Source organism: Geothrix mesophila (assembly GCF_022808835.1).
In the GTDB taxonomy this organism is placed as follows: domain Bacteria; phylum Acidobacteriota; class Holophagae; order Holophagales; family Holophagaceae; genus Geothrix; species Geothrix paludis.
Genome location: NZ_JAKZLD010000002.1, coordinates 349693 through 541996 on the forward strand (window position 1 = coordinate 349693; position 192304 = coordinate 541996).

Here is a 192304-nt window from a genome sequence, read left to right on the forward strand (position 1 = left end):
CCGATCGCTTCCGCCGGCGTGTAGCCCGTGGACCGGGTGAAGCCGGCATTGACGAACTGGATGTCCGCGTGGGTGTCGGTGATGACGATGGAGGCGACGCTCTGTTCGACCGCGGCGGACAGGAGCCGCTGGGACTCCGCCAGCTTCTCGCGTTCGGTGACATCCTGGCCGAGGGCCAGCAGTCCGATGATGGCCCCGCCGGCGTCCCTCAAGGGCTTGTCGTGCCACTCCACCAGGATCTTCCGTCCATCCCGGGCCAGGATCTCGCTGGTGTTCGCGGTGCTCCTCCCTCCGGCCACCGCCTCCTGGAAGCGCGCCCGCGCCTCGTTCCGCTCTGCCTCCAGCGGGAAGATGGCGAACCAGTCCGCGTTCTGGAGCTCCGACTGGGCGTAGCCCGAGAGCTCCTCCGCGAAGCGGTTGAAGCGGAGGATCCGACCCTCCGCGTCGAGGACGATGACGATGGCCTGGGCCGTGTCGATCAGCCCTTCCGCGAAGTCGCGTTCCCGGCGCATCGCCTCTTCCAGCTCCTTCCGCTGGGCGAGGGCCTGCTCCGTCGCGGCATGGGCCCGCTCGAGGGTCTCGGCGGCGCGCCCCTGCTGCAGGCCCAACCGGATCGAGACGCCGAGCATCTCGTGCAGGTGCCTGGTCCCCGCGAGGATGTAGCCCATGAGGAGGAGGCACATGAACCCGAAGGCCCACTGGAGGCCGGAGTGGGCCCGGAGCAGGATCGCCACCGCCATGGGCACGCCCGCCAGCGCCACGAAGACGCGGAGGGCGGCGGGGACGGCCACCAGGATGGGCACCGAGCCGGCCACCATGCCGGCCAGCACGAGTCCGGTGAACATCCGTGTCCCCTCGCTGCCGTACCAGATGAAGGGGATGGCGCCGAGGCCCCAGGCCGCGGAGACCAGGGCCGTGGCCAGCACGTACCGGCGTCGCCAGACCATGGCCTGGCCGGCATCCGGATCCGCCGCGGCGAAGCGGCGGGCCAGCGCGTAGCGGACCGTCGCCGTCGTCGCGACGAGTCCCCACCAGGCCAGGGCCATCCTCGCCGGGGCGGCCTGGGTCGCGTTGACCCAGGCCAGCAGGGCGGCGTTGGCCAAGTGCGCACCCCAGGTGAAGGGCGCGTTCTTGAACATCTGGGCTGTCATCCGACGCCGGGCTTCAGCCTCGACGTCCGGATGGAGGTGGATCGACATGACGGGATTCCTGATGGGCCGGCTCGGGGATCGGGACCGCAGCGGCTCATCCCCCCTTATCGGTCCCGGGTCCCCCGGCCTGGAATTCTGGTTTGAACAGCTATAGGATCACCCTCCACCCCGGAGGCTCCATGCGACCTGCCGCCCTCGCCCTCTCTCTCGCCACCCTCCCGCTGCTCGCCGGCCAGCCGCTGACCTACGCCGACGGCGCCACGAAGCTTTCGGGCTACCTGGCGAAGCCCACTGCCTCCAAGGGAAAGGCGCCCGGCGTGGTGGTGATCCACCAGTGGATGGGCCTCACGGACCATGAGCGCAAGGTTTCCGACGACCTCGCGAAGCTGGGCTACGTGGCCCTGGCCGCCGACATCTACGGCGACGGGGTGCGCCCGGCGAACACCGCCGAGGCCGGGAAGCTGGCGGGCCAGTACAAGGGCGACCGGGCCCTCTACCAACGCCGCATCGCCGCGGCCCTCGAGGCGCTCAAGGCCCAGAAGGGCGTGGATGCGTCGCGCCTGGCCGTCATCGGCTTCTGCTTCGGCGGCACGGGGGCCCTGGAGGCGGCGCGCGCCGGCCTGCCCGTGAAGGGCGTGGTCTCCTTCCATGGCGGCCTGGACGTGCCCGCGGACTTCAAGCCCGGTCCCATCGCGGCCAAGGTGCTGGTGTGCCACGGTGCCGACGATCCCTTCGTGCCCGCCAAGGACGTGGCCGCCTTCCAGGACGAGATGCGCGCCTCCAAGGCGGACTACGTGTTCGTGGCCTACGCGGGCGCGGTGCATGCCTTCACGCAGAAGGAGGCCGGCAGCGACAACAGCAAGGGCGCGGCCTACAACGAGGCCGCCCATCGCCGGAGTTGGCAGCACATGAAGGACTTCTTCAAGGAAATCTTCGGCAAGTAGCTCCTGGGACCTTGCTCAAGATAACCCTGTGGTCAACAATGGTCCGCCTCGGGACCTTTCGAGCCACAGGGTTGTCCCATGAAGTCGCTGTTCACGGTCTGGCCCCTCGACGAGCGGAGCAACCTCAACTGGCTCATGGGCCAGCCGGTGCCGCACAGCCATCCCTTCCACCAGGTGTTCTTCCTGACGAAGGGCACGGGCAGCCACTGGGTGGACGGCGTCGAGACGCGCCTGGAGGCGCCCTGGGTCATGCTCATCGCCAAGGGGAAGAAACACCTCTTCCTGCCGGACGTGCCCGCGGAGGGCTGGATGTTCGACTTCGGCGAGGACTTCCTGGACGACGACGCATCCTGGGTCTTCTCGGATTTCCTGGCGGCGCCGAACCTGCCCCTGCACGATGACGCGCTGGTGCGCCAGGCGTCGGCCCTGGCCCGGCTCCTCTGGGACCTGGGCCAGGTGGCGCGGGAGGAGACTCGGCCGGCCATCCGGCACCTGCTGGCAGCCTTCCTGCACCTCTTCCAGGCCCGCATCCGGGAACAGGCGGCCCGGGCCCAGGCCCAGAGCGGTGCCGACTTCAAGCTCTTCCAGGCCTTCCTCCACCAGCTGGACAAGAGCTTCCAGGAGGAGAAGGAAGTGGAGTTCTACGCACGGAAGCTCCGCTGCACCCCGCGCCGCTTGGGCACCGCCTGCAAGGCCGTGCTGGGCAAGACGCCGCAGACCCTGATCATCGAGCGCGTGATGCTGGAGGCCAAGCGACTGCTCCTGCACACCGACATGAGCGTGCAGCAGATCGCGTCCCTGCTGGGCTGCGAAGAGCACTCGAACTTCACCAAGGCCTTCCGCAAGGCCACGGGCGAGACGCCTTCGGCCTTCCGCCGCACCCGGCAGCTGGAGAGCGCGACCTGAAGGCGAGTCCAGGACGGGATTCACCAGAAATTGTCCGTTCCGTACCAGGCCGGACGGACGCGGGAGGTCTAAGCTTGCCTTGCCTCGGGAATTGAAAACCTAGAGGTCAACATATGTATTCAACCGTTGAAATGTTGCGACTAGGCAACACAGAGGAGGTCTGTCTTGAAGCTCCGAACTCTCACCGCCGCCCTGGCCTGCGCCTGGCCCGCGCTCCTCGCCGCCCAGGCGAGCGAGACGCAGATCTACGGCACCTTCCTGCCCTTCGTGGACCACATCAGGACCAGCGGCGCCACGGCGCCGGGCCTGTCCCCCGCCACGGGCGGGGCCACGCAGGTGGCCGCCTCCGCCTATACCGGCGACGCGGGCAACCTGGCCGCCCGGAACCGCATGACCTCGGGCACGTCGAACCTGGGTTTCCGCGGGAGCTTCAAGGTCAGCGACGACCTGAAGATCATCTGGCAGATCGAGAGCGCCGTGAGTCCCGACGGCGACGCGCCCAACTCCCTCACCAGCCGCAACAGCTGCCTGGGCCTGGAAGGTTCCTGGGGCCGCGTGTTCTACGGCAACTGGGACACGCCCTACAAGTACCCGATCCTCTTCGTGGGCGCCCTGCGCGGCCTGAACCCATTCGACAACGCGCTCACCGCGAACCCCGGCTTCAACGTGCCCGGCACCACCACCCAGAACGGCCGCGTCAATGGCAAGGCCGACGCCGCCTTCAACCGGCGGCAGGGCAACAGCATCCAGTACTGGAGCCCCGAGGTGAACGGCTTCTCGGGCCGCGTGGCCTACTCGGTGAACGAGGGCAAGACCACCGCCTCCGCCACCGTGCCCTCCATCAGCCCCGAGCTGTATTCCGCCCTGCTGTCCTACAAGCGCGGCGCCTTCACCCTCAGCTACGGCTATGAACAGCACAAGGACTACTTCGGCCTGGCCCAGCTTGGCGGCTCCGCGGGCGCGACGCCCACGAACACCTCGTCCAGGGACGTGGCCCACGAACTGGTGGGCAGCTACGCCTTCCCCACGGGCACCAAGGTCTCCGCCATCGTGGAGCGCCTGGCCTACGACACCGACGACACCATTGACGGGAAGGTCAACCACTACGAGCGTGACGCCTGGTACGTCCTTGTCCAGCAGCGCTGGGCGAAGCACCAGTTCTTCGGCGCCTACGGCAAGGCGGCCGCCGGCAGCGTCACCGTGGTGGGCGGCGGCCCCGCCACCACCAACGGACTGGGCGGTACCCAGTGGAGCGCGGGCTACAGCTACAGCCTCGCCAAGTCCGCGGACCTCTACGCCTCCGTCTACGGCATGACCAACGAGCGGTCCTCGAGCTACGCGCTGTTCCCGCCCGTGGGCACCGTGGCCCCGGGCGCCTCCACCACGGGCTTCGGCCTGGGCATCCTCTACACCTTCTGACCCTGGGGGGAACGGGCGGGATGGGCCCCTGGAAGCGGCCCGGCCCCTCCCGCCCGGCATTCCCGCAGGACCGCTTCCATCCGAGGAGCAAGCCATGGGCAACCTGGGCATGACCGAGATCCTGACGATCGGCGGCGCGCTGCTGATCTTCTTCGGGCCGTCGCGCCTGCCCAGCCTGGGCAAGTCGCTGGGCCAGAGCATCCACGAATTCAAGAAGGCCGGGCGGGCGCTGACCGCCGAGGCCACGGACCGCGCCGAGTGAGCTGAGGGCGCGGCGATCCCCGCATCCGAGTGACAAGGAGACGACACATGAGCGATGAACCGAGAGAGGAAGGGCAGGGGCCGGACGCCTACACGCGCCAAGTGCTGGAGCAGGGCCTGTCGCGCCGGAGCTTCCTGGGCCGGGCGGCGGGGGGCGCCGCCGCCGTGGGGCTCTTCGGCATGGGGGCTTCCCCGGCCCTGGCCGCGGCCGTCAAGGAGCCCAAGGTGGAGGCCTTCGCCACCAGCACGGACGGCGGCGCCACGCTGACCTTCCTGCCGAAGCCGAAGCCCATCCGCGACCGCGAGATCTCAGAAACCCTGATCTTCGACGTGGTAGTGGTGGGTGCCGGCGCCTCGGGCGTGCCCGCGGCCCTGTCCGCCGCGGAGCACGGCGCCAAGGTGGCCGTGGTGCAGAAGGCGCCCTTCGCCCTGTCCCAGGGCAACACGGGTTCCGGCATCGACCTGGCCGCCAGCGAGAAGGCCGGTGTGGAAGCCCTGGTGGCGCGCCTCATCGCCGACAGCAACCACCGCTGCAACCCCAAGCTGATCCGCCAGTGGGCCTACCATTCCGGCGAGGCCGTGCGCTGGGTCATCGACCGCGCGAAGCAGGGCGGCGCGACGGTGGTGAACCAGGGCAGCCCGGCCCAGCGCGCCATTCTCAAGGTGAACGGCTACAGCATGGGCTACGTCACCTCCTTCTTCGGCCCGAAGCCCTACACCACCGGCGACGGCATGCGGGCCCTGGCCAAGACGGCGGAGAAGGCAGGCGTGAAGTTCTTCTTCCAGATGCCCGCCGTGCAGCTGGTGCAGGGCCGCTCGGGCGAGGTGCAGGGCGTCATCGCCCTGGGCCACGATGGCAAGTACCGCAAGTTCCTGGCGAAGAAGGGCGTCATCCTCGCCACCGGCGACTACCAGAACAACAGGGCCATGTCGGACTACTTCATCCCCGACGTGAAGCACCTGGAGCGCAAGCAGATGGACAGGACCGGGGACGGCTTCGCGCTGGCCTACTGGGCGGGCGGCGTCTTCGAGCCCATCGGGCACACCAAGATGCTCCACGACTTCGACGCGGGGCCGGCCTCCATGTGCGACATGCCCTTCCTGGCCGTGGACCGCAAGGGTCGCCGCTTCGTCAACGAGACGGTGGAGATGTCCCTGCTGAACAACTACCTGAAGGACGCGGAGAACGCCGGGCACTATTCGCAGGTCTTCGACGCCGACTACATGACCCAGGCGGCCACCTGGCCGGGCAAGCTGGTGCCGCCCGATGGGCTGAAGAACTACATGCCCGACGAGCCCGGCCCCAAGAAGGGGGTGTTCGAGTCCCAGGTCAACACCCACAAGGCCGACACCCTGGAGGAGCTGGCCCGCAAGCTCGAGGTGGACCCCGCCACCTTCGTGGCCACGGTGAGGCGGTACAACGAGGTGGTGGCCTCAGGCAAGGACAGCGACTTCGGCAAGCCCGCGAACTTCCTCGCGCCCATCCTGAAGGCCCCCTTCTACGGCATCCATCGCCGCGTGCGCGTGTCCGCCATCTGCTCCGGCATGCTGGTGGACGAGCACCACCAGGCCCTGGACGCGGACGGCAAGCCCATCAAGGGTCTCTTCCTCGTCGGCAACCTCGGCGGCGGCTTCTACGGCGGCGTGGACTACCCGCTCACGGTGTTCGGCCTCTCCCTGGGGCGCTGCTACACCTTCGGCTACCTGACGGGCCGCCACGTCGCGCGCCTTTGACCCCTGGACGACGCCCGAACGGAGACGACATGACCATCCTCACTCCCTCCCGGATCCTGGGATTCGGACTCGCCGGCCTGCTGGCGGCCTCCCTGGGCGCCGCTCCTGCGGCGCGGACCTCGAAGCACGCGGCGCGCGGCGTCACCTGCGCCCAGTGCCACGGCAAGAGCGGCAAGCCCGCCGCCGTGCCCTTCCGCCAGTGCCAGGGCTGCCACGACCCGGCGGACCTGGCCGCCCGCACGGCTCAGGCGAAGCCCACGAACCCCCACCAGAACCGGCACTACGGCACCCAGACGGACTGCACCCGCTGCCATCACGAGCACAAGGCCAGCGAGAACCTCTGCCTGCCCTGCCACACGCGGTTCACCTTCAAGGTGCCCTGAGCGGATGGCGCGCCCTAGGGGCGTTCCGACCGCTTCAGCAGGTCCACCAGCAGGTCCTTCCACAGCGCCGCCACCGTGTGGCTGCCGTGGCCCCGTGTCTCGGGGCTCAGCGGCAGCACCACGGCGCGGCCTTTGGGCACCCGCCTGACCTCGCGCTCCAGGATGCCCAGCTCCGGCGGGTTGATGAGGTCGTCGGCTGAGTTCACGGCCAGGAGCGGCGCCTTGATCTTCTCCAGGCCCGGCCCCGGGTCGTAGTCCTTCGAGGCCTCCAGGGCGTAGAGCACGTCGTTGGCGTCGGCGGTCTTCGTGTAGCGCGCCACGAAGGCGTCCAGGGCCGTGTCGGTCTGGGCCAGGGTGGGCGTCTCCGCCTGCCGCAGCACGGGGTTGCTGCTCATGAACCACAGCATCTGGGCCGCGAGGCCCAGGGAGCCCGGCTGGGTCTTGTAGTCGCCGCCCAGCCACTGCGGATCCTGGCGGATGGCGTCGATGGCCATGCGCCGCCAGGCGCGGTTGCGGCCCGCGATCTGCGTGGGCAGGCTGGCCAGGGGCATGAGGGCGTCCATGCTGTCCGGGTGGAGCTGGCCCCACAGCCAGGTGTGCATGCCGCCCATGGAGGTGCCCATGACGAGCCGCAGGTGCGTCACGCCCAGGGCCTCGGCCAGCAGGCGCCGTTGGGCCTCCACCATGTCCAGGTAGCCGTAGCGGGGGAAGCGGGCGTGGAGCCCGTCGCTGGGCTTGCTGGATTTCCCGTGGCCGATGCCGTCGGGCAGCACGATGAAGTAGGTCGCGGCATCCAGGGGCTGACCGGGGCCGAAGAGCTGGCCCGCGAAGGCGGGGCCCGTGAACTGGGCCCCGCTTCCGGTGGTGCCGTGCAGGATGAGCACGGCGTTGCGGACCGCGCCGGAGGCGTTCTTCCGCGGCGTGCCGTAGGTGCGGTAGTGGATGCGCAGCTCGGACAGCGTCTCGCCGGACTGGAACCGGAAGTCGCGGAGCCGGGCGTCGCCCTCGGTGGGCGTCTGGGCCGGGAGAAGGCTGGCGGCCAGGGTCACCAGGAGCAGGAGGGCGGAACGGATCGGGCGCATATCACCTTCCGGAGCGGTCGGGGTAGGCGGGCTTGCGGGGGGCGGCAGGCTGCTTCTTGATCGCCGCTTCCACTTCCTGGATGGCCCGGTCGAGCTGGGGATCCTTGCCCTGGGCCAGCAGGGCGGGGTCGTCCACCACCTCGATGTCGGGGTCCACGCCGTGGCCTTCGACGATCCACTGGCCCTCCTTGGAGTAGATGCCGAAGGTGGGCACGGTCACCGTGCCGCCGTCGATGAGGGCGGGGGCGCCGCTGATGCCGATGAGGCCGCCCCAGGTGCGCCGGCCGATGAGGGGCCCGAGGCCGGTCTGGCGGAAGTAGTGGGGGAAGAGGTCGCCGCCGGAGCCGCTCCAGCCGTTGATGAGCATGGCCATGGGGCCGTTGTGGGCAATCTGGGGCCACTGCCAGTCCTTGCCGTCGCGCACGCCCCAGTAGTTCAGGGTCTTGCGGCCCAGCATCTCGATGAACCGGTCGGGGATCTGCCCGCCGCTGTTGAAGCGCTCGTCGATGATCAGCCCTTCCTTGTCCCACTGGCCGCGGAACTGGCGCACCAGGTCCGTCTGTCCGCCGAGGCCCGTGTCGGGCACGTAGACATAGCCGATGCGGCCGTCGGAGGCCTTCTCCACGTATTTCCGGTTGGCCTCGATCCAGGCCCAGTAGCGCTGGGGGTAGTCGGTGGCCACGGTCGCCACCGCCACATCGCGGGCGCCGTCCAGGGTGGGCTTGTCATTGACGGTGAGGAGCACGGTCTTGCCGGCCAGGCCCTGGAAGGCCGCCCAGGGATCCACGCGGGGATCGAGAGGAATGCGGTTCACGGCCAGGAGGTAGTCGCCCTCCTTCACCTGGAGGCCGGGTTGGGCCAGGGGGCCGCGGACGCTGGCATCCCAGTCCGCACCGCGCAGGATGGTCTTGATGCGGTAGGCGCCGTGCTCCAGGGCGAAGTCCGCCCCCAGGAGGCCGACGCCGAGCCGGGCCGGCATCTCCTGATCACCGCCGCCCCGGTAGGCGTGGGAGGCGTTCAGCTCGGAGATGAGCTCGCCGATGACGAAGTTCACGTCCTCGCGGGTGACGCAGTCCTGCAGCAGCTTGCCGTAGCGCGCCTTCTGGGCCTTCCAGTCCACGCCGTGCATGCCGGGGTCGTAGAACATGTCGCGTTCGAGACGCCAGGCGTCGTTGAAGATCTGCTGCCATTCGGCGCGGGGGTCCACGGTCATCAGCAGCTCGCCCGTGGGCAGCTTCTTCTCGAACTTCTGGTCGGGCTTCAGGTCCAGGAGGGCGTACTCCTGCTTCCGGTTCACCAGCACCTTCTTGCCGTCTCCGCTGAGGAGGGCGCCGTCCACGTCCGCCAGCACGGCCTTCTCTTCGCGCTCCTCCAGGTCGTAGGTGTAGAGCGTGCCCGTGAATGTCTCGGCCATGGGGTTGAGCTGCGCAGCGCGGCGGTAGACCAGCTTGCCCTTGGTGGCGGCCAGGTCCGTGTAGTAGCCGGCCACGGGAGGCAGCAGCACCATGCGGGACTCCAGGCCGTCGAAGTCGATCTCCACGGCCTTGGGGGCTTCGGGCTTGTCGGCGTCCTTCTTGGCGCCCCCGTTGCCAGCCTCCTTCTTCTCCTCCTTCGTCTCATCCTTGGCCGCGTCTGCGTCGTTGCGGGGGGCCAGGGGCGAGGGCACGTCCTTGCGCAGGGGCAGGGCCGCCAGGCGGGTGGTGGCGGCATAGACCCAGGTGCCGTCCAGGTCGCTGTAGGTGGGCGCGAACTGCTGGCCGGTGCTGAGGAAGAGATACTTGCCCTCGGCGTCGAAGGCGGGGTCGCCGGCGTTGTAGAAGGGCGCCGTCACCTGGTGCCGTTGCCCGGTCTTCGTGTCGTAGATCGCGATCACGCTGTTGCGGTTGGGGGTGTCGAGGGGGAAGGCGACCCAGCGGCTGTCCGGGGACCAGCTGGCGCGGAAGGCCTCCAGGGGGCCATCGGACAGGAAGAGGCCCTTGTCCATCGTCTGCACCTTGCCGGTGGCCAGGTCGCAGAGGTTGATGCGCATGGCCTGGTCCGCGAAGACCAGCTGCTTCCCGTCCGGGGACCAGGAGATGCGGTAGCGGAAGCCGGGGCCCAGGTGCGTGACCTGGCGCTCCTGGCCGGAGCCGTCCGCGGACCGCAGGTACAGCTCGTACTCGCCCGTCCGGTCGCTGAAATAGGCCACCTGCTTGCCGTCCGGGGACAGGGCGGGGTAGCGTTCCGCCGCGCCGGGCGTGCGGGTGAGGTCCATCACGTAGCCCTTCTCGGCGGGCACGGAGAAGACCTCGCCCCGGGCCTCGAAGAGCACGCGCTTGCCCTGGGGCGAGAGGGTGGGGTTCTTCAGGAGGCGGCTGGCGTTCTCCTCCCGCGGCCTCAGAGTGGCCTGGTCGGTCACCACCTCCACCTTCACCTCGACCACCTTCTCGGAGGGCAGCTCGATGCGGTGCAGGCGCCCGCCGGCCTCGAGCACGATGTCCGAGGGCCCGATGGCGGGGAAGTGGGCGTCGTAGTCCTTGAAGAAGGTGATCTGCTTGAAGGCCTTCGTGGCGAGGTCATAGGACCATACGTTGGCGCGCTTCGCGCCGTCGCGGTCCGAGAGGAAGTAGAGCTTCCCGCCGTGCCACATGGGCTGGGAGTCGTTGGAGCCGCCCTCGCTGGGCAGGCGGCTGGCAGTCTTCTTCTCCAGGTCGTAGAACCAGATCTCCGAGGCCATGCCGCCGCGGTAGCGCTTCCAGGTGCGGAAGTCCGTGCTGATGGGCTGGTAGGCCAGCACCTTCCCGTCCGGGGAGAGGGCGCCGAACTCGGCGTAGGGCAGGGGCAGGGCCTTCGGCAGGCCGCCCCCCTTGGCCACCGTGAAGAGCTTGTTGAAGCGGTCCTTGCCGGATTCCATGCCCGAGGCGAAGAGGATCGACTTCCCGTCCGGCGTCCAGTCCACCATGCGGTCGGGCATGGGGTGGTGGGTGATCCGGGTGGGCACGCCGCCGGTGACGGGCAGGGTGTAGACATCCAGGTTGCCGTCGTAGTTGCCGCTGAAGGCCACCTCCCGGCCGTCCGGCGAGAAGCGGGCGAAGGACTCCTCGCCCTTGGGCGTGGACAGCCGCTGGGCCGTGCCGCCGGCCTTGGGGACGATCCACAGGTCGTTGGCGTAGGTGAAGACGATCTGCGTCGCCGACACGTCGGGGTAGCGCATCAGGCGGGCGTCGATCTGCGCCGAGGCGCTGACGGAAGCCGCCACGACGAGGGCGGTGGCGAAGAAGGGCAACAGGCGCATACGTCTCTCCGGGTTCCTGAGGGGTCCAGGCAGCATACGCAGGAGGGGGCCGGAAGGTTGAGAGCGGATGGACAGTTGCCTTAGACAACACCGACCCGTTCGGCACGCTAAGGTGGTCCCGGAGCCCACCATGCGAACCGTCCTCTGCCTCGCCCTCGCCTGCTCGGGCCTGCTGGCCCAGCGACCTCCGGTGGACGAGGGCGCCCTGCGCGCCCACCTGGCCTTCCTGGCGGATGACGTGCTGGAGGGCCGGGGCACCGGCCAGCGCGGCGGGGAATTGGCCGTGCGGTACCTGGAGACCCAGCTCCAGGCGGTGGGCCTACAGCCCGCGAACGGGTCCAGCTTCCGCCAGAGCGTGTGCCTTTCGGGGGTGCGACTGGAGGAGGCCGCCAGCGGCCTCGCCTTCGAGGGGCCGAAAGGGTTGACGACGCCCCTGCTCGGGACGGACCTGGTGATGGGCGCCGCCGGTGCCGAGGCGACCCTGTCCGTGGATGCGCCCCTGGTCTTCGTGGGACATGGCATCGGCGCCTCCGGCCGGGACGACTACAAGGGGCTGGATGTGCGCGGCAAGGTCCTGGTCATGCTCGTGGGGGACCGCCGGGGAGGCGTGCCGATGCCCCTCTGCTGCCAGCCGGAAAACGAGCAGGGACGCTGGACCTACAAGTTCGAAGAGGCCCGCCGCCGCGGCGCCGCGGGCGCGCTGCTGGTGCACACGGACGCCTCCGCCGGCTACGGCTGGACCGTGGTCCGGAACAGCTGGAGCGGCGAGCGGTTCCAGCGGGAGGGCTCCGGCCAGGCCGGCGCGATGCAGGGCTGGATCACCGAGGCCTTCGCGGTCCGCCTCTTCGCGGCAGCGGGCCAGGATTTCCATGCCCTCGCGGCGGGCGCCGACGCACCGGGCTTCCGTCCCGCCCCGCTGCCCCTCCGTGCCAAGGGAGCGCTGCGCTCCGCCGTGCGTTCCCTGGAGCAGTGGAACGTGGCGGGGATCCTGCCGGGCACGGACCCTGCCCTCCGCGACGAGTGCGTGATCTACGCGGCCCACTGGGACCACTTCGGCAAGCGGCCGGACGGGGCCATCTACGCTGGCGCCGTGGACAACGCCACGGGCTGCGCGGCGGTCCTGGCCCTGGCCCAGGCGCTGGCGGCCCGGCCGTTCCCGCGCAGCGTGCTGTTCCTCTTCCCCTGCGCGGAGGAGCAGGGCCTGCTGGGTTCCTCCGCCTACGTGGCCTCGCCCCTGCGGCCCCTGGCGAAGACCCGGCTCGTCATCAACCTCGAGAGCCTGAACGTGGTGGGGCCCACCCGCGACATCGGCCTGCTGGGCTCGGATGATCCGGCCACCCGCGCCCTCTGCGCCCGGGCGGCGGCCGATTCAGGCCTGGTGATCACGCCGCCGAAGGCGGACCCCGCGGGCCTCTGCTTTCGCTCGGACCACTTCCCCTTCATGAAGGCGGGCGTGCCCGCCCTGTCGCCGGGCTTCTCGCTGGACGGCGGCTGGGACTACCTGGGTGACAAGGCCGCAGCCCAGGCGAAGGCCTCGGACTTCCTGAACCACTACCACCGCCCCTCGGACCGCTACGACCCCGCCTGGAACCTGGCGGGCCTGATGCAGCAGGTGCGCTTCGCGCTGGAACTCGGGAGGCTGGCGGGCTCGGAGTGAGCACTCCCCTCGCGATCAGTGACTCCCCAGATCGAAAAGAAGAATGCGAAGGACGCGAAGAAAAGCGCTGAAGGATGCGAAGGCGAACACATGCGTGTCGGTTGCAGGACATCCGGGCCTGCGGTCCCAGGGCGCGCAAAGCGCGGCCTGCTTCACGGGCGGCGGCTCCGGGCGGCTTCCATGGGCCGCCATGGCCGCCGCCCGTGAAGGGATGTCCGGGGCGGGACGAGTCCCATTCGCGCCATTCGCGCGCCCGCAGGGCATTTTCGCGTCATTCGCGTTCTTCTTTTCCGGATTGGCTGGGCACGGGCCCTCAGGAGACCCGGACGGCCCAGCGGAGCTTGGCGCTGGTAGAGCGCGGATTGGCGCGACGCTCCTCCGGCGAGGCGCGGAGGGGCTCGGGCGCGGCCTCCGCGTAGAGGCCCTCCCGGAGTCCTTGCTGGAAGGCCTTCTTCACGCGGCGGTCCTCGCCGGAGTGGAAGGTGAGGATGGCCACGCGGCCGCCGGGTTTCATGGCGCCGGGTAGTTGGGCCAGGAAGCGGTCCAGCACGCCGAACTCGTCGTTCACGGCGATGCGCAGGGCCTGGAAGGTGCGCTGGAGGACCTTCTTGAGCTCGTCGTCCTCGAGGCCGGGCAGGGCTGCGTGCACGTGGTCCGCCAGCTCCCGCGTGGTGCGGATCCGCAGGCCTGCGATGGCGGGCGCGAGGATCTCCGCATGGGGCTCATCGGCGTTCTCCACCAGCAGCTCCGCCAGGGCGGGCGCGTCCAGCGTGGCCAGCAGGTCCGCGGCGGGGCGGCCCTTCTGGGGGTTGAGACGCAGGTCCAGCGGGCCCTCGGCCTTCCAGGTGAAGCCCCGGGCCGGGTTGTCGATCTGCATGGAGGACACGCCCAGGTCCGCCAGCACCAGGTCGAAGGGACCCAGCTCCGCCGCCACCTTGGCGAGGCTGGCGAAGTTGGTGCGGCGCACGACCAGCGCGGTTTCGTCGAAGCCCAGGGACCGCAGCCGCGCCTCGGTGCGGGGCAGCTCCAGGGGATCCACGTCCAGGCCCACGAGGCGCCCGCCGGGCTGGAGCCGCGTCAGGAGCTCCCGGGCGTGGCCGCCGTAGCCCAGGGTGGCGTCCAGGGCCACGTCACCCGGCTTGGGATCGAGGACCTGGAGGATCTCATCCACCATGATCGACCGGTGGGTGCCGGCGGGCGTGTGCCCCCGGGCCGCCACCTTGGCCTGCTCCTCGGCGTAGCGCTCCGGGGCCAGCTCCTTGTACTTCTCCTCGAAGCGCCGGGGGTGGGTGCCCTTGTAGCGGGGGCGGCGCGGGGGTCGGGAGGGCTGGTCGGTCATGCCGCCATGGTACCCGTCAGCGGCTCCCGAGCTCCTGCAGGGCCAGGGCCATGCGGCGGCAGGCCTCGTTCTGCTCGTCCAGGTCGTGGGCGGCGAAGCCCAGGCTCAGGTAGGGCACGGGCTGGTGGTGGAGGTCGTACAGGCTCCCCGGGTAGACCACCACGCCGTGGGCGAGGCAGCGCTCGGTCCAGGCCTCGAGGGGCACGCCCTCGGCCACGCGGACCCACAGCGAGAGCCCCTCCCGCGGGTTCTTCACGGAGATGGCGGGGTGGAGGTGGAGCAGCAGGCGGTCCACCATGGTCTCCCGCCGCTCGTCCGTGAGCTTCCGCACGCGCCGCAGGTGCCGCACGATCTCACCGTCCCGCAGCGTCTCCTCGATGGTGGCCTCCTGCACGAGGTTGCCGGGCCAGTCCACGAGCTGGCGCTGCTGGGCCAGAGTCTTGATGAGGCTCGCCTCGCCCGCCAGGAAGCCCACCTGCATGCCCGGCGCGAGAATCTGCTCGAAGCTGCTGAAGTAGAGCACGCGGCCCTTGGGGTCCTCGCTGGCCAGCGGGAGGCGCGGGTTGCGCTCCCGGTGGAAGCCAAGGGCCGGGTCGCCTTCCAGGATGCGGAAGCCGTGGGCTTCCGAGAGCTGGAGCAGCCGCTGGCGCCGGACGGGATCCAGGCTCACCTGGGTGGGCTGCTGGGGGGCCGTGGTGAGGTAGAGGAGGCGGATGGGCTCCCGGCGCAGGAGGAGCTCGAGGGCCTCCACGTCCAGGCCGTGGGCGTCCACGGGGACGGCGAAGAGCCGGGCGCCGGCGGCCCGGAAGGCCTCGGCCACGCGGAACTGCCCGGGGTTCTCCACGGCCACCGCGTCCCCGGGCCCGAAGAGCACCCGCGACACCAGGTTGAGGGTGCTCATCAGGCCGCGGGTGAGCAGGAGGTTGCCCGCCTCCACCGAGAGGCCGCGCAGGTCACGCAGCATCTTGCAGAGCGAGTTCCGCAGGTCCAGCAGGCCGCGCGGATCCCAGCCCGGCTGGAGCAGGCGCTCCGGATGCAGCCGCAGCACGCGGCCGTAGGCCCGGTGGATGGCCTCCGTGGGCGTGAGCCGCAGGTCCGTGGTGTCCGGCAGGAGCTGGAAGGACTCGGGCGCGGGCATGCCGGGCTGGAAGAAGGGGCCCTCCCGGGGCGTGGTCCGCTTCCAGGAGGCCGAGTCCTGGGCGGCGATGCCCGCGGGGGCGTCGAGGACCACGGGCTGGTTCCGGGCGATGAAGGTGCCGCGATCGGGAGAGGCCTCGATCCAGCCCTCGGCTTCGAGCTCGCGGTAGGCGGCCAGCGTGGTGTTCCGGTTCACGCCGAGGAGATCGGCCATGGCCCGGGTCCCCGGGAGGGCATCCCCGGGCTTGAAGCGCCCGTGGCGGATGCCCTCCTCGATGGCCTTCACCAGCTGGAGGTACAGAGGCTCGGCATTGGACCGATCCAGCGCGATGGCGAGATCCCAGTTGCCCATCCGGCTCCCTGTCACGACCAGCATCCGGTTCGGAGATACCCCCGTCAAGGTCAGTAGCCGTAAGGGCCGCCGCCCGTGCCGCCGCCCGTTCCGGTGGCGCCGTAGCTGATGGTGGCGAAGAGGCCGTGGGTCTGGCCCTGCGGGCCCGCGGCGATGTAGAGCTGGGTGGACTTCCCGGCCGAGGTGTCGTTGCCGAAGGCCAGGCCCCAGAGGCCGCTGATGGTGAGGGGCGTGCCCGTCGGCCCCATGAGCTGCCCCATCAGGGCCCCGGTGGTGGCGTTGTAGGCGGTGATGCGCCCGTCGCCGAAGTTGCCCACCAGCAGCGCGCCGCCGAAGGGGCCAAAGCTCGCGGGCGCCAGGGCCAGACCCCAGGGTGCGTTGAGCGAGCCGCCCGTGGCGAAGCGCTGGACGAAGGTGCCGTCAAGGTTGAAGACGCTCACGATGCCAAGCCCCGCACCGGTGGTCTCCCGCGGGTTCCCGGCGGTGTACTGGGCGTAGGTCACGTAGAGCTTTCCGCCCAGCACCTGCACGTTGTAGGGCGAGTAGCCCGCGGGCAGCGTGGGATCCACGAGGGCGCCCGCCGCCAGGGTCACGGGGGCATAGGCGGCGTCGAACACGTCGATGGTTCCGCCGGCCAGGTTGGCGGCGTACAGGTAGGTCGCGCTGGCCGAGGTGCCCTGGGCCAGCCCGGTGTAGATGGCGCCCGAGGCGGAGTGGTCCACCCGGCGGGTGACGGTGGTGCCCGCGCTCCATCCGGAGATGCATCCGTCCAGGGAGGCCATGATGAAGATGTCCCCCTGGAATCCGGTGCTGGCGTTGAACACCATGCCGGTGGGGCCGCCCACGACGCGGCCCGCCGCGAGCGGATCGGATACCACGAGGGGGGTCGCCAGGGGCTGGCCGAGCCCGTCATACACCGTGGCGGTGGCTGTGCCCTGGTTGGCCACCCAGAACCGCGTGGTGGGGCCGTAGGCCAGGCCCCAGGGGTTCACCAGGTGGGTGTCGGTGGTGGCGCCGGCCGTGGCCTGGTCCGACACGAGGCTGGTGACCTGGTAGGTGGGCGGAGGCGGGGGCGGGGCGCTGGTGCCGCCGCCACCTCCCCCGCCGCAGGCCGCCAGGCCAAGCAGGACCGCGCCGAGGAGGCCTGTCGAGAGGGAACGCCACGTGGGATTGGCCGGGTGCGTGTGCATGGGTGCCTCCAGTTCGGGGGCGGGCCCCTGCGTCGGGGCCCGGGGTCGAATGGGTCCAGCGTGGGGCGTGGGTGGGTTTCCTCCAGATCCGGTCCGGAGATGGGAGACCCTCCGGTTCCTCGAGGACGACATCGCGGAGAAGGCTTCAGGGAAGAGATGCCCGAGATGGCGGCGGTGGGCTACCATCGCGGGAAACTCCCCCTCGGAGGCCGATGACGCTTCTCCGCTGGACCCTCCCCCTGGTGGCCGTCGCCCTGGCTGGCCAGGAGACCGCGCCCTTCGCCCCGGAGGCTGCCAACCCCTGGGTACCCGCCTGGGAGCTGATCCTTCGTGGGGACCGCCTCTCGGCCCCGGGGGCTCCGGAGGAGGCCTTCCGCCGCGTGGACGCGCAGCTGCGCCTTCGTTGGGCCTGGGAGTCCGGGCCGCTGCGGGTCGAGGCTGGCACGCGCTCCGCCGTGGGCTCCGATGGCAACCGATTCAACGCGGCCCGCTGGGATCAGCAGCCTTCCAATGGAACCCAGGCGGACGTGGCGCGGGGGATCGCCTCGTGGGTCTCCGAGCGGGCCTTCGGTTCCCTGAGCCTGGGGCTCCAGGGCAGCGGCCTCCTGGCCCCCCAGGCGCTGTGGGATCCGGACCTCCGCTTCCTGGGTGTCGGTGGGCGATTCGGGCTGCGCGGCGCCGGGGGCACGCTCGAGGAGGCGGGCCTCCGCGTGGCGGCGGGCCGGGTCCGCGACCTCCTGGGCGGACGGGTGGACCTCGCCGCCGGCCAGCTGGTCCTCCGGGTCGATACCGGGCCCTGGTCCTGGACGGCCCATGCCGGGCGCTGGGACCTGGCCTGGGATCCTGGCGACGAGCGGCTCCGCCGGTTGCCCGGCCATGATCCCGCGGCCCGCCAGCGCCTGGTGGTGGACGCGGCGGGAGCCTCGGGCACCTGGCACGCGATCCTGCCCGTGGAAGCCGGGTGGTCCGGCATCCGGAACCGCGCGACCGGCGAGACCTCGGAGGAGGCCCAGGTGGCCCTGGGCAGCCGCGAGCGGGTCTACTGGCCCCAGCTCGCCCTCACCTGGCAGCGGCTGTCCTCCACGGGCACCCTCTATCCCGTGAACGGCGACGAGTGGTGGTACTACCGGCGGGTGCGGGGGCCCCGCGCCGACCTGTCCCTGCCGCTGCCCCACCGCTGGATCGCCTCGCTGGTGGTGCTCCGGCAGCGGACGGACGGCGCGGATGAGTCCGTCACCCGGACGATGCTGGTGGTGCAGAAGCGGTTCTGATCAGTAGGCCCGGTCGTCCGCCAGCGGCGGATAATCCTGTCCGAACTTGTTCTTGTGGGGCTCCAGGGCGGGCAGGGACAGGTCCAGGTCCCAGCTCCCATGGGCCACCTCGGCGCCGATCCGCACGGTCCAGGCCTTCTCGCCGGATTCGGGATGCCAGAGGCGAAGCCGGTAGGTGCCCGGGGGAACCCGGTCGAAGGCCACCCCGGCGCGGCCGTCCAGCACCTGGGCGAAGGGTGTCGTCACCACCCAGAGGAAGGCGTTCATCTGGTGGTGGACGTTGCAGTAGAGCTTCACGAGGCCCGGCCGGGCCACCGTCACCTTCGGCGCGTCCCCGGGCCGGTACTGGCCCGTGTCGAAGCGGTTGCCCTGGGTGACGCTGAACACGTTGTGGAGGATGTGGTCGAGGTTGGGGAAGGTCACCTCGGTGCCGGGCGTGGCCAGGGAGACCCGGGGCTGGAACTGCTTGCCCAGGGTGCGGATGGCCACGGGCCGCGAGGGCCCGGGCGGCGGCACTGGCGCGTCGATGGGCTCCAGGATGGCCACGCAGTCCTTCAGGGAGGCTCGGATCCGGCCATCCTTCTCGTGCAGCCGCACGGGGCCTTCCAGTCCGCCCGCCCGCAGGGGGACGGCCAGGGCCAAGGCCAGGGCCGGAGCCAGGGCCAGGGTCGGCAGGCCGTTCACGGGGACTCGAATCATGCTGGGCATCCGGGGTAGATTCGAGCCAGTATAGCCACCGACCAAGGAAGGCCGATGCCGCAGCCCATGAGCTGGTACCGAACGCTGGCGTGGACCTTCTTCCTCCGGCAGGCGGCGGCCATCGCCGCCCTCATCGCGCTCATCCTCTGGGTGGCCTACAGCGAGGCGGAGCGCGGCGCCCGGGCCACCGCGGCCGCGAGTCTCTCCGCCGGACGGTACGTCGTGGAGCGTGCCTTCGAGCAGCAGGGACGGTCGCTGGACGCGGGCCTGGAGGTCTTCACCGAATATTCGGGTAACCTCGCCCTCGTGGAGCAGGCGCTGGAATCGGGCGCCTCCGCGAGCCTGGCGGACACGCTGGCGGATAACCTGCCGCGCCTGGGGGCCGACCTCGCCCTGGTGGTGAAGCCCGATGGCACCCTGCTGGCCACCACCGGTCCCGGCGGGCGCACGGACTTTCCGGAGGCGGGGATCCTGCAGATGGCCCTGGCCCCCGAGGAAGCCGAGGCGGCCGGCCATCCCGGTCCCTCCTACCGGGGTTTCCTGCGCGTGGACTGGGGAAACCGCCCCGGGGTCTACCACGCGGTGGCCCGGTCGCTGAAATCTCCCGGGGGCCGCGCGCTCGGGGCCATGCTCGTGGGTGTGCGGGTGGATGACCGGATCGCCCTGGACCTGCGCCGCATGGCCGTGGCCGGGCCCCAGCGGGGCGATCCCGCGCCCCACCTGGCCCTGCTCAGCCGCTTCCAGACGCTGGGTGCCACCCTCCCGGGCTCCGGGGAACTGGACCGCCTCCTGGCCCGGGAGCCGTCGCTCCTGGCGGTGCGGGGCCGGATCCTCGATGGCCAGGGCTCCGGCGTGCTGCCCTTCCGGGTGGGCGGGCTCAACTACCTGGGGCTGGTTTCTCCCATCCGGGGCGTGAACGCCCTCGACCTGGAAATGGCTGATGTCCTGCTGATGCCCGTGGATCCCCTCCTGGCGCCGTTCCGCAACCTCCAGCGGGCCATCCTCGCCGCCGGGGCCGTGGGGCTCCTCGTGACCCTGGGCCTCAGCCTGCGCTCGGCCCGGAAGGTGACGGCCCCGCTGAAGGAGCTCGCCACGGCCACGGAGGCCCTGGCGGCAGGGGAGCATCCTGCGCCCCTGGCCCTCGTTCCCACCGAAGACGAGGTGGGCGTGCTGACCCGGACCTTCAAGTCGATGGTGGCGGAGCTGAAGGCAAAGGATGAACTCCTGGCCCTGCTCGCCGCGACCCGGCGGCCCTCCGCGTCTTCCCCGCCGGTCCGCGACGACGAGGCCACTCTGCGCCTGGCGCCGCCTGCGGCCATGCCGGCGGGCGAGCCGCTGCCCGACCCGCTCCGGATCGGGGCGACCTTCGCCGGCCGCTACCGGGTGGAACGGCTGCTGGGCCGGGGCGGGATGGGCGTGGTCCTCCAGGTGCGCGACCTGCAGCTCGACGAGGAGGTGGCCCTGAAGGTGGTCCGGCCGGCCCTGGCCTCGGTCCCGGCCTTCCTCGATCGGCTCAAGCAGGAGATCCGCCTGGCCCGGCGGATCACCCACCGCTACGTGCTCCGCATCCACGACTTCGGCGAGAGCGAGGGCATCCCCTTCGTGACGATGGAATACCTGCGCGGCACCACCCTGCGGGAGCTGCTGGAAGGGCGCGGCCGGCTGCCCTTGCCGCTGGCGCTGCGGATCACCCGCCAGGTCGCCGAGGGCCTGGAGGCGGCCCACCTCGTGGGCGTGGTCCACCGGGACATCAAGCCGGCGAACGTGCTGTTCGACACCCGGGGCGACGCCAAGATCATGGACTTCGGCCTCGCTGCGCCGGCCACCACCCCGGCGCCCGGGGACTCCGGGAACCTCATCGGATCGCCGCGATACATGTCCCCCGAGCAGATCCGCGGCGGGGCCGTGGACGCCCGGACGGACCTCTACGCCCTGGGGGTCATGCTCTTCGAGCTGTGCGCCGGCAACGCGCCCTTCGACACCCCCCGCATCGAGGATCTGCTGGCCCTGCACCTGGATGCGCCACCACCGTCCCTGGGCGAGGCCGTGCCGGACCTCCCCCCGGACCTGGGCCTCCTGGTGGCCCGGCTCATGGCGAAGCGCCCGGAGGACCGGCCCCAGTCCGCCGCCGAGGTGGTGGAGATCCTGAAGGCGCTGGCCGCCAGCGGCGGCGCCACCTCCCGCTTGTGAACCGCCCTCAGCGCCGGGGCAGCCCGCCGATGAAGTCCGCCAGCGCCGCGAGCACCTGCGCCTCCTGATCCTGGTGGGGGGCGTGCCCGCACCGGGGCAGCTTGAGCAGCCGTGTCCCCGCCACCTGCTCGGCGATGACATCGATCTGCCGCAGGGTGGCGTAGGCGTCGTCCTCGCCCTGGATGGCCAGGACTGGACAGCGGATGTCGCGCAGGCAGGCCTCGATGTTCCAGTCGCGGAAGGCCGGCGACAGCCAGGTGTCGTTCCACTCGTGGAACACCCGGGCCGCGTCTGCGTGGTGGCGGGCCAGCTTCCGGGGCCAGTGCGTGGCGGTCCAGGCCTTCCGGGCCGCCCTCAGGCCCACCAGGGTCTCCTCCTCGACAAATTCGTGGGGGGCCAGGACGGCCACGCCCAGAGGCGCCTCCGGGAAGGCGCTGGCGAAGAGCAGCGCGATGCTGCCGCCATCGCTGTGGCCGATGAGCACCGGGTGCTCGATGCCCAGGGCCGCGAGGAAGGCGGGCAGGGCCTCCTCCGCCTCGCGGTGCAGGTAGCGGGGCGTGCGCGGCTCGGGGTAGGGATCGGAGCCCCCGTAGCCCGCTCGGGATCCCGCCACCACCCGGCATCCCGTGGCCTCCGCCAGCTTCCGCGGGAAGTCCTGCCACAGGGCCACGCAGCCGAGGCCTTCGTGCAGCAGCACGAGGGTGGGCCGTCCTTCGGCGGTGGCGGGGAAGTCGCGGATTTCGAGGCGCAGACCGGCAACGGTGAGGTGCGTCAGCGGCTCCGTCCTGGGTTCTGTCAGGGGCTCAGGTCGGCGCGCGGGGTTCAGGGCGTCCATGGCCCCCAGGATAGCCGCCGGGAGGCTACTCTTCCGGCATGGCCTCCTTCACCTTCCACCCCATCGGAATCCTGCGCTCGCCCTACGTGACGCGCATCGATGCGCCCCACCAGCCCACGGTGGTCGAGGGCACGGAGACGGGCGCGCCGGCCGAGGCCACGCTGGAGCTGGACCTCTCGCTGCCGGAGACGGTGCTGCGCGACCTGGAGGGCTTCGAGCGCGTGTGGCTCCTCTTCGCCTTCCACCTGAGCGAAGGCTGGGCGCCCCTGGTGCAACCGCCGCGGGGGCCCCGGGCCAAGCGCGGCGTGCTGGCCACGCGCTCGCCCCACCGGCCCAACCCCATCGGCCTCTCCTGCGTGGAGCTGGTGGCCGTGGAGGGCCGCACCCTGCGCCTGCGGGGCGTGGACCTGCTGGACGGCACCCCGGTGCTGGACCTGAAACCCTACGTGCCCTATGCGGATGCCTTCCCCGGCGCTCGGGCCGGGTGGATCGACGCCGTGGACGCGGACACGGGGCACCGCTCCGCGCCCGGGCCCCGGAAGCCGCGGCGGCCGAAGGCTTGAAGCGGGCTTGACGCGCCCGGGAACCCAGGGCCACCCTACGGACACCCCAACCCCTCACAGGAGTCCACCCCATGGTCCCGCTCACCCATCTCTGGCTGCCCATCGTGCTGTCGGCCGTCGTCGTCTTCGTCGCCAGCAGCCTCATCCACATGGTGCTCAAGTGGCACAACTCGGACTACCGCGCCCTGCCCAACGAGGATGAGGTCCGCGCGGCCATCCGCAAGGGCTCCCCCGAACCCGGCCAGTACGTGATGCCCCGCTGCAACGACATGAAGGACATGGGCAAGCCCGAGGTCCAGCAGAAGTACAAGGAAGGCCCCGTGGGCTTCCTGGTGCTGGTCCCCAACGGCGTGCCCAAGATGGGCAAGGCCATGGTCCAGTGGTTCCTCTTCGCGGCGGCCGTGGCCTTCATGGCGGCCTACGTGGCGGGCCACACCCTGGGCGCGGGCACCCACTACCTCCAGGTGTTCCGCGTCGTGGGCACGGTGTCCTTCCTCACCTACGCCGGCGGCAGCGTCCAGGCGGGAATCTGGATGGGCAAGCCCTGTGGCGCCGTGCTCAAGGACCTGCTGGACGGCCTCATCTACGGTCTGCTGAGCGCCGGCGTCTTCGGCTGGCTCTGGCCGAGGATCTGACGCCGTGGAGCCCAAGCCCGACCGCTACGGCCGCATCGCCTACCGGAGCCTCATCGACTGGCCCCAGCGCCTGAAGCGCGAGGCGCCCCTCCTCCAGCGCGTGCTGGCCGGGGCGCCCTCGCCGCGGGTGCTGGACCTGGGCTGCGGCACGGGCGAGCACGTCCGCCTGCTGGCCTCGCTGGGCTTCGAGCCCACCGGCGTGGACGCCTCGCCCGCCCAGCTCGGGGCGGCCCGCGAGGCCGATCCGCAGGGCCGTTACCTCCAGGGCAGCCTGACGGACCTGGCGGGTCTGGTGGAAGCGGGGCAGGGCGGGGCCCTCTGCGTGGGCAACACCCTGCCGCACCTCACGGAGGAGGCGGACCTGGGCCGGTGCTTCGAGGGGCTGGCGTCGCGGCTCCTGCCGGGCGGGCGCTTCCTGCTCCAGATCCTGAACTACGACCGGATCCTGGACCGCGGCGAGCGCGCCCTGCCCGCGGTGGTCCTGCCCGGGGAGGACGGCGCGGAGACGGTCTTCCTGCGCCTGATGACCTCCCGGCCCGGCGGCCGACTGACCTTCACGCCCGTGCGTCTGCGCTGGTGTCCCGGCGCCCAGCCGCCCGTGGAGGTGGTGTCCGCCGAGGAGGTCCAGCTGCGCGCCTGGCGCCGGGCCGAGGTGGAGGCCCTGCTCGCCGCCGCGGGCTTCGAGGTGCGCGAGGCCCTCGGCACCATGACCGGCGAACCCTGGAGTCCGGCCTCATCGGACCTGGTGCTGGTGGCGGAGCGGCGCTGATCAAGGCGACATCAAGTTAAAAGCCTCCCTGGTGGTCGGCCTGGCTCAACCAGAAAAACATGCAACCGCGAATGACGCGAATCGCCCTGCGGGCGCGCGAATGGCGAATGACCATGCCCCCGCCTCCACGCGCGGGGTGGGCCTGACAGCATTCAAGAGCTGGCAAGCCCGCCCCGCGTGTGGCCAGCCGCGCCTTGCGCGACTGGGGGCCGGAGGCCCAGGCGGTCGATCCTAAACGCGTTTCGCGCTAATTCGCGTCATTCGCGGTTCGATCTTTCAGGCCTACTCTTCCTGGTCATCAGGAAGTTTTTATGGCCTTACTGCTGGCCTCGTGGCATGGATTAGCCTGCCGCGGGGATGACGTGGAAGAGCACCGCGAAGACGTGGCAGGCGCTTCCCGCCACCACGAACAGGTGCCAGAGGGCGTGGTGGTAGGGCAGCTTCTTCAGGCTGTAGATGGCCGCGCCCACGCTGTAGAAGACGCCCCCGCCGAAGAGCCAGTAGAGGCCGTGGGCGGACAGCGAGCGGCCCAGGGGCGCCGCGGCGATGACGATGATCCAGCCCATGAGCAGGTAGATGCCCGTGGAGATCCAGCCCATGCGCTTCACGAAGGCGGGGTCCACGGAGGTGTCCGGCAGCGCGTGCAGGTGGTCCACCGGGGCGGGGCGCAGGGCCACCTTGGCGATGCGGCCGTAAAAGACGCCCTTGAAGGTGATGCCCGCCACGGCGAGGGCCCACACCAGGCCGAAGACGGTCCAGCCCCAGCCCGGGCTGACGCGGCCCAGGGCCGAGAGGCAGAAGGGCGTGTAGGTGCCGGCGATGAGCAGGAAGATGGCCGAGTGGTCGAAGACCTTGAACACCAGCTTCACGCGGGGGCCGCGGAAGGCGTGATAGAGGGTGCTCATGAGGTAGAGCAGGATGAGGGTCGAGCCGAAGATGGCCGCGCCCACCACGTCCCGGGCCGTGCCGTGGAGGGCGGCCTCCACCACCATGAGCACGAGGCCCGCGATGGCCAGGGCCGCGCCCAGGCCGTGGGTGAGACTGTTGGCCAGCTCCTCGCGGGAGGTCTGGGGCGTCGAGCCGGGAATGACGGCGCTTCGGGACATGCCCCAAGGATGACAGACTCGAGGCATCCCCCGCTTGGAGCTCCCGTGCCCTTCCGCCCGTTTCTGGCCCTCGTTCTCGCCCTGACCCTCGGGCCGACTCTCGCCCTGCCATTGGGCGCCCAGCCTCCCCGCGGCATGGTGGTGAGTCAGGAACGCCTGGCCTCCGAGGCCGGCGCCCAGGTGCTCCGCGAGGGCGGCAGCGCCGTGGATGCGGCCGTGGCCACGGCCTTCGCCCTGGCTGTCGTCCATCCCGCCGCTGGCAACCTGGGCGGGGGCGGCTTCCTGCTGTCACGGCCTACCCGAGGTCAGGCATCCTTCATCGATTTCCGCGAGGCGGCGCCGGCCTCCGCCCACCCCCGTATGTGGCTGAAGCCGGACGGCACCTACGATGAGACGAAGCACCACGACAGCCTGGCCAGCGTGGGCGTGCCCGGCACGGTGGCGGGGCTGCACGAGGCGTGGCGGCGCGAGGGCCGCCTGCCATGGGCGAGGGTGCTGCGGCCCTCCATCCGCCTGGCGCAGGAGGGCTTCGTGCTGTCGGAGAACCAGGCCGCCAGCCTCGCGGAGCAGCTGCCCGCCTTCGCCCGTCATGCGCCGACCCTGGCCCAGTTCAGCCGGAAGGGCTCGCCCCTCCGCGCCGGGGACCGCCTGGTGCAGCGCGACCTGGCCCGCACCCTGCAAAGGCTGGCCAAGGACTGGACCGACTTCTACCGCGGCCGGACCGCGGCCCTGATCGCCCGCGACATGGCGGCGAACGGCGGCCCGATCACCGCGAAGGATCTGCGCGGCTACCGGCCTGTTCGGCGCAAACCCCTGCACGGGACCTACCGCGGCTTCGAGCTGCTGGCCGCGCCGCCCCCCAGCTCCGGCGGCCAAGTGCTGATCGAGTCCTTGAACATCCTCGAAGGTTTCGATTTGAAGGCCACCGGTTCGGGTTCGCCCGCGGCGATCCACCTGACCGCAGAAGCCCTGCGCCGCGCCTTCGCGGACCGGGCGCAGTTCCTCGGCGATCCTGCCTTCGCCGGGGACATCCCGATGGTGCGCCTGCTCTCGAAGGACTACGCCACGGAGCTGCGCGCCACCATCCGGCCCAACCGGGCGTCGGTGTCGGATCCGGCCCGGTTCGCCTGGGAGCCGGACCGCCCGCACACCACACACCTGTCCATCCTCGACCGCGCGGGGAACGCCGTGAGCCTCACCTACACGCTGGAGGAGAGCTACGGCCTCAAGCGCATCGTGCCTGGCGCAGGCTTTCTGCTGAACAACGAGCTGGGCGACTTCAACGCCGTGCCCGGCCTCACGGACGCCACAGGCCGCATCGGCACGCCGCCGAACCTGGCCCAGCCGGGCAAGCGCCCCCTGTCGAGCATGTGCCCCGTGATCCTCGTGAAGGACGGTGCCGTCGTCATGGTGAGCGGCAGCCCCGGCGGACGCACCATCCCCGCCACGGTGCTGAACACCGTGCTCAACGTGGTGGACTTCGGCCTGGATGCCCGCGCCGCCGTGGACGCCCCGCGCTTCCACCACCAGTGGCTGCCGGACCGCATCCAGGTGGAGGCCGACCTCCCCGCCGCCACCCGCGAGGCACTGAAGACCATGGGCCATACGCTCAAGGAGGTGCCGAAGCAGGGCTGCGCCCAGGTGATCCTCGTGCGGCATGGCCAGCCCGAAGGCGCCGCCGACACCAAGCGCTGGCCCGACAGCGGCGTGGCATCCGAATAGGAGCCAAGCGCCGTACTTCTCCGGTCACAGGGCTGGTGCCGGGGAAGGGGTTCTGGAGGCTACGCCCCGTTCTTCTTCCAGTGTCAGTTTCTGAACCAGCTGAACGAGTTCCACTCGATTACGGACTCCCGTCTTCTGGAAGATCCGGTAGTTGTGGTCTTTCACTGTTTTCAGGGAAATGAAGAGCGCATCTGCGATCTCCTGGTTGGTGAGGCCCTGACACACCAGCTGGATGACCTCTTCCTCTCGCTTGGAGATCCCGTAGGCCTCGACGAGGGGAACTCCCGTGAACCTGGCCGGCAGGAGGGGGGCACCGGGCGGTGTCTGGGCTTGGAGGGTCCTGTCGAAGAGGTGGATCCAGAGCACGGTCACCAGGTTGTACATCATCCCGAGGCTGACGGTGATGGTGACGTAGAGGTGCGGATGGATCGTGGCGGAGAAACGGTACCATCCGATGAACAGGGTCAGCGCCACGAAGACCAAGGAGTAGGCCGCTCCGAGAAACCGGAGGTGTCGCCAGGAAGTCCCCGTCTGGATCGGATGGGTGCCGAAGAAAAACCACAGGCTGACTAGCGCCATGCCCAGAAAGGTCAGCGAAACGAGCGTGCGGATGAGCAGCCTGATCAAGGCCTCCTGGTGCAGGGCATACAGGATCAGATTGAGCGCGACCATGCCCGCCGACAGCCACGCGGCGGCCTTCCAGGGCCGGCGCCGGGCGGTCTGGGGCTGGTTAGGCCGGGTGACGCCGAGCGTGAAGGCCAGGTAGGACACAGCCAGGTGGATGGCCAGGATCATGGAGAGACTGCTGAGTCCGAGGATGGCCAGCCGGCCGGCGGCGGGCGTGAGCCCCCCGAGCACGCTCGCCTCCATGAACCGGTAGAACATCCGCAGGAGAATCCACAGGTTGTAGAACAGCAGGGACGGGATGAGCTCCTCCGTCACGGGGGAGTAGTGACGGTGGGACCGCTGGGACAGGAAGGCCATGGAGGTGAACCCGGTGGCCAGGGCCAGCAAGAAGGTCAAGATCATGCTCGGAAACATAAGGTCAGGATAGCTCACCTGGGCGTGGCTTCCGCTTGGGCGTGATGGCCCACGGACCGACTTAAGTCCGGATTTCCGGAATCAGGACTTTCGGTGGATGGAATCGGGTGCGATCAGCTCCACCCTTCGGGAGCACCACCTTCCTTCCCATCCCAGTGGAGGCTCTCCGTGACGGCCCAAAAACTCCTACCTTCATTCCTCCTGTCGCGGGTGGGGGGCCTTGCGTTGGGGCTTTCGGCCCTTGGCCCTGCACTTGGCTTGGGGTGGGTCTCGGCCCAAGACCTGAGCCGCCCAGAGCGGACGGTGCCTCCTGCTCTCAGGGAGCAAATCCCGTCACGGGTCCAGCCAGCAGCTCCGGCGAGGCAGCCTCACGTGGATCGGCCGCATCCCACTCCAGCACGTTCCATGGAGCGGGCAACGGCACCGTCGCCTTCCGAGCGACCCGCTCCAGGAGAAGGGCGGAGGCTTGTGAAGCAGCAGGATGATCCAGGCAAACCCCAATCCCAGGTTGCGCCCGGGAAAGGGGAGGTGGATCCGGCCGCGAAAATCATCGTCGAGCCGAGGGCCCTTCCGCGCTGCCAAGTCCAACCCACGCAGGAATTGTGGCGGAAACGGGATCTCATGGCGGAAATCCAGGCCATGGCCCGGCGCGGATTCATTGCGATTCACCCGGTGGAAGGAGCCATCAACGAGCTCAGCGGCCTCTGCAAATTTCCGGCTGGGTGGACCGCGTACGGGTTCCGGGTGCCAGCCGGTGAAAAGATCCACATCAGGCTTCGCCATCCCAATGAAGGGTGGTTCCGCCTGATCATGGTCAACAAGTGGGGTGGTCTGGACCAGGGGATGCTCCAGAACCTCATTCCAACCGGCAATCCGGAAGTGACCTTCACCAATCCCACCCGGGAGACCCAGAACGTACACGTCATCGTCGACGACCCGGGCTGGATGTCCAGCAAGGCGAATCCGTTCACGCTGAAGATCACCCGCAGCTGGGATCCGGGCAAGCATCCGATGGACGGTACGCCCATCGTCACGGGGATCTGGGCTGAGAAGTCTAAGGCACCCAAGGGCAGCCCTGCCTCCGCGGAAAACCCAGAACCATCCAAGGGGTGAACCCCGGGATAGGTGGAGAAGGATGCACCCGCCGTCCGGCCTCTACCGGAAAGCCGGAAAGCCCAGAACCCTGGCTGAGGGCCGGGGTTCTGGGCTGGATGCTGCTCCGGGGTGGGCCCTACTTCAGGTGCTGGTCGAACCAGTGGAGCATCTCCCAGAGGGTGTGCTCGACGGACTCGCGGGCGATGTAGCCGTGGCTCTCCAGGGGCAGGGTGACGTAGCGGGCGGTCTGGCCGTTGCCCTTGAGGGCGGCGTAGAGGCGCTCGCTCTGGAGGGGGAAGGTGCCCTGGTTGTTGTCGGCCTCGCCGTGGATGAGCAGGATGGGCGCGTGGAACTTATTGGCGGCCATGAAGGGCGACACCTTCAGATACATCTCGGGCGCCTCCCACAGCGTGCGCCGCTCGCTCTGGAAGCCGAAGGGCGTGAGCGTGCGGTTGTAGGCGCCGCTGCGGGCGATGCCGGCCTTGAAGAGATCCGAGTGCGCCAGCAGGTTGGCGGTCATGAAGGCGCCGTAGCTGTGGCCACCCACGCCCACCCGCTTCGGATCGATGACGCCCAACTCGTCGGCCTTGTCGATGGCGGCCTTGGCGCTGGCCACCACCTGCTCCAGGTAGGTGTCGTTCACGGTCTTGGGATCGCCCACCACGGGCATGGTGGCGTTGTCCAGCACCACGTAGCCGGCCAGCAGGAAGAACAGGTGGGACATGCCGCCGATGGTGGTGAACCGGTTCGTGGAGCCGCTCACCTGGCCGGCGGTGCCCGCGTCCGTGAACTCCAGCGGGTAGGCCCAGACCACGGCGGGGCGCCGCTCGCCCTCCTTGTAGTCCGGGGGCAGGTACAGCGTGAAGCTGAGGGCCACGCCATCGGGCCGCGTGTACGTCACGAGCTTCTTCTGGATCTTCCGCAGCTCGGGCAGGGGGTCGGTGAAGGCGGTGAGCGCCGTCTTGCGGGCGTCCGGCGCCGAGGCATGCAGGACGTAGTTCGGCGCCTCCGTGGGGCTTTCGCGCCGGGTGATGAAGGTGCCGTCCCGCAGCAGCGCCACGGGAGCCTCGTAGACCCCTTCGCTGCAGCGGAAGAGGCGCTCGGTCTGGAGGGTGGCGGGATCGAAGCGGGCCAGGAAGGGGCGGTCGCCGGAGGGCGTGGCGCCGGATCCCGTGAGGAAGAGCTTTCCGGCCTCCTCGCGCAGGGCCGTGTGGCCGTTGGGCAGCAGGCGGGTGAGGAAGGTGCCCGGGGCCTTGTAGCGGTTGTTGGCGCTGAGGTCGAAGGCCAGGCGGGCCTCCGAGGGCTTCGCGGGATCCACCAGCCAGGTGCGGGTCCAGCGGCGGTCGCGCTCGAATTCGCGCACCACGGCCAGGCCGCCGCCTTCGCTCCAGTCGAGGGCCGCCATGCGGGCCTTGAGGCGGATCAGCTCCGCAGGCGCGATCTGGAAGGGCGCGGCCTGCGTCAACACGTGGTCGCGGAACTCGGCCTTCTGCCGGGGATCGCCGCCGTCCAGGGCCTCCACCCAAGCCAGGGTCGCCGGCTCCGTGGGCCGCCAGTGCAGGCGGCGCGGGCCCGTGCGCACGCCCTCGATGGGAATTCCTTCGGCCAGGGGCAGGTCCGCCGCCGTGTGGACGAGCTTGCCGGCGCGATCCCAGACCTCCTCGCGGACGGGGAACTGGAAGGCCGGCACCAGATAGGAGAAGGGGCGCTGGAGGCGCGCCACCAGAAGCAGCTTCCCGTCGGGCGAGGGCTGGAGATCGGCATAGAGCCCCGGCTGGCCGATGGGCTTCAGCGCCCTGGTGGCGGGCTCCACGCGCACCACCTGGGCCTGGCCCAGGAACTCGAACAGGCACTCGTCGAAGGCGTCCTTGAGCAGGTCCTGGTAGGTGGGCGCGGGGGCGGCCTTGCCTTCGGTCTCCTGGATGCGGGGGCCGATGGGCACCTCCGGCGCCTTGGGTTCCGGCCCCTGGTCCGCGGGCACGGCCTTGGCGATGAGGCTGCCATCCGGCAGCCAGTCGAAGGGATCCCCCAGCACGGCGTTGAGCTTCAGGCCCGGCACGCGGCGGAGCTTCCCGGTGGCGGCCTCTCCGATCCACAGCTCCGTGGCCTCGGTGGCGGTCCCCGCCAGCGCGAAGCGCGCGCCGTCCGGCGACCAGCGGGGCTGGCCCAGTGCCACGTTCGCCGGCAGCGCGAAGGGCCGGGCGGGGCCGCCCTTCACGTCTTGGAGGGCCAGGGCCTTCAGCCGCGGCGGGTTGTGGGGGCCGCGGGTGCGGGGGTTCAGCCGCAGGCCCGCCAGCCGGGCCATGGGCTGGGCCAGGGCCCTGATCGGCGGATGGCGCTCGAACTCCGCCAGCAGGAAGCGGTCGCCCGCGGGACTGGCCAGCAGGGAGGGCGTGCCCGGCGCGTCGAGCACCCGCTCGATGGCCTTGGGCACCTTCTGGTAGGGCGCGGGCTGGGCGGCGAGCGCCAGGCACAGGAAGGGTGCGAGGGGGCGCAGCATGGGGACTCCGTGGTTTTTCAGGAGTATACCACTTTATGTGAGGTAATCCCTCAGTCGACCCGGAACCGGGCGTGGCTGCCGCCGGGTCCGGGCGTCACCTCCAGGCGGGCGGAGATGCGCGCCTTCACGTCGTCCAGGTGGCTGATGAGGCCCACCAGGCGGCCGCCCTGGTTCAGCTCCTCCAGGGTGCGGAGGGCCAGGTCCAGGGCCTCGGCATCGAGGCTGCCGAAGCCCTCGTCGATGAAGACCGTGTCCAGCCGGATACCGCCGGCGTGGCGCTGCACCACGTCCGAGAGGCCCAGGGCCAGCGCCAGGCTGGCCTGGAAGCCCTCGCCGCCCGAGAGGGTGCTCACGGCCCGGGCGCGGCCCGTGTGGGCGTCCGTGATCTCCAGCTCCAGGCCGCCGGCCCGGCGCAGGTCGCCGCCGGCGGTGGCCCGCCGCAGGGCGTAGCGTTGCTTGCTCATGCGGCGCAGGCGCTCCGAGGCCGAGACCAGCACCTCGTCCAGGAGGGCGCCCTGGACGTAGCGCTCGAAGGAGACCCGGGCACCGTCCTCGCCCCGGGCCACCCGAGCCAGGCTGGCGGCGGCGCGGTGGCGGCGCTCCTCCGTGCCTTGCCGGGCCTCCAGCTCCGCCAGGGACGCCTCCAGGCGCTGGAGGGCGGCCCGCTCGGACTGGGCGTGGCCCAGGGCCTCGCCGGCCCGGGCGAACCGTGCCTGGGCGCCATCCCGCGCCGCCTGGAGGGCAGGCAGATCCGGGACGGGTGTTTCCCCCGATGGAGGCTCGCCGCCAGCCGCTTCCAGGGCCGCAGCGAACTCAGCCTCGACCCTCCGTCCCTCGGCCCGGCTGGCCTCCAGGCGGGCCCGGTGGGACCTGAGCGCGGCCTCGGCTTCGACGGCGGCGGCCTGGTCCGCGTTCCGGGCCTCGTGGGTCGCCCTCAGCCCGGCCTCGGACCGGGCCAACTCCTTGTCCACCTCCTGCAGCTGGGCGGCGAGCGCTCCGGGGGCGCGCAGCTCCTCGGGCAGGGCCGCCTCGTGGACCTTTATCCGGGCCTGGGCCCCGGCCTCCAGGAGTGCCACCTCCGACTGCCGGCGGACGGTGGCGGCGAGCTGGGCCTCCGCCTGCTGCTGGACCCCTTCCGCCTCGGCCAGGGCCTTCTCGGTCCCGGGCAGGCTGGCCTCGGCCTGGCGGCTGCGTTCCAGGGCTTTCCGGCAGCGCGCCTCCTCGGCTGCCAGCGTTCCGGGATCGAGCCCGGCGGCTTCGCCCAGGTGCTCGAGGAGATCCTGCCGGCGGCGATGGGCGGTCTCCAGGGCCGAAGCGCTGTCGGCGGCGGCCTTCTGGGCCCGGGCCTGCGCCGCCTCGGCCCGGTCCTGGCCGGCCTGGGCCGCCTGGAGCTCCGGCTCGCCCGGCAGATCCGCCGAGGCCCCGGCGGGACGGGGATGGGCCTCGCTGCCGCAGACGGGGCAGGGTTCTCCGGGCTTCAGGGTCTGGGCGAGGTGGGCGGCCTGCGCCGCCAGGCGCCGCGCCAGAAGGTCCCGGAGGTGGTCCCGGGCTTCCTGGACCGCCTGCCCGGCGGCCTCCAGGTTGGCCCGGGCAGCGTCATGGGCCATGGTGGCCTGTTGGACCTCCTGTTCCGTTCGGGCGAGCTGCTCCCGCTGGGTCCGCTTCTGGCGCGCCAGAAGGAGCAGGCCTTCCCGGCCCTGCGCCTGAGCGGCCTCGGTCCGCAGGTCGTGGAGAAGGGTCTTCTGACGCGCGGCCTCCTGCCCGGCGGCGTCGCGGCGCTGGACGTCCGCATCGGCCGAGACCTGGAGGCGCCGGGCCTCCCGGGCCGCCTCCTCGGCTTCCTTCCGGGCCCGCTCGAGGTCGGCCAGCTTGGGCTCCAGCTCCCTGAGGCGGGCGATGGTGCGGCGCAGTTCCTCGCGGCGAGGTTCCTGAGCCTCCTCGTGGGCCAGCGCGGCTACGGCCTTCGCCAGGGCCTGGGCGCGGGCTTCACTGGCTTCCGCCAGGCGGGTCTCCTCCCGTTCCAGTTGCCGGATCCGGGCGAGGGCCTCCTCCAGACGTTTCCCCTCGCGCAGGGCCGCTTCGGCCCGGTCGAAGGATTGGCGGGCTTCGACCTGCTCCCGGATCCGCGATTCCACCAGCCGGGCCGTGGCCTCGAGGCGCTCCGGCAGCTCCCGGGCGGCGGCCACCCCGGCCTGGGCGAGGAGCTGGCGTTCCTCGGCCTGGGCCGCGAGCAGGGCCTCCCGCAGGGCCTTCTCCCGTTCGGTCAGGGCCTCGGCGAGGGCTGCGTAGCGGCCCGTCTGGAAGAGGGTCTGGAGGATGGCCTGGCGGTCGGCGGAGCCCGCCAGCATGAACTCCTGGAAGCGGCCCTGGGGCAGCAGGACCACCTGCCGGAACTGGCTGGCCCTGAAGCCCAGCAGGTCCGCCACCGCCACGTCCACCACCGTGGGCTTCTCCGTGGCCAGAGGCACCTCGGCGCCGTCCACCAGCTCCCACAGATGGGCGGCATAGAGCTGCTTCTTCGTGCCGCCGCCGCGCACCTTGGGCACCTGCTGTTCCGGCGCGCGCTCCACCCGGTAGGTCTTCCCGCCCAGGGCGAAGTCGAAGGTCACGCGGGTGGGCGTGTCCGCGGCGGCGAAGTGGCTGCGCAGGTCGCGGGTCTCCCGCTGGCCACCGCTGGTCTGGCCGTAGAGGGCGTAGCTGATGCCGTCCAGGATGCTGGTCTTGCCGGCGCCCGTGGGGCCGTGGATGAGGAAGAAGGACTGGTCCCCCAGGTCCGCGAAGTCCAGCTCCTGCCGTCCCGCGTAGGGCCCGAAGGCGTCCAGGCTGAGCCGCAGGGGCTTCATTCGGCCTCCCCGGCGAGCAGCCTTCCGGCCACGTCCTGGAAGAGGGCCCGCTCTTCGCTGTCCAAGGGGCGGCCCGTGGTGTCCTGGAAGAAGGCCTCGAAGAGGGCGGCGGGATCCAGGTCGCGGTCCGCGGCCCGCGTGGCCTCCTGGGGCGCTGCCGCCGACGGGGCGGGCTGGATGCCGAGGATGTTCGGGTAGACCTGGCGCAGGCTGGCCATGGCGTCCAGCACCGGGCCCTCGTCCAGCAGGTCCAGGAACAGGTAGTCGTCGGGGTTCCCCTGGGGGCCGCGCATGAGGTCGTCGAAGCGCCCGCGCAGGCGCCGCAGATCGCGGCGGGGCGTGAGGGGCAGGGACTCCGTGTGGGCGGGGCCGCGCTCCGGCAACTCCACCAGGGTCAGGGCCTTGGTGTGGGTGGCCTCGGAGGCGCTGTACTTGAGCAGGCTGCCCGCATAGCGCACATGGGGGAAGCCGGCCGCCTGCGGGCGGTGGAGGTGGCCCAGGGCTGCGTAGTCGCAATCCCGGAAGAGGGTCGCGTCCACCTCGCCGGTGCCGCCCACGGCCAGGCCGAGCTCGGAGTCCGAGCCCTCGCCTCCGGTCACGAAGGCGTGGGCCACGGCGACGAAGCGGCGGCCCTCGGACTGGGCGGCGCGGGCCCTGGCCAGCTGGGCTGCCAGGGCGTCCTGGTGCGTGCGGATGCCCTCGTCCTGGAAGGCGTGGCGGGCCATGACGGGATCCGCGTAGGGCAGGAGGTGGAAAGCGGCGTTGCCGATGAGGACGGGTTCCGTCAGCCCCAGGGCCCCGGCCACGTGGAGGCCCTGGGCTCGAAGGAAGCCGGAGGCGAAGCCCAGGCGCTCGGGGCTGTCGTGGTTGCCCGCGATGAGGAGCACGGGCACGCCCAGGCCCCGCACGAGGCGATGGAGGGCATCATCCAGCAGGGCCACGGCCTCCTTGGGCGGCACGGCGCGGTCGTAGAGATCCCCGGCCACCACCAGGGCCTCGGCGCGGGTCTCCTTGGCGATGGCCGCCACCTGGTCCAGGGCGTGGGCCTGGTCCTCCAGGAGGTTCGCATTGCAGAGGGTCTTGCCGAGGTGCCAGTCGGAGGTGTGGAGGAAGCGCATGGGGGTCCGGAGGAAGGCGTGGTTCCGAGTATCGCATCCCACCACGACGAAGCCCCCTTGCGGGGGCCTCGTCGTGATGAGTTGAAGGAAGGAACGCTACTCGCGCTCGGCCTTGTTGAAGGCGTCGGCCAGGGTGGCCTTCTTCTTCGCATCCCTGCGGGATGCTCAGACCTCTCTGACAACGACGAAGCCCCCTTGCGGGGGCCTCGTCTGCAGGTCGGAAGGGGAACTACTCCCGTTCCGCCTTGTTGAAGGCGTCAGCCAGGGTGGCCTTCTTGAACTCGGGCTGGCGGGCCTTGGCGGCTTCCATGTCGCCCCGCTCCTGATCCTGCTCCAGCTGCTTCACGGAGAGGCCGATGCGGCGCTCGGTGGGATCGAGCTTCACGATCTTCATGGTGAGCTCCTGGCCGGCGGCGAACTCCTTCTGGATGTCCTCCACCCGCTTGCGGGAGAGCTCGGAGACGTGGACCAGGCCCTCGATGCCGTCGCCGAGGTCGACGAAGGCGCCGAAGTCGGTCAGGCGGGCGATCTTGCCGGTGAGGACGTCACCCACGTGGTGGCCTTCGAAGAAGATCTCCCAGACGTTGGGCTCCATCTGCTTCACGCCGAGGCTCATGCGCTGGGCCAGGGGGTCCAGGTTGAGGACCTTGGCGGTGACGCTGTCGCCCTTCTTCACGATCTCGCCGGGGTGCTTGATCTTCTTGGTCCAGCTGAAGTCGGAGACGTGGATGAGGCCGTCGATGCCCTCTTCCAGTTCCACGAAGGCGCCGAACTCCGTGATGTTGCGCACGGTGCCCGTGACGATCATGCCGGGCTGGTACTTCTCGGCGATGGCCATCCAGGGGTTGGGGGTGATCTGCTTCATGCCGAGGCTGATGCGGCGGTTCTCGCTGTCCACCTGCAGGATCAGGGCCTCGACCTGGTCGCCCAGGTTGACCATGCCCTTGGCGGACTTGACCTTCTTGGTCCAGCTCATCTCGGAGACGTGGACCAGGCCCTCGATGCCGGGCTCCAGCTCCACGAATGCGCCGTAGTCGGTGATGGAGACGACCTTGCCCTTGACCGTGGCCTGGATGGGGTAGCGCTCCTCGACGGAGAGCCAGGGATCCGGGAACTTCTGCTTGTAGCCCAAGGACACGCGCTCGGTGTCCTTGTCGTACTTGAGCACGGCCACTTCGACCTTGTCGCCCACCTGGAACATCTCGCTGGGGTGGTTGAGCCGGCCCCAGGACATGTCGGTGATGTGCAGCAGGCCATCCACACCGCCCAGGTCGACGAAGGCGCCGTACTCGGTGATGTTCTTGATGGTGCCCTCGACCAGCTTGCCTTCCTCGAGGCCCGCCAGGGTCTCTTCCTTCAGGCTCGCGTTGATGGTCTCGAGGAACAGCTTGCGGGACAGCACGATGTTGCCCCGGCGGCGATTGACCTTGATGACCTTCATGTCGAAGGACTTGCCGAGGTAGGGATCCAGGTTGCGGACGGGCTTCATGTCCACCTGGCTGCCGGGCAGGAAGGCGCGGATGCCGATGTCCACGGCCAGGCCGCCCTTGACCTTCTCGAGCACGGTGCCGTGCACGGTCATGTTGGAACGGAAGGCCTTCTCGACCTCGTCCCAGATCTTCATCTTCTCGGCGCGCTCGCGGCTGAGGCGCACGTTGCCGTGGGCGTCCTCCAGCATCTCGAGCAGCACTTCGACCACGTCGCCCACCTGGACGCCCTGGGTGCCGTCGGGATTGTTGAACTCGTCAAGGTTGACGGTGCCCGACCCCTTGTAGCCGATGTCGACGATGACGTCCTTGCCGCGGATCTCCACGACGACGCCACGGACGACCTCCTCCTCGCGGAGGCCACGGGTCTCACCCTGCAGCGCGGCCAGGAACTCCTGGTTCTCTGGGCTGTCCTCTTCGAACGCCGCGTCGAGCACGCTGATGCGGCCCACCTGCTTGCGGGCCTGGCCCTTGATGATTGCTTCTAGCTTGGACATGAAGTCCACCTCGTTTGGTTGCGCCCGCTCTCTGGCGGTGCGCTGGAATCCCGGCACGCGAAGTCCGGCAGAACGCCTAGATTAGCCCAGAAAACCCCCGTAAACCATGAAATATCCGAAGGGTCCGGCCAGGGAGGAGATCTCAAAAGGCTGTTTCACCGCGGTTGGCGTCTGTTTTTCCCGTGGACGGCCTCAGACGGAGATGACCACGATCTCCGGGTCCACTTCCTTCTGGAGCATGCCCTCGATGGCGACCAGGGTGCCGGTGAGGCTGGCGGGGCAGGAGCCGCAGGCGCCCCCATGTGAGCATCCATCCGGATCATCACCTGCTTCTCGTGCCGCCCGATCAGCTCCAGGTCGCCGCCGTCCGCGGCGAGGGCGGGCAGGAGGGCGTGCAGGGTGGCCTCAGACGGAGATGACCACGATCTCGGGATCCACTTCCTTTTGGAGCATGCCTTCGATGGCGACCAGGGTGCCGGTGAGGCTGGCGGGGCAGGAGCCGCAGGCGCCCCCATGTGAGCATCCATCCGGATCATCACCTGCTTCTCGTGCCGCCCGATCAGCTCCAGGTCGCCGCCGTCCGCGGCGAGGGTGGGCAGGAGGGCGTAAAGGGTGGCCTCAGACGGAGATCACCACGATCTCCGGATCCACTTCCTTTTGGAGCATGCCTTCGATGGCGACCAGGGTGCCGGTGAGGCTGGCGGGGCAGGAGCCGCAGGCGCCCCCATGTGAGCATCCATCCGGATCATCACCTGCTTCTCGTGCCGCCCGATCAGCTCCAGGTCGCCGCCGTCCGCGGCGAGGGTGGGCAGGAGGGCGTAAAGGGTGGCCTCAGACGGAGATCACCACGATCTCCGGATCCACTTCCTTTTGGAGCATGCCTTCGATGGCGACCAGGGTGCCGGTGAGGCTGGCGGGGCAGGAGCCGCAGGCGCCCCCATGTGAGCATCCATCCGGATCATCACCTGCTTCTCGTGCCGCCCGATCAGCTCCAGGTCGCCGCCGTCCGCGGCGAGGGCGGGCAGGAGGGCGTGCAGGGTGGCCTCAGACGGAGATGACCACGATCTCGGGATCCACTTCCTTTTGGAGCATGCCTTCGATGGCGACCAGGGTGCCGGTGAGGCTGGCGGGGCAGGAACCGCAGGCGCCCATGTACCGGATCATCACCTGCTTCTCGTGCCGCCCGATCAGTTCCAGGCCGCCGCCGTCCGCCGCCAGGGCGGGTAGGATGGCGCTCTCCAGCACCATGCGGATGTCCTTGAGCATGGGATCGTTCTCGTCATCCACCTTGCTGAAGACCCTCGGCCCGCCCGGAGGTGGGGCCTGCCCGCCGCCCGCACCAGCCGCAGCGCGGATGGGCGCGGCCAGCAGGGGCAGCATCTCAGGCCAGCCCTTGTCGTCGGTCTTGGTGACCGTGAGGAACTTGTCCTGCATGAAGACGGAGGTGACGTTCCCCACGGCGAAGAGCCCCTTGGCCAGTTCGTCCTGCTCGGCGGTCTCCGCGTTGGGGAAGGACTTGGGGAAGCCCAGGGCCACGGGCTCCTTCAGCACGAACTTCACGGCGTTGGGGTTGGGGGTGTATTCGATTTCAGCGATCTTCGGCATGAGAAACTCTTAACCGCGAAAAACGCGAAAGGGTGCGAAAGGAAAGGGCTGAGGGCGTTCCTGCATGTTCGGGCTCGTGGAAAGCACAGGAGAAACGCGAGAGTCGTTTTGGATAAATTTCGCGCCTTTCGCGGTTCCTATTCAGTGGAGGCCTCTTCTTCGCCCTTGAGGGCGGCGTGGAGGGTGGCCCAGGGGAGGATGGCGCACTTCACGCGACTGGGCAGGTCCTTGACGCCGCTGAAGAGGGTGAGCTTGCCCAGCAGGGGCGTCTGGGTGGCGGGATCCAGCTCACCGCGCACCATGCCGCGGAACTGCTCGATCATGGCCTCGGCCTCGGCCACGGGCTTCCCCTTCACCGCGCCGGTCATGAGGCTGGCGCTGGCGACATCGATGGCGCAGCCACTGCCCTCGAACTTCACGTCCCGCACCACGCCGTCCTCGACCACCAGCGTCAGGTCCAGCTGGTCGCCGCAGAGGGGGTTGTGCCCCTCCGCGTGGTGCGTGCAGGGCGCCAGCTTCCCGAAGTTCCGGGGCTTCTTGTTGTGCTCCAGGATCACCTGCTGGTACAGCTCGCGGGGGTCGGTCATGTGAACAGCTCGATGGCCTTCTGGACGGCCGACACCAGCATGTCCACTTCCTCGCGGGTGTTGAAGTAGGCGAAGGAGGCGCGGGTGGTGGCGGGGACGTGGAAGCGGGTCATGACGGGCTGGGCGCAGTGGTGGCCGGCGCGGACCACGACACCCTCGCCGTCCAGCAGGCTGCCCATGTCGTGGGGGTGGATGCCGTCCACCACGAAGGACAGGACGCTGGCCTTGTCCCTGGCGGTGCCGAGGATGCGGAGGCCGGGGATGGCGGCGAGCTTCTCCGTGGCGTAGGCCAGTAGCTCGTGCTCGTGGGCGGCGATGCGGTCCAGCCCGAGGGCCGTCACGTAGTCGATGGCGGCGCCGAGGCCGATGGCATCGGCGATGGGGGGCGTGCCGGCCTCGAACTTGCCCGGTGCGGGGAGGTAGGTGGTCTTCTCCCAGCTCACGGAGCGGATCATGCTGCCGCCGCCGTGCCAGGGGGGCATGGCCTCCAGGAGGGCCAGCTTGCCGTAGAGGACGCCGATACCCGTGGGGCCCGAGAGCTTGTGGCCGCTGAAGACGTAGAAATCCGCGTCCAGGTCCTGCACGTCCACCTTGAGGTGCGGCACGGCCTGGGCCCCGTCCACCAGCACGGGCACGCCCTTGGCGTGGGCCCGGGCGATGATCTCCTTCACCGGGTTGATGGTGCCGAGGACGTTGCTGACATGCACCACGCCCAGGAGCTTCGTGCGGGCGGTGATCAGCTCGTCGAGGGACGCCAGGATCAGCTCCCCGGCATCGTTCATGGGGATGACCTTGATCGTGGCGCCCTTCTCCTGGGCCAGCATCTGCCAGGGCACGATGTTGGCGTGATGTTCCATGGCCGACAGGAGGATCTCGTCGCCCTCCTTCACGGTCATCCGGCCGAAGGTCTGGGCCACGAGGTTGATGGCCTCGGTGGTCCCGCGGGTCCAGACGATCTCGCGCGCGGAGGCGGCGCCGATGAACTTCCGCACCTTCTCGCGGGCGGCCTCGTAGAAATCCGTGGCCTCCTGGCTGAGGGTGCTCACGCCGCGGTGGACGTTGGTGTGCTCTTCGCGCTCGTACTTCGCCATGCGCTCGATGACCTGCACCGGCATCTGGCCGCTCACGGCGCTGTCCAGGTAGACCACGGGCTTGCCGTGGAAGACCCGCGAGAGCAGGGGGAAGTCCTGGCGGATGGCCTGGACGTCGAGGGGCTGGAGGCCGATGTTCGAGGGGGAGGTCATGCCAGGTCTCCCAGCGAGCCGGCCTGGGTGCGGGCCATGACGAGCTGGCGCAGGCTCCGGCGCAGGCTGGCCACGGGGACGTGGGTGAGCACGTCCGCCGCGAAGCCGTAGGTGAGGAGGTTGCGGGCGTCGTCGGCGTTCATGCCGCGGCTCTGCAGGTAGAACAGCTCCTCGGGATCGAGTTGGCCCACGGCGGCGCCGTGGCTGCACTTGACGTCGTCGGCGTAGATCTCCAGCTGGGGCTTGGTGTCCACTCGGGCGACCTCGGAGAGCAGCAGGTTGCGGCTCTGCTGCTGGGCGTCCGTGCCCTGGGCGCCCTTGGCCACGAGGACCTGGCCGTTGAAGATGGCGCGGGCCCGCCCATCCACGATGCACTTGTGCAGCTGGCGGCTGGTGGCGCCGGGCTCGGCGTGGTGCAGGAAGCTGTGGGTATCGGCCACCTGAGTTCCATCGAGGAGCGCCAGGCCATCGAGGGTGGCCTCGGCGCCCTCGGCCAGCCGCACGCGGGGCTCCTGCCGGGAGAGACGGGCGCCGAAGCTGAGGGTGCGGGAATGGTACTGGCCGCCCTTGCCGACCTCGGCCTTGAGGGTGGCGAGGTGGAAGGCCTCGGGGCTCTCCCGCTGCACGCGCTCATGGCGCAGGATGGCGCCTTCGGCCACATGCACCTCGACCACGGGGCAGCTGAGGTAGGCGCCCTCGCCGTGGTGCTCCTCCACCAGCTCCAGCTCCGCACCCCGCTCCAGCACCACCAGGAGGCGGGGGAACACAGCCACGGGGGACTCGGCCTTCGTCACGAAGAGGAGGTGCAGGGGCAAGGCCACCTTGAGGTTCTTGGGCACGAGGATGACCGCGCCATCCTCGAAGCGGGCGGTGTTCAGGTCCTCGAAGAGGCCCTTCGCCGCGCCGTTGCCGACGCTGCCCAGCGCGTGGCAGGCCTCGCTGGCGTGGGACATGGGGAAGTAGCGCACCCCGGCCGGCACGGCGGAGGCGCAGCTGGCGTGGGGGGCGTGGTGCCCGTTCACGAAGACCTGGCGCGTGCCCACCATCTCGGGGAGTAGGTGCCCGGAGATGTCCACGGTGGCCTTCGGGGCGGGCCCGAAAGCACCGGCGGCCAGGGCCTTCAGGTCCGTGTACTTCCAGTCCTCGTCCCGGGTCGCGGGCAGCTCGCGTCCGGCCAGCCGCAGCTCTGCCGCCTCGCGCAGCGAAGCCCACTCGGCGGGCCGGGGCGCGCTGAGCAGATCCACCAGCAGGCTGGAACCGACAACGGCCGTGGTCATCGGGCGCCCCCGGCGGCGGCCTCTTCCAGCACCCAGTCATAGCCGCGGTCCTCGAGTTCGGTGGCCAACTCCTTACCGGCGCTCTTGAGGATGCGGCCGCCGGAGAGCACATGCACGAACTGGGGCTGGATGGTCTCCAGGATGCGGGGGAAGTGGGTGATGATCAGCAGGGCTCGGTCCGGGCGCTGGAGCCGGTTCACGGCCTCGCCCAGCACGCGCAGGGCGTCGATGTCCAGGCCGCTGTCCAGCTCGTCGAGGATGGCCAGCTTGGGTTCCAGCACGGCCATCTGGAGGATCTCGTTGCGCTTCTTCTCGCCGCCGGAGAAGCCCTCGTTGAGGCTGCGGTCGAGGAATTCCTCCTTCATCGACACGAGCTTGATCTTCTCGTGGATGAAGTCGTCGAACTCCAGGGGGTCCAGCTCGTCGCGGCCCTCGGCCTCGGCCTTCTTGTTGTAGGCCAGGCGCAGGAAGGCGGCGTTGCTCACGCCCGGCACCTCGATGGGGTGCTGGAAGCCCATGAAGATCCCGGCGCGGGCCCGCTCGTCGGCCGCCAGCTCGAAGAGGTTCCGCCCTTCGTAGAGGACCTCGCCGCCCGTGACTTCATAGGCCGGATGGCCCACCAGCACCTTGCCCAGCGTGGACTTGCCCGAGCCGTTGGGGCCCATGATGGCGTGGATCTCCCCCGCCTTGATCTCCAGGTCGATCCCCTTCAGCACCGGCGTGCCGTTGATCGAGGCGGTGAGGTTCTTGATGGAAAGCATCGGGACTCCGGAACTGGAAAAACTCACGCAGAGAAAAGAGGAGGGAGCTGAGGAACGCAGAGGCAAGAGGACATGGTCCAACCGGCTTTTCTCCGCGCACCTCTGCTTTCTCCGCGCCCTCCGCGAGCGTTGTTCATCCCACGCTCCCTTCGAGCTTGAGGGAGAGCAGGCGGGTGGCTTCGACGGCGAACTCCATGGGGAGCTCGCGGAAGACGTCCTTGCAGAAGCCGTTGATGATCATGCTGATGGCTTCCTCGGCCGGGATGCCGCGCTGCTGGAAGTAGAGCAGCTGCTCTTCGCCGATCTTGCTGGTGGTGGCCTCGTGCTCCACGCGGGCGCTGCGGTTCTGCACCTCGATGTAGGGGAAGGTGCTGGCGCTGCAGGACTGTCCGATGAGCATGGAGTCGCACTGGCTGAAGTTGCGGGCGCCCTCGGCCTTCGGTTGCACCTTCACCAGGCCGCGGTAGCTGTTGGAGCTGTCCCCGGCGCTGATGCCCTTGCTGACGATGGTGCTCTTGGTGTTGCGGCCGATGTGGATCATCTTGGTGCCGGTGTCGGCCTGCTGCTTGTGGTTGGTGAGGGCCACGCTGTAGAACTCGCCGATGCTGTCGTCGCCCAGCAGCACGCAGCTGGGGTACTTCCAGGTGATGGCGCTGCCGGTCTCCACCTGGGTCCAGCTGATGTGCGAGGCCTTGCCCTTGCAGAGGCCGCGCTTGGTCACGAAGTTGAAAATGCCGCCCTTGCCGTCTTTGTCGCCGGCGTACCAGTTCTGCACGGTGCTGTACTTGATGGAGGCCCGGTCCAGGGCCACCAGCTCCACCACGGCGGCGTGCAGCTGGTTGGTGTCGAACTGCGGCGCGGTACAGCCCTCCAGGTAGCTCACGCTGGCGCCTTCCTCGGCCACGATGAGGGTGCGCTCGAACTGGCCCGATTCCTTGTTGTTGATGCGGAAGTAGGTGCTCAGGTCCATGGGGCAGGCCACGCCCTTGGGGATGAACACGAAGCTGCCGTCCGTGAACACCGCGCTGTTGAGGGCGGCGTAGAAGTTGTCGGAGGAGGGCACCACGCTGCCCAGGTACTGCTTCACCAGGTCCGGATGGGACTTCACGGCCTCGCTGAAGCTGCAGAAGATGATGCCGACGGCGGCCAGCTTCTCCCGGTAGGTGGTGGTCACGCTGACGGAGTCGAAGACCACGTCCACGGCCACGCCCGCCAGGGCCTCCTGCTCATGGATGGGCACGCCCAGCTTCTCGAAGGTGCGCCGCAGCTCGGGATCCACCTCGTCCATGGAGGCGTACTGGGGCTTCTTGGGCTTGGGGGCGCTGTAGTAGACGATCTTCTGGAAGTCGGGCTTCGGATACTCGACCTTGGCCCACTCGGGCTCGGCCATGGTCAGCCAGTGGCGGTAGGCCTTGAGCCGGAACTCCAGCAGCCAGTCGGGCTCGCCCTTCTTGGCCGAGATGAAGCGGATGACATCCTCGCTGAGGCCGGGCGCGACGCTGTCCGCCTCGATATCCGTGACGAAGCCGTACTTGTATTCCTGACTGGTGACCACGTTGAAGGTCGAGGTCATACACCACTCCCGAGACATCCCATTCTGGAATCTCGACTAAAATTGTCAACTTAATACCCCGTGCGGTCGGTCACGCCTGCTCAGGCCTCGCCGGCCGCGTTCAGTTCCTTCAACAGGCCGCGGATCTGGTTCTTCACACCCTTGGCCTGGGTGTCGTTGAGATCGCCGGCCTCGGCGTCCAGCCCGGCCTTGAGCAGAACCCGGGCCTCCTCCCGCTCCCCCAGGCCCGCCAGGGCGGCGCCGAGCTGGAAGTGGTTGATGAGGGTGGGTTCCTTCTCGATGAGGGGGTCGATCAGCTCCAGCACCTCCTGGTGCCGCTTGAGGGCCAGGAGGTACTGGCCCAGCAGGGTGCGGGCCCGGGGTTCCATGCCCGGCAGGGGATGGGCGTGGAGACGGCGGACCTCGATCAGGTCCTGCTCCGTCGCCTGGCCGTTCATCAGGCGGTAGGCCTGGCGCATGAGGGCGGCCTCCCAGGCGCCGGTGCTCTTGGGGTGGCGGGTGAGGAAGGCGTCCAGGGTCCGGGCGATCTCGGCCTCGCGCTTCTGGGCCATGAGGTGCTCCAGGGCCAGGCGCAGGGCGAGGAAGCAGAGGCGCGGGTGGCGGTCCGAGCAGGCGAAGGCCAGGGCGGAGCGCAGGGTCTTCTCCGGGTCCTGGAGGAAGGAGAGGCGCAGGTCCAGCCACTCGGAGCGCTGGCTCTTCCCCTTCCGCCGGGCGCGCTTGAGGAGCATGGCGGCGGATTCCAGCTGGTTCTCGTCCAGCAGGGTCTCGGCCTCATCCAGCAGGACCTGGGTGCCGGCCTTGCCGTCCCGGGCCTCGCGCAGCTGGAGGTGGTCTTCGGCGTCCACCATGAGGAGGAGGTGGGGATCGCCGGGGTTCTGCGTGAGCAGCTCCTGGAGGATGGCGAAGGCCTTGGACCGGTCGCCCTGGAGGAGGTAGGCCTCGGCCAGAGACTCGCGCACGTGGAGGTCGCCGGGCAGGTAGGAGCTGGCCTCCTTGAGGGCGGGGACGGCCATGCCGCTCTCGCCCCGGGCCAGATGGACCTGGCCCAGCAGCAGCAGGGTCTCGCCGTCCTTGCGGCGGGCCACGGCCTCCTGGGCCGCCTCCAGGGCGCCCTGGAGATCCTCCTCGTCCAGCAGCAGCTCCGCCAGCAGCATGCGGGGCTCGGCATCCTCGGGCCGCAGGTCCGAGGCCTGGTGCAGGGCCTCGATGGCCTGGTCCGCGTGTTCGGGCAGCTCCTGGAGCAGCTTGGCCAGCAGCATCCAGGCCTCGAAGTGGCGGGGGCTCAGGCCCACGGCCTTGCGGGCGAGGTTTTCGGCCTCCTCGAAGTTCTGGGCGGCTTCGTGCAGGGAGGCGGCCGTGAAGATCAGCTCGTAGTTCTTGGGATCCAGGGGCAGGGCCTGGCCCAGGCGCTGGGCGGCGCCGGGCAGGTCCGCGGCCTCCAGCAGGGCCGTGGTCTCCAGCAGGGCCCGCTTGAGCTGGGACATGGACTTGGGCCGGGCGATGGGCAGGATGCGGGCCCGGTAGCGGGTGAACAGCTCCCGGGCGCTGATGAGGTGCAGGTTCTCCTCGACGAGGCTCTCCCACCGCTCCGAGAAGGCGTGGGCGTCCAGCTGGCGCTTCTGCTCCATCTCCTGCACCAGGGCCATGAGGCCATTGCGCAGCATCACCTCGCTGCGCTCCAGCTTGCCCAGCTGATCGGAGACGGTCTCCAGGTAGGTCTCCACCCGGCGGAGGGTCTCCTCCAGCCCCGTGATGCGCTCCAGGAGGTGCTCCTCCAGGTCCTCGCCGCCCTCCGTCTCCTCGGGCTCGTCCTCCCAGGTCTGGTCCCCGGCGAGGATGAGCAGGCGGGTGCCGCACTTCACGCAAGTCTCCCGATCCCCGGGGTTCCAGGTCAGGCAGTTCTGGCAATAGGAACCGGGCAGGTCGTTGGCCATGAATCCAGGATAGCTGGCCCCAGGGGGCTGAAGGTTTTATCCTGATGCCCGCGAGGGCGGCCCATGAGTGACGAGCAGGAACGCCAGGACAAGCGGCAGGAGGCCATGGAGTGGGTGGGCAAGGCCTACCAGCTCCAGATGAAGGGGGAGATCCAGAAGGCCCTCGCCCTCTACACGAAGTCCATCGAGATCTGTCCCACGGCCGAGGCCTACACCTTCCGGGGCTGGACGAGGTCCTTCGAGAAGGACTATGCCTCGGCCATCGAGGACTGCCACCGGGCCATCGACCTGGACCCCGAGTTCGGGAACCCCTACAACGACATCGGCGCCTACTACGTGGAGCAGGGGGAGCCCGACGAGGCCATCCCCTGGTTGCGCATGGCCCTGAAGGCCAAGCGCTACGAGAGCTACTGCTTCCCTCACTTCAACCTGGGCCGCGTCTTCGAGGCCAAGGGCCAGCTGGACAAGGCCCTGGAGCACTACCGGAAGGCCCTGGAGGAAAACCCCCGCTACACCCTGGCCGCCAAGGCCGTGGAACGCGTCAAGGGCAAGCTGGCGCCGAAGGATCCGGAGACCATCGGCTGAGGGGGCCGATGTATGGTGAACTGGAGGCCGGAGACGCCATGAAGTTCACCATCGCCCACAGCCCGGATTCCGACGACGCCTACATGATGGCTCCCCTGGCCCTGGGGTGGCTGGACCCGGAGGAGTTCGAGATCACCTTCGTCCGCAAGGACATCGAGACGCTCAACGCCGAGGCGACGGAGAGCCGCTACGACGTCACGGCCATCAGCTTCGGCGCCTACCCGGAGCTCCTGGGCCGCTACGACCTGCTGACGGCCGGCTCCAGCATCCAGGAGGGCACGGGGCCCCTGGTGGTGAGCGGCAAGCCCATGGAGCCCGCGGCGCTGAAGGGGCTCACCATCGCCATTCCAGGCCGGCGCACCAGCGCCTACCTGGCCATGCGGATCTGGTGCAAATCCCTGGGCTTCGAGCCCAAGGTCGAGCTGGTGCCCTTCGACCAGATCCTGCCCGCCGTGGCCGAGGGCCGCTTCCAGGCGGGCCTGCTCATCCACGAGAGCCAGCTCATGTACCACGACGCCGGCCTGCGCCTGGTGGTGGATCTGGGCGCCTGGTGGAAGCACGCCTACGACCTGCCCCTGCCCATGGGCGGCAATGCCATCCGGCGCGACCTGCCCGCGGAGGTGAAGCAGCGCTTCGCCGTGCTCATGCGCAAGAGCGTGGAGATGGCCCGCGCGCGCCACTGGGAGAGCGTGGACTACAGCCAGTCCTTCGGCCGGGGCATGGACCGCGAGATGATCGGCCGCTACGTGAACGCCTGGGTGAACGACTTCACCGTCGATCCCGGCCCCCGCGGCCGCGAGGCCGTGGAGAAGCTGCTGGGCCTCGAGCCCGTGTGGATCCAGGGCTAAGAATCGGCAGGCCCTGGCACGGGAAGACCGGCGGGCGTAGCCTGGGGTCCCTTCCGGGGATCCCATGCCCAGGCACCGGGTCACCAGCCGCGTCGACGCCTCGCCCGAGACCGTGTGGGCGGTGCTCTTGGACAAGATGGAGCACCCCCAGCGCTACATCGAGGACGCGCTGGACGCCGAGATCCTGGAGCGGGGCGCCTCGGGCGTGGTGCGGCAGCTGGTGCTGCCCGGGGGCGTGGCCTTCCGGGAGCGCATCACGGCGGATCCCCGTCGGCAGACCGTCACCTTCACCTTGCTGGACCACCCGGTCTACGAAGGGACGGTGGTGAACCAGCTCCAGGTCTCGCCGGAGGGCGAGGTGGAGCTGGCCTTCGAGCTCGATTGGACGGCCCGTCCGGGCTGTGTGGATGATCGTGATCCCGAGGAACCATTGGCCCTCATCCGCAGCTCGGTGATGCACACCAAGCGGATCGCCGAGGCACTTGAGAACGGCCGCTGAAGACGCCAGTTACCGCGCCGCCTCCAGCCGGATCGGCACGCGCATCCGCCGGCCTTCGCGCTGGATGTCCAGCTGGGCGGAGCCGCCCAGGGGCAGGGCCTCGACGGCGTCCAGCAGGGAATCCCAGTCCTCGACGGCCTTGCCGTTCACGGCCTGGATGAGGTCGCCGGGAAGGACCCGGCGGCCCTCGGCACCTACGCCCTGGAGACCCGCCCGGGCGGCGGGCCCGCCCCGGTAGACCTTCCCCACCATCACGCCCTTCTGGGGGCCGAAGGCCCGTTCCACCAGTCGGGGCGCCACGGGCTCGAAGCCCAGGTCCGCCCGCTCCAGCTTCCCGCGGGCGATGAGCTGAGGGACGACGCGGTTCACGGTATCCACGGGCACCGCGAAGCCGATGCCGGCGCTGGCTCCGCTGGGGCTCTGGATGGCCGTGTTCACGCCCACGAGCCGGCCGGCGCTGTCCAGCAGGGGGCCACCGCTGTTGCCGGGATTGATGGCGGCGTCGGTCTGGATGACGCCGGAGATGCGGCGCTGGGTGACGCTCTGGATCTCCCGGCCCAGGGCGGACACCACGCCGGTGGTCAGCGTCTGGTCCAGGCCGAAGGGGTTGCCGATGGCCAGCACCGCTTGGCCCACCTGCAGGTCCGCGCTGGCGCCCAGGGGAATGGGCCGCAGCCTGGGCGGGGTCTTCGTCATGAGGAGCACGGCCAGATCCTTGTCCGGGGCGCCTCCCACGTAGGCGGCTTCGTGGCGGCTGCCGTCCGCCAGCGTGATGAAGGCCCGGGCCGCGCCCTGGATCACGTGGAAGTTCGTCACCACATGCCCTTCGGCATCCCAGATGAAGCCCGTGCCGGAACCGGCGGGAACCTCCACCACATCGAGTCCGAAGAAATCCCGGGCCCGCTCCTCGGTGGTGGTGATGTAGACCACGCTGGGCGCCGCCTCCTTGAACCGCTGGACCTGGATCTTCTCCCACTCGTAGAGGGCTCCCCGGGCCTCCACGGGCCGGGGCTTCGCGGGGCTGGGCGCGAGGGCGTGTCCGCACCAGCCGGCGAGGAGGCCCACCGACAACAGGCCGAGGATGAGGACGTTCCGACGCATGGGACCTCCAGGGCGGAACCCAATCTATCCGCTTCCGCGTGCGGGTCAACCCTTTGTAATCAAGTGTTTATGATTTTTCAGGTCAGGCGCTTGACACATGATTAATATGCACTAAGATTTTATTCGGTAACGCCATCATGGCCTGCGTCTCAGGCACATGGACGGGCGGATCCACGTTCATAGGAGGACCTCATGACCATCCTTCGCACCCGCAACCCCCAGGCGCTGCCGGCCACGGCCGCCTCTCTGGAGCCCTTCCGCTTCATGCGCGACTTCATGCGCTGGGACCCGCTCCGGGACTACGACCTCGGTGCTCCGGCAGCCGCCTTCATGCCCAGCTTCGACGTGAAGGAAACGCCGGATGCCTACCAGTTCAAGGCGGACCTGCCCGGCATCCTCGAGGCGGACCTGGAGATCAGCCTCGAAGGCACCCGTCTCACCGTCGCCGGCAAGCGTGATGAGGAGGCCGTGAAGGACGGCGAGCGCATCCATCTCGCCGAGCGCAGCCACGGCCGCTTCAGCCGCACGTTCACCCTTCCCGAGGACGTGGAGGGCGAGAAGGTGGTGGCCGAGCTCCGCAACGGCGTGCTCACCCTCATGGTGCCGAAGCGGCCCGAGGTGCGGCCGCGCAAGATCAGCGTCCATCTGGGGTGATGCTGTCCGGGGGTTCTCCTCGCAACGCGCGCGTTGCGAGGATCTGAGGTCGCGCTGGCGCGCACACCCCCGGGCCCCCGCGCACAGACCCGGCAGGGCCGGGCCTGTGCTTTCCTTACACGACAAAATGAGGCCCCGGTTTCCGGGGCCTTTTCGTGTCAGTTGTAGAAGAACTGGGGGGGGCCGAAGGTCCCGGGAGCGGCCGGGTTGTTGAAGCGCACCACGATGTCGCCGTCCGCCAGCACCAGGTCCGGGAGGCCATCTCCGTTCATGTCGCCGAGGGCCACGCCCATGGGGCCCCAGACGCCCCGGTAGCTCGTAGGCGTCAGCAAGGCCCCGGGGGTGGCGGGATCCTGGAGGAACACGGACACGCTGCCGGGGTCGCCGGGCAGGCCGGAATCCGCCACGGCCACGTCCAGCTTGCCGTCGCCGTTGAGGTCACCCACCACCAGGGCGGCGGAGCGGTAGCCGGTGGTGTAGTGGACCGGCGCCTGGAAGGTGCCGGCCGTCGCTCCCTGCAGCAGAACGCTGAGGCCCTGGGTGCCGGGGCTGAGGGTGGCGCCGTAGTTGGCGGTGAGCAGGTCCAGCTTGCCATCGCCGTCGAGGTCCGCGGCCTTGATGGCCACGGGCTGGACGCCGGTGGCGTAGTCCACGGCGGGGGCGAAGGTCCCCGCGCTGGTCTGCAGCAGCACGGAGACGGTATTGGCGGTGGTGGCCACGGCGATGTCCGCGAAGCCGTTGCCGTCGAGATCCGCCACGGTCACGGCCTGGGGATCGCCGCCCACGGCGTAGGACACGGGCGGGTTGAAGGTGCCCGAGGTGGCCCCCTGGGTGAAGACCAGGACGCTGTTGGCGCCGCTGGTGGCCACTACGATGTCCATCTTCCCGTCGCCGTTCAGGTCACCCACCGCCACGTCCAGAGGCGTGCGGCCAGGCGTGGCGAGCAGGACGGCGGGCAGGAAGAACCCAGGTTTGGCGGGATCGGCCAGCCGCACGCTCACGGTCTGGTCCGTCGCGTTGGCCACCACGAGATCGGGCCGGCCGTCCCCGTCCACGTCCGCCACCACCAGGTTGGCCGGCTCGGTGCCGACGCCGAAGCGGGTGGGGAGGACAAAGGCGCCGGCGGGCCCCTGGAGGCGGGTCGATACATAGCCCTGGGTGGGTACGCCGCCCAGGTCTGTGGAGACCAGGCCGAGGATGTCGGGCTGGCCATTGGCATCGATGTCCGCCACGGCGATGGCATTCACCAGGTAGCCGGACGAGGGACCGCCGTTGGAGTCGGATCCTGAGCAGCCCATGAGGGTGAGCAGGCCGAGAGAGCCGAGGAGGAAGGAGGGGAGTAGGCGCATGGCGGCTCCGTGAACCTGTGGGAACAAAGATGTGCGATGAACCACGGACTTGCAAGAAGGCTGGAGAATGGACCCCGGGAGAAATCCCTCGGTTGAACCCTCAGACCGCTTCGACGCTCACCTTCCACTGGACCAGCTCCCGGGGCAGCAGGGCCGGCCAGTAGGCCACGATCTCCTGGGCCTTGGGGCGGCCCCCGGCGAAGCCGGTGACACCCGCGGGGCCGGCGGTGACCAAGGGGGCGATCTCGCGGCCGAAGCGCTCCACTTTTTTCCGATCCGGGTCCTTCACGCTCAGGCGCAGGACGATCTCGGCGGGATCTCCGGGGGCGGGGGCGATGCCCGCGTGGACCGTGCTGGCGCCCAGGAACTCCGCGTCCGTGTGCTCGTAGACGAAGCCCGCCGCCTCCAGGCGCTTCCAGACGATGTCGGCGCAGAGCCGGGCCTTCTCCAGGGCGCGGGGGCCGCACAGGGTCAGCTGGCCCGAGGCCTTGTAGCCCTTGAGGTAGGCGCCGCTCACCTTGAGGAAGGGCGTGCGGGGCTTGCCCGTCACCCCGAAGACGCTCACCCGGTCGGGACCCGCCTGCTCCAGGCGGATGCTGGTGAAGTCCGCCACCACGTCAGGGGTGATGTAGTTCTGGGGATCGCCCATCTCGTAGACCAGCTGTTCGCTGACGGTGTCCACGGTGACCATGCCGCCGGTGCCCGCGTGCTTGGTGATGACGAAGGTGCCATCCTCCGAGACTTCCGCGATGGGGTAGCCCACGTTCCAGAGCTCGGGCACCTCCCACCAGCGGGTGAAGTTGCCGCCGGTGCTCTGGGCCCCGCACTCCAGGATGTGGCCGGCCACGGTGCCCGCGGCGAGCCGGTTCCAGTCGTCGGCGGACCACCCGAACTCATGGATGAGCGGCGCCAGGGTGAGACCGGGGTCCGTGCAGCGGCCCGTGAGGACGATGTCCGCACCCGTGTCCAGGGCCTCCACCATGGCCTGGGTCTGGAGGTAGACGTTGGCGCTGAGGATGTCCCGGGGCGCGTCGAAAAGGCCCTCGCCCGTGTCCATGTTGGCCAGCTTGAGGCCCTTCTCCCTGAACTCCGGCAGCCGCGCCAGCACGTCGTCGCCGGTCACCGTGGCGATCTTCACGCCCTTCACGCCCAGCTTCCGCGCCACCTCCAGCACCGCCGTGCGGCAGGCCTCGGGGTTCACGCCGCCGGCGTTCGCCACCACGCGGATGCCCTTGGCCTTGAGCTGGGGCAGCACCCGCTTCATGAGGTCCACGAAGTCCGTGGCGTAGCCCAGCTGCGGGTCCTTCCGCCGCTGCTTCTGCATGATGGAGAGGGTCACTTCCGCGAGGTAGTCCAGCGTGAGGTAGTCGATCCCTCCCGCCTCCACCAGCCGCACGGGGGCGTCGATGCTATCACCCCAGAAGCCCTGCCCATTGGCAATGCGCACAACCTTCGACATATGGAACTCCGATCGAGACGGACTTCCAGTCTAGCGGCCAGAGTCACCGGGTGGCCACGGTCTCCAGATCCGGGCACTCGAACATGCGCTGGGGGGAGATCACGGGCTCATTCAACGGGGGCCGGCCTTTGTAGCGCTCTCGGAGCTTGGCGCGCACCGCCGGGTTGGACAGGTCGAACTCGCGGAGGGTCTGGAGGGTGCCCAGCTCGATGCCCGCGCCCTCCCGGTAGATCTTCCAGACCAGCTCGGAACAGTAGATCCGGTCATCCGACCATTCGAAGGTCAGGTCATAGGGGCGGCCGAGGAAGTGGGCGCCGATGGACCGCATGCGGCCCAGCACCTCGGGCGTCAGCCGCCGGTCGCGATCCTTCAGGCGCTTGATCACCACATGGCGCCCGACCCCCCGGTCGATCCACGCCTGGAGGGGCGTCCGCTTCACGGGTTGCACGGCCTCGTACACCATCCACCGCCGCCCGTCCCGGAAGAGGATCCCCATGTGGCTGTACCGGGAATGGGTGGCCAGCTGGATGGCCCGGCTCTGCGAGGAGCGGGAGGTCTGGAAGAGGATGTCCCCCTCGCGCAGCCCGGGCAGAGGCGCTCCGATCAGCCTGAGCGCGGCGAATAGGAGGAGGGCGACCCGAGACCTCACTCGTACCTCAGCGCCTCGATGGGATCCAGCTTGCTGGCCTTGGCGGCGGGGTAGAGGCCGAAGAGGAGGCCGATGCCGGCGGGCACGGCCAGGGCGCTCACGAGGGCCCAGACGGGGACCGACCCCATGGTGCCCAGCAGCGCCTTGCCGATGGCCGCGCCCAGGATGAAGCCCAGGCCCACGCCGAGGGCGCCGCCCAGGATGCAGAGGAAGGCGGCCTCGATGAGGAACTGCAGCATCACGTCCCGGCGCTTGGCGCCCACGGCCTTGCGCACGCCGATCTCGCGGGTGCGCTCGGTGACGCTCACCAGCATGATGTTCATGATCCCGATGCCGCCCACCAGCAGGGCGATGGAGACCATGCCCCCGGCCACCGCGGTGATGGTGCCGGTGATGCCGCTGATGATGCCGGTGATCTGCTTGGGGCTGAAGACCTTGAAGCCGCTGGGCTCGGCGCCGCGCAGGCCCTTGATGCGGCGGAGGGATTCCTCCACCAGCTCGGCGCCGTCGTCGGCAGAGAGGCGGGGGTCCACCCGGGCCTGGAAGAAGAGCTGGCACCGCTGGGCCTCTGTGAGCTGGGCCATGCCGGTGGTGAGGGGGATGAGGATGTTCTGGTCGGGGTCGTTGCCCAGCTGGGCGCCCTGTTCCTCCAGCACGCCGATGATCTCGAGGCTGAGGGTGGGCGTGCTGATGAGGCGTCCCAGAGGGTTGCCCTTGAGGCCCAGCTTCTCGATGACGCGGGGGCCGATGATGGCCACTTTGTTGCCCAGGCGCAGGTCCGAGGGCACGAAGTTGCGTCCCGCCACCAGGGCGATGCTGTTCAGCTCCAGGTAGGTCTCGTCGGTCATGATCAGGTTGACGTTGGCGCTGCGGCCTTCGGCCTTCACCTCGGTGCCGTTGAAGAAGAGGGGCGTCACCTGGGTGATCTGCGGCACGGAGCGGGCCAGCCGGCGCATCTCGTCCAGCGTCATGTCCTTGTTCTTGATCTTCGTGTACTCGGCGAAGGGCATGTCCATGGGGAAGACGGGACGGATGAAGATGGTCTGGCTGCCGGCCCGCTCCACCTGCTTGAGCACGCTGGTCTTGAGGCCCTGGACGAGGCTCACCACCACGATGACCGCGGCCACGCCGATGATGATGCCCAGCGTGGTGAGCGCCGAGCGCAGCTTGTTGGCCTTGAGGGCCCGGATGGCGGCGGAGAGGGGTTCGCGGACGTCCATTACTTTTTCACGTCCTTGGTCCGGGCCAGCTCGCTGTCGGACCTGACCCGCAGGATCACGGAAGCCCTGTCCTTCAGCTCCTTCAGCTTGCGGATGGGGCCCGTGAGCACCTTGTCGCCCTCGGTCAGCCCCTCCTTCAGCTCGAAGAACTGGGTGTTGGCGATGCCCACCTGCACAGTGCGCTCCTCGGCCTTGCCGCCTCGGAAGACCATCACGATGTTGCGCGACGCCGGGGCCAGGAGGCCCTGCTTCTGGGCCTCCTCCAGGCTGCCTTCGCGCTCCAGCACGGCCTGGAGGGGCACGCGCAGGACGCCCTTGACCTCGTGGGTGAGGATGACGGCGCGGGCGCTCATACCGGGCCGCAGGTTGTCCAGGTCCTCCCGATGGCCCTGGAGCACCACCTTCACCTTGTAGAGGTTGGCGTCGGTGCCCGTCTTCTCGGTGCCCGTGGCCACCTCGATGACCGAGCCCTGGAAGAGCTTGCCGGGCAGCGATTCCACCGTCACCTGGGCGGTCTGGCCCACCTTGGTGCGGACGACCTCGCTTTCGTTGACCTTGATCTCCGCCTGCATCTCGCTCATGTCGGAGATGATCATGAGCGTGGCGCCCGGCAGGTTGCTCATGCCGGGGATGGCCGTCTCGCCCTTCTCCGCCTTGAGGCTTGTGACCCGGCCCGTGATGGGGGCGCGCAACGTGGCCTTGGAGAGCCCGTCCTGCATGCCCTTCAGGTTGGCCTCGCTCTGGGCCACGGCGGCGCGCGCGCTGCTGTACGACAGCACGGCGCTCTCCTTGGCGAGCTTCTGCTGGCGGAAGTCCTCGTCGGACATGAGGCCGTCCCGGCGCAAGGTTTCATAGCGGGGGAAGCTGTCCACGGAGCGTTTCATGGCGGCCTCCAGGCGGGAGGCATCCTGGCGGGCGGCCTCGACGGCGGCCTGGGCCTGGACCATGGCCTGCTTCAGGCGCTCCTGGTCGATGGTCACGAGCAGATCGCCGGCCTTCACGTCCTGGCCGTCCTTCACGTGGATGGCCTTGATCTCGCCGGCCACGGAGGTGCCGATGTTGATCTGGGTCTTGGCGCGGATCTCGCCGCTGGCGCTGATGGTTTCGCGGATGTCGCCGCGGCCCACCGCGTCCCAGGAGTAGGCGCTGTCCTCGTCCCGCGCGCCGCCGAAGGCGAGACCCAGGACGATCAGGACCACGAGGGCGGCGCCGCCGCTGAGGAGGAGCTTGGTGTTCCTGGAGGCCATCTACTGCGCCCTCATCAGACCGAAGCCGAGGGAGAGGAGCAGGGGCAGCAGCACGCAGATCAGGGCGCCGGCGGTCTTCATGCGGACCAGGTAGCGGAGCGCCAGGAAGGCCAGGACCGCTTCGGCCAGCCGGAACAGTTCCACATTGAAGAGGGCGGCCTGGAGGCGCAGGCTCTCGGGGCGCAGGAAATAGCCCAGGGACGTCGGCGCGATCCGATCGGGCGTGAGTCCGCCGATGGGCCGCATCAGGCAGATCGCGGCGATGAGGAGCATGAGGGGCAGCTTCACCAGGCCGGGCACCACTGCGGCACTGAAGGCCTGGAGGTAGGTGGGGCTCTCGTCCTGGGGCAGGGCCTTGCCCACCAGCCAGTAGAAGAGGCCCAGCACGGCCAGCACCGCGGGGGTGCCGAACAGGGCGCCCAGGATGCCGAAGGGCATGATGAACTTCTTCTGCATCTCGATGATCGTGTCGATCTGGGCGGACTGGACCTGGGGGTTCCGCTCCAGGATGGGCCGCAGCATCTCGTCCACGTCCACCTTCATGCCCCAGATCACGGCCACCACCAGGCTGACGACGATGATGGCGCCCAGGGCCCAGCCCCAGCTGGGGGCCTTGTTGAGGCGCTGGAAGAGCTCCACGGGGGCCGTGAACACGCCGGCGATCTGGTCCACCAGGCCCGGCGGCTGCGGTCGGGGCGATTCGGGCTGGGTGCCGTACAGGGAGGAGGGCTGCTCAGTCATGGGGAGTCTCCAGGGGCATGGCGGCAGGGATAGAAGACGGCATTGTCTCACCTCTTCTTGTGATGGCCAGATCTCCCGTCCATCTCCCGTCCACGGCGCGGGAGACGATCTTTCCGGGAATGACACTTCGTCAAGACCTTCCGGGGAATCCTGGTGGATTGGCCCGCCGGGCCTAGAATGGGCCTTTTCCCCCAGAGCTTCCCCATCCTTCCCCTTTCGGAGATCCCATGGCCACTTCCACCAAGTCCGAAGTCCTGATCCAGCAGGAGAACCAGTTCGGCGCCCACAACTACCATCCGCTCGACGTGGTCTGCACCAAGGGCGAGGGCGTCTTCCTCACCGACGTGGACGGCAAGAAGTACATGGACTTCCTGGCCGCCTACTCCGCCGTGAACCAGGGCCACAACCACCCGAAGATCGGCGAGGCCATGATCGCCCAGGTGAAGACCCTGGCGCTGACCAGCCGCGCCTTCCGCAACGACCAGTTCCCGCCCCTCCTCGAGAAGCTCTGCAAGCTCACGGGCTTCCAGAAGGCCCTGATGATGAACAGCGGGGCTGAAGCTGTTGAAACTGCATTGAAGGCCATGCGCAAGTGGGGCTACGACAAGAAGGGCATCGAGTACGGCAAGGCCGAGATCATCGTGGCCGACGGCAACTTCCACGGCCGCACCACCACCATCGTGGGCTTCAGCACGGATCCCGACAGCACCAGCCGCTTCGGCCCCTTCACGCCCGGCTTCGTCATCGTGCCCTACGGCGATTTGGAGGCGGTGAAGAAGGCCGTCAACAAGAACACCTGCGCCATCTTCATGGAGCCCATCCAGGGCGAGGGCGGCGTCATCATTCCGCCCAAGGGCTTCCTCAAGGGCCTGCGCGAGGTGGCGGACCAGAACAACCTCCTCCTGGTGCTGGATGAGATCCAGTCCGGCTTGGGCCGTACGGGCAAGCTCTTCGCCTTCGAGCACGAGGGCATCCGCCCCGACGGCGTCACCATCGGCAAGGCCCTCAGCGGCGGCTACTACCCCGTGAGCGCCTTCCTGGCCAATGACGAGGTGATGGATGTCTTCACCCCCGGCATCCACGGCAGCACCTACGGCGGCAATCCCCTGGCCTGCGCCGTGGCCAGCGCCGCCCTCGACGTGCTGGTGGACGAAAAGCTGGTGGAGAAGACCGCCGAACTGGGCAAGCACCTGGAGGCCCGCCTCAAGGGCATGAAGACCGACAAGCTCAAGGAGGTCCGCGTCATCGGCCTCTGGGCCGGCGTGCAGCTCAAGCCCGAGGCCGGCGGCGCCCGCAAGTACTGCTACGCCCTCAAGGACCGCGGCATGCTCTGCAAGGACACCCACGTGGATACCATCCGCCTGGCGCCCCCCCTCGTCATCACGAAGGAGCAGATCGACTGGGCCATTGATCAGCTGGAGGCGGTCCTTCAGGCCTGATGGAACCTTGAAGTCACACCCCCGTGACTGACAGGGTCCCGGGGAAATGGGAAAATAGGCCTCTGAGACGGGAATTTCACATCCCTCGACGAGGCCTTCCCATGCTCGAACTCCTGCTGACCTGCCTCCTGGCCTCCGCGCAGGCCGCCCCGCCCCTGGAGCCGGTCGGGGTCCACCTCTCCGGGACCATCCCCGCGTACCGGGGAGAACCTGCACCCCCGGACTGGGTGCGGCTGGACTCCCATGCCCTGGCCGACCCGGACTGCCGCCACTATGGCTACGAGGTCTATGCGGGCGAAGCCCAATGGCTGGTGCGGTACGTGATGTTCCCGGAGGAGCGGGAGGAATTCCGGGAGATCGAGCAGGTGTTCCTGTTCCCGACGGCGAGGGGAACGGGCAGGGCCGAGCGGATCGCCCCCGCCGACCTCGTGATCGAGCCCACCGTGGCCCGGTGGAAGGGGCGGGTCTTCAAGCTGGTGGATCGCCGGGATCTGATCCGGGAGTGATCGTGCCTGGCGGGAGGTCCCGCCTCTCCGGGCATTGGTTCCGGGCGGAGGCCATGATCGAATGACTGGCCAGACCCGGAGGAGCCCCCCATGCCCGTGACAACCCTGGATCCGGGAACCGCCCTGGTCGTCATCGACCTGCAGAAGGGCATCGTCGCCATGCCGGTCGTCCACCCCGTGCGGGAGGTGATCGCGAACGCGGTCCGGCTGGTTGACGCCTTCCGCAAGCGGGCGCGGCCCGTCGTGCTCGTCCGAGTGGGCTGGGCGGAGGATCGCCTTGATGTCATCCGCACCCGGACCGATGTGCCCCCGCCCGCAAGCGCGCCGGCCCCGGGGTTCTCGGACTACCTGGAGGAGCTGCACGCCGATCCGCGGCGGGACATCCTGGTGCAGAAGCGCCAGTGGGGCGCCTTCTACGGCACCGACCTGGATTTGCAGTTGCGTCGCAGGCACATCACCAACCTGGTGCTCTGCGGCATCGCCACCAGCATCGGGGTGGAGTCCACGGCACGGGATGCCTGGGAGCGGTCGTACCATCTCGCCTTCGTCGTGGACGCGATGACGGACCGCGTGGCGGAAGCCCATGAACGGGCGGTCGGTACCATCTTCCCGCGGCTAGGAGAAATCGGGACCACGTCGGCCATCCTGGCGCTGCTCGACCGGCACGCCTAGCCCATCCGGAGGGGCCACCCGTGCCGCTGGAGGGGCAGGGTGGATCGCGGCCTGGGTGGTGGGTGGCCGTTGTGAGGCCCCGAATCCCGGGGTAGGCTTGCAACCAGATCACCCCGCACACCATCGCCGCGAACTGCTCCCTTGGAGGATGACCATGGGCCTCAACCCCTTCGCCACGGGTCTAGACAAGAACCAGGCCAACCACGTGCAGCTGTCGCCGCTCACCTTCATGGAGCGCGCCGCCATGGTCTTCCCGCGCAAGAAGGCCATCGTCCACGGCGACCGGTCCATCACCTGGTCCGAGACCTACGCCCGCTGCCGGCGCCTGGCCTCGGCCCTGGTCCGCCGCGGCGTGAAGCCCGGGGACACCGTGGCGGCCATGCTGCCCAACGTGCCCGCCATGTTCGAGGCCCACTTCGGCGTGCCCATGGCCGGGGCCGTGCTCAACACGCTCAACACCCGCCTTGATGCCGAATCCATCGCCTTCATGCTCAAGCACGGTGAGGCGAAGGTGCTGCTCACGGACCGGGACTTCGCCCCGACCATCCGCCGCGCCCTGGAGCTGCTGGAGGGCCGGGAGATCCTGGTGGTGGACGTGGACGATCCCGCGGCCAAGGGCGACCTGCTGGGTTCCATCGAGTACGAGCAGTTCCTGCGGGAGGGCGATCCCGACTTCGAGTGGCGGCTGCCCGCGGACGAGTGGGACGCCATCTCCCTCAACTACACCTCGGGCACCACGGGGAACCCCAAGGGCGTGGTCTACCACCACCGGGGCGCCTACCTCAACGCCGTGGCCAACGTCCTCAGCTGGAACATGCCGCCCCACTCGGTCTACCTGTGGACCCTGCCCATGTTCCACTGCAACGGCTGGTGCTTCCCCTGGACCGTGGCGGCTCTCTCGGGTGTCAACGTCTGCCTGCGCCAGGTGGATCCCAAGGCCATCTTCGAGCTGATCCAGCGCCACGGCGTCACCCACTTCTGCGGCGCCCCCGTGGTTCTCGGCATGCTCATCAACGCCGCCCACCTCATTCCCGAGGGGCTGGGCCATCCGGTGTCCGCCGCCGTGGCCGGGGCCGCTCCGCCGGCCGCCATCATCGAGGGCATGGAGAAGCTGGGCGTCAGCATCACCCACGTCTACGGCCTCACGGAGACCTACGGTCCTGCGGGCGTCTGCGTGAAGCGGGAAGAGTGGGCCGACCTTCCCCTCGGCGAGCGCGCCCGCCTGAACGGGCGCCAGGGCATCCCCTACCTGCTGCAGGAGGCCATGACCGTGATGGATCCGGCCACCATGCAGCCCGTGCCCGCGGACGGCCAGACCATGGGCGAGATCATGTTCCGCGGCAACATCGTCATGAAGGGCTACCTCAAGAACCCGGCCGCCACGGAGGAGGCCTTCGCCGGCGGCTGGTTCCACACTGGCGACCTGGCGGTGCTGGAGCCCGACGGCTACGTGAAGATCAAGGACCGCAGCAAGGACATCATCATCTCCGGCGGCGAGAACATCTCCTCGCTGGAAGTGGAGGACGTGCTCTACCGCCATCCCGACGTGCTGGTGGCCGCCATCGTGGCCAAGCCCGATCCCAAGTGGGGCGAGGTGCCCTGCGCCTTCGTGGAGCTGAAGGATGGCGCCACGACGAAGGAGGAGGACATCATCGCCCACTGCCGGGCCCACCTGGCGCGCTTCAAGGTGCCGCCCATGGTGGTCTTCGGCCCCATTCCCAAGACCTCCACGGGCAAGATCCAGAAGTACGTCCTGCGGCAGCGCATGAAGTCGACGGAGGCGTTGAAGTAGCCCCGCTCACTCGTATCTCAGCGCATCGATCACATCCAGGCGGGCGGCTTTCAGCGCGGGCAGGAGGCCGGCCACGAGGCCGACTGCGCCACTGAAGCCCAGGCCCAGCAGGATGGCCCATCCCTCCGTGACCGCCGGGACCTGCAAACGGGCCAGGAGGGCGATGGCCACGAAGGCGAGCGCGACGCCGAGGACCCCGCCAAGCCCAGCGAGGGCCACGGTCTCCGAGAGGAACTGCCAGAGGATGGCCCGTCTCGTGGCGCCCACGGCCCGGCGCATGCCGATCTCCCGGGTCCGCTCGGTCACGCTCACGAGCATGATGTTCGAGATGCCGATGCCGCCGACCACCAGGGAGATGCTTGCGGCGACCGCGAGAAGGGCCGTGAGGATGCCTGCCTGCCGCTCCATGGCCTGGACCATCTCGTCTTGCTTCCGGATGTTGAAGGGCGTCACCTGGCTGAGGGGCACCTTCAGGTGCTGCCGGAGCAGGGCGGTGATCTCCGCCTCGGCGAGGCCCGTCTCGCCCTCGTGCGCGCTGACCACGATCCGCTGGATGGTGGTCCGTCCCATGACCTTGCGCATCACCGTCGTGTAGGGGGCCACGACGAGGTCATCCTGGTCGCCCCACATGCCGGCGCCCTTGCGCTCCAGCAGGCCGACGACCTGGAAGGGGAGCGTGCCGACGCGGATGGTCTGCCCCAGCGGATCATCCCCGTACGGGAAGAGGGTGACCTTGACGGTCTGGCCGATGACGCAGACCAGGGCCTGGCCCCTCACCTCGCCCTCGGTGAAGAAGCGCCCGGCCTCCAGTTCCCAGGCGCGGATGGTCTGGAACTCGGGCCCGGTCCCCTGGACATGGGTGATGAAGGTGGCGTTCTGGTAGATCACCGGGCGCGTGGTCTGGACCTGGGGCGTCGCGGCCCGCACGCTGGAATCCTGCAGCTCCGTCTGGATCAGCGCGGCGTCATCCTCCTTGAGGATCTCGGCGCTGCCCATGGCCTGGGGCCCATGGTGGGTGTGGGTGCCGGGGGCCCCGGGGAAGATGGTCAGCATGTTGGAGCCCATGTTCCGGATGATCGCGACCGAGGCCCGCTTGGACCCCTCGCCGATGCCGATCATCGCGATGACGGCGCCCACGCCGATGATGATCCCGAGCATGGTCAGCATGGCCCGGAGCTTGTTCCGCGCCGTGGCTACCAGGGCTTCCTTGAGCAATTCGAGAACCCCCATGGGCGCCTCCCGAATCCCACTGTCTTCGCTCTGGAGATCATTCTAGTCGGTCGGTCCAGGCGCCTTCTGGGCCGCCGGCGTCCGGAACCTCGCCAGCATCAGGCCCGCGGCGAGGGAGATGCCGAAGGTGGCGATCCACAGGGCCCGCGGCCCGGCCTTGGCGTAGGCCAGCACGCCCAGCCAGGGGCCCAGGGCCAGGCCCACGGCGAAGCAGAGCGAGAGCAGGCCCATGTACTCGCCCCGCCGATCTGGCGGGGCCAGGGTGGCCACGGCGTCGCTCATGGCCGGGAAGAGGGTCATCTCGCCGAAGGTCCAGATCATCGTGGTGAGGATCAGCATGGTGTGTCCCGTGGCCCAGGCCGTGAGGCCGAAGCCGAAGGCGAGGAACAGCGAGCCCAGGAAGAGCTGCCGCCCGTGGGACCAGCGGGCCATGGCCAGGTTGAGGGCCACCTCCAGGGCCACGATGAGCAGGGTGTTCACCGTGAACAGCAGGCCGTAGAAGCGGCTGCCCAGGCCCAGGTCGCGCACCACCCAGAGCGGCAGCGTGCCCTCGATCTGGAAGAACACCATCAGCATGGGGATGAAGGGCAGCAGCAGGAAGGCCAGGCGGCGGTCCCGCCAGGGGCTCGCGCCCGGGGCATGTCCCTGGGGAGCGGCCCGGCGTGGAGCCGCGGTGAACAGCAGGCCCAGCAGCACGGCGCCGGCCAGGGTGCTGAGGCCGTCGGTCCAGAACACCCAGGTGTAGCTGTGGTGGGCGATGACGCCGCCCAGGGCCGGGCCCACGGCCATGCCCAGATTCACCGAAAGCCGGTGCAGGGCGTAGACCGCCTTGCGCTGCTCCGGCGCGGCGAGGTCCGCCAGCAGGGCCATGGCGCTGGGCCAGAAGGCCTGGGTGAAGGCCGCCCAGAGGAAGATGAGCACGAAGAGGAGGGGACGCGCGCCCGCGAAGGGAAGCACCAGCATCAGCGCGCCGGAGATCCAGAGGCTGGCCTTCAGCACCTGGACGTGGCCCAGCCGGTCCGCCAGCCGGCCCGCGAAGGGGCCCGCCGTCAGCGCGCCGGTGCCGTAGACCATCATGCCGAAGGCCGCCTGCTCCGGCGTCCAGCGGCGGGCCTCCGTGAGGTAGAGCACCAGGAAGGGCAGGGCCATGGTGCCCAGCCGGTTCACCAGCGTGCTGGCGCAGACCAGCCACACTTCGCGGGGGAGGCCCCGGAGGCCGCGCCAGGGATTCATAGATTTAATGATCTCCACGAAGGGCACCAAGACATGAATCAAGAACACGAAGGAGATTGGGGCAGGTGGAGCGGGTTGCGTCGGCCTTTCTTCGTGGCCATGCCTTCTTCACTTCGTGTCCTTCGCGGACCCGCTTTTCTCTCGTGAAGACCGGCACCACTCGCTCCAGCTCCCCACGTAGAGGGCCGCGCCCGGGAGGCCGGCCACGGCCATGGCCAGCAGGTTGTGGCAGGCGGTGACGCCGCTGCCGCAGTGGATGGCCAGGCGATCCGGCGACACGCCGCCCAGGGCCGCCTCGTACTGGGCCCGCAGGGCCTCCGGGGACTTGAAGCGGCCATCGGGGCCCAGGTTGTCGGCCCAGTAGAGGTTCACGGATCCGGGGATGTGGCCGGGAACGGGGTCGAGGGTCTCGTTCTCGCCGCGCCAGCGCTCGGGGGAGCGGGCGTCCATCAGCTTCCTCGCGGGGTCGCGGCGGATGGCCTCCACCGCTTCCGCGTCCACCAGGGGCAGCCGCCAGCGGTCCGCGGGATGGGGCGGAAGGGTGCTCGCGGTGGGAATGTCGACAGTCAATGTCAAGCCAGCCTCCAGGGCCGCGGGCAGGCCCCCGTCCAGGACGGCGACCCGCTCATGTCCCAGCGCCCGCAGCATCCACCAGAGCCGGGCAGCGGCGTTGCTTCCGCCCGCGGCGTCGTAGGCCACCACCTCGGTGTCCGGTCCGATGCCCCAGGCGCCGAGCTGGGCGGCGAAGCGCGCCAGGGGCGGCAGAGGATGGCGCCCGCCCCGGGCCGGGTCGTGGTCCAGATCGCTGGCCGCGCTGAGCTGGCGGTTCAGGTCCGCGTGGAAGGCTCCAGGCAGGTGGCCGGACGCGTAGTCGGCGGGATCCTGGCGGGCGTCCAGCAGGCGGATCGAGGCGAAGCGGTCGCGGAGGTCGGAAGCGGAGATCAGCGGCATCGAACCAGTATGAAGTCCCGGAGCGGGACATTACCCTGAAGACTTGATGGCGGGAGTTCCCATGTCCGATGCCTACGTCCCCGAATCGCGCTGGCGCACGGCCGCCGCGGTGGCCCTGGTGGGCGGCGGCCTGCTGCTGGCGGGGGTGATGGGCTTCCGGACCCTCCGTGGGGACGGCGCGTCCACGGGCACGGACGTGAGCCGGGTGGCCTTCCTCGACGCCGAGGGGACGCGACACACCGTGGCCGAGTACAAGGGCAAGGTGGTGCTGGTGGATGTGTGGGCCACCTGGTGCCCGCCCTGCCGCAAGTCCCTGCCGGAAGTGGCGGAGCTCCAGAGGAGCGGCGGCGACCGCTACGTGGTGCTGCCCATCTCGGTGGACCGGAACGGCTGGGCCGACGTGACGCCCTTCCTCTCAAAAAATCCCCAGCTGGGGCTCAAGGCCTTCGTGCCCGACGGAAGGGGGGGGCTGGAACCCCTGGGCGAGGTCCGCGGCATACCCACCACCTTCATCATCGACCGCGAGGGCCGGGTGGTGAAGCGCTGGTCGGGCTACGGCGAAGGCATGGCGAAGCAGGCGCTGGACGAGGCCCTGCAGGGTCGCTGACATGGCCGGCCGCCGGGCCGGGGAAACCTTGCGCCCGGCCGGGGTCCGGTGAACTTTCGGGCTTCAGGCCCTCATCCGCTCGGTCACGGACGCGATGACCTGCTCGGGTGCGGCATCCGGAGAAAGGCTGACGTGATCGCCCGGCACGGCGGGCCCCACGCCCAGGAAGGGCAGGCCCGCGGCCTGGGCGGCCGCCAGGTCGTGGGGGCGGTCCCCGACGTAGAGGTGGGGGCCGGGGCAGCCCAGGAGGGCCCGCCGCAGCAGATCCGCGCGGTCGTGGCGGGGCAGGGAGCCCAGGCGGGGGATGGCCGGGTCGATGCCCAGGGTGTCGGCCTTGAAGGCCAACAGATCCGGGGCGTTGCCCGAGACCACCCAGACGGCGTGGCGCTCCGCCAGGCGGTGCAGGGCGGCGAGGATGCCGCCATAGGCCACGGCCTCCCGTCCGCCGGGCGCGAAAGCCGCCCGGAAGCGGGCCACGCAGGCGGCCTGGTAGGCCTCGTAGCCGGCTTCGTCCAGCCCCCGGCCGAAGCGCATGCGGTGCAGCTCGTCCACGATCTCCCAGTCGGTGGAGCCCGAGCAGCGGCCCAGGTCCTCCGCGGTGGGCGGCGCGCCCCAGAGATCGCCCAGGGCCTCCCTCAGCAGCACGAATCCGGAACTGAAGTGGCCCAGGGTCCCGTCGAGGTCGAAGCAGAGCGGCATGGCCCAGGATCGCATGAGATGGCATGCTCGATGGTGAGGATGGTGGTTCCTTGATCCGACTGGCGCTCCTTCTGGCTCTCTCCCTTCCCGCGGCGGCACAGGAAGGGCTCCGGTACCGCATGCAGATGTGGCTGCGCGGCGAGGCCGCGCCGCTGGAGACCCGGTTCCGCCTCGTGGCCACGGAAGGCACCACCAGCCACAACCGCGTGAAGAAGCCCCGCATGGGCGGCTGGCGGCTGGAGGCGGACCGCGGCCAGGGCACGCCCTATTCCCAGGCGCTCCTCCTGGGCCGGGCCGAGCGCCTGCTCTATCTCGCGGGCCCCTCGCCGCAGACCCACGCGGAGCCCATCGCCCTGCGTTTCGGTGCCCGGAGCGTGCCGGTCTGGAGCCTGGAGATGCCCAAGGGGCTGCACGCCTCCACGGTGCTGGTGGAGGTGGCGCCGGGCCTGCTGGCCCTCTGCGACCTCAGCGCCCGCTTCGAGCAGGGCGACCTGGCCCGGATCGAGCTGCACCTGGAGAGCCTGGACGGCTCCGGTTCCCTGGCCCCCGCCGAGGCCGGGACCGTGCTGCTCAGCACCCTGAGGAGCTGGGCCCAGGAGGCCCGCCAGGACCTCGAGGACGGTAGCACGGTTCGCTGACCGGGGTGGACGCATCCCACTGAAGGTCGTGGTCTTCGGCATCCGATCTGGGTGTTCGGGCCCCCAGGGTTTAATCTGGAAGGCTCGGAGGGGTCATGCCGTTCAGGGACGAGTGCGGGGTATTCGGGATCTGTCCCCAGACGGAAGCTTCGCGGCAGACCTATCTGGGCCTCTACGCCCTGCAGCACCGGGGCCAGGAGGCGGCCGGCATCTGCTCCGGCGACGCCGAGGGACTGCACCTGCACAAGGCCCTGGGCTACGTGGCGGACGTGTTCTCCGAAGCGGTGCTGGATGCCCTGCCGGGCGACGCGGCCATCGGCCACACGCGCTATTCCACCACCGGCGGCAACGTGGCCTCCGCGGCCCATCCCTTCCTCATCCACGGCCGCTTCGGGCAGGTGGCCCTCTGCCACAACGGGAACCTGACCAACACGGAGACCCTGCGCGCCGCCCTGATCGCGGACGGCCACACCTTCACCAGCCCCTCGGATTCCGAGGTGCTGCTGGCCCTCATCAACCGGGCCCAGGCGGACACGCTGGAAGACGCCGTGGTCTCGGCCCTCCGGCAGGCCGAGGGGGCGTACTCCCTGCTCATCCTCACGGACCACACCCTCATCGCGGCCCGGGATCCACATGGATTCCGGCCCCTGGCCATGGGCCACATGAATGGCACCACCGTGTTCAGCTCGGAGACCTGCGCCTTCGACCTGGTGGGCGCGGCCTACATCCGCGACGTGGCCCCCGGCGAGATGGTGGTGGTGCCCCGGGACGGCAGCACGCTCCGCTCCGTCTTCCCCCTGCCCAAGGTCCAGCCGAAGCCCTGCGTGTTCGAGCACATCTACTTCGCCCGGCCCGATTCCCTGGTGTACGGCAAGAGCGTCATGGTGGCCCGCCGCGAGATGGGACGGCTCCTGGCCCTGCGCCACCCCGTGGAGGCGGATCTCATCGTGCCCGTGCCCGACAGCGGCGTGAGCGCGGCCCTGGGCTACTCCGAGCAGTCCGGCATCCCCTTCGACTTCGGCATCATCCGCAACCACTACGTGGGCCGCACCTTCATCGAGCCCAAGCAGACCATCCGCAGCTTCGGCGTGAAGGTGAAGCTGAACCCCGTGCGGCACCTGCTGGCGGGCAAGCGGGTGGTGCTGGTGGACGACAGCATCGTGCGCGGCACCACCAGCAAGAAGATCGTTCAGATGGTCCGCGAGGCCGGCGCCAAGGAAGTGCACATGCGCATCGCCTGCCCGCCCACGACGCATTCCTGCTTCTACGGCATCGACACGCCCAAGCGGCAGCACCTCATCGCGTCGTACATGTCGCTGAAGGAGATCGAGGGCTTCGTGGAGGCCGACAGCCTAGGCTACCTGGACCTGAAGGACCTGGAATCCTGCATGGGCGATGACGGCCATGGATACTGCTACGCCTGCTTCACGGGCGACTATCCGGTGGTGCCTGAGCCGAAGGCCTAGCCTGGGTCACAGCACGGTGCAGCGGGTGGTCTCCTTCGCGCTGAAGGATTTCCCCAGGGCCGCGCCCTGGACGTCGGCGTGCTCGTCGAGCACCAGCAGCCGGTTCTGGACGCGCTGGAAGCGGCGCCGGATGTCGACCTTCGTCCAGACGCTGGCGAGGAGCAGCACCCGCGCCCGGACCTCGATGCGGTGATCCATGGCCAGGGGCAGGCCGTCGGGTCCGATCCAGACCGTGGCCTCGTAGTCGGCCTTCTTCAGGTGGCTGCGGGCCTCGGCGTCCAGGTCCAGGTCCATGGCCAGCCGCAGTCGGCGGGCGGGCCGGCCCTCGTAGGCCTCGGCCTTCTCCTCCAGCAGCCGCGCCTTCTCCAGCTGCTCCAGCAGGCCCTCGGCGGGCCGCAGCTCGTCGTGGAATTCGCCGGAGCCCTTCTTAGCCGCTCCCGGGGCCCGGGCGCCTCCTTTCTCCTTCGCCTTCGCCGGGGCGGCCGCGGGGCGGCTGTCCTCCAGGATCCGCAGCCCCTCCGAGCCATCCTCCACCACGGTGGTCCGGCGTTCCGTGCTGTCCTTACCGGACTCCCGTTCGAGGCTCTCCGCCTCCACCTTCACCTTGACCTTCGCCGGAGCCGGCAGGCCCTTGAGCGCGGCCTTCAGGTCCGAAAGGCCGTCGGCCCGGAGCAGGGCGCCGCAGAGCAGCAGGGCCAGGGGCAAGGGCAGGCCAGGACGCATGGAATCACCTCGGATGGGAGGATTACGGGGGGCCCTCTCAGGGGTTGAGCCAGAGGTTGAGGCGGGGCTGAGCGGGGGATTGAACCGGGGCATGGGGCCTATGATGGGAAGCCATGTGCCTCATCGCGCTCGCCTACCGCGCCCATCCCGACTTCGAGCTCGTCATCGCCGCCAACCGCGACGAGTACCACGCGCGTCCCACGGCCCCCGCCGGCCCCTGGGAGGACGCCCCCGAGGTGTTCGGGGGCCGCGACCTGTCCCAGGGCGGCAGCTGGCTGGCCCTGTCGAAGCGGGGCCGCCTGGCCTGTGTCACCAACGTGAGGCGCATGGTGGCGCCGGACCCCGGCGCGCCGTCGCGGGGCGGGCTGGTGGCCTCCTTCGTGCGTGGCCAACAGCCGGCCCGGGCCTTCGCCGACGAGCTCCGCGAGCGGGCCATGGCCTTCGCCGGATTCAACCTGCTGCTCTGGGACGGGACGGACCTGCGCTACCTGAACAACCACCCGCGGTTCATCTCGCGGGAGGTGCCGCCGGGGGTGCATGTGGTCTCCAACGCGGACCTGGACACGCCCTGGCCCAAGACCGAGAGACTCAGGCGGGCCATGACGGCCTGGGTGGCCTCCGGGAACGGTGACGAGGCGCCCCTCCTGGCCGCGCTGGCGGATCCGACGCCCGCCGCCGATGCCGACCTGCCGGACACCGGCGTGGGCCTGGAGTTGGAGCGCAAGCTGTCGCCGGCCTTCATCGTCGATCCGGCCTACGGAACCCGCTGCACGACGATCGCCACCCTGGGAAGGGACGGCGCGGTGCGGTTCAGGGAATGGCGCTTCGATCCCGCGGGCCAGCTCGCCGGGCGCACGGACACCCGCTGGACCGCCGCCCCCGCAGGCGGTCAGCCATGAGCGGATCCATGAGCGGATCGGGGCCCTCGAACCCCTCCCAGGACCGCTTCGAGGATGGCCTGCGCTTCCTGGCCGCGGCCCTGGCCCTGGACATCGACCGCCGGCATAGCGGGGCCATCGTCTCAGCCGCTTGCGATGCCATCCAGTGCTTCCTGGCGGTCTTCGAGACGGCGGCCCAGCGCCACCTCCCCGATCCGGAAGGGGAGACCGCCCGTCTCCGGGGCCAGCTGGAGGCCCTGCTCACGCCCCGCCAGTCCCCCGAAGACGCGGCCCGCAACGCCCTGGAGGCCGCCCGCCTGGCCCGCGACCAGGCCGCCCTGCTGCTGCCGAGGCTCATGGAGTAGACGGCCCGAACAGAAATGAAGAACGCGATGGGCGCTAAGGAGGCGAAGGGCGCGAAGGGTGGTTCAAATGGGGAAGTCCTTCGCTCCGCCGGAGGCGGCTTCGCGGTCTTCGCGTTCCGCTTTTTCCACGGGAAGGGTGATCAGAAGCTCGCGCGGCCGAGAGGCACGTTCCGGGGCACGGGGTTGCCGCCGAACCGGTCCACGGGCAGGGTGGCGGAGGCCAGGCTGGTGGGTTCGGGCAGGACGCCGCCATGGGCTTTCAGGAAGCGACGGAGGTCCTCCCGGAACCAGACGATGAACTCCTGGAAGGCGACCTGACGGAGCTCCTCCCGGGTGAGCTCGCCGATGACCTCCACCACGGCGGAAGCTGATTCCGGGGGGGCCTTGTAGGTATGCCAGGGACGGGCCCCGCCCTCGCTGTCACCCGTGATCCGCGACAGGAAGGCCCGGTTCTTTCCGGGCTCGGGCACCTCGGAGGCGGGCTTCCCCCCGGCCAGGAGGCTGGAGGCGAGGCAGAGGCAGACCAGGTGGCGCATGGCCTTGGTGTGAGCCGTGGGCTCCGAAGGTTCCCAGGGGGCAGCTATCAGCTATCAGCTATCGGCTATCAGCTGTCAGCTGCGAGTGGCCGCCCCCTGCTTTCACGGAGAGCTGACGGCTGATAGCTGATAGCTTCAACCCATGCCCATCGCGATCCTGGGACCCACGGCCTCCGGCAAGTCCGCCGTGGCCGTGGCTGTGGCCCGGCGCGTCGGCGGCACCGTGGTGAATGGGGACCCCTATCAGGCCATCGCCGGCCTCGCCATCGGCACCGGCCAGCCGGACGAGGTGGAGCGAGGCGGGGTGCCCCACCTGGGCTACGGGGAACTGCCCCTCTCGACCCGCCCCAACCCCACGGCCTTCGGCGCCTGGGTGCGGGAGCGGCTCTCGGCCTGCCGCGAGCCGGTGCTGGTGACGGGCTCGGGGCTGTACCTGAGGGGCATCTGGGACCAGCTCAGCGCCCTGCCGGACGTGCCGGCCATCCTGGTGGATCGCGTGCGGCGCTGGGGCGCGACCCTCGGCACGCCCGCGCTGCATCGCTTCCTGGCGGCGGTGGACCCTGCCCGGGCCGCGGCCCTCCATCCCAACGACAGCGCCCGGGTCCAGCGCGCCTTGGCCCTCCATCTCGCTTCCGGCCAGGCCCCCTCGAGCTTCCTGTCCGGCCCGGACACAGGCGTTCCCGCGGGCTGGCGGGTGCTGGTGGTCGCGCCGGGGCGCGAGCGCCAGCGGGAGCGCGTCGCTGAGCGGGTGGCCTCCCAGGTGGCCGCGGGCTGGCCACGGGAGGTGGCGGGCCTGGTGGCCGCGGGCCACCGGGGCGACCTCGAGGCGCTGAGGCCCCTGGGCTACGCGGCCTGGATGGCCGGGGGCGATCCCGCGACTCTCCAGGCCGCCGTGGTGCAGGAGACCCAGGCCTACGCCAAGCGGCAGGCCACCTGGTTCCGCAACCAGCTGCCCGGGGCGCCCGCGTGGGATCCCGACGCCGAGCCCCTGGAAGCGGCCTTCGCCCGGCTGGGGCTGGCATGACGCCGACCGCCTGGCACGAGGGGCGCACCTCCCTGGACCTGCTGCGCGGCGCGGACTGGGCCTGGATCGGACTGCGCTCCGGTGACGGCCTCAACCGCCTCCACAGTGACCTGCTGGTGGCCCTGGACCGCCTCTTCGTCGAGCTGCGGGGCGGTGGCACGCGCCGGGTGGCCCTCAGCGGCTCCGCCTGGATGACGGGCCGGGGCCATCACTTCACGGCGGGGGCGGACCTCCATGAAGTAGGCGCCCTCGACCCCATGTCCGCGGAGCCCTTCTCGCGCCGGGGCCAGCGCGTGATGAACCACCTGCTCTGGCCCGGCTGGCGCACCCTCACGCTGATCTCGGGCGTGGCCATGGGCGGCGGCTGCGACCTGGCCCTGCACGGCCAGGAACGCTGGGCGGTGGCGGCGGATCCCGCCACGGGCAAGGGCGGCCTCCGCCTGGCGCACCCCGCGGCGAAGCATGGCATCCTGACCGGCTTCGGCGGAACCGTCCGCCTGCCGGAGATCCTGGGCCGCGACGGCGCGGACCGGTTGTTCCGGCATTTCGAGACCTGGGACGCGGCCGAGGCCCTGGCCGCCGGCGCGGTCCATCGGGTGCTGGAGGCGGACTCGGCGGGTCCGGCCGTGCGGGCCTGGCTCGAGGCTACCGCCCCACCGCCGCGAGGACCGCAGGGACGGCCATGATGAGCATGAAGCCGCAGCAGCAGATGAGCAGGAGCGGCGTCAGCACGGCGCAGATCCCGCGCCAGGCCTCCGTCTTGTGCATCCGCGCCAGGCCCATTCCGATCACGACCAGGCCGGCGATCTGGATCAGGAAACCGAGGGTGGGAATCCAGGCGCCGAGCTGGATGAAGGCCGAGGCGTAGCCGTAGGCGCGGATGCTCTGGCCCACGCCCACCCCGGGCTTGAGGCCGCCCCACATCCAGAGGAAGGCGTGGCTCAGGGCGCCGAAGACGACCATGCCCAAGAAGGTGAAGAGGGGCATGAGCAGCAGCAGGGCGCCGAAGACGAGGGGCATGGCGGCGGCGATGACCCGGCCTTCGGGTTTTCCGGCCTCTTCCAGAGCCGCGACCATGATGCCCATGCCGAGGAGGAAGAACAGCAGGGCCGTGATGAGGAAGACGGGGACCGACATCAGGAGGAGGAATCGCCACGGCGCGCCGAGGCCGCCGGTGGTCGGAACCCGGTCGAAGAGCTCCATGGGGTTGCTGAAGACCAGCCGGAACATGGCGCCCACCCGGGCCCAGAAGCCGGGGATGGCTTCGAGGTCCTCGAAGGGGATCGGGCGGAGGGCGGTCGGAGTCTGAGCTGAGGCCGGCCCCGGGTCAGGGGAAGGCGGCGCGTCCAGCGGTGTCAGGGGATCGGTCGGGCCTGGGATGTCGCTCATCCGTCGCTCCGGAGGGGAGTGCCTAACCTATCACGATTCCTTGAAGTCCTTGGGCCTGAGGCCCAGTTTCTCCAGGCGCGAGAGCAGGGTGGAGGGGGCCAGGCCGGCGACCGTCGCCGCGCCGTCGGCGCCGGCGATCTTGCCGCGGGTGTGGTGGAGCAGCCGCTCCAGGTAGGCCCGCTCCTGGGCCTCCCAGGTGTGGGGACGTCCTGCTTTCTCGGCGCCTCCGCGCGAGGCCAGGGCGCCGGGAGGCAGCCGCAGCTCCCGGCCCGTCGAGAGGATGGCGGCCCGCTCGAGGACGTTGTTCAGCTCCCGCACGTTGCCGGGCCATGGGTAGGCCTCCAGCTGCTCCAGGACCGGGGCCGGCAGGTGGATGGCCGCGCGGCGGTTCTCCCGGGCGAACTTGTCGAGGAAGCTCTCCGCCAGGGCGGCGATGTCGCCGGGTCGCTCGCGCAGGGGCGGGAGGTGGATGGGAAACACGCTGAGGCGATAGAAGAGGTCCTCGCGGAACCGCCCCTCGGCCACGGCCTTGCGCAGGTCCGTGTGGGTGGCCGCCACCAGGCGCACGTCCACCTTCCGGGGCTTCTCGGCGCCCAGCGGGTCGATCTCCTTCTCCTGGATGGCCCGCAGCAGCTTGGGCTGGAGGTCCAGGGGCAGGTCGCCGATCTCGTCCAGGAAGAGGGTGCCGCCGTCCGCCAGCTCGAACCTCCCCTTCCGCGCCGACGCGGCGCCGCTGAAGGCCCCCTTCACGTGGCCGAACAGCTCGGACTCGATGAGCGTCGCGGGCAGGGCACTGCAGTTCACCTTGATGAAGGGCCGCTCGCGGCGGGGCGAGAGATGGTGGAGAGTCTGGGCCACCTTCTCCTTGCCCGTGCCGGTCTCGCCGGTGACGAGCACCGTGGTCACCGTGGGGGCCACCTGCCTCAGCTGGTCCAGGATGGCGCGCATGGCGGGACTCTCGGCCCGCAGGGGCTCCTGCAGGACATCCCGACGCTGGACCTCCCGGAAGTAGCTGACCTCCTCGGCCAGGCTCCGCTCCCGTTCGGCCAGGCGGCCCAGGTGTTCGGCCTGCTTGATGCCCAGCGCCAACAGCGAGGCGAAGACGCCCACATGATGCAGCACGCTCTCGGGGTACTGGCGGCACACCATGGCGTCCAGGGTCATGAGGCCGAAGGTCTCGCCCTGGCTGCGCAGGGGGGCCACCAGGCAGCTGTGGCCGCGGGGCATGTCGAGGAGGCCGTGGAAGGTGTCCTCGCCGGGATCCTCCTCTTCGAAGGTGGCGGGCTTGGACCGGGCCTTGAGCGCGTTCAGCAGGCGGAGGTTGCCCCGGACGGGGATGAGGGCCTTCGCGAGCTGGGGCGTGGCCAGGGGACCCACGGCGTAGGCCACCCGGACGGCTTCCCCCTCCCGGAGCAGGACGGTGGCCAGATCGTAGGGCACCAGCTGGCCCAGACGCTCGAAGGCGTGGGCCACCATGCGCTCCGGCTCTTCGCCGAGGGTGAGGAGGGCGCCTGCCTCTTCCACCAGCCGGGCTCCGGTGAGGGCAGTCTCGAGATCCAGCGCGGCCACGGGCACCTCCCGTACGATTCTCGAGATTTCGAGAATTCAGTCAACCCGCCGGTCGACCGGGAGCTAATCCCTCGCCTAGTCCGATCGGTATACTGCCTTACCTCCGCAAGGACACGCTTGACCTCTGACGCCTCACATTTCGGTTCCTACCGTCTGCTTGCCCGGCTGGGCGAAGGAGCCATGGGCGAGGTCTGGAAGGCCCTGGACCTGCGCCTCGAGCGGGAAGTGGCTCTCAAGATCCTCAAAGATGCCGACGACCTGCGCCGCAAGGCGCTCATCGGCGAGGCCAAGCTGGCCTGCCAGCTCAACCACCCGAACATCGCCCACATCTACGACGCCGGGGAGGTGGACGGCACCCCCTACATCGCCATGGAGCTGGTGGAGGGGCAGACCCTCCGCACCCTGGTGGGCCACCCCCTGGATGGGAGCGCCCTCCAGGACCTGGCGCGTCAGGCGGCCTCGGCCCTCTTCCACGCCCACCAGAAGGGGATCGTCCACCGGGACATCAAGCCCGAGAACATGCTGCTCACGGACGATGGCCAGCTCAAGATCCTGGATTTCGGCATCGCGCGCCGCGGGGTCGAGGACCTTCCCATGGGCCAGACCTCCCACCACATGACCCTGGTGGAAAGCACGGCGCCGGGCTACAGCCAGGGCACGCCGGCCTACATGAGCCCGGAGCAGGCCAACGGCCAGCCGCTCACGGGCCAGTCCGACCAGTTCAGCCTGGGCGTGGTGCTCTACGAGCTGGCCACGGCGACCCACCCCTTCCGCCGGGCCAGCCTGGTGGACACGCTCTACGCGGTGACGCGGGACGAGCCTCGGCCCCTGTCGGAGCTTCGACCCGACCTTCCCCGCACCCTCCAGGACGCCATCCACCGCCTGATGGCCAAGTCCGCCAAGGACCGCTTCCCCAATCTCCAGGCCCTGGCCGCCGGACTGGCCGAGGACAATCCCACGGCCACCATCCCGCACCTCAGCCTGTCGGCGGTGCGGATCCAGCGGACCCGGCGCCGGTGGCTGCTGGTGTCGGCGGCGCTGGTGCTGGTGGTGGGAGGGGTCGTCAGCGGGCTGCTGGTGCGCCGGGCCCTGGCCACGGGGCTGGGCGAGGCGCGACGGGCCTCCCGGATGGATTTCACCAGGGGCCGACGCGTGGTGGCCATCCTGCCCTTGGAGCAGCTGCAGCCCGACGCGGAACATGCCTGGCTCAGCAACAGCTTCGCCGACGCCATGGCCTACGGGCTCGTCCGGCGGGAGGACATGCTGGTGGTGGACCGCCTGCGGGTGGTGGAGGCCATGAACCAGCTGGGCGACACGCCGGGGCGGGCCCCGAAGGCCCTGGGCGAGCTGGGGCGCCAGCTCAAGGCCGAGCTGCTGGTGCTGGGCAGCTTCCAGGTGGTGGGCGGGCAGATCCGCATGGGCGTGCGGGTGGTGGACGCCACCCAGGGAGCCACCACGCACCAGTTCCAGCTCGACCGTCCCGTGGGGGACCTCCTGAAGATCGAGGACGAGCTGCAGCAGCGCCTGCCGCAGGAGATGGGCCTGGCCGGCGAGGCCGGCGCGCCCAGGATCCAGGCCCGGAACCCCCGCACCCGGGAGCTCTACACCAAGGCGCAGCAGGTGCTCACTGAGGGCAACCAGGATTCGGTCCAGCTGGCCAACTCGCTCCTGCAGTCCGCCATCGAGATCGAACCGGATTACGCGCCGGCACGCGCCGAGTACGCCTGGACCCTGGCGGAGCTGGGCGCCACCCGCGCCCTCAGCCAGGGACGCTTCGCGGAGGGGCAGGCCCTGCTGCGCCAGGGGAAGGCGGCCGCCGAGGCCGCCATCGCCCTGGATCCCGGCGCCTCGCAGGCCTACCGGGCCCTGGGCTCCATCCTCCTGCGCCTAGGAGATCTGGAGGGCGCCAGCCGTTCGGCGCTCCAGGCCGTGCGCCTGGATCCGGCCGACCACCGGGCCTATGACGTGCTGGCGGATGTCTTCGCCGGGCTGGAGGGGGCGGACAACCACGCGGCCGCCCGCCGCTACTTCGAGAAGTCCCTGGAGCTCTTTCCGGAAGGCTGGCAGGCCCACCACCGCTACGGGGTGCTGCTGCAGAACGAAGGCGACCTGGCGGCGGCGCTCCAGCATGCGGATCGCGCCATCGCCCTGCGCCCCGCGGCCGAGTACGCCTATGTCACCGCCGCCGACGCCCTGCTGTGGATGGGCCGGTCAGCGGAAGCCGAACTCCGGCTGCGGGCGGGCCTCCGGGAGGTGCCGGGCTCCAACGTCCTGCGCAGCCTCATGGTCTATGCGGCCTGGGACCTGCAGGACACCGGCACCGCTGAAGGCTACCTGCGGGAGCTGGAAGGGGCCTGGCCTCCGGACCACTCCAGCACCGTCCTGCTGGCGGGGCTGAGGAAGGCCCTCGCCGGGGACTTCGCCGGAGCCCTGGCCCTGTTCGAGGCCCACCGGCAGAAGGTCCTCGCCTCGGATCTGGCGGCCAAGAAGCACAACGAGCGGCGGGTGCTCTCGGTGAACCTCTATTTCATGGCCCGCATGGCCGCGAAGCTGGGGAACGTGGCCGAGGCCCGGGACCTGCTGGAGCTGGCGGACCGCCTGCATCCCGGCAAGCGCCGGGTCGCCCAGCAGGACCCCGCCTTCCGCTGAGCGGTCAGAGCGCCTTCCTGGCCTCGGTCATGAGGGCTTCGATGCGGCCGCGGACCTCGGTCATGAGGGCCTCTCGATCGGCCAGTGACGCGGGATCCACCGGCTCGCCCACCGCCACCACGTACTTGCCCGGGCGGAGGCGGAGGCTTCCCGGCGGCAGCACTTCCCGGCCGCCTACCGTGGCCATGGGGACGATGGGCACGCCGGCGTCCATGGCCAGGGCGAAGCCGCCCTTCTTGAAGGGGAGCATCTCGCCGGTGCGGCTGCGGGTGCCTTCCGGGAAGATCACCACGTTCTTGCCGCCCCGGATCTCGGCGGTGGCCTCGCGGATGCTCCTGATGGCCCGTTCCCGGTCGCGGCGATCGATGAAGATCACGCCCGCGACCCAGGCCGCCCAGCCCACGAAGGGGAGGTACTTGACCTCCTTCTTGGCGATGTAGACCGCCGGCACGGGCAGGATCCCGATGAGCACCGGGGGATCCAGCTGGCTCTCGTGGTTCGACATGAAGATCACGGGCTGACGTCCCTCCCGGACGGCTTCCGGCAGCCGATCCCAGCCCGTCAGGGCCAGCGGGATCCGGCAGAACCAGCCCAACCCCTTGGCGTACAGCGGCCCGATGCCGAAAAAGGCGCGGCGGCGCCCGAGGAAGGGAACGGCCAGCAGGATGCCGAGGACGACGACCGGCACCAGGACCATGCCCCAGACCGCCATCACAACTGCGCCCCATCCTGTGTTTCGCCAGTTGGCCACGATGCCCCTCCGTGATATTCAACCTATCAGTTCCGGAGGTTTCCCGTGGGCATCACCGAGCAGATCCTGGCTGATCACGCCACGCGGAAGGACCACGACGGCGTCACCTGGTTCACCGCGGAAGACCTGGCGCGCCTGGGCATCCACGACCGGCTCTTCACCGTCATGCAGAACGTCCAGCACACCCTGCGCCTGCGGAAGGCCCGGCAGGTGGTCGAGAGCCACGGCTGCACGGACCGGTGGAGCCTCGAAGACACGCACTGAGGTCGCCGGACGCGAAGCGGCCCGATGCCTGGTGGCATCGGGCCGCTTCGCCGCGGGACCCGGGGATGGCCCGGGTCAGACCCTGGCGGCGCCTTCCATCGCCAAGGCGCGGGGATGGAGGATCTGGTTCTCCAGGTAGATGTGCAGGTGCAGATCCCGCTCCATGGTCTCCAGGCCGTCGTAGAAGGCGCGGAAGGTGTTGCAGCCGTCGGCGGGCACGGTGTAGCTGTCCGTGAGCTCCCGCAGCTCCGCCAGCAGGGCCCCCACGGCCTCGTGCTCCATCTCCATGACGCGGATGGGGCTCTGGACGCTCCCGAAGCAGGAGGAGCCTGACTGGCCCCGCTCCATCTGGGTGATGTAGGGGAAGAGGATCTGCTCTTCCTTCATCAGGTGCGGCGTGAGGTCGGCCACCATGGCCCGGTAGAGTTCGCCCACGCGGGCCAGCTCGGGATGCCGCTCGCCGTGGGCCCGTAGCACCTTCGCGAGCAGCAGCTCCAGGCGGGGCATCTCCTCGCGGAGGTAGTCGTGGTGGGTGGGCACGATGTGCTGGATGAGGTCTGCCAGGGAGGCCGTGGTCCAGTCCTTCAGGGAGGGCACGCCGGCCGCGGGCGGTTCCAGGGTGGCCAGGTCCGCCAGGACCTTTCCCGCGTCCTGCTTCGCCAGGCCACAGGCCTCGCCGAGGCTGCGGTGGCCTCCGCAGCAGTAGTCGATGCCCAGGCGCTCGAAGTAGCGCATGGTCTCGGGCCGCGCCATCACCAGCTCGCCCACCTTGGTGTCCAGTTCCACGTTCATGACGGCTCCATCGACGGGGACCACCCCCTGGCACCCAAGATGGGGCCTTCGGGCCGTGAGGGAAGTCACATCTTGACTAAAAAGGTCAAATTTTCTTAAATAACTCGAACGTCCCATTCAAAACGTTGATTTTGTTTTGTTTAGTCTACCGTGATGGACTTGGACACGTTCTTGGGGGCGTCGGGGTGGACGCCGTGGTCGGCCACGGCCAGGCGGTCCAGGTATTCCATCTTCAGCACGGACATGCGGAAGGCCAGGCGCTGGAGCGCCACGGAGGCGGCGAAGACGAAGAGGTTGGCATCGCCGTTGGGAGGCACCTCGATGTACTTGGACCAGTAGCGGTCCTGGCCCATGGGTTTCCCCGCCACCGCCAGGGCCAGCTCGGGGTTCTTCTCGGCGATGAGCAGGATGTCCGCGCCGCGGATCTTGTGGGTGTGGATCTGGCTGATGGTGATGCGCACGTCCCGCTCCTCGGCGGGGCAGACGAAGAGCAGCGGGTAGTTGGAGAAGCGCGTCTCCACCAGCTCGGGCCAGGCCTGGAGGGCCTCGATGCCGCCGGCGAAGGGGCGGCCGTCCCGGTGCTGCTCGTAGACCTCCAGCAGGCCCGCCAGGTCCTGGATGGAGAAGAGGGTGTTCTTCCCCAGGATGGTGTTGGGGCCGTGCTTGAACTCGGCGGCGTCGTAGCCCTCGGCGTGGTTGAGCACCACCTCGCGGATCTTGAGGGCGCCTTCCCGGGCCAGGCCGATGAGGCCCGTGCCCAGGATGTGCAGCGAGGGCTCCAGGTAGAGGCGCTTCGCGGCCTCTTCCACATCGGCCTCGCAGGAGCGCAGGGTCTCAGCGATGAGGTCCTTCGCGCGCTCCAGGTTCGCGGCGATCTTGCGCTCCGTGAGCGAGAAGGAGGCGGCCAGCACGTAGAGGATGGCCACCTGGTTGAGGAAGCTCTTGGTGGCGGCCACGGCGATCTCGGGGCCGCAGAGGATGGGCAGGTAGAACTCGGAGAGCTCCTGGGGGATGCGGCTGTTCTCGTTGTTCACCAGCGCGATGCGGCGCAGGGCCGGCACGCGGGCGCGCACGTCCTGGAAGATGTCCACCAGGTCCTTGGTCTCGCCGGATTGGGTGATGCCGATGAGCAGGTCGTGGGGCTGGAGCGCGTTCAGGTACATGGACCGGAACTGGCCCGGGTTGCAGGGGAAGACGGCCACGCCCGCCAGGCTGTTGAAGAAGGTGGCCGCCACCAGCGCCGCGTGGTACGAGGTGCCCGAGGCCACCAGGAAGACGCGCCCGCCCTCCTTCTGGGACTCGCGGATGGCCTGCACCAGCTCCTGGAGGAGGCGGGTGACGCGGCGGCGCTTCTTCCACACGAAGAGCAGGTCGAAGAGGGCCAGGGCCGGGGCGGCCGAGGGGTCCAGGCGGCCCAGGTCCGCCAGCAGCTGGCGCTCGTCCGAGACCGGCTGGCCATGCGCGCGCAGCACGTCCGCGTGGGGCTCCACCCGGGCGGCCAGCTCCCGGTGGACGGGGTCCGCCAGCAGGGCCTCGAAGGCCTTCCGCAGGGCCGTCTCCTCCGGCGCCTCGTACAGGGCCAGGACCTTGGCCACCAGGGCCTTGCAGAGGTCCTGGCGATCCTCGAAGGCCGCGAAGAGGCCCTCGGTCCCCGCGTCGCGGAAGTAATAGCGCAGCACTTCGTCCAGGTTGTCCGGGGCCGAGGCGATCTCCTGCTCCATGAAGTAGCGGTACGGGGCCCGAAGACCCGTGTCGCGCACGTTGAGCTTGGAGCGCTTGGGCCGCGGCACGGAGAAGGCCAGCTCCTTCCCCAGGGTGAAGACCAGGTAATCCCGCTCGGTGAACCAGATGCCCTCGCCCTCGGAGAGAGGGATGAGCATGCGCGTCTTGGAGAGCACGGAGGTGAGGTCGCTGGAGACCACCACGAAGTCACCGTGGGCGTCGCTGCCGATGCCCGCGTAGAGGCTTGATCCCGACTTCACGGCCACCACGCCCGGCACCTTGGGATCGGCGAAGGCAGCGGCGTAGGAGCCTTCGGCCCGGGCGTCGGCTTTGCGGGCGGCGTCGATGAGGAGGAACGCGCCATCGGGAATGGCGTCCCCGAGTCCCGCGGTGGCGTAAGCGGCCCGACAGGCGGCCAGGGCGGGCCCGGGGTCCGCGAGATTGGCGGCGTAGGCGTCCTCCGTGAGGTGCGTGATCATCTCGCCGTCGTTGTCGGACTTCACGGTGTGGCCCTGGGCCGTGAGGGCGGGCTTCAGCGCGTCCGTGTTGGAGATGTTGCCGTTGTGGGCGCCCACCAGCTCCACCTTGCAGCGCACGTGGTGGGGCTGGCTGTTGACGTCGGTCACCGCGCCGTAGGTGGCCCAGCGTACCTGTCCGATGAAGCGCTGACCCTGTTGTTGATCGATGCCCAGCTCCGGCACCACGCGGCTGGGGGCACCCACCTTCTTGAGGAGCGTGATGGCGCCGTCCGCGCCGATGAAGGAGGCGCCCGTGGAGTCGTAGCCGCGGTACTCCAGCCGCTTCAGCAGCTCCCCGGCCTCGTGGCCCATGGCCGCGACTTCAGACGCATAGCAGAGCGACACGATTCCACACATGGGGCGACTCCAGAGGACCAGTCCAACCGACCATCTTGGTGGGTTTCGGCGTGACCTTCAAATCAGAAGAAAGGCAAAAGATCACCACCAAGACACCAAGGCACCAAGAAAAGATTTCATTCAGCCCTGGAGCTTAGGGTTGCCCGAGTGCTTGAAATTTCCGCCTCAACATCTTCGTGTTTTCGTTGATGTGTGCCTGTTCGTACTGCCTGTATTCCGTGAAGGTCATCTTCGCCAGGTCATCACCCCAGGCTTTATTCTCTACGTGCATTCGGTACCAATGATAGTCGGACTCATCCTGGACCCAATCCGGTAGCGGGGAAGTACCAAGGTAATCGGACATCGGGATGCCACTAATGATGTAGCCATCGAACATTTTCCCGAAGGTGTGTACGAGCTGGGATTGCGGCGAAGTGTACGGACCGCGAACCCTCTCGAAGGGGGTGCCAATTACGTCGAACCCGATGTCACGCCGATAGGTCAGCATCAGTCGGTCAAGCAGCCCGCCAAAGGGGAAGACCTCCCGCCTTGTCGCCGAATCATAGAAGGGCGCATGGAGGGATACGATCCACATTCGCTCCTTGTATGGGGAGCGGTAGATCATGTTTCCCATCCTTGGGAGAGGCCTATCAGTACCCACCCAGTACTCCGTGTACTTGGCGGTGGCATGAGCGATGCCGCAATGGATGAGTGCGGGGAGATCCTTAGCGAGGATCTGGCATTCCAATGTTCGGGCCATGCATTCGTCGTAGCGATCAGCTTTCTCCAACTCACGCCTGCGGGCAGACCCATCGCTGTAATTGACGATGGACCAATCGATGGCAGGTGCCAGTCCGATCAGCCTGAAGACTCCGCGAGAGGCTGCGTGTTCCTTGTTGGATCGCCAGATGGTCTCAAGGATGTCGAAGTACTCCTTGTTGTTCCAAATGGGATTGTCCCGCATGAAAAAGCGAAGTGCCCTGGTTCGATCGAAGGTGGGCTGAGTCACCAGGCGGTTCGCCTCCTCAGTCGCCTCTACGGTGAGGAATTCGGTGGCCAGGTACCGGACATCGGTGCGCCGATGGAGTTCTGGGATCAAATCCAGAACAAGCTGGGCATCGTGGCGGATCCGGTGGAACTCACCGAGGACGATCCACCGTTTCCCTCGGTTGAAAGTGTCGACTACATACTGCGCCGGGCTTTTTGGATGAGCCTGCCAATATGCCAGGAGACCCGCCGGTGCCGGAGTTGCGGGTGGTTGGCTCGATTGAGCTGCAAGCGTGGGGTAAAGAAACAACGATAAAACAAAGGCCTTAAGGGCAGCCGATCCCATGCTCACCTCGAGATGCGATTCGTACAGGCTAGGCAGATCGAGGAGACCTCGTGCTACGGTCGTGACCAAAATCTCATCACGGGATACCAGGGCCTTCGTGGCCTTTTTGGGTTTCTTCTTCGTGTCCTTCGTGGAGGGCTTTTGATCAGGGAATGGGGTCGATCCCGCCGTCCGTCAGCGGCGAGCAGCGGATGAGGCGCCAGGTGGTGAGCAGCCCGCCTCGCAGGGTGCCGTATTTCTGAATGCAGCCCAGGCCATAGTGGCTGCAGGTGGGGGTGTACTTGCACTGGGTGGGCAGGTGGCTGCTGAGGGTCGTCTGGTAGGTGCGGATGGCGCCCCGGCATACCCAGGCGGAAGGCTGGAAGCGCACCGGCAGGAAAGCCTCCACCACCAGGTAGAGGCCGAAGGCTGCCAGGGGGTGGGCCGCCAGCCAGTCCAACGCCTTAGGCCTTCGCCGCATCCGCTTCGGCCTTGACCTTGCGGGCCTCTTCCAGGAAGGCGGGGACGAGGTCCTCCTCCTTCACCTTCCGGATGAGCTCGCCCTTGCGGTAGATGAGGCCCTCGCCGGCGCCGCCGGCCACGCCCAGGTCCGCGTCCTTGGCTTCGCCGGGGCCGTTCACCACGCAGCCCATGACGGCGTAGGTGATGTTCTCGTGGTTGATGGCCTTGAGGCCCTCCTCGATCTCGTTCGCCACGCGGTTCAGGTCGATCTGGACGCGCCCGCAGCTGGGGCAGCTCACCATGCGGAAGCCGCCGCTGCGCAGGGCGAGCGACCGCAGCAGCTCGTGGCCCACGCGGCACTCGTCCTCGCCGTCGCCGGTGAGGGAGACGCGGATGGTGTCGCCCAGGCCTTCCGCCAGGAGGATGCCCATGCCCGCGCTGGAGCGGATGGTGCCGCCGAAGGGCGTGCCGGCCTCGGTGATGCCCAGGTGGAAGGGGTAGTCCACCTGTTTCGCCAGCAGACGGTAGGCCTGCACGGTGCGGATGACGTCGCTGGCCTTGAGGCTGATCTTGATGTCATGGAATCCCTCGCGCTCCAGCACCTCGATGTGGCGCAGGGCGCTCTCCACCATGGCCTCGGGCGTGGCGGTGCCGAACTTCTCCAGCAGGTCCTTCTCCAGGCTGCCGCCGTTGACGCCGATGCGGATGGGAATCCCCTTGGATCCGGCCTTGTCCACCACGGCCTTCACGCGGTCCTGGCCGCCGATGTTGCCGGGGTTGATGCGCAGGCAGGCGGCGCCGCCGTCCGCGGCCACCAGGGCCAGCCGGTAGTCAAAGTGGATGTCGGCCACCACGGGAATGGGGCTGCGGTCGCAGATCTCGTGGAAGACCTCGCCGGCCTTCTTGGTGGGCACGCTCACCCGGACGATCTCGCAGCCGGCGTTGGCGTAGTTGTAGATCTGCTGGACCGTGGCCTCCACATCCCGGGTGTCCGTCTTGGTCATGCTCTGGACGGTGATGGGGGCGTCCCCGCCCACCGGCACCTTGCCCACCAGGATCTGGCGGGTCTTCCGGCGGGGGGCGAGGGGCTGGAGTTCCTGGTCGGACATGGGACCTCGACATCAAAGATTCCAGTGTACCCACCTATGCCATCCATCGGGCCGCCCCCTGGGCCTCAGCCCGGGCCGGCCCTGGAGGCCCGGGGCCGCCCCCATGCCGGAGGATTCCATGCGGCCGTGGGCTTGCGCTGAGCCTTGGAAGCCTTGCTACACTGGCCCCTCACCCCGAGGTGCCCATGATCATGAACTCACGCAATCACAACGACGTGCTGATCCTATACCCCGAGGGCAAGATCACCCTGGGTGATGGCGATCAAGAGCTGGGCGAAGCGGTCCGCACCTCGCTTACCAATGGCTCTCGCAAGATCGTGATCAACTTCAGCAAGGTGAGCTACCTGGATTCCTCAGGCGTGGGCGAGCTGGTGGGCTGCTACACCTCCATCAAGGGCAAGGGCGGCGAGCTGCGCATCTGCGGCATGAGTGGCAAGATCTTCAGCCTCATCAAGATGACCAGCCTGCACTCGGTCTTCGAAGTGAAGGACACCGAGGAAGAGGCCCTCGCGGGCTTCTGAGGCGGTGCGCCTCCGCGCCGCCCTCGGCTGTAGCCTCCTGGCCCTGGTTTCCGCCGCGGGCCAGGAGGCTGCGTCGTCCCACCCGGTGACGGCGATCCGGGTGGTGGGGGGCGATGGGGATGACCAGCGCTTCGCCTTGGCCGCCCTCGGCCTGAAGGTGGGGCAGGCCGTGGATGCGGCAGCCTTCCAGCAGGCCCTGGCCGCCGTGCGCCTGGTGGACCGCTATCGCACGGTGGAAGGGACCTTCGGTGGGAGCGGCGAGATCCTCCTGCGTCTGGACCCGTTGCTGCCCATGGAGACCTGGCGCTGGGAGGGGGATCCTCTGCCCGCCGATCTGCGCAAGACCCTCCTGCCGGAAGTGCGGAAGGGTCAGCGGCTGGGGCCCCAGCGCCTGGCGCTGCTGGAACGCAGCGCCGAGCAGCGCCTGAGGGAGGCCGGGTACCGCCAGGCCGATGTGAAGGCCGTGGTGGACGAGGGGGGCCGGCAGCTTCACCTGATCCTCAGCCTCGGGGCCCCGCGGCTCATCCAGGAGGTGCGCCTGGAGGGCGATCCAGCGCCGTATACCCGGGAATACCTGCTGAAAGTCGCGGGCATCACACCGGGCCGCACGCACTGGACCCCGATCGTCCAGCGGGAGGCCCAACGACGCCTGCGCCAGCGGCTGGTGAAGGACCGCCGTATGGAGGGCTCCATCCGCCTCGTCCCCGCTGACGGAGAGGGCGGCGTTCTCGTGCTCGAGGTCAAGCCGGGGCCGAAGGTCACCCTGAAGGCCAAGGGCATGGATCTGCTCGGTCCGGTGCTCTGGGGGCGCCCCCGGCTGCTGGAGTTCGTGCCCCTGGCCCGGGCCGAGCGCTACTCGCCGAGCGTGCTGGACGAGGGCGACGGCCGGATCGCCGCCTACTACCGGGACCAGGGCTATCCCGAGGTCAAGGTGTCCCACGAGCGCGTCGTGACGGCGGGCACCGCCGAGCGGCCCGAGGCCGTGACCATCACCTACACCGTCGAGACCGGTCCCCGGCGCGTCCTGGGCACCGTGCGCTTTGAAGGGAACCGGGAGCTGTCCGACGCGGAGCTGTCTCGGGCCGTGAGCCTGCCCAAGCGGTTCCTCCTCCTGCCGCCGCACGCGAAATCCGAGGCCATGAAGGCCCTGGAGGACCGCCTCACGGCCCACTACCTCCAGCGCGGGTTCCCCGAGGTGCAGGTCCGCCGCCGCGTCGAAGTGGGGAAGGGCGGCGCGGTGGACGTGCGCCTCGTCATCCGTGAAGGGTCGCGGCGGTTCCTCGACGCCCTCGTGCTGGAGCTCCCGTCCGATCCCGCCTTTCCCAGGGAGCGCCTGGCCCGGAGCCTGCTGCTCGCGCTGGCGGACCATCCGGTGTCGGTGCGGGGCACCTCCCGCTACCGGTCGGACCGGAGACACCTCCAGGGATTCGAGGGCACCCTCGAGACCACGCCCGAGGGCGCGCGCCTGACCTTCAAGCCGTCGCTGCCCCTGGTGCGCAACGACCTGGCCCTGGTGGTCTCCGACCTCCGCCAGCGGCTCTCCTCGGTGGGATCGGCCAATCCGCAGGTCAAGATCTCCTTCGAGGACGATGAGATCCACCCCGTGGTGCGCATCCAGGTGCCCGCCCAGCCGCTCGACCGCACACGCCGCCTGGTCGTGCAGGGCAGCGACCGGACCCGCGCCGAGGCGGTGCTGCGCGAATCGGGACTCGCCCCGGGCATTCCCCTGAATCCGGCGAAGCTGGACGAGGGTCAGGTCCAGCTCGGCGGCCTTGGAGCCTTCCAGCGGGTGGACCTGCTCACCATGAAGGACCTTCCGGGCCAGGAGAACCAGCCCTGGGAGCGCGGGGATCTGGCCCTGCGCCTCCAGGAACGCAGCCCCTGGGTGTTCACCGAATCCTTCGGCTACGACAAGACCCAGGGCTACCACTTCGGTCTGAATGCCCAGCGCCTCAACGTGGGCGGCATGGGCCGGACCCTGGACTTCGGCCTGCGGGCCGGAGACCAGACCCTGGACAGCCCCTTCCTGCGGAAGGCCTTCCCGACGGGTGAGATCAAGCGGTCCGTCGACAGCTACAGCATCGGCTACACCGATCCATGGTTCCTCCCCGGCTCGCTGGATACGCTGCTGGCCCCCCGTACACGCTTCCGGGCGGAGGGCGCCTACATCGAGGAGGCCCAGGCCGCCTTCTTCGCCCGCCGGCGCCGCTTCACGCCCAGCCTGGAGTGGAAGATCAGCCCCGTGCAATCCGTCCAGCTCGGCTACCGCTTCGAGCGAGTGGAGGTGGCCTCCAACACCGACAGCAACGGCGTGCCCCTGCTCGCGGACCAGGATCTCTTCCTCCTGGCGCGCACGCCGGCCCGGAGCATCATCTCGGCCCCCTACCTGCAGGTGGTCGTGGACCGCCGGGACAAGCCCTTCGATCCCACCCAGGGGACCTTCTTCTTCGGTCGGCTGGAACTGGCGAACCAGGTCTTCGGAACCTCGATCAACAGCAGCTTCGTGAAGCTGGACCTGCGCCACCAATGGAACTGGCCCATGGGCTTCCATGCGGAGAACGGGGTGGTCATGGCCAGCGTCCGGTTGGGGCTGGCCCGTCCCACCGCGCAATCGGCCAAGGACCTGCCGCTGTCCGAGCGGTTCTTCGGCGGGGGGTCCTTCACGGTGCGGGGCGTGGAGCCGGACATGCTGGGCGACGTCCGGCGCACGGATTCCCTGGGCAACCTGCTGCCCCAACCCATCCCGCTCGGCGGTCAGGGGCTGGCGGTCGTGAACCTCGAGTACCGCTTTCCGCTGCTCGGCATGCAGAGCGTCTGGGCCGAGGTCTTCCTGGACAGCGGCCAGGTCTACCGGAGCCTCACTGCCGAGACGGATCCCGTCACCCTCCAGCGGGTTCCACCCTCCTTCCCGCCTCTCCGCACCACCCTCGGGGTGGGTCTGATCCTGAAGCTGGGCATCCCCCTCAAGCTCGAGTACGCCGCCGACTGGAAGCGCATCATGGGGCGCCCGCGCACCCAGGACGAACGCGACACCCAGCTCAAGAGCCTGCTGATCTCGGCCGGATTCCAGTTCTGACCGACCGCCGGGGCGAAGCCCTGGCGGGTCGCGAGGGACGCTGCGAGGCAGCGTTCCGAGCGGGGCCCCCGTCGGGCTGAGCATCGTGTCCGGGTGGGGCGGGCCGGAAGGTGCGGGGGGTCACAGAGTCGGGCCCCGGCGAGGAGGTCATGCCATGCGACCGCCGGGGCGAAGCCCTGGCGGGTCGCGAGGGACGCTGCGCGGCAGCGTTCCGAGCGGGGCCCCCGTCGGGCTGAGCATCGCGTCTGGGTGGGTCGAGCCGGAAGGTGCGGGGGGTCACAGAGTCGGGCCCCGGCGAGGAGGTCATGCCATGCGACCGCCGGGGCGAAGCCCTGACGGGTCGCGAGGGGCGCTGCGGGGCAGCGTTCCGAGCGGGGCCCCAGCCGGGCTGAGCATCGCGTCCGGGTGGGTCGAGCCGGAAGGTGCGAGGGGTCATGGAGTCGGGCCCCGGCGAAGAGGTCATGCCATGCGGCCGTCAGGGCTGAGCATCGCGTCCGGGTGGGTCGGGCTGCCTGGTGCGGAGATCACCGTTCAGCCGCCAAAATCAACCGTTCGCCTGTTTTTTCTGCATGAGGATGAGTCCTGGACCATATTGACGACCCTCGCTTCGGGTTCTCCCAGGGCCATTCGCATGGATCTGGCTGGCCCGATCCTTCGATCACCGCTGTCGCGAACGGGTTGCGGCCATGGCGGCGTTCCCCAGGCAACCCGGTTTCCGGAGGACCCCATGTTGTCCAAAGCCGCCCTGGATTTCCTGCTTCGCCTGACGGACTGGTTCCATGGCCACTGGGAGGATCCCGAGTGGGGGAAGCGTCCCACCACCCAGATCCTCATCGCGCTGGCGCTCCGCGACCTGGCCACCGGCCTCCATGACGCGGAGTCCCGCGGCCAGATCCAGGCCGCGGCCGACAAGGTCATCGCGAAGAACGGCCAGGCCATGACCCGGGCCTGATCTCTCCAAGTGGCCGCCCATTGAAGATGGGTGCAGTCGGAGATCCATGCAGACCGAGGGAACTCAGGCCAAATCGGTGCGATCCCCGCGGGTCGTCGGATGGGAGATGACGAGGAACTCCACGGGATCGCCGAATGGATTCTTGAACTGATGGGGCATGCCACGCGGGATGTGGATGCCCTCGCCCGCCGAGAGGGGGTGGTCCTCCCCGTTCAATTCCATGACCGCTCGGCCAGCGAGGATGAAGAAGAACTGCCGTGCGGTGGAATGGACATGTCGCTTCTCGGCCTTTCCCGGCGGGACCCTCTCCTGGATGACGTGGAGATCGTCGCCCTGGAGAAGGTGCCAACCATCGCAGTGGTCGCCCCACACGTAGTGATCAGCATTCTGGATCGAGACCGGGTGCATGGGAGCCTCCAAGGGAGATGGCAGGACGGAAGGAATGGTGCGGCTCTGGAAGAAACCGACTTCAGCACGAGGATGGAGCGGCGTGTTGGCATGCGTGTGGGTGCGGTGGGTCCCCTGGTCATGGGTTGGACTGGAACTGGGGCCGCCACGACATGGCCCGGACCGTCAGGGCCTCATGGGCAGATGTGGCTCATGGAGATGAGCTGCGAGGTAATCCAGAAGGGCGGCATCGGTACCGCAGCACCCGCCGAAGATCTGGAATCCATGATCTCGCCGGAGGGCCAGCATCGATTCACCCAGGGAAACAGAGCCCTCGCAAAGAAGCTCCGCGCGGCCATCCAGCTCATCTGGGTTCAATGCCGAGGCGTTCGCCTGGATGCCGATCAGACGTCTCATTGAAGTCCGGTCCCGGTTGACCGCTGCCGATAGGCTGGCGCGGACATTGTCGGGATGGACGCAATTCACCATGAAGCAGAGTGGCGCACATGCATCGTCGAGGGCGTCAATGGCCTCGTGGATGGGTGTCCCGTCGAGGAGACAGCCCGTACGCGTGACGATGAAGCTGATGATGAACGGCAGTCCTGTCTCTCCCATGGCCCTGGCCAATCCCTTCGCCTCGCCAAGCGAAGGGATCACGCCCGCCATGAGGAAATCCGCACCTCCTTCCAGACCGGCCTGACACTGGGCTCGATGGAAGGCCAACGCCTCCTCTTCCGGAAGCGCTTCTTGCGGTCGATAGGCATTTCCCTTGGTTCCGAGAAGGCAGCCGATGTAGGTGGAATCACTGAAATCAGCGGAGATCTCCCGGAGGAAGGCCACCCAGTCCTGATGGATGTTCCGGTTCGCGAAACAGGAGGCCTTGATCCTCTCTGGATTCGATCGCCGGGTCGAGGTCGTGATCAGGATCGGCAAGGAGGCGCTGCGGGCGATCTGGAGATAGCCTCGATAAATGCTGGCCAGCACCCTGCGGGCATGGGCATCGTAGATGGATCCGCCGTAGACAAGATGGTCATCTGCGGGAATCAGGAACTCCCGGCGCATGCGCTCGACCACGGCCGCCTCGGTCAGGAAACACTCCCCGAGCAGTAGGCGCTCCCTCAGTCGAGATGAATCACCCACGGTCGGCTGCCTCGAGATGGTTGGCTGATTGGGAGGGCTGGTCGGCCCCGTGAAGGAAGATCATGGGTCGGAGCGTTCTCAAGTTTTGGTGGTCTCCCAGGAGATCCGCGTGAGCTTCCGGGGGGCGAGAACGGATCGGACCCAGGAGATGCGGCCTTCTTCGTCCACCTCGACCAGCAGGACCCAGCGCGGGGCTCGCGGTCCTGTCTCCGGGACGTCCCTCTCTCCCACCTGGGCGGGCAGTCCGTTGATCTCGCGGAGATCCAGCCGCATGGAGGGATCCTGCTGTGCGATGCGCAGGAAGAACTGGGCAATGGCACGCGGTCCCAGAACGGGGACCTCGGCCGAGGCATAGACCCCACCCCCATCCCCGCAGGCCCTGGCATCCGGGGTGAACAGGGATTCCAGGGTTTCCAGGTCCTGAGCGGCCAGGGCCTCCTGGAACCGCCGGAGGGCCCGACCCGTGAGCTCCCGTTTCCGGGGCGTCGGGTAGCTCGGCCGCTTGAGCACTTTCCTGGCCCGGTGCAGGGTCACCTTCACGTTGGACTCTGAGATGCCCAGGAGCCGGGCGGTTTCATCGACGGAATGATCGAACACCTCCCGGAGAAGAAACACCGCCCGCTGCTGGGGACTGAGGTCCTCCAGGGCCACCAGGAAGGAATAGGATCCGGTCTCCAGCAGGTCGAAGCGCTCCTGAGGCGCCTCGACCACGCAGTCCGAGGCGTCCCACTCGACGGGGCCCGGGAGCCACACCCCCGGGTAGGGCCGCGATTTCCTGCGCCGGAGCAGATCCTTGGACAGATTGACGGCAATGGTCACCAGCCAGGGGCGGAGCGAAGATTCCTGGTCCGCGGGGGGACGCTTGAGCGCACGAAGGAAGGTCTCCTGGAGGACATCATCGGCATCGGCGGGAGATCCCGTCATGCGGTAGCTGAGCCCCCACAGCAGTTTCCGGTGGGCTTCGAAGGCTTCGGCTAGGGCGGTTGAATCCATGGTCCCCTCGGCATGGAAGGGAAAGGATCGCACGCGCCGGCGCCGGAGCCACTCTGTCCCATGGGCTTGGGTCTGCGATCTGTCTTGCATCATGGTTTCCCGCTCTTTGCCCCCTCCTGGGCCACGGGCTCAGGAGGGGGCATCCCCAAGATCAACGGACCAGGCCATCCGGCTGTCGCATCGCAGATGAGCCTACGATCAGCCAGGGGAACCCGGCCTAGTCGCCCGCAAGCAGCGTCGCCGCCGACCGGGCGACATAGCCTCCGGCCGGAGTCCGGAAACCGATGTTCAGCCGGTTCCAGCCATTGATGGAGATGATGGCCAGGGTCAGGTCGACCAGTTGGGTCTCGCTGAAGTGGCTCCGGACCCGCTCGAAAGCCTCATCCGGCACCCCCCCTTCCGGGAGGCGCGTGAGGACTTCCGCCCAGGCCAGCCCCGCCCTTTCCCGTTCGGAATACAGGTCTGCCTCCCGCCAGCCGCTCAGAAGGTAGAGCCGCTGTTCGGTCTCGCCCGAAGCCCTCAGCTCCTTGGTGTGCATGTCGAGGCAGAAGGCGCAGCCGTTGATCTGGGAGACCCTCAGCTTGACGAGCTCGACCAGCGAAGGCTCCAGCCCCGATTTGCTCACGTGTATTTCCAGGCCCAGCATCGCCTTGAAGGCGCCCGATGAAGCCTTGGTGTAATCCAGTCGAGGTTGCATTGCTTCTCCTTGCTTGCTGGCATCCATGGCAAAAAGCCGCGAAGGATGCGTGTGGTGGGTTTGGCAGGCTGTTCAGGGCTTCGCCCCGTCCTTGGGATCGGGACCCTGTTCGGCCTGCCCCTTCAAGAGACGACACGCATCCGGGCGCCGAAGGGTTACAGGTCCGGGTGGTTTTCGGGAAGCAACAGCCCGGGCTGGTTGGCGCGGGCGGTCTCGACCATCCGACCGAAGCGGAGCGAAGGGAGGATAGGACGGAATCCGCGAAGCGGATTGCCGCCCGAAGGGCGAGGGGCGGAGCCCCGAGTCACCACGCGCCGGACGTTCTCGGCGGCTCGAGACCACCCGATTGGTAAGGCAGAAAAAGCCAGAAATACGGTCTTTGGCTAGTTGTTGGGAGTGGTCTCGAACCGGCGCGCGGCTGGCCCCGCGGCCAAGCGGCTCCGACGCGCCACTGGCGCGTCTCCACCGGGCCGCTACGGGGTCGCCGCTGCTTCTCGGCGGTTCGACCGCCCGATTGGGGATACAAAAAAGGCCGCTTGTCAGCGGCCTTCAGTGGTTGGCGCGGGCGGTCTCGAACCGCCGACCCCTACCGTGTCAAGGTAGTGCTCTACCCCTGAGCTACGCGCCAGCGCGAAGCTCTATCTTAGCGGAACGGGGGCGGCTGTCGAGCCTCCAGGCGGGGCGGGGGTCAGCTGTTCCAGAACCAGAGCAGCAGGGCGGCCAGGGTGCCGAGGATCACCAGGGTCCATTCGGCGGCGTAGGGGTGATCCACGGTGAACCGGGCGAGGGGCACCTGGGGATGAAAGTGGGGATGACCATGAGGATGGGGGTGGGCGTGGGTGGTCATGGGAACCTCCGATCCTGAGGACCACGGTCCATACCCAACATCGGTCGCGAACCAGCCCAGCGCTATCCAAACCCCCGGGAAAGGGTCAATGGTGAACGTGGGTGGCCGGCCAGAAGAGCCAAGCGAACAGGGCCCCGATCAGGATCAGCAGCCAATCGATCGAGGGGTCGTGCGTGAAGTCGTGGCGGCGGAGGAAGTGGGCGGCCATGGCAGCCTCCATCCAGGGGACACCCGTCCACAGTCGAGGATGGGTCCGGGCCCTGGCGGGCGCTGTGACTTTCCTGGAACTTCGGGCCTGGCTATTCGACCGTCACGCTCTTGGCCAGGTTCCTCGGCTGGTCCACGTCGCAGCCGCGCAGCACCGCGATGTGATAGGCCAGCAGCTGGAGGGGCACGGCATAGACGATGGGCGCCAGCCAGGGGTGGACGGCGGGCAGCTCTAGCACGTCCTCGGCGATGCCCGTGAGCCCGGTGTCGCCCTCGGTGACCAGGGCGAGGATGCGGCCGTCGCGGGCGGCGGCCTCCTGGAGGTTGCTGAGGGTCTTCTCCCGGTGGGCGTCGTGGGGCATGAGGGCCACGACAGGCAGGGTCTTGTCGATGAGGGCGATGGGCCCGTGCTTCATCTCGCCGGCCGGGTAGCCTTCGGCGTGGATGTAGGAGATCTCCTTCAGCTTCAAGGCTCCTTCCAGGGCGATCGGGTAGCAGGGGCCGCGGCCCAGGTAGAGGAAGTCCGTGGCGTCCTTCCAGCGCTGGGCCCACTGGATGATCTGGGGTTCCAGGCTGTTGAGGCGCTCCAGGTGGGCGGGCAGCTCCCGCAGGCCCTGGAGCAGCTCCGCCTTGAGCACGGCATCCACGGTGCCCTTGGCTTCGCCCAGCTTCAGGGCCAGCAGGGTGAGCACGGCGAGCTGAGTGGTGAAGGCCTTGGTGGAGGCTACGCCGATCTCCGGGCCCGCATGGGTCAGGATGGTGGCCTCGGCCTGGCGGGTGGCGGTGGAGCCCATGACGTTGCACACCGCCAGGGTGCGGGCGCCGCGGGCGGCGGCCTCCTTCATGGCGGCCAGGGTGTCGGCGGTCTCGCCGCTCTGGGTGATGCCGATGAGGAGCGTGCCCGGCTGGATCACGGGCTCGCGGTAGCGGTACTCGCTGGCGTAGTCGACCTCCACGGCCACGCGGCTCAGCTGCTCGATGAGGAACTTGCCCACCAGGCCCGAATGCCAGCTGGTGCCGCAGGCCACGATGTGGATGCGGTTGAGGTCCGCCAGCTCCTGGGCGCTGAAGGGCAGGTCCAGGGGGATGGCCTCGGCGTCCAGGGGGAGGCGGTTCAGCAGGGTGTTCGAGAGGGCCTGGGGCTGCTCGAAGATCTCCTTCTGCATGAAGTGCTTGTGGCCGCCCTTTTCCGCGGCGATGGGATCGTAGGGGATGGTGTGGACGGGGCGGTGCGCCTCGCTGCCGTCCAGGCGGAAGATGCGGGCGCCCTCGCGGGTCAGCTCCACCAGGTCGCCATCCTCCAGGAAGATCACGCGCCGGGTATGGGGCAGGAGGGGCACCACGTCCGAGGCCAGGAACGTCTCGCCCTCGCCCAGGCCCAGCACCAGGGGGGGGCCGCTGCGGGCGGCGAGGATGCGGTCCTTGTCGGAAGCCTGGAGGCAGGCCAGGGCGTAGATGCCCCGCATGCGGCCCACGGCCTCGCGGAAGGCCTCGGGAAAGCTCATGCCGTGCTTCATCAGGTGGGACACCATGACGGGGAAGCACTCGGTGTCCGTTTCGGAGCGGAAGGTCTCGCCGGCGGCCTTCAGCTCGGCCCGAAGCTCCAGGAAGTTCTCGAAGATGCCGTTGTGGACGGCCACCACCTGCCCGTCGCCGCTGCGGTGGGGATGGGCGTTCTCCTCCGTGGGCCGGCCGTGGGTGGCCCAGCGGGTGTGCCCGATGCCCAGGGGCGTGGGGTCCGACAGATCCACCTTCTGTGCGAGGTTGGCCAGCTTGCCCGAGGCCCGGATGACGCGGAAGCCATCCTTGGGGTCCGACAGGGCCACGCCCGCGCTGTCATAGCCCCGGTATTCCAGGCTCCTCAGGCCGTTCACCAGGATGCCCGCCGCGCCCTGCTGGCCGATGTATCCGACGATGCCGCACATGCCGACCTCCGTTCTTGTCCGCGTTCACCTTAGCGCGCACGGTCACCCGGACCAATGTGGTGGGAGGGCCACGGGCTGCGGTGGGACGGGGACCACAGGCTGTGGCGCCGGCGCCACGCCGGGCGCCGTCAACCCCGGATCTGCTTCTCCAGCAGCTTGCTGCGGAGCTGCAGCATGGCCTTGGTGTGCAGCTGGGAGACCCGGGATTCCGTGATGTTCAGGAGGATCCCGATCTCCTTCATGGTCAGCTCATCGAAGTAGTAGAGCTGGACCACGAACTTCTCCTTCTTGGGTCGCCCCTCGATGGCCGACTGGAGGATGTCCTTGATCTCCGCGGTCTGGAAGACCTGATGGGGGTCCTCCGCGTCCGGATCCGGCACGAAGCTGATGAGGCTTTCGCCTTCGCCGTCCTCCCCCGCCTCCACGAAGGTGCCGAGGGTGACGCCCTTGAGCTCATCCAGGTTCTTGTGCAGCTCGTCGAGGGGGATGCCCAGGTGGCGCGCCACCTCCTCATCCGAGGCCGCCCGGCCCTTCTGCTGTTCGATAAGCCGGTAGGCGGTCTCGATGTCCTTCTTCTTCCGCCGGAGGCTGCGGGGCACCCAGTCCAGGTCCCGCAGGCCGTCCAGGATGGCGCCCTTGATCCGCAGCTCGGCGTAGGTCTTGAACTTGATGTTGCGGGTGGGCTCGAACTTCTCGATGGCGTCCATCAGGCCCAGGATGCCGCTGTTGATGAGGTCGTCCAGCTCCACGTGGGAGGGCAGGCGCGAGGCGATGCGATGGGCCACGAACTTCACCAGGGGCACGTAGTCCTTGATGATCTGCTCGCGGTTGTTCCGGTCGAAGGGTTCGGATTCGCCGTCGTCCTCGGCGGGGGCAGCTTCGGCTTCCTTCGCCCGCTCGCTGGCCGCCAGCAGGGCCGCCCAGGGGCGGAGGGCGGCCGGAGCCGCCGACACGGCATGCGCCAGTTCATCTCCAGTCGATGGACCGGAATCGAAGGGCTCATGGTCAGGACTCACGACCATCCAGGTTCCTAGGGAGCGTCACCGGGCGCGGGCAGCTTCCAGAATGCCGCAAAGTCATCGGCCTGCAAGGACGTTTGGCTCAGCAGTTGCCGGACGATGACGCCGAAGGCCCGGGCGGCGGAACAGTCCGGGAAGAGCTCCACCACGCCCCGCTGCTGGCGAACCGCCTGAAGGATGTGGGGATCGTGGGGGATCATACCCAGCACCTGGAGCCGCTTGCCCAGGAACCGTTCCGTGGCCTCCTGGAGCTGGTCGATGGTCTCCCGGGCCTCGTCGGCGCTGTGGCCGTTGTTCACCAGCAGCCAGAGCGGTTTCGAAGGCTCGCGCAGGTGCAGCACCTTCACCATGGCGTAGGCGTCCACCAGGCTGGTGGGCTCGGGCGTGGCCACGAGGATGACCTCCTGAGCCGCGAGGAGCAGCTTGAGGACCGACTCGTGGATGCCGGCGGCCGTGTCGATCAGCAGCCAATCCACCGTCTCCGCCACCCGCTGGAGGCCCTGGACCAGGCGCAGCTCGCTCAGGGTGTCGAGGCGGGTCAGCTCCTGGAGGCCGCTGCCTGTGGGCAGAATATGCACACCCATCGGTCCCTCGACGAGGATCTCCTCCAGCACCTTCTCGCCGCGCAACACGTGCTCCAGCGTGTATTTAGGCGAGAGGCCCAGGAGGATGTCGAGGTTGGAGAGGCCGAAATTGGCATCCATGACCACCACCCGCTGGCCCTGCCGGGCCAAGGTCATGGCCAGGCCGGCGGTGACATTGCTTTTTCCCACCCCGCCCTTGCCGGAGGTGATGGCCACGACCCGGGCGGCGAACATGGGCGCCTCGCTGCCCTGGCCCAGAGGAAGGCTGCGGAGCCGGGGAACCGGGTGGTCGCTCATGCGGACGCCCCGGCCTGCTCCGGCGGAAGGCCGTAGGCGGCTGAGCCCGACCGACGGGCCGAGCGGGCCCGTGATGGAAGCAGACAGTCCTGGAAGGTCAACATACCGACACCCGGTGGGTGTGGGGCGAGGGTTGTGCCACGCGGAGCTGTCCCGGTACCGGTCGGCCGGGGACGAGGGTTCCGGGTGGCCTCAGGGGCGGAGCTTGAGGGCGTCCCAGCGCTCCGGGGGATGGAAGCGGCACCGCAGGCCGGCCCAGCTCACCCGCTGGAAGGTGACCCCCCCGGGCCAGGGCACCCGGTCGAGCCAGGCGCGGAAGGCCCGCTGGAGACGGAGGCGCTGCTCGGGCTCCAGGGCCGTGTCGGCGCCCACCCAGGCGCCGGGGCGCCGGGCCTTCACCTCCAGCAGGCGCAGCTCCGGCCCGCGGCTCAGAAGCAGGTCCAATTCATACCGGCCCAGCTTCTGCCGCCAGGCCACCAGGTCCCAGCCCCGGGCCCAGAGCAGCCAGAGCGTCAGCCGCTCGGCCCTCAGGCCCAGGCGGCGGGCCGCCTCACCGCGACGCACGGAGGAGATCCAATGTGTAGAACACGGTATCCACGGCCATGCGAGGGAAGTCCAAGGGCAGTTCCTCCGGCCCCACGCGCCGGAACCCGTTGCGCTCGTAGAAACGGTGGGCGGCGCCCATGTGGGGGAGGGTGCCCAGCCAGAGGCCCGGGAGGGCGTGGTTCCTGGCGTGGTCGAGCGCGGTGTCGAGGAGGGCCTGGGCCAGCCCGCTGCCGCGATGGTCCCTGCGGAGGAACATCTTCCGCAGGGCGCCTCCGCTTCCGAAATCGATGAGGCCGAGCGTCCCGACCACATGGCCCTCCGCGAGGCCCACCCAGAATCCACCCCGGCCCGTCTGGTAGACCTCGGGGATCCGCGCCAGGTCCGGCTGGTCCCGGGCGGTGATGGGCACGCCGAACTCGATCTGCTGGATGGGGAGGATCAGGTCGAGCACCTGGTTCTCGAGGTCCGGCTGGAAGGGCTGGATCAGGAAGGACATGGCGCTACTCGTCCCGCCGGGGCAGCAGCAGGCTGCGCTGGACGCGCTCGAGGTTGCCGTGGAGGCGCACGATCTTCCAGGCGAGGATCATGGCGTAGCCCAGCCAGACCCAGAGGATGCGGGGATCCACGGGCGTGCGCTTGAGCACCTCCGTGCCCAGGTCCAGGCGCAACCCCTGAAGGAACCAGGTGACGGCCCCGAAGGCGATGATGAGATGCCCCCAGCGGATCCAGAAGGGGCGCAGCCCCTCCTTCACCTTCCAGCGCAGGAGCAGCCAGCGGTCGAAGCGCTCGCTCTTCTCCTCGGCGAAGTGCAGGGCCAGGAGCTGGTCCACGAGGGGCGCGTAGCGGTGGACCTTCAGCTCCTGGATCTCCTCCTCGCCGTTCAGCTTTCGCAGGAAGGCGCTGCGGATCTTCCCGATGCATTCCTCCCAGGGCGCTTCTTCCCGGTGGAGGGAGAGGTGCAGGCGCACCAGCCCCACCCAGAGCAGGGCCTGGGCCAGCAGGACGGCCCACAGGGACCAGCCCTGCCAGCCCTGGGTGCGGACGAGATCGAGGAAGCGGGTGAGATCCATGCGGGGAGTGTACCGCTATCCTTCGGGAGCCGGCCCAGGGGCCGGAGGGAGGCTTCCATGGCGGAGGATCTGAAGACGGCATCGGCCTGGGCCAAGGATCTGGGCGTGCCCGAGAAGAAGCTCAAGGAGGCCTTCAAGGCCGCCGGCATCGCGCCCGACGCCAAGAAAGGGGTCTGCACCTACTACGCCAAGGCCTCCGCCGAGAAGGCGAAGAAGATGATCCCGTAGCCCGTCAGACCTTGTTCCAGGCCACTTCGCCGGCCGCGAGGAAGGCCTCTCCGTCCATGCCCCGGTCCTCCGCGCGCTGCAGCAGATGCTGGAGCACCTCGGCTGTGGCCTCGGCGTCCTGCAGGGCCCGGTGGGCCCGGGTGTTCGTGATACCGAGGAACTCGCAGAGTTCCGCCAGGCTCCGCCGGGGCAGCTCGGGGATGAGCTTCTTGGCCAGCAGGCGCGTGCAGACGAGGCGGTGGCGCCGCCAGATGCCCTCGGGCAGCCAGGCCTTGAGGAAGCTGCCGTCGTAGGGCGCGTGGTGGGCCACCCAGACGCGGCCTTCCAGCCTCGGCGCCAGCTTCAGGGCCACCTGCTCCCAGGGGGGCGCGCCCGCCAGCATGGGCAGGCTGATGCCCGTGAGGCGCTGGATCTCCTCCGGCAGGAAGCCCTGGATGGCGGCCAGGCTGGAGAAGCGGTCCTCCACCACCGGGCCCGAGAGACGCACCATGCCCACCTCGGTGATCTCCGAGGGCTGGATGAACCGTCCGTCCTTGCCCCAGCGGGCCTTGGGGCTTCCTCCCGTGGTCTCCAGGTCCAGCACCGCGAAGCGCAGCTCCCGCAGCGCGGGCGAGCTGGTTTCGAGGAGGGCATCCTGGGTCATGCGCTGACCAGCGTCTTCAGGCCGTCCTTGAAGAGCACGTCCACCTTGCGGCCCATGCGCCGCTGGACGCGCCCCAGGCCGAAGGCGGGATGGTCCATCCAGGCGCCCTCCTCCCAGCGTTCGGCCACCGAGTAGGGTCGGGCCTGGGCGCCGCCCTGTTCGCGGGCCACGGCCTCCTGGAACTGGGCCACCAGCGAGCCGGGCCTGGGTCCGCCGACCTTGGCGGCCGCGGGGATCCGGGGAGCGCGGGGCAGGGGCTCCGGCTTGGCCGCGCGGAACTTGTGCACGGACCGGCAGTTTCCGCAGATGAGCTTGTCGGGGACGCCATTGGTCACGGTCAGGACCTGGTGGCGCGTCTCGCCGCCGCAGCGCCCGCAGGGGGCATCCACATCCTGGCCGGCGTAGTAGATCTTCGTCATGACTCAAGACTAGCACCCGGGAAGCGGGACAGAACGAATGGGGCCGGGCCGGTAGGTCCAAGGTGCTAGGTTCGGTTCCACAGTTGTAACTATATAATAATATGTGATTTAAGTCATATGGCGAAGTCATGACGCAGATCGTACCGTCGGTCATCCCGGCGTCCGTGGCTCTTCGTTTCCAGGGCGTCCATCCCCACCACGCTCCACTCCTTCCTGGGAGGACCCATGACTCGGACTGCCTTCAAGACCTTCGCCGGCGCCGCGTCGGCCCTGGCGCTCGCAGGCCTCATTGCCGCCTGCGGCGGCTCGAAGCCGGACGCTCCGGCGGCTTCCACTGCGCTGACGCCAGAGCAGAGGGCCCTGCCCAACCGGACCGGCTCCTCCGGGTACGTGGTGCTGGCCTGGAACGACCTCGGCATGCACTGCCTGAACCCCAGTTATGACGCCGCGGTGATCCTGCCCCCCTACAACACGGTGGTGGCCCAGGTGGTGAAGCGGGGCAACCCGCCCCAGCCCGTCACCTCCGGCGTCACGGTGAGCTACCGGATCCTCAACAACACCAAGTCCTCGACCAAGGGGAGCTTCGGGCAGTTCTGGACGAACATGCAGAAGCTGTTCGGCGTGTCCCTTCCCGCGGACAAGGGCCTCAATCTCGATGATCCGACCGTGAACAATGGCCTTTCCGGGACCATGCTGGCCAAGGGCGACCACTTCCTGGCCTCGGGCATCCCGCTGACGCCCATCGATGACAAGGGTGTGTGGAACCCCTATCAGGTGGGCGAGATCACGGTGAAGGACACCAGCGGCAAGGTGGTGGCCCAGACCACGACCACGGTGCCCACCTCGGATGAGATCAGCTGTTCGAAGTGCCACGGCGGCGATGCCCTGAACGAGGTGCTCCGGAAGCATGACGCGGCCCACGGCACCCAACTCTTCGCGAGCAAGCCTGTCCTGTGCGCCAGCTGCCACGGCAGTCCGGCCCTCGGCACTTCAGGGCCGGGCTCCTCGGGGATGTACCTCTCGCAGGCCGTGCACGGCTTCCACGCCACCCGCGGCGCCGCCTGCTACGACTGCCATCCCGGCGCCACCACCAAGTGCAACCGGAGCCTGGCCCACACCGCGACTGACGGGAACTGCACGACCTGCCATGGGGACATGGCCAACGTGGCGAACACCATCAAGAGCGGCACCCGGGTGCCCTGGGCCAGCGAGCCCAAGTGCGTGACCTGCCACAGCGGCGTCGCCGAGGTGGACACGGGTTCCGCGCTCTACCGGAACGCGCGGGGCCACGGCAATCTCTACTGTTCCGCCTGCCACGGCAGCCCCCACGCGATGGTGCCCACCTCCCAGCCTTCGGATAACGCCCAGGCCATCCAGTACCAGGGCAAGGCCAAGGCCATCGCCAGCTGCGCCGCCTGCCACAGCTCCAACCAGGGGGGCGGGTTCAGCGAATTCGCCCACAAGCACACTGCCGCGGGCGACAACCAGCCTTCCGCCTGCAACGTCTGCCACACAGGATTCCAGGATGTCACCCAGCAGGCCAAGTGGCCTCACCAGTTCCAGTGGAAGGCACGCGGGGGCTCGGGCGGCGGCAACTGAGCCGGTCCCTGGGGTACGGCACCGCCCTCCGGTCGGGAGGCGGTGCCGTGCCTCAGGAATCGTTTCAGCCCAGCAGCGCCTTCACCTGGGCCAGGCGCTGCTCCCTCTCCTCGGCCTGGCCGCGCAGCTTGGCCACGGCGGCCTCGGGGGCCTTGGTGACGAAGCTCTCGTCGGCGAGGCGCGCCCGCAGGGGCTCCAGCTCCTTCTCCAGCTTGGCCAGTTCCTTCTCCAGCTTGGCCTTCTCGGCGGTGGGATCCTTGAGGCCCGCCAGTTCCAGGGCCACGGCGCCGCCGGCCACCACGGCCACAGCGCGGGTGGACGAGGCCAGGTCGCCCTGCGTGAAGGTGACGGACTCCAGACGGGCGATGGACTTCAGGGCCTCGCTGAAGGGCGCCAGCTCGGAGAGCGAGCAGAAGGCCGCCACGCGCTTCGCGGGATCCACGCCCTGCTCGGCCTTGAGGCGCAGGAAGGCGGAGAGCACCTCCTGGAGGCGGGGGATGAGGGTGACGTCCCCGCCCTCCGCCTGGAGGAGGGCCTCACCGATGGGCCAGGGCCGCTGGGCCAGCAGCTTCGGCTCTCCGGCGGGCAGGCGCTCCACCATCACCGCCTCGTGGATCTCCTCCGTCAGGAAGGGTACGAAGGGGTGCAGGGCCCGCAGCAGGATGTCGAGGAAGTGGAGGATGGCCGCCTTCTGGGCCTTCGTGCCGCTCTGGAGCTGCACCTTGGCCAGCTCGATGTAGGTGGCGCAGAAGTCGTCGTAGACCAGGTGGTAGAGGCGCTCGGCGGCATCGTGGAAGCGGAAGGCCTCGATGGACTCAGTGACCGATGTGAGCTCCTCACGCAGTCTTCCTGCCATCCAGAATTCGGCTTCGCCGAATTCTGGATCCGTCGCCAGCGTGACCTCCGCCCCGAGGTTCATCTGCACGAACCGTGACGCGTTCCAGAGCTTGTTGCAGAAGTTCCTGGAGGCCTCCAGCCGTGCGGGACTCATGGCGATGTCCGTGCCCGGGGCGGCCATGATGGCCAGGGCGAAGCGGAGGGCGTCGGTGCCGTACTCCTCCATGACCTCCAGCGGATCGATGACATTGCCCTTGGTCTTGGACATCTTCTGGCCGCTCGCGTCGCGCACCAGGCTGTTGAAGTAGACCTTGCGGAAGGGCACGTCGCCCATCCAAGTGAGGCCCGCCATGGCCATGCGCGCCACCCAGAAGAACAGGATGTCGTAGCCGGTGATGAGCACGCTGGTGGGGTAGTAGCGCTTCAGCTCCGCAGTCTGCTCCGGCCACCCGAAGACGCTGAAGGGCCAGAGCGCCGAGCTGAACCAGGTGTCCAGCGTGTCCGGATCCTGGATCAGTTCTCCTGCTCCGCAGGCGCGGCATGCGGCGGGCTGCTCCAGTTCCACATGGAGCTGGCCGCAGGCGTCGCAGGTCCAGGCGGGGATGCGGTGGCCCCAGACCAGCTGGCGGCTGATGCACCAGTCCTGGATGTTGGTGAGCCAATGCTCCCAGACGGCGGCGTGGTGCGAGGGCGTGAACTGGATGCGGCCGTCGCGGACAGCCTCCAGGGCCATGGCCGCGGCCTCCTTCACGTCCATGAACCACTGCTCGCTGACCAGCGGCTCCAGCACGGCGCCGCTGCGGTCGCTGAGGCTGATCTTGTGGACGTAGTCCTCCACCTTCACGAGGAAGCCCTGCTCCTCGAGGTCGGCCACCACGCGCTTGCGGGCCTCGAAGCGGTCCAGCCCCGCGTAGGCTCCGGCGGCGGCGGTCATCTTCGCGTCGAAGCCGATGATGGTGATGGAGTCCAGCTTCAGGCGCTGGCCCGCGGCAAAGTCGTTGGGGTCGTGGGCCGGGGTGACTTTCACGCAGCCGGTGCCGAAGGCGGGATCCACGAAGCTGTCGGCCACCACGGGGATCTGGCGGCCCGTGAGGGGATGGTTCATGAGCTTGCCGATCATGCCCTGGTAGCGCTCGTCGTCGGGATGCACAGCCACGGCCGTATCGCCCAGCATGGTCTCGGGGCGCGTGGTGGCGACCACCACCTCGCCGCTGCCGTCCGCCAGGGGATAGCGCAGGTACCAGAGCTTGCCCTTGCGCTCCTCGTACTTCACTTCCAGATCGCTGAGGGCCGTCTGCAGGGCGGGATCCCACTGGATCATGCGGGGCCCGCGGTAGATGCGGCCGGCCTTGTAGCTCTCCACGAAGACCTTGCGCACGGCCTTGTTGAGGGCGGGGTCCAGCGTGAAGCGGTTGCGGGTCCAGTCCACGGAGCAGCCCAGGCGCTTGAGCTGGTGCTCGATGGCGCCCTGGTTCTTCTCCTTCCACTCCCAGATGCGCTGCTCGAAGGCGTCGCGGCCCAGCTTGTGGCGGTCCGTTCCCTCGGCCTTGAGCTGGCGTTCCACCATCATCTGCGTGGCGATGCCCGCGTGATCCGTCCCCGGAACCCACAGCGCATCGAAGCCCTGGGCTCGCTTGAACCGCGTGAGCACGTCGTGGAGCGTGTTCACCAAGGCATGGCCCATGTGCAGGTTGCCCGTGATGTTGGGCGGCGGGATGACGATGGACCAGGGCTCCTTGCCGCTCTCCGGTGCCGCCTCGAAGGCGCGGGATTCCTCCCACACTTCGTACCAGCGCGTCTGCGCCGTCCTGAAATCGAATGCCTTGTCCATCTCATGCATTGCCATCTTTGCCTTGCCTTTCCCGGATCCAAACCTGTTTTGCCGATTTGGATCGATGTGAACGACTGCATTCGGAGCGGCCAGCCCAATGGATCAGTTTACCCATGGGGACACGGGCCTTCCAGGCAGGGGCCCCAGGGGGAAGGCCCTTGAATGTAATGCGATATCATGGTCATCATTTGCATCGCGGCATGGATGAGGGGGCTACATGCGTCTTCTTCGGATGGGGATCCTGGGGCTGTCGGGACTGCTGGCGGCCGGGATCGGCCTGGCCCAGGAGCGGTCCCTCCCGGCCCCCCACGTGAAGGCCAAGCTCATCTGCCACGACTGCCACCAGAAAGAGAAGCCCACCACCGCGGCGGTGCCGGACGAGGCCTGCATGGTCTGCCACGGGGACTATCCGGCCATGAAGGCCCTGACGAAGGACGCCAAGCCCAATCCCCATGCCCCTCCCCAGGCCTCGCCCCACGAACCCTACCCCTGCACGGACTGCCACCGCCAGCACAAGGCGCCCGCGGTGAAGTGCCTGGAGTGCCACGAAGGGAAGTTCACCTTCAAGATCAAGTGAGCCCCGGGGCCCGTGGTTGCCGGTACCCTAGGAACATGGGCCCGAGTTTCCGCTTCCTGTCACTGCTCCTGTCCGGCCAGGTGGCGCTTTCCGCCGGAGGGTTGGCCCTGGAGGGCCAGGTGCTCCCCTATCGCCAGGTCGAGGTCAGCGCTCCGGTCTCGAGCCGGATCGTGGACATGCGCGTGAAGGAGGGGGAGGCCGTGAAGGCCGGCCAGCCCCTGGCCCTGCTCTACGGGAAGCTGGAGGAGCTCGAGATGCAGCGGGCCAAGGCGCTGCTGGAGCGGCGGGAGTTCGAGGCCAAGGGCGCCAAGCGCCTCTACGACAGCAAGATCATCCCCGAGGCCCGCGCCCTGGAGTCACGCATCGACCTGGAGCTGGCGCGGCTCCAGTACGAGACGGCCGCCGAGCAGGTGCGGCTCCGCACCGTCACAGCCCCCATGGACGGCATCGTGGTCGAGCGGTACCGCGACGAAGGCGAGGCGGTCTCCGGAGCCCAGCCCATGTTCCGCCTCATGGACCTGAGCCGCGTGGTGGTCCAGTGCGCCGCGAGCCCTAGCCTCCTGTCTGCCTTTCCGCCAGGCCGGAAAGTGAAGGTGCTCTTCACCGAGCCCGCCGCCGGAAGCGCCGAGGGGGAGGTCACCCTGGTCGACCCCTGCGCGGACGCCTCGGGGAGGGTCCGTGTGCGGGTCGTGGTGCCCAACCCCGAGGGGCGCTTCCGGGCGGGGCTCAAGGCTCAGGTGCTGGCCCCGGAGTGATCCGGCTGCTTTCGGGAGCCCGGGATCAGAGCTTCTTGTGGGTGCCGTCGCACATGGGCTTGGTGCCGCTGTGCTTGCAGCCGCAGAACCACTTCGTGCCCGTGATGTCGGCGGTGTAGGCCAGGGGCACGAACGGGCCGCCCTTGTGGGAGCCGTCGCAGAACGGCTGCTTCTTGCTGTTGCCGCAAGCGCACCAGTGGTAGGTCTTGCCCGCTTCGACCTCCACCTGGTACGGGCCCTTCTGGGCGATGTGGGGCGTGGGATCCGTCATGGCGTGCCTCCTGTCGGGGTGCCTGTGGATGGAAGACCACTATAGCCCCGTCGTCGAGGAGGGACCCTCAATCGTCCCGGCGCTCCTCGGCCTCTTCCCACTCCAGCTCGGTCCACCACTCGTACTCGAGGCCCTCGCAGGTGGTGCCGAAGGAGGGGCAGGCGACGCAGCCGTCGCCACGGTGGACCTCGGCATCGTGCATGGGCGGGTAGGCCAGGAGCAAAGCAAGGGCGCCTTCCCGCGCCGCGGCCTCGGCGTCGGTCATGGGACGGGAGGGCAGGTCCCGCACATGGAAGCGGCGCAGGCGCTCTTCGCCCTGGGGGTAGAGCACCGAGTTCTCGGCGTCGATGTGCCGCCACAGGGAGCGGCTGTAGTCCACGGCCAGCGCCTCCACCTGGCGGCGGTCCCCGTCCGCGGCCAGGGCGGAGCCCAGCAGGCCTTCCAGCCCGTCCAGCAGGCCTGCCATGCGCCGGTGCTCCCCGGTGAGGGCCGCGATGGGGCCCCGGTGGGCGGGCAGCTCGGCGCGCTCCGCCAGGGCCCGGAACAGGACCTCCTCCTCCTTGTGGTGGTGGAAGTCCCCGGCATAGCGCCGGAAGAAGGCCATGAAGCGCACGCCATCCGCCGGATCGCCCAGGCCCTCGAGCCGGACCTTCACGAAGGTCCGCAGGGAGCCCAGCACCTGCTCGATGAGGTCGTGTTCCGCGCGGAGGTCGTCGATGAGCTTCATGATGCCTACAGCTTAACGGCGGCGCCCTCCACCCGCATGCCCAGGGCGTTCAGCAGCCAGTGGTCGTGGTTGCCGCCGGGGTTGGGCGTGGTGAGGAGCTTCTCGCCCGTGAAGATGCTGTTGGCGCCCGCGAAGAAGCAGAGGGCCTGCAGTTCGTCGCTCATCTGCGTGCGGCCGGCGCTGAGGCGGATGCGGCTCTTCGGGAAGAGGATGCGGGCGGTGGCGATCATGCGCACGAGTTCGAGCGGGGGCAGGGGATCCACGTTGGCCAGCGGCGTGCCGTCCACGGCCACAAACTGGTTGATGGGGATGCTCTCGGGAGTGGGCTCCAGCTCCGTCAGCTCCTGGAGGAAGTGGATGCGCTGGTCCACCGTTTCGCCCATGCCCACGATGCCGCCGGAGCACACCTCCAGGCCGGCGGCGCGCACGGCGGCGATGGTCTCCAGCCGCTCGTCGAATTTGCGGGTGTGGATGATGGTCTCGTAGAAGTCGCGGCTGCTGTCGATGTTGTGGTTGTAGACCTGGCAGCCGGCGGCCTTCAGTCGCTTGGCCTGGTCGGTGTTGAGCATGCCGAGGGTGACGCAGACCTCCATGCCCATGCTGGAGACGCCCTGCACCATGTCGAGCACGGCGTCGAAGTTGGCGTCGTCCTTCACCTCGCGCCAGGCGGCGCCCATGCAGTACCGCGTCGAGCCGTTCGCCTTCGCCTCGGCGGCGCCGGCCAGCACCTTCTCCACGTCCTTGAGCGGTTCGACCTTGAGCGCGGTCTGGTAGCGCGCGCTCTGGGGGCAGTAGGCGCAGTCCTCGGGGCAGGCGCCAGTCTTGATGGAATCCAGCGTGCAGAACTGGATCTCCTCCGCATTCCAGTGGGCCCGGTGGGCCGTGGCCGCCCGGTAGAGCAGCTCGGGCACGGGCAGGTCGTGGATGGCGCGGATCTCGGAGGGGGACAGGGGCATGGGCCACTCGCAAAGGGCCCATTCTATCCATAAGGCTCGAAGGCGCGGTTTATGACCCTTGCGTCCCTTATTGATCTGTGGTGGTCTGTGTCGACAACTCGAATGACCCCATATTGGCCCCTTGATCCCCCTCATAGACGGGTCATCTGTAGACGGCTGGCCTCCGTGCTAGATTGAGGGGCCCCAGATGGCTCAGAACCCCTTGTGAGGAGTGCCTTTGGCCGCCCGTTCCGACCTGTCCGCGCCCGCCACGACCCTGACCCGCGAGCAGCGCGTCCGTCTCTTCCGCACGATCTATGCGGCGCGCCGCATCGACGACAAGGAAATCACCGGCAAGCGCCAGAACAAGGTCTTCTTCCAGATCAACGGCGTGGGCCACGAGGCCATCCAGGCCGCTGCCGCCATGGTGTTCAAGCCCGGCCACGACTGGTTCTTCTTCTACTACCGGGACCGGGCGCTGGCCTATGGCCTGGGCTACTCCGCCAAGGAGATGTTCCTGGGCTCGGTGGGCTCCGTGGAGGACCCCGCCAGCGGTGGCCGGCAGATGCCCAGCCACTGGGGGAACCAGCGGCTCAACATCTTCACCACCTCCAGCCCCACGGGCAGCCAGTTCCTCCAGGCCGTCGGGGCCGCAGAGGCGGTGCTGCGCGCCGAACAGGGCGGACTCCAGGATGTGCTCGGAACGGCGCCGGACCAGCTGGTGCTGGTCACCACCGGTGACGGCACCTGCAGCGAAGGCGAGTTCTGGGAGGGCATCAGCAACGCCGTGAACCTGAAGGCGCCGGTGGTCTTCCTGGTGGAGGACAACGGCTACGCCATCAGCGTGCCCAGCGAGGTGCAGTACCCCGGCGGCAACGTGGCGGCCCTCCTCAAGGGCTACGAGCCCCATGGCCTGCTGATCCTGGACGACGTGGACGGCTGTGATCCCCTCGCCAGCTACCAGGCCATGAAGGCCGCGGCGGACCATGTGCGCGCCCGCAAGGGCCCCGCCCTGGTGCGCGCCCGGGTCATCCGGCCCTACAGCCACTCGCTGTCCGATGACGAGCAGCTCTACAAGTCGAAGACTCAGCGGGAGGCGGAAGCGCTGCGGGATCCCGTGGCCATCTACGCCCATCAGCTGGTGGCCTGGGGGGATCTCAGCCCCGAGCAGCTGCAGATGCTGAAGGAGGAAGTCCAGGCGGAGATCGACGCGGCCTGGGAGGAGGCGGACGCGGCCCCGAAGCCTGAGCCCGGAAGCTTCTACCAGCACCTCTACAGCGAGGAGGTGGATCCCACCTCGGCGGCCTTCGACACGGAGGACGCCGCGGGCGACCAGGCCACGGGCACCAAGACCATGATCGACCTCGTCAACGCCACCCTGAAGCACGAGATGGCGAGGGACCCGCGCATCCTCCTCTTCGGCGAGGATGTGGCGGACGCCAGCCGGACGGAGATCCTCGGCGAGGTGAAGGGGAAGGGCGGCGTCTTCAAGGCCACCCACGGCCTGCAGAAGCAGTTCGGCAGCCACCGCGTGTACAACTCGCCCCTGGCGGAGGCCACCATCATCGGCCGCGCCATCGGCCTGGCGGCCCGTGGCTTCAAGCCGGTGGTGGAGATCCAGTTCTTCGACTACATCTGGCCCGCCATGCAGCAGCTGCGCGACGAGCTGGCCACCATCCGCTGGCGCTCCAACGGGGCCTTCAAGGCACCCGTGGTGGTGCGCGTGCCCATCGCCGGCTACCTCATGGGCGGCGCCACGTACCACAGCCAGTGCGGCGAGAGCACCTTCACGCACATCCCCGGCCTGCGCGTGGTCTGCCCCAGCCGGGCCCTGGACGCCGCGGGCCTGCTGCGCACGGCCATCCGCTGCGACGATCCCGTGCTCTTCCTGGAGCCCAAGCACCTCTACCGGCAGACCCACAACAAGGGCAACGATCCGGGCCCCGACTTCATGATCCCCTTCGGCAAGGCCCGGACCGTGCGCGAAGGAACGAGCCTGTCCGTCATCACCTTCGGCAACACCGTCCACCGCGCGGTCCAGGCCGCCCGGGAGGCCGAGAAGGAGGGGCTCTCCGTGGAGATCATCGACCTCCGCACCCTCAGCCCCTATGACTGGGAAGCCATCGAGCGGACGGTGAAGAAGACCCACCGCGTGCTGGTGGCCCACGAGGACACCCTCAGCTGGGGGTATGGCGCGGAGATCGCCGCCCGCATCGCCGACGAGCTCTTCTTCCACCTGGACGCGCCGGTCCGCCGTCTGGCCGCCAAGGACACCTGGGTGGCCTACCACCCGGCCCTGGAGGACGAGATCCTGCCTCAGCCCAAGGACTTCCTCGAAGCCTTCCGGAAGCTAGTCGCCATCTGAATCGGGGAAGGAAATCTCCGCGAGAGACCGGTAGGATGGGCCATGACCGGAGGGTCCATGCGCCTGGCTCCAATCCTGCTCTTTCTCCTGGGCGTTCCGGTCTTCGCCCAGCTGGGCCGCGCTGATGGCGCGTCCGGTGCGGCCCTGACGGGCTGGACCCTGGGTTTCCAGCGGGTGCAGCCCTCGCTGTCTGCGAGCCTCGATGGAATCCGCGACGGGAAGGCCTCCCTGGTGGACACGGATTCGGACCTCGGGCTGGGGCGGGATGGGAACCCTTTTGGGGGGCTGCTGGAATACCAGGGCCAAGCCCACGGCTTCCAGCTCACCTATGATTCCGCGCGCTACCGGGGCGATCGGGTGCTGCCCCGCGCCATCCTCATTGACGGGAGGTCCTACGCGGCGGGCACCCCGCTCCAGACGCAGGCGAAGGTCGAGGTCCTGGAGGGCCTCTGGACCTACAAGTTCGTGCGGCGCCCTGATGCGTGGCTGGGCTTCGACCTCGGCGCGCAGGTCTTCCGGGTGGATCTCCAGGCCCTCACCCTCACATCAACCCCCCGAAGCCAGTCGGAACACTCCAGCTGGATCGTCCCCCAGGTGGGTCTCACGGGCTGGTCTTCAGGCGTCGACGGCCTTCTCGAATCCCGGGTGTACGCCCGGTACATCACCTACCGGGGCGCCACCTCCTTCCGGTACGGCGTGGACGCCCGGGCCTACCTCTATCCGAAGTTCGGGCTGCGGGTGTTCTTCGAGGATGCCCGCGCGCATATTCCCCGCGGATCCGTGGAGGGGGACCTGGACCTGCGCGCCGACCGGCGGATCACGGGGCTGGGCCTGGTGATCCGCTTCTGAGCGCCGAGGGGCGCCCCCCGGGGCGGCGCCCGAAAAGACCGGCCGCAGAAAAAAGCGGTGGACGGCGCCAATCCTGTCATGCTGTTTTGCGTGACCCGCCAGGGGCGGAATTCACATCAACGCAATGACGGCCTTGTCTGGGGAAAGTCATCGCTACATCATCACCAGACGTTCTGCAGGAAACAGTTATGGCTCAAGGCACCGTCAAGTGGTTCAACGCCGAGAAGGGCTTCGGCTTCATCACCCCCGATGAGGGCGGCGCTGATCTCTTCGTCCACCACACCGCCATCCAGGGTGGCGGCTTCCGCACGCTGGACGAAAATCAGCGCGTCAGCTTCGAAGTCGCCCAGGGCCAGAAGGGCCCCCAGGCGACCAACGTCCAGAAGCTCTAGTCCTTTACCGTTCAACCGAAAAGGCGGCCCATCGGGCCGCCTTTTCTCATTCAGGTTCCAACCCGGGGGTGCCGGTCAGTGGTGCCCGTGCTCGTCCATGACCGTGGGCTTGCCGATGAACTCGGCCTTGCGGCCCAGGAAGACCACCCAGAGGGCGAACAGGACCAGGACGCCGAGGCCCAGGTAGAACAGGGACTGGCGGAGAGCCACCAGGCCGGTCCAGCTGAAGCTCGCCAGGCCGACAAGCGTGCCCAGGAGGCCCAGGCCGATGAGCAGGATGCCCCACCGGGCGGACGCCACGGGGGCCTGGCCCACTTCCTCGGGCACAGTGCCGAGAGGGTTCTTCACCTCGCCGGCCACATGGGTGCCCTGGAAGAGGAGGATGGCGAACAGGATGAAATAGAAGACCAGGAAGAGCATGGGCGTACCTCGTCTTTCTTCCTATCACGATTTCCCGGCCCCGGGGCGGAATTCGGTGCATGGGTCACAACCTGCGCGGGCTGCTCCGATGGCCTTCAGCCTTCATCCAGGATGGTCCGGCCGGCCCGGATGGCCGCCTCCTTCTGGCTCAGCCACTGGTGTTCGCGCTGAGTGAGCCGCAGGTAGACGGTCAGGCCCGTCCCGGCCAGAAGCAGGAAGAGGATCGCCAGGCCCAGCAGGATGGCCGCGGTCTCCCTCGGCGCACCGGGCCAGAGGGTGGGAAGACCGGTGGTTCCGGCCAGGCAGGCCAGGCCGAGGATCGTGGCCTGGATCGCCCGCAGGCGCCAGGGGCGGATCCGCTTCTCGACGGCGACCCGGGAGAGATCCCGGACGAAGTCGATCTGCTCGTCGGGGTCGGGGGACCCGTGGGCCGCCTCGAGCTCGAGTTTGGCCAGCGAGAGGGCGAGTTCTCCCGAGGCATCGTCCAGCCGCGCGGTCCGGCTCCGGATGGTCATGGTGGGGCTCCTTTCGATGAGAAGTGGAGGGCCGGCCTCAGTGCAGGGAGAGGCCGCCTCCTTGGGGATTGCGAAGGGTCAGGACGAAGGGAAGGGCCAGGAGGAAGACCACGACGAGGAAGCCGAAGACGTCCACGAAGCTCATGAGGAAGGACTGGCGCGTCACCTCGGCGCCGATGAGGCCCTGGCTGAGGCCCCGCACGGACACGGGATCCAGGCCCGCCCGGGGGAAGAGCCCCTGGTTGAGGCTCACGTAGCTGGCCTGGAGCGTCCCGTTGAACGGGGTGATGTGCTCGGCGAGCCGCGCGTGGTGGAACTGGGCGCGCTGGGCCAGGAGCGTGCTGGCGAGGGCGATCCCGACGCTGCCGCCCTCGTTCCGCATGAGGTTGAACATGCCTGAGGCCGTGCCCACGAGCGCCGGCGGGATGCGCTGGACCGCGGCCGTGGCGATGGGGACGAACACGAAGCCCAGCCCCAGGCCGTGGAAGATCCAGGCGGTGACGAGGTAGGCCATGCCCGTCTGGAGGTTCACGTGCGTGAGGAGCCAGGCCGAGTAGGCCATGGAGGCGGCCCCGGCGGCGACGATGAGGCGCACGTCCACCTTCCCCATGGCCAGGCCCACCGCGATCATGGCCACCACGGACGCGACGCCGCCCGGGCTCAGGATGAGGCCCGCCCAGGTGGGGGTGAACCCCAGCAGGTTCTGGACGAACAGCGGCAGCAGGATGAACGCCGCGTAGAGGCCGACGCTGATGATGAAGATGATGGCCATGCCGCCGGCGAACTCCGGCAGCCGGAACATGCGCAGGTCCACCAGCGGATTCTCCGCGGTGAGGGAGCGCCAGATGAAGAGCGTGATCCCCAGGGCGGCGAGGCCCGCGCAGGCCTTCATGGCGTTCGAGGCGAACCAGTCCAGGCGCTCGCCGCGGCTGAGGAAGAGCTCCAGGCAGCCGAGTCCCACGGCCACGAAGATCAGGCTCCAGTAATCCACCGCGCCTTCGGGCCGCCGGAGGTAGTCCGGGTCCTCCACGAAGGTGAAGGCCAGGTAGTACGCCACGACGCCCACGGGGATGTTGATCCAGAAGATCCAGGGCCAGGTCCAGTTGTCCGTGATCCAGCCGCCCACCAGGGGCCCGAGGATGGGGCCGAAGATCACGCCGATGCCGAAGATCGCCGAGGCCATGCCGTGCTCTTCCTGGGGGAAGGCCTCCAGCGTGATGGCCTGGGACATGGGCACCATGGCGCCTCCCGCGAGCCCCTGGATCACGCGCATGAGGATCAGCCACGTCAGGCTGGGCGCCGCGCCGGCCCCGAAGCTCGCCAGCGTGAAGATGGCCAGGCAGAGCAGGTAGAGGCGCTTGCGGCCGAAGGCGGCGCCCAGCCAGCCCGTGATGGGCAGGATGATGGCGTTGGCCACGAGGTAGCTGGTGATGACCCAGGTGATCTCGTCCGTGCCCGCGGCGAAGGTGCCCTTCATGTGCGGCAGGGCCACGTTGGCCACGGAGGTGTCCAGCACCTCCATGAAGGTCCCCAGCATGGTCGTCAGGGCGACGATCCACTTGTGGGCGGTTTCCCGCGGCGCGTCCATGGCGGTCTCAGCGGCTCCGGGTGTCGATCTCGGCCTCCACGCTCAACCCCAGGCGCAGCCTGCGCTCGGGGTCGGCACCGGGGTCGAGGGCGATCTTCACGGGGAGGCGCTGGACGACCTTCACCCAGTTGCCCGTGGCGTTCTCCGCCGGCAGCAGGCTGAAGGCCGCGCCGGTGCCGGCCGAGAGGCTCTCCACGGTGCCCGTGAACATCCGGCCGTCGAGGTCCGTCCTCATCCGCACGCGCTGGCCGGGCCGCACGCGCCGGAGCTGGGTCTCCTTGAAGTTGGCCTCCACCCAGAGGTCCTCCTGGCCGAGGGGCACCACCGCCAGCAGGGGCTGGCCCGCGGCCACCACCATGCCCGGCTCCGCCAGCTTGCGGCTCACGGTGCCGTCGCAGGGAGCCGCGATCGCGCAGTAGGAGCGCTGCAGCCGGGCCTGGTCCAGGGCCGCCTGGGCCACCTGGACCTTGCTCCGGCTCACGCCCAGCAGCCCCTGGGCCGCGGCCACCTGCTTCCGGGCCGCCGCCACCTGGGCCGTGGCCACCTCCTCGGCGGTGGCGGCCTGGTCGTGCTTCTGGCGGGGGATGGACTGCCGGGCGAGGAGGGCATCCATGCGCCGCTTCTCGAGGCCCGCCAGGGTCCGCTGGCTTTCGGCGGCCTGGACCTGGGCCCGGGCCTGGGCGATCTGCGCCTCGTTCAGGGCGAGCGCGCTCCGGGCCTCCGCCAGGGAGGCCTCGGCCCGGGCCACGGCCGCGTCGTAGTCGCGGGGATCCAGGGTGGCCAGGGTCTGCCCCATCCGGACCACCTGGTTCTCCTGGACCGCCACCTGGAGCAGCGGGCCGGGGACGTGGCTCGACACCGCCACCACGTGCCCCTTCACGTAGGCGTTGTCCGTGGCCACAAACACCTGGCCGTGGCGCCAGCGCACCAGGGCCCAGACGGTGCCGATCACGGCCAGCGTGAGGATGACCGCCAGGGAGACCCACTTCTTCGTCTTCGCATCCATCTCACTGCTCCCGGGGCGCGTGCGCCTCGAAGAAGGCCGGCAGATCCTCGCCCAGCGCCGCGAGCAGGCCCGCCTGCTGGGCGTAGGCCCGGTAGCGCCGGTCCTCCAGGGCGCTGCGGCTCTCGGCCAGCACCGATTCCGCGTCCAGCACGTCCGTGTTGCGCACCAGGCCCTCCTGGTACTGGTCGCCCGCCATGCGGAGGTTCTCTTCGGCGGAGGCCACGTTGAGGCGGGCGGTGTCCACCTCCCGCAGGGACTGGCGGAAGGCCCGCAGGGCCGCCGCGGCGGAGGTCTCGGCTTGGCGCTCCGCCTCCTGCAGGTCCCGGCGGGCCCGGCCTGTCTCCGCCTCCGCCTGGCGCACCCGCGCGGCGCGGACGCCGCCGTCGAAGAGCTTCCAGGAGAGGCCCACGAACAGGCTCGTCTCGTGCTCGTGGGTCAGGAAGGAATTCTGGCCATAGGTGTGGCTGGCCTCGGCCGCCAGCGTGGGCAGGAAGTCCTTCCGCCGGTACGCCGCCTGGTCCGACAGGGCCCGGGTCCGGGCGCGGGCCGCGCGTACGGCCGGGTTCGCTTCCCGCGCCATGGCCCGGCAATGCGCCTCATCCCAGGGCAGGGCGGGCGGGCCGGCCAGGGCCTCCGGCAGCTCCTGGGCGGTGCCGGGGGGCAGGCCCATGGCCACGTTCAAACCCTCCAGGGCCGAAGTGTAGGCTTGGTCGAGGGCGTGCTCGGCGTCCCCCACCGATCGCAGGGCCACCTCCGTGCGCAGGAGGTCGTTGCGCGCCACGATGCCTTGCTCGAAGAGGGCCCGGGCGTGGCCCAGGTGGGTCTCCAGGGCCTCCCGGCGCTGGATCAGGACGCGCTTCTGGGCCTTCAGGTTCAGGAGCGTGAAGTAGCGGGCGGCCACCTCGCTCTGCGCCTTCAGAAGGTCGGCGTCCCCGGAGCCCGCGACGGCCTCCTCCCGGGCCCGGGAGGCGGAGAGGGCCCCGCTCCGCCGGCCGAAATCCCACAGCAGGTAATGGACCGAGGCCTTGTAGCGCCAGGCTTGGCTGTCCGAGGTGGGGAAGACCTGGGAAGGCACCGTGAGCGGGCCGATCCGCATGGGCTGGCTCAGCAGCTCCGGACGGTGGTCCGTGGTCCAGTAGCCGCCCTGGATCTGGATCTCGGGCCAGTAGAGGCCCCGTACCTGGGCCGTCTCCTCCCGGGCCCCGGCGAGGCTCGAACGGGCCGCCTCCGCCGATTGGGACCGCTCGTCGACCAGGCGCAGGGCCCGGGCGAGGCTGAGCGGTTCGCCGCCCCGCAGGAGCCCGGCCAGGGTCGCGCAGGCCAGGAGCACGGCTCCAGGCTTCATGGCTGATCTCATGGCCGGGCTCATGGCCGGACTCCTGCGCCGTGGAGGAAGCAGGCCATGGCGCGCTCCACGCAGGCGCCGGGGTCCTCCTCCTTTCCTGTCCGGTGGCTCCGGTGCAGGGAGGCCTCCAGCACGCCGAAGCAGAGCTGGATCAGGAAGTCGGGATCCAGGTCCTGGAGGTCCCCGGCCTCCACCGCCCGGTGGAGGATGCCCTTCAGCCGCGTCCGCTCGGCCTCGTAGATCTCCCGGAGGCGGGGCAGGAACCGGGACTCGAAGCCCCAGTCGTAGTGCACCCGCTCGAGGATGAACATCGGCAGCCAGATGAGCCGGTCCCGGAAGTGGTCCGCATAGGCCTGGAACATGGACCGCAGCTGCTCCAGGGGCGGTCGGGGGGTCCGGAGGACCTCCTCGGCCCGGGCGGAGAAGGCCTCGGCCCGGTGGATCATCACCTGCTCGTAGAGGTCCTGCTTGGACGCGAAGTGCTCGTAGAGCCCCTGCATGCCGATCTGGGCCTCTGCGGCGATCTCCTGCATCGTGGCCTCGTCGAAGGGCTTCCGGCCGAACACCCGGCCCGCGGCCCCGAGGAGGAGATCCCGTCTCTGCTGCCGTTCAAGGCTCTTCCGGTCCAGCACTGGAGCCTCCGAATCCACATTCCAGATTCCGAATCTAGAATTTTAATTACGACCGTCAAGTCATCAATTAAGACACCCTGAGGGCGATTTTCCCCTTGACTGGTTCAAACGATTGATTAATTCTTGGAGCCTGTTGTTCAACCGTTTGATTGGTTGATTGGAAACGAGGGGTCATGAACGCACAGCCGACCGACGCGTCTCTTGATACGCGGCAGCGCCTGATCGAGGCCGCGATCCTGACCTTCGCCGAAAAGGGCTTCGATGGGGCCGGCATCCGCGAGATCGCCCTGCGGGCCAAGGCCAACTCGGCTCTCGTGACCTACCACTTCAGCGGCAAGGAGGGGTTGTACCTGGAGGCCCTCCGGTACATCTTCGCCCGCAAGGCCTGCCGCGTGGCCGAGCTGGCCACGGCCCCCGCCCTCGAGGGGCCGGAGGCCCGGAAGGACGCGATCCAGCGGCTCAAGGACCATATCCGCGCCTTCATGCAGGACCTGATGGCCTGCGATCCCCTTGATCCCCAGGACCCGCTGGGCGAGGCGGCCATGGCGCTCATGGCCCGGGAGATGCAGGCGCCGCGGGCGACCTCTTCGGCCCTGCTCATGGAGCAGATCCGGCCCCACGTGGACCACCTGATGCAGTGCCTCCAGGTGCTGCGGCCGGACCTCTCCTGGGGCGAGCTCCTGAACATGGGCATGAGCATCCAGGGCCAGCTGCTCTATTTCCGGAACTCCCTGGGGATCGCCCGGCTCATCCGCGGGAACCCGGCCTATCCGGAGGACCTCGAGGAGGTCATCCGGCACTTCACCGACTTCAGCCTGCGTGGGCTCGGCATCCCCGAAGCCTTCCCCCAGCCGAGGAACTGACCATGCTCTTGTTCGCTCCCCCCGCCCTCCAGGCCCCGACTCCGGCGCGGACTCCGGCGCTGGCCACGGAATCCGCGCCCCGCGCGCCGCTGAGCCTGGACCTCTCCGGCGCCCTGGCCCGGGCCCGGAACGAGAACCCCATGCTCCGCGCGGCCAAGGCCCGCGTGGAGGAGCGCCGCGGCCTCATCACCAGCACCCGCGCCGATGCCCTGCCGCAGCTCACCCTCATCGGCGACTTCACCCGGGCCCGGGATGTCTCCATCCTCAACAGCGGTTTCGCGGACAGCGCCGCCCAGTTCGGACTGTCCCCCAGCTCCCTGGTGGGCGCCCGCAGCATCTACACCAGCCAGGCCAACCTCACTCAGCCGCTCTTCTACTGGGGCAAGCTGGGCACGGCCATCGACATCGCCAAGATGGGCGAGAAGGAAGCCGGCTACGGCTTCACCACCGCCGAGCTGGATACCCTCCACGGTGTGGCCAAGGCCTACCTGGCGGTGCTGGAGGCCCAGGCGGAGCAGGAGGTCGTGGAGACCCGCCGCAAGACCGCCGAGCAGTTCGTCTCGGATGTGAAGGCCAAGCTGGAGGCCCAGACCGCCACAGAGCTGGACCGCCTGCGGGCCGAGAGCGAGCTGCTGGCCGTGATCCCCGAGGCGCTCCAGGCCGAGGCCAACGTGAAGCGGGCCCTGGAGGTGCTGAACGGGCAGCTGGGCCTGGATCCCAAGACGCCGCTGGCGCTGGCGGACCTGGGCCATCCCGAAACCTCGGCCCGGCCCGCGGGCGCCGAGCGCAGCGAGCTGGCCCAGCTGAAGCAGCAGGAGGCCATGTACCGGGCCAACGAGAAGATCATCACCTCGGACCTGCGCCCCAAGTTCGACCTCAGCGCCAGCTACGGCTACCAGGCGAGCAAGAGCGACAACCTCTTCAAGGAGCCGTACGACACCTGGAAGGTGAGCGTCACCATGAAGTTCCCCATCTTCGACGGGCTGCGCAGCTCCGGCAAGCGCGCCCAGAACACGGCCCAGCTCGAGCAGGTGAAGCAGGCGCGCATCGACCGCGAGCGGTCCATCGCCATCGAGCAGAGCACGGCGGACCGCGAGCTGGAGAAAGCCACGGCCCTGGATGAGGCCGCCCGCAAGGCCCACGACGCCACCGTCGAGGCCCTGCGTATGAGCCGCGAGTCCTTCGACCAGGGCCTCATCACATCGCTGGACCTCCTCCAGGCCGAGCGGGCCGAGCGCCAGGCCGAGAGCCAGCGCCGCCGCGCGGAGCTGGGCCTCTGGTCCGCCCGCTTCGACCAGCGCCGCGCGCTGGGCCTCGCTCCTTTGTAACGAACCCGACGATTGCTGGAGTCGACCATGAACCGCAAAACCCTCATCATCACCACCGGGCTCGCTGCCGCCATCATCGCCGGGGCCGCCACCTTCCACCGCGGCAAGCGCAATGCCGAGCTGGACCACCAGGCCGCCGTGAAGGCCGAAGGTTCCGTGGCCGTCACCCTGGTGCCGGTCCAGGAGCGCAGCTTCCGGCCCGCCGTGGCCTTCACCGGCACACTGCTGGCCGTGAACCGGGCCGAGCTGAAGGCCGAGGTCGCGGGCCGTGTCACCCGCGTGCTCGTGCAGGAGGGCGACAGCGTCGCCGCCGGGGCCCTGCTGGGCGTCCAGGACGAGGACGACTATGTGCTGGGCGTCCAGGCCGCCGAAGCCCAGACCGCCCAGGCCAAGGCCCAGGCCCTCCAGGCCCAGCGCGACAACGACCGTTCTGTGGCCCTGCTGGAGAAGCGCAGCATCACCCGCCAGGCGGCGCAGCAGGCGGAGACCGCCTTCCACGCCACCCAGGCCGCCGCCCAGGCCGCCGACAGCAACCTGGGCCTGGCCCGCCTGAGGCTTCGCAAGGCCCGCCTCGTGGCGCCCTTCGCGGGACAGGTGGCCCGGCGCGCCGTGCAGCCCGGCGAGATGCTGAGCCCCGGCCAGACGGCCTTCGAGGTGGTGGACAACCGCAAGCTGGAGATCCGGGCCGACCTGCCCGCCGAGGCCATGGCCCAGGTGAAGGTGGGGCAGAAGGCCACCTTCCGCAGCATCGGCGTGGACCGTCTCGTGGAGGGTCGCGTGGCCCAGGTGAGCCCCAGCCTCTCCCAGGATGGCCGCACCCTGCGCGTCCGCGTCGAGGTCCCCAATCCGGACGGCACGCTGAAGGGCGGCCTCTTCGTGGAGGGCGTCATCCTCGGGGAGGGCGAGACCAAGGCCCCGGCCCTGCCGGCCACCCTGGTGAAGGCCCAGGACCGGGATGCGGAAGTCTACGTCGCCGAGCAGGATGTCGCCCGCCGCCGCAAGGTGGTGCTGGGGCCCGAGCAGGACGGCTATCGTCCCGTGAGCGGCCTCGGCCTCGGCGCCCAGGTGGTCGACAACGGCAAGGACCTCGTGAGCGAAGGCAGCCGTCTCCGCGTGATGGCTGGCGCCGCCCCAACCAGCGCCAATGGCGGCTCTGCCGCGGGAGGGAAGTGACCCATGTTCCTGTCCGATTTCTCCATCCGCCGGCCCGTCTTCACGGTCTGCATCATGCTGGCGCTGGTGGTGCTGGGCCTCTTCTCCGTGAAGACCCTGGGCATCGACCAGTATCCCAACACCGACATTCCCACCGTCACCGTCTCCGTCGTCTACCCCGGCGCCAGCCCCGAGTCCGTCAAGCAGGACGTGGTGCGCAAGATCGAGGAGGCCGTCAATCCCATCGAGAAGATCAAGGAAATCAGCTCCACCAGTCAGGAGGGCCTGGGCACGCTCGTGATCCAGTTCCACCTGGGCCGCAACGTGGACAACGCCCTCAACGACGTGCGCACCAAGATCGGCCAGATCCGGCGCGACCTGCCCAGCAACATCGAGGAGCCCGTCATCTCCAAGTTCGATCCGGCTCAGCTTCCGGTGCTCTCCCTGGTGGTGAAACCGGATGCGAAGCATCCGGACATGAATGACCGGGAGCTGACCCGCATCGCCGAGGACTTCCTCAAGCGCCGCATCGAGAACATCCCCGGCGTGGGCAAGGTGGATCCCGTGGGCGGCAGCACCCGCGAAATCCTCATCCAGGTGGATCCCCAGAAGCTGGAGTCCCAGGGGCTCTCCCTCCAGGCCGTGAAGAACGCCCTGGGCGGCGACACCATGGCCATCCCCAGTGGCAACCTGCTCCAGGGCAGTCGCGAGATGTCCGTGAAGGTCGATGCCAAGGCCCGGGCCGTGGGGGATTTCGAGCACGTGGTCGTGGGCAACAAGGAAGGCCGGCCTATCGAATTGAAGGAAGTCGCCACGGTAGTGGACGGCATCAAGGAGAAGCGCAGCCTCGCCCGCCTGGGCGGCAAGGACGTGGTGGCCCTGGAGATCCAGCGGCAGACCGGGGGCAACACCGTGGCCATGGTGACCGCGGTGGAGAAGGCCCTGGAAGAGCTGAAGCCCGAGCTGGCTCAGCAGGGCGTCGAGGTGGTGACGGCCAAGGACAATGCCCGCTTCATCATCGACAACGTGGACGACGTGAATGTCTCCATCTACGTGGGCGGACTGCTCACGGTGATCATCGTGTTCTTCTTCCTGAAGAGCTGGCGCTCCACGCTCATCACCAGCCTCACGCTTCCGGTGTCCGTGATCTCCACCTTCATCATCATGCGGGCCCTGGACTTCACGCTGAACACCATGACCCTCATGGGCCTCAGCCTGGCCATCGGCATCCTCATCGACGACGCCATCGTGGTCCGAGAGAACATCACGCGGCACGCGGAGATGGGCAAGGACCACATCACGGCCGCCCGCGAGGGCACGGCGGAGATCGGACCCGCCGTCATCGCCACCACCCTGTCCATCCTCGCCGTGTTCGTGCCCGTGGCCTTCATGGGCGGCATCGTGGGCAAGTTCTTCTTCCCCTTCGGCATCGTCGTGGCCTTCGCCGTGGCCGTGTCGCTGTTCGTGAGCTTCACACTGGATCCCATGCTCAGCGCCGTCTGGCCGGATCCCGAGCACGAGAAGAGCTCCGACGGCCATGTGCACTACCAGGGTCGGAACCCCATCATGCGGGCCGTGGAGGCCTTCGGACGCATGCTGGACCGATGGGAGCTTCTCTACAAATCGGCCATCGAATGGGCCATGGGCCACCGCTGGACGGTGATGCTCGCGGGGGTGGGCAGTTTCGTGCTGGCCATGATGCTCTCGGGCCTTCTGGGCAACAACTTCATGCCCGACTACGACCGCGGCGACCTCCAGGCCACCTTCAAGGCGGAGCCCGGCTCCAGTCTCGCGGCCACTCGCGAGAAGGCCCTGGCCCTGGAGAAGGCCATCCAGTCCGTGCCCGGCGTGGACTTCGCCTACACGACCATCGGCACGGGCCTGAACGGCACCGTGGATTCCGGCGGCATCTACGTGAAGCTGAAGAACGGCCACCGGCCGAACCATGTGGTGATCCGCCGTCAGATCCGGGAGGCCTTCCGCTCGGTGCCCGGCGTGGACGCGGCCATCGGCACGGCCAATGACTGGGGCACCACCTTCCCCATCATGGTGGCCGTGCAGGCCCCGGAGCGGGACGCGGTCATCCAGGCCGTGCCCCTGGTGAAGGAGGCCCTTCGCAGCGTGCCTGGCGCGGTGGACGTCACCACCAGCCTGGACAGCGGCAAGCCCGAGCTGCGGCTCGTGGTGGACCGCAAGGCCGCTTCGGACCTGGGCGTGAGCCCGGCCCTGGTGTCTCAGATGGTCCGTCCCCTGGTGGACGGCGAGAAGGTGGCCAAGTACGAGGACGAGAAGGGCGAGCAGCGCGATGTGCGCGTCCGCCTCGCCGACCAGGAGCGCCGCTTCACGGCGCAGCTGGCCAACATGACCGTGCAGAGCACCAAGGACCTGGGCGGGGGCAAGCACCCGCTGGTGCGCCTCAACCAGGTGGTGCGCTTTGAGGAGGGCATCGCCCCCGCCAAGCTCCAGCGCCACGACCTGATGGAGGAAGTGGAAGTGGACGCCAACTTCGACGGCTCCACCCTGGGCGAGGTTTCCGCCGCCGCCGCCGCCAAGGTGGCCCAGCTCAAGGCCGGCGGCCAGCTGCCCGAAGGGGTCCGCGTGGAGTTCCTGGGCCAGACCCGGGACAGCAAGGAGACGGCCGGCTACATGGGCACCTCGCTCCTGCTGGCGGTCTTCTTCATCTATTTCGTGCTGGCCAGCCAGTTCGAGAGCTTCAAGCTCCCCGTGGCCATCATGGCCAGCCTGCCGCTCTCCATGGTGGGTATGGTGCTGATGCTGCTGGTGACCGGCGACTCCATGTCCATGATGACGAGCATCGGCATGATCCTGCTGATGGGCCTGGTGACCAAGAACGCCATCCTGCTGGTGGATCACGCGCTGCACCTGGAGCGGGAGGAGGGCATCTCCCGGCGCCAAGCCATCATCCGCGCGGGCACCGTGCGGTTGCGGCCCATCCTCATGACCAGCTTCGCCATGATCGGTGGCATGCTGCCGCTCTTCCTGGCGCTGGGCGCCGGCGCCGAGATGCGCGCCCCCATGGCCCGCGCCGTGGTGGGCGGGCTCATCACCTCCACCCTACTCACCCTGATCGTGGTGCCGGTCTTCTTCGAGATCATCGAGGACTTCACCCTGGCCAAGGTCTGGGCCTGGATCCGGCGGCGTGTGGGCCGCGGGGAGGAGGAACTGCAACCTGTCCGTCCCCTGGCGGAGGCGCCGGACGCCTGAGCTGCCGTAAAGGAACGGCCCCGGGGATGAGTGCTCGTCCCCGGGGCCTTCTTGAGGCATTCTGGAAGGTGCCATGACTGCTGCCGGCGCTGATCTGAGGGACCTGCTCCGCCTGGCCGAGGCTCCCGCGGAGGCCCTTGCGGTCTCCGGGGCCCGGCTGCGCTGGGCGTCGCCGCCGGCCCTGGCCCTGGTGCTGGCAGCCTGGATCGCCAAGGGCGGGCGGGTCCAGTCCCTGTGGGTGGACGCCCCCAGCGAAGCCGAGGCCCGCACCCTGGCCCAGGATCTCCAGGCCCTGCTGCCGGAGGCCGGCGTGGCCCATTTCCCTGGCTTCGCGGCCTACGCCGGCGGCGAAAGCAGCCCGCCGGGCATGGTGCTGCGGGACCGGCTCTCCACCCTGGTGGGCCTGCTGGAACGCCGGGTGCAGGTGCTGGTCACGGGGCCGCTGACCGCCTGTGAGCGCCTGCCTCATCCCACCTGGTTCCAGAAACAGAAGCTGGAGCTGCGCGTCGGTGCCGAGGTGCCGCGGGACCTGCTGCTCGAAACCCTGGTGGCCCTGGGCTACCGCCGCACGGAGATGGCCGCCGCGCCGGGCGAGTTCAGCTCCCGTGGCATGGTGGTGGACCTCTGGCCGGACCACCTGGACCAGCCCCTGCGCCTGGAGACCTTCGGCGACGAGCTGGAGCGGCTCAGCCCCTTCGACCCCGACACTCAGCGCCGCACGGGCGAATCCCTGGAATCGCTGACGCTCTATCCCCGCTTCGAGGGGGAGCGGGGGGACGGCCAGGCCCTGCTGGCGGCCGTGGCCTCCCGGGCGGACCGCACGGCCGAACCCGAGGACGACCTGGCCTTCCGCAAGGCGCGGCTGGCCACCCACGGCCACTTCCCCGGTGAGGAGCTGTTCCATCCCTTGCTGGCCCAGCCCAAAGGGCAGTTGGTGCACTGGATGCCGCCCTGCCTGCGGGTGCGCCTCGATCCCGCCTGGGAAGAGGCCCTGCGCGAAGCCGAACGGGCCCGCATCGAGGAGGGCCTGGCCACCCTTCGCCGGGGCGGCGTGGTGTGCCCCGACTTCGAGGACCGCTTCCTCCCCTCGGACCCCAGCCGGCCCACGGTGGCCCTCACCGAGTGGCAGAGCGAAGCCACGGTGCCCGTCACGGTCCAGCCCCTGCGGGAATTCCAGGGGCGCCTGCCGGACCTGGCGGAGCAGGTGCAGGAGCTGGCCCTCACGGGCTTCCGGGTGGTGCTGGCGGGCAGCACGCCGGGCATGCGGGACCGCTTCGCGGAGTTCCTGCGGGACTACGACCTGCCCCAGGCCTATGGCACCGAGACGGGCTGCCGGGCCCTCCGGCTGAACCTCAGCGCCGGCGTGCTCATCAAGGAGTGCCGCCTCGCCCTCTTCACGGAGCGCGAGGTCTTCGGGTGCAAGGCCATCCAGGCGGCGCCGAAGAAGTTCCGCAGCGCGGCCTTCCTCTCGGACCTCCGCGACCTCAAGCCCGGCGACCGCGTGGTGCATCTCGATCACGGCATCGGCGAGTTCGTGGGCTTCGCCACCCTCACCGTGGGCGGCGAGGAGCTGGAGGTGCTCCAGCTGCGCTACGCCGACGGCGGCCAGCTCAACGTGAGCCTGGAGCGGGCCGACCTCGTGCAGCGCTACACCGGCGCCGAGGGCCACCTGCCGCCGCTCGACAAGCTGGGCGGTGCCTCCTGGGCCAAGGTCAAGCGCAAGGCCAAGAAGGCCATCCGCGACATGGCCGACGAGCTGCTGAAGCTCTACGCCCAGCGGAAACTGGAGAAGGGCCACGCCTACCCGCCGGATGGGCCGGACATGGCCGCCTTCGATGCCAGCTTCCCCTTCACGCCCACGCCGGACCAGGTGGAGGCCATCGAGGCCGTGAAGGCGGACCTGGAGTCGCCGCGCCCCATGGACCGCCTCCTGGTGGGCGACGTGGGCTTCGGCAAGACGGAGGTGGCCATGCGCGCCGCCGCCAAGGTGGCCCTCGAAGGCCGCCAGGTAGCCGTGCTGTGCCCCACGACCGTGCTCTGCTTCCAGCACTTCCGCACATTCAAGGAGCGCTTCGCGGGCTTCCCCATCCGCATCGAGATGCTCAACCGCTTCGTCGATGCCGCGGAGCAGAAGCGCATCCTCCAGGAGGTGGCCGACGGCAAGGTGGAGATCGTCATCGGCACGCACCAGCTGCTGGGCGCCCGCGTGACGTTCGCGGACCTGGGCCTCGTGGTGGTGGACGAGGAGCAGCGCTTCGGCGTGGGCCACAAGGAGAAGCTGAAGAAGCTGCGCCTCAACGTGGACCAACTCGCGCTCTCGGCCACGCCCATCCCCCGAACTCTGCACATGAGCCTCACGGGCCTCCGCGAGATCAGCCTCATCGAGACGCCACCCAAGGACCGACTGGCCATCGAGACCGTGGTGGCACCCTGGAGCGACGAGCTGGTGCAGACCGCCGTCCAGTTCGAGCTGCGCCGCGGCGGGCAGGTCTACCTCGTGCATAACCGCGTGGAGTCCATCATCAGCATCGCCGCGCGCGTGCGTGAGCTGGTGCCCGACGCCCGCGTGGCCGTGGGCCACGGCCAGATGAGCGACGAGGGCCTGGAGCAGGTGATGCTCGGCTTCATGGAAGGCCGCATCGATGTACTGGTGGCGACCACCATCGTGGAGAACGGCCTGGACGTGCCCAACGCCAACACGCTCATCGTCCACCGGGCCGACGCCTTCGGCCTCAGCCAGCTCTACCAGCTGCGGGGCCGCGTGGGCCGCAGCGACGTGCCCGCCTACGCCTACCTGATGATCCCCCCCAAGCACGAGATCAGCGAGGACGCCCGCAAGCGCCTCCAGGCGCTCGAGGACTTCTCGGAGCTGGGATCCGGTTTCCGGGTCGCCGCCATGGACCTGGAGCTCCGCGGCGCGGGCAACCTGCTGGGCGGCGAGCAGTCCGGCCACATCCACGACATCGGCTTCGAGCTCTACGTGAAGCTGCTGGAAGAGACGCTCCAGGAACTGCAAGGCCAGCCCAGCACCGCCTTCGAAGTGAAGGTGGACGGCCTGGCGCCAGGCGCCCAGCTCAGCCGCCGCTGGATCGACCAGGCCGCCGAGCGGCTCGTGGCCTACAAGCGCATCTCGCGCCTTCGGGAGGAGAAGGACCTGGACCTCTACCGCCTGGATCTGGAGGACCGCTTCGGCCATGTGCCTGAGGACGACACCGACACCCAGCGCTTCTTCGAAGTGCTGAAGGTGAAGCTGCGGGCCCAGCACCTGGCGGTCAGCGAGGTCACGGTGCAGTCCGGCCGCCTCAAGCTGCGCCTCAGCCCCCAGACGCCCGTGGACGCCGCCAAGCTCCTGGTCTGGATCCGCGCCCGGAAGGACGCCCAGATGAACCCCGACGGCGCCGTGCTGCTGCCGATGCCACCCAGTGAGGGCGGCCCCGTGATCCAGGCCCAGCGCGTGCTGGCGGAGTGGGCCGGGATGGCGGAGTGAGGCCTAACGACGCCAGAAGCGTCAACCGTTGACGCTTCTGGCTGTCGCCGTGATCGCCATTCGCTTCGGTCGGGTTATCCTTCGCGGCCTGGCAAAGATCGCCTGATACGAGCCTCTTGTTCGGCGCGGTACTGGACGGTTCGGTTCTGGTCGGCCTCGGCGAGCGCACGCCGGAGGGAGGCCGCATCAAGATCGCGGCAGTAGGCTGGCGTTCCGGGTTGCTGCCGCCAGGACTCGCGCAGAGCACCGCCATCGATGGGATCGAAGCCGAGATCGTCGACGAGGCCGAGCACGGTCGCCTTGGCTTCAGCAGAATCGCCGCAGACCGAGAGGGCCTTGCGCCCCCTTGTCCCCTTCGGAGCCCCCTTTCCGGCGAGGCTCCCGGCGTAGATGTTGTTGAATGCCTTGATCACGGGATGGCCGATCTGCTGCGCGACCCACTGACTGTCGGTCAGCCCCTGGTCGATCGCGTGGATGCGGCCATCGCGGAGCTCGGGATGGTAGTTGCCGATATCGATGACGACAGTGCTGCTCGAGAGACTTGAAAGCAACCCATGTGGAAGATGGGGGACAGCCTTCGTGGGAATCGCAAGGATGAGGATGTCTCCGGCATGTGCGACATCAGCCACGGGAGCGGGGGTCGCGCCGGTATCGGCTGCGAACGCCGTCAGGCTCTCAGGACCTCTCGAGCTCGCGATCAAGACACGATGGCCGAGTTCGGCAAGGTGGCGCGCAAGGATTCCTCCCATGCTCCCAGCACCGATGATTCCGATCGTGGGATGAGTCATATCTTCTTTCCTCGTGTCGATGAAAGGGGGGGGTGGCCCGCACAGGCGGGGACGTCTCCACGCCGGTGCGGGGGACCTCCGGCTAGACCCTCGCCGTCTCCGGAGCCTTCATCGCGCCGGGCATCCCCATGAGCTTCCGGGCGGTGCCGATCTGGCCCAGGTGGTAGGCCTCCTCCATGAGGAAGGTGCCCACGATCTGCTCCAGAGGGAGGGGAACCTGCATGGCGGGATGAATCCGCGGTTCGCGCCAGTCGGCGACGGCGTCGAAGGCCTCGGCCAGGGCCGCCTGCGTCTCGTCCATCGCGGCCTCGAGCTGCGCCAGGAACCGGGGCCCGGTCGCCGCCGGCCAGTCGCCGGACTCAAGCAGGGTTTCCAGGAGCCAGCGCCGGTTCTCCACGAGGTGGGTGAGGATCCACGTGATGCTGTTCACGTGGGGCGCCGGCGGCTGGTCCGCCTGATCCTGGGTGACGTCGGCCAGGTTCCTGGCCATCAGGACCTGACGGTTGAGGGAGAAGAGCGTGGTCCAGGGCTGGGACATGGGTCCTCCTCGAGAAGGGCGCCGGTGGCGCGGGTTGGTCGGGCGGGGCAGACGGGGATCCGCCCGCTTGGAAGCAGGAGATGGAGGCATCGGGGACGGGTGTCTGTTCCCGGAGGCCAGACGGGTATCAGGTTTCGACGAAGGCCTTGAGCCGCCCGAGGGCGACGTCCCACTCCCTGGACAGGCGTTCCAGGTACTGGTGGGCATCCTCGAGGCGCTTGGGCTCGAAGGTCCAGATGCGCTCCCGTCCCCGGCGGCTGCTCTTGACGAGCCCCGCCTCGGCCAGCACGTCGAGGTGCTTGGTGATGGCCTGTCGGGAGACGTCGAACTGGCCGCTGAGACGCGTGACGGTGAGCGGTCCGCCAGAGCAGAGGCTCACGAGCAGGCCCAGGCGCGTGGCATCCCCCAGGGCGGCGAAGAGCGGGGCCGCGTCCCTCAGCCGCGTGGGGGAGAGGGCCTCAGCTCGTGACATGGCGTTCGATCCTGACCAGCTGGCTCGTCCAGCCCCCGTCGTTCATGCGGAAGGCCTCGTCGCGCCGGTCCGGGGGCAGCTTGTCGAAGCCGGATTCCACCACCTTGAGCAGGGTGCCGCCCTCGGCCGCTTCGAGGTGGAACTCCACGAGGGTCATGGGCTCGACCGAGTAGTCCCGCTTCATGTCCATGGGATAGGGGTGCCAGCGGTAGGAGAAGAGGCGCTCGGCTTCCATGCGCTCGATCCTCATCTCCACGTGGATGTGCGAGTAGTCGGGGTGGGTGATCCGTCCGAAGACCGGCTAGCCGGGCACGAAGCGCCCCTCCAGCTTCATCCCGAACCACGTGCCGAACTCCTCGGCGTCCGACAGTGCCTTCCAGACCCGTGTCCGGGGCGCACGGAGATGGATCTCCTTCCTGATACAGTCGGTGCTCGATGCCGTCATGTGTAACCTCCTGGTTGCATGTTAAGCGGGCCAGAGGATGATGCAACCCATTGGTTGCTTTTTTTGAAAGAATGCGACCGGACTCCCACCGATCCTTCCGGGAATCCCTGCCACGGGTGCTTTCGAAACGCTGTATTGAATTGGATTAAACAGGCATTGATGGTGATTGATTATTTTTTTGCTCTTGTCTGGTTGACGAAGGGTGACGGCGGCCTATCGTGTCACTGGACTGGTCGGTCTAATGCATGAAAAAAACAAGGAGAATGTATGAAGATCGCCAAGAATGCGGTCCCGATCGCGCTGCAGGTACCGGGGGTCACCATGCGCCAGCAGAGGGACTTCGGGGACACGAACGGCTACGGGAAGCTCAGCGGGGAGTACTTCAGCCTGGCGGCGGGTGTGGATACCACGCCGCTGTTCAAGGGCCTGGACGGCGACCTGTGCCAGTGCCCGCACTGGGGGTTCGTGCTGAAAGGCCGGATCACCACCACGGACGCGGCGGGGCGCCAGGAGACTGTGGCCGCCGACGACCTGTTCTACTGGCCGCCCGGACACAATGTGCGGGTGGACGCCGACGCGGACCTCATCATGTTCAGCCCCCAGCACGAACACACCTGCGTCATCGACCACCTGATCGAGAAGACGAGGGGATGACGCACGCCACCAAGCAGCACCTGATCGAGGCGGGGCTCCTGATGCTCCTGGAACGCGGCTACAACGGCCTGGGCATCGAAGCCCTGCTCACGGCCACGGGGATCCCCAAGGGCTCTTTCTATCACCACTTCAAGGACAAGGAGGATTTCGCCCTCCAGGTGGTGGACGCCTACATGGCCCAGGTCCACGCGGGTCTGGACGCCTGTCTTCAGGACCGGACGCGGCCACCTCTCGATCGGGTGAGGACCTTCTTCGAGCTCACCCAGCAGGCCTACCGGGAGCAGGGCTACATGGGTTGCCTGCTGGGCGGCCTCGGCCAGGAGCTGTCGGGCGTGAGCGAGGCCTTCCGGGCCAAGATCGAGGCCTGCTTCGACGCCATCGCGGCACGCATGGCCGCCTGCCTCGACGAGGCCCGGCAGAGGCATGAGCTTCCCGAGGGTTGCGATGTGCGGCAGCTGGCGGACCTCCTGGTGAACTGCTGGGAGGGCGCGGCCCTGCGCAGCCGCCTGCGGCGGGATCCGGCCTCCCTGGCCGCTATGCTGGACTTCTACCTGAATGCCGTGATCGGCGGTGGGACCGGAGCGCCCGAGGGCCTGTGAGCCCCGGCGCCGGATCGGTGGCCGGTCCGGATCCACCGTTCGCCGATCCGCGGCCATGGCCAGGACGACCAGGCCTACCTTGGAGGCGTCCCGTCGGGGGTTCCATGTCGTCCTTCCTCATGTCCGAAGCCGCCGCCCTGGTCCGAACGGTGCAGGCCATCACGGCGTTCATCCTGGCCCTGGTGTTCGGGGCGGTCTCCCTGCGCGCCGCCGAGTCGGAACCCCGCATCGTCTCCTTGAAGGGCTTCGAGGCCGTCGAGGTGAAGAGCCAGGGCTTCACCCTGCCGCGGCCCATGAAGATCCACGTCTACGCCAAGGGCGGAGGTCTCCGGCGCCTGGTCCACGCCCGGCCTGAGGAGCCCCTCTTCGCCTACGGCTGGATCCTCAACGCCAGCACCCGCGAAGTGGTGTGGCAGATGGACGGTGCGAACACGAAACGGGACTGGGATTACCGCGTGGCGGACCAGTACCTGGACCTGCCCGCCGGAAGCTACGAGACCTACTTCGCCAACCACGGCTTCGGCCAGAGCCTGCTGCTCGCCCAGTGGACCCGCAACATCGACCGGCGCAGCCTGGCCTCAGAGCAGGCCCAGCGCCCCCGGGGCTTCCTGGCGGCCTTCGGAGCGGACCGCACCAGCCTCCTCCGCCACTGGAAGGAGCAGGTGGGGAACTACGGACTGGAGATCTATCTGCCAGGCGGCAACCCCGCTGAGGTGGCGGCCTTCGAGGCCCCGCTGCGCTGGAAGAACGTCCTCGTGTCCCTGGCCGCCACCACCGATGGGGGCCAGTGGTCCCAGGCCTTCCATGTCCGGAAGCCCGTGACGCTCCACGTCTACGCCGAGGGCGAGGGAAGCGGCCGGCGCATGCACGACTACGGCTGGATCCTCAACGCCCGCACCCGCGTCCGCGTGTGGGAGATGAGCATGGACAAGGCCCAGTTCGCCGGCGGGGCGCGGAAGAACCGCCGCCAGGTGGAGACGGTCACGCTCCCGCCCGGCGACTACGAAGCGGCCTTCGTCACGGACGACTCCCACTCCCCCGCGGACTGGAACGCCGCGCCGCCCTGCGATCCCGGGATGTACGGCCTGACGCTGTCGGCGCCCTCGGAGGCGGACCTGGCCGCCATCTCCCTGACAAAGCCCCTGGCCTGGACCGCGCTGGCGGAGCTGGTGCGGGTGGGCAGCGGCCAGGACCGCAGCGCGGCCTTCACCCTCGGGGCAGCCCGCGATGTGCGGGTCTATGCCATCGCCGAAGGCAGCGGCGACGGGATGGCCGACGAGGCCTGGATCGAGGATGCCGCGGGGAAACGCGTCTGGACCATGGCGTACGATCAGACGCGGCATGCCGGCGGAGCCACGAAGAACCGTCTGGCCGACGAGGTGGTCCACCTGGCCAAGGGGACCTACACCATGCGCTTCCGCACGGACGACAGCCATGCCTACGGTCACTGGAACAGCGACCCACCCTGGGATCCGGAGCGCTACGGCATCACGGTCTACACGGGTCGTTGATCCACGGGATCGTGGGGCAGGCTGCCCCGGGGCGAGCGGAAGTAGGCGAAGGGCGTGGCGTGGAGGAAGTTCGACACGCGGCTGGTGTAGATGTCGGCGTAGCGCTCGATCTGGCGGGTGAGGTGGCTCTTGTCGTTGCCGGCGCGGGTGAGCAGGCCCCAGCGGGCGTTCACCAACTCGGATCCGGCCTTGGCCAGGGGCCCGATCTCGGCGTCCAGGGCCACCAGCTGGCCCCGCAGGTCCTGGAGCCGGGCCTCCAGCGCGGCGGCGTCGGCCGCCGGTGCGGGGCCGTAGCCCGCGTGGAGGCGCTGGAGGGCCAGGCGCGCCCGGGAGAGCCGGGCCTCCAGGGTCTCCTTCTCGCGCATCAGGGCCATGAGCTTCAGCTCCGTCTCGCGGAAGGTCTCCAGGGCTTCCACCTCGCGCTCCAGCTCCCGCAGCACCAGGGCTGTGCGCCAGCTGAGGGTGCGTTTGCTCACATGCACGTCGCCGAACATGTGATCGCCCACGTAGAGGATCTCGTCGCCGGCGATGCCCAGGTCCCGCTCCACCTGGGAGGCGCTGCCGCCCAGGTAGAGCCCGCCGGGGCGCAGGGGGCCCATGAGGGGGCGCAGGAGGCCGGACTCGTCCACCACCTCGAAGAAGGGGCCGCGCTCCGTGAAGAAGGCCGGCTTCCGGGCGGCCACGATCACCAGGTCGAAGAGCTGGCGCCAGGTCATGCCCTCCGGCAGGTGGCGATCGTAGGCATGGGCCATCATCTTCGCGGTGAAGCTCCACTCGGAGTTCGTGATGAGCATCAGCTTCTTGCCCGCGGCCTTCTGGTCCAGCAGGGCCAGGGCGGCCTCGGGGTCCTGCACCACGTAGCGCTCGGGCGCGGCGGCGATCTCCGCCTTCAGGTGGCCCTCCAGGTGTTGGGCGTCCACGCGGGAGCGCACGTGCCGGTAGAGGCTGGCGTACTCGAATGGCCGGGGCAGGGCGCCTCGGTCCAGCAGGTCCACGGCCTGGGCGAAGAGGCAGCCCTCCGAGAGGGAGAACAGCGTGTTGAGGAAGACCCAGCGGGGATCCGAGAGATCCACCAGCGTGCCCGTGTAGGCGTCCCGTTGCTCGCCGAACTCCAGCATGCGCGTGCCGTGCATGGCCCGCTTCACGAAGCCGAAGCGGTTGGCCTTCACCAGGTTCCCCAGCTCCGTGTCCACGATGAGGCCGCGGGTGACCATGCGCGGGTCGAACTGGAGCGTGTCCACGGGCCAGCCCTCGGAGCCCAGCCGCGCCACCGCCTGGTCGTAGACCATCTGCTCGAAGGCCGCCACCCGGTAGTCCACCAGGGTGTAGTCCATGTCGTAGCCGATGGCCCGCACGGACCGCAGGTTCAGCGTCCGGTTGCAGAAGATGCCGCGGCCGCGGGGTGGGACGAGGGGCGCGGAGGGAGCGGGTTCGGCCATGGGGCAGGATACCAAGGGCGGATGGTGGACGCAGGCTCTCCCGGAGGCCAGTCTGGAGGCGGAGCCCACGCATGACCCACCGCCCCCTGTTCTTCCTCACCAACGACGACGGCATCGGATCCCCGGGCCTCCGGGCGGCGGTGCGGGCCGTGCGCGACCTGGGCGAGGTGCTGGTGGTGGCGCCGGCGACGCAGCAGACGGCCATGGGCCGCAGCTTCACGGGCCGGCCCGACGCGGCGCTGGAGCCCGTATCCTTCGAGGTGGACGGCGCGGCGGTCCAGGCCTACGCCTGCGAGGGCTCGCCGGCCTCGGTGGTGCGCCACGGCCTACACCTCCTGTGCCGGGACCGCCGTCCGGACCTGCTGGTCTCCGGCATCAACTACGGCGAGAACGTGGGCATCAGCATCGGCGCCTCGGGCACGGTGGGCGCGGCCATGGAGGCCGCCGCCCGCGGCATTCCGGCTCTGGCGGCCTCCCAGCAGATGCACCCCGACCACTTCATGCGCCACGAGTCCCGCGACTGGGGTGCCGCAGAGCACTTCCTGCGCCTCTTCGCCCGGAAGCTCGTGCGCGCCCGGCTGCCGCAGGACGTGGACCTGCTGAAGCTGGACGTGCCCGAGGACGCCACGCCGGAGACCCCCTGGCGCCTGAGCCGGCTCTCGCGGCAGCGCTACTTCGAGCTCGCCTTCGAGGATCCGGGCCTCCATAGCCGCCTGAAGGACGGGCGCGTCACCGTGCAGGTGGACCATGACGCCCTGGAGCCGGATTCCGATGTCCACGCCCTCGTCCGCGAGCGCGTGGTGGCCGTCACGCCCCTGAGTCTGGACGCCACCTCCCGCGCCGATTTCGGCACTATCCGCGAGGCACTCGGGGAGTGAAGGTGACCTGTAATGCGCTGATTTGTTTTAATGGATATTATTCGTCGCTGATTGCTGCAAACGATATATAAACCTCAGAGTTGTGTCTTTTTAATAAGTGCAAATAATTTAAAAACATAACTATAGAGAGAACTATTAGAGTTGGCTTCCATCCCGACGGAATCATGCCGGATTGGAAAAAGTAATGCTGGGGTGGGTTAAACGCAGCATATATGAGCGCGACTATAGAATTTCTGGCAAATCCATATAATCCTACAAAATTCATAGACCTACGATATCCTTGGGGATGGTGTTGGGCGACTTTTGAAAAAGCCAACCAATAAAGTTCTTTTTGATTCGGAGAAAATCGAAATATTGAATGGAATTTTGTCAGTAAATGGTTCGAAAAATTGCTGTCGTACGGTTGAAAATAATCATGCATTATCAATTTGGGTACAATTCGAGCGATTTTTTTAATATAGTGAGTTGATTTTTTTTGAGAAGACAATAATTGTCTTTTACCTAGTCGCGTGGCTTGCAGCATTTTTGATTTGTGCTTGTTAAATTGTTCGTAAGGAATAAGGTGTTCGGTCGGGTACCCAAGTAATCCCCTAACAAATATGTTTTCTATAATGAGGCTCGATATTGAGGCAAGAATGTGTCCCATAATATATGCTATAATTAGATAAAAAATTGAGGCAAATACCCAAAAATTTTTCTCCATATTGTAAGAAAACAGATTTAGTGTAAAATTTATTAATGTTTTACTGTGTAGAATGAAGAAACACAAAAACATCATTCCTGGCAAGAGGTAACCAAAAATATTGTATTGTTCGATTGAAAAACGCGCTTTTTCTTCACTCATGGTTGCTCCTAAATGCTTTTGTAGAATCGGAATTTATAGTGATGGTGCTCCATTTTTAGAATGGGTCAATAACATTTTGGCAGAGGATTTTGGAGGTGCTAAGCCTCAATGGTAACCACCTAGCGGAACGAGGACGCTGTGCGATCCTGAGCGTTCTCTTCGGAGGCTCCATGACCCTAATGATCCGATTCCTGGTTCCGGCCCTCGTATTTGCCCTCCCCGTGGCCGCCGCAGGGAAGCGAGCCTTCACCATCGAGGACCTCTACCGCCTCAAGGGCGTGCAGCACCTGGCCCTGAGTCCGGACGGGTCGAAGCTGGCCTTCGAAGTGTCCACCCAGGACCTGAAGGCCTCCACGCGGAACACGCAAATCTGGCTGCTCGACACGGCCACGGGCGCTACGCGGCAGCTCACCTTCTCAGGCAAGTCCGACACGGCGCCGCAGTGGTCGAAGGACGGGAAGACCCTCTACTTCCTCTCCAGCCGCGCGGGCGGGAGCCAGCTCTGGGCCCTGGACCTCGCCGGCGGCGAGGCGCGCAAGGTGACCAGCTTCGAGGCCGGCGTGGGCGCGCCCAGGCTGATGCCCGGCGGGAACCAGGTGGTGTTCGAGGCCTCTGTCTTCCCCGAGGCCATGGCGGACGGCGCCAAGCAGAAGGAGCTGGCCGACAAGCTGGAGAAGGGGCCCGTGCAGGCCCACCTGGCGGACTCGCTGCTCTACCGCCACTGGACCGAGTGGCGGGACTTCCAGGTGAGCCACCTCTTCAAGGCCACCTTCGAAGGCAAGGTCGAGGCCCTCACCGGCGGCGCCCAGGACTTCCCCGCCTTCTGGCAGACCTGGGACCTGAGCCCCGACGGCAAGGAGGTCTGCGTCACCACCAACACCGATCCCGTGCCGGCCCGCAGCACGAACCAGGACCTATTCCTGATCTCCCTGGAGGGCGACCGGTCGCCGAAGCGCATCACCGGCGACAACCCCGCCGCCGACCAGGATCCCAAGTATTCGCCGGACGGCCGCTACATCGCCTACCGCTTCCAGACCAAGCCCGGCCACGAGTCCGACCGCTTCCGCCTGGCCGTCTACGACCGGCAGACGAAGGCCCGGAAGGTCCTGACCGAGGCCATCGACAACTGGGTGGACGCCTTCCAGTGGTCCGCCGACGGCAAGGCGATCTGGTTCACCGTGCAGGAGAAGGGCCGCTGGCCGCTGTTCCGCGTGGAGGTGGCCACGGGGAAGACCGCCCGCATGCTGGAGGGCCAGAGCATCCGCGAGTTCCAGGTGAGCCCCGACGAGAAGGCCGTCTTCCTCAGCAAGACCCGCGTGGGCGAGCCCGTGGAGGTCTGGCGCTATGCCTTCGGCAGCAAGGAGCTGAAGCGCCTCACCGCCTTCAACCAGGCCGTGGCCGAGGAGGTCGACATCCGGCCCGCGGAGGAGCAGTGGGTGAAGGGCGCGGACGGCAAGGACATTCAGGTGTTCCTGGTGAAGCCCCATGGCTTCGACCCCGCCAAGAAGTACCCGCTCATCCTCAACGTCCACGGCGGTCCGCAGATGATGTGGTCGGACACGCTGCGCGGCGACTGGCAGGTGTATCCCGGCGCGGGCTACATCGTGGCCTTCCCGAACCCGCACGGCTCCACCGGCTATGGCCAGACCTTCACGGACGCCATCAGCGGCGACTGGGACGGCAAGGTGCAGACGGACATCGCGAAGGTGGCCGATCACCTCGCGGCGCTGCCCTACGTGGACAAGGACCGCATGGGCGCCATGGGCTGGAGCTGGGGCGGCTACGCCATGATGTGGCTCGAGGGCCACACCACGCGCTTCAAGGCCATCGCCGCCATGATGGGCGTCTACGACCTGCGCTCCATGCACGGCGCCACCGAGGAGCTGTGGTTCCCCGAGCACGACCTCACAGGCACGCCCTGGGACAAGGCCGCGGCCTACGAGCGCATGAACCCCAGCAGCCACGTGAAGGCCTTCAAGACGCCCTGCCTCGTCATCACCGGCGAGCGCGACTACCGCGTGCCCTACACCCAGAGCCTGCAGTTCTTCACGGACCTCCAGGAGATGGGCGTGCCCAGCCGCCTCATCGTCTTCAAGAACGACGGCCACTGGCCGGACAACCTGAAGTCCATGCCCGTCTACTACAACGCCCACCTCGAGTGGTTCCAGAAGTACCTGGGCGGCGGCGCCGCCCCCTGGAAGACAGAGGACCTGGTGCGGAACCTGGCATTCGGGAACGCCGGGAAGTAGCATCGGGTCAGTCCCCGGAGAAACCATGCGTCGATCGGCCCTGCCTGCCCTGATGCTTGCCTGCCTGCTGGCCTGCGCGGAGAAGGAGGCGCCGGCTCCGGCCACGGCGCCGGCCACAACTCCGGGCACGACCCCGGCCGCTGGTGCGCCCGCGGCCCAACCTGCCGCCCAGCCGGCCCCTGTTGGGACGAAGGCGGAGCCATCGACTCCGGCCCCGGCTCCCAAGGCCGCCGAGACGGCTCCGAAACCGGCCGCCGCCCAGACAGCGCCCGCGACGGCGCCAACTCCAGCGCCGGCTCCAGCCCCAACCGCTGTTCCCGCACCTGCGCCTGCACCTGCACCCGCTCCGGCACCCGCCGCGGCCCCGGCGCCTGCTGCGGCGAGCCCCATGCCCTCCATGGCGAACAACGGCCATGCCGCCGTCGGGGCCAGTGCCTGCAAAATGTGCCACCGCGTCCAGCACGACTCCTGGTCCGCCTCGGCCCACGCGAAGAAGGGCCTCGACTGCGAGGCCTGCCATGGCAACGGCGCCGACTACAAGGCCATGGGCGTCATGAAGAACCTGGCGGCGGCCAAGGCCGCGGGCCTGGTCCTGCCCACCCTCGACTTCTGCCGGAAGTGCCACGGCGCGAAGGCTGACGCGGCGCTCTTCGCGCGGGTCCACGCCCACAAGAGCTGACCCGCGGGGAGCCACCCTCGATCCCGCCCCGAGCCAAGGGGGCAGGACAGGGTCTCCCAGTTCCTTGTCCGCCATCGATCGGAGCCCTCCGTGATCCTGCGCCTTCCCCTCGTCCTGGCCCTCCAGATCGGCCTTGTCGCCGTGGCCCAGGGGTCGCATTCCAATCCGCGGCCCACCCAGATCCTGGATTCGCCGGACAACGGCCAGCACCTCGCTGTGTCCGTGATCGATCCGCAGGAGGCGGGGGACCTCTTCGCCGAGCTGGCGGGGCGGTCGGACATCCCGTACGGCTTCCTGCTGGACGGCAGCTATGCCCGGGCCCACAAGATGGTGCGCCTCCTCGACGGCCGGGGCGTGACGGCGGCCAAGGCCTGGGTGGAAGGTGAGCTCTTCGTGGACAGCCAGCGCTTCGGCGAGGTGGGGCTGTCCTACCACGTCGCACCTGTCGTGTTCGTCCGGGAGGGCAAGACCCCGACGGCCCAGGTCCTCGACCCCTCGCTCTTCGACCGGCCCGTGCCCTACGCCACCTGGAAGGCCAGGCTCCTGGCGAAGGCCAAGGCCAAGCTGACACGGGCCTACTTCACCACACGGTTCGCCTACGACCCCGACGACCGCACGAAAGTCCAGACCGACTACGACGAGGAGTCCCTGCGGGACATGAACAGCACCAACCGCGACTTCGACCGCAAGCTGTTCATGTTCGACCGCGCGGCGGCCCTCAAATCCCATTGATCGGGGGCCGGGCGGCCCCTCACGGCTTCGCGGCCTTCAGCTTCCAGTAGCCTCCCCCGCCCGCGGTGTGCGGCTCCAGGCCGCGGCGGGCGGCGCGGAGGCCGTCCAGCAGAACCCGGCGGATGTCGCTGATCACGGGCGGGGCCGTGGCGAAGTAGGAGTGCTCCAGGAGGCTGGTGTCCAGGCCCGAGGCGTCGATGGTCTCGATGCCCGGCACCACCACGATGCCTTCGGCAGTGTCGCCGGCCCGCGGGTAGCCGTGGACCTTCTTGGACGCCAGCAGGGCGTTGTCCCCATTGGAGGCGTAGAGGGTGATGCGGTCGCAGCCCGCGACCAGGGCGGGGGCGATGTCGCGCTTGAAGATCTCGGCATCGATGTCCGGGGCGGTGAGGATGATCTCCTTGAAGCGGCCCTTGAGCTTCGGCTGTTCCGCGAAGGCCTGCCGCAGGGCGCCCGTGAGGACGCGGTTGCCCATGGAGTGGGCGATGAGGTAGATGTCCGTCACGCCGCTCTTCTGGGCGAAATCCACCAGGAACTTCTTGAGGTTCGCCTCGCTCCACTGGGCGTTGTTCTCATCCGTGGTGTAGCCCTGGAGGGTGCCCTGGGAGGGCCAGCTGTAGAACACGGGCACGCCGCGGTAGTCCAGGTCGTAGGTGATCTGGGCGGTGCGCCGGGCGGCGTCGTCGAAGGCCACGTTGTAGCCGTGGACGAACACGAAGCTCGACCCCGAAGCACCCTTCGCCTGGACCCGCGCCTTCACCCGGTTCAGGAAGCCCATCCGGGAGTGGGGGGTCCAGTCCAGGATGGCCATGTGCTTCCGGGGGTCCTCGCGGAATTCCAGCTTCCAGAGGGACGGGGCCTCGATCTCGCCGGTCTTGTGCCCATGCGGGACGCTGACGATGACCTCGCCGTAGGCGATCCCGGCGCCGCGGCCTCCGCCGAAGCTGCCGGTGCGAGGATCCAGCTTCCGGTCGGTGCCGAACATCACCGATACGCGGGCATAGGCCTGGTCCCGGTCCACGTTGGGGTTGGCCCCCACGGGCGTGGGACGGGGAGGGGGCAGGGACGGGCGCGACGAAGCCGCTCGCCGGGGCATCTCGACCCTTTCCGCCATGCGGCGGTCCTCGGGCGGCCGGGATGCTTCGGCGTCCACCAAGGGCTCGGGCCTGGGGGGGCGGGCGGAAGGCGCGGGCGGAGGAGGCGGCGGCGGGGGCGCCGGAGTGGGTACTGGAGCGGGCGTCGGGGCTGGTGCCGGGGCCGGCTGGACCACCGGCGGGCGGGTGGCGCAGGCGGCGAGGAGCCCCGCGAGCGCTGCGGGCCACAGGATCCGTGAAGGCGTCAGTCGGGGCTGGGGCGCGGGCATGGCATCCTCGGCGCGGAATGCTCGGAAGGGGAAGGGGGCTTCTGTCGTTCTGCGGATGACCGGATTCTACGTCCGTGGATCACCGCTGGGCCACCCCCCGTGAGAGCGATCGGGGCCACCCGAATTTCCTGTTCACACAGACAGAGGGCGATCATGATGGGGTTTCTTCCGGCCGATCAGCCCCCACGCCGTCCTGACGGCCGCTTCCATCCACTCCGCCACGCGCCTCCAGGAGGTGGCATGCCGAGTACCAAAGGCCCGGGACCGGACAGGGACTTCATCCGGGTCCAGGCCTCGGGCATCCACGGCACCGGGGTCTTCGCCAAGCGTCCGATCCCGAGGGGGACGCGGGTCCTCGAATATGCCGGGCGGCGTGTGGCCAAGACCGAGCTGCTGGCCGCGGCCGGGCGAGGCGAGCGCACGCTGACGTACGTCCTGAACCTGGACGAGGACATGGCCATCGACGGTGCGGAGGGGGGCAACGACGCCCGCTTCGTCAACCACAGCTGCGAGCCCAACTGCGAGGTCTACATCTTCGACGGGACGCCCTACGTCTACGCCATGCAGGACATCCCGGAGGGTCGCGAGCTGACCTTCGACTACCAGCTGCAGTCCGCCAGCTCATCCCGTCTGTCCCGCTCCCTGAGCCGCGAGCTCTTCCCCTGCCACTGCGGGGCTCTGACCTGCCGGGGCACCCTGGTGGCCCTCCCGAAGCGGCGCGCGAAGGCCGGGCGCGCCACCCCCGCACAGGCCACCCCGCCGCAGGGTTGATGCGGCACCACCCAGGAGGAGGATCCATGAAGCGGAAACCCAGCAGCAAGTCGCAGTCTCCGGCGGTCGCGATGCTCTCCGCCAGCGTGTTCCTCACCTCCGGCGCCTCGGCCCAGGCCACCCGGCCCCAGCCTCCCAAACCTCAGTCCCCCGCATCCCAGCCCCTCGGCCAGGCAGCCCCCCGGGCGCTGCCCGCGGTCCAGAGCCCCGCCGCCGGTCGCGAAGCCGCGGCCTATACCATCAAGTTCGCCGGCACCTTCATGAAGTGGCGGGGCAGCCTGTCCGTGGCGGGCATGCTGAACGGACGGCCCGTCTTCAAGACGCCTCAGGGCGAGTACTTCCAGGTGGAGCCGAACACCGGCGACCTGCAGTTCCACAGCGCCGAGTCCCTGGGCTACATCAAGCTCGCGCCAGCGGGTCGGGCGGCGGCGCCGGCCCGCGCCGGCTACATCAAGTTCGACGCATTCAAGAGCGAGCAGCGGCTCTCCGTGATCGGCGTGGACGCCCAGGGCCGCGTCATCCAGGAGAATGCGCGGGGCGAGCGGTTCTACCTCAACCCCATGGGCGACATGGTGTTCGTGAAGTAGCTCAAGGCTGCGGGGTGGCCGCCGCCATCCGGGCGGCCACCCACTTGTCGATGGCCTGCCGGATGGCGGGCATGGCCTGCTGGGCGGCCACGATGCCCGCCTCCATGCAGCGCTTCTTCTGGGTGAAGTCCAGGGTGCCCACGTCGCCGATGGCCGGTGAGATCAGCACGTCCGCGTCCTTCTTCGAGTGCTCCACATTGAGGGCGAACATGATGTTGGCGGCCTGGAGGCTCACGCCCAGCAGGTTGGTGATATCCGTGTTCCCCACGTTGGCGCTGATGTCCACGGCGATGACGAGGTCGGCGCCCTTGGCCCGGGCCACGGAGATGGGGATGTTGTCCACCACGCCGCCGTCCACCAGGATCTTGCCCATGTGCTGAACGGGCTGGAACACGCCGGGAATCGCCGAGCTGGCGCGCACGGCGCGGGCCACGGAACCGCGGTCCAGTACCACCTTCTGGCCCCAGTTGAGGTCCGTGGCCACGGCGGCGAAGGGGATCTTCAGCTGCTCGATGTTCGCGGGCTTGATGTGGCCCTTGACCCAGGTCTCCAGCTTGTCGCCCTTGGCGAAGCCCATGCCCGCCACCGTGGAGATCACGCCGAAGTCGAAGAGGTCTTCCTTCTGGAGCTGGAAGGCGGTCCACTCCAGGTCGAAGCTGTTGCGGTCCGCGGCGTAGATGGCTCCGATGAGGCTGCCCACGCTGGTGCCCACCACCAGGTCCACGGGGATCTTCTCCTGCTCCAGGGCACGGATGACGCCGATGTGCGCGAAGCCACGCGCCGCGCCGCCGCCCAGCACCAGGGCGATCTTCGGTTTGGGCGGAGGACCCTGCGGCTTGGGCGGAGCCGGGGGCTGAACCTGGGGTGGCGGCGCCTGAGGCACCACCACGGGTGCCTGAGGCTGGCAGGCCAGGAGCAGGGCGAGACCCAGCAGGGCCCCGGCCCGGGCGATGCGCGAGGAAATGAGGCTGGTCATGCCCCGAGGATACCCGACCCGTCTGGGGAGTGATCCCTCGTAAGATGATGCTAGAGTGGGGTATGACCCCCCAGGAGCCTTCCATGCGTCCCGCTTCCGCCTTGGCCGCCCTCGTGACTCTGCCCGCCCTGGCCGCCGATCCCGCCACCGCCACCAATCCCTTCTTCGCGGAGTGGAAGACGCCCTTCGGCGTGCCCCCCTTCGCGGAGATCAAGGAGGAGCACTATCTCCCGGCCTTCCGGGAGGGCATGGCCCGCCAGAAGGCCGAGGTGGCCGCCATCGCCGATGCCAAGGAGGCCCCCACCTTCGCCAACACCATCGTGGCCCTGGACCTGTCCGGCCAGTTCATGGATCGCATCGGCTCGGTCTTCTTCAACCTCACGGGCGCCGAGACGAACCCGAAGCTCCAGGCCGTGAACCGCGAGGTCATGCCCCTCCTGGCGGCCCACCGCGACGACATCAACCTGGATGCGAAGCTCTTCGGCCGGGTGAAGGCCGTGTGGGACGGCCGCGCCGCGCTGAAGCTCGAGCCCGACCAGGCCCGCCTCCTGGAGCGCACCTACAAGGGCTTCGTCCGGGCCGGTGCCGCGCTCACGCCCGCTCAGCAGACCCGCATGCGGGCCATCAACGCCGAGCTGTCCAAGCTGGGCGTGGACTTCGGCGACCGCCTCCTCAAGGCCACCAAGGCCTTCCAGATGGTGGTGACGGATCCGGCGGACCTGGCGGGCCTGCCCGAGGGCACGCGCCTGGCCGCGGCCGCCGCGGCGAAGAAGGCGGGTCAGGACGGGAAGTGGCTCTTCACCCTGGACGGCCCCAGCATCTGGCCCTTCCTGGAGTACGCCCAGAACCGCGAGCTGCGGAAGCGGATCCTCACGGGCTACCTGGAGCGCTGCAACCAGGGCGGCGACACCGACACCAACGCCATCGTGGCCCAGGTGGCGGCCCTGCGCGTGGAGAAGGCCCAGCTGCTGGGCTACAAGACCTGGGCTGACTTCGTGCTCGAAGAGAACATGGCGAAGGATCCCAAGGGTGTCTACGGCCTGCTGGACCAGATCTGGAAGCCCGCGCTGGAGGTCGCCAAGAAGGAGCGCGCGGAGCTGCAGGCCATGATGGCCAAGGATCTGCCCGGCCAGAAGCTGGAGGCCTGGGACTGGCGCTACTACGCCGAGAAGGTGAAGCAGGCCAAGTACGACTTCGACGAGGAGTCGGTGAAGCCCTACTTCGCCATTGATGCGGTGCGGCATGGCGCCTTCACGCTGGCGGGCCGGCTCTACGGCATCACCTTCACGGAGCTGAAGGACATGCCCGTCTACCAGAAGGACGTGCGCTGCTTCGAGGTGAAGGAGCAGGACGGCAGGCACCTGGGCCTGATCTACGTGGACTACCACCCGCGCCCCGGCAAGCGCGGCGGCGCCTGGATGAGCAGCTACCGCCCGGCCTGGGTGAAGGACGGGAAGCAGGTGGATCCCGTGGTGGTGAACGTCTGCAACTTCACGGCCCCGGCGGGCGACCGCCCCGCGCTTCTGACCTCCGACGAGGTGCGCACGCTCTTCCACGAGTTCGGCCACGGCCTGCACGGCCTCTTCTACAAGGGCCGCTACCGGGGCACCGCCGGCACGCCGCGCGACTTCGTGGAGCTGCCCAGCCAGGTCATGGAGAACTGGTCCATGGAGCCGGAGATGCTGAAGCTCTACGCCAAGCACTACAAGACCGGCGAGGTGATCCCCGACGCCCTGGTGGCCAAGATGAAGAAGGCCGCCACCTTCGGCCAGGGCTTCGCCACCACCGAGTACATGGCCGCCTCGCTGCTGGATATGGACTGGCACACGCTGACCACCACCAAGCCCCAGGACACCGCCGCCTTCGAGAAGGCCTCGCTCGCCAAGTGGGGCCTCCTCGCCGAGATCCCGCCCCGCTACCGCAGCCCCTACTTCAACCACATCATGGGCGGCTACGCGGCGGGCTACTACAGCTACATCTGGAGCGCCGTGCTCGACAGCGACGCATTCCAGGCCTTCAAGGAGAAGGGCAACCTCTTCGATCCCGCCACCGCCGCCAAGTTCCGCGCCGAGGTGCTCTCCAAGGGCGGCACGATCGATCCGGCCCAGCTCTACCGGACCTTCCGCGGCCGGGATCCCAAGGTGGAGCCCCTGCTGGAGAAGCGCGGCCTGAAGTAGAGGCCCGCTCGGGCTTCTACTGACCTCCACGAAGAACACGAAAAAATACGCGAAGGCCACGAAGGCATCCTCCAGCGCCCTGGCAAGGACATCCGGGCCTCCGGCCCCCGGGCGCGCTTTGCGCGTCCGGTTTCATGGTCGGCGGCTCCGGGCGGCTCCCAGGGGTCGCCATGGCCACCTGCGAAGAGATGCCCGCGGTGAGTCGGATTCTCTTCGCGCCCTTCGCACGCCCGAAGGGCGTATTCGCGCGCTTCGCGTTCCGCTTTTCTCCGTGCCCTTCGTGGAGATTCTTGAGGCTCTCGGGTCGACGGGCTAGTACCGGCCCACGATCTCGTCCCACCGCCCCTGGGCCTTCAGGATCCGCTCGGCGGCCTGGCGCAGCACGCCCCGGCCGCCGGAGACGGGCACGGTCCAGTGGCAGACGGCCTTCACCTCGTCCGCCGCATCCGAAGGGCAGCAGGCCAGGCCCACGCGGCGGAGCAGGGGCAGGTCTGGCAGGTCGTCGCCCAGGTGGCCGACCTGATCGTAGGCCAGGCCGTACTTGGCACAGAGCTGGTCGAGGATGGGCAGCTTGTCCAGGTGGCCGGCGAAGCAGTCCTCCACGCCGAGGTCCCGGGCTCGGTTCACGGTGGCGCCGGCGTCCAGGCCCGAGATGAAGGCCACGGGGATGCCGGCCCGCTGCAGGTGCTTGATGGCGGCCCCGTCCCGCACGTGGAAGGCCTTCGTGTGGCCGGGTTGCGGGCCGTAGTGCAGGGAGCCGTCGGTGAGGACCCCGTCGATGTCGGTGCAGAGCAGGCGGATCTTAGCGGCGCGGGCGTCCAGGTCCTCCACGGGGGGCCTCCTGCCTCAGCCTAGCATCGCGGACCGGCGGGGGAGCTCGGAGGACCTCCGGGTGGATTTTCCCGATCAAGGGATGATGTCCATCACGAATCGCCGCCAAGGCCGGCAGGGCGGTGGAATGTCGGTTGCTGAATGATCCGATGGATATACAGTTTTCCAGTGGGATCTGCCTTTCGGGGTTGACAAAGGCTGAAACCGAATGATCATAGTCGCATGGAGTTGAAGTCGTGAATCACCAGCTCAGCAATCCCATGATCGAAGAAGTGAGCGGCCTGTTCAGCGCCCTGGGCGACGCCTCCCGCCTGAAGATCCTCCGTTCCCTCCTCGACAACAAGGGGCCCCTCAGCCAGGGGGCCGTGGCCGAGGCCTCGGGCCTGTCCCAGGCCAATGCCTCGAAGCATCTGGCCTGCCTCGTGCGCGTGGGCCTAGTGACCCGCGAGCCCGAGGGCAATGCGGTGTACTTCACCCCCGTGATGCCCCTGGTGGGCGAGCTCTGCGACCTAGTGTGCGGTCATGTGACCGACCGTGCGAAGATGACCTACAAGGCCCTTAAATGAACGAATGCTTTTATATGCAGTTGCTTTTTTTTGCTTAGGAGTATTCCTTTATGAACATTAAAGCCATAACGGGATTGAGCTTGGCGCTGCTGTCGGGGGGAAGCCTCCTGGCGCAGGAGGGCTTGACCGTGGCCGACAGCATCCGGAAGGCCTGGCGCGACCAGGCCGGCCTCCGCGCGGGCCAGGCCATGGTGGAATCCCGCCAGGCGGAAGCCGAGGGCACCCGCGACCTCCGGTTGCCGAGCCTCACGATCCAGGCCCAGGGGATCCGCACCAACGAGCCCATGATGGCCTTCGGCATCAAGCTGAATCAGGCCCGCATCGCCGCGGCGGACTTCAACCCCGACAGCCTGAACCACCCGGATGCCATCGGCGCCTACGGCGGCTCGGCCGTACTCCAGCAGCCCCTCTACACCGGCGGGCGGATCACCGCCGCCCGGCGGGCGGGCGACTTCATGGCCCAGGCCGAGGTGGCCAGCCAGGAGCGCCGGAAGCAGGAGGCGGCCCAGGCGGTGGTGGAGGCCTACTTCGGCACCCAGGTGGCGGAGCAGGCTCTTCTGTGGGTGGAGGATTCCAGGACCTGGATCCAGGGCATGGAGGACTTCGTGGGGGCCCGCGTCAAGCAGGGCCTGATGCTGGAATCCGAGCTCCAGCGTCTCAAGGCCTTCCACGCCCAGATCGACGCCCAGAAGGCCGACGTCACCAAGCAGGTGCGTGCCGCCCGTTCGGGGCTGGGCCTGCTCACGGGAACAGGCCCTGTGGAAGGTCGCCTGGCCACGCCCTTAGAGCCCACGGATCCCTCCACCGACCTTCCGGTCAGCCGCCGCGGCGACCTGGTGGCTGCGGATCTCCAGGCCAAGGCCGCCGCGGAAGGCGCCAAGGCCGCCAGGGGCAGCATGCTGCCGGAAGTGGGGCTGGAGCTGGGAGCCGGCACCCTCCACCATTCCTGGTCCGACAAGGGGAACTGGACCTGGGCCGGCGTGGGCGTGAAGTGGAAGGTGTTCTCCGCGCCGGACCAGGCCAAGGCCCGGGCCGCCCGCGCCCAGGAGCGCGCCGCCCGCGAGATGCGGGACTTCAAGCAGCAGCAGGCCGAGCACGAGATCCGCGTGGCCAGGGAAGGCGTCCTCGCCGCCCAGGCCCGCTACGCCGCGGCGAAGGAATCCCTGGCCGCCGCCGAGGAGTCCAAGCGCCTGCGGGAGGCCCGCCACAAAGAAGGCCTCGCCCCTCTCATCGAAGTGCTGGACGCGGAAGCCGCCGTGCAGGGCGCCCGCACCCTCATCCTCCAGAGCCTGTTCGATCTTCGCGTGAGCCGCGCCAGCCTGGATCTCGCCACCGGCACCCCCATCGAAGGAGTGAAGCCATGAAGACCGTCGTTGTGTCTCTGACTTTGGGGGCAGCGCTGCTCGGGACTCTCGCTTGCGGGAGCAAGCGGGATTCCCGAGTGGAAAAGGAACTGCCGCGGGTCGCCGTGTCCCTGGTGGGTGGCCGCGCGCCGGAAGGCGGTGCCTGGGTGGCTGCCACGCTGCAGTCCAGCCGCACGGCCACGATGTCTACCCGCATGGCCGCCCAGGTGAAGCGCGTGCTGGTCCAGGAAGGCCAGCGGGTGTCCGCGGGCACCCTGCTGATCTCCCTCGGCGACGAGGACCTCCAGGGCCAGCTGAAGGCCGCGGAGACTGGCCTGGCCACGGTTGAGGCCCACCACCGCCGCATCCAGGCCCTCCAGGCCCAGAAGGCCGCCACCCCCTCCGAGCTGGAGCAGGTGCAGGCCCAGGTGGCCCAGGCCCAGGCCGGCGTGGCCGCCATCAAGGCCAACATCGCCTACACCCAGATCCGCGCACCGTTCTCGGGCGTGGTCCAGTCCCGCAAGGTGAACGAGGGCGACTTCGTGGGACCCGCCATGCCGCTGCTGGAGCTGGTGGGCGACGGCGAGCAGGAACTGGTCGCCACCGTGTCCGAGGATGAAGCCAAGGGCCTGAAGACCGGCTCCAAGGTGACCTTCGAAACCGAGGGCGTCCAGGGCGAGGCCCAGATCACCGGCCTGGCCCCCGGTGGCGATCCGTACAGCCACAAGGGCACCCTGCGGGCCAAGGTGCTCAAGCCCAAGGGGCTCCGCCAGGGCTCCTTCGCCCGCATCCAGGTGCCGGGCGTGAAGGCAGTCACCCAGGGCCTCTCCGTGCCCCGCACTGCCCTCGTGCAGCGCGGCGAACTCACCGGCGTCTTCGTGGCCAAGGACGGCCATGCCGAGCTGCGCTGGCTCTCCCTGGGCGAAGGCGAGGGGAACTTCCTGCCCGTCCGCTCGGGCCTGAAGGAGGGCGAGAAGGTCATCGACCATCCCGGCGCGCTCCAGGATGGCCAGCCTGTCGAAATCGGAGCTGCTGCTGCGGCTTCGCCGAAGCAGCAGGTGGGGGGCTCCGAGGGGGACTTCGCGAGCGAAGCGAGCAGGCGGTCCCCCTCGGACCGTACCAAGGGCGGGGTGAGCCATGGCAAGTAACCAGGAAGGCGAGCTGAAGCTCGGCCTGGCCGGGCGGCTGGCGAAGGGCTTCCTCCGCAGCAAGCTGACGCCGCTCATCGTCCTGGCTTCGCTGCTGCTGGGCGTCCTCGCCGTGGTCCTGACGCCGCGGGAGGAGGAGCCCCAGATCATCGTCCCGATGGTCGACCTCTATGTGCCCTACCCGGGCGCGAGCCCCAAGGAGATCGAGAGCCAGGTCGCCACGCCCCTGGAGCGCCGCCTCTGGGGCATCCCCGGCGTCGAGTACCTCTACAGCACGAGCATGCCGGGCATGGCGCTCATCACCGTGCGCTTCAAGGTGAACGAGCCCCAGGAGCCCAGCCTGGTAAAGATCTACCAGGAGCTGGCGGCCAATCCGCAGATCCTGCCGCCCGGGGCCATGAAGCCCATCATCAAGCTCCAGACCATCGACGATGTGCCCTTCCTGGTGCTCACGCTCCACGGCGAGGCCGGCTCCGGGCAGACGCCCGGCCAGCTCCGCCAGGTCGGCGAGGTCCTGGCGCGCGAGCTGTCCGACGTGCCGAACACCGCCCAGGTGAAGGTGGTCGGCGGCGCCCGACGCATGGTGCGCATCGAGCCGGATCCGGATCGTCTCCGGTCCCTCAACATGTCCATCGGCGAGCTCCAGCCGGCCCTCCAGGCCGCCGAAGCCCAGCTGCCCGCGGGCGCGCTCGTGGACCACGGCAAGCGCACGGAGCTCGAGGCCACCGGTTTCGTGCTCCAGGCCTCCGAGTTGCGCCGCCTCGTGGTGGGCGTGCGGAACATGAAGCCCGTCTACCTCGCGGATGTCGCCAAGGTGGTGGACGCCCCCGAATCCGAACCGCCCATGGTCCTCTTCGCCGACGCGGCGCGGCCTGGCTTCGAGCCCGCCGTCAGCATCGCCCTCTCCAAGCGGGCCGGGGCGAACGCCGCGGCCCTGGCGGAACAGGTGCTCACCAAGGTGGAAGCCCTGCGTGGAAGCCTCATCCCTCGCGACCTGAAGGTGGCCGTCACCCGCAACTACGGCGAGACGGCGGGCGACAAGTCCAATGAGCTGATCGAGCACCTGCTCATCGCCACCCTCAGCGTCATCGCGCTCATCCTGCTGGCCATGGGCTGGCGCAGCGCCGTGGTGGTGGGCGTGGCCGTGCCGGTCACCCTGGCCCTCACCCTGCTCATCACCTACCTCTTCGGCTACACGCTGAACCGCGTCACGCTCTTCGCGCTCATCTTCTCCATCGGCATCCTGGTGGACGACGCCATCGTGGTGGTGGAGAACATCCACCGGCACCTGCATCTTCCCGGCCAGAAGAAGACCTTCGCGCGCATGGTGGTGGAGGCGGTGGACGAGGTGGGCAATCCCACGATCCTCGCCACCTTCGCGGTGATCGCGGCCATCCTGCCCATGGCCTTCGTGCGCGGCCTCATGGGACCGTACATGCGGCCCATCCCCGTGGGTGCGAGCCTGGCCATGATCTTCAGCCTGGTCATCGCCTTCGTCATCAGCCCCTGGGCCAGCCTCATCGTGTTCCGCAAGGAGGCGCACCTGCCGGACATGGATGTCACGGGCCTCCATCCCGGCCATCCCGACCAGGCGGCTCCCGAACCGGCCCAGCATCACCGGGGTCCTGACGAGGTGCCCGAGACCCGGTTCACCCGGATCTACCGGACCTCCATGCACGCCCTGCTGACCCGGCCCAAGGTCCGGTGGGCCTTCTTCGCCGGCGTCGTCGTCCTGCTCCTGGGGGCCATGTCCCTGGTGGGCTTCGGCGTGGTCAAGGTCAAGATGCTGCCCTTCGACAACAAGTCGGAGTTCATGGTCCAGCTGGACCTGCCGGCCGGGACGCCGAAGGAGGACGCCCTGGCCGCCGGTCAGGACATCGCCCGCCGCCTGCTGAAGGACGCCACGGTCAAGGACGTGCAGGTCTACGCGGGCGAAGCCGCGCCCTTCACCTTCGTGGGCATGGTGCGCCACAGCTTCCTCCGCCAGGCGGCCGAGATGGTCGACATCCAGGTGAACCTGGTGCCCAAGGGCGACCGGAAGGAGCAGAGCCATGACATCGTCGTGCGCCTGCGCCCCGAGCTCGAGAAGATCTCGAAGCCGGCGGGGGCCCGCATGAAGCTCGTGGAGATCCCGCCCGGCCCGCCGGTCATGGACACCATCGTCGCCGAGATCTATGGGCCTTCCGATGCCGAACGCACCCGCCTGGCCGGGGAAGTCCTCGGCGCCTTCAAGAGCGTGGACGGCATCGTGGATGTGGACTCCACGCTGAATCCGACCTCGCCGAAGATCAGCCTCGTCCTCGACCGCGAGAAGGCGGCCCTTCATGGGGTGGCCCCGGCAAGTGTCATCCAGACGCTCTACATGGCGGGCTACGGCCACACCGTCGGGGCCTTCCACGTCCTGCGCGGCTCCAGCCAGGTGCCCGTGGTGGTGCAACTCCCCTCCGAGAAGCGCCAGCGGCTGGATCAGATCCTCCAGCTCTATGTCCCGGGAGCCCGGGGCATGGTGCCCGTGAGGGAGCTGGTGACGGTGAAGGACGGGACCGAGGCCCCGGTCATCCACCACAAGAACCTGATGCCCGTCACCTACGTCTTTTCCGACCTGGCGGGGACCATCGAGAGCCCCGTCTACGCCCTGGCCGCGCTGAACAAGAAGATCGACGCCCTCAAGGGCACCGGCGGCGCGAAGGTCGAGCGTCTCGGGCTGGCCCATCCCGAAAACACCGAGAACCTCATCATGAAGTGGGACGGCGAGTGGCACATCACCCTCGAGGTCTTCCGCGACCTCGGCATGGCCTTCGCCGCCGTGCTGGTGCTGATCTTCGTCCTGGTGGTGGGCTGGTTCGAGAGCTTCGAGATCCCCTGGGTGATCCTGGTGCCCATCCCGCTCTCCCTCATCGGCATCATCCCCGCCCACGGCCTCATGGGCGCCTTCTTCACGGCCACCAGCATGATCGGCTTCATCGCCGGCGCCGGCATCATCGTCCGCAACAGCATCATCCTCGTGGACTTCATCGAGTTGAAGCTGAAGGAGGGGATGTCGCTGGAATCCGCGGTGGAGGAGGCCGGCGTGGTGCGGTTCCGCCCCATGCTGCTGACCGCCGCCGCCGTGCTGGTGGGGAGCGCCGTCATGCTGGCGGACCCCATCTTCCAGGGCCTGGCCATCAGCCTCATGGCGGGCGAAGTGGCCGCCACCCTGCTGTCCCGCATCGCCGTGCCGGTGCTCTACTACGTCGTGGCCCGCCGTGGCCACGCGGCCAACCTGCAACGCCAGGCGGCCCTTGCCGCCGAAAAGGAGTGATCCATGAACGTCGATCGCATCGTCCACACCGTCGCCGGCACCTTCATCCTGCTGAGCCTCGCCCTGGCGAAGTTCCACAACCCGAACTGGATCTGGTTCACCGTCTTCGTGGGCGCGAACCTGCTCCAGAGTGGCCTCACCAACTGGTGCCTCATGTCCACGATCCTGCGCAAGCTCGGCGTGCCCGAAGGGCAGGGCGTGGGATGTTGCCAGTGAAGCCCATGGCCCTCCGCATCCTCCTGGGTCTCGCGGTCGGCGGGGTCCTGGGCTACGTCTACCAGCGGCTGGTGGGCTGCAGCACCGGAACCTGCCCGCTCACCGCCACGCCCCTCCGCGCCATCACGTACGGCGCCGTGATGGGCCTGCTCTGGGCCGCGGCCAAGTAGGCCCCGCGGGCGGCCTCGGCCGCCTCTCCTCCTGTCCATTTCCGGAGTCGCCATGTCCGACGTCATCCATCTCACCACCGAGGCCTTCCACAAGGTCTCTTCCCACCAGAACCCGGTGCTCATCGACTTCTGGGCTCCCTGGTGCGGTCCCTGTCGTATGCAGGGCCCCATCCTCGAGGAGGTCGCCAGGACCGCGGGCGCGAAGGCCGTCGTGGCGAAGGTCAACGTGGACGAGGAGCCGCTGCTGGCCGGGCAGTTCGGCGTCCAGAGCATCCCCACGCTCGTGGTCCTCAAGGACGGACGCATCCTGAGCCGGATGGTGGGCGTCCAGTCCGCGCATGCACTCCTGGCGGCCCTCCAGCAGGCGGGTGCCTGATGGCCGAGTACTGGATCTACCTCATCCCGGTGGCCGCCATCGGCTACCTGCTGTGGAGCCGTCGCTCCGCCTCGGCGGCGGACGTGAAGGCCCTGCTGGAGCGGGGGGCCCAGATCGTGGACGTCCGCACCACCGGCGAGTTCCGCACCGCCTCGCACCCGAAGGCCATCAACATACCCGCGGACCAGCTGGACCTGCGCGCGAAGGAGCTGGATCCCGCGCGCCCGGTGCTGCTCTGCTGCGAGAGCGGCAGCCGGAGCGGGTTCGCCGCCTCCATCCTCAAGCGCAAGGGCTTCAAGGAGGTCCACAACCTCGGCTCCTGGCGCCGCATCGCCACCTTCCTCCCCTGAAAGGAACTTCCATGGAAGCCCATGTCCGCTGGGAATCGGGTCTGACGTTCCAGGTGGACCAGGAAGGCCACCAGTACCACATCGACGTGCCGGCTGGTGACGGGGCGCCCACCAAGGGGCCCCGGCCCAAGGGGCTCGTCCTGGCCGGGCTCGGCGGATGCACCGCCATCGACGTGGTGAGCATCCTCGAGAAGATGCGCGTGAAGCTGGACGGCCTCGAGGTGCAGGTGAGCGCCGAGGCCCGGGAGGAGCATCCCCGGACCTTCACCGGCATCCATGTCCGCTATGTGTTCCGGGGCAGGAACCTGCCCATGGACAAGCTGGAGCGCGCCGTGAAGCTGTCCGAGGAGACCTACTGCGGGGTCTCCGCCATGCTGCGCCCGACCGTGCCCATCACCTCAGAGATCGTGGTCGAGGGTTGACCGGCGGTTGAAGCCGGCACGGAGGATCGACCATAAAAACGGCGGGCCCACCCCGGGCCCGCCTCCCCTACCCCTGAGCTTTCCGGAACCGCGAGCGGTCCAGCGCTGGGATGCGAATAGAATATGATTAAATAACGATTTAAGACTATTGAAAACAATGTGATTTCCGTCACCGACGGTTTCCCGTTTGGTTTCAGCTCTTTGGGTGAGCCCCTCCCGCGCCGGCGTGGGATACTGGCCGCGCATCAGGGATCCAGAGGCGTCGCAGGCCATTCATTCCGGGAGAAACCATGGGTGATCCGCTTTTCTGGCACAGGCTGCAGTTCGGCTTCACGGCGACCTACCACTACCTTTTCCCGCAGCTGACGATGGGTCTCGCCCTGGTGATCGTCGTGCTGAAGGCCATGGGCCTCCGCACCGGCGAGGCGCGCTACAACGACGCGGCCCGCTTCTGGATCAAGATCTTCGGCATCAACTTCGCCGTGGGCGTGGTGACGGGCATTCCGCTGGAGTTCCAGTTCGGCACGAACTGGGCCGCCTTCTCGCGCTTCTCCGGCGGCATCATCGGCCAGACCCTGGGCATGGAGGGCATGTTCGCCTTCTTCCTGGAGAGCAGCTTCCTGGGGATGCTGATCTGGGGCGAGAAGAAGCTCTCGCCGAAGGGCCACTTCGGGGCCGCCCTGGCGCTGTGGATCGGCAGCTGGCTCTCGGGCTACTTCATCATTGCCACCAATGCGTTCCTGCAACATCCCGTGGGCTACACCCATGCCGCCGACGGCAGCCTCCAGCTGGCCAGCTTCTGGGCTTTCGTGCTCAACCCCTGGGCGCTGGGCCAGTACGCCCACAACATGATCGCCTCCGTGGTGACGGCTTCCTTCGTGGTGGCGGCCATCGGCGCCTACTGGACCCTCAAGGGCATCCATCCGGAGCAGGCCCGGTTGAACCTGCGAGCGGGCACGATCATGGGCCTGATCTTCAGCGTGCTCGTGGCCTTCCCCACGGGAGACATCTCCGGCAAGCTCGTGGCGAAGTACCAGCCCATCACGCTGGCGGCCATGGAGGGCCGCTTCGAGAGCGGGCCCCGCGCCAACCTCACCCTGGTGGGCCAGCCCAACGTGGCCCAGCGGCGGATCGAGAATCCCATCCAGCTGCCCGCGGTACTGAGCTTCATCGCCTACGGCAGCTTCTCCAGCAACGTGAAGGGTCTGCTCGAGTTCCCCGAGGACCAGTGGCCGCAGAACATCGAGCTGCTCTACTACAGCTTCCACATCATGGCGGGCCTGGGCACGATCATGATCGCGATCATGGGCCTGGCCGCCCTGCTGCTCTGGAAGAGCCGCCTCGACACGGCGCGCCCCATGCTCTGGGTGCTGATGCTGGCCTTCCCCTTCCCGTACATCGCCACGGCCGCGGGCTGGGCGGTGGCCGAGTTCGGCCGCCAGCCCTGGCTCATCTACGGCCTGTTGCGCACCGTCCAGGGCGGCTCCCCCACGGTGAACGCGGGCCACACCGCGTTCACGACGCTCGGGTTCGCCGGCATCTTCGTGGTGCTGAGCGTCCTGTGGCTCTTCCTCATCGGCCGGGAGATCGCCCACGGCCCCGTCTCCCACTCCCAGAAGGCCTAGGAGGCTGCCATGGAAATGCTCTGGTTCTGGCTCGTCTCCGTGATGGTCGCGATCTACGTGGTGATGGACGGCTTCGACTTCGGCGCCGGCATCCTGCACCTGGTGGTGGCCAAGACCAACGAGGAACGCCGCGAGGTGCTGGGCGCCATCGGCCCCCTGTGGGACGGCAACGAGGTCTGGCTGCTGGCGGGGGGAGGCTCCATGTTCCTCGCCTTCCCCAAGGTGCTGGCCTCGGGCTTCTCGGGCTTCTACCTCGCCATCTGGCTGGTGGTCTGGTGCCTGATGGCCCGCGGCATCTCCATCGAGTTCCGGTCCCATCTGGAGGACGGGCTCTGGCGGCACTTCTGGGACGGGGCCTTCGCGTTCTCCAGCGTGCTGCTCCCCATCCTGTTCGGCGCGGCCCTGGGCAATGTCCTCCGGGGCGTGCCCGTGGACGGGAGCGGCTACTTCGAGATGGCGCTCTGGACGAACTTCCGCCAGGGCCCCCAACCCGGCATCCTCGACTGGTACACCGTCCTCATCGGGGTGTTCGCCCTGGTGACCGTGGCCGGCCATGGCGCCCTGTTCCTGGCCTGGAAAACGGAGGGCGCCGTGCACGACCGTGCCAAGGGGCTCGGCATGAAGCTGTGGGGCGTCGTGCTGGTCCTGTGGATCGTGGCCAGCTACGCCACCTCGGCCGTGAATCCCGGCATCTTCCATCGCCTCCCCCAGGCCCCGCTGGGCTGGGTGGCCTCCCTGATCTTCCTGGCGGGCCTGGGCCTGGTGTTCGTGGGTCTCAAGCGGGAGCGGTTCCTGATGGCCTTCCTGGGGTCCGGGGCCTTCATCCTCGGCCTCCTCGCGGCCAGCGCGGCCTGCGTCTACCCGGTGATGCTGAGATCCACCCTCGACCCCCAGTTCGACCTGACGGCCCTCAATGCCAGCGTGGGCTCCCACGGCCTCCGCGCGGGCCTGGTCTGGTGGCTCATCGGCTTCCCCATCGCCATCGGCTACCTCACCTTCCTCTTCCGCTTCCATCGGGGGAAGGTGAAGGCGGCGGCGGAGGGCGAGGGCTACTGACCTGGTTTCTGCGTGGTTCAGGAAAATGGGCGCCGGGAGGCGCCCTTTTTCCTGAGGTGGGCAAGGATGAAGGCGTGTGCCCCTAGGCGTGGCCCGGCCGGCTCCGGTGCCACCGCCAGGCCAGCCAGGCCCAGCAGGCCACCATGCCGAGCCAGCCGAGGCCCTGGAGCCCGCGGGCCAGCGTCGTGTCCTGGGCCAGCAGGCCCCAGCGCCCCAGCAGCGTGGCCCAGTCGTGCTCGCCTCCACCCACCAGCGGGAGAGCCTGCGCGCGGGCGTCCGCCACATAGCGCGCGATGTTCAGGAGGTTCTCGAAGGCCCAGATGCCCGTGGCCGCGGTGCCCACCGCATCCCGGCGCAGCCAGAAGGTCCCGAGCGCGACCAGGGGCACCAGGAGCTGCATGAAGGTCCCGCCGAGGATGGTCAGGACCTCCCGGCCCAGGAGGCCGAAGATGGGATGGCCGGCTTCGTGGAACACCAGATTCACGCTGTCCAGCAGCGGGATCCAGCCCTGGTCGGCGCGGATCGCGAGAACGGCGAGCAGGAGGAAGCCCACGGAGACGCCGGTCAGGGCGGCGGTTCCCACGGGCTGCCACTCGGCCTCCCAGGCCTCGGCCAGCAGTTCCAGAAGGGGCGTCACGGATGCGCCAGGTGCCTCGCCACGATCCAGTCCACCACCTGGTCGAGGCTCATGGCGCTGGAATCCAGCTCCACCGCGTCCACGGCCTTCCGCAGGGGCGCCACGGCGCGGGTGCTGTCGGCCTCGTCGCGGCGGCGCTGATCGGCAAGCACCTCCTCGAACTTTGGAGCCTGGCCCTTGGCTTCCAGCTCGAGGAAGCGCCGCCGGGCGCGGGCCTCGGGGCTGGCGGTGAGGAAGATCTTGCAACAGGCGCCAGGGAAAACCACCGTGCCGATGTCGCGGCCGTCCACCACCCAGCGACCGGAGGCGCCGATGCGGCGCTGCTGCTCCACCAGCACTTCGCGCACGCGGGCATCCGCGCTCACGGGCGTCACCCCGCGCGTGACCTCCTGGCTGCGGATGGCCTCGCTGACGTCCTCGCCGGAGAGGAAGATGCGCGTGCCTTCCTGGGCGAGGTCCAGGCTCGCCAGGAGGCGTTCCAGTGCGGGGCGGTCCGCCAGGGACAGGCCCGCGCGCTGGAGGGCCAGGGCGGCGGCGCGGTACATGGCGCCGGTGTCGAGGTACTGCCAGCCCAGACGCGCGGCGACCCGTCGGGCTGTGGTGGACTTTCCCACGCCGGACGGGCCGTCGATCGCGATCAGGGGAAGGGCGGAAGCGGTCATGCCTTCATTCTGCGGGACCGCTCCCGCCCTTGCCATTACTTCATGCCGAGGTCCTTGAGGACCTTGGGATCCTTCTCGTCCTGGGCCAGGATCGTGTGGCAGGTATCGCAATCGCCCTTGATGGTGCGGCCATCGGTGGCGGTGTGGCTGCCGTCGTGGCAGCGGAAGCAGCCCACGGCCTCCTCGTGGCCGATGTTGTTCGGGTGCGTGCCCCAGGTGAGCTTCATCTCGGGGAACACGTTGCGCATGTAGATGGCCTTCACAGCCTCGGCGGCCGCGTCTACCTGGGCCCGCTTGTGCTTGAACACGTCAGGGTAGGTGGTGCGGTAGAACTCGTTGATGCCGAGAACGATCTTCGAGCCCGCCTCCTGCTGGCTGGCGTACTCGACCTTCAGCAGCTCCACCGCCTTCTTCTTGATATAAGGCAGGTCGGTGGCGATGAGGCCCTTGGCCATGGACTTGTCCACGGCGCGGTCGGGCAGCTCGAAGGTGTGGGTGGGCCGGTTGTGGCAGTCGATGCAGTCCATCTTGCGCTCGGTGGCCTTGGCAAGCTGATCGGGCGTGAGCTTCTTGTAGTCGTCGGTGACGTACTCCACGAGCTGGCCGTTGTCGTCGCGGTAGGTGACCTTGGGGATCTCCTGGCGGCGGTGGTCCGTGCTGATGTAGCTGATGCGCTCCATGGCGTCCAGGTGGCGGCCGTGGATGCCCGTGGTGCCGTTCGGCGTGTGTCCGCCAATCTTCAGCAGGAGGATGCTGGTGGAGGGGGTGTTGGCCTCGTCATCCGCGAACTTGGTGCGGATCAGCAGCTTGTCGTCCGTGAACTTCTGGGGCCAGTGGCACTGCTCGCAGGTCTCGCGGGCGGGGCGCAGGTGCTCGACCGGGCTCGGGATGGGGCGCGAGTAGGTGCCGAAAGCCACCGCGAAGAGCTGGCGGGTGCCGGAGATCTTGGCGCGCACCAGGGCGGGGGCGCCGTGGCCGATGTGGCACTGGGCGCAGCCCACGCGGGAGTGGGGCGAGTTCAGGAAGGCGGTGTACTCGGGGCTCATCACGGTGTGGCAGGTGAGGCCGCAGAAGCGGTTGGAGTCCATGTACTCCACGCCCTTGAGGCCCGCGGTGCCGAGGATGCCGACGTTGATGAAGGTGAGGGCGCCCACCACCAGCAGCAGGCGGCGGATGCCAGGCTGGGTGAAGTCCACCTTCTGCAGGGGCGTGGGAGCCTCGCCCGACAGGCGGCGCTGGCGGCGCACCCGGAGGATGCCCACGGGGATGAGGACCAGGCCCACGAGGAAGATGGCGGGAAGGGCGAGGAAGAGCAGGATGCCGACGTAGGGGTGGATGGCCCGGGGGCTGGTCAGCTCCATGAACCAGAACCAGACGAGCGTGAAGGCCGAGCTGGTCGTCAGGGCCACGCCCAGCAGGGTGATCCAGTTGTTCCCCAGCTGGAAGCAGAGCCTGGCGAGGTCTCTGATGCGTTCTTTCAAGCTCATGGATCCACCTCCGCGACGTGGGGGAAAGACAAATGACACCCGAGTGGGCAATGCCTCATCCCACCCTAAATTCCTCCGGGATCAGCCGCAAGACAGGGCAGGGTTGAGGAGGTCTTATCTCCTTTGATATCAACGGGGGTCGTTCCAGGTTGTGACAGAGGCCCAGGTCACTGGAAGGTTACCATTAGATCGTCTTTTCTCGCAGCAGACGGAGGAAAGCCTCGCCGTACTGCTGGAGCTTCTTCGGCCCCACGCCGCTCAGGGCCAGGAATTCGGCTTCCGTGGCGGGCCGGAACCGGGCCATCTGCTGGAGGGTGGCGTCGCTGAAGATCACGTAGGCGGGAACGCCCCGGACATCGGCGAGCTGCTTCCGCAGGGCCTTCAGGTCCCGGTAGAGCGCCTCCTCGCCATCCACGGGGCCCTCGGGCAGGGGTGGGCGGCTGCCGCGCGGCGAGCCGCGCTTGGCCTTGCCGGGTTTCGGCGCGGCTTCCAGAGGATCCGCCCCGGAGCAGACATCGCAGGAGGCTCCGCAAGGCTCCATGCGCTCCCCGAAGTGGGCCAGCAGGGCCTGGTGGCGGCAGCGCGTGGCATCCGCCAGGCGGAAGAGGTCCCGGGTCTGCCGCTGCTGTCCCTGGGCCAGGTTCGCCTCCAGTCCGTCCGTGAAGCGGTCGTAGCTCAGCACGTCGCCCCAGCCGTAGAACATGACGCAGTCGGCGTCGGCGCCGTCACGGCCAGCTCGGCCGATCTCCTGGTACCAGCCCTCCACGCTCTTCGGCATGTCGCGGTGGATGACGTAGCGGATGTTGCTCTTGTCGATGCCCATGCCGAAGGCGACGGTGGCGACGATGACATCCACATCGTCCCGCTGGAAGGCCTCCTGGGCCGCGGAGCGCGCCGTGGCGTCCATGCCCGCGTGGTAGGCGGCGGCGAGGACGCCCTCGTCGCGCAGGAAGGCCGCCGTGCCCTCCACGGCCTTGCGCGACAGGCAGTAGATGATGCCGCTCTCGCCGCGCCGCGCCAGTACGAGCCGCAGCAGGGCCTCGCGCACGGGCGGCAGTCCCTCGGCGCCCTTGCGGTAGGCGCTGATGCGCAGGTTGGGGCGGAAGAAGGAGCCTTGCACTTCGACGGGTTTCCGCATCTCCAGCTGCTCCGCGATGTCGCGGCGCACTTCGGGCGTGGCCGTGGCTGTGAGGGCCAGGACGGGCACGCCCGGGAAGCGCCGCTTGAGGCCGGCCAGGGTGCGGTAGGCGGGACGGAAATCGTGGCCCCAGTGGCTGATGCAGTGGGCCTCGTCCACGGCAATGAGGCGCAGATCCACCTCGCGGAGCAGGTCGGCGAGGTAGAGCTCGAGGCCCTCGGGCGCCGCGTACACCAGCTCCAGCTCGCCGTTCTTGAGGGCGCGGATGCGCTCGCGGCGCGCGTCGGCGTCCAGGCTGGAGTTGAGGAAGGTGGCGCGGAGCCCGGCCTCGGTCAGCGCGTCCACCTGGTCCTTCATGAGGGCGATGAGGGGCGACACCACCAGGGTCACGCCGCCCAGCAGCCGCGCGGGCAGCTGAAAGGTGAGGGACTTGCCGGCGCCCGTGGGCATGATGCCCACCACGTCGCGACCCGCCATCACCGCCTCGATGATGGCCCGCTGCCCAGGTCGGAAGGAAGTGTAGCCGAAGGTGGCCTTGAGGGCGGACTCCAGATCCGGCGGGGCTTCCAGTCCTGCCGCCAAGCCTTTCAGCGCTGCGATGGCTTCAGCATCAAAGGCTCCGGGCTCGGTGCGGTAGCGGGCCCGCAGCCGCGCCAGCCCTTCCCGGCATTCCCCATGCGCACCCTGCGCGAGCAGGGCGCGCAATCGCTCAATCTCGTCTGGAACCTGCGCCACTCAGCAGCCGCCGTCAAGCAGCGGTCCCGCGGCCTTCCAGAACGCCTCCATCTCCTCGGGCTTCCCGAAGGTCACGCGGATGTGGTTGGGCAGGCCGTAGCCCTGCATGGGCCGCACGATCACGCCGCGCTGGAGCAGTTCCTTGAACAGCTCGGCGGCCGGGAAGGCGGTCTCCAGGAGGATGAAGTTGCCCGAAGTGCCCGAGGTCTGGCAGCGGTGCTTCGCGGCTTCCAGCACGAAGGCCGCGCGGGCCTCGGTGTTCTTCCGGCGGGAGAATGCTTCGAAGGCCAGGTCCTGCACGGCCACTTCGGCGGCGGCCTGGGCCAGGTGGTTGGTGTTGAAGGGGCTGCGCACCCGCTCCAGGAACCCCATCATCTCCCTGGACCCGAGCCCGTAGCCGATGCGGAGTCCGGCCAGGGCGTGGATCTTGGAGAAGGTGTGGAGAACCAGCAGGTTCGGGCGCTGGTCCAGGTAGGCCGCGGCATCCGGGTACGTGGCGGGATCCTCGTACTCGGCGTAGGCCTGGTCCACCACGAGGACGATGTCCTCCCGAAGCTCTCGCACCAGGCGTTCCAGCTCGGACCTCTCCAGGCGGATGCCCGTGGGGTTGTTGGGATTGCCGAGGTAGACGAGGCGGGTATCCGCCGCCACGGAGCGCAGGATGTCGTCGACGTCCAGCTCCGTGGCCGAGGCCCGGGATTCGATGACGCGGCCGCCGGCCGTCTGGGTGGCGATGCCGTAGATGGCGAAGCTGTGCTTCGGTATGACCGAGCTGCCGCCATCCAGGAAGGCGGCCTTGGCCACCATCTCCAGGATCTCGCTGCTGCCATTGCCCAGCACCACGCGGTCCAGGTCCAGGCCCTTGCGCTCGGCGATGCGCTGGCGGAGGTAGTAGCCGTCGCTCACGGGGTAGAGGCCCAGGCCCTCGAACTCGGAGCCGGAGATGACCGCGGCCACCCGGGCCTTCACGGCATCGGTGGGGCCCCAGGGGTTCTCGTTGGAGGCGAGCTTGACGATGGAGGTGAGGCCCAGCTCGCGCTGGACTTCCTGGATGGGCTTGCCGGGGACGTAGAGCGGGATCCGCGCCAGGTGTTCGAAGGCGGGAAGGGCGGAAAGGCTGGTGTTCATCAGGCGGGCCGTTCGGAGAGGACCTTGTCGACGATGCCGTATTCCAGCGCCTCCTCGGCACCCATGAAGTAGTCGCGGTCCATGTCCTTCATGACCTTCTTCAGGGGCTGGTTCGTGTGCTTGGCGAAGGTGGCGGCCAGGTTCTCCTTCAGGCGCTGGATCTCCTTGAAGGTGATCTCGATCTCGGTGGCCTGGCCCTGGGCGCCGCCGCTGGGCTGGTGGATCATGATGCGGGCGTTGGGCAGGGCGAAGCGCTTGCCCTTGGTGCCCGCGGCCAGGAGATGAGCGCCCATGGAGGCGCACTGGCCGATGCAGTAGGTGACGATGTCGTTCTTCACGAACTGCATGGTGTCGTAGATGGCCAGGCCCGCGGTGACGCTCCCGCCGGGGCTGTTGATGTAGATCTGGATGTCCTTGTCCGGGTCCTCGCTCTCGAGGAAGAGCATCTGGGCCACGATGGCGTTGGCCACGTTGTCGTCGATGGCCGTGCCCAGGAAGATGATGTTGTCCTTCAGCAGGCGCGAATAGATGTCGTAGCTGCGCTCGCCGCGCGGCGTCTGCTCGATGACGATGGGGGGATAGTAGCTGCTGGGCATGGGCCCTCCGGCTGGCTCATCAGGATAGCAAGAAGGCGCCATGGGGCGCCTTCTCTGGGTGGTCTGCGCAGACCGCTATTTCTTGGCCGCGGGCTTCTTGGCCTTGGGCTTGTCCTCGGCGGGCTCGTCCTTCTTGGCCGCGGCCTTCTTGGGCTTCTCAGCGGCGAGCTCATCCTTCTTGGCGGCCTTCTTGGGTTTCTCCTCGGCCTCGGGCTCGGACTTGGCCTTCTTGGCTGCAGGCTTCTTGGCAGGAGCCGCCTCCTCCTCGTGGCCATGCTCGTGACCGTGATCATGGTCGTGGTCGCAATCGGGGCCGTGGACGTGGCCGGCCGGGGCCACCGCAGCGGGCTCGCCACCCTCCTGGCCTTCCAGGTCGCCGCCCTCCAGGCCGCCGGCGTCGAAGCGGTTCACGGGAAGGCCCGCCTCGCGCTTGCGCTCCAGCTCGACCAGGGCCTCGAAGGCCGCCTTGTCCAGCTGCTCCTCCGTGACCTTGGCGGTGGCGAGCAGATGGGTGAAGATGCGGTCGGTGCGGAGGCGGCCCTTGATCTCGGTGGTGTTGCCGCGGCGCTCGAGCTCGGCTTTGAAGGCCTCGAAGGGCTGCTGCACCTGGTTCTCGGCCATGAAGTTCCGGATCTCCGTGTCGATGTCGGCCTCGGGCACCTCAATATTCTCGGCATTGCCGATGGCCTGGAGCAGGTAGCCGCTGCGGACGGCGCGCTCGGCGTCGTTGAGGCGGTACTGGCGGTAGCCCTGCCAGTTCACCTTCTTGGGGTCCATGCCCTGGCGGGCCACGTGCTGGGCGAACTCCTGGCAGTAGTCATCAAGCTGCAGGGCCACCATGGAGCGGGGCACCTCGAAGGGCGCGGCCTCCAGCAGGGTGTCGAGCATGTTGGCGTGGAGACGGGCCACGGCGTCACGCTCGGAGGCCTCTTCCAGGTCCTTCTTCACGGCGGCCTTCAGGGCCTCCAGGTTCTCGAAGGCGCCCATGTCCTTGGCGAAGTCGTCGCCCAGGACGGGCACTTCCTTGCGACGGATGTCCTTGACCTGCACCTCGTAGGCCAGGGTCTTGCCGGCGAGGACCTTGTTGGCGTCGTCATCCGGATGGGTGAGGTTGAAGGCCTTCTTCTCGTCGACCTTCATGCCGAGGATCTGGGCGTCGAAGGGACGCTTGCCGTCGATCTCCAGCACCTGGTCCTGGTAGGTCTGGGCCTTGAGGCCCTGGGGCTTCACGCGGATGTCGCAGGTGGCGACGAGGCCCTCGGCCACCGCGCCGTCCTCCACGGGCAGGAGCTTGGTGGCCCGCTGGCGGAGCCCCTCCAGGTGCTCGGCGACGGTGGTCTCGTCGATGGCACGCTTCTTCTTGGTGAGGGCCATGGCCTTGTAGTCCGGCAGGGCCACTTCGGGGGCCACGTCGAACTGAGCCCGGAAGACGGCGTCGGCGCCCTCCTTCAGGTCCAGCTTCTCCAGGGAGGGATGGGAGATGGGCAGGGCGCCGGCTTCCTGGGCGGCCTTCCAGAAGTGCTTCTCCACCAGCTGCTGGGCCACGTCGGACTGGATCTCACGGGCGTAGCGCTGCATCAGGACGGGCCGGGGCGCCTTGCCGGGGCGGAAGCCGGGGATGCGGACCTTCGGCGCGATCTTCGCCACCACCTCGTTGAAGGTGGCGCTCACCTCGGCGGCGGGCACCGTCACTTCGACGGTCTTGCGGGTGGGGGACTGGTGATGCAGGGTGGCGGACATGGATGCTCCGTGTGATGCGGGGGTCATGCGATGTGGTGCGAACGGTCGGACTCGAACCGACACGGTGTGAACCGCTGGAACCTAAATCCAGTGCGTCTACCAGTTCCGCCACGCTCGCAGGGTTGCCGAATTGTCATTGCCGGTGGTGCGCCCAGAGCGACTCGAACGCCCGACCCTCAGGTTCGAAGCCTGATGCTCTATCCAGCTGAGCTATGGGCGCGCACCGAATCCCCTAGTCTACCTGGATCACCCGGGCGCTTCGACCCCCGGGTTGGCTGGATAGAGCGCCGGATGCTGAAGGCTCTATCCAGCTTCGCCCGTGGCCTATCGGACGCGCCTTTTGGCGCGTCCTCCCGCTCGCCTCGCTCGCGGAGGCCGGAGCCGGGCGCGCACTGGGCCGACCGCCGGATCGCGGAATGGCCTGCGGGGCAGGCCATGGAGCGAGGATCCGGCGAGGAGGGCATGCGGGTCTACCGGGAAGACCCCCTGGCTTCGCCCCCTGGGTTTGTCAGGCCTGGAGGCACCAGGCATCCTCGGCGCCATTCCGGCGGAGAGTCTCCAGGGCGGTGGCGTCCAGCCCCATGGTCCGGGCTGCGGCGGCTTCGGTGCCGAGGTCGCAGGGGGTCACGCCGGGATCGTCCGTGCCCAGGGCGCAGCGCACACCGGCCGCCAGCATCCGCGGCAGGGGATGGGGCGCCACGTCGGCGGCCAGGGCCCGGTTGGAGGTGGGGCAGATGTCGACGGGAATGTGCCGCCCCGCCAGCAGGTCCAGGGTGGCGTCGTCGGCGCGGATGCCGTGGACGATGCGGGCCACGCCACCCTCCAGCACGGCTTCGCGCACGTTCGAACCCGGCCCGTTCTCGCCCGCGTGGGCGGCGACGCGCAGGCCCGCGGCCCGGGCCCGGTCGAAGACGGGGGCCCAGTCGCGGAAGGGACTGCCCTCCAGGCCGCCCGTGGAGAAGCCCTTCACGAAGGGGGGCAGCTCCGGCAGCACCAGGTCGAGGACCGAGTGGCCGTGCTTGGGGCCGAAGTGGTTCACGGCGTCCACCACCACGCAGCCCGAGACACCCTGGACCGCGGCCTCGGCCAGGCCCTCCGCCACCCCGCGCCAGAAGGCGTCGAGGCTGATCTGGCCGCGGTGGACCACGAGGAAGTGGGGCGAGGCCCAGAGGTCGAAACCCGACCCGCCACAGGCCCGCGTCCGCCGGGCCACGGCCCGCACGGCCTCCCGTACGGCCTCCCGGCTGTCCAGCAGCGTGGCGCCGAAGAGGAAGGCCTCGATGAATCCCTCGAAGGGCACGGAGCCACCGGACCACAAGGTTTCCAGCGGTCCCGGCAGCGCCAGCCTGCGCCGCCCCGCTTCGCTCCGGACCCAGGCCGGATCCAGGGCGCCCTCCAGGTGCGTATGCCGATCGATCAAGGGAATGGGGGCGGTTGGGCTCACCCGGACATTATGCTCACCGCTCGTCGGGCGCGAGGTGCAGCCTGCTCACGATTGAGACGAAGGCCAACCTGGTTGCTATGCTCGCCGCTCGCCGGATCCTCGCTCGTCAGGCTGCGCGGCAGCCTGTCTCGCGACCCGGCGGGGTTCGCCTACTCGTCGTAGTCGTCCATGCGCAGGTCGCCGGGATCGAAGCCCTCGCCGCGGCCCCGCTCGAGGGGCACGCCGCTCTCGTTGAAGGCCTCTTCGAGGTTCTCGGCCTCAGGTTCGGCGGTGAAGTCGTCCTCGATGACATGGACGCTCTTCTCCTTCTTCACGGCGCGCGGTTTGGCCGGAGCGGCCTTCTGGTTCGCGCCGCACTTGGGACAGACCGCCTCCGGCTTGCCGAAGTCGTAGAACTTCGTCGCGCATTGGAAACACGTGAACTTCTTGCCGAGATCCGCCATTGACTTGTTCCTCGCCCATGCCCAAAGGAACAAGGTTCTACCAGACTCTGATCCCGTTGTCACTTCTTATGGTGGGAGATCTCAGGCCCAGGGGGCCGGTCCCAGCTTGGAGGCATCGCCTTCACACAACTGGTTCACGACTGTGCTGGTGAAAATCCGGTGGTGGGCCTCGACGTCTTCTCCGAAGCGCTCCACGAAGGTGGCACGGCTCCGCTCGAGTTCCTCCCGGAGCAGCCCATACAGGTTGCCGTGGGTCTGGGCCTGGGCGACCTTGGTCGGGAAATAGAGCTCCACGTCCCCCACCAGGACCCGCGCCAGCCGCTCGGCGGCGGCTCGGGTCTTGGGGTCCAGGTCCAGCGCCACGGGGGCTTCGATGGGTTCGGGCACCATCTGCGTGGGGGCGCTCGAGTGGCTGCTGGGAAGGGGGGGCAGCGGCTGGAGCGAAGCCGGCGGCGGGGTCAGTGGCGGCAGGGCTGATGACGGCAGAGCGGAGGGAGGCGCGGCTGAAGGCGGCAAGGCGGCTGGCGTGGGTGGAGGCAGGGCGTGGGCGGGCTCATCCTTCCCGGCCGCGAGGCCTGCCAGGGCGGCCGAGGCCGCCAGTACGAGGGCCCGGATCAGCTCGGGGTGGTCGATCTTCTGGCGCAGGCCGCTGTCCACGAGCAGCAGGGCCACGGTCTTCCGCTTGTGGCGCAGGGGCAGGACGACCAGGTCCGCGGCCTCGAAAGAACTGAGCACCGAGACGAGGGCCGAATAGCCGGCGCCCTTCTTCCTCAGGGAGCGGCCCAGGCCCTGGATCACGGACTCCAGGTCCGGGGGGGGCACCACGGCACCCGGCTTCAGGGGGGCGCCCGCCTCGAAGCCCCGATGGGCGTACAGGGAGGCCAGCCCCTGCTTGACGATGAAGAGGGCGCTGCGCTCCACCAGAGGCTCCAGGCCGTCCAGAAGGCGCTTCAGAAGGTCGCTCTGGGAGGGGGCGCCTTCAACCAGGTCGAGGGCGGAGGAGAAGGCGGCCATGGACCCCAGGACCCCGCCCCCTTCTGTTTCAGCCGAAGCCTGGGCCGGGATGGCCTGGCGGAGCTTCTCGATCAGCGCGTCGTCGGGATGGAACCGGTCCATGGCCAGTTGCCAGGTGGCGATGACTTCCTCGAGCAGGCTCTGGTTCTTCTGGTTCACCCAGTTTTCCACCAGACCACGGAGGGCGGCGTGGATGGGCTGGTCCTCAGGACGGGCGGCGCTCATGGGGGGCTCGGGTGAAAGGTTCGGATCCAGGGTATCCCAAGTTCGGGTGGGAACCTCGCCTGCTGGTATTTGCCCTGGGGAACCGATAGGATGGCCCAGGTTCCTTGGAGATGGCGGATGGCGGATCTTTCCATTGCGATGAGACAGTCCGGCGATGTGGCGATCCTGCTTCCGGCTGGTTTCATCAACGCCCACACGGTCCGGGAGTTCGAGGAGGCCCTGGAGGGGCTGGTCCGCGACGGACGGTACACCATCCTCCTCAACTGCAGGGATCTCCATTACATCAGTTCGGCCGGCCTGGGGGCCATCATGGGCCTCATCGAGACGGTCCGGGACCACCAGGGGGACATCCTCCTGTCCGATCTCCAGCCGAACGTCTTCACGATCTTCGACACCCTCGGCTTCACCCAGCTCTACCGCGTGTTCGGCGATGAGGACCAGGCGCTCGCCGCGGTCGCGCCCGAGCGGAAGGGGTGAGCGTGGCGGTCAGCATGGAGCCAGCCGAGTTCCGACTCGTGATCCCGAGTCAGACCCGCTACCTGAACCTGGTGACGGGCCTGGCCAAGCGGGCGTCGCTGGTGGCCGGCCTCGACGACGCCACCTCCGCCAAGGTGAGCATCGCCGTGGACGAGGCCGTGACCAACGTGATCCTCCACGCCTACCACGGGGAGGGGGAGCATAGCGTCGAGCTGGAGCTGCGGTTCACCGAGCAGGCGCTGGAGATCCACATCCTCCATTCCGGCCAGGGCCTCCGCGGCGACCAGGTGGTGCTGCCGGATCCCAAGGAATACATCAAGCATCCCCGGAAGGGCGGTCTCGGCCTGCTGCTCATGAGCCGGTTCATGGACGAGGTGCGGTTCAAGGCGGACGAGGTCTCCGGCCGGAACGAGTGCTGTCTGATCAAGAAGCTGGACTGACGCCGGGTCTGCCCCCATGCCGACCAACCCCTTCGACCGTCTCCGCCAGCTGGCGTTGAAGATCCCGGAAGGGGCCCAGGAGCTGCTCCCGCTCATCGACTTCCTGGAGACCTTTCCGGACCAGGGCACGGAGGAGGACCTCGTCCACCTGGTGGGCATCACCGCCATGGGCATCGCCAAGACGGGGCAGGGTGGCCTGTGGGACGGCGGCAAGTGGCTGTTCCTGCGGGGGGCGGCGCCGGCCTTCCCCACCCACCCGGGCGAGGGCTGGCAGGTCCTGCCCTGGGCCTATGGCGAGGAGGTCTACGGTCACCTGGTGCTGCGCGCCGAGGAGCCGCCGGGGGCCGTACCGCTGCTGCTGTCCATCAGCGCCCCGCTGCTGGCCTGGCGCCGGGCCGAGGCCGTGCGCAGCTCCCAGAACCAGGCCCTGGCCCTGCAGCTCTCCCGCCTGAACACGGTGTTCGAGCTCACCCGCAACCTGGGCCAGGTGGAGACCCGGCAGGACCTGGTCCGGCTCATGGCCAACACGCTCATGGGCGAGTTCCGGATCATGCGCCTCCTGGTGGTGGATGCCCAGGGCAACGTGCTGCACGCGAAGGGGCTCGGCACCGTTCCCGGGGTGCTGGAAGGCGATGCCCTCCATGAGCTGGTGGAGGCGAAGGGGCTGGTCCACGCCGTCGAGCTGCAGGACCAGGACCACAGCCACGGCTTCGCCTATGCGGCGGATCCGGCGGTGGGGAAGCTGTCGGATGACGATGAGGTCTTCCTGCACACCCTGCTGAACCTCACCTCCTCCCAGCTCTCGAACCTGGAGTTCCGGGAGGCCCGCCGCCAGGCCGAGCGCCTGGAGAAGGACCTGGACCTGGCCCGGGACATCCAGCGCCGCCTCCTCCCCAAGGCGCTTCCCGAGCCCAGCGGCTGGCAGTGCGCCGCCGCGAACCTGCCCTACCAGGCGGTGGGCGGCGACCTCTACGACCTGTGGATGGCCCGCGACGAGGAACTGGGCGAGCGGCTCCACATCGCCGTGGGCGACATCTCCGGCAAGGGCCTCCCGGCCTCCTTGATGATGACCCAGCTCTCCGCCTTCCTCCGGGCCCTCGGGGGCCGGCGCGTGCAGGACTGGGGCAAGCTGGCGGAGCGCCTGAACCGGCGCATGAACGACGTGCGGGACGGCAACCGCTACACCACCCTGTTCGCCGCGAGCCTCAATCCCCTGACCGGCGATCTCCGGTTCGTGAACGGGGGGCACAACCCGCCCCTGGTGGTGCGGGCCAGCGGCGAGGTTGTCCGGCTGGCCCCCACGGGGCCCATGGTGGGCCTGCTCCCCGGGGCCGCCTTCGCCGAGGGCCGGGCCTCCATGGAACCGGGCGACGCGCTGGTGATCTTCACCGACGGCCTGGTGGAGGCGGAAAACGCCGCCGGCGAGGAACTGGGCGACGGGCGCCTGGCCGACGTCATCCTGCGGCGACCGCGGGCGGGGGCGGAGGAGCTGTTCGAGGCCCTGCTGGTGGAGGCCTTCCAGCACCTGGAGGACGGCCGGTTCCGGGACGACGTGACCCTGGTGGTCGTCAAGCGCATGGGCCTACCTGGCGCCTAAAGGACTGGGGCGCTTGATTCCTTTCGTATCCTGGTACCTGGAGGCAACTTCATGAACCAGGCGAAAACCCTTCTCATCATCGTGGCCATGACGGGCCTGCTGGTGTGGATCGGCGGCTACTTCGGCGGGCAGTCCGGCATGGTGCTGGCGCTGGCCATCGGTCTCGTGATGAACGGGATCAGCTACTTCTTCTCCGACAAGATCGTGCTGGCGAGCTACGGCGCCAAGGTGGTGGACCAGGCCGAGGCTCCCGAGCTCTACGCCATCGTGGCCAACCTGGCCCAGCGCGCCGGCCTGCCCACGCCCCGCATCGCCATCATCCCCGAGGACACCCCCAACGCCTTCGCCACGGGCCGCAACCCCGAGCACGCCGTGGTGGCGGTGACCGAGGGCATCATGCGCATCCTCAGCCGGCCCGAGCTGGAGGCCGTCCTCGGCCACGAGCTGGGCCACGTGAAGCACCGGGACATCCTCATCGGCAGCCTGGCGGCCGTGCTGGCCCAGGCCATCATGTTCCTATCCCGGATGGCCTTCTGGATCTCGCCCCGCGACGAAGAGGGCCGCTCCAACCCCCTGGCGGGCATCGCCATCATGATCCTGGGCCCCCTGGCGGCCATCCTGCTCCAGATGGCGGTCAGTCGCTCCCGCGAGTACCTGGCGGACGACTACAGCGCCCACCTCACCGGCCGGCCGGACATGCTGGCCTCGGCCCTGGAGCGTCTGCAGGCCTACAACCAGCAGCTGCCCATGGCGTCCGCCGAGCCCGCCACGGCGCACATGATGATCGTGAACCCCCTGAGCGGGGGCGGCCTCATGAGCCTCTTCTCCACCCATCCCCCCATGGAGGTCCGGGTGGAGCGCCTGCGGCGCATGCCCATCGAGGCCCGCTAACGGTCAGACGTTGAACAGGAAGTTCATCAGGTCGCCATCCTTGACGACGTAGTCCTTGCCTTCCGTGCGCATCTTGCCGGCGTCCTTGGCGCCCTGCTCGCCCTTGTACTGGATGAAGTCCTCGTAGGCGATGACCTGGGCGCGGATGAAGCCCTTCTCGAAGTCCGTGTGGATGACGCCGGCGGCCTGGGGGGCCGTGTCGCCCTTGTGGATGGTCCAGGCCCGCACCTCCTTCACCCCGGCGGTGAAGTAGGTCTGGAGGCCCAGCAGGTCGTAGCTGGCGTGGATGAGCACGTTCAGGCCGGGCTCGGAGAGGCCCGCCTCCTCCAGGAACAGGGGCCGGTCCTCCTCGGGCAGGTCCTGGATTTCCGCCTCCAGCTTGGAGCAGATGGGGATGCAGGGGGCCTCTCGCTCGGCGGCCAGCTCCTGGAGCTTCCGGTAGTGGGCGTTGCCTTCGGGGTTCCGGATGTCCTCCTCCCCGATGTTGCCCACGAAGAGGGTGGGCTTGAGGGTGAGCAGGCCGTAGGACTTGATCAGGGTCTTGTCCTCCGCGGACAGGCCCGCCGTCCGGGCCCACTTGCCGCCATCCAGGGCGGTGAAGACCCGCTCCAGCACGGCCACCAGGGCCTGGGATTCCTTGTTGCCGGTCTTGGCGATCTTCCGGTGGCGCTCCAGGCCTTTCTCCACCGCGTCCAGGTCCTTGATGACCAGCTCGGTCTCGATGATGCCCAGGTCCCGCTCGGGGTTCACGCCGCCCTCCACGTGGGTGACGTTGCCGTCCTCGAAGCAGCGGACCACCTGCACGATGGCGTCCGTCTCCCGGATGTGGCCCAGGAAGGCGTTGCCCAGGCCCTCGCCCTTGCTGGCGCCGCGAACCAGGCCCGCGATGTCCACGAACTCCTGGGCCGCGGGGAGGATGCGCTGGGGCTTCACGATCTCCGCCAGGGCCGCCAGGCGCGGATCGGGCACATCCACCACGCCCGTGTTGGGCTCGATGGTGCAGAAGGGGTAGTTGGCCGAAGCCGCGCCCGCACGGGTGAGGGCGTTGAAAAGGGTGGACTTTCCCACATTGGGGAGACCCACGATGCCACAGGCGACAGCCATTCCATCCTCCAAGCCCTCCAGTATCGCCTACCGGAGATGTGACGAAAAGAACGGCTTCTGGCCCTTGCGCGGGAAGCCCGTCCGCCATAACCTCCCCGCCAAGGTCGCGGATGGGCGAAAGGGAGGCAGCATGATCGTGCGGGCGGAATGGCCGGGCTATGTGGTGGACGTCCTTGTCCGCCCCGGCCAGGAGGTGGAGGAGGACGAGCCCCTTATGATCCTCGAGGGCACGGACGCCTCCCGCACCGCCTTCTACATCAACGCCCCGGAGTGCGGGAAGGTCCGCGAGGTCCTCATGGAGGAAGGCGATTTCGCCTACGAGGACGACGACCTGGTGGTGATCGGCGACTCCGACAAGGACGAATGACGCGGCAGACCGCTACACTGGGGCCATCGTCCTTTTCGAGAGGTGTTGGATGGCGCTGGTGCGGGCCGAGATGGCTGGGAAGGTCCTGGAAGTCTGCGTGGCGGAAGGGGATTCCGTGGGCGAGGACCAGGATCTGGTGATCATCGAGTCGATGAAGATGCAGATTCCCGTGGGAAGCCCCGAGGAAGGGACGGTCAGCAGGGTGTTCGTGGCCCCGGACCAGTTCCTCAACGAGGGGGATCCCATCGTCGAACTTTCGTGAGGTTTCTCGTGCGCGAAATGCTTGGTGTTGAGGTCTCGCGTATCCCCGCAGGGGATACCGAGAAGATGCAGATTCCCGTGGGGAGCCCCGAGGAGGGGACGGTCAAGAAGGTCTTCGTGACCCCGGACCAGTTCCTGAACGAGGGGGATTCCATCGTCGAGCTGGGCTGATGGAGATCCGCGTCGAACGCCTCGGGGGGGCCGATGCGGGCCTGGTCCTGCTGGGCCTGGATCGCCCGGAGGCGAAGAACGCACTGGGCCGGCAGCTCATGGCGGAGTTCCGCCAGGCCCTCGCGGATCTGCGCTTCGACCCGGCTGTCCGGGTGGTGGTGATGCACAGCCTGGTGCCCGGCGTCTTCTGCGCCGGGGCGGACCTGAAGGAGCGGGCCGGCATGGCCCCGGCGGAGACCGCCGCCTTCGTGCACGGCCTGCGGAGCGCCTTCACGGAGCTGGAGGACCTGCCGGTGCCCGTCATCGCGGTCCTGGAAGGGGCGGCCTTCGGCGGCGGCCTGGAACTGGCCCTGGCGGCGGACCTCCGCGTGGCGGGTACCGACGCGAAGCTGGGCCTGGTGGAGACGGCCCTGGCCATCATCCCCGGCGCCGGAGGCACCCAGCGCCTGCCGAGGCTCATCGGCGCCTCCCGCGCCAAGGAGCTGATCTTCACGGCCCGCCGCATCGGAGCGGAGGAGGCCGGGCGCCTGGGGATCGTGGATCGGGTGGTTCCCGCGGGTGGCGCTTTGGACGCGGCCCTGGCCCTGGCGCGGGAGATCCTCCCCAATGGACCCGTGGCGCTGCGCATGGCCAAGCTGGCGGTGAGCCGGGGTCTTGAGATGGACCGGGACTCGGGCCTGGCCTTCGAGCAGGCCTGCTACGCCCAGGTCATCCCCACCAAGGATCGGCTCGAGGGGCTGGCCGCCTTCCGGGAAAAGCGGAAACCCCAGTACCGGGGCGAATGATGTCGGATCATCACCACCATCACGGGCCCAGCACCACTGGGCGCCTGGCCTGGAGCGCCGGCATTTTCTTCGCCAGCTTCGTCCTCCAGGGCCTCGGCGGGTGGTGGACTGGCTCCATTGGCCTGGTGAGCGACAGCCTGGAGAACCTAAACGATGTGCTGGTGAACAGCCTGGGCATCCTGAGCCTCTGGCTGGCCAACCGCCGGGACCCCGACGACCGCTGGACCTTCGGCTGGCACCGCCTGGAGGTGTTCAACAGCCTCGTGGGCGTGGGATTTCTCCTGTTTCTCGCCGGGGCCGTGGGCTGGGAGGCCCTGGCCCGCTTCCGCCACCCCGTGCCCATCCAGACCGGCTGGGTGCTGGTGTTCTCGGGCATCGGCCTCCTGCTGAACATCGCGGCCACGGTGGTGCTGGTGCCCCGGGACCGCAGCCTGCTGGAGCGGGACGCCAACCTGCGCGCCGCCTACCTGCACGCCTTCGCCGACAGCCTTACCAGCGTGTCCCTCGTGGGGAGCATGATCCTCATCCGCCTCACGGGCTGGCGCTGGGTGGACCCGGCCATCGCCCTGGTGATCCTGGTGGTCATCCTGCGGGGGGCCGTGCTCCTGCTTCGCGACGCCGTGGGCATCCTCATGCACCGCGCCGCCTTCGAGCACGAGGCCGTGAAGGCGGAGCTGATGGCGCTGCCGGGCATCCTCGGGGTGGAGGATTTCCGCAGCTGGAAGATGTGCAGCCACCTCACCATCGCCACCGCCCACATCATCGTGGAGGCGGACCGGCTGGGGGACACCGAGGCCCACCTGGAGCGCATCGAGCGCCTGCTGTGGGATCGCCACGGGGTCCGCCACCTCACTGTCCACTTCGAGACCCGCGAGATGGCGGACCACCACCACCACCGGTTCATCCACCAGCACGAGGTGGAGGCGGATCATCACCACTAGGCCGCTTTTACGCTTTTCATAGTCTGCAAAATCAAGGGCGGCCTCGGCCGCCCTTGATTTTGCAGGTGGGAAGGACAGAACTCAGTTGCCCATTCCATGCTTCTTCATGATGGCGGCGCGTTGGGTGTCGTACTCGGCCTGGGTGATGAGCTGGCCGTCGAAGAGCTCCTTGAGCTCGGTCAGCTCGTCCTTGAGCGACTTGGCGGGGGCGGCCGGCGCGGCGGGCGCGCTGCCAGCGGGGAAGCCCTGCTGGCCCATCTGCTGGGCGGCGCCGGTCATCTGCTGGCCCATCATGTTGCCCATGCCGAAGCCCAGGCCCACGCCCATGCCCATGCCGGCCACGCCGCCGGGGTTCTGGGCGGCGAGCGGGATGCTGTCGGCCACCTGCATCTGCGTGTAGGCGCCCATGACGGGGGCCATCATGCCCACGCCGGTGCGCTTGTCCATCATGGCTTCCACTTCCTCGGGGAGGCTGATGTTCTCCACGAAGAACTTGGACAGCTCCAGGCCCATGGTCTTGAACTCGTCCTGGAGCTTCTGTTTCACGAGGTCCGAGATTTCGTCGTACTTGGCGGCCAGGTCCAGGGCGGGGATCTTGGCTTCGCCGAGGGTGTCCGTGAAGCGGCTCATGATGGTCTTGCGGAGCTGCTCGGAGATGTCGGGCACGGTGTAGACGCCGTTGGTGCCCACCAGCTGCTTGAGGAAGGTGCCGCTGTCCACCACCTTGATGGAGTAGATGCCGAAGGCCCGGATGCGCAGCATGCCGAAGTCGGCGTCGCGCATCATGATGGGGTTCGAGGTGCCCCACTTCAGGTCGTTGTAGAGCTTGGTGGAGATGAAGTAGACGTCGCTCTTGAAGGGGCTCTCGAAGCCGTACTTCCAGCCCTTCAGCGTGGCGAGGATGGGCAGATTCTGGGTGGTGAGGTTGTGCGTGCCGGGCTTGAACACGTCCGCCAGCTGGCCCTCGTTGACGAAGACGGCCTCCTGGCTCTCTCGCACCACCAGCTTGCCGCCGTTCTGGATCTCCTGCCCGCGCATGGGGAAGCGCCAGGCCAGCGTGTCGTTGGAATCATCCAGCCATTCGAGGATGTCGAGGAATTGGGCTTTGCCCCAGTCCATCAGACCCATGTGTCGTTCTCCTTGCGGCATCGGCCGCACGTACGATTCTAGGCCGGGCTGTCAAGCCGGACAGGCCGCGCGATGGGAAAAACCGGCGAACGATCGCCGCAGGTCGGGGAGCCCCCGTCAGCGGCTTCCCTTGACCATGCGGACGGCGCCATCGGCCTTGCCCTTGGCGCCGGGCTGGTCGATGCGGGCCTTGCTGTGGACCATGTGGGTGTCGCTGTCGATGATGCAGCGCCAGCCCCGCTCCTCGCCGGGCATGCGGAGATCCACCTCCCAGCCCCCGGAGGCGCCGTTCAGGGGGATGCGCCGGGCGCTGACGGCCCGGCCGCCGGTTTCGCGCTCGGCGATGGACTTGGCCTCGCCGGCGGTCTTCACGGGGCCGCCCGAGTGCTTGCGGGATCTGGGGGTGCCTGCGGACAGGACAAGGGCGGGGACCAGCGCCAGGGCGGCGCCGAAGGTCAGGGCACGCATGGAGACTCCGGGGTTTGCCAGGATTCTAGTCCCGGGCGGGATCCGACCGCAATCAGGCGCGGTAGAGCGCCGCGCCCCAGTGCAGGCCGGAGCCCAGGGCCGTGAAGGCCACCAGGCCGCCGGGGCGCAGCAGGCCCTGCTGGCGGCACTCGTGGAAGAGGATCGGCAGGGTGGCCGCGGTGGTGTTGCCGTAGCGCTCGATGTTGTGGGGCACCTTCTCCGGCGGGAGGCCAAGGGCCTTCTGCACGCCCTCGATGATGCGGAGGTTCGCCTGGTGCACCAGGACCAGGTCCAGGTCCGCCACCGTCACGCCCGCTTCGTCGCAGACGTCCCGCACCGCCTGCGGCATGAGGGTCACCGCGGACCGGAAGACCTCCTTGCCGGACATCACCGGAAGGGTCTCGCCGGCTTCGATCTGCGCCTGGTCCACGAAGGGCCGGCGCTTGAAGCTGGCGCCCGGCATGGTCAACACGCCCGCCCGGGTGCCATCGGTGAAGAGCTTCGTCTTCAGGAGGCCGCGGTCCTCGTCCCGCGCCTCGATCACCACGGCGCCGGCCCCGTCGCCGAACAGGACGGTGCGGTCCCGGCTGGCGGTGTTCTCGGCCTTCTCCGCGTCGGTGACCTCGCGCGTCGAGCGGCCGATCACCGTATCCCAGCCCAGGTGCCAGGGCATGAAGCCCGTGTGCACCTCGGCCCCCACCAGCAGGACCTTCCGGTACCGGCCGCTCTGGATGAGCAGGTCCGCCAGCTCCAGCCCGTAGAGGAAGCCGCTGCACTGCTGCCGAATGTCGAAGGTGGGGAGGTCCGTGCGGAGGCCCAGCGCCGCCTGCAGCAGGGGGCCATCGCCGGGGAGGACGTGGTCGGGCGTCATGGTGGCGAACACCACCGCATCGAGGTCTCCGGGCGCCAGCCCGGCATCGGCCAGGGCGGCCCGGGAGGCCAGCACGCCCAGGTCGGTGGAGCCCTGGCCGGGCTCTGCGAAGCGCCGCTCCTGGATGCCGCTGCGGGTCCGGATCCACTCGTCCGAGGTGTCCATGATCCCCGCCAGGGCCGCGTTCGTGACGACGTGCGGAGGCAGGCCGATGCCGGTTCCAGTGATCACGCTTCGCATGGATTTCCTTTTCTCGTGAGGGCGCGCCAGCATATCCGGATTCCAGGCCGGAGCCAAATCCGGCCCGGGAGCCAGGAACGGCGGCTCAGCCTTCGCTGATTCCGAGCACCCGGAGGGCGTTGGCCTGGTCGCTGGGGCGTTCCAGCCGGGCTCCCTCCACCTTGAGCGTGTGGAGACGCAGGGCTCCGTCCGCGAAGCCGAGCAGCACGCCATCCCTCAGGGCGAGGAAGCGTCCCTGGGGGCAGGGCAGGTCCGTGGGCAGCGCCCAGGCCACCTTGACGGAGCCCTCGGCGGTCTCGAGGAAGGCGTTGGGCCAGGGGTCGGCCACGGCCCGGATCTGGTTGAAGGCCTCCTGGGCCGTCATGGCGAAATCGAGCCGGGAGTCGGCGGGCTTCCGCCCTCCGAAGTAGGTGGAGGGTCCCAGGGTCTTCTGGTCGATGCGGGGGAGGCTCCCGTCCACCAGGCCAGGGATGGCCTCCCGCACGAGGCCCCGACCGGCGTCCGCGGCCTTCTGCGTGAGGCTGAGGGCGGTCTCGTCCCAGTCGATGGGGAGGCGGGCCTGGGCCAGGATGTGGCCGTCGTCGGGCTTGGGCGTCATGGCGTGCAGGGTGATGCCTGTTTCACCCTCGCCCTTCACCAGCACCCAGTTGATGGGCGCCCGGCCCCGGTACTTCGGCAGCAGGCTGCCGTGCAGGTTGTAGGCCCCCAGCCTCGGGATCTCCAGGAAGCGTGCCTGGATCATCTCCCGGAAGTAGAAGCTGAAGAGGAAGTCGGGCCGATGCGCACGGATGGCCTCGAACACCTCGTCGGCGTTGAAGGCGGGGGCCATGTGGACCGGGATCCCGTGGGCCTCGGCCACCACCGCTGGCGGCGTGAACCACTGCTCATCGGCCCCCTGGGCGTAGGTGTACAGGGCCTTCACCTCCACCCCGGCCTCCACCAGTCCCTGCAGGGCCGAGGTCCCCACGCTGGAATAGGCACACACAACGGCAGTCGGGCGCGGCATAATTCCTCCACGTCCAGCATCTCATAACCCGTTGACCTTCCTGTCCGTAGCCCTATGTTGTGCCGGGAGCTTCCATGCGCCTGCGTGTCCTGCCGTTGCTGTTCGGCGCCGTGCTGCTGGCGGCTGGCGAGGATCCCTTCGAACCGCCGCCGGAGGTCCAGGCCTTCGCGCGCCAGCAGACCAATGGCCGACCGAGCATCCCTTCCAAGGTCTCCACCCTGCTCCGGGCCTTTTTCTCCCCGCCCGAGGAGGGCGGGCTGGGGATCGTCTATGACAATGCCTACACCCGGACACCCAAGGAGGTCTGGCGGGATCGCAAAGCCAACTGCCTCGGCCTCACTGCGCTTTTCGTGGGCGCATGCAAGTCGATCGGCCTCGAGGTGCGGTACGGCGAACCCCTGCGGATCAGCCGCTGGCGCCGGGTGGGCACGACGGTGCGATTCGAGCGGCACGTGGTGGCCGTGGTGCAGGGCGCGACCCTGGGACAGGAGCTGGTGGCCGATTTCCTGCCCGAGGTGCGCCGGGATAGCCTGCTGATCGCCCCGCTCGAACCGAAGCGCGTGCAGGCCCTCTACTTCAGCAACCGGGCGGTGGAGCTGCTGGCGGAGGAGAAGCCGGAGGAAGCCCTCCACGCCGCCCGCCACTCCATCGAAGTGGACCCGGCCCTGGGCGTGGGCTGGAACATCCTGGGAGTGGTCCAACGGGCCCAGGGACACGACGCCGACGCCGAGGCGTCGTTCCGGAAGGCCCTCTCGGAAGATCCCAAGGACGGTGCCCCCTGCGGAAACCTGGAGAACCTCCTCCGGGCCCAGGGCCGCACGGAGGAAGCGATCGCCTACCGCGAGCGCGGTCTGGAGATCCGGAAGCGGGACCCCTTCTTCAACGCCTTCCTGGCCGAAGAGGCCCTCGGGGAGCAGCAGTGGGACGAGGCGGGACGGCGCATCAAGCAGGCCATCCGGCTGCTTCCCTATGAGCCGGAGTTCTACTGGATCCAGGCCCGGGTGGCCCTGGCCCAGGGCCGGACGAAGGATGCCATCAAGTCGCTGGAGAAGGCCCGCAAGTGGGCCCAGCCCGAGGCGCAGGCCCGCTACGACAGCAAGCTCTCGCTGCTCCGGAACATCAAGCCCGATTGATTCCGGGAGGTCAGTTGGCCTCCAGCTCCGCCAGGCGGGCCTGGGCGTCGGCGCTGTCAGGATGATGGAGCAGGCACTCGCGCAGGTAGCGGCGCGCCCCGTCGAGGTCTTCCAGCTCCCGCCTCGCCTCCGCCAGGTGGATCAGGGCCTCTTCGGACTGGCTGTCCACCTGGAGGGCCTGCCGCCAGTGGCTTTCCGCCCGGTCCCAATCGCCCAGTTCCGCACAGGAATGCCCCGCGTCCATCAGGAACCCCAGGTTGCGGGGGTCCATCCGCACCGCATGTTCCAGGTCCAGGCGGGCGGGGACGTGATCGGCCAGGTTGGCCCGGGCGAGCCCCCGCAGGTGCCAGAAATCCGCACGCTCCCGGCAGGACTCCCCCAGGCCGTTCAGATAGGGGAGCAGGGCCTCCCAGGCTTCCAGGCCGGCGAGGCAGTCGGCCTGGAGGAGCAGGAGGTCCGTGTCGTCGGGGGCCTGCTGGAGCAGGGTCGCGACCTCTCCATAGGCGGCCTCGAATTCCCCCAGGGCCACCCGGACCTGCAGGAGAAGCGGCGGACGATGGTCGCCCCGGCGATCCGGCGGGATCTTCTCGAGGAGCTGCTTCGCGAAAGCCGGGTCACCCTCCCACCAGAAGGCGAATTCCGCCCGGCGGAGCTGCCACTCTTCGCGGAGGAGATCCCCCTCCGTCCCCTCCGGGAGGGTCCGCCAGGCCCGCGCCAGGCTCCCGAGCGCCTCCGCGTCGCGCTCCAGGTCGAGTGCGATCTGGTACCGCTCCATCCAGAGGCGGAAGGCGTCCGGCAATTGTCCGACGGCATCCTCCACCGTTCTCCAGGCTCCGTTGATGTCCCCCATGCGCCGCCGGGAAAGGCACTCCACGAGCCAGGGCAGGGGCTGGTTCCGGTGGTCCCGGGGGAGGCCTCCGACCAGACCCAGGGCCTCGGCGGGCCGGCCGTTCCGCAGCAGGTACATGCCCGCCGCTCCCCGGTCCCAGGGGAGCCGAGGGTCGCCATGGCGGGAGATCAGGATCGCCAGGGCGCGCTCGGCCACATCCTCACGTCCATGCTGGAACCCGGCCAGCATCAGATCCTCGAGCACCAGCGGATCATCCCAGGCCAGGGGGAGGGCGTCCTCGAACCGCGTCCAGGCCTGATGCAGGGCATCCTCGCGGCCGGAGCGCAGGAGGAGGATGCCCTGCAGGTGGCGCAGCCGGGCCATCCGCGGAGCCAGCCGGATGAACCGGTCTCCCCAGGCGATGCGGCGGAACGAAGGCGCGTCGGGAACCCGCCGGAAGGCCTGGGACACCACCAGGCGCTCCCAGAGGGGAAGGCGGGCGAGCTGGGCCTCCAGGGCATCCAGCCAGGCCCGGTCCCGGTAGCCGAGCGCCTGGTGCGCCGCGCTCCGCAGGAGGCGGATCCGATAACCCAGCTCGCCGGTGGCCAGGGGCGCCCGGGAGAGGCACTCCGCCACGGTCGAGGCGGGTTCGCCGGCGGCCCACATGGCCTCGGCGCGGGTCAGCCGCGACGGGTACAGCCAAGCCTGCCGGATCGCCCAACCCAGCCAGGCCCCGGCCAGGACCGTGAGCGGGAGGATCCACCCGAACCGGGGATCGCGGCGGAATCCCTCCAGCGACAGGAAGACCACCACGACGATCAGCAGGATGCCCAGGATTGGGCGGACGGAGACCTTCTTCATGGCTCCAGGGTACGCGACGAGCCCCGGCCGGAACCGGGGCTCGGGGGAAAAACGGGGATCAGATCTTGTTGACGTTCGCAGCCTGCGGTCCCTTGGGGCCCTGGACCACGTCGAAGCTGACCCGCTGCTTCTCCTCGAGGGTGCGGAACCCTTTGGCCTGGACGGCTGAGTAGTGGACGAAGATGTCGGCCCCACCCTCATCGGGGGTGATGAACCCGAACCCCTTCTCGGCGTTGAACCACTTGACGGTGCCTTCGGACATGACTTTCTTCCCGGGGACGGAGCCCCATAAACCTGGAGGTTGGTCGCGCGATACGCACCAGGCATGCGGATCGCGGGGGCTTGCGCCCAAGTGAAACCGGGATCCCCGGCGGGAGTCCCTCCCCCACTTTTCACGGCTGTTGAGCTGGTAAAGATGGATGGTTGACAGGGATTCTAGGGTCGGGGGTTGGGGCCTTCAAGACCCAAATGCCGGAATTCATGCTCTTGTCGTGATCTTCAGACCCGGGATGGTCGTCAGACCCAGCTGCGCCTGGGCTCCCGAAACGGAGAAAGCGGCCCCGGGGGGCCGCCTTCTGAGCACAGGGCTTCGGGGTGGATCAGTTGCCCTGCTGGATTTCCCGGCCATGCGGGGAGGCCAACCTGGGTGTTTGAACGAACCAGCGGGTCCCCACTCGGAACGCGCCATTCAGGCGCGTTCGCTCGTGATCCGCGGGGTCGCCCGTTCTCTGACCGTCAGTTGCCCTGCTGGATTTCCTTGGCGATCACCAGCCGCTGGATCTGGTTCGTTCCTTCGTAGATCTGGAGGAGCTTGGCGTCGCGCATGCACTTCTCGACCAGGTAGTCGCGGCTGTAGCCGTTGCCGCCGAGGATCTGCACGGCGTCGGTGGTGACTTCCATGGCGGTGTCGGTGGCGAAGGTCTTGGCGATGGCGCTCTGCTTGGAGTTCTTGATGCCGTTGTCGGTCATCCAGGCGGCCTGCCAGGTGAGCAGGCGGGCGGCCTCGATCTTCTTGGCCATGTCCGCCAGCATGAAGCTGATGGCCTGGTTGGCGAAGATGGGCTGGCCGAACTGGATGCGGGTCTTGGCGTACTGCAGGGCGATCTCGTAGGCGGCGCGGGCCACGCCCACGCCCCCGGCGGCCACGGCGGCGCGGGTCTGGTCCAGGGTCTTCATGGCGATGACGAAGCCCATGCCCTCCTTGCCGAGGAGGTTCTCAACGGGCACCTCGGCGTCGTTGAAGTAGAGCTCCACCTGGTTGGAGGCGCGCTGGCCCATCTTGTCCAGGGCCTTGCCCACCACCAGGCCCGGCGTGTCGCGGGGCACCACGATGCAGCTGGTGCCGCGGGCGCCCTTGCTGGGATCGGTGCTGCAGAAGAGGGCGTACCAGTCGGCGTAGCCGCCATTGGTGCAGTAGCACTTGGTGCCGTTGATGATGTACTTGTCGCCCTTCTTCTCGGCGCGGCAGGTCATGCCGCCGGCGTCGGAGCCGGCATTGGGCTCGGAGAGGGAGAAGGCCGCGAACTTGGGCTCCTCGGCGATCATGCCCAGCCACTTCTTCTTCTGCTCGGGGCTGGCGGCGATGAGCAGGGGGGTCATGGCCAAGCCGTTGGCCATGATGGAGGTGTAGAGGCCGCCGCAGCCCCAGGACAGCTCCTCGCAGACGATGGCCTCGTCCATCTGGGAGGCGCCGGGCCCGCCGCAGTCCTCGGGGACGAGGGCCTGGAGGTAGCCGAAGTCGAAGGCGGCCTTGTAAACGTCCACGGCCCACTCGCCGGTCTCGTCGTACTTGCGGGCCACGGGCCGCATGATCTTCTCGGCGAAGGTGTGGGCGCGTTCTTTTTCGGCCAGCTGTTCGGGGGTGAGCGAGAAACCGAGCATGGATGCCTCTTCAGATAGGGAGGTGGAATGGCGCGCGGATGGGGCCGGAGGGTCCAGTCTAGCGGCCTGCCCCGCGCCGCCCAAGGCCGGAGACCCTGTCGCGGAGTAGGATGACGGCGGTCACAGTGCGGCCCCGGGTTAAACTCAAGGGTTGGAGTGCCCATGACCATTCATCTGACCGACCTCGGGAAGGCCGTCCTTGAGACCGAATACGCGGTGCGGGGGCCCATCGTGGCCCGGGCGGCGGAGCTGGAGAAGCAGGGTCGCGAGATCATCTACTGCAACATCGGGAACCCCCAGTCCCTGGGCCAGAAGGCCCTCACCTGGAACCGCCAGATCCTCGCCCTCTGCGAATATCCAGCGCTGATGGACCTGGCCCCCGGAATCTTCCCGCCCGACGTGATCGAGACCGCCAAGGCCATCCTCGCCGGGACGAAGCATGGCCTCGGCGCCTACAGCGAGAGCCGCGGCGTGCGGTTCATCCGCGAGGCCGTGGCCGAGTTCATCCTGGAGCGCGACCACATGCGGGTGGATCCCGACGCCATCTTCCTGACGGACGGCGCCAGCAAGGGCGTGCAGACCATCCTGCGCCTGCTCATCGCCGGCCCCCAGGACGGCATCATGATCCCCATCCCCCAGTACCCGCTGTACTCGGCCACCATCACGCTGTACGAGGGGCGCATGGTGCCCTACTACCTGGACGAGGCCAACGGCTGGAAGCTGAGCCGCGCCATGCTGGAGGCCTCCCTGGCCCAGGCGAAGGCCGAAGGCACCCACGTGAAGGCCATCTGCGTCATCAACCCGGGCAACCCCACGGGCGCGGTGCTGGACGAGGCCAACATCGAGATGGTCATCGGGTTCGCGAGGGACCACGGGCTCTCGATCCTGGCCGACGAGGTCTACCAGGAGAACATCTACCTTCCTGGCGACGAGTTCGTGTCCTTCGCCAAGGTGCTCCACCAGATGGAGGCGAAGGATGTCTCCCTCTTCAGCTTCCACTCCTGCTCCAAGGGCTTCCTGGGCGAGTGCGGCGTGCGCGGCGGCTACTTCGAGTACCGGAACGTGCCCGAGGACGTGGCCGCCCAGATCCTCAAGCTCCAGAGCGTGAGCCTCTGCGCCAACCTGGCGGGCCAGGCCGCCACCTGCGCCATGGTGTGCCCTCCGAAGCCGGGCATGCCTTCGTACGCCCGGTACGCGGAGGAGAAGGCCGCCATCCTCGGCGCGCTGAAGCAGCGGGCCATCCTGCTGGCCGAGGGCCTGAACCGCATCGAGGGCATCACCTGCAACGTAATCGCGGGCGCCATGTACGCCTTCCCCAGCATCACGCTGCCGCCCGGCCGCACGGACTTCGACTACGCCATGGCCCTGCTCGAGCAGACGGGCATCTGCGTGGTGCCCGGCTCCGGCTTCGGCCAGGCCGACGGCACGGCCCACTTCCGGACTACCATCCTCCCGCCCACGGACAAGCTCCAGAAGGTGGTGGATGCGCTGGGCGAGTTCCACCGGAACTACCGCTGATTTCCACAGGAGACCTCATGCGCCCCGAGCACCCCATCGTCCTCATCACCGGCGCGTCCAGCGGCTTCGGCGAAGCCATGGCGCGGCTGCTGGCTTCCCAGGGCTGCCACCTCGCCCTGGGCGCCCGGCGCGTGGAGCGCGTGCAGGCCCTGGCGGACGAGCTCAGGAAGGCCCATGGCGTGAAGGTGTTCGCCGGGGCGGTGGACACCCGGCACACCGCCAGCGTTGACACCTTCGTGGCGGAAGCCGCCGCGGCGCTGGGCGGACTGCACGTCCTGGTGGCCAACGCAGGCCTGGCCAGCGGCACCTACAAGATGTGGGAAACGCCGGACGAGGACCTGGAGGCCATGATGCGCACCAATGTCGAGGGCGTGGTGAAGACCGTCCGTGCGGGCCTGCCGCACCTGCGCAAGGCCGGCTGGGGCCACGTCTTCTTCATCGGGTCCACGGCGGGCCATCAGCCCTACGAGGGCGGCAGCGTCTACTGCGCCTCCAAGTTCGGCGTGAAGGCCATGGCCCACAGCCTGCGCCTGGAGCTGAACGGTGAGCAGGTCCGTGTCACCTCCGTGGATCCAGGCATGGCCGAGACCGAGTTCTCCAACGTGCGCCTGAAGAATGGCGACAAGGCCAAGGCCGTCTACCAGGGCGTGAAGCCCCTCACCGCCTTCGATGTGGCCGAGTGCGTGCGCTGGTGCCTCATGCTCCCCGACCACGTGAACATCGACGAGATCCTCGTGAAGTGCGTGGACCAGGCCAGCGCCTACAAGCTTCATCGCCGGGGCTGAGCCAGTCCTCAGAGCCAAAGATCTCCACGAAGGACACCAAGAAGGATTGGGTCACCTCCCCGCCTTCCTTCGTGTCCTTTGGTCTTCCAATTCGTGTCCTTCGTGGAGGCTTTTCCCCGCCCGGAATAGATCAGTCCCGGCTGAGCCGCACCGCCATGGGCAGGGAGGCCAGCACGGCGACGGCACCCAAGGCCCAGCCCATGCGGTAGCCGTAGCCGCCGATGACCCAGCCCAGGGTGAAGCTGCCGAGGCCGATGCCGGAATCGAAGGCGAAAAGAAGGGCACCGAAGGCCGCGCCGCGGCGCTTGGGGTCCGCCGTCTCCAGCAGCTTCGCGTTGAGCAGGGTGTGCACCATGCTGTAGCCCGCTCCGTAGATCACCGCGGCGGCCACGTGGCGGGCCATCCCTCCAGGCAGCGCGGCCAGCAGGGCCATGCCCGCCAGGGCGCCGATCAGCATGGCCGGGAGCAGACGGATGGGCCGCCTGCCGAAGCCTGTCCGCAGCATGACGATGCGCATGAGCACCATGCCCACGGCCATGCAGGAGAGGAAGGCCGAAGGCAGGGGCATGCCCAGGGCCAGAGCCTCCTGGGCCGTGTAGCTCCCCAGGGCGCCGTAGCCCAGGGCGACGCAGAAGAGGACGAGGCTGGGCCCCAGCGCCGAGGGGTCGGGCCACTCGAAGCCCTCCGCCCGGCCGTGGGGGTGGTCCTTGGGCAGGGTGGTCCCCAGGGCGCCCAGGGCGAGGAAGATCGCGGCGAGGTACCACCCGATGGGCGCGAAGCCCCAGTGCTGGTGGATCCACAGCCCCAGCAGCGGGCCCACGATGACGCCGCCGGGGCTGGCCAAGCCGTAGAGGCTCAGGCCGTCCGCCCGCCGGTCCTCCGGGAGCACGTGGGAGAGCGAGGCCATGGTGGCCGTCAGCAGGCCGGACCAGACGATGCCGTGGGGGAAGGCCAGCAGGTAGAAGCCCCAGCGCACCGGCATCACGGCGTAGGCGCCCAGGAAGAGCGCATAGAGCGAGGCGGAGGTGACCACCAGGCGGCGATGGCCCACGCGATCGCCCAGGGGGCCCGTGAACAGGGCGCCCAGGGCGCTGCCGGCGGTGAAGAGGCTCATGAACCGGCCGCTCTCGGCCAGCGAGGCGCCGAGAACCCGCAGGCGCAGCGGCACCGTGGGGAAGAGCTGAAAGGCGGCAAAGAAGGTCAGGAAGGTGATGGCCCAGACGAGGGCGAACTGCCGTGTGACGAGCCGCGGGCCGGGGCTTGAAAGATCCTTCATGCCTCCATGGTGGCAGAGCCGGTGGCCACGCTTGTCACGGCCGGTCTGCGGACCACGCGCTGCGCCACGGGAATGCACAGAGTCATCAGGCCCGCCCCGACGGCCCAGCCCCAGCGGAAGCTGGCGTGCTGCATGACCCAACCCAGGCCCAGGGCGCCGATGGCCGTGGCGGCGTCGAAGGCGAAGAAGAAGGCGCCCGTCGCCGCGCCCCGGCGGTGGGGCGGCGTGGTCTCCATGACGTGGGTGAGCATGAGGGTGTGCACCATGCCGTAGCCGGCGCCGTAGGCGAGGCCCGAGGACAGGTGCCGGACCAGGCCTCCTGGCAGGAACGCGAGCAGCCCGTAGCCCAGGGCGGTGAGGGTGGCCATCCACGGCAGCAGCGCCACGGGCCGCCGGCCCATGCCCGTCAGCGCCAGTAGGCCGCGCATGGCCATCATGCCCAGGGCGAAGCAGGTCAGGAAGGCGGATGGCCAGGGCAGGCCCAGGGCCTTCGCCTCCTGGGCGCTGTAGGGCGGCATGGGGCCGAAGCTCAGGCCCACCAGCCCCATGACGGCCACCGCGCCCCACACGCTGCGGTCCGGCCACTGGAACAGGCCCACGGCCTCGATCTCGCGAGGAGCCTCGCGGGGCAGGAAGCCGATCAGCAGGTGCAGCGCCACGAAGATGCCCGCCAGCAGGACCAGCATCCAGGAGAAGCCCAGGCGGGGCATCAGCCAGAGCCCCACGAGCGGCCCCACGGCCACGCCGCCGGGCCCCGTCAGGCCGAAGATCGACAGCCCCTGGGCCCGGTGCGCCAGGGGCAGGATCCCGCCAACCTTGGCCACGGAGGCCGTGCGCAGAGCCGACCAGAGCAGGCCGTGCAGGGGCGCCAGCAGGTAGAACACCCAGCGGACCTTCAGCAGGGCGTAGACGAGGAGGATGCCCACCACCGCCAAGGTGGCCACCCGCAGCACGCGGCGCGGCCCCAGCCGGTCGCCCAGGGGGCCCGTGACCAGCGCGCCGAAGCCCGAGCCCAGCATGAAGGTGGTCTGGAAGCGCCCGCTCTCCGCGAGGCTGGCGCCGAACTCCCGGAGGCGCAGGGGCACCACGGGGAAGAGCTGGTAGCCGGCGGCGAACACCAGGAAATAGAAAGTGCAGACCACGAAAAAAGGCACCGTCAGGAACCCGGTTCGCCTTGACTCGTCTGCGTCCAGCATCCCTCCAGGATCGCACGCCGCCCCGCTATGCTGAAGGATCCATCCCGAGGCACCCATGCAGCTGGACCAGTTCCATTCGGAAGTCGACCGCATCAGGAAGGGCGGCGCGCCCAAGGCCCACGAGAAGAACGCGGAGGCGGGGAAGCTCTTCGCCCGGGAGCGCATCCGCCTGCTGGTGGACGAGGGCAGCTTCAGCGAGGATGGCCTCTTCGCCAACGCCCTGCACAAGGATCTTCCGGCTGACGGCGTCATCACCGGCACGGCCACGGTGGACGGCCGGCCCGTGGCGCTCATGGCCAACGACAGCACCATCAAGGCCGGCAGCTGGGGTGCCCGCACGGTGGAGAAGATCATCCGCATCCAGGAAGTGGCGATGCGCATGAAGATCCCCATGCTCTACCTGGTGGACAGCGCCGGGGCCCGCATCACGGACCAGCTCGACATGTTCCCGGGTCGCCGCCACGCCGGCACCATCTTCCACATGGAGGTGGCGCTCTCGGGCCTGGTGCCCCAGGTCTGCCTGCTCTTCGGGCCTTCCGCCGCGGGCGGCGCCTACATCCCCGCCTTCTGCGACGTGGTGATGATGGTGGAGGGCAACGCCAGCATGTACCTGGGCTCGCCCCGCATGGCCGAGATGGTCATCGGCGAGAAGATCAGCCTGGAGGACCTGGGCGGCGCCCGCATGCACTGCTCCGTGAGCGGCTGCGGCGACTTCCTCTGCAAGACCGAGCAGGAGGCCATCGCCCTCTGCCGCCAGTACCTCTCCTACTTCCCCCAGCACTGCGAAGATGCCCTGCCCCAGGCCACGCCCAAGGGCGTCTCCGTGAAGGCCAAGGACCTGCAGACGCTGGTTCCCAAGGACATCAACTCGCCCTTCCAGATGAAGGACTTCATCGAGGGCCTGGTGGACGAGGGCAGCTTCCTGGAGGTGAAGAAGCTCTTCGCCGGCGAGATCATCACGGGCCTCGCGCGCCTCGACGGCAAGCCCGTGGGCATCCTGGCCAACCAGCCCCGGGTGAAGGGTGGCGTGCTCTTCGTGGACAGCGCTGACAAGGCCACGCGCTTCATGACCCTCTGCGACGCCTTCGGCATCCCCCTCGTGTTCCTCAGCGACGTGCCGGGCTTCATGATCGGCAGCGCCGTGGAGAAGCAGGGCATCATCCGCCACGGCGCCAAGATGATCAGCGCCATGGCCAGCTGCAGTACGCCGCGCATCTGCGTGGTGGTGCGCAAGGCCTACGGCGCCGGCCTCTACGCCATGAGCGGCCCGGGCTTCGATCCCGACGCCACCCTGGCCCTGCCCACGGCCAGCATCGCCGTCATGGGCGCCGAGGCGGCCGTGAACGCCGTCTTCGCCAACAAGATCGCCGAGAAGCCCGAAGAAGAACGCGCCGCCTATGTCCAGCAGCTCCGCGACGAGTACAACGAGGACATCGATCTGAAGAAGCTGGGCGCCGACCTCCACGTGGACGCCATCGTCGATCCCGCTGACCTGCGCCACGAGCTCATCACCCGCCTGGCCCGCGCCCGCCGACGCGATTCGTGGCCGGTCAAGCGGAGGGCCGTGACGCCGGTGTAGAAAAAACTCGCGCTGAGGATCGCGGAGGAAGCTGAGGGCGCGGAGGAAGAATGCTGTTCTCTACATTCTCCGCTGCCTCTGCGCCCCTCCGCGTGAGTGGTCTCTTGTCCTTGGTGTCTTCGCTTCGTGGTGAACCAGTCGTTTTTCTCTCTTGGAACCCCATTGCGCTATGCTTCCGGGGATCTTTGCGGAGGCCGGCATGTTCCGTCGCGTGGAGGACTTCAAGACCATCTGGCAGCAGGAGGCGGAGAAGACCCTGGCGGTCTTCGAGGCCATTCCGGACGCCGCGGCCCACCAGGCTGTGGATGAGCAGCACCGGGACCTGCGGCGCATGGCCTGGCATCTGGTGGAGACCATCCTGGAGCTGCCCCAGAACCTGGGCCTGAAGGTGAAGGGTCCCGTGGGGCTGGGGCCCGACGGTTTCATCGCCACGCCGCCGCCGCCCACCATGGCCGAGATCATCGCCGCCTACCGCGCTGTGAGCGACTCCCTGCTGGATCACATGGGCAGCTGGAGCAACACGGAGCTGGGGCGGAACTTCACGCTCTACGGCGAGACCTGGACGGGCGCCTTCGCGCTCTACGTGCTCGTGAGTCACCAGGCGCACCACCGGGGCCAGATGACGGTCCTCATGCGCCAGGCCGGCCTCCATGTGCCCAGCATCTATGGGCCGACGAAGGAGGGCTGGGCCCAGTTCGGAATGGCGGCGCCGAAGGTGTAGCCTTCCCGGCTCACTTCAGGGGGAATTCCTTCCAGACGAAGAGGACCACCTCGACCAGGATGAGCACGATGATGATCCACTCCAGGCGCTGGTCCTTGCGGTGGGCCAGCACGTCGAGCACGGTGGCGCCGGCGTCCTGGAGGTAGGCCACCTTCTGGTTCACGGCGGACAGGCGCTCCTCCAGGTCGAACTGGTCGAAGAGGGCCCCGTCCAGGTGTGCCAGCGCCTCGCTCTCCCAGGTCTCCGGCGGATCGTCGAAGAGGGTGAGGGTGTCCAGCACCGCCGCGCGCACCGCCATGGCGAAGCCCACGGTGCGCAGCAGCTCCTTCTGGCCGGGCACCAGGCGTCCTTCCTCGCGGAGAGCGGTCACGACCGGCCCGAAGCGGGCCAGGGCCTGGCTCACCTCGGCCTCCACCGCGTCCAGGGCCACGCTCTGGGCCAGGGCGAGGGAGACGATCTTCAGCTTGTCCAGGGTGAGCTCCCGCAGCCAGACCTCGGAGAAGCCCACCCGGTCCGCCTCGGCGCCGAGGTGGACCCGCAGCTCGTCCCGGGCGGCCTCGGCCCGCGCACCCGTTCCCGGCAGGCGCGCCAGGTCCTGGAGGACCGAGGCCGTGACCTCGGGGGAGGCGCCCCAGAACACCGCCGCCCCGAACCGGGCGAGGTACACCCAGGTTCCGGCCTCGGGTTCCAGCACCAGGGGGTTGGTGGACAGCACCCGGTGGTGGGGGTAGGTCGCGCAGAAGGCCCGGAAGTCGATCTGGCCCTGGAAGTATTCCGCCCGGAGCAGCACCCCGTCGGCGGGCCTCTCGGAGAGCAGGGGGGCGCGCTGGAGCGCCAGGGATCCCGGGTCCATGGCTCCAATGTAGGCCCGGTGGCGGTCGGGGGGTGAATCGATTCGGAGCATTCTGGTCAGGGGTTGACCGGGTGGACAGGATTTGATCGATCTGATGTTTCTGCCTCCGGGCGATTTAGGGCGTCAACTGCATGCGATCCACCGAAATGGGTCGTGACGAGGTCGCTGGCCCCTATATTGCTTGTTACTTATTGAGCATTGCCCTTTATTGTTCCGTCACCTTTCCCGGAGGGGCCCCTGGTGTTCAAGAACATGACGATCAGATGGAAGCTGAACCTGCTCCTCGGGTTCACCGTCCTGAGCCTCGGCACGATCGGGGTGCTGTCGCATGTCCAGCGGCGCCAGATGGAGGCCTCGATCACGGCGATGGTCGATCGGGACCTCCAGCTGCTCGTGGACCTCAACCGGGCCCAGGCCGAAGGCCTGCAGATGGGCCAAGCCACCCGGAATCTCCTGATCGATCCAGCCGACGCCCAGGCCAGGCAGAATTTCGAAGAAGCCTACCGGCAGTCGGCCGAGGCCCTGGCGCACGCGGAGCGCCTGGCCCCCGAAGGCATGCGGGTACGCCTGCCGACCCTGCTCGCCCTCTGGGCCGAGGACCACGCCTTCCAGGTCGAGGTCCAGCGCCAGGCTTCCCTGGGGCACCAGGATGCCGCCACAGCGCTGCTGGTGCAGAAGGAGAAGCCCGCCTGGCGCGAGGCCAAGGGTCTCCTGATCAGGCTCATCGGGGAGCAGCAGAAGGTCTTCACCGCCAGGAAGGACGCGGAAGTCGCCAGCATGGCGAAGACCCGGAACCTCCTCGCCATCGGCCTGGGCCTCGCCGGCCTCCTCTTCATCCTGTTCGCCCTGGCGATCGCCCGCAGCGTCGCCAAGCCGCTCCGCTTGAGCATCGAGGCCGTCAAGCAGCTCGCCAAGGGCGACCTGGCGGTCAAGATCCAGGTGCCCGGAAGGGACGAAGCCAGCTGGGTGCTCTACGCCATGAAGAAGATGATGGAGAGCATGAACCAGGTGGTGACGGAGATCCGGGGCGCCGCGGCCCAGGTGGCCCGGGGCAGCCAGCAGATCGCGATCGGTGCCGAGCAGCTGTCCAGCGGCACCTCCAGGCAGGCGGCGTCGGCCGAAGAGGCCGCCGCCTCCATCGAGGAGATGAACGCCACCATCCGGCAGAACGCGGACAACGCCAGCCAGACGGAACGGATGGCGATGCAGGCCGCGGACGATGCGGGGAAGACCGGGGCCGCGGTGGCCGAGGCCATGGCGGCCATGAAGGACATCGCCACCCGGATCGAGATCATCGACGACATCGCCTGGCAGACCAACCTCCTCGCCCTCAACGCGTCCATCGAGGCGGCGCGGGCCGGCGAGCATGGGAAGGGCTTCGCGGTCGTGGCTTCCGAAGTCCGCAAGCTGGCCGAGCGCAGCCAGGTGGCCGCCGGCGAGATCAGCCAGCTGTCTTCGGCCAGCGTCGACGTGGCCGAACGGGCGGGAAAGATGCTCGCCAAGCTGGTGCCCGACATCCGGAAGACCGCCGAGCTGGTCCAGGAGATCAGCGCCGCCTCCCGGGAGCAGGCCACGGGGGCGGGGCAGATCAACTCGGCCATCCAGCAGCTCAGCCGCGTGATCCAGGAGAATGCCGGAGCTGCGGAGGAGATGGCCTCGACGGCGGAGGAGCTGTCCGCCCAGGCCGCGCACCTCCAGGCCACCCTCGGGTTCTTTCGGACCGGAGGAGAGCGGCCGGGAGCCGCTCCCGGTGCGAATGCCGGTGTGAATACTGGCCCGAAGCCCGATCCGTCGGGCGTCCGCCGCCATCTGGCGGACCTGAACGCGGCCACCTGACCCAGGCGGAGACGCCGGGTTCTTCAGCAGCGCCCCTCGCGAAGCGGGGCGTTCAGGGGGGCCGGGGCAGTTTTCCCAAAAAAGGTGTTGCAACTTCATTGGAAGCGCCTAGACTGAATTGCATGGTGAAACACCTAATCCTTGGAGGCTCCATGCGACACCCCTTCCGCTCCCTGCTCGCCACCCTCGCCCTGGCGACCGTGCCCGCCCTGGCCGGCCAGGACACCTACAAGATCGACCCCGTCCACAGCGAGGTGAGCTTCAAGGTCAGCCACCTGCTCGCCAAGGTCAGCGGCCGCTTCACGAAGTTCGAAGGCAC

At 68.8% G+C, this 192304-nt stretch carries 177 protein-coding genes, 3 tRNA genes and 1 pseudogene (1 of these 181 cut by a window edge); 82 read left to right on the forward strand and 99 right to left on the reverse strand.

Annotation, left to right across the window (positions count from 1 at the left end; all coding sequences use genetic code 11):
* Positions 1-1199, reverse strand: partial view of a sensor domain-containing diguanylate cyclase gene (locus tag MLG87_RS09030; protein WP_243294856.1) — the 5' portion only. 763 nt of this gene lie to the left of the window's left edge; the window shows 1199 of its 1962 coding nt (coding positions 1-1199); its start codon is at positions 1197-1199; its stop codon lies beyond the left edge, outside the window.
* Between the two features lie 131 nt (positions 1200-1330).
* On the opposite strand from MLG87_RS09030, the gene MLG87_RS09035 reads away from it, so the two are divergent.
* The 6 genes from MLG87_RS09035 (at position 1331) to MLG87_RS09060 (ending at position 6798) form a co-directional block, all read left to right on the forward strand.
* Entirely contained in the window at positions 1331-2095 is a 765-nt protein-coding gene (locus MLG87_RS09035; RefSeq protein ID WP_243294857.1) for a dienelactone hydrolase family protein, read from the forward strand.
* A gap of 78 nt (positions 2096-2173) precedes the next feature.
* The gene (locus MLG87_RS09040; RefSeq protein WP_243294858.1) at positions 2174-3001 is read left to right on the forward strand and encodes a helix-turn-helix domain-containing protein; all 828 of its coding nucleotides are present in this window, start codon (positions 2174-2176) and stop codon (positions 2999-3001) included.
* Positions 3002-3166: 165 nt separating this feature from the next.
* Positions 3167-4420 carry a porin gene (locus MLG87_RS09045; RefSeq protein WP_243294859.1) on the forward strand — a complete coding sequence of 418 codons (1254 nt, stop codon included), beginning with the start codon at positions 3167-3169 and terminating at the stop codon, positions 4418-4420.
* A gap of 94 nt (positions 4421-4514) precedes the next feature.
* Entirely contained in the window at positions 4515-4682 is a 168-nt protein-coding gene (locus MLG87_RS09050; RefSeq protein ID WP_243294860.1) for a twin-arginine translocase TatA/TatE family subunit, read from the forward strand.
* 47 nt (positions 4683-4729) lie between these two features.
* Complete coding sequence (locus MLG87_RS09055) at positions 4730-6415, forward strand: FAD-dependent oxidoreductase (protein ID WP_243294861.1); 1686 nt, start codon at positions 4730-4732, stop codon at positions 6413-6415.
* Positions 6416-6444: 29 nt separating this feature from the next.
* Positions 6445-6798, forward strand: coding sequence for a cytochrome c3 family protein (locus MLG87_RS09060; RefSeq protein ID WP_243294862.1), 354 nt, complete (start codon positions 6445-6447; stop codon positions 6796-6798).
* 14 nt (positions 6799-6812) lie between these two features.
* Here the strand turns inward: MLG87_RS09060 and MLG87_RS09065 are convergent, their stop codons facing one another.
* The gene (locus MLG87_RS09065; protein WP_243294863.1) at positions 6813-7880 is read right to left on the reverse strand and encodes an alpha/beta fold hydrolase; all 1068 of its coding nucleotides are present in this window, start codon (positions 7878-7880) and stop codon (positions 6813-6815) included.
* Position 7881: 1 nt separating this feature from the next.
* Complete coding sequence (locus MLG87_RS09070) at positions 7882-11154, reverse strand: S41 family peptidase (protein ID WP_243294864.1); 3273 nt, start codon at positions 11152-11154, stop codon at positions 7882-7884.
* Between the two features lie 130 nt (positions 11155-11284).
* Here MLG87_RS09070 and MLG87_RS09075 point away from each other — a divergent pair, with 130 nt between their 5' ends.
* A complete protein-coding gene (locus tag MLG87_RS09075; RefSeq protein WP_243294865.1) occupies positions 11285-12811 on the forward strand; it encodes a M20/M25/M40 family metallo-hydrolase in 1527 nt (508 codons plus the stop codon).
* 313 nt (positions 12812-13124) lie between these two features.
* Here MLG87_RS09075 and rsmH read toward each other — a convergent pair whose 3' ends face one another.
* Genes rsmH through MLG87_RS09090 form a run of 3 tightly spaced genes read right to left on the reverse strand, consistent with a single transcriptional unit; the run spans position 13125 to position 16829 of the window.
* Entirely contained in the window at positions 13125-14150 is a 1026-nt protein-coding gene (rsmH, locus tag MLG87_RS09080; protein WP_243294866.1) for a 16S rRNA (cytosine(1402)-N(4))-methyltransferase RsmH, read from the reverse strand.
* Between the two features lie 16 nt (positions 14151-14166).
* Complete coding sequence (locus MLG87_RS09085) at positions 14167-15639, reverse strand: aminotransferase-like domain-containing protein (RefSeq protein ID WP_243294867.1); 1473 nt, start codon at positions 15637-15639, stop codon at positions 14167-14169.
* Between the two features lie 50 nt (positions 15640-15689).
* Entirely contained in the window at positions 15690-16829 is a 1140-nt protein-coding gene (locus MLG87_RS09090) for a TIGR03118 family protein (protein ID WP_243294868.1), read from the reverse strand.
* Positions 16830-17041: 212 nt separating this feature from the next.
* Here MLG87_RS09090 and MLG87_RS09095 point away from each other — a divergent pair, with 212 nt between their 5' ends.
* The gene (locus MLG87_RS09095) at positions 17042-18100 is read left to right on the forward strand and encodes a hypothetical protein (RefSeq protein ID WP_243294869.1); all 1059 of its coding nucleotides are present in this window, start codon (positions 17042-17044) and stop codon (positions 18098-18100) included.
* On the opposite strand, the gene MLG87_RS09100 is transcribed toward MLG87_RS09095, so the two are convergent.
* Positions 18101-18799, reverse strand: coding sequence for a cupredoxin domain-containing protein (locus tag MLG87_RS09100; protein ID WP_243294870.1), 699 nt, complete (start codon positions 18797-18799; stop codon positions 18101-18103). It abuts the gene before it with no gap.
* Positions 18800-18853: 54 nt separating this feature from the next.
* On the opposite strand from MLG87_RS09100, the gene MLG87_RS16120 reads away from it, so the two are divergent.
* Positions 18854-20989 (forward strand): serine/threonine-protein kinase, encoded by a 2136-nt coding sequence (locus MLG87_RS16120; protein WP_279341190.1) that lies wholly within the window; start codon positions 18854-18856, stop codon positions 20987-20989.
* Positions 20990-20996: 7 nt separating this feature from the next.
* On the opposite strand, the gene MLG87_RS09115 is transcribed toward MLG87_RS16120, so the two are convergent.
* Positions 20997-21824 carry an alpha/beta fold hydrolase gene (locus MLG87_RS09115; RefSeq protein ID WP_243294871.1) on the reverse strand — a complete coding sequence of 276 codons (828 nt, stop codon included), beginning with the start codon at positions 21822-21824 and terminating at the stop codon, positions 20997-20999.
* A 38-nt stretch (positions 21825-21862) separates the two neighbouring features.
* Here MLG87_RS09115 and tsaA point away from each other — a divergent pair, with 38 nt between their 5' ends.
* The 3 genes from tsaA to MLG87_RS09130 all read left to right on the forward strand — a co-directional run bounded on the left by tsaA (position 21863) and on the right by MLG87_RS09130 (position 23791).
* Entirely contained in the window at positions 21863-22387 is a 525-nt protein-coding gene (gene tsaA, locus MLG87_RS09120; protein ID WP_243294872.1) for a tRNA (N6-threonylcarbamoyladenosine(37)-N6)-methyltransferase TrmO, read from the forward strand.
* A gap of 71 nt (positions 22388-22458) precedes the next feature.
* Entirely contained in the window at positions 22459-23022 is a 564-nt protein-coding gene (locus MLG87_RS09125) for a hypothetical protein (RefSeq protein WP_243294873.1), read from the forward strand.
* A gap of 4 nt (positions 23023-23026) precedes the next feature.
* The gene (locus MLG87_RS09130) at positions 23027-23791 is read left to right on the forward strand and encodes a class I SAM-dependent methyltransferase (RefSeq protein WP_243294874.1); all 765 of its coding nucleotides are present in this window, start codon (positions 23027-23029) and stop codon (positions 23789-23791) included.
* 341 nt (positions 23792-24132) lie between these two features.
* Here MLG87_RS09130 and trhA read toward each other — a convergent pair whose 3' ends face one another.
* Positions 24133-24897, reverse strand: a complete 765-nt coding sequence (gene trhA, locus MLG87_RS09135; protein WP_243294875.1) for a PAQR family membrane homeostasis protein TrhA — start codon at positions 24895-24897, stop codon at positions 24133-24135.
* A gap of 45 nt (positions 24898-24942) precedes the next feature.
* On the opposite strand from trhA, the gene ggt reads away from it, so the two are divergent.
* Positions 24943-26619 (forward strand): gamma-glutamyltransferase, encoded by a 1677-nt coding sequence (gene ggt / locus MLG87_RS09140; RefSeq protein WP_243294876.1) that lies wholly within the window; start codon positions 24943-24945, stop codon positions 26617-26619.
* A gap of 24 nt (positions 26620-26643) precedes the next feature.
* On the opposite strand, the gene MLG87_RS09145 is transcribed toward ggt, so the two are convergent.
* A complete protein-coding gene (locus tag MLG87_RS09145; RefSeq protein WP_243294877.1) occupies positions 26644-27648 on the reverse strand; it encodes a response regulator transcription factor in 1005 nt (334 codons plus the stop codon).
* Between the two features lie 480 nt (positions 27649-28128).
* Between MLG87_RS09145 and MLG87_RS09150 the strand changes: the two genes are divergently transcribed.
* Positions 28129-28773, forward strand: a complete 645-nt coding sequence (locus MLG87_RS09150; protein ID WP_243294878.1) for a hypothetical protein — start codon at positions 28129-28131, stop codon at positions 28771-28773.
* A gap of 118 nt (positions 28774-28891) precedes the next feature.
* On the opposite strand, the gene MLG87_RS09155 is transcribed toward MLG87_RS09150, so the two are convergent.
* The 11 genes from MLG87_RS09155 to MLG87_RS09210 form a co-directional block, all read right to left on the reverse strand.
* Positions 28892-31255, reverse strand: a complete 2364-nt coding sequence (locus MLG87_RS09155; RefSeq protein WP_243294879.1) for a S9 family peptidase — start codon at positions 31253-31255, stop codon at positions 28892-28894.
* A 50-nt stretch (positions 31256-31305) separates the two neighbouring features.
* Positions 31306-34098: an AAA family ATPase gene (locus tag MLG87_RS16125; RefSeq protein WP_279341191.1), complete on the reverse strand. Its 2793-nt coding sequence runs from the start codon at positions 34096-34098 to the stop codon at positions 31306-31308.
* Positions 34095-35216, reverse strand: a complete 1122-nt coding sequence (locus tag MLG87_RS09170) for an exonuclease SbcCD subunit D (protein WP_243294880.1) — start codon at positions 35214-35216, stop codon at positions 34095-34097. The genes MLG87_RS16125 and MLG87_RS09170 overlap by 4 nt, the downstream gene beginning before the upstream one ends.
* Before the next feature lie 229 nt (positions 35217-35445).
* The gene (locus MLG87_RS09175; protein WP_243294881.1) at positions 35446-37200 is read right to left on the reverse strand and encodes a 30S ribosomal protein S1; all 1755 of its coding nucleotides are present in this window, start codon (positions 37198-37200) and stop codon (positions 35446-35448) included.
* Between the two features lie 1044 nt (positions 37201-38244).
* Entirely contained in the window at positions 38245-38805 is a 561-nt protein-coding gene (locus MLG87_RS09180) for a NifU family protein (RefSeq protein WP_243294882.1), read from the reverse strand.
* Between the two features lie 137 nt (positions 38806-38942).
* Positions 38943-39392, reverse strand: a complete 450-nt coding sequence (gene sufU, locus MLG87_RS09185; RefSeq protein WP_243294883.1) for a Fe-S cluster assembly sulfur transfer protein SufU — start codon at positions 39390-39392, stop codon at positions 38943-38945.
* Entirely contained in the window at positions 39389-40636 is a 1248-nt protein-coding gene (locus MLG87_RS09190) for a cysteine desulfurase (protein ID WP_243294884.1), read from the reverse strand. The genes sufU and MLG87_RS09190 overlap by 4 nt, the downstream gene beginning before the upstream one ends.
* A complete protein-coding gene (gene sufD, locus MLG87_RS09195; RefSeq protein WP_243294885.1) occupies positions 40633-41913 on the reverse strand; it encodes a Fe-S cluster assembly protein SufD in 1281 nt (426 codons plus the stop codon). Before sufD ends, MLG87_RS09190 begins: the two co-directional genes overlap by 4 nt.
* Positions 41910-42674 carry a Fe-S cluster assembly ATPase SufC gene (gene sufC, locus MLG87_RS09200; RefSeq protein WP_243294886.1) on the reverse strand — a complete coding sequence of 255 codons (765 nt, stop codon included), beginning with the start codon at positions 42672-42674 and terminating at the stop codon, positions 41910-41912. The genes sufD and sufC overlap by 4 nt, the downstream gene beginning before the upstream one ends.
* Positions 42675-42807: 133 nt before the next feature.
* Complete coding sequence (sufB, locus tag MLG87_RS09205; protein WP_243294887.1) at positions 42808-44247, reverse strand: Fe-S cluster assembly protein SufB; 1440 nt, start codon at positions 44245-44247, stop codon at positions 42808-42810.
* A gap of 80 nt (positions 44248-44327) precedes the next feature.
* Positions 44328-46181 carry a tetratricopeptide repeat protein gene (locus MLG87_RS09210; RefSeq protein ID WP_243294888.1) on the reverse strand — a complete coding sequence of 618 codons (1854 nt, stop codon included), beginning with the start codon at positions 46179-46181 and terminating at the stop codon, positions 44328-44330.
* A gap of 63 nt (positions 46182-46244) precedes the next feature.
* On the opposite strand from MLG87_RS09210, the gene MLG87_RS09215 reads away from it, so the two are divergent.
* The 3 genes from MLG87_RS09215 (at position 46245) to MLG87_RS09225 (ending at position 48113) form a co-directional block, all read left to right on the forward strand.
* Positions 46245-46766, forward strand: a complete 522-nt coding sequence (locus tag MLG87_RS09215; RefSeq protein ID WP_243294889.1) for a tetratricopeptide repeat protein — start codon at positions 46245-46247, stop codon at positions 46764-46766.
* 38 nt (positions 46767-46804) lie between these two features.
* The gene (locus MLG87_RS09220; protein ID WP_243294890.1) at positions 46805-47614 is read left to right on the forward strand and encodes an MqnA/MqnD/SBP family protein; all 810 of its coding nucleotides are present in this window, start codon (positions 46805-46807) and stop codon (positions 47612-47614) included.
* Positions 47615-47678: 64 nt separating this feature from the next.
* Complete coding sequence (locus tag MLG87_RS09225; protein WP_243294891.1) at positions 47679-48113, forward strand: AtaL-like protein; 435 nt, start codon at positions 47679-47681, stop codon at positions 48111-48113.
* A gap of 9 nt (positions 48114-48122) precedes the next feature.
* Here the strand turns inward: MLG87_RS09225 and MLG87_RS16130 are convergent, their stop codons facing one another.
* On the reverse strand, positions 48123-49214 hold the full coding sequence (locus MLG87_RS16130) for a S1C family serine protease (RefSeq protein WP_279341192.1): 1092 nt from the start codon (positions 49212-49214) through the stop codon (positions 48123-48125).
* A gap of 192 nt (positions 49215-49406) precedes the next feature.
* Here MLG87_RS16130 and MLG87_RS09245 point away from each other — a divergent pair, with 192 nt between their 5' ends.
* On the forward strand, positions 49407-49868 hold the full coding sequence (locus MLG87_RS09245) for an Hsp20/alpha crystallin family protein (protein WP_243294892.1): 462 nt from the start codon (positions 49407-49409) through the stop codon (positions 49866-49868).
* Between the two features lie 158 nt (positions 49869-50026).
* On the opposite strand, the gene MLG87_RS09250 is transcribed toward MLG87_RS09245, so the two are convergent.
* From MLG87_RS09250 to MLG87_RS09275, 6 genes are all read right to left on the reverse strand, one after another.
* Positions 50027-51217 (reverse strand): FG-GAP repeat domain-containing protein, encoded by a 1191-nt coding sequence (locus tag MLG87_RS09250; RefSeq protein ID WP_243294893.1) that lies wholly within the window; start codon positions 51215-51217, stop codon positions 50027-50029.
* A gap of 100 nt (positions 51218-51317) precedes the next feature.
* Positions 51318-52676 carry an acyclic terpene utilization AtuA family protein gene (locus MLG87_RS09255; protein WP_243294894.1) on the reverse strand — a complete coding sequence of 453 codons (1359 nt, stop codon included), beginning with the start codon at positions 52674-52676 and terminating at the stop codon, positions 51318-51320.
* 43 nt (positions 52677-52719) lie between these two features.
* Positions 52720-53325, reverse strand: a complete 606-nt coding sequence (locus MLG87_RS09260; protein WP_243294895.1) for a YiiX family permuted papain-like enzyme — start codon at positions 53323-53325, stop codon at positions 52720-52722.
* Complete coding sequence (locus MLG87_RS09265) at positions 53322-54545, reverse strand: ABC transporter permease (RefSeq protein ID WP_243294896.1); 1224 nt, start codon at positions 54543-54545, stop codon at positions 53322-53324. Before MLG87_RS09265 ends, MLG87_RS09260 begins: the two co-directional genes overlap by 4 nt.
* Positions 54545-55792 (reverse strand): efflux RND transporter periplasmic adaptor subunit, encoded by a 1248-nt coding sequence (locus MLG87_RS09270; protein WP_243294897.1) that lies wholly within the window; start codon positions 55790-55792, stop codon positions 54545-54547. Before MLG87_RS09270 ends, MLG87_RS09265 begins: the two co-directional genes overlap by 1 nt.
* Positions 55793-56533, reverse strand: a complete 741-nt coding sequence (locus MLG87_RS09275) for a YIP1 family protein (protein WP_243294898.1) — start codon at positions 56531-56533, stop codon at positions 55793-55795.
* A gap of 227 nt (positions 56534-56760) precedes the next feature.
* Between MLG87_RS09275 and rocD the strand changes: the two genes are divergently transcribed.
* From rocD to MLG87_RS09295, 4 genes are all read left to right on the forward strand, one after another.
* Positions 56761-57972, forward strand: coding sequence for an ornithine--oxo-acid transaminase (gene rocD / locus MLG87_RS09280; RefSeq protein WP_243294899.1), 1212 nt, complete (start codon positions 56761-56763; stop codon positions 57970-57972).
* A 101-nt stretch (positions 57973-58073) separates the two neighbouring features.
* Positions 58074-58478, forward strand: coding sequence for a hypothetical protein (locus tag MLG87_RS09285; protein WP_243294900.1), 405 nt, complete (start codon positions 58074-58076; stop codon positions 58476-58478).
* Positions 58479-58568: 90 nt separating this feature from the next.
* A complete protein-coding gene (locus MLG87_RS09290; RefSeq protein ID WP_243294901.1) occupies positions 58569-59150 on the forward strand; it encodes an isochorismatase family protein in 582 nt (193 codons plus the stop codon).
* Between the two features lie 154 nt (positions 59151-59304).
* Positions 59305-60942, forward strand: a complete 1638-nt coding sequence (locus MLG87_RS09295; protein ID WP_243294902.1) for an acyl-CoA synthetase — start codon at positions 59305-59307, stop codon at positions 60940-60942.
* Positions 60943-60948: 6 nt separating this feature from the next.
* On the opposite strand, the gene MLG87_RS09300 is transcribed toward MLG87_RS09295, so the two are convergent.
* From MLG87_RS09300 to MLG87_RS09310, 3 genes are all read right to left on the reverse strand, one after another.
* Complete coding sequence (locus tag MLG87_RS09300) at positions 60949-62172, reverse strand: ABC transporter permease (protein WP_243294903.1); 1224 nt, start codon at positions 62170-62172, stop codon at positions 60949-60951.
* 42 nt (positions 62173-62214) lie between these two features.
* Positions 62215-63405, reverse strand: coding sequence for an MDR family MFS transporter (locus MLG87_RS09305; RefSeq protein ID WP_243294904.1), 1191 nt, complete (start codon positions 63403-63405; stop codon positions 62215-62217).
* Positions 63406-63513: 108 nt separating this feature from the next.
* Positions 63514-64356, reverse strand: a complete 843-nt coding sequence (locus MLG87_RS09310) for a sulfurtransferase (protein WP_243294905.1) — start codon at positions 64354-64356, stop codon at positions 63514-63516.
* 61 nt (positions 64357-64417) lie between these two features.
* Here MLG87_RS09310 and MLG87_RS09315 point away from each other — a divergent pair, with 61 nt between their 5' ends.
* The gene (locus tag MLG87_RS09315; RefSeq protein ID WP_243294906.1) at positions 64418-64963 is read left to right on the forward strand and encodes a TlpA family protein disulfide reductase; all 546 of its coding nucleotides are present in this window, start codon (positions 64418-64420) and stop codon (positions 64961-64963) included.
* A 63-nt stretch (positions 64964-65026) separates the two neighbouring features.
* Here MLG87_RS09315 and MLG87_RS09320 read toward each other — a convergent pair whose 3' ends face one another.
* A complete protein-coding gene (locus MLG87_RS09320) occupies positions 65027-65677 on the reverse strand; it encodes an HAD family hydrolase (RefSeq protein WP_243294907.1) in 651 nt (216 codons plus the stop codon).
* 35 nt (positions 65678-65712) lie between these two features.
* On the opposite strand from MLG87_RS09320, the gene MLG87_RS09325 reads away from it, so the two are divergent.
* Both MLG87_RS09325 and purF read left to right on the forward strand, forming a co-directional pair.
* Positions 65713-66300: a hypothetical protein gene (locus tag MLG87_RS09325; protein ID WP_243294908.1), complete on the forward strand. Its 588-nt coding sequence runs from the start codon at positions 65713-65715 to the stop codon at positions 66298-66300.
* A gap of 95 nt (positions 66301-66395) precedes the next feature.
* Entirely contained in the window at positions 66396-67766 is a 1371-nt protein-coding gene (purF, locus tag MLG87_RS09330; RefSeq protein ID WP_243294909.1) for an amidophosphoribosyltransferase, read from the forward strand.
* Positions 67767-67772: 6 nt separating this feature from the next.
* Here purF and MLG87_RS09335 read toward each other — a convergent pair whose 3' ends face one another.
* Positions 67773-68489, reverse strand: coding sequence for a hypothetical protein (locus tag MLG87_RS09335; RefSeq protein WP_243294910.1), 717 nt, complete (start codon positions 68487-68489; stop codon positions 67773-67775).
* 113 nt (positions 68490-68602) lie between these two features.
* Between MLG87_RS09335 and MLG87_RS09340 the strand changes: the two genes are divergently transcribed.
* Together MLG87_RS09340 and MLG87_RS09345 are read left to right on the forward strand one after the other, a co-directional pair.
* Entirely contained in the window at positions 68603-69388 is a 786-nt protein-coding gene (locus MLG87_RS09340; protein ID WP_243294911.1) for an NRDE family protein, read from the forward strand.
* Positions 69385-69732 carry a hypothetical protein gene (locus MLG87_RS09345; RefSeq protein ID WP_243294912.1) on the forward strand — a complete coding sequence of 116 codons (348 nt, stop codon included), beginning with the start codon at positions 69385-69387 and terminating at the stop codon, positions 69730-69732. The genes MLG87_RS09340 and MLG87_RS09345 overlap by 4 nt, the downstream gene beginning before the upstream one ends.
* A gap of 140 nt (positions 69733-69872) precedes the next feature.
* Here the strand turns inward: MLG87_RS09345 and MLG87_RS09350 are convergent, their stop codons facing one another.
* Entirely contained in the window at positions 69873-70268 is a 396-nt protein-coding gene (locus MLG87_RS09350; RefSeq protein WP_243294913.1) for a hypothetical protein, read from the reverse strand.
* Between the two features lie 142 nt (positions 70269-70410).
* On the opposite strand from MLG87_RS09350, the gene MLG87_RS09355 reads away from it, so the two are divergent.
* Positions 70411-71292, forward strand: coding sequence for a tRNA (adenosine(37)-N6)-dimethylallyltransferase (locus tag MLG87_RS09355; protein ID WP_243294914.1), 882 nt, complete (start codon positions 70411-70413; stop codon positions 71290-71292).
* Complete coding sequence (locus MLG87_RS09360) at positions 71289-71978, forward strand: enoyl-CoA hydratase/isomerase family protein (RefSeq protein ID WP_243294915.1); 690 nt, start codon at positions 71289-71291, stop codon at positions 71976-71978. Before MLG87_RS09355 ends, MLG87_RS09360 begins: the two co-directional genes overlap by 4 nt.
* On the opposite strand, the gene MLG87_RS09365 is transcribed toward MLG87_RS09360, so the two are convergent.
* Entirely contained in the window at positions 71938-72681 is a 744-nt protein-coding gene (locus tag MLG87_RS09365; protein WP_243294916.1) for a YIP1 family protein, read from the reverse strand. The two genes, MLG87_RS09360 and MLG87_RS09365, sit on opposite strands and share 41 nt — an antisense overlap.
* A 30-nt stretch (positions 72682-72711) precedes the next feature.
* Entirely contained in the window at positions 72712-74250 is a 1539-nt protein-coding gene (locus MLG87_RS09370) for a sigma 54-interacting transcriptional regulator (RefSeq protein ID WP_243294917.1), read from the reverse strand.
* Here MLG87_RS09370 and MLG87_RS16135 point away from each other — a divergent pair.
* Positions 74146-76899 carry a protein kinase domain-containing protein gene (locus MLG87_RS16135; RefSeq protein WP_341848585.1) on the forward strand — a complete coding sequence of 918 codons (2754 nt, stop codon included), beginning with the start codon at positions 74146-74148 and terminating at the stop codon, positions 76897-76899. The two genes, MLG87_RS09370 and MLG87_RS16135, sit on opposite strands and share 105 nt — an antisense overlap.
* Positions 76900-76903: 4 nt before the next feature.
* Here MLG87_RS16135 and MLG87_RS09385 read toward each other — a convergent pair whose 3' ends face one another.
* Positions 76904-77650 carry a lysophospholipid acyltransferase family protein gene (locus tag MLG87_RS09385; RefSeq protein ID WP_243294918.1) on the reverse strand — a complete coding sequence of 249 codons (747 nt, stop codon included), beginning with the start codon at positions 77648-77650 and terminating at the stop codon, positions 76904-76906.
* Between the two features lie 45 nt (positions 77651-77695).
* Between MLG87_RS09385 and MLG87_RS09390 the strand changes: the two genes are divergently transcribed.
* Positions 77696-77914, forward strand: coding sequence for a hypothetical protein (locus MLG87_RS09390; RefSeq protein ID WP_243294919.1), 219 nt, complete (start codon positions 77696-77698; stop codon positions 77912-77914).
* Positions 77915-77989: 75 nt separating this feature from the next.
* On the opposite strand, the gene ric is transcribed toward MLG87_RS09390, so the two are convergent.
* The 5 genes from ric to ispG form a co-directional block, all read right to left on the reverse strand.
* Entirely contained in the window at positions 77990-78706 is a 717-nt protein-coding gene (gene ric / locus MLG87_RS09395; RefSeq protein ID WP_243294920.1) for an iron-sulfur cluster repair di-iron protein, read from the reverse strand.
* 140 nt (positions 78707-78846) lie between these two features.
* Positions 78847-81303, reverse strand: a complete 2457-nt coding sequence (locus MLG87_RS09400) for an SIS domain-containing protein (protein ID WP_243294921.1) — start codon at positions 81301-81303, stop codon at positions 78847-78849.
* Between the two features lie 133 nt (positions 81304-81436).
* Positions 81437-82615 (reverse strand): hypothetical protein, encoded by a 1179-nt coding sequence (locus MLG87_RS09405; protein ID WP_243294922.1) that lies wholly within the window; start codon positions 82613-82615, stop codon positions 81437-81439.
* 145 nt (positions 82616-82760) lie between these two features.
* Positions 82761-82985 (reverse strand): membrane protein insertion efficiency factor YidD, encoded by a 225-nt coding sequence (yidD, locus tag MLG87_RS09410; protein WP_425250888.1) that lies wholly within the window; start codon positions 82983-82985, stop codon positions 82761-82763.
* A gap of 73 nt (positions 82986-83058) precedes the next feature.
* Positions 83059-84165: a flavodoxin-dependent (E)-4-hydroxy-3-methylbut-2-enyl-diphosphate synthase gene (gene ispG, locus MLG87_RS09415; RefSeq protein WP_243294924.1), complete on the reverse strand. Its 1107-nt coding sequence runs from the start codon at positions 84163-84165 to the stop codon at positions 83059-83061.
* 191 nt (positions 84166-84356) lie between these two features.
* Between ispG and MLG87_RS09420 the strand changes: the two genes are divergently transcribed.
* The 3 genes from MLG87_RS09420 (at position 84357) to MLG87_RS09430 (ending at position 88714) form a co-directional block, all read left to right on the forward strand.
* Complete coding sequence (locus MLG87_RS09420) at positions 84357-84686, forward strand: STAS domain-containing protein (protein ID WP_243294925.1); 330 nt, start codon at positions 84357-84359, stop codon at positions 84684-84686.
* 4 nt (positions 84687-84690) lie between these two features.
* A complete protein-coding gene (locus MLG87_RS16300) occupies positions 84691-87762 on the forward strand; it encodes a BamA/OMP85 family outer membrane protein (RefSeq protein WP_243294926.1) in 3072 nt (1023 codons plus the stop codon).
* Between the two features lie 727 nt (positions 87763-88489).
* A complete protein-coding gene (locus MLG87_RS09430; RefSeq protein ID WP_243294927.1) occupies positions 88490-88714 on the forward strand; it encodes a hypothetical protein in 225 nt (74 codons plus the stop codon).
* A 63-nt stretch (positions 88715-88777) separates the two neighbouring features.
* Here the strand turns inward: MLG87_RS09430 and MLG87_RS09435 are convergent, their stop codons facing one another.
* The 13 genes from MLG87_RS09435 to MLG87_RS09490 all read right to left on the reverse strand — a co-directional run bounded on the left by MLG87_RS09435 (position 88778) and on the right by MLG87_RS09490 (position 98426).
* The gene (locus MLG87_RS09435) at positions 88778-89122 is read right to left on the reverse strand and encodes a cupin domain-containing protein (RefSeq protein WP_243294928.1); all 345 of its coding nucleotides are present in this window, start codon (positions 89120-89122) and stop codon (positions 88778-88780) included.
* A 165-nt stretch (positions 89123-89287) separates the two neighbouring features.
* Positions 89288-90175, reverse strand: coding sequence for a homocysteine S-methyltransferase family protein (locus MLG87_RS09440; RefSeq protein ID WP_243294929.1), 888 nt, complete (start codon positions 90173-90175; stop codon positions 89288-89290).
* 144 nt (positions 90176-90319) lie between these two features.
* On the reverse strand, positions 90320-91234 hold the full coding sequence (locus MLG87_RS09445; RefSeq protein WP_243294930.1) for a sigma-70 family RNA polymerase sigma factor: 915 nt from the start codon (positions 91232-91234) through the stop codon (positions 90320-90322).
* Positions 91235-91451: 217 nt separating this feature from the next.
* Positions 91452-91931, reverse strand: a complete 480-nt coding sequence (locus MLG87_RS09450) for a carboxymuconolactone decarboxylase family protein (RefSeq protein ID WP_243294931.1) — start codon at positions 91929-91931, stop codon at positions 91452-91454.
* 553 nt (positions 91932-92484) lie between these two features.
* Positions 92485-92559 (reverse strand) — tRNA-Val (locus MLG87_RS09455).
* A 60-nt stretch (positions 92560-92619) separates the two neighbouring features.
* Entirely contained in the window at positions 92620-92778 is a 159-nt protein-coding gene (locus MLG87_RS09460) for a hypothetical protein (RefSeq protein WP_243294932.1), read from the reverse strand.
* Positions 92779-92863: 85 nt separating this feature from the next.
* Entirely contained in the window at positions 92864-92986 is a 123-nt protein-coding gene (locus tag MLG87_RS16145) for a hypothetical protein (protein WP_279341194.1), read from the reverse strand.
* Between the two features lie 91 nt (positions 92987-93077).
* Positions 93078-94910, reverse strand: coding sequence for a glutamine--fructose-6-phosphate transaminase (isomerizing) (glmS, locus tag MLG87_RS09465; protein WP_243294933.1), 1833 nt, complete (start codon positions 94908-94910; stop codon positions 93078-93080).
* Positions 94911-95038: 128 nt separating this feature from the next.
* Positions 95039-95926: a FliA/WhiG family RNA polymerase sigma factor gene (locus MLG87_RS09470; RefSeq protein WP_243294934.1), complete on the reverse strand. Its 888-nt coding sequence runs from the start codon at positions 95924-95926 to the stop codon at positions 95039-95041.
* Between the two features lie 14 nt (positions 95927-95940).
* Positions 95941-96810 (reverse strand): MinD/ParA family protein, encoded by an 870-nt coding sequence (locus MLG87_RS09475; protein WP_243294935.1) that lies wholly within the window; start codon positions 96808-96810, stop codon positions 95941-95943.
* A gap of 192 nt (positions 96811-97002) precedes the next feature.
* The gene (locus MLG87_RS09480; RefSeq protein ID WP_243294936.1) at positions 97003-97374 is read right to left on the reverse strand and encodes a YraN family protein; all 372 of its coding nucleotides are present in this window, start codon (positions 97372-97374) and stop codon (positions 97003-97005) included.
* A complete protein-coding gene (locus tag MLG87_RS09485) occupies positions 97361-97852 on the reverse strand; it encodes a GNAT family N-acetyltransferase (protein ID WP_243294937.1) in 492 nt (163 codons plus the stop codon). The genes MLG87_RS09480 and MLG87_RS09485 overlap by 14 nt, the downstream gene beginning before the upstream one ends.
* 4 nt (positions 97853-97856) lie before the next feature.
* Entirely contained in the window at positions 97857-98426 is a 570-nt protein-coding gene (locus tag MLG87_RS09490) for a hypothetical protein (RefSeq protein ID WP_243294938.1), read from the reverse strand.
* Positions 98427-98483: 57 nt separating this feature from the next.
* On the opposite strand from MLG87_RS09490, the gene MLG87_RS09495 reads away from it, so the two are divergent.
* Entirely contained in the window at positions 98484-98654 is a 171-nt protein-coding gene (locus MLG87_RS09495; RefSeq protein ID WP_243294939.1) for a hypothetical protein, read from the forward strand.
* Positions 98655-98658: 4 nt separating this feature from the next.
* On the opposite strand, the gene MLG87_RS09500 is transcribed toward MLG87_RS09495, so the two are convergent.
* Both MLG87_RS09500 and MLG87_RS09505 read right to left on the reverse strand, forming a co-directional pair.
* On the reverse strand, positions 98659-99297 hold the full coding sequence (locus MLG87_RS09500) for a 3'-5' exonuclease (protein ID WP_243294940.1): 639 nt from the start codon (positions 99295-99297) through the stop codon (positions 98659-98661).
* Positions 99294-99716: a hypothetical protein gene (locus MLG87_RS09505; protein WP_243294941.1), complete on the reverse strand. Its 423-nt coding sequence runs from the start codon at positions 99714-99716 to the stop codon at positions 99294-99296. Before MLG87_RS09505 ends, MLG87_RS09500 begins: the two co-directional genes overlap by 4 nt.
* 225 nt (positions 99717-99941) lie before the next feature.
* Between MLG87_RS09505 and MLG87_RS09510 the strand changes: the two genes are divergently transcribed.
* Entirely contained in the window at positions 99942-101315 is a 1374-nt protein-coding gene (locus MLG87_RS09510) for a cytochrome c3 family protein (protein ID WP_243294942.1), read from the forward strand.
* A gap of 64 nt (positions 101316-101379) precedes the next feature.
* Here the strand turns inward: MLG87_RS09510 and MLG87_RS09515 are convergent, their stop codons facing one another.
* A complete protein-coding gene (locus tag MLG87_RS09515) occupies positions 101380-103983 on the reverse strand; it encodes a valine--tRNA ligase (protein ID WP_243294943.1) in 2604 nt (867 codons plus the stop codon).
* Between the two features lie 217 nt (positions 103984-104200).
* Between MLG87_RS09515 and MLG87_RS09520 the strand changes: the two genes are divergently transcribed.
* Complete coding sequence (locus MLG87_RS09520; protein ID WP_243294944.1) at positions 104201-104560, forward strand: cytochrome c3 family protein; 360 nt, start codon at positions 104201-104203, stop codon at positions 104558-104560.
* Between the two features lie 35 nt (positions 104561-104595).
* Positions 104596-105315: an efflux RND transporter periplasmic adaptor subunit gene (locus tag MLG87_RS09525; RefSeq protein ID WP_243294945.1), complete on the forward strand. Its 720-nt coding sequence runs from the start codon at positions 104596-104598 to the stop codon at positions 105313-105315.
* A gap of 25 nt (positions 105316-105340) precedes the next feature.
* Here MLG87_RS09525 and MLG87_RS09530 read toward each other — a convergent pair whose 3' ends face one another.
* The 3 genes from MLG87_RS09530 to bioB form a co-directional block, all read right to left on the reverse strand.
* Complete coding sequence (locus MLG87_RS09530; RefSeq protein ID WP_243287683.1) at positions 105341-105586, reverse strand: CDGSH iron-sulfur domain-containing protein; 246 nt, start codon at positions 105584-105586, stop codon at positions 105341-105343.
* A gap of 67 nt (positions 105587-105653) precedes the next feature.
* Positions 105654-106313, reverse strand: coding sequence for a hemerythrin domain-containing protein (locus MLG87_RS09535; RefSeq protein WP_243294946.1), 660 nt, complete (start codon positions 106311-106313; stop codon positions 105654-105656).
* A 5-nt stretch (positions 106314-106318) separates the two neighbouring features.
* A complete protein-coding gene (bioB, locus tag MLG87_RS09540) occupies positions 106319-107269 on the reverse strand; it encodes a biotin synthase BioB (RefSeq protein ID WP_243294947.1) in 951 nt (316 codons plus the stop codon).
* Positions 107270-107480: 211 nt separating this feature from the next.
* Between bioB and MLG87_RS09545 the strand changes: the two genes are divergently transcribed.
* From MLG87_RS09545 to MLG87_RS09555, 3 genes are all read left to right on the forward strand, one after another.
* The gene (locus tag MLG87_RS09545) at positions 107481-109613 is read left to right on the forward strand and encodes an alpha-ketoacid dehydrogenase subunit alpha/beta (RefSeq protein WP_425250883.1); all 2133 of its coding nucleotides are present in this window, start codon (positions 107481-107483) and stop codon (positions 109611-109613) included.
* Positions 109614-109670: 57 nt separating this feature from the next.
* Positions 109671-110462: a hypothetical protein gene (locus MLG87_RS09550; protein WP_243294949.1), complete on the forward strand. Its 792-nt coding sequence runs from the start codon at positions 109671-109673 to the stop codon at positions 110460-110462.
* 188 nt (positions 110463-110650) lie between these two features.
* On the forward strand, positions 110651-110854 hold the full coding sequence (locus MLG87_RS09555) for a cold-shock protein (RefSeq protein WP_243287678.1): 204 nt from the start codon (positions 110651-110653) through the stop codon (positions 110852-110854).
* A gap of 75 nt (positions 110855-110929) precedes the next feature.
* Here MLG87_RS09555 and MLG87_RS09560 read toward each other — a convergent pair whose 3' ends face one another.
* From MLG87_RS09560 to MLG87_RS09585, 6 genes are all read right to left on the reverse strand, one after another.
* On the reverse strand, positions 110930-111274 hold the full coding sequence (locus tag MLG87_RS09560; protein WP_243294950.1) for a hypothetical protein: 345 nt from the start codon (positions 111272-111274) through the stop codon (positions 110930-110932).
* Between the two features lie 95 nt (positions 111275-111369).
* Positions 111370-111789: a hypothetical protein gene (locus tag MLG87_RS09565; RefSeq protein WP_243294951.1), complete on the reverse strand. Its 420-nt coding sequence runs from the start codon at positions 111787-111789 to the stop codon at positions 111370-111372.
* Between the two features lie 37 nt (positions 111790-111826).
* Positions 111827-113377 carry a DHA2 family efflux MFS transporter permease subunit gene (locus tag MLG87_RS09570; RefSeq protein WP_243294952.1) on the reverse strand — a complete coding sequence of 517 codons (1551 nt, stop codon included), beginning with the start codon at positions 113375-113377 and terminating at the stop codon, positions 111827-111829.
* 7 nt (positions 113378-113384) lie between these two features.
* Entirely contained in the window at positions 113385-114383 is a 999-nt protein-coding gene (locus tag MLG87_RS09575) for an HlyD family secretion protein (RefSeq protein ID WP_243294953.1), read from the reverse strand.
* 1 nt (position 114384) lies between these two features.
* Positions 114385-115752 carry a TolC family protein gene (locus tag MLG87_RS09580; protein ID WP_243294954.1) on the reverse strand — a complete coding sequence of 456 codons (1368 nt, stop codon included), beginning with the start codon at positions 115750-115752 and terminating at the stop codon, positions 114385-114387.
* On the reverse strand, positions 115749-116360 hold the full coding sequence (locus MLG87_RS09585) for a TetR/AcrR family transcriptional regulator (protein WP_243294955.1): 612 nt from the start codon (positions 116358-116360) through the stop codon (positions 115749-115751). The genes MLG87_RS09580 and MLG87_RS09585 overlap by 4 nt, the downstream gene beginning before the upstream one ends.
* A gap of 173 nt (positions 116361-116533) precedes the next feature.
* Here MLG87_RS09585 and MLG87_RS09590 point away from each other — a divergent pair, with 173 nt between their 5' ends.
* The 5 genes from MLG87_RS09590 (at position 116534) to mfd (ending at position 126415) form a co-directional block, all read left to right on the forward strand.
* Positions 116534-117223, forward strand: a complete 690-nt coding sequence (locus tag MLG87_RS09590) for a CerR family C-terminal domain-containing protein (protein WP_243294956.1) — start codon at positions 116534-116536, stop codon at positions 117221-117223.
* Positions 117224-117225: 2 nt separating this feature from the next.
* On the forward strand, positions 117226-118551 hold the full coding sequence (locus tag MLG87_RS09595; RefSeq protein ID WP_243294957.1) for a TolC family protein: 1326 nt from the start codon (positions 117226-117228) through the stop codon (positions 118549-118551).
* 27 nt (positions 118552-118578) lie between these two features.
* Positions 118579-119724, forward strand: a complete 1146-nt coding sequence (locus MLG87_RS09600; protein WP_243294958.1) for an efflux RND transporter periplasmic adaptor subunit — start codon at positions 118579-118581, stop codon at positions 119722-119724.
* A 3-nt stretch (positions 119725-119727) separates the two neighbouring features.
* Positions 119728-122928, forward strand: a complete 3201-nt coding sequence (locus tag MLG87_RS09605; RefSeq protein WP_243294959.1) for an efflux RND transporter permease subunit — start codon at positions 119728-119730, stop codon at positions 122926-122928.
* Positions 122929-123001: 73 nt separating this feature from the next.
* A complete protein-coding gene (gene mfd, locus MLG87_RS09610; protein ID WP_243294960.1) occupies positions 123002-126415 on the forward strand; it encodes a transcription-repair coupling factor in 3414 nt (1137 codons plus the stop codon).
* A gap of 74 nt (positions 126416-126489) precedes the next feature.
* On the opposite strand, the gene MLG87_RS09615 is transcribed toward mfd, so the two are convergent.
* The 4 genes and pseudogenes from MLG87_RS09615 to MLG87_RS16365 form a co-directional block, all read right to left on the reverse strand.
* Positions 126490-127203, reverse strand: a complete 714-nt coding sequence (locus MLG87_RS09615; protein WP_243294961.1) for an NADPH-dependent F420 reductase — start codon at positions 127201-127203, stop codon at positions 126490-126492.
* Positions 127204-127285: 82 nt separating this feature from the next.
* On the reverse strand, positions 127286-127741 hold the full coding sequence (locus MLG87_RS09620) for a DinB family protein (RefSeq protein WP_243294962.1): 456 nt from the start codon (positions 127739-127741) through the stop codon (positions 127286-127288).
* Positions 127742-127868: 127 nt separating this feature from the next.
* Positions 127869-128213: an ArsR/SmtB family transcription factor gene (locus tag MLG87_RS09625; protein WP_243294963.1), complete on the reverse strand. Its 345-nt coding sequence runs from the start codon at positions 128211-128213 to the stop codon at positions 127869-127871.
* A pseudogene (locus tag MLG87_RS16365) lies at positions 128200-128658 on the reverse strand (SRPBCC family protein). The gene MLG87_RS09625 and the pseudogene MLG87_RS16365 overlap by 14 nt, the downstream one beginning before the upstream one ends.
* A gap of 267 nt (positions 128659-128925) precedes the next feature.
* On the opposite strand from MLG87_RS16365, the gene MLG87_RS09640 reads away from it, so the two are divergent.
* The 3 genes from MLG87_RS09640 to MLG87_RS09650 all read left to right on the forward strand — a co-directional run bounded on the left by MLG87_RS09640 (position 128926) and on the right by MLG87_RS09650 (position 131422).
* Positions 128926-129312 (forward strand): cupin domain-containing protein, encoded by a 387-nt coding sequence (locus MLG87_RS09640; RefSeq protein WP_243294966.1) that lies wholly within the window; start codon positions 128926-128928, stop codon positions 129310-129312.
* Positions 129309-129911: a TetR/AcrR family transcriptional regulator gene (locus MLG87_RS09645; protein ID WP_243294967.1), complete on the forward strand. Its 603-nt coding sequence runs from the start codon at positions 129309-129311 to the stop codon at positions 129909-129911. Before MLG87_RS09640 ends, MLG87_RS09645 begins: the two co-directional genes overlap by 4 nt.
* A 104-nt stretch (positions 129912-130015) precedes the next feature.
* The gene (locus MLG87_RS09650) at positions 130016-131422 is read left to right on the forward strand and encodes a hypothetical protein (protein ID WP_243294968.1); all 1407 of its coding nucleotides are present in this window, start codon (positions 130016-130018) and stop codon (positions 131420-131422) included.
* On the opposite strand, the gene MLG87_RS09655 is transcribed toward MLG87_RS09650, so the two are convergent.
* Positions 131407-132861 (reverse strand): HAD-IG family 5'-nucleotidase, encoded by a 1455-nt coding sequence (locus MLG87_RS09655; protein WP_243294969.1) that lies wholly within the window; start codon positions 132859-132861, stop codon positions 131407-131409. The two genes, MLG87_RS09650 and MLG87_RS09655, sit on opposite strands and share 16 nt — an antisense overlap.
* A gap of 71 nt (positions 132862-132932) precedes the next feature.
* Here MLG87_RS09655 and surE point away from each other — a divergent pair, with 71 nt between their 5' ends.
* The gene (surE, locus tag MLG87_RS09660) at positions 132933-133739 is read left to right on the forward strand and encodes a 5'/3'-nucleotidase SurE (RefSeq protein ID WP_243294970.1); all 807 of its coding nucleotides are present in this window, start codon (positions 132933-132935) and stop codon (positions 133737-133739) included.
* A gap of 37 nt (positions 133740-133776) precedes the next feature.
* On the opposite strand, the gene MLG87_RS09665 is transcribed toward surE, so the two are convergent.
* Positions 133777-134583, reverse strand: a complete 807-nt coding sequence (locus tag MLG87_RS09665; protein ID WP_243294971.1) for a hypothetical protein — start codon at positions 134581-134583, stop codon at positions 133777-133779.
* 170 nt (positions 134584-134753) lie between these two features.
* On the opposite strand from MLG87_RS09665, the gene MLG87_RS09670 reads away from it, so the two are divergent.
* From MLG87_RS09670 to MLG87_RS09680, 3 genes are all read left to right on the forward strand, one after another.
* Positions 134754-136832 (forward strand): S9 family peptidase, encoded by a 2079-nt coding sequence (locus MLG87_RS09670; RefSeq protein ID WP_243294972.1) that lies wholly within the window; start codon positions 134754-134756, stop codon positions 136830-136832.
* A 25-nt stretch (positions 136833-136857) separates the two neighbouring features.
* Positions 136858-137511 carry a cytochrome c family protein gene (locus tag MLG87_RS09675; RefSeq protein WP_243294973.1) on the forward strand — a complete coding sequence of 218 codons (654 nt, stop codon included), beginning with the start codon at positions 136858-136860 and terminating at the stop codon, positions 137509-137511.
* Between the two features lie 90 nt (positions 137512-137601).
* Positions 137602-138243: a protein-glutamine glutaminase family protein gene (locus MLG87_RS09680; protein ID WP_243294974.1), complete on the forward strand. Its 642-nt coding sequence runs from the start codon at positions 137602-137604 to the stop codon at positions 138241-138243.
* Between the two features lie 19 nt (positions 138244-138262).
* On the opposite strand, the gene MLG87_RS09685 is transcribed toward MLG87_RS09680, so the two are convergent.
* Positions 138263-139606: an alpha/beta hydrolase gene (locus MLG87_RS09685; RefSeq protein ID WP_243294975.1), complete on the reverse strand. Its 1344-nt coding sequence runs from the start codon at positions 139604-139606 to the stop codon at positions 138263-138265.
* Positions 139607-139846: 240 nt separating this feature from the next.
* Between MLG87_RS09685 and MLG87_RS09690 the strand changes: the two genes are divergently transcribed.
* Positions 139847-140377, forward strand: a complete 531-nt coding sequence (locus MLG87_RS09690) for an SET domain-containing protein (protein ID WP_243294976.1) — start codon at positions 139847-139849, stop codon at positions 140375-140377.
* 26 nt (positions 140378-140403) lie between these two features.
* Entirely contained in the window at positions 140404-140964 is a 561-nt protein-coding gene (locus tag MLG87_RS09695) for a hypothetical protein (protein WP_243294977.1), read from the forward strand.
* 1 nt (position 140965) lies between these two features.
* On the opposite strand, the gene MLG87_RS09700 is transcribed toward MLG87_RS09695, so the two are convergent.
* On the reverse strand, positions 140966-141940 hold the full coding sequence (locus MLG87_RS09700) for a patatin-like phospholipase family protein (RefSeq protein WP_243294978.1): 975 nt from the start codon (positions 141938-141940) through the stop codon (positions 140966-140968).
* An 83-nt stretch (positions 141941-142023) separates the two neighbouring features.
* On the opposite strand from MLG87_RS09700, the gene MLG87_RS09705 reads away from it, so the two are divergent.
* Entirely contained in the window at positions 142024-144117 is a 2094-nt protein-coding gene (locus MLG87_RS09705; protein WP_243294979.1) for a M3 family metallopeptidase, read from the forward strand.
* Between the two features lie 312 nt (positions 144118-144429).
* Here MLG87_RS09705 and MLG87_RS09710 read toward each other — a convergent pair whose 3' ends face one another.
* On the reverse strand, positions 144430-144948 hold the full coding sequence (locus MLG87_RS09710; RefSeq protein WP_243294980.1) for a KdsC family phosphatase: 519 nt from the start codon (positions 144946-144948) through the stop codon (positions 144430-144432).
* 236 nt (positions 144949-145184) lie between these two features.
* Here MLG87_RS09710 and MLG87_RS09715 point away from each other — a divergent pair, with 236 nt between their 5' ends.
* From MLG87_RS09715 to cydB, 11 genes are all read left to right on the forward strand, one after another.
* The gene (locus MLG87_RS09715) at positions 145185-145514 is read left to right on the forward strand and encodes an ArsR/SmtB family transcription factor (RefSeq protein ID WP_243287650.1); all 330 of its coding nucleotides are present in this window, start codon (positions 145185-145187) and stop codon (positions 145512-145514) included.
* Positions 145515-145594: 80 nt separating this feature from the next.
* A complete protein-coding gene (locus tag MLG87_RS09720) occupies positions 145595-146878 on the forward strand; it encodes a TolC family protein (RefSeq protein WP_243294981.1) in 1284 nt (427 codons plus the stop codon).
* A gap of 77 nt (positions 146879-146955) precedes the next feature.
* On the forward strand, positions 146956-148005 hold the full coding sequence (locus tag MLG87_RS09725; RefSeq protein ID WP_243294982.1) for an efflux RND transporter periplasmic adaptor subunit: 1050 nt from the start codon (positions 146956-146958) through the stop codon (positions 148003-148005).
* Positions 147995-151306: an efflux RND transporter permease subunit gene (locus MLG87_RS09730; protein WP_243294983.1), complete on the forward strand. Its 3312-nt coding sequence runs from the start codon at positions 147995-147997 to the stop codon at positions 151304-151306. Before MLG87_RS09725 ends, MLG87_RS09730 begins: the two co-directional genes overlap by 11 nt.
* A 3-nt stretch (positions 151307-151309) precedes the next feature.
* A complete protein-coding gene (locus tag MLG87_RS09735) occupies positions 151310-151522 on the forward strand; it encodes a YgaP family membrane protein (protein WP_243294984.1) in 213 nt (70 codons plus the stop codon).
* Positions 151523-151527: 5 nt separating this feature from the next.
* The gene (locus tag MLG87_RS09740; protein WP_243294985.1) at positions 151528-151692 is read left to right on the forward strand and encodes a DUF6132 family protein; all 165 of its coding nucleotides are present in this window, start codon (positions 151528-151530) and stop codon (positions 151690-151692) included.
* Between the two features lie 52 nt (positions 151693-151744).
* Positions 151745-152068, forward strand: coding sequence for a thioredoxin (gene trxA, locus MLG87_RS09745; RefSeq protein WP_243294986.1), 324 nt, complete (start codon positions 151745-151747; stop codon positions 152066-152068).
* Positions 152068-152418: a rhodanese-like domain-containing protein gene (locus MLG87_RS09750; protein WP_243294987.1), complete on the forward strand. Its 351-nt coding sequence runs from the start codon at positions 152068-152070 to the stop codon at positions 152416-152418. Before trxA ends, MLG87_RS09750 begins: the two co-directional genes overlap by 1 nt.
* 11 nt (positions 152419-152429) lie before the next feature.
* Positions 152430-152840, forward strand: a complete 411-nt coding sequence (locus tag MLG87_RS09755) for an OsmC family protein (RefSeq protein WP_243294988.1) — start codon at positions 152430-152432, stop codon at positions 152838-152840.
* Positions 152841-153130: 290 nt separating this feature from the next.
* Entirely contained in the window at positions 153131-154465 is a 1335-nt protein-coding gene (locus tag MLG87_RS09760) for a cytochrome ubiquinol oxidase subunit I (RefSeq protein WP_243294989.1), read from the forward strand.
* 9 nt (positions 154466-154474) lie between these two features.
* Positions 154475-155521, forward strand: coding sequence for a cytochrome d ubiquinol oxidase subunit II (gene cydB, locus MLG87_RS09765; RefSeq protein WP_243294990.1), 1047 nt, complete (start codon positions 154475-154477; stop codon positions 155519-155521).
* 82 nt (positions 155522-155603) lie between these two features.
* On the opposite strand, the gene MLG87_RS09770 is transcribed toward cydB, so the two are convergent.
* The 12 genes from MLG87_RS09770 to MLG87_RS09825 form a co-directional block, all read right to left on the reverse strand.
* The gene (locus MLG87_RS09770; protein WP_243294991.1) at positions 155604-156158 is read right to left on the reverse strand and encodes a hypothetical protein; all 555 of its coding nucleotides are present in this window, start codon (positions 156156-156158) and stop codon (positions 155604-155606) included.
* Positions 156155-156820: a (d)CMP kinase gene (gene cmk, locus MLG87_RS09775; protein ID WP_243294992.1), complete on the reverse strand. Its 666-nt coding sequence runs from the start codon at positions 156818-156820 to the stop codon at positions 156155-156157. Before cmk ends, MLG87_RS09770 begins: the two co-directional genes overlap by 4 nt.
* A 35-nt stretch (positions 156821-156855) precedes the next feature.
* Positions 156856-158307, reverse strand: a complete 1452-nt coding sequence (locus MLG87_RS09780) for a NapC/NirT family cytochrome c (RefSeq protein WP_243294993.1) — start codon at positions 158305-158307, stop codon at positions 156856-156858.
* 184 nt (positions 158308-158491) lie between these two features.
* Complete coding sequence (locus MLG87_RS09785) at positions 158492-160150, reverse strand: RecQ family ATP-dependent DNA helicase (protein ID WP_243294994.1); 1659 nt, start codon at positions 160148-160150, stop codon at positions 158492-158494.
* A gap of 30 nt (positions 160151-160180) precedes the next feature.
* Positions 160181-161308: a histidinol-phosphate transaminase gene (gene hisC / locus MLG87_RS09790; protein WP_243294995.1), complete on the reverse strand. Its 1128-nt coding sequence runs from the start codon at positions 161306-161308 to the stop codon at positions 160181-160183.
* A complete protein-coding gene (clpP, locus tag MLG87_RS09795; RefSeq protein WP_243294996.1) occupies positions 161308-161904 on the reverse strand; it encodes an ATP-dependent Clp endopeptidase proteolytic subunit ClpP in 597 nt (198 codons plus the stop codon). Before clpP ends, hisC begins: the two co-directional genes overlap by 1 nt.
* A gap of 75 nt (positions 161905-161979) precedes the next feature.
* The gene (gene tig, locus MLG87_RS09800) at positions 161980-163644 is read right to left on the reverse strand and encodes a trigger factor (protein WP_243294997.1); all 1665 of its coding nucleotides are present in this window, start codon (positions 163642-163644) and stop codon (positions 161980-161982) included.
* A gap of 33 nt (positions 163645-163677) precedes the next feature.
* Positions 163678-163762 (reverse strand) — tRNA-Leu (locus MLG87_RS09805).
* A 25-nt stretch (positions 163763-163787) separates the two neighbouring features.
* Positions 163788-163864 (reverse strand) — tRNA-Arg (locus MLG87_RS09810).
* Positions 163865-164152: 288 nt separating this feature from the next.
* Complete coding sequence (locus MLG87_RS09815) at positions 164153-165088, reverse strand: adenosine deaminase family protein (protein WP_243294998.1); 936 nt, start codon at positions 165086-165088, stop codon at positions 164153-164155.
* Between the two features lie 149 nt (positions 165089-165237).
* A complete protein-coding gene (locus MLG87_RS09820) occupies positions 165238-165531 on the reverse strand; it encodes an FYDLN acid domain-containing protein (protein ID WP_243294999.1) in 294 nt (97 codons plus the stop codon).
* Positions 165532-165612: 81 nt separating this feature from the next.
* The gene (locus MLG87_RS09825; protein WP_243295000.1) at positions 165613-166770 is read right to left on the reverse strand and encodes a hypothetical protein; all 1158 of its coding nucleotides are present in this window, start codon (positions 166768-166770) and stop codon (positions 165613-165615) included.
* 138 nt (positions 166771-166908) lie between these two features.
* Between MLG87_RS09825 and MLG87_RS09830 the strand changes: the two genes are divergently transcribed.
* The 4 genes from MLG87_RS09830 to htpX are packed head-to-tail and all read left to right on the forward strand — an operon-like array spanning position 166909 to position 170175.
* Positions 166909-167247, forward strand: a complete 339-nt coding sequence (locus MLG87_RS09830; RefSeq protein WP_243295001.1) for an STAS domain-containing protein — start codon at positions 166909-166911, stop codon at positions 167245-167247.
* 14 nt (positions 167248-167261) lie between these two features.
* On the forward strand, positions 167262-167687 hold the full coding sequence (locus tag MLG87_RS09835; RefSeq protein ID WP_243295002.1) for an ATP-binding protein: 426 nt from the start codon (positions 167262-167264) through the stop codon (positions 167685-167687).
* Positions 167688-167703: 16 nt separating this feature from the next.
* Complete coding sequence (locus MLG87_RS09840; RefSeq protein WP_243295003.1) at positions 167704-169284, forward strand: PP2C family protein-serine/threonine phosphatase; 1581 nt, start codon at positions 167704-167706, stop codon at positions 169282-169284.
* Between the two features lie 51 nt (positions 169285-169335).
* Positions 169336-170175, forward strand: a complete 840-nt coding sequence (gene htpX / locus MLG87_RS09845; protein ID WP_243295004.1) for a zinc metalloprotease HtpX — start codon at positions 169336-169338, stop codon at positions 170173-170175.
* Positions 170176-170178: 3 nt separating this feature from the next.
* Here htpX and ychF read toward each other — a convergent pair whose 3' ends face one another.
* Positions 170179-171279 (reverse strand): redox-regulated ATPase YchF, encoded by a 1101-nt coding sequence (gene ychF, locus MLG87_RS09850; RefSeq protein WP_243295005.1) that lies wholly within the window; start codon positions 171277-171279, stop codon positions 170179-170181.
* A 130-nt stretch (positions 171280-171409) separates the two neighbouring features.
* Between ychF and MLG87_RS09855 the strand changes: the two genes are divergently transcribed.
* From MLG87_RS09855 to MLG87_RS09870, 5 genes are all read left to right on the forward strand, one after another.
* Entirely contained in the window at positions 171410-171646 is a 237-nt protein-coding gene (locus MLG87_RS09855; protein ID WP_243287622.1) for an acyl-CoA carboxylase biotin carboxyl carrier protein subunit, read from the forward strand.
* A 49-nt stretch (positions 171647-171695) separates the two neighbouring features.
* On the forward strand, positions 171696-171908 hold the full coding sequence (locus MLG87_RS09860; RefSeq protein ID WP_243295006.1) for an acyl-CoA carboxylase biotin carboxyl carrier protein subunit: 213 nt from the start codon (positions 171696-171698) through the stop codon (positions 171906-171908).
* 65 nt (positions 171909-171973) lie between these two features.
* Entirely contained in the window at positions 171974-172078 is a 105-nt protein-coding gene (locus MLG87_RS16395; protein WP_482184092.1) for a biotin/lipoyl attachment domain-containing protein, read from the forward strand.
* Positions 172078-172863, forward strand: a complete 786-nt coding sequence (locus tag MLG87_RS09865; protein ID WP_243295007.1) for an enoyl-CoA hydratase-related protein — start codon at positions 172078-172080, stop codon at positions 172861-172863. Before MLG87_RS16395 ends, MLG87_RS09865 begins: the two co-directional genes overlap by 1 nt.
* Complete coding sequence (locus MLG87_RS09870) at positions 172863-173804, forward strand: cation diffusion facilitator family transporter (RefSeq protein WP_243295008.1); 942 nt, start codon at positions 172863-172865, stop codon at positions 173802-173804. The genes MLG87_RS09865 and MLG87_RS09870 overlap by 1 nt, the downstream gene beginning before the upstream one ends.
* Before the next feature lie 81 nt (positions 173805-173885).
* Here MLG87_RS09870 and MLG87_RS09875 read toward each other — a convergent pair whose 3' ends face one another.
* The 4 genes from MLG87_RS09875 to MLG87_RS09890 form a co-directional block, all read right to left on the reverse strand.
* Complete coding sequence (locus MLG87_RS09875; RefSeq protein ID WP_243287618.1) at positions 173886-174932, reverse strand: SPFH domain-containing protein; 1047 nt, start codon at positions 174930-174932, stop codon at positions 173886-173888.
* 117 nt (positions 174933-175049) lie between these two features.
* Entirely contained in the window at positions 175050-175400 is a 351-nt protein-coding gene (locus MLG87_RS09880; RefSeq protein WP_243295009.1) for a hypothetical protein, read from the reverse strand.
* 52 nt (positions 175401-175452) lie between these two features.
* Positions 175453-176511, reverse strand: a complete 1059-nt coding sequence (locus tag MLG87_RS09885; RefSeq protein ID WP_243295010.1) for a 3-oxoacyl-ACP synthase III family protein — start codon at positions 176509-176511, stop codon at positions 175453-175455.
* Between the two features lie 85 nt (positions 176512-176596).
* Positions 176597-177517 (reverse strand): formyltransferase family protein, encoded by a 921-nt coding sequence (locus MLG87_RS09890; protein WP_243295011.1) that lies wholly within the window; start codon positions 177515-177517, stop codon positions 176597-176599.
* Between the two features lie 74 nt (positions 177518-177591).
* Here MLG87_RS09890 and MLG87_RS09895 point away from each other — a divergent pair, with 74 nt between their 5' ends.
* Entirely contained in the window at positions 177592-178650 is a 1059-nt protein-coding gene (locus MLG87_RS09895) for a tetratricopeptide repeat protein (RefSeq protein WP_243295012.1), read from the forward strand.
* Between the two features lie 10 nt (positions 178651-178660).
* Here the strand turns inward: MLG87_RS09895 and MLG87_RS09900 are convergent, their stop codons facing one another.
* The 3 genes from MLG87_RS09900 to MLG87_RS09910 all read right to left on the reverse strand — a co-directional run bounded on the left by MLG87_RS09900 (position 178661) and on the right by MLG87_RS09910 (position 182221).
* Entirely contained in the window at positions 178661-180340 is a 1680-nt protein-coding gene (locus MLG87_RS09900) for a tetratricopeptide repeat protein (protein ID WP_243295013.1), read from the reverse strand.
* A 58-nt stretch (positions 180341-180398) separates the two neighbouring features.
* On the reverse strand, positions 180399-180602 hold the full coding sequence (locus MLG87_RS09905; protein WP_243287612.1) for a cold-shock protein: 204 nt from the start codon (positions 180600-180602) through the stop codon (positions 180399-180401).
* Between the two features lie 473 nt (positions 180603-181075).
* Positions 181076-182221 (reverse strand): acyl-CoA dehydrogenase family protein, encoded by a 1146-nt coding sequence (locus MLG87_RS09910; RefSeq protein ID WP_243295014.1) that lies wholly within the window; start codon positions 182219-182221, stop codon positions 181076-181078.
* A 162-nt stretch (positions 182222-182383) separates the two neighbouring features.
* On the opposite strand from MLG87_RS09910, the gene MLG87_RS09915 reads away from it, so the two are divergent.
* Together MLG87_RS09915 and MLG87_RS09920 are read left to right on the forward strand one after the other, a co-directional pair.
* Complete coding sequence (locus MLG87_RS09915) at positions 182384-183739, forward strand: aminotransferase class I/II-fold pyridoxal phosphate-dependent enzyme (protein ID WP_243295015.1); 1356 nt, start codon at positions 182384-182386, stop codon at positions 183737-183739.
* Between the two features lie 17 nt (positions 183740-183756).
* The gene (locus MLG87_RS09920; protein ID WP_243295016.1) at positions 183757-184524 is read left to right on the forward strand and encodes an SDR family NAD(P)-dependent oxidoreductase; all 768 of its coding nucleotides are present in this window, start codon (positions 183757-183759) and stop codon (positions 184522-184524) included.
* Between the two features lie 130 nt (positions 184525-184654).
* Here MLG87_RS09920 and MLG87_RS09925 read toward each other — a convergent pair whose 3' ends face one another.
* On the reverse strand, positions 184655-185800 hold the full coding sequence (locus tag MLG87_RS09925) for an MFS transporter (protein ID WP_243295017.1): 1146 nt from the start codon (positions 185798-185800) through the stop codon (positions 184655-184657).
* Entirely contained in the window at positions 185797-186996 is a 1200-nt protein-coding gene (locus MLG87_RS09930) for an MFS transporter (protein WP_243295018.1), read from the reverse strand. Before MLG87_RS09930 ends, MLG87_RS09925 begins: the two co-directional genes overlap by 4 nt.
* Positions 186997-187051: 55 nt before the next feature.
* Between MLG87_RS09930 and MLG87_RS09935 the strand changes: the two genes are divergently transcribed.
* Positions 187052-188575: an acyl-CoA carboxylase subunit beta gene (locus MLG87_RS09935; RefSeq protein ID WP_243295019.1), complete on the forward strand. Its 1524-nt coding sequence runs from the start codon at positions 187052-187054 to the stop codon at positions 188573-188575.
* Between the two features lie 199 nt (positions 188576-188774).
* Positions 188775-189296, forward strand: coding sequence for a DinB family protein (locus MLG87_RS09940; protein ID WP_243295020.1), 522 nt, complete (start codon positions 188775-188777; stop codon positions 189294-189296).
* Between the two features lie 10 nt (positions 189297-189306).
* Here the strand turns inward: MLG87_RS09940 and MLG87_RS09945 are convergent, their stop codons facing one another.
* Positions 189307-190149: an RMD1 family protein gene (locus tag MLG87_RS09945; RefSeq protein WP_243295021.1), complete on the reverse strand. Its 843-nt coding sequence runs from the start codon at positions 190147-190149 to the stop codon at positions 189307-189309.
* 252 nt (positions 190150-190401) lie between these two features.
* Here MLG87_RS09945 and MLG87_RS09950 point away from each other — a divergent pair, with 252 nt between their 5' ends.
* Entirely contained in the window at positions 190402-191985 is a 1584-nt protein-coding gene (locus MLG87_RS09950) for a methyl-accepting chemotaxis protein (RefSeq protein WP_243295022.1), read from the forward strand.
* Positions 191986-192304 lie beyond the last annotated feature (319 nt).

What these genes read in the sequence shown, in the direction of transcription:
- MLG87_RS09340 (WP_243294911.1), top strand. Translation starts at nt 68,603, where the DNA reads ATGTGCCTCATCGCGCTCGCCTACCGCGCCCATCCCGACTTCGAGCTC.
- rsmH (WP_243294866.1), bottom strand. Translation starts at nt 14,150, where the DNA reads ATGACCGACCAGCCCTCCCGACCCCCGCGCCGCCCCCGCTACAAGGGC.
- MLG87_RS09895 (WP_243295012.1), top strand. Translation starts at nt 177,592, where the DNA reads ATGCGCCTGCGTGTCCTGCCGTTGCTGTTCGGCGCCGTGCTGCTGGCG.
- MLG87_RS16130 (WP_279341192.1), bottom strand. Translation starts at nt 49,214, where the DNA reads ATGCGTCGGAACGTCCTCATCCTCGGCCTGTTGTCGGTGGGCCTCCTC.
- surE (WP_243294970.1), top strand. Translation starts at nt 132,933, where the DNA reads ATGACCCACCGCCCCCTGTTCTTCCTCACCAACGACGACGGCATCGGA.
- MLG87_RS09525 (WP_243294945.1), top strand. Translation starts at nt 104,596, where the DNA reads ATGGGCCCGAGTTTCCGCTTCCTGTCACTGCTCCTGTCCGGCCAGGTG.
- ychF (WP_243295005.1), bottom strand. Translation starts at nt 171,279, where the DNA reads ATGGCTGTCGCCTGTGGCATCGTGGGTCTCCCCAATGTGGGAAAGTCC.
- MLG87_RS09830 (WP_243295001.1), top strand. Translation starts at nt 166,909, where the DNA reads ATGAGACAGTCCGGCGATGTGGCGATCCTGCTTCCGGCTGGTTTCATC.
- MLG87_RS09420 (WP_243294925.1), top strand. Translation starts at nt 84,357, where the DNA reads ATGAACTCACGCAATCACAACGACGTGCTGATCCTATACCCCGAGGGC.
- MLG87_RS09865 (WP_243295007.1), top strand. Translation starts at nt 172,078, where the DNA reads ATGGAGATCCGCGTCGAACGCCTCGGGGGGGCCGATGCGGGCCTGGTC.
- mfd (WP_243294960.1), top strand. Translation starts at nt 123,002, where the DNA reads ATGACTGCTGCCGGCGCTGATCTGAGGGACCTGCTCCGCCTGGCCGAG.
- MLG87_RS09510 (WP_243294942.1), top strand. Translation starts at nt 99,942, where the DNA reads ATGACTCGGACTGCCTTCAAGACCTTCGCCGGCGCCGCGTCGGCCCTG.
- MLG87_RS09930 (WP_243295018.1), bottom strand. Translation starts at nt 186,996, where the DNA reads ATGCTGGACGCAGACGAGTCAAGGCGAACCGGGTTCCTGACGGTGCCT.
- MLG87_RS09495 (WP_243294939.1), top strand. Translation starts at nt 98,484, where the DNA reads ATGGCGGAGGATCTGAAGACGGCATCGGCCTGGGCCAAGGATCTGGGC.
- MLG87_RS09365 (WP_243294916.1), bottom strand. Translation starts at nt 72,681, where the DNA reads ATGAGCGACATCCCAGGCCCGACCGATCCCCTGACACCGCTGGACGCG.
- MLG87_RS09675 (WP_243294973.1), top strand. Translation starts at nt 136,858, where the DNA reads ATGCGTCGATCGGCCCTGCCTGCCCTGATGCTTGCCTGCCTGCTGGCC.
- MLG87_RS09760 (WP_243294989.1), top strand. Translation starts at nt 153,131, where the DNA reads ATGGGTGATCCGCTTTTCTGGCACAGGCTGCAGTTCGGCTTCACGGCG.
- MLG87_RS09905 (WP_243287612.1), bottom strand. Translation starts at nt 180,602, where the DNA reads ATGTCCGAAGGCACCGTCAAGTGGTTCAACGCCGAGAAGGGGTTCGGG.
- hisC (WP_243294995.1), bottom strand. Translation starts at nt 161,308, where the DNA reads ATGAACACCAGCCTTTCCGCCCTTCCCGCCTTCGAACACCTGGCGCGG.
- MLG87_RS09555 (WP_243287678.1), top strand. Translation starts at nt 110,651, where the DNA reads ATGGCTCAAGGCACCGTCAAGTGGTTCAACGCCGAGAAGGGCTTCGGC.
- MLG87_RS09935 (WP_243295019.1), top strand. Translation starts at nt 187,052, where the DNA reads ATGCAGCTGGACCAGTTCCATTCGGAAGTCGACCGCATCAGGAAGGGC.
- MLG87_RS09300 (WP_243294903.1), bottom strand. Translation starts at nt 62,172, where the DNA reads ATGGGGGTTCTCGAATTGCTCAAGGAAGCCCTGGTAGCCACGGCGCGG.
- MLG87_RS09730 (WP_243294983.1), top strand. Translation starts at nt 147,995, where the DNA reads ATGGCAAGTAACCAGGAAGGCGAGCTGAAGCTCGGCCTGGCCGGGCGG.
- MLG87_RS09060 (WP_243294862.1), top strand. Translation starts at nt 6,445, where the DNA reads ATGACCATCCTCACTCCCTCCCGGATCCTGGGATTCGGACTCGCCGGC.
- MLG87_RS09070 (WP_243294864.1), bottom strand. Translation starts at nt 11,154, where the DNA reads ATGCGCCTGTTGCCCTTCTTCGCCACCGCCCTCGTCGTGGCGGCTTCC.
- MLG87_RS09920 (WP_243295016.1), top strand. Translation starts at nt 183,757, where the DNA reads ATGCGCCCCGAGCACCCCATCGTCCTCATCACCGGCGCGTCCAGCGGC.
- MLG87_RS09880 (WP_243295009.1), bottom strand. Translation starts at nt 175,400, where the DNA reads ATGCGTGCCCTGACCTTCGGCGCCGCCCTGGCGCTGGTCCCCGCCCTT.
- MLG87_RS09625 (WP_243294963.1), bottom strand. Translation starts at nt 128,213, where the DNA reads ATGTCACGAGCTGAGGCCCTCTCCCCCACGCGGCTGAGGGACGCGGCC.
- MLG87_RS09650 (WP_243294968.1), top strand. Translation starts at nt 130,016, where the DNA reads ATGTCGTCCTTCCTCATGTCCGAAGCCGCCGCCCTGGTCCGAACGGTG.
- MLG87_RS09125 (WP_243294873.1), top strand. Translation starts at nt 22,459, where the DNA reads ATGGTCCCGCTCACCCATCTCTGGCTGCCCATCGTGCTGTCGGCCGTC.
- MLG87_RS09670 (WP_243294972.1), top strand. Translation starts at nt 134,754, where the DNA reads ATGACCCTAATGATCCGATTCCTGGTTCCGGCCCTCGTATTTGCCCTC.
- MLG87_RS09245 (WP_243294892.1), top strand. Translation starts at nt 49,407, where the DNA reads ATGACCATCCTTCGCACCCGCAACCCCCAGGCGCTGCCGGCCACGGCC.
- MLG87_RS09515 (WP_243294943.1), bottom strand. Translation starts at nt 103,983, where the DNA reads ATGGACAAGGCATTCGATTTCAGGACGGCGCAGACGCGCTGGTACGAA.
- htpX (WP_243295004.1), top strand. Translation starts at nt 169,336, where the DNA reads ATGAACCAGGCGAAAACCCTTCTCATCATCGTGGCCATGACGGGCCTG.
- trhA (WP_243294875.1), bottom strand. Translation starts at nt 24,897, where the DNA reads ATGTCCCGAAGCGCCGTCATTCCCGGCTCGACGCCCCAGACCTCCCGC.
- MLG87_RS09320 (WP_243294907.1), bottom strand. Translation starts at nt 65,677, where the DNA reads ATGCGATCCTGGGCCATGCCGCTCTGCTTCGACCTCGACGGGACCCTG.
- glmS (WP_243294933.1), bottom strand. Translation starts at nt 94,910, where the DNA reads ATGTGCGGCATCGTCGGATACATCGGCCAGCAGGGCGCGGCGGGCATC.
- bioB (WP_243294947.1), bottom strand. Translation starts at nt 107,269, where the DNA reads ATGCCCCTGTCCCCCTCCGAGATCCGCGCCATCCACGACCTGCCCGTG.
- sufB (WP_243294887.1), bottom strand. Translation starts at nt 44,247, where the DNA reads ATGACCTCGACCTTCAACGTGGTCACCAGTCAGGAATACAAGTACGGC.
- MLG87_RS09825 (WP_243295000.1), bottom strand. Translation starts at nt 166,770, where the DNA reads ATGAGCGCCGCCCGTCCTGAGGACCAGCCCATCCACGCCGCCCTCCGT.
- MLG87_RS09890 (WP_243295011.1), bottom strand. Translation starts at nt 177,517, where the DNA reads ATGCCGCGCCCGACTGCCGTTGTGTGTGCCTATTCCAGCGTGGGGACC.
- MLG87_RS09780 (WP_243294993.1), bottom strand. Translation starts at nt 158,307, where the DNA reads ATGAGCTTGAAAGAACGCATCAGAGACCTCGCCAGGCTCTGCTTCCAG.
- MLG87_RS09735 (WP_243294984.1), top strand. Translation starts at nt 151,310, where the DNA reads ATGAACGTCGATCGCATCGTCCACACCGTCGCCGGCACCTTCATCCTG.
- MLG87_RS09220 (WP_243294890.1), top strand. Translation starts at nt 46,805, where the DNA reads ATGAAGTTCACCATCGCCCACAGCCCGGATTCCGACGACGCCTACATG.
- MLG87_RS09040 (WP_243294858.1), top strand. Translation starts at nt 2,174, where the DNA reads ATGAAGTCGCTGTTCACGGTCTGGCCCCTCGACGAGCGGAGCAACCTC.
- ispG (WP_243294924.1), bottom strand. Translation starts at nt 84,165, where the DNA reads ATGTCCGACCAGGAACTCCAGCCCCTCGCCCCCCGCCGGAAGACCCGC.
- MLG87_RS09435 (WP_243294928.1), bottom strand. Translation starts at nt 89,122, where the DNA reads ATGCACCCGGTCTCGATCCAGAATGCTGATCACTACGTGTGGGGCGAC.
- MLG87_RS09270 (WP_243294897.1), bottom strand. Translation starts at nt 55,792, where the DNA reads ATGGCCTCCAGGAACACCAAGCTCCTCCTCAGCGGCGGCGCCGCCCTC.
- MLG87_RS09485 (WP_243294937.1), bottom strand. Translation starts at nt 97,852, where the DNA reads ATGTCCTTCCTGATCCAGCCCTTCCAGCCGGACCTCGAGAACCAGGTG.
- MLG87_RS09870 (WP_243295008.1), top strand. Translation starts at nt 172,863, where the DNA reads ATGTCGGATCATCACCACCATCACGGGCCCAGCACCACTGGGCGCCTG.
- MLG87_RS09595 (WP_243294957.1), top strand. Translation starts at nt 117,226, where the DNA reads ATGCTCTTGTTCGCTCCCCCCGCCCTCCAGGCCCCGACTCCGGCGCGG.
- MLG87_RS09665 (WP_243294971.1), bottom strand. Translation starts at nt 134,583, where the DNA reads ATGAGTGAAGAAAAAGCGCGTTTTTCAATCGAACAATACAATATTTTT.
- sufD (WP_243294885.1), bottom strand. Translation starts at nt 41,913, where the DNA reads ATGACCACGGCCGTTGTCGGTTCCAGCCTGCTGGTGGATCTGCTCAGC.
- MLG87_RS09190 (WP_243294884.1), bottom strand. Translation starts at nt 40,636, where the DNA reads ATGACCTCCCCCTCGAACATCGGCCTCCAGCCCCTCGACGTCCAGGCC.
- MLG87_RS09535 (WP_243294946.1), bottom strand. Translation starts at nt 106,313, where the DNA reads ATGAAGCTCATCGACGACCTCCGCGCGGAACACGACCTCATCGAGCAG.
- MLG87_RS09210 (WP_243294888.1), bottom strand. Translation starts at nt 46,181, where the DNA reads ATGGCCAACGACCTGCCCGGTTCCTATTGCCAGAACTGCCTGACCTGG.
- MLG87_RS09915 (WP_243295015.1), top strand. Translation starts at nt 182,384, where the DNA reads ATGACCATTCATCTGACCGACCTCGGGAAGGCCGTCCTTGAGACCGAA.
- sufU (WP_243294883.1), bottom strand. Translation starts at nt 39,392, where the DNA reads ATGACCGACCCCCGCGAGCTGTACCAGCAGGTGATCCTGGAGCACAAC.
- sufC (WP_243294886.1), bottom strand. Translation starts at nt 42,674, where the DNA reads ATGCTTTCCATCAAGAACCTCACCGCCTCGATCAACGGCACGCCGGTG.
- tig (WP_243294997.1), bottom strand. Translation starts at nt 163,644, where the DNA reads ATGTCCGCCACCCTGCATCACCAGTCCCCCACCCGCAAGACCGTCGAA.
- MLG87_RS09075 (WP_243294865.1), top strand. Translation starts at nt 11,285, where the DNA reads ATGCGAACCGTCCTCTGCCTCGCCCTCGCCTGCTCGGGCCTGCTGGCC.
- MLG87_RS09910 (WP_243295014.1), bottom strand. Translation starts at nt 182,221, where the DNA reads ATGCTCGGTTTCTCGCTCACCCCCGAACAGCTGGCCGAAAAAGAACGC.
- MLG87_RS09560 (WP_243294950.1), bottom strand. Translation starts at nt 111,274, where the DNA reads ATGCTCTTCCTGGTCTTCTATTTCATCCTGTTCGCCATCCTCCTCTTC.
- tsaA (WP_243294872.1), top strand. Translation starts at nt 21,863, where the DNA reads ATGGCCTCCTTCACCTTCCACCCCATCGGAATCCTGCGCTCGCCCTAC.
- MLG87_RS09690 (WP_243294976.1), top strand. Translation starts at nt 139,847, where the DNA reads ATGCCGAGTACCAAAGGCCCGGGACCGGACAGGGACTTCATCCGGGTC.
- MLG87_RS09345 (WP_243294912.1), top strand. Translation starts at nt 69,385, where the DNA reads ATGAGCGGATCCATGAGCGGATCGGGGCCCTCGAACCCCTCCCAGGAC.
- MLG87_RS09460 (WP_243294932.1), bottom strand. Translation starts at nt 92,778, where the DNA reads ATGACCACCCACGCCCACCCCCATCCTCATGGTCATCCCCACTTTCAT.
- MLG87_RS09550 (WP_243294949.1), top strand. Translation starts at nt 109,671, where the DNA reads ATGCGCCTGGCTCCAATCCTGCTCTTTCTCCTGGGCGTTCCGGTCTTC.
- MLG87_RS09505 (WP_243294941.1), bottom strand. Translation starts at nt 99,716, where the DNA reads ATGACGAAGATCTACTACGCCGGCCAGGATGTGGATGCCCCCTGCGGG.
- MLG87_RS09215 (WP_243294889.1), top strand. Translation starts at nt 46,245, where the DNA reads ATGAGTGACGAGCAGGAACGCCAGGACAAGCGGCAGGAGGCCATGGAG.
- MLG87_RS09145 (WP_243294877.1), bottom strand. Translation starts at nt 27,648, where the DNA reads ATGATCTTGACCTTCTTGCTGGCCCTGGCCACCGGGTTCACCTCCATG.
- MLG87_RS16145 (WP_279341194.1), bottom strand. Translation starts at nt 92,986, where the DNA reads ATGGCCGCCCACTTCCTCCGCCGCCACGACTTCACGCACGACCCCTCG.
- MLG87_RS09705 (WP_243294979.1), top strand. Translation starts at nt 142,024, where the DNA reads ATGCGTCCCGCTTCCGCCTTGGCCGCCCTCGTGACTCTGCCCGCCCTG.
- MLG87_RS09430 (WP_243294927.1), top strand. Translation starts at nt 88,490, where the DNA reads ATGTTGTCCAAAGCCGCCCTGGATTTCCTGCTTCGCCTGACGGACTGG.
- MLG87_RS09170 (WP_243294880.1), bottom strand. Translation starts at nt 35,216, where the DNA reads ATGCGCTTCCTCCACACCTCCGACTGGCACCTCGGCAAGACCCTCTGC.
- MLG87_RS09290 (WP_243294901.1), top strand. Translation starts at nt 58,569, where the DNA reads ATGCCCGTGACAACCCTGGATCCGGGAACCGCCCTGGTCGTCATCGAC.
- MLG87_RS09405 (WP_243294922.1), bottom strand. Translation starts at nt 82,615, where the DNA reads ATGGGATCGGCTGCCCTTAAGGCCTTTGTTTTATCGTTGTTTCTTTAC.
- MLG87_RS09940 (WP_243295020.1), top strand. Translation starts at nt 188,775, where the DNA reads ATGTTCCGTCGCGTGGAGGACTTCAAGACCATCTGGCAGCAGGAGGCG.
- MLG87_RS09700 (WP_243294978.1), bottom strand. Translation starts at nt 141,940, where the DNA reads ATGACCAGCCTCATTTCCTCGCGCATCGCCCGGGCCGGGGCCCTGCTG.
- MLG87_RS09580 (WP_243294954.1), bottom strand. Translation starts at nt 115,752, where the DNA reads ATGAGCCCGGCCATGAGATCAGCCATGAAGCCTGGAGCCGTGCTCCTG.
- cmk (WP_243294992.1), bottom strand. Translation starts at nt 156,820, where the DNA reads ATGACCGCTTCCGCCCTTCCCCTGATCGCGATCGACGGCCCGTCCGGC.
- MLG87_RS09575 (WP_243294953.1), bottom strand. Translation starts at nt 114,383, where the DNA reads ATGGATGCGAAGACGAAGAAGTGGGTCTCCCTGGCGGTCATCCTCACG.
- MLG87_RS09400 (WP_243294921.1), bottom strand. Translation starts at nt 81,303, where the DNA reads ATGTGTGGAATCGTGTCGCTCTGCTATGCGTCTGAAGTCGCGGCCATG.
- rocD (WP_243294899.1), top strand. Translation starts at nt 56,761, where the DNA reads ATGGCCACTTCCACCAAGTCCGAAGTCCTGATCCAGCAGGAGAACCAG.
- MLG87_RS09615 (WP_243294961.1), bottom strand. Translation starts at nt 127,203, where the DNA reads ATGACTCATCCCACGATCGGAATCATCGGTGCTGGGAGCATGGGAGGA.
- MLG87_RS09945 (WP_243295021.1), bottom strand. Translation starts at nt 190,149, where the DNA reads ATGGACCCGGGATCCCTGGCGCTCCAGCGCGCCCCCCTGCTCTCCGAG.
- MLG87_RS09600 (WP_243294958.1), top strand. Translation starts at nt 118,579, where the DNA reads ATGAACCGCAAAACCCTCATCATCACCACCGGGCTCGCTGCCGCCATC.
- MLG87_RS09750 (WP_243294987.1), top strand. Translation starts at nt 152,068, where the DNA reads ATGGCCGAGTACTGGATCTACCTCATCCCGGTGGCCGCCATCGGCTAC.
- purF (WP_243294909.1), top strand. Translation starts at nt 66,396, where the DNA reads ATGCCGTTCAGGGACGAGTGCGGGGTATTCGGGATCTGTCCCCAGACG.
- MLG87_RS09225 (WP_243294891.1), top strand. Translation starts at nt 47,679, where the DNA reads ATGCCCAGGCACCGGGTCACCAGCCGCGTCGACGCCTCGCCCGAGACC.
- MLG87_RS09090 (WP_243294868.1), bottom strand. Translation starts at nt 16,829, where the DNA reads ATGCACACGCACCCGGCCAATCCCACGTGGCGTTCCCTCTCGACAGGC.
- MLG87_RS09855 (WP_243287622.1), top strand. Translation starts at nt 171,410, where the DNA reads ATGATCGTGCGGGCGGAATGGCCGGGCTATGTGGTGGACGTCCTTGTC.
- MLG87_RS09085 (WP_243294867.1), bottom strand. Translation starts at nt 15,639, where the DNA reads ATGGGCAACTGGGATCTCGCCATCGCGCTGGATCGGTCCAATGCCGAG.
- MLG87_RS16120 (WP_279341190.1), top strand. Translation starts at nt 18,854, where the DNA reads ATGCCGCAGCCCATGAGCTGGTACCGAACGCTGGCGTGGACCTTCTTC.
- MLG87_RS09155 (WP_243294879.1), bottom strand. Translation starts at nt 31,255, where the DNA reads ATGCTGCGCCCCCTCGCACCCTTCCTGTGCCTGGCGCTCGCCGCCCAG.
- MLG87_RS09695 (WP_243294977.1), top strand. Translation starts at nt 140,404, where the DNA reads ATGAAGCGGAAACCCAGCAGCAAGTCGCAGTCTCCGGCGGTCGCGATG.
- cydB (WP_243294990.1), top strand. Translation starts at nt 154,475, where the DNA reads ATGGAAATGCTCTGGTTCTGGCTCGTCTCCGTGATGGTCGCGATCTAC.
- MLG87_RS09360 (WP_243294915.1), top strand. Translation starts at nt 71,289, where the DNA reads ATGACGCCGACCGCCTGGCACGAGGGGCGCACCTCCCTGGACCTGCTG.
- MLG87_RS09175 (WP_243294881.1), bottom strand. Translation starts at nt 37,200, where the DNA reads ATGTCCAAGCTAGAAGCAATCATCAAGGGCCAGGCCCGCAAGCAGGTG.
- MLG87_RS09620 (WP_243294962.1), bottom strand. Translation starts at nt 127,741, where the DNA reads ATGTCCCAGCCCTGGACCACGCTCTTCTCCCTCAACCGTCAGGTCCTG.
- MLG87_RS09685 (WP_243294975.1), bottom strand. Translation starts at nt 139,606, where the DNA reads ATGCCCGCGCCCCAGCCCCGACTGACGCCTTCACGGATCCTGTGGCCC.
- MLG87_RS09250 (WP_243294893.1), bottom strand. Translation starts at nt 51,217, where the DNA reads ATGCGCCTACTCCCCTCCTTCCTCCTCGGCTCTCTCGGCCTGCTCACC.
- MLG87_RS09275 (WP_243294898.1), bottom strand. Translation starts at nt 56,533, where the DNA reads ATGACTGAGCAGCCCTCCTCCCTGTACGGCACCCAGCCCGAATCGCCC.
- MLG87_RS09840 (WP_243295003.1), top strand. Translation starts at nt 167,704, where the DNA reads ATGCCGACCAACCCCTTCGACCGTCTCCGCCAGCTGGCGTTGAAGATC.
- MLG87_RS09860 (WP_243295006.1), top strand. Translation starts at nt 171,696, where the DNA reads ATGGCGCTGGTGCGGGCCGAGATGGCTGGGAAGGTCCTGGAAGTCTGC.
- MLG87_RS09310 (WP_243294905.1), bottom strand. Translation starts at nt 64,356, where the DNA reads ATGCCGCTGATCTCCGCTTCCGACCTCCGCGACCGCTTCGCCTCGATC.
- MLG87_RS09355 (WP_243294914.1), top strand. Translation starts at nt 70,411, where the DNA reads ATGCCCATCGCGATCCTGGGACCCACGGCCTCCGGCAAGTCCGCCGTG.
- MLG87_RS09925 (WP_243295017.1), bottom strand. Translation starts at nt 185,800, where the DNA reads ATGAAGGATCTTTCAAGCCCCGGCCCGCGGCTCGTCACACGGCAGTTC.
- MLG87_RS09490 (WP_243294938.1), bottom strand. Translation starts at nt 98,426, where the DNA reads ATGGATCTCACCCGCTTCCTCGATCTCGTCCGCACCCAGGGCTGGCAG.
- MLG87_RS09255 (WP_243294894.1), bottom strand. Translation starts at nt 52,676, where the DNA reads ATGTCGAAGGTTGTGCGCATTGCCAATGGGCAGGGCTTCTGGGGTGAT.
- MLG87_RS09885 (WP_243295010.1), bottom strand. Translation starts at nt 176,511, where the DNA reads ATGCGAAGCGTGATCACTGGAACCGGCATCGGCCTGCCTCCGCACGTC.
- MLG87_RS09100 (WP_243294870.1), bottom strand. Translation starts at nt 18,799, where the DNA reads ATGATTCGAGTCCCCGTGAACGGCCTGCCGACCCTGGCCCTGGCTCCG.
- MLG87_RS09305 (WP_243294904.1), bottom strand. Translation starts at nt 63,405, where the DNA reads ATGAATCCCTGGCGCGGCCTCCGGGGCCTCCCCCGCGAAGTGTGGCTG.
- MLG87_RS09570 (WP_243294952.1), bottom strand. Translation starts at nt 113,377, where the DNA reads ATGGACGCGCCGCGGGAAACCGCCCACAAGTGGATCGTCGCCCTGACG.
- MLG87_RS09065 (WP_243294863.1), bottom strand. Translation starts at nt 7,880, where the DNA reads ATGCGCCCGATCCGTTCCGCCCTCCTGCTCCTGGTGACCCTGGCCGCC.
- MLG87_RS09875 (WP_243287618.1), bottom strand. Translation starts at nt 174,932, where the DNA reads ATGGGTCTGATGGACTGGGGCAAAGCCCAATTCCTCGACATCCTCGAA.
- MLG87_RS09035 (WP_243294857.1), top strand. Translation starts at nt 1,331, where the DNA reads ATGCGACCTGCCGCCCTCGCCCTCTCTCTCGCCACCCTCCCGCTGCTC.
- MLG87_RS09520 (WP_243294944.1), top strand. Translation starts at nt 104,201, where the DNA reads ATGCGTCTTCTTCGGATGGGGATCCTGGGGCTGTCGGGACTGCTGGCG.
- MLG87_RS09740 (WP_243294985.1), top strand. Translation starts at nt 151,528, where the DNA reads ATGGCCCTCCGCATCCTCCTGGGTCTCGCGGTCGGCGGGGTCCTGGGC.
- MLG87_RS09820 (WP_243294999.1), bottom strand. Translation starts at nt 165,531, where the DNA reads ATGGCGGATCTCGGCAAGAAGTTCACGTGTTTCCAATGCGCGACGAAG.
- MLG87_RS16125 (WP_279341191.1), bottom strand. Translation starts at nt 34,098, where the DNA reads ATGAAGCCCCTGCGGCTCAGCCTGGACGCCTTCGGGCCCTACGCGGGA.
- ric (WP_243294920.1), bottom strand. Translation starts at nt 78,706, where the DNA reads ATGAACGTGGAACTGGACACCAAGGTGGGCGAGCTGGTGATGGCGCGG.
- MLG87_RS09095 (WP_243294869.1), top strand. Translation starts at nt 17,042, where the DNA reads ATGACGCTTCTCCGCTGGACCCTCCCCCTGGTGGCCGTCGCCCTGGCT.
- clpP (WP_243294996.1), bottom strand. Translation starts at nt 161,904, where the DNA reads ATGCCCAGCAGCTACTATCCCCCCATCGTCATCGAGCAGACGCCGCGC.
- MLG87_RS09335 (WP_243294910.1), bottom strand. Translation starts at nt 68,489, where the DNA reads ATGCGTCCTGGCCTGCCCTTGCCCCTGGCCCTGCTGCTCTGCGGCGCC.
- MLG87_RS09835 (WP_243295002.1), top strand. Translation starts at nt 167,262, where the DNA reads ATGGAGCCAGCCGAGTTCCGACTCGTGATCCCGAGTCAGACCCGCTAC.
- MLG87_RS09500 (WP_243294940.1), bottom strand. Translation starts at nt 99,297, where the DNA reads ATGACCCAGGATGCCCTCCTCGAAACCAGCTCGCCCGCGCTGCGGGAG.
- MLG87_RS09605 (WP_243294959.1), top strand. Translation starts at nt 119,728, where the DNA reads ATGTTCCTGTCCGATTTCTCCATCCGCCGGCCCGTCTTCACGGTCTGC.
- MLG87_RS09350 (WP_243294913.1), bottom strand. Translation starts at nt 70,268, where the DNA reads ATGCGCCACCTGGTCTGCCTCTGCCTCGCCTCCAGCCTCCTGGCCGGG.
- MLG87_RS09655 (WP_243294969.1), bottom strand. Translation starts at nt 132,861, where the DNA reads ATGGCCGAACCCGCTCCCTCCGCGCCCCTCGTCCCACCCCGCGGCCGC.
- MLG87_RS09900 (WP_243295013.1), bottom strand. Translation starts at nt 180,340, where the DNA reads ATGAAGAAGGTCTCCGTCCGCCCAATCCTGGGCATCCTGCTGATCGTC.
- MLG87_RS09265 (WP_243294896.1), bottom strand. Translation starts at nt 54,545, where the DNA reads ATGGACGTCCGCGAACCCCTCTCCGCCGCCATCCGGGCCCTCAAGGCC.
- MLG87_RS09115 (WP_243294871.1), bottom strand. Translation starts at nt 21,824, where the DNA reads ATGGACGCCCTGAACCCCGCGCGCCGACCTGAGCCCCTGACAGAACCC.
- MLG87_RS09645 (WP_243294967.1), top strand. Translation starts at nt 129,309, where the DNA reads ATGACGCACGCCACCAAGCAGCACCTGATCGAGGCGGGGCTCCTGATG.
- MLG87_RS09565 (WP_243294951.1), bottom strand. Translation starts at nt 111,789, where the DNA reads ATGACCATCCGGAGCCGGACCGCGCGGCTGGACGATGCCTCGGGAGAA.
- MLG87_RS09475 (WP_243294935.1), bottom strand. Translation starts at nt 96,810, where the DNA reads ATGAGCGACCACCCGGTTCCCCGGCTCCGCAGCCTTCCTCTGGGCCAG.
- MLG87_RS09450 (WP_243294931.1), bottom strand. Translation starts at nt 91,931, where the DNA reads ATGCAACCTCGACTGGATTACACCAAGGCTTCATCGGGCGCCTTCAAG.
- trxA (WP_243294986.1), top strand. Translation starts at nt 151,745, where the DNA reads ATGTCCGACGTCATCCATCTCACCACCGAGGCCTTCCACAAGGTCTCT.
- MLG87_RS09640 (WP_243294966.1), top strand. Translation starts at nt 128,926, where the DNA reads ATGAAGATCGCCAAGAATGCGGTCCCGATCGCGCTGCAGGTACCGGGG.
- MLG87_RS09295 (WP_243294902.1), top strand. Translation starts at nt 59,305, where the DNA reads ATGGGCCTCAACCCCTTCGCCACGGGTCTAGACAAGAACCAGGCCAAC.
- MLG87_RS09950 (WP_243295022.1), top strand. Translation starts at nt 190,402, where the DNA reads ATGACGATCAGATGGAAGCTGAACCTGCTCCTCGGGTTCACCGTCCTG.
- MLG87_RS09180 (WP_243294882.1), bottom strand. Translation starts at nt 38,805, where the DNA reads ATGCCGAAGATCGCTGAAATCGAATACACCCCCAACCCCAACGCCGTG.
- MLG87_RS09050 (WP_243294860.1), top strand. Translation starts at nt 4,515, where the DNA reads ATGGGCAACCTGGGCATGACCGAGATCCTGACGATCGGCGGCGCGCTG.
- MLG87_RS16395 (WP_482184092.1), top strand. Translation starts at nt 171,974, where the DNA reads ATGCAGATTCCCGTGGGGAGCCCCGAGGAGGGGACGGTCAAGAAGGTC.
- MLG87_RS09055 (WP_243294861.1), top strand. Translation starts at nt 4,730, where the DNA reads ATGAGCGATGAACCGAGAGAGGAAGGGCAGGGGCCGGACGCCTACACG.
- MLG87_RS09590 (WP_243294956.1), top strand. Translation starts at nt 116,534, where the DNA reads ATGAACGCACAGCCGACCGACGCGTCTCTTGATACGCGGCAGCGCCTG.
- MLG87_RS09445 (WP_243294930.1), bottom strand. Translation starts at nt 91,234, where the DNA reads ATGGATTCAACCGCCCTAGCCGAAGCCTTCGAAGCCCACCGGAAACTG.
- MLG87_RS09755 (WP_243294988.1), top strand. Translation starts at nt 152,430, where the DNA reads ATGGAAGCCCATGTCCGCTGGGAATCGGGTCTGACGTTCCAGGTGGAC.
- MLG87_RS09530 (WP_243287683.1), bottom strand. Translation starts at nt 105,586, where the DNA reads ATGACGGATCCCACGCCCCACATCGCCCAGAAGGGCCCGTACCAGGTG.
- MLG87_RS09285 (WP_243294900.1), top strand. Translation starts at nt 58,074, where the DNA reads ATGCTCGAACTCCTGCTGACCTGCCTCCTGGCCTCCGCGCAGGCCGCC.
- MLG87_RS09315 (WP_243294906.1), top strand. Translation starts at nt 64,418, where the DNA reads ATGTCCGATGCCTACGTCCCCGAATCGCGCTGGCGCACGGCCGCCGCG.